This is a genomic window from Dietzia timorensis (genome assembly GCF_001659785.1).
In the GTDB taxonomy this organism is placed as follows: Bacteria; Actinomycetota; Actinomycetes; order Mycobacteriales; family Mycobacteriaceae; genus Dietzia; species Dietzia timorensis.
In genome coordinates this window covers 2,130,404-2,358,212 of the sequence record NZ_CP015961.1, presented here as the reverse complement: position 1 = coordinate 2,358,212, position 227,809 = coordinate 2,130,404, and the positions used below count along the sequence as shown (strand labels likewise).

The 227,809-nt window shown below is 64.6% G+C and carries 214 protein-coding genes, 2 tRNA genes, 2 pseudogenes and 1 riboswitch (2 of these 219 cut by a window edge); of the genes and pseudogenes, 128 read left to right on the top strand and 90 right to left on the bottom strand.

Features of this window, described 5'->3' with window-relative positions:
* The 4 genes from BJL86_RS10865 to BJL86_RS10850 all read right to left on the bottom strand — a co-directional run.
* Nucleotides 1-419, bottom strand: the 5' portion of a protein-coding gene (locus BJL86_RS10865; protein ID WP_067476784.1) for an RES family NAD+ phosphorylase. 226 nt of this gene lie to the left of the window's left edge; 419 of the gene's 645 nt are visible here — the first part of the coding sequence; its start codon is at nt 417-419; its stop codon lies beyond the left edge, outside the window.
* Nucleotides 416-1,279, bottom strand: coding sequence for a hypothetical protein (locus BJL86_RS10860; RefSeq protein ID WP_067476787.1), 864 nt, complete (start codon nt 1,277-1,279; stop codon nt 416-418). The genes BJL86_RS10865 and BJL86_RS10860 overlap by 4 nt, the downstream gene beginning before the upstream one ends.
* Nucleotides 1,280-1,393: 114 nt before the next feature.
* The gene (locus BJL86_RS17145) at nt 1,394-2,071 is read right to left on the bottom strand and encodes a response regulator transcription factor (RefSeq protein ID WP_067476790.1); all 678 of its coding nucleotides are present in this window, start codon (nt 2,069-2,071) and stop codon (nt 1,394-1,396) included.
* A gap of 11 nt (nt 2,072-2,082) precedes the next feature.
* Nucleotides 2,083-3,549 carry a sensor histidine kinase gene (locus BJL86_RS10850; RefSeq protein ID WP_067476793.1) on the bottom strand — a complete coding sequence of 489 codons (1,467 nt, stop codon included), beginning with the start codon at nt 3,547-3,549 and terminating at the stop codon, nt 2,083-2,085.
* Between the two features lie 110 nt (nt 3,550-3,659).
* Between BJL86_RS10850 and BJL86_RS10845 the strand changes: the two genes are divergently transcribed.
* The 4 genes from BJL86_RS10845 to BJL86_RS10830 all read left to right on the top strand — a co-directional run bounded on the left by BJL86_RS10845 (nt 3,660) and on the right by BJL86_RS10830 (nt 7,394).
* A complete protein-coding gene (locus tag BJL86_RS10845; RefSeq protein WP_067476796.1) occupies nt 3,660-4,283 on the top strand; it encodes a DedA family protein in 624 nt (207 codons plus the stop codon).
* A 161-nt stretch (nt 4,284-4,444) separates the two neighbouring features.
* A complete protein-coding gene (locus BJL86_RS10840) occupies nt 4,445-4,873 on the top strand; it encodes a hypothetical protein (RefSeq protein ID WP_067476799.1) in 429 nt (142 codons plus the stop codon).
* Nucleotides 4,874-5,198: 325 nt separating this feature from the next.
* Entirely contained in the window at nt 5,199-6,476 is a 1,278-nt protein-coding gene (gene eno / locus BJL86_RS10835; protein ID WP_067476802.1) for a phosphopyruvate hydratase, read from the top strand.
* A 285-nt stretch (nt 6,477-6,761) separates the two neighbouring features.
* The gene (locus tag BJL86_RS10830) at nt 6,762-7,394 is read left to right on the top strand and encodes an FtsB family cell division protein (protein ID WP_067476805.1); all 633 of its coding nucleotides are present in this window, start codon (nt 6,762-6,764) and stop codon (nt 7,392-7,394) included.
* A 165-nt stretch (nt 7,395-7,559) separates the two neighbouring features.
* On the opposite strand, the gene BJL86_RS10825 is transcribed toward BJL86_RS10830, so the two are convergent.
* Nucleotides 7,560-8,609, bottom strand: coding sequence for a GIY-YIG nuclease family protein (locus BJL86_RS10825; protein WP_156515402.1), 1,050 nt, complete (start codon nt 8,607-8,609; stop codon nt 7,560-7,562).
* A gap of 110 nt (nt 8,610-8,719) precedes the next feature.
* Between BJL86_RS10825 and BJL86_RS10820 the strand changes: the two genes are divergently transcribed.
* The 3 genes from BJL86_RS10820 to BJL86_RS10810 all read left to right on the top strand — a co-directional run bounded on the left by BJL86_RS10820 (nt 8,720) and on the right by BJL86_RS10810 (nt 10,829).
* On the top strand, nt 8,720-9,298 hold the full coding sequence (locus BJL86_RS10820) for a DUF501 domain-containing protein (protein WP_067476808.1): 579 nt from the start codon (nt 8,720-8,722) through the stop codon (nt 9,296-9,298).
* 3 nt (nt 9,299-9,301) lie between these two features.
* A complete protein-coding gene (locus BJL86_RS10815; RefSeq protein WP_067476811.1) occupies nt 9,302-10,297 on the top strand; it encodes a Ppx/GppA phosphatase family protein in 996 nt (331 codons plus the stop codon).
* 187 nt (nt 10,298-10,484) lie between these two features.
* Nucleotides 10,485-10,829: a DUF1330 domain-containing protein gene (locus BJL86_RS10810; protein ID WP_067476814.1), complete on the top strand. Its 345-nt coding sequence runs from the start codon at nt 10,485-10,487 to the stop codon at nt 10,827-10,829.
* An 81-nt stretch (nt 10,830-10,910) separates the two neighbouring features.
* Here the strand turns inward: BJL86_RS10810 and BJL86_RS10805 are convergent, their stop codons facing one another.
* Nucleotides 10,911-11,822 (bottom strand): hypothetical protein, encoded by a 912-nt coding sequence (locus tag BJL86_RS10805; protein ID WP_067476817.1) that lies wholly within the window; start codon nt 11,820-11,822, stop codon nt 10,911-10,913.
* Between the two features lie 157 nt (nt 11,823-11,979).
* Nucleotides 11,980-12,894 (bottom strand): hypothetical protein, encoded by a 915-nt coding sequence (locus BJL86_RS10800; protein ID WP_067476820.1) that lies wholly within the window; start codon nt 12,892-12,894, stop codon nt 11,980-11,982.
* Nucleotides 12,895-13,131: 237 nt separating this feature from the next.
* On the opposite strand from BJL86_RS10800, the gene BJL86_RS10795 reads away from it, so the two are divergent.
* The 5 genes from BJL86_RS10795 (at nt 13,132) to BJL86_RS10775 (ending at nt 17,119) form a co-directional block, all read left to right on the top strand.
* Nucleotides 13,132-13,205 (top strand) — tRNA-Leu (locus BJL86_RS10795).
* A 57-nt stretch (nt 13,206-13,262) separates the two neighbouring features.
* Nucleotides 13,263-13,391, top strand: a riboswitch (cobalamin riboswitch).
* Nucleotides 13,392-13,426: 35 nt separating this feature from the next.
* Nucleotides 13,427-14,434: an ABC transporter substrate-binding protein gene (locus BJL86_RS10790; RefSeq protein WP_082908648.1), complete on the top strand. Its 1,008-nt coding sequence runs from the start codon at nt 13,427-13,429 to the stop codon at nt 14,432-14,434.
* Nucleotides 14,431-15,192, top strand: coding sequence for a hypothetical protein (locus BJL86_RS10785; RefSeq protein ID WP_067476826.1), 762 nt, complete (start codon nt 14,431-14,433; stop codon nt 15,190-15,192). The genes BJL86_RS10790 and BJL86_RS10785 overlap by 4 nt, the downstream gene beginning before the upstream one ends.
* Nucleotides 15,189-16,307: a FecCD family ABC transporter permease gene (locus BJL86_RS10780; RefSeq protein WP_082908649.1), complete on the top strand. Its 1,119-nt coding sequence runs from the start codon at nt 15,189-15,191 to the stop codon at nt 16,305-16,307. Before BJL86_RS10785 ends, BJL86_RS10780 begins: the two co-directional genes overlap by 4 nt.
* On the top strand, nt 16,304-17,119 hold the full coding sequence (locus BJL86_RS10775) for an ABC transporter ATP-binding protein (protein WP_067476829.1): 816 nt from the start codon (nt 16,304-16,306) through the stop codon (nt 17,117-17,119). Before BJL86_RS10780 ends, BJL86_RS10775 begins: the two co-directional genes overlap by 4 nt.
* A 118-nt stretch (nt 17,120-17,237) precedes the next feature.
* Here the strand turns inward: BJL86_RS10775 and BJL86_RS17410 are convergent, their stop codons facing one another.
* Complete coding sequence (locus BJL86_RS17410; protein WP_197487632.1) at nt 17,238-18,164, bottom strand: CPBP family intramembrane glutamic endopeptidase; 927 nt, start codon at nt 18,162-18,164, stop codon at nt 17,238-17,240.
* A gap of 144 nt (nt 18,165-18,308) precedes the next feature.
* Between BJL86_RS17410 and BJL86_RS10765 the strand changes: the two genes are divergently transcribed.
* The 5 genes from BJL86_RS10765 to trhA all read left to right on the top strand — a co-directional run bounded on the left by BJL86_RS10765 (nt 18,309) and on the right by trhA (nt 23,033).
* Nucleotides 18,309-19,502, top strand: a complete 1,194-nt coding sequence (locus BJL86_RS10765; protein WP_067476835.1) for a sensor histidine kinase — start codon at nt 18,309-18,311, stop codon at nt 19,500-19,502.
* Nucleotides 19,499-20,155 carry a response regulator gene (locus tag BJL86_RS10760; RefSeq protein WP_067476837.1) on the top strand — a complete coding sequence of 219 codons (657 nt, stop codon included), beginning with the start codon at nt 19,499-19,501 and terminating at the stop codon, nt 20,153-20,155. Before BJL86_RS10765 ends, BJL86_RS10760 begins: the two co-directional genes overlap by 4 nt.
* Nucleotides 20,156-20,249: 94 nt before the next feature.
* Nucleotides 20,250-21,107 carry a hypothetical protein gene (locus tag BJL86_RS16790; protein ID WP_197487633.1) on the top strand — a complete coding sequence of 286 codons (858 nt, stop codon included), beginning with the start codon at nt 20,250-20,252 and terminating at the stop codon, nt 21,105-21,107.
* 203 nt (nt 21,108-21,310) lie between these two features.
* Nucleotides 21,311-22,183 (top strand): Bax inhibitor-1/YccA family protein, encoded by an 873-nt coding sequence (locus tag BJL86_RS10750; protein ID WP_067476874.1) that lies wholly within the window; start codon nt 21,311-21,313, stop codon nt 22,181-22,183.
* A 151-nt stretch (nt 22,184-22,334) separates the two neighbouring features.
* Nucleotides 22,335-23,033: a PAQR family membrane homeostasis protein TrhA gene (gene trhA / locus BJL86_RS10745; RefSeq protein ID WP_231887270.1), complete on the top strand. Its 699-nt coding sequence runs from the start codon at nt 22,335-22,337 to the stop codon at nt 23,031-23,033.
* Between the two features lie 32 nt (nt 23,034-23,065).
* Here the strand turns inward: trhA and BJL86_RS10740 are convergent, their stop codons facing one another.
* Nucleotides 23,066-24,205 carry a sterol desaturase family protein gene (locus BJL86_RS10740; protein ID WP_067476845.1) on the bottom strand — a complete coding sequence of 380 codons (1,140 nt, stop codon included), beginning with the start codon at nt 24,203-24,205 and terminating at the stop codon, nt 23,066-23,068.
* A gap of 311 nt (nt 24,206-24,516) precedes the next feature.
* Here BJL86_RS10740 and BJL86_RS10735 point away from each other — a divergent pair, with 311 nt between their 5' ends.
* Nucleotides 24,517-26,124, top strand: coding sequence for a long-chain fatty acid--CoA ligase (locus BJL86_RS10735; RefSeq protein ID WP_067476848.1), 1,608 nt, complete (start codon nt 24,517-24,519; stop codon nt 26,122-26,124).
* A gap of 431 nt (nt 26,125-26,555) precedes the next feature.
* On the opposite strand, the gene BJL86_RS17140 is transcribed toward BJL86_RS10735, so the two are convergent.
* From BJL86_RS17140 to thpD, 5 genes are all read right to left on the bottom strand, one after another.
* Nucleotides 26,556-26,699 (bottom strand): hypothetical protein, encoded by a 144-nt coding sequence (locus BJL86_RS17140; RefSeq protein ID WP_156515403.1) that lies wholly within the window; start codon nt 26,697-26,699, stop codon nt 26,556-26,558.
* The gene (locus BJL86_RS10725; protein ID WP_067476854.1) at nt 26,696-27,421 is read right to left on the bottom strand and encodes a DsbA family oxidoreductase; all 726 of its coding nucleotides are present in this window, start codon (nt 27,419-27,421) and stop codon (nt 26,696-26,698) included. Before BJL86_RS10725 ends, BJL86_RS17140 begins: the two co-directional genes overlap by 4 nt.
* 71 nt (nt 27,422-27,492) lie before the next feature.
* Nucleotides 27,493-28,170, bottom strand: coding sequence for a YoaK family protein (locus BJL86_RS10720; protein WP_067476855.1), 678 nt, complete (start codon nt 28,168-28,170; stop codon nt 27,493-27,495).
* Nucleotides 28,171-28,262: 92 nt separating this feature from the next.
* Nucleotides 28,263-28,910, bottom strand: a complete 648-nt coding sequence (locus BJL86_RS10715) for a helix-turn-helix transcriptional regulator (protein ID WP_067476858.1) — start codon at nt 28,908-28,910, stop codon at nt 28,263-28,265.
* Nucleotides 28,911-29,017: 107 nt separating this feature from the next.
* The gene (thpD, locus tag BJL86_RS10710; RefSeq protein ID WP_197487634.1) at nt 29,018-29,986 is read right to left on the bottom strand and encodes an ectoine hydroxylase; all 969 of its coding nucleotides are present in this window, start codon (nt 29,984-29,986) and stop codon (nt 29,018-29,020) included.
* A 273-nt stretch (nt 29,987-30,259) separates the two neighbouring features.
* Here thpD and BJL86_RS10705 point away from each other — a divergent pair, with 273 nt between their 5' ends.
* The 3 genes from BJL86_RS10705 (at nt 30,260) to BJL86_RS10695 (ending at nt 32,952) form a co-directional block, all read left to right on the top strand.
* Nucleotides 30,260-30,643: a hypothetical protein gene (locus tag BJL86_RS10705; protein WP_197487635.1), complete on the top strand. Its 384-nt coding sequence runs from the start codon at nt 30,260-30,262 to the stop codon at nt 30,641-30,643.
* Nucleotides 30,640-31,761 carry an FUSC family protein gene (locus tag BJL86_RS10700; RefSeq protein ID WP_082908651.1) on the top strand — a complete coding sequence of 374 codons (1,122 nt, stop codon included), beginning with the start codon at nt 30,640-30,642 and terminating at the stop codon, nt 31,759-31,761. The genes BJL86_RS10705 and BJL86_RS10700 overlap by 4 nt, the downstream gene beginning before the upstream one ends.
* 192 nt (nt 31,762-31,953) lie before the next feature.
* Nucleotides 31,954-32,952, top strand: coding sequence for an IS481 family transposase (locus tag BJL86_RS10695; protein WP_083657673.1), 999 nt, complete (start codon nt 31,954-31,956; stop codon nt 32,950-32,952).
* Here the strand turns inward: BJL86_RS10695 and BJL86_RS10690 are convergent.
* The 7 genes from BJL86_RS10690 to BJL86_RS10660 form a co-directional block, all read right to left on the bottom strand.
* On the bottom strand, nt 32,949-34,169 hold the full coding sequence (locus tag BJL86_RS10690) for an acetyl-CoA C-acetyltransferase (protein WP_067475030.1): 1,221 nt from the start codon (nt 34,167-34,169) through the stop codon (nt 32,949-32,951). The genes BJL86_RS10695 and BJL86_RS10690 overlap by 4 nt on opposite strands.
* 77 nt (nt 34,170-34,246) lie before the next feature.
* A complete protein-coding gene (locus tag BJL86_RS10685; protein ID WP_067475033.1) occupies nt 34,247-35,656 on the bottom strand; it encodes an SGNH/GDSL hydrolase family protein in 1,410 nt (469 codons plus the stop codon).
* Nucleotides 35,657-37,078 carry an McrC family protein gene (locus tag BJL86_RS10680; RefSeq protein ID WP_067475037.1) on the bottom strand — a complete coding sequence of 474 codons (1,422 nt, stop codon included), beginning with the start codon at nt 37,076-37,078 and terminating at the stop codon, nt 35,657-35,659. It lies immediately after the preceding gene.
* A gap of 13 nt (nt 37,079-37,091) precedes the next feature.
* Nucleotides 37,092-39,344, bottom strand: a complete 2,253-nt coding sequence (locus tag BJL86_RS10675) for an AAA family ATPase (RefSeq protein WP_082908537.1) — start codon at nt 39,342-39,344, stop codon at nt 37,092-37,094.
* Nucleotides 39,345-39,456: 112 nt separating this feature from the next.
* Complete coding sequence (locus BJL86_RS10670; RefSeq protein WP_067475043.1) at nt 39,457-41,370, bottom strand: acyltransferase family protein; 1,914 nt, start codon at nt 41,368-41,370, stop codon at nt 39,457-39,459.
* A gap of 159 nt (nt 41,371-41,529) precedes the next feature.
* Nucleotides 41,530-42,021, bottom strand: a complete 492-nt coding sequence (gene greA / locus BJL86_RS10665; protein ID WP_067475046.1) for a transcription elongation factor GreA — start codon at nt 42,019-42,021, stop codon at nt 41,530-41,532.
* 164 nt (nt 42,022-42,185) lie between these two features.
* Nucleotides 42,186-42,662, bottom strand: coding sequence for a DUF4307 domain-containing protein (locus tag BJL86_RS10660; RefSeq protein ID WP_067475049.1), 477 nt, complete (start codon nt 42,660-42,662; stop codon nt 42,186-42,188).
* Between the two features lie 146 nt (nt 42,663-42,808).
* Here BJL86_RS10660 and mca point away from each other — a divergent pair, with 146 nt between their 5' ends.
* The 4 genes from mca (at nt 42,809) to BJL86_RS10640 (ending at nt 46,371) form a co-directional block, all read left to right on the top strand.
* Nucleotides 42,809-43,714, top strand: a complete 906-nt coding sequence (mca, locus tag BJL86_RS10655) for a mycothiol conjugate amidase Mca (protein ID WP_067475052.1) — start codon at nt 42,809-42,811, stop codon at nt 43,712-43,714.
* Nucleotides 43,714-44,025 (top strand): hypothetical protein, encoded by a 312-nt coding sequence (locus BJL86_RS10650; RefSeq protein ID WP_067475056.1) that lies wholly within the window; start codon nt 43,714-43,716, stop codon nt 44,023-44,025. The genes mca and BJL86_RS10650 overlap by 1 nt, the downstream gene beginning before the upstream one ends.
* Before the next feature lie 353 nt (nt 44,026-44,378).
* The gene (locus tag BJL86_RS10645) at nt 44,379-45,500 is read left to right on the top strand and encodes a 3-deoxy-7-phosphoheptulonate synthase (RefSeq protein ID WP_067475059.1); all 1,122 of its coding nucleotides are present in this window, start codon (nt 44,379-44,381) and stop codon (nt 45,498-45,500) included.
* A gap of 103 nt (nt 45,501-45,603) precedes the next feature.
* Nucleotides 45,604-46,371 (top strand): isoprenyl transferase, encoded by a 768-nt coding sequence (locus tag BJL86_RS10640; RefSeq protein ID WP_067475108.1) that lies wholly within the window; start codon nt 45,604-45,606, stop codon nt 46,369-46,371.
* A gap of 33 nt (nt 46,372-46,404) precedes the next feature.
* Here BJL86_RS10640 and BJL86_RS10635 read toward each other — a convergent pair whose 3' ends face one another.
* The 3 genes from BJL86_RS10635 to BJL86_RS10625 all read right to left on the bottom strand — a co-directional run bounded on the left by BJL86_RS10635 (nt 46,405) and on the right by BJL86_RS10625 (nt 48,914).
* Nucleotides 46,405-47,439, bottom strand: a complete 1,035-nt coding sequence (locus BJL86_RS10635) for an ABC transporter substrate-binding protein (protein ID WP_082908539.1) — start codon at nt 47,437-47,439, stop codon at nt 46,405-46,407.
* A gap of 93 nt (nt 47,440-47,532) precedes the next feature.
* Nucleotides 47,533-47,898 carry a siderophore-interacting protein gene (locus tag BJL86_RS10630; protein WP_067475065.1) on the bottom strand — a complete coding sequence of 122 codons (366 nt, stop codon included), beginning with the start codon at nt 47,896-47,898 and terminating at the stop codon, nt 47,533-47,535.
* Nucleotides 47,898-48,914 (bottom strand): ABC transporter substrate-binding protein, encoded by a 1,017-nt coding sequence (locus tag BJL86_RS10625; protein ID WP_067475067.1) that lies wholly within the window; start codon nt 48,912-48,914, stop codon nt 47,898-47,900. Before BJL86_RS10625 ends, BJL86_RS10630 begins: the two co-directional genes overlap by 1 nt.
* A 220-nt stretch (nt 48,915-49,134) precedes the next feature.
* Between BJL86_RS10625 and BJL86_RS10620 the strand changes: the two genes are divergently transcribed.
* From BJL86_RS10620 to BJL86_RS10610, 3 genes are read left to right on the top strand one after another with little or no spacing between them, the layout of a single operon-like run.
* Complete coding sequence (locus tag BJL86_RS10620; protein ID WP_231887230.1) at nt 49,135-50,199, top strand: iron chelate uptake ABC transporter family permease subunit; 1,065 nt, start codon at nt 49,135-49,137, stop codon at nt 50,197-50,199.
* Nucleotides 50,196-51,299 (top strand): FecCD family ABC transporter permease, encoded by a 1,104-nt coding sequence (locus BJL86_RS10615; protein ID WP_231887231.1) that lies wholly within the window; start codon nt 50,196-50,198, stop codon nt 51,297-51,299. Before BJL86_RS10620 ends, BJL86_RS10615 begins: the two co-directional genes overlap by 4 nt.
* The gene (locus BJL86_RS10610) at nt 51,266-52,105 is read left to right on the top strand and encodes an ABC transporter ATP-binding protein (protein ID WP_082908540.1); all 840 of its coding nucleotides are present in this window, start codon (nt 51,266-51,268) and stop codon (nt 52,103-52,105) included. Before BJL86_RS10615 ends, BJL86_RS10610 begins: the two co-directional genes overlap by 34 nt.
* 14 nt (nt 52,106-52,119) lie before the next feature.
* Here the strand turns inward: BJL86_RS10610 and coaA are convergent, their stop codons facing one another.
* Nucleotides 52,120-53,052, bottom strand: coding sequence for a type I pantothenate kinase (gene coaA / locus BJL86_RS10605; RefSeq protein WP_067475076.1), 933 nt, complete (start codon nt 53,050-53,052; stop codon nt 52,120-52,122).
* Between the two features lie 240 nt (nt 53,053-53,292).
* Between coaA and glyA the strand changes: the two genes are divergently transcribed.
* Entirely contained in the window at nt 53,293-54,573 is a 1,281-nt protein-coding gene (glyA, locus tag BJL86_RS10600) for a serine hydroxymethyltransferase (RefSeq protein ID WP_197487592.1), read from the top strand.
* Nucleotides 54,574-54,618: 45 nt separating this feature from the next.
* Nucleotides 54,619-55,383 (top strand): LysR family transcriptional regulator substrate-binding protein, encoded by a 765-nt coding sequence (locus BJL86_RS10595; RefSeq protein ID WP_067475081.1) that lies wholly within the window; start codon nt 54,619-54,621, stop codon nt 55,381-55,383.
* Nucleotides 55,384-55,391: 8 nt separating this feature from the next.
* Here the strand turns inward: BJL86_RS10595 and BJL86_RS10590 are convergent, their stop codons facing one another.
* A complete protein-coding gene (locus tag BJL86_RS10590) occupies nt 55,392-56,297 on the bottom strand; it encodes a bile acid:sodium symporter family protein (protein WP_067475085.1) in 906 nt (301 codons plus the stop codon).
* Nucleotides 56,298-56,506: 209 nt separating this feature from the next.
* Between BJL86_RS10590 and BJL86_RS10585 the strand changes: the two genes are divergently transcribed.
* Nucleotides 56,507-57,241: a DUF2786 domain-containing protein gene (locus tag BJL86_RS10585; protein WP_067475089.1), complete on the top strand. Its 735-nt coding sequence runs from the start codon at nt 56,507-56,509 to the stop codon at nt 57,239-57,241.
* Between the two features lie 37 nt (nt 57,242-57,278).
* Here BJL86_RS10585 and BJL86_RS10580 read toward each other — a convergent pair whose 3' ends face one another.
* The gene (locus tag BJL86_RS10580; protein ID WP_067475092.1) at nt 57,279-57,635 is read right to left on the bottom strand and encodes a hypothetical protein; all 357 of its coding nucleotides are present in this window, start codon (nt 57,633-57,635) and stop codon (nt 57,279-57,281) included.
* A gap of 508 nt (nt 57,636-58,143) precedes the next feature.
* Between BJL86_RS10580 and BJL86_RS17135 the strand changes: the two genes are divergently transcribed.
* Nucleotides 58,144-58,407, top strand: coding sequence for a hypothetical protein (locus BJL86_RS17135; protein WP_197487593.1), 264 nt, complete (start codon nt 58,144-58,146; stop codon nt 58,405-58,407).
* 89 nt (nt 58,408-58,496) lie between these two features.
* Here BJL86_RS17135 and BJL86_RS10570 read toward each other — a convergent pair whose 3' ends face one another.
* The 3 genes from BJL86_RS10570 to BJL86_RS10560 form a co-directional block, all read right to left on the bottom strand.
* Entirely contained in the window at nt 58,497-59,909 is a 1,413-nt protein-coding gene (locus BJL86_RS10570; RefSeq protein WP_067475100.1) for an L-serine ammonia-lyase, read from the bottom strand.
* Between the two features lie 59 nt (nt 59,910-59,968).
* Nucleotides 59,969-60,823, bottom strand: a complete 855-nt coding sequence (locus tag BJL86_RS10565; RefSeq protein WP_067475103.1) for an AraC family transcriptional regulator — start codon at nt 60,821-60,823, stop codon at nt 59,969-59,971.
* Nucleotides 60,824-60,913: 90 nt separating this feature from the next.
* Nucleotides 60,914-62,059: an alpha/beta hydrolase gene (locus BJL86_RS10560; RefSeq protein WP_082908542.1), complete on the bottom strand. Its 1,146-nt coding sequence runs from the start codon at nt 62,057-62,059 to the stop codon at nt 60,914-60,916.
* A gap of 294 nt (nt 62,060-62,353) precedes the next feature.
* Between BJL86_RS10560 and BJL86_RS10555 the strand changes: the two genes are divergently transcribed.
* Both BJL86_RS10555 and BJL86_RS10550 read left to right on the top strand, forming a co-directional pair.
* Complete coding sequence (locus tag BJL86_RS10555; RefSeq protein WP_067475106.1) at nt 62,354-63,727, top strand: PhoH family protein; 1,374 nt, start codon at nt 62,354-62,356, stop codon at nt 63,725-63,727.
* A 181-nt stretch (nt 63,728-63,908) separates the two neighbouring features.
* Complete coding sequence (locus BJL86_RS10550) at nt 63,909-65,006, top strand: IS630 family transposase (protein ID WP_083657636.1); 1,098 nt, start codon at nt 63,909-63,911, stop codon at nt 65,004-65,006.
* A 45-nt stretch (nt 65,007-65,051) separates the two neighbouring features.
* Here BJL86_RS10550 and BJL86_RS16785 read toward each other — a convergent pair whose 3' ends face one another.
* On the bottom strand, nt 65,052-65,324 hold the full coding sequence (locus tag BJL86_RS16785) for an LGFP repeat-containing protein (RefSeq protein ID WP_067478016.1): 273 nt from the start codon (nt 65,322-65,324) through the stop codon (nt 65,052-65,054).
* An 83-nt stretch (nt 65,325-65,407) separates the two neighbouring features.
* Here BJL86_RS16785 and BJL86_RS10530 point away from each other — a divergent pair, with 83 nt between their 5' ends.
* A complete protein-coding gene (locus tag BJL86_RS10530; protein WP_335672028.1) occupies nt 65,408-66,082 on the top strand; it encodes a recombinase family protein in 675 nt (224 codons plus the stop codon).
* Between the two features lie 143 nt (nt 66,083-66,225).
* Here BJL86_RS10530 and BJL86_RS10525 read toward each other — a convergent pair whose 3' ends face one another.
* A complete protein-coding gene (locus BJL86_RS10525) occupies nt 66,226-67,803 on the bottom strand; it encodes an MFS transporter (protein WP_037216857.1) in 1,578 nt (525 codons plus the stop codon).
* A 118-nt stretch (nt 67,804-67,921) separates the two neighbouring features.
* Between BJL86_RS10525 and BJL86_RS10520 the strand changes: the two genes are divergently transcribed.
* Nucleotides 67,922-68,608, top strand: coding sequence for a TetR/AcrR family transcriptional regulator (locus tag BJL86_RS10520; protein WP_037216855.1), 687 nt, complete (start codon nt 67,922-67,924; stop codon nt 68,606-68,608).
* 171 nt (nt 68,609-68,779) lie between these two features.
* On the opposite strand, the gene BJL86_RS10515 is transcribed toward BJL86_RS10520, so the two are convergent.
* From BJL86_RS10515 to BJL86_RS10500, 4 genes are all read right to left on the bottom strand, one after another.
* Nucleotides 68,780-69,841, bottom strand: a complete 1,062-nt coding sequence (locus BJL86_RS10515) for a BtrH N-terminal domain-containing protein (RefSeq protein WP_067478019.1) — start codon at nt 69,839-69,841, stop codon at nt 68,780-68,782.
* A 120-nt stretch (nt 69,842-69,961) separates the two neighbouring features.
* Nucleotides 69,962-71,182 (bottom strand): NAD(P)/FAD-dependent oxidoreductase, encoded by a 1,221-nt coding sequence (locus BJL86_RS10510; RefSeq protein WP_017836048.1) that lies wholly within the window; start codon nt 71,180-71,182, stop codon nt 69,962-69,964.
* Nucleotides 71,179-72,519 carry a cytochrome P450 gene (locus tag BJL86_RS10505; RefSeq protein ID WP_371204028.1) on the bottom strand — a complete coding sequence of 447 codons (1,341 nt, stop codon included), beginning with the start codon at nt 72,517-72,519 and terminating at the stop codon, nt 71,179-71,181. Before BJL86_RS10505 ends, BJL86_RS10510 begins: the two co-directional genes overlap by 4 nt.
* An 88-nt stretch (nt 72,520-72,607) precedes the next feature.
* The gene (locus tag BJL86_RS10500; RefSeq protein WP_007633708.1) at nt 72,608-72,928 is read right to left on the bottom strand and encodes a 2Fe-2S iron-sulfur cluster-binding protein; all 321 of its coding nucleotides are present in this window, start codon (nt 72,926-72,928) and stop codon (nt 72,608-72,610) included.
* A gap of 118 nt (nt 72,929-73,046) precedes the next feature.
* Here BJL86_RS10500 and BJL86_RS10495 point away from each other — a divergent pair, with 118 nt between their 5' ends.
* A complete protein-coding gene (locus tag BJL86_RS10495; RefSeq protein ID WP_031264629.1) occupies nt 73,047-74,048 on the top strand; it encodes an AraC family transcriptional regulator in 1,002 nt (333 codons plus the stop codon).
* A gap of 149 nt (nt 74,049-74,197) precedes the next feature.
* Here BJL86_RS10495 and BJL86_RS10490 read toward each other — a convergent pair whose 3' ends face one another.
* A complete protein-coding gene (locus tag BJL86_RS10490; RefSeq protein WP_017836045.1) occupies nt 74,198-74,722 on the bottom strand; it encodes a PaaI family thioesterase in 525 nt (174 codons plus the stop codon).
* A 296-nt stretch (nt 74,723-75,018) separates the two neighbouring features.
* Here BJL86_RS10490 and BJL86_RS10485 point away from each other — a divergent pair.
* Nucleotides 75,019-75,366, top strand: a pseudogene (locus tag BJL86_RS10485) (TetR/AcrR family transcriptional regulator); the annotation flags it as partial.
* Here BJL86_RS10485 and BJL86_RS10480 read toward each other — a convergent pair.
* Complete coding sequence (locus BJL86_RS10480) at nt 75,364-76,461, bottom strand: IS630 family transposase (RefSeq protein WP_083657635.1); 1,098 nt, start codon at nt 76,459-76,461, stop codon at nt 75,364-75,366. The pseudogene BJL86_RS10485 and the gene BJL86_RS10480 sit on opposite strands and share 3 nt — an antisense overlap.
* Nucleotides 76,462-76,633: 172 nt before the next feature.
* On the opposite strand from BJL86_RS10480, the gene BJL86_RS10475 reads away from it, so the two are divergent.
* Complete coding sequence (locus BJL86_RS10475; protein WP_082908511.1) at nt 76,634-77,701, top strand: phosphotransferase family protein; 1,068 nt, start codon at nt 76,634-76,636, stop codon at nt 77,699-77,701.
* A 76-nt stretch (nt 77,702-77,777) separates the two neighbouring features.
* Here the strand turns inward: BJL86_RS10475 and BJL86_RS10470 are convergent, their stop codons facing one another.
* Together BJL86_RS10470 and glpX are read right to left on the bottom strand one after the other, a co-directional pair.
* The gene (locus BJL86_RS10470; protein WP_067474702.1) at nt 77,778-79,193 is read right to left on the bottom strand and encodes a class II fumarate hydratase; all 1,416 of its coding nucleotides are present in this window, start codon (nt 79,191-79,193) and stop codon (nt 77,778-77,780) included.
* Nucleotides 79,194-79,298: 105 nt separating this feature from the next.
* Nucleotides 79,299-80,288, bottom strand: a complete 990-nt coding sequence (gene glpX / locus BJL86_RS10465; RefSeq protein WP_067474725.1) for a class II fructose-bisphosphatase — start codon at nt 80,286-80,288, stop codon at nt 79,299-79,301.
* Between the two features lie 167 nt (nt 80,289-80,455).
* Here glpX and BJL86_RS10460 point away from each other — a divergent pair, with 167 nt between their 5' ends.
* Complete coding sequence (locus tag BJL86_RS10460; RefSeq protein ID WP_231887211.1) at nt 80,456-81,007, top strand: DUF4245 domain-containing protein; 552 nt, start codon at nt 80,456-80,458, stop codon at nt 81,005-81,007.
* 56 nt (nt 81,008-81,063) lie between these two features.
* Here the strand turns inward: BJL86_RS10460 and BJL86_RS10455 are convergent, their stop codons facing one another.
* The 5 genes from BJL86_RS10455 to BJL86_RS10435 all read right to left on the bottom strand — a co-directional run bounded on the left by BJL86_RS10455 (nt 81,064) and on the right by BJL86_RS10435 (nt 85,558).
* The gene (locus BJL86_RS10455; RefSeq protein ID WP_067474698.1) at nt 81,064-81,321 is read right to left on the bottom strand and encodes an exodeoxyribonuclease VII small subunit; all 258 of its coding nucleotides are present in this window, start codon (nt 81,319-81,321) and stop codon (nt 81,064-81,066) included.
* On the bottom strand, nt 81,318-82,634 hold the full coding sequence (gene xseA / locus BJL86_RS10450) for an exodeoxyribonuclease VII large subunit (protein WP_067474696.1): 1,317 nt from the start codon (nt 82,632-82,634) through the stop codon (nt 81,318-81,320). Before xseA ends, BJL86_RS10455 begins: the two co-directional genes overlap by 4 nt.
* Nucleotides 82,627-82,989 carry a hypothetical protein gene (locus tag BJL86_RS10445; RefSeq protein WP_067474693.1) on the bottom strand — a complete coding sequence of 121 codons (363 nt, stop codon included), beginning with the start codon at nt 82,987-82,989 and terminating at the stop codon, nt 82,627-82,629. The genes xseA and BJL86_RS10445 overlap by 8 nt, the downstream gene beginning before the upstream one ends.
* 126 nt (nt 82,990-83,115) lie before the next feature.
* Nucleotides 83,116-83,895, bottom strand: a complete 780-nt coding sequence (locus tag BJL86_RS10440; RefSeq protein WP_067474691.1) for a DUF6542 domain-containing protein — start codon at nt 83,893-83,895, stop codon at nt 83,116-83,118.
* Between the two features lie 22 nt (nt 83,896-83,917).
* Nucleotides 83,918-85,558, bottom strand: a complete 1,641-nt coding sequence (locus BJL86_RS10435) for an AI-2E family transporter (RefSeq protein ID WP_067474689.1) — start codon at nt 85,556-85,558, stop codon at nt 83,918-83,920.
* A gap of 69 nt (nt 85,559-85,627) precedes the next feature.
* On the opposite strand from BJL86_RS10435, the gene ychF reads away from it, so the two are divergent.
* The 3 genes from ychF (at nt 85,628) to BJL86_RS10420 (ending at nt 87,509) form a co-directional block, all read left to right on the top strand.
* Nucleotides 85,628-86,707 (top strand): redox-regulated ATPase YchF, encoded by a 1,080-nt coding sequence (ychF, locus tag BJL86_RS10430; protein WP_067474722.1) that lies wholly within the window; start codon nt 85,628-85,630, stop codon nt 86,705-86,707.
* Between the two features lie 146 nt (nt 86,708-86,853).
* On the top strand, nt 86,854-87,087 hold the full coding sequence (locus BJL86_RS10425) for a FitA-like ribbon-helix-helix domain-containing protein (RefSeq protein ID WP_067474687.1): 234 nt from the start codon (nt 86,854-86,856) through the stop codon (nt 87,085-87,087).
* On the top strand, nt 87,084-87,509 hold the full coding sequence (locus BJL86_RS10420) for a type II toxin-antitoxin system VapC family toxin (RefSeq protein ID WP_067474685.1): 426 nt from the start codon (nt 87,084-87,086) through the stop codon (nt 87,507-87,509). The genes BJL86_RS10425 and BJL86_RS10420 overlap by 4 nt, the downstream gene beginning before the upstream one ends.
* Before the next feature lie 373 nt (nt 87,510-87,882).
* Here the strand turns inward: BJL86_RS10420 and BJL86_RS10415 are convergent, their stop codons facing one another.
* Entirely contained in the window at nt 87,883-88,737 is an 855-nt protein-coding gene (locus tag BJL86_RS10415; RefSeq protein ID WP_067474683.1) for an SDR family oxidoreductase, read from the bottom strand.
* Between the two features lie 160 nt (nt 88,738-88,897).
* Between BJL86_RS10415 and BJL86_RS10410 the strand changes: the two genes are divergently transcribed.
* Nucleotides 88,898-89,482 (top strand): TetR/AcrR family transcriptional regulator, encoded by a 585-nt coding sequence (locus tag BJL86_RS10410; protein ID WP_067474681.1) that lies wholly within the window; start codon nt 88,898-88,900, stop codon nt 89,480-89,482.
* 179 nt (nt 89,483-89,661) lie between these two features.
* Complete coding sequence (locus BJL86_RS10405; RefSeq protein WP_231887210.1) at nt 89,662-89,949, top strand: DUF1801 domain-containing protein; 288 nt, start codon at nt 89,662-89,664, stop codon at nt 89,947-89,949.
* A 159-nt stretch (nt 89,950-90,108) separates the two neighbouring features.
* Here BJL86_RS10405 and arr read toward each other — a convergent pair whose 3' ends face one another.
* The gene (gene arr, locus BJL86_RS10400) at nt 90,109-90,513 is read right to left on the bottom strand and encodes an NAD(+)--rifampin ADP-ribosyltransferase (protein ID WP_067474678.1); all 405 of its coding nucleotides are present in this window, start codon (nt 90,511-90,513) and stop codon (nt 90,109-90,111) included.
* Nucleotides 90,514-90,574: 61 nt separating this feature from the next.
* The gene (locus BJL86_RS10395; RefSeq protein WP_067474675.1) at nt 90,575-91,138 is read right to left on the bottom strand and encodes a 1-acyl-sn-glycerol-3-phosphate acyltransferase; all 564 of its coding nucleotides are present in this window, start codon (nt 91,136-91,138) and stop codon (nt 90,575-90,577) included.
* A 45-nt stretch (nt 91,139-91,183) separates the two neighbouring features.
* Here BJL86_RS10395 and BJL86_RS10390 point away from each other — a divergent pair, with 45 nt between their 5' ends.
* Entirely contained in the window at nt 91,184-91,534 is a 351-nt protein-coding gene (locus BJL86_RS10390) for a YchJ family protein (RefSeq protein WP_231887209.1), read from the top strand.
* Nucleotides 91,535-91,584: 50 nt separating this feature from the next.
* On the opposite strand, the gene BJL86_RS10385 is transcribed toward BJL86_RS10390, so the two are convergent.
* Together BJL86_RS10385 and BJL86_RS10380 are read right to left on the bottom strand one after the other, a co-directional pair.
* Nucleotides 91,585-93,021, bottom strand: coding sequence for an MFS transporter (locus BJL86_RS10385; RefSeq protein WP_231887208.1), 1,437 nt, complete (start codon nt 93,019-93,021; stop codon nt 91,585-91,587).
* A 164-nt stretch (nt 93,022-93,185) separates the two neighbouring features.
* Nucleotides 93,186-93,419, bottom strand: coding sequence for a hypothetical protein (locus BJL86_RS10380; RefSeq protein WP_231887212.1), 234 nt, complete (start codon nt 93,417-93,419; stop codon nt 93,186-93,188).
* Nucleotides 93,420-93,604: 185 nt separating this feature from the next.
* On the opposite strand from BJL86_RS10380, the gene BJL86_RS10375 reads away from it, so the two are divergent.
* Both BJL86_RS10375 and BJL86_RS10370 read left to right on the top strand, forming a co-directional pair.
* The gene (locus BJL86_RS10375; protein ID WP_067474669.1) at nt 93,605-94,201 is read left to right on the top strand and encodes a hypothetical protein; all 597 of its coding nucleotides are present in this window, start codon (nt 93,605-93,607) and stop codon (nt 94,199-94,201) included.
* Between the two features lie 116 nt (nt 94,202-94,317).
* The gene (locus BJL86_RS10370) at nt 94,318-95,115 is read left to right on the top strand and encodes an SDR family oxidoreductase (protein WP_067474666.1); all 798 of its coding nucleotides are present in this window, start codon (nt 94,318-94,320) and stop codon (nt 95,113-95,115) included.
* Nucleotides 95,116-95,158: 43 nt separating this feature from the next.
* Here the strand turns inward: BJL86_RS10370 and BJL86_RS10365 are convergent, their stop codons facing one another.
* Complete coding sequence (locus tag BJL86_RS10365; protein WP_067474663.1) at nt 95,159-96,130, bottom strand: universal stress protein; 972 nt, start codon at nt 96,128-96,130, stop codon at nt 95,159-95,161.
* A 170-nt stretch (nt 96,131-96,300) separates the two neighbouring features.
* Nucleotides 96,301-97,653 (bottom strand): MFS transporter, encoded by a 1,353-nt coding sequence (locus BJL86_RS10360; protein WP_067474660.1) that lies wholly within the window; start codon nt 97,651-97,653, stop codon nt 96,301-96,303.
* 195 nt (nt 97,654-97,848) lie between these two features.
* Here BJL86_RS10360 and BJL86_RS10355 point away from each other — a divergent pair, with 195 nt between their 5' ends.
* From BJL86_RS10355 to BJL86_RS10345, 3 genes are all read left to right on the top strand, one after another.
* Nucleotides 97,849-98,616 (top strand): isocitrate lyase/PEP mutase family protein, encoded by a 768-nt coding sequence (locus tag BJL86_RS10355; protein ID WP_067474713.1) that lies wholly within the window; start codon nt 97,849-97,851, stop codon nt 98,614-98,616.
* An 80-nt stretch (nt 98,617-98,696) separates the two neighbouring features.
* The gene (locus BJL86_RS10350; RefSeq protein WP_231887207.1) at nt 98,697-99,221 is read left to right on the top strand and encodes a P-loop NTPase family protein; all 525 of its coding nucleotides are present in this window, start codon (nt 98,697-98,699) and stop codon (nt 99,219-99,221) included.
* A gap of 69 nt (nt 99,222-99,290) precedes the next feature.
* Nucleotides 99,291-99,599 (top strand): DUF2316 family protein, encoded by a 309-nt coding sequence (locus BJL86_RS10345; protein ID WP_067474654.1) that lies wholly within the window; start codon nt 99,291-99,293, stop codon nt 99,597-99,599.
* A gap of 67 nt (nt 99,600-99,666) precedes the next feature.
* On the opposite strand, the gene BJL86_RS10340 is transcribed toward BJL86_RS10345, so the two are convergent.
* Genes BJL86_RS10340 through betT form a run of 3 tightly spaced genes read right to left on the bottom strand, consistent with a single transcriptional unit; the run spans nt 99,667 to nt 104,949 of the window.
* Nucleotides 99,667-101,250, bottom strand: a complete 1,584-nt coding sequence (locus tag BJL86_RS10340) for a GMC family oxidoreductase (protein WP_067474650.1) — start codon at nt 101,248-101,250, stop codon at nt 99,667-99,669.
* A 40-nt stretch (nt 101,251-101,290) separates the two neighbouring features.
* The gene (locus BJL86_RS10335) at nt 101,291-102,775 is read right to left on the bottom strand and encodes an aldehyde dehydrogenase family protein (protein ID WP_067474647.1); all 1,485 of its coding nucleotides are present in this window, start codon (nt 102,773-102,775) and stop codon (nt 101,291-101,293) included.
* Entirely contained in the window at nt 102,772-104,949 is a 2,178-nt protein-coding gene (gene betT, locus BJL86_RS10330; protein ID WP_075844956.1) for a choline BCCT transporter BetT, read from the bottom strand. Before betT ends, BJL86_RS10335 begins: the two co-directional genes overlap by 4 nt.
* Nucleotides 104,950-105,268: 319 nt before the next feature.
* Here betT and BJL86_RS10325 point away from each other — a divergent pair, with 319 nt between their 5' ends.
* Nucleotides 105,269-105,913 carry a hypothetical protein gene (locus BJL86_RS10325; RefSeq protein ID WP_067474643.1) on the top strand — a complete coding sequence of 215 codons (645 nt, stop codon included), beginning with the start codon at nt 105,269-105,271 and terminating at the stop codon, nt 105,911-105,913.
* Between the two features lie 27 nt (nt 105,914-105,940).
* Here the strand turns inward: BJL86_RS10325 and BJL86_RS10320 are convergent, their stop codons facing one another.
* Nucleotides 105,941-107,437: a lipase maturation factor family protein gene (locus BJL86_RS10320; RefSeq protein WP_231887206.1), complete on the bottom strand. Its 1,497-nt coding sequence runs from the start codon at nt 107,435-107,437 to the stop codon at nt 105,941-105,943.
* A 4-nt stretch (nt 107,438-107,441) separates the two neighbouring features.
* Between BJL86_RS10320 and pcm the strand changes: the two genes are divergently transcribed.
* Complete coding sequence (gene pcm, locus BJL86_RS10315; RefSeq protein ID WP_231887205.1) at nt 107,442-108,059, top strand: protein-L-isoaspartate O-methyltransferase; 618 nt, start codon at nt 107,442-107,444, stop codon at nt 108,057-108,059.
* Here pcm and BJL86_RS10310 read toward each other — a convergent pair.
* A complete protein-coding gene (locus tag BJL86_RS10310; protein ID WP_067474635.1) occupies nt 108,056-108,499 on the bottom strand; it encodes a hypothetical protein in 444 nt (147 codons plus the stop codon). The two genes, pcm and BJL86_RS10310, sit on opposite strands and share 4 nt — an antisense overlap.
* Nucleotides 108,500-108,629: 130 nt before the next feature.
* Between BJL86_RS10310 and BJL86_RS10305 the strand changes: the two genes are divergently transcribed.
* Nucleotides 108,630-108,992, top strand: a complete 363-nt coding sequence (locus BJL86_RS10305) for a hypothetical protein (protein WP_197487581.1) — start codon at nt 108,630-108,632, stop codon at nt 108,990-108,992.
* A gap of 16 nt (nt 108,993-109,008) precedes the next feature.
* Here BJL86_RS10305 and BJL86_RS10300 read toward each other — a convergent pair whose 3' ends face one another.
* A complete protein-coding gene (locus tag BJL86_RS10300; protein WP_067474629.1) occupies nt 109,009-109,458 on the bottom strand; it encodes a PRC-barrel domain-containing protein in 450 nt (149 codons plus the stop codon).
* 489 nt (nt 109,459-109,947) lie between these two features.
* On the opposite strand from BJL86_RS10300, the gene BJL86_RS10295 reads away from it, so the two are divergent.
* On the top strand, nt 109,948-111,363 hold the full coding sequence (locus BJL86_RS10295; RefSeq protein ID WP_067474626.1) for an MFS transporter: 1,416 nt from the start codon (nt 109,948-109,950) through the stop codon (nt 111,361-111,363).
* A 14-nt stretch (nt 111,364-111,377) separates the two neighbouring features.
* On the opposite strand, the gene BJL86_RS10290 is transcribed toward BJL86_RS10295, so the two are convergent.
* Complete coding sequence (locus BJL86_RS10290) at nt 111,378-112,163, bottom strand: VOC family protein (protein ID WP_067474625.1); 786 nt, start codon at nt 112,161-112,163, stop codon at nt 111,378-111,380.
* A gap of 115 nt (nt 112,164-112,278) precedes the next feature.
* The gene (locus BJL86_RS10285; protein WP_067474622.1) at nt 112,279-113,043 is read right to left on the bottom strand and encodes a helix-turn-helix transcriptional regulator; all 765 of its coding nucleotides are present in this window, start codon (nt 113,041-113,043) and stop codon (nt 112,279-112,281) included.
* Between the two features lie 158 nt (nt 113,044-113,201).
* Between BJL86_RS10285 and BJL86_RS10280 the strand changes: the two genes are divergently transcribed.
* Genes BJL86_RS10280 through BJL86_RS10265 form a run of 4 tightly spaced genes read left to right on the top strand, consistent with a single transcriptional unit; the run spans nt 113,202 to nt 117,190 of the window.
* Nucleotides 113,202-114,026: a (Fe-S)-binding protein gene (locus BJL86_RS10280; RefSeq protein WP_067474705.1), complete on the top strand. Its 825-nt coding sequence runs from the start codon at nt 113,202-113,204 to the stop codon at nt 114,024-114,026.
* Nucleotides 114,023-115,555, top strand: a complete 1,533-nt coding sequence (locus BJL86_RS10275; protein ID WP_231887204.1) for a lactate utilization protein B — start codon at nt 114,023-114,025, stop codon at nt 115,553-115,555. The genes BJL86_RS10280 and BJL86_RS10275 overlap by 4 nt, the downstream gene beginning before the upstream one ends.
* Nucleotides 115,548-116,207, top strand: a complete 660-nt coding sequence (locus tag BJL86_RS10270) for a LutC/YkgG family protein (RefSeq protein ID WP_067474619.1) — start codon at nt 115,548-115,550, stop codon at nt 116,205-116,207. The genes BJL86_RS10275 and BJL86_RS10270 overlap by 8 nt, the downstream gene beginning before the upstream one ends.
* A gap of 59 nt (nt 116,208-116,266) precedes the next feature.
* A complete protein-coding gene (locus BJL86_RS10265; RefSeq protein ID WP_083657634.1) occupies nt 116,267-117,190 on the top strand; it encodes an SDR family NAD(P)-dependent oxidoreductase in 924 nt (307 codons plus the stop codon).
* 66 nt (nt 117,191-117,256) lie between these two features.
* On the opposite strand, the gene BJL86_RS10260 is transcribed toward BJL86_RS10265, so the two are convergent.
* Nucleotides 117,257-117,454, bottom strand: a complete 198-nt coding sequence (locus tag BJL86_RS10260; protein ID WP_067474613.1) for a CsbD family protein — start codon at nt 117,452-117,454, stop codon at nt 117,257-117,259.
* A gap of 129 nt (nt 117,455-117,583) precedes the next feature.
* Here BJL86_RS10260 and BJL86_RS10255 point away from each other — a divergent pair, with 129 nt between their 5' ends.
* The gene (locus tag BJL86_RS10255) at nt 117,584-117,970 is read left to right on the top strand and encodes a VOC family protein (RefSeq protein ID WP_067474612.1); all 387 of its coding nucleotides are present in this window, start codon (nt 117,584-117,586) and stop codon (nt 117,968-117,970) included.
* Between the two features lie 18 nt (nt 117,971-117,988).
* Here BJL86_RS10255 and BJL86_RS10250 read toward each other — a convergent pair whose 3' ends face one another.
* From BJL86_RS10250 to BJL86_RS10230, 6 genes and pseudogenes are all read right to left on the bottom strand, one after another.
* Entirely contained in the window at nt 117,989-119,050 is a 1,062-nt protein-coding gene (locus BJL86_RS10250) for an LLM class flavin-dependent oxidoreductase (protein WP_067474610.1), read from the bottom strand.
* A gap of 88 nt (nt 119,051-119,138) precedes the next feature.
* The gene (locus BJL86_RS17610) at nt 119,139-119,753 is read right to left on the bottom strand and encodes an MFS transporter (protein WP_067474608.1); all 615 of its coding nucleotides are present in this window, start codon (nt 119,751-119,753) and stop codon (nt 119,139-119,141) included.
* Between the two features lie 55 nt (nt 119,754-119,808).
* A pseudogene (locus tag BJL86_RS17605) lies at nt 119,809-120,273 on the bottom strand (MFS transporter); the annotation flags it as partial.
* 276 nt (nt 120,274-120,549) lie between these two features.
* On the bottom strand, nt 120,550-121,131 hold the full coding sequence (locus BJL86_RS10240) for an LGFP repeat-containing protein (RefSeq protein ID WP_067478023.1): 582 nt from the start codon (nt 121,129-121,131) through the stop codon (nt 120,550-120,552).
* Nucleotides 121,132-121,450: 319 nt separating this feature from the next.
* A complete protein-coding gene (locus tag BJL86_RS10235) occupies nt 121,451-122,743 on the bottom strand; it encodes an MFS transporter (protein ID WP_067478027.1) in 1,293 nt (430 codons plus the stop codon).
* The gene (locus BJL86_RS10230) at nt 122,743-123,399 is read right to left on the bottom strand and encodes a GntR family transcriptional regulator (RefSeq protein WP_067478029.1); all 657 of its coding nucleotides are present in this window, start codon (nt 123,397-123,399) and stop codon (nt 122,743-122,745) included. The genes BJL86_RS10235 and BJL86_RS10230 overlap by 1 nt, the downstream gene beginning before the upstream one ends.
* Before the next feature lie 82 nt (nt 123,400-123,481).
* On the opposite strand from BJL86_RS10230, the gene BJL86_RS10225 reads away from it, so the two are divergent.
* The gene (locus BJL86_RS10225; protein ID WP_067478064.1) at nt 123,482-124,471 is read left to right on the top strand and encodes an LLM class F420-dependent oxidoreductase; all 990 of its coding nucleotides are present in this window, start codon (nt 123,482-123,484) and stop codon (nt 124,469-124,471) included.
* 114 nt (nt 124,472-124,585) lie between these two features.
* Here the strand turns inward: BJL86_RS10225 and BJL86_RS10220 are convergent, their stop codons facing one another.
* A complete protein-coding gene (locus BJL86_RS10220) occupies nt 124,586-125,272 on the bottom strand; it encodes an Rv1157c family protein (RefSeq protein ID WP_067478048.1) in 687 nt (228 codons plus the stop codon).
* Between the two features lie 425 nt (nt 125,273-125,697).
* Between BJL86_RS10220 and typA the strand changes: the two genes are divergently transcribed.
* The 4 genes from typA to BJL86_RS10200 are packed head-to-tail and all read left to right on the top strand — an operon-like array spanning nt 125,698 to nt 131,171.
* Nucleotides 125,698-127,620 carry a translational GTPase TypA gene (gene typA, locus BJL86_RS10215; RefSeq protein ID WP_067478050.1) on the top strand — a complete coding sequence of 641 codons (1,923 nt, stop codon included), beginning with the start codon at nt 125,698-125,700 and terminating at the stop codon, nt 127,618-127,620.
* Nucleotides 127,621-127,637: 17 nt separating this feature from the next.
* Complete coding sequence (locus BJL86_RS10210; protein WP_156515454.1) at nt 127,638-129,629, top strand: ABC transporter substrate-binding protein; 1,992 nt, start codon at nt 127,638-127,640, stop codon at nt 129,627-129,629.
* Nucleotides 129,626-130,696 (top strand): N-acetyl-1-D-myo-inositol-2-amino-2-deoxy-alpha-D-glucopyranoside deacetylase, encoded by a 1,071-nt coding sequence (mshB, locus tag BJL86_RS10205; RefSeq protein ID WP_067478057.1) that lies wholly within the window; start codon nt 129,626-129,628, stop codon nt 130,694-130,696. Before BJL86_RS10210 ends, mshB begins: the two co-directional genes overlap by 4 nt.
* Nucleotides 130,689-131,171: a hypothetical protein gene (locus BJL86_RS10200; protein ID WP_082908720.1), complete on the top strand. Its 483-nt coding sequence runs from the start codon at nt 130,689-130,691 to the stop codon at nt 131,169-131,171. The genes mshB and BJL86_RS10200 overlap by 8 nt, the downstream gene beginning before the upstream one ends.
* Here BJL86_RS10200 and BJL86_RS10195 read toward each other — a convergent pair.
* Nucleotides 131,146-132,783, bottom strand: a complete 1,638-nt coding sequence (locus BJL86_RS10195) for a PH domain-containing protein (RefSeq protein WP_067478062.1) — start codon at nt 132,781-132,783, stop codon at nt 131,146-131,148. The two genes, BJL86_RS10200 and BJL86_RS10195, sit on opposite strands and share 26 nt — an antisense overlap.
* Nucleotides 132,780-133,547, bottom strand: coding sequence for a PH domain-containing protein (locus BJL86_RS16780; RefSeq protein ID WP_082908721.1), 768 nt, complete (start codon nt 133,545-133,547; stop codon nt 132,780-132,782). Before BJL86_RS16780 ends, BJL86_RS10195 begins: the two co-directional genes overlap by 4 nt.
* Nucleotides 133,548-133,589: 42 nt before the next feature.
* Here BJL86_RS16780 and BJL86_RS10185 point away from each other — a divergent pair, with 42 nt between their 5' ends.
* The 3 genes from BJL86_RS10185 to dapC all read left to right on the top strand — a co-directional run bounded on the left by BJL86_RS10185 (nt 133,590) and on the right by dapC (nt 137,936).
* Nucleotides 133,590-136,244, top strand: coding sequence for a bifunctional FO biosynthesis protein CofGH (locus tag BJL86_RS10185; protein WP_075844951.1), 2,655 nt, complete (start codon nt 133,590-133,592; stop codon nt 136,242-136,244).
* Between the two features lie 238 nt (nt 136,245-136,482).
* Nucleotides 136,483-136,803 carry a ferredoxin gene (gene fdxA, locus BJL86_RS10180; protein WP_067478128.1) on the top strand — a complete coding sequence of 107 codons (321 nt, stop codon included), beginning with the start codon at nt 136,483-136,485 and terminating at the stop codon, nt 136,801-136,803.
* Between the two features lie 8 nt (nt 136,804-136,811).
* On the top strand, nt 136,812-137,936 hold the full coding sequence (gene dapC / locus BJL86_RS10175) for a succinyldiaminopimelate transaminase (RefSeq protein WP_067478125.1): 1,125 nt from the start codon (nt 136,812-136,814) through the stop codon (nt 137,934-137,936).
* A 138-nt stretch (nt 137,937-138,074) separates the two neighbouring features.
* Here dapC and BJL86_RS10170 read toward each other — a convergent pair whose 3' ends face one another.
* The 3 genes from BJL86_RS10170 to dapD all read right to left on the bottom strand — a co-directional run bounded on the left by BJL86_RS10170 (nt 138,075) and on the right by dapD (nt 142,146).
* A complete protein-coding gene (locus tag BJL86_RS10170) occupies nt 138,075-139,268 on the bottom strand; it encodes an IS30 family transposase (protein WP_198034346.1) in 1,194 nt (397 codons plus the stop codon).
* Nucleotides 139,269-139,730: 462 nt separating this feature from the next.
* Entirely contained in the window at nt 139,731-141,185 is a 1,455-nt protein-coding gene (locus tag BJL86_RS10165) for an amino acid permease (protein ID WP_414836071.1), read from the bottom strand.
* On the bottom strand, nt 141,178-142,146 hold the full coding sequence (gene dapD, locus BJL86_RS10160; protein ID WP_067475454.1) for a 2,3,4,5-tetrahydropyridine-2,6-dicarboxylate N-succinyltransferase: 969 nt from the start codon (nt 142,144-142,146) through the stop codon (nt 141,178-141,180). The genes BJL86_RS10165 and dapD overlap by 8 nt, the downstream gene beginning before the upstream one ends.
* Before the next feature lie 77 nt (nt 142,147-142,223).
* On the opposite strand from dapD, the gene dapE reads away from it, so the two are divergent.
* From dapE to BJL86_RS10120, 8 genes are all read left to right on the top strand, one after another.
* Nucleotides 142,224-143,540 carry a succinyl-diaminopimelate desuccinylase gene (dapE, locus tag BJL86_RS10155; RefSeq protein ID WP_067475456.1) on the top strand — a complete coding sequence of 439 codons (1,317 nt, stop codon included), beginning with the start codon at nt 142,224-142,226 and terminating at the stop codon, nt 143,538-143,540.
* An 80-nt stretch (nt 143,541-143,620) separates the two neighbouring features.
* The gene (locus BJL86_RS10150; RefSeq protein ID WP_067475459.1) at nt 143,621-144,409 is read left to right on the top strand and encodes an LOG family protein; all 789 of its coding nucleotides are present in this window, start codon (nt 143,621-143,623) and stop codon (nt 144,407-144,409) included.
* A gap of 1 nt (nt 144,410) precedes the next feature.
* Entirely contained in the window at nt 144,411-144,995 is a 585-nt protein-coding gene (locus tag BJL86_RS10145) for an LOG family protein (RefSeq protein ID WP_067475460.1), read from the top strand.
* A complete protein-coding gene (gene folP / locus BJL86_RS10140; RefSeq protein WP_067475463.1) occupies nt 144,992-145,888 on the top strand; it encodes a dihydropteroate synthase in 897 nt (298 codons plus the stop codon). The genes BJL86_RS10145 and folP overlap by 4 nt, the downstream gene beginning before the upstream one ends.
* Before the next feature lie 53 nt (nt 145,889-145,941).
* Nucleotides 145,942-146,874, top strand: coding sequence for a glucosyl-3-phosphoglycerate synthase (locus BJL86_RS10135; protein WP_067475466.1), 933 nt, complete (start codon nt 145,942-145,944; stop codon nt 146,872-146,874).
* Between the two features lie 108 nt (nt 146,875-146,982).
* Nucleotides 146,983-147,306 carry a DivIVA domain-containing protein gene (locus BJL86_RS10130; protein ID WP_067475469.1) on the top strand — a complete coding sequence of 108 codons (324 nt, stop codon included), beginning with the start codon at nt 146,983-146,985 and terminating at the stop codon, nt 147,304-147,306.
* A 132-nt stretch (nt 147,307-147,438) separates the two neighbouring features.
* Nucleotides 147,439-147,606, top strand: a complete 168-nt coding sequence (locus BJL86_RS10125) for a DUF3117 domain-containing protein (RefSeq protein ID WP_067475471.1) — start codon at nt 147,439-147,441, stop codon at nt 147,604-147,606.
* An 89-nt stretch (nt 147,607-147,695) separates the two neighbouring features.
* Complete coding sequence (locus BJL86_RS10120; RefSeq protein WP_075844949.1) at nt 147,696-148,601, top strand: putative RNA methyltransferase; 906 nt, start codon at nt 147,696-147,698, stop codon at nt 148,599-148,601.
* Nucleotides 148,602-148,634: 33 nt separating this feature from the next.
* Here BJL86_RS10120 and BJL86_RS10115 read toward each other — a convergent pair whose 3' ends face one another.
* Entirely contained in the window at nt 148,635-149,288 is a 654-nt protein-coding gene (locus BJL86_RS10115) for an O-methyltransferase (protein ID WP_156515340.1), read from the bottom strand.
* 290 nt (nt 149,289-149,578) lie between these two features.
* On the opposite strand from BJL86_RS10115, the gene sigE reads away from it, so the two are divergent.
* The 3 genes from sigE (at nt 149,579) to tatB (ending at nt 152,907) form a co-directional block, all read left to right on the top strand.
* The gene (gene sigE / locus BJL86_RS10110; RefSeq protein WP_067475488.1) at nt 149,579-150,196 is read left to right on the top strand and encodes an RNA polymerase sigma factor SigE; all 618 of its coding nucleotides are present in this window, start codon (nt 149,579-149,581) and stop codon (nt 150,194-150,196) included.
* A 783-nt stretch (nt 150,197-150,979) separates the two neighbouring features.
* Nucleotides 150,980-152,311: a S1C family serine protease gene (locus tag BJL86_RS10100; RefSeq protein ID WP_231887240.1), complete on the top strand. Its 1,332-nt coding sequence runs from the start codon at nt 150,980-150,982 to the stop codon at nt 152,309-152,311.
* Nucleotides 152,312-152,433: 122 nt separating this feature from the next.
* Nucleotides 152,434-152,907 (top strand): Sec-independent protein translocase protein TatB, encoded by a 474-nt coding sequence (gene tatB, locus BJL86_RS10095; protein ID WP_067475483.1) that lies wholly within the window; start codon nt 152,434-152,436, stop codon nt 152,905-152,907.
* Nucleotides 152,908-152,980: 73 nt separating this feature from the next.
* Here tatB and BJL86_RS10090 read toward each other — a convergent pair whose 3' ends face one another.
* The 4 genes from BJL86_RS10090 to BJL86_RS10075 all read right to left on the bottom strand — a co-directional run bounded on the left by BJL86_RS10090 (nt 152,981) and on the right by BJL86_RS10075 (nt 157,649).
* The gene (locus BJL86_RS10090) at nt 152,981-154,123 is read right to left on the bottom strand and encodes an Mrp/NBP35 family ATP-binding protein (RefSeq protein WP_067475485.1); all 1,143 of its coding nucleotides are present in this window, start codon (nt 154,121-154,123) and stop codon (nt 152,981-152,983) included.
* A gap of 102 nt (nt 154,124-154,225) precedes the next feature.
* Nucleotides 154,226-155,341 carry a lytic transglycosylase domain-containing protein gene (locus BJL86_RS10085; protein WP_232228989.1) on the bottom strand — a complete coding sequence of 372 codons (1,116 nt, stop codon included), beginning with the start codon at nt 155,339-155,341 and terminating at the stop codon, nt 154,226-154,228.
* A 422-nt stretch (nt 155,342-155,763) separates the two neighbouring features.
* Nucleotides 155,764-156,285: a DUF1003 domain-containing protein gene (locus BJL86_RS10080; RefSeq protein ID WP_067472337.1), complete on the bottom strand. Its 522-nt coding sequence runs from the start codon at nt 156,283-156,285 to the stop codon at nt 155,764-155,766.
* 26 nt (nt 156,286-156,311) lie between these two features.
* Nucleotides 156,312-157,649: a magnesium transporter MgtE N-terminal domain-containing protein gene (locus BJL86_RS10075; RefSeq protein WP_067472322.1), complete on the bottom strand. Its 1,338-nt coding sequence runs from the start codon at nt 157,647-157,649 to the stop codon at nt 156,312-156,314.
* A gap of 127 nt (nt 157,650-157,776) precedes the next feature.
* Here BJL86_RS10075 and BJL86_RS10070 point away from each other — a divergent pair, with 127 nt between their 5' ends.
* The 4 genes from BJL86_RS10070 to BJL86_RS10055 all read left to right on the top strand — a co-directional run bounded on the left by BJL86_RS10070 (nt 157,777) and on the right by BJL86_RS10055 (nt 160,959).
* A complete protein-coding gene (locus tag BJL86_RS10070) occupies nt 157,777-158,790 on the top strand; it encodes an HpcH/HpaI aldolase/citrate lyase family protein (RefSeq protein WP_067472319.1) in 1,014 nt (337 codons plus the stop codon).
* 52 nt (nt 158,791-158,842) lie between these two features.
* Entirely contained in the window at nt 158,843-159,346 is a 504-nt protein-coding gene (locus tag BJL86_RS10065) for a YflT domain-containing protein (RefSeq protein ID WP_067472316.1), read from the top strand.
* Nucleotides 159,347-159,356: 10 nt separating this feature from the next.
* On the top strand, nt 159,357-159,941 hold the full coding sequence (locus BJL86_RS10060; protein ID WP_067472313.1) for a suppressor of fused domain protein: 585 nt from the start codon (nt 159,357-159,359) through the stop codon (nt 159,939-159,941).
* Nucleotides 159,942-160,056: 115 nt separating this feature from the next.
* Complete coding sequence (locus BJL86_RS10055; RefSeq protein WP_067472310.1) at nt 160,057-160,959, top strand: ABC transporter substrate-binding protein; 903 nt, start codon at nt 160,057-160,059, stop codon at nt 160,957-160,959.
* Here BJL86_RS10055 and BJL86_RS10050 read toward each other — a convergent pair whose 3' ends face one another.
* The gene (locus tag BJL86_RS10050) at nt 160,960-162,066 is read right to left on the bottom strand and encodes a magnesium and cobalt transport protein CorA (protein WP_231887129.1); all 1,107 of its coding nucleotides are present in this window, start codon (nt 162,064-162,066) and stop codon (nt 160,960-160,962) included.
* 197 nt (nt 162,067-162,263) lie between these two features.
* Between BJL86_RS10050 and ygiD the strand changes: the two genes are divergently transcribed.
* Nucleotides 162,264-163,064, top strand: coding sequence for a 4,5-DOPA-extradiol-dioxygenase (ygiD, locus tag BJL86_RS10045; protein ID WP_067472307.1), 801 nt, complete (start codon nt 162,264-162,266; stop codon nt 163,062-163,064).
* 121 nt (nt 163,065-163,185) lie between these two features.
* On the opposite strand, the gene BJL86_RS10040 is transcribed toward ygiD, so the two are convergent.
* From BJL86_RS10040 to BJL86_RS10030, 3 genes are all read right to left on the bottom strand, one after another.
* Complete coding sequence (locus BJL86_RS10040; RefSeq protein ID WP_067472331.1) at nt 163,186-166,899, bottom strand: multifunctional oxoglutarate decarboxylase/oxoglutarate dehydrogenase thiamine pyrophosphate-binding subunit/dihydrolipoyllysine-residue succinyltransferase subunit; 3,714 nt, start codon at nt 166,897-166,899, stop codon at nt 163,186-163,188.
* 533 nt (nt 166,900-167,432) lie between these two features.
* A complete protein-coding gene (locus tag BJL86_RS10035; protein WP_067472304.1) occupies nt 167,433-168,215 on the bottom strand; it encodes a hypothetical protein in 783 nt (260 codons plus the stop codon).
* A gap of 154 nt (nt 168,216-168,369) precedes the next feature.
* Nucleotides 168,370-169,698 (bottom strand): D-arabinono-1,4-lactone oxidase, encoded by a 1,329-nt coding sequence (locus BJL86_RS10030; protein ID WP_067472302.1) that lies wholly within the window; start codon nt 169,696-169,698, stop codon nt 168,370-168,372.
* A 146-nt stretch (nt 169,699-169,844) separates the two neighbouring features.
* On the opposite strand from BJL86_RS10030, the gene BJL86_RS10025 reads away from it, so the two are divergent.
* The 7 genes from BJL86_RS10025 (at nt 169,845) to BJL86_RS10000 (ending at nt 177,600) form a co-directional block, all read left to right on the top strand.
* Nucleotides 169,845-170,477: a TetR/AcrR family transcriptional regulator gene (locus BJL86_RS10025; protein ID WP_067472299.1), complete on the top strand. Its 633-nt coding sequence runs from the start codon at nt 169,845-169,847 to the stop codon at nt 170,475-170,477.
* 129 nt (nt 170,478-170,606) lie between these two features.
* Complete coding sequence (locus BJL86_RS10020; RefSeq protein ID WP_067472328.1) at nt 170,607-171,791, top strand: type III PLP-dependent enzyme domain-containing protein; 1,185 nt, start codon at nt 170,607-170,609, stop codon at nt 171,789-171,791.
* The gene (locus tag BJL86_RS10015; RefSeq protein WP_067472296.1) at nt 171,791-173,131 is read left to right on the top strand and encodes a M20/M25/M40 family metallo-hydrolase; all 1,341 of its coding nucleotides are present in this window, start codon (nt 171,791-171,793) and stop codon (nt 173,129-173,131) included. Before BJL86_RS10020 ends, BJL86_RS10015 begins: the two co-directional genes overlap by 1 nt.
* Before the next feature lie 74 nt (nt 173,132-173,205).
* Nucleotides 173,206-174,435: an MFS transporter gene (locus BJL86_RS10010; RefSeq protein ID WP_067472294.1), complete on the top strand. Its 1,230-nt coding sequence runs from the start codon at nt 173,206-173,208 to the stop codon at nt 174,433-174,435.
* Nucleotides 174,435-174,572 (top strand): hypothetical protein, encoded by a 138-nt coding sequence (locus tag BJL86_RS17130; RefSeq protein ID WP_156515220.1) that lies wholly within the window; start codon nt 174,435-174,437, stop codon nt 174,570-174,572. Before BJL86_RS10010 ends, BJL86_RS17130 begins: the two co-directional genes overlap by 1 nt.
* 41 nt (nt 174,573-174,613) lie before the next feature.
* Nucleotides 174,614-176,485 (top strand): DEAD/DEAH box helicase, encoded by a 1,872-nt coding sequence (locus BJL86_RS10005; RefSeq protein WP_067472291.1) that lies wholly within the window; start codon nt 174,614-174,616, stop codon nt 176,483-176,485.
* 116 nt (nt 176,486-176,601) lie between these two features.
* Nucleotides 176,602-177,600: an IS481 family transposase gene (locus BJL86_RS10000; RefSeq protein WP_083657671.1), complete on the top strand. Its 999-nt coding sequence runs from the start codon at nt 176,602-176,604 to the stop codon at nt 177,598-177,600.
* Nucleotides 177,601-177,638: 38 nt separating this feature from the next.
* Here the strand turns inward: BJL86_RS10000 and BJL86_RS09995 are convergent, their stop codons facing one another.
* A complete protein-coding gene (locus BJL86_RS09995; protein ID WP_082908341.1) occupies nt 177,639-178,442 on the bottom strand; it encodes an HNH endonuclease family protein in 804 nt (267 codons plus the stop codon).
* A gap of 99 nt (nt 178,443-178,541) precedes the next feature.
* Between BJL86_RS09995 and BJL86_RS09990 the strand changes: the two genes are divergently transcribed.
* The 5 genes from BJL86_RS09990 to BJL86_RS09970 all read left to right on the top strand — a co-directional run bounded on the left by BJL86_RS09990 (nt 178,542) and on the right by BJL86_RS09970 (nt 186,669).
* Nucleotides 178,542-181,469, top strand: a complete 2,928-nt coding sequence (locus BJL86_RS09990; protein WP_231887120.1) for a DEAD/DEAH box helicase — start codon at nt 178,542-178,544, stop codon at nt 181,467-181,469.
* Nucleotides 181,466-182,245, top strand: a complete 780-nt coding sequence (locus tag BJL86_RS09985) for an SWIM zinc finger family protein (RefSeq protein WP_067472002.1) — start codon at nt 181,466-181,468, stop codon at nt 182,243-182,245. Before BJL86_RS09990 ends, BJL86_RS09985 begins: the two co-directional genes overlap by 4 nt.
* Before the next feature lie 40 nt (nt 182,246-182,285).
* Nucleotides 182,286-183,443, top strand: a complete 1,158-nt coding sequence (locus tag BJL86_RS09980; RefSeq protein ID WP_197487524.1) for a metallophosphoesterase family protein — start codon at nt 182,286-182,288, stop codon at nt 183,441-183,443.
* On the top strand, nt 183,440-186,061 hold the full coding sequence (locus BJL86_RS09975) for an AAA family ATPase (RefSeq protein WP_067472005.1): 2,622 nt from the start codon (nt 183,440-183,442) through the stop codon (nt 186,059-186,061). Before BJL86_RS09980 ends, BJL86_RS09975 begins: the two co-directional genes overlap by 4 nt.
* Nucleotides 186,062-186,180: 119 nt before the next feature.
* The gene (locus BJL86_RS09970; RefSeq protein WP_067472008.1) at nt 186,181-186,669 is read left to right on the top strand and encodes a MarR family winged helix-turn-helix transcriptional regulator; all 489 of its coding nucleotides are present in this window, start codon (nt 186,181-186,183) and stop codon (nt 186,667-186,669) included.
* Between the two features lie 83 nt (nt 186,670-186,752).
* Here BJL86_RS09970 and BJL86_RS09965 read toward each other — a convergent pair.
* Nucleotides 186,753-186,828 (bottom strand) — tRNA-Arg (locus BJL86_RS09965).
* 196 nt (nt 186,829-187,024) lie between these two features.
* Between BJL86_RS09965 and argS the strand changes: the two genes are divergently transcribed.
* From argS to thrB, 4 genes are all read left to right on the top strand, one after another.
* Entirely contained in the window at nt 187,025-188,677 is a 1,653-nt protein-coding gene (gene argS, locus BJL86_RS09960) for an arginine--tRNA ligase (RefSeq protein ID WP_067472011.1), read from the top strand.
* Nucleotides 188,674-190,104: a diaminopimelate decarboxylase gene (gene lysA / locus BJL86_RS09955; RefSeq protein WP_067472013.1), complete on the top strand. Its 1,431-nt coding sequence runs from the start codon at nt 188,674-188,676 to the stop codon at nt 190,102-190,104. Before argS ends, lysA begins: the two co-directional genes overlap by 4 nt.
* The gene (locus tag BJL86_RS09950; protein ID WP_067472016.1) at nt 190,101-191,408 is read left to right on the top strand and encodes a homoserine dehydrogenase; all 1,308 of its coding nucleotides are present in this window, start codon (nt 190,101-190,103) and stop codon (nt 191,406-191,408) included. Before lysA ends, BJL86_RS09950 begins: the two co-directional genes overlap by 4 nt.
* Nucleotides 191,409-191,475: 67 nt before the next feature.
* Nucleotides 191,476-192,429 (top strand): homoserine kinase, encoded by a 954-nt coding sequence (gene thrB, locus BJL86_RS09945; RefSeq protein WP_067472019.1) that lies wholly within the window; start codon nt 191,476-191,478, stop codon nt 192,427-192,429.
* A gap of 21 nt (nt 192,430-192,450) precedes the next feature.
* Here the strand turns inward: thrB and BJL86_RS09940 are convergent, their stop codons facing one another.
* On the bottom strand, nt 192,451-194,094 hold the full coding sequence (locus tag BJL86_RS09940) for an AMP-binding protein (RefSeq protein WP_082908343.1): 1,644 nt from the start codon (nt 194,092-194,094) through the stop codon (nt 192,451-192,453).
* Nucleotides 194,095-194,480: 386 nt separating this feature from the next.
* On the opposite strand from BJL86_RS09940, the gene rho reads away from it, so the two are divergent.
* The 16 genes from rho to nucS all read left to right on the top strand — a co-directional run bounded on the left by rho (nt 194,481) and on the right by nucS (nt 209,969).
* Nucleotides 194,481-196,469: a transcription termination factor Rho gene (gene rho, locus BJL86_RS09935; protein WP_067472021.1), complete on the top strand. Its 1,989-nt coding sequence runs from the start codon at nt 194,481-194,483 to the stop codon at nt 196,467-196,469.
* 6 nt (nt 196,470-196,475) lie between these two features.
* Nucleotides 196,476-197,552 (top strand): peptide chain release factor 1, encoded by a 1,077-nt coding sequence (prfA, locus tag BJL86_RS09930; RefSeq protein ID WP_067472024.1) that lies wholly within the window; start codon nt 196,476-196,478, stop codon nt 197,550-197,552.
* Between the two features lie 33 nt (nt 197,553-197,585).
* The gene (gene prmC, locus BJL86_RS09925) at nt 197,586-198,536 is read left to right on the top strand and encodes a peptide chain release factor N(5)-glutamine methyltransferase (RefSeq protein WP_067472027.1); all 951 of its coding nucleotides are present in this window, start codon (nt 197,586-197,588) and stop codon (nt 198,534-198,536) included.
* Nucleotides 198,533-199,186: an L-threonylcarbamoyladenylate synthase gene (locus tag BJL86_RS09920; protein WP_067472030.1), complete on the top strand. Its 654-nt coding sequence runs from the start codon at nt 198,533-198,535 to the stop codon at nt 199,184-199,186. The genes prmC and BJL86_RS09920 overlap by 4 nt, the downstream gene beginning before the upstream one ends.
* A gap of 11 nt (nt 199,187-199,197) precedes the next feature.
* Nucleotides 199,198-200,403, top strand: a complete 1,206-nt coding sequence (locus BJL86_RS09915; protein WP_067472033.1) for an MraY family glycosyltransferase — start codon at nt 199,198-199,200, stop codon at nt 200,401-200,403.
* Between the two features lie 6 nt (nt 200,404-200,409).
* The gene (locus BJL86_RS09910) at nt 200,410-200,910 is read left to right on the top strand and encodes a hypothetical protein (protein WP_082908344.1); all 501 of its coding nucleotides are present in this window, start codon (nt 200,410-200,412) and stop codon (nt 200,908-200,910) included.
* 476 nt (nt 200,911-201,386) lie between these two features.
* Nucleotides 201,387-202,166, top strand: coding sequence for a F0F1 ATP synthase subunit A (atpB, locus tag BJL86_RS09905; RefSeq protein ID WP_067472035.1), 780 nt, complete (start codon nt 201,387-201,389; stop codon nt 202,164-202,166).
* A gap of 143 nt (nt 202,167-202,309) precedes the next feature.
* Entirely contained in the window at nt 202,310-202,555 is a 246-nt protein-coding gene (locus tag BJL86_RS09900) for an ATP synthase F0 subunit C (protein ID WP_067472038.1), read from the top strand.
* Nucleotides 202,556-202,586: 31 nt separating this feature from the next.
* Nucleotides 202,587-203,162: a F0F1 ATP synthase subunit B gene (locus tag BJL86_RS09895; RefSeq protein WP_067472041.1), complete on the top strand. Its 576-nt coding sequence runs from the start codon at nt 202,587-202,589 to the stop codon at nt 203,160-203,162.
* A 15-nt stretch (nt 203,163-203,177) separates the two neighbouring features.
* Nucleotides 203,178-203,996, top strand: coding sequence for a F0F1 ATP synthase subunit delta (locus BJL86_RS09890; protein WP_067472045.1), 819 nt, complete (start codon nt 203,178-203,180; stop codon nt 203,994-203,996).
* 135 nt (nt 203,997-204,131) lie between these two features.
* Entirely contained in the window at nt 204,132-205,766 is a 1,635-nt protein-coding gene (gene atpA, locus BJL86_RS09885) for a F0F1 ATP synthase subunit alpha (protein WP_067472048.1), read from the top strand.
* 61 nt (nt 205,767-205,827) lie between these two features.
* Nucleotides 205,828-206,808, top strand: a complete 981-nt coding sequence (locus tag BJL86_RS09880; protein WP_067472051.1) for a F0F1 ATP synthase subunit gamma — start codon at nt 205,828-205,830, stop codon at nt 206,806-206,808.
* Nucleotides 206,809-206,811: 3 nt separating this feature from the next.
* Complete coding sequence (gene atpD / locus BJL86_RS09875) at nt 206,812-208,257, top strand: F0F1 ATP synthase subunit beta (protein WP_067472054.1); 1,446 nt, start codon at nt 206,812-206,814, stop codon at nt 208,255-208,257.
* A 14-nt stretch (nt 208,258-208,271) separates the two neighbouring features.
* On the top strand, nt 208,272-208,643 hold the full coding sequence (locus tag BJL86_RS09870; RefSeq protein WP_067472057.1) for a F0F1 ATP synthase subunit epsilon: 372 nt from the start codon (nt 208,272-208,274) through the stop codon (nt 208,641-208,643).
* A 139-nt stretch (nt 208,644-208,782) separates the two neighbouring features.
* On the top strand, nt 208,783-209,241 hold the full coding sequence (locus BJL86_RS09865) for a DUF2550 family protein (protein WP_067472060.1): 459 nt from the start codon (nt 208,783-208,785) through the stop codon (nt 209,239-209,241).
* A gap of 11 nt (nt 209,242-209,252) precedes the next feature.
* Nucleotides 209,253-209,969 carry an endonuclease NucS gene (gene nucS / locus BJL86_RS09860; protein ID WP_067472064.1) on the top strand — a complete coding sequence of 239 codons (717 nt, stop codon included), beginning with the start codon at nt 209,253-209,255 and terminating at the stop codon, nt 209,967-209,969.
* Nucleotides 209,970-210,288: 319 nt separating this feature from the next.
* On the opposite strand, the gene BJL86_RS09850 is transcribed toward nucS, so the two are convergent.
* Together BJL86_RS09850 and mce are read right to left on the bottom strand one after the other, a co-directional pair.
* Complete coding sequence (locus tag BJL86_RS09850) at nt 210,289-211,440, bottom strand: DivIVA domain-containing protein (RefSeq protein WP_067472066.1); 1,152 nt, start codon at nt 211,438-211,440, stop codon at nt 210,289-210,291.
* Nucleotides 211,441-211,504: 64 nt separating this feature from the next.
* Nucleotides 211,505-211,972 (bottom strand): methylmalonyl-CoA epimerase, encoded by a 468-nt coding sequence (gene mce, locus BJL86_RS09845; RefSeq protein WP_067472069.1) that lies wholly within the window; start codon nt 211,970-211,972, stop codon nt 211,505-211,507.
* Nucleotides 211,973-212,164: 192 nt separating this feature from the next.
* On the opposite strand from mce, the gene BJL86_RS09840 reads away from it, so the two are divergent.
* The 5 genes from BJL86_RS09840 to BJL86_RS09820 are packed head-to-tail and all read left to right on the top strand — an operon-like array spanning nt 212,165 to nt 217,316.
* Complete coding sequence (locus tag BJL86_RS09840; protein WP_067472179.1) at nt 212,165-213,373, top strand: acetyl-CoA C-acetyltransferase; 1,209 nt, start codon at nt 212,165-212,167, stop codon at nt 213,371-213,373.
* A 45-nt stretch (nt 213,374-213,418) separates the two neighbouring features.
* Nucleotides 213,419-214,378: a tetratricopeptide repeat protein gene (locus BJL86_RS09835; protein ID WP_082908346.1), complete on the top strand. Its 960-nt coding sequence runs from the start codon at nt 213,419-213,421 to the stop codon at nt 214,376-214,378.
* Between the two features lie 14 nt (nt 214,379-214,392).
* Nucleotides 214,393-215,208 (top strand): SDR family oxidoreductase, encoded by an 816-nt coding sequence (locus tag BJL86_RS09830; protein WP_067472072.1) that lies wholly within the window; start codon nt 214,393-214,395, stop codon nt 215,206-215,208.
* 37 nt (nt 215,209-215,245) lie between these two features.
* Nucleotides 215,246-216,106, top strand: a complete 861-nt coding sequence (locus tag BJL86_RS09825) for an ABC transporter ATP-binding protein (RefSeq protein ID WP_067472075.1) — start codon at nt 215,246-215,248, stop codon at nt 216,104-216,106.
* 13 nt (nt 216,107-216,119) lie between these two features.
* Nucleotides 216,120-217,316, top strand: a complete 1,197-nt coding sequence (locus tag BJL86_RS09820) for a class I SAM-dependent methyltransferase (protein ID WP_067472185.1) — start codon at nt 216,120-216,122, stop codon at nt 217,314-217,316.
* Here BJL86_RS09820 and BJL86_RS09815 read toward each other — a convergent pair.
* Nucleotides 217,313-218,719: a PQQ-binding-like beta-propeller repeat protein gene (locus tag BJL86_RS09815; protein ID WP_067472079.1), complete on the bottom strand. Its 1,407-nt coding sequence runs from the start codon at nt 218,717-218,719 to the stop codon at nt 217,313-217,315. The genes BJL86_RS09820 and BJL86_RS09815 overlap by 4 nt on opposite strands.
* 418 nt (nt 218,720-219,137) lie before the next feature.
* Here BJL86_RS09815 and BJL86_RS09810 point away from each other — a divergent pair, with 418 nt between their 5' ends.
* The 6 genes from BJL86_RS09810 to BJL86_RS09785 all read left to right on the top strand — a co-directional run bounded on the left by BJL86_RS09810 (nt 219,138) and on the right by BJL86_RS09785 (nt 225,685).
* Nucleotides 219,138-219,923 (top strand): electron transfer flavoprotein subunit beta/FixA family protein, encoded by a 786-nt coding sequence (locus tag BJL86_RS09810; RefSeq protein WP_067472082.1) that lies wholly within the window; start codon nt 219,138-219,140, stop codon nt 219,921-219,923.
* A 59-nt stretch (nt 219,924-219,982) separates the two neighbouring features.
* A complete protein-coding gene (locus BJL86_RS09805) occupies nt 219,983-220,933 on the top strand; it encodes an electron transfer flavoprotein subunit alpha/FixB family protein (RefSeq protein WP_067472085.1) in 951 nt (316 codons plus the stop codon).
* A 203-nt stretch (nt 220,934-221,136) separates the two neighbouring features.
* Nucleotides 221,137-222,048 (top strand): lysophospholipid acyltransferase family protein, encoded by a 912-nt coding sequence (locus BJL86_RS09800; protein ID WP_067472088.1) that lies wholly within the window; start codon nt 221,137-221,139, stop codon nt 222,046-222,048.
* Nucleotides 222,049-222,097: 49 nt separating this feature from the next.
* Entirely contained in the window at nt 222,098-223,309 is a 1,212-nt protein-coding gene (locus tag BJL86_RS09795) for a cysteine desulfurase family protein (protein ID WP_231887122.1), read from the top strand.
* Nucleotides 223,310-223,385: 76 nt separating this feature from the next.
* Entirely contained in the window at nt 223,386-224,519 is a 1,134-nt protein-coding gene (mnmA, locus tag BJL86_RS09790; RefSeq protein ID WP_067472094.1) for a tRNA 2-thiouridine(34) synthase MnmA, read from the top strand.
* Between the two features lie 17 nt (nt 224,520-224,536).
* Nucleotides 224,537-225,685 (top strand): uroporphyrinogen decarboxylase/cobalamine-independent methonine synthase family protein, encoded by a 1,149-nt coding sequence (locus tag BJL86_RS09785; protein WP_067472097.1) that lies wholly within the window; start codon nt 224,537-224,539, stop codon nt 225,683-225,685.
* Between the two features lie 34 nt (nt 225,686-225,719).
* Here BJL86_RS09785 and BJL86_RS09780 read toward each other — a convergent pair whose 3' ends face one another.
* Both BJL86_RS09780 and BJL86_RS09775 read right to left on the bottom strand, forming a co-directional pair.
* On the bottom strand, nt 225,720-226,148 hold the full coding sequence (locus BJL86_RS09780; RefSeq protein WP_231887123.1) for a VOC family protein: 429 nt from the start codon (nt 226,146-226,148) through the stop codon (nt 225,720-225,722).
* 103 nt (nt 226,149-226,251) lie between these two features.
* A complete protein-coding gene (locus BJL86_RS09775) occupies nt 226,252-226,944 on the bottom strand; it encodes an exonuclease domain-containing protein (RefSeq protein WP_067472100.1) in 693 nt (230 codons plus the stop codon).
* A 134-nt stretch (nt 226,945-227,078) separates the two neighbouring features.
* On the opposite strand from BJL86_RS09775, the gene ligA reads away from it, so the two are divergent.
* Nucleotides 227,079-227,809: the beginning of an NAD-dependent DNA ligase LigA gene (ligA, locus tag BJL86_RS09770; RefSeq protein ID WP_082908355.1), read on the top strand. The gene runs 1,387 nt beyond the window's last position; only the first 731 of its 2,118 coding nucleotides appear in the window; the start codon lies at nt 227,079-227,081; its stop codon lies off the right edge, out of view.

The following is a 227,809-nucleotide window of genomic DNA, read 5'->3' as shown; positions in this document are numbered from 1 at the left end:
AGAGCGATGTCTTGAAGCGAATTCAGAGAATGAGCCGCCCCGTTCTGCAGCGTCCACGACGAGGTAGAGGTCAGATTGAGCAGGGTGAGAGGCCGCGAGGGCTTCCAAATTGTGAGCCGAGGGGAATTGGCTACCAAGTCCACGTGACGAGCGTCTTGGAATACCTCCGCCAGCGCAGTGGGAAGCGAACACGCACAGTACATAATCGCGTGGCTTGGATGGATGCCGGAGGGAAGTGGATGTGGATCCCACCGGGACGTGGCTACGGGCCCGTACTCCCGAAACGTATTCCACTCCACCGGGTAATTCCCAGCAGTTCGATAGATCCTGAACAATTCGTCTTCGAATGCGACGAGATGGTGATCGGACCAATCGAGTACAGACGGTGGCAGCGGAACCTTGGCTCGTTTCCGACTCACCGATAGATCCAGCCCTCAATGAGTGCCAGCACGGTGTTCGGGGTTCCGCCACTCAGAAGGTGCTCGCGGGGAGAGAGCCCCTCGAGCTCGTCTCTGCTTGTATTCATAAACCGCTCGACTGATAGCGCGTCGAATCCGGCGTCATTGAGTGCGTGGACTACAGGCTGGAGTTGCGGAAGTGCGCTGTTCGCCGAGAACTGCCACTTGGGGTATCGCTTGCTGCGGCCGAAATCGACGACGTAAAGCTTTTCTGCTTGGCCCTGGCGAGACACGTTGGATTTGTTGACGCCCAGTAGCTCCGCCGCCTCGGTCTGGCTGAGGGTCGACGAGAATAGCGACATAGTTTGGCCGGCCGCAGACTCCGCGCGATCTTTCTGGCTATGCCTCGAAGCTTCGGCGAGAATTTTCCTCCGCTCTTTCGGGCCTGCGACTTCCCATCCCTCGTAGACCGGAGGAACACTTTCAACCGAACGCACAAGGTAATCGACCATCGTTTCCGCGACCGGTTCGAAGGTGCCGGCCTGGCTTTCTCGAAAGCTTCGTTCCAGTTCGAGGACTATGTCGTCGACGTATGAACTCAGCCCGAACTTCGACAACATGCCGAGGAGGCTCGCTCCCGCGCCCTCGTTACGTTCCACCTTCGCGACCTGATTCTCTGGAGGTTCGTCGTAGAGGTAAAGCCTCTTGTTCGTGCTCTTCTTCGAAGATGAATCTGCAGATTGTTCGAGAACGATCTGCTGCCTGGCGTCCCTTTTTACGCTCCACCGGGACGCCTTTGATCCTTGCCCGCTCGTATCGGTACTAAGTGCCTCTTGAAGTTCTTTCAACAGTTGAGTGCTCTCGGTCTTGCTGGTGCTCATGACCAACCCTCCTCGCTTGCAACTAACTATACGACGTTGCGCTGAGTTGCGAAATGACAAGATGCTTTGGGGTTAGCAAGTTGACTCCCTAAGTCTCTAGCTGGACTCTTTCGTCTAGAGTCCCTCGACGCGGTGGGCCATGATGGCCGCCTGCACCCGGTTATCCGCTCCGATAGCCGCGAACGCGCTGGACAGATATTGCTTGACCGTGCCAGTTGCGAGGCCGAGCTCGGTGGCGATCTCACGATTCGACAATCCCTGGGCGACCAGGGAGAGCATTCGGCGTTGATGTGGCGGTAGCCCGGCGATGAGCCCGGCGGCTTCGTCGTCTCGCTCGTGCCGGGATGCGGCCTCCGCCCGGACCAGCCAACGAGCCGCGCGTGGGGTGAAGAAAGCGCCGCCTGCATGCAGAGCAGTGACCGCGCGGACGATATCGGCCGGGGAGTCTGTCTTGAGAAGAAAGCCTCGCGCACCGGCCGCCACCGCTCCGCGGATGTACGCGTCATCGCCGAATGTGGTGAGCATGGCCGCGGGGAGTTCCGGTCGGACCTCGAGTAGCCGGGGAAGTCCGGAGATGCCGTCGGTTCCGGGCATTCGAATATCGAGGAGGGCAACGTCCACGGAATGAGAACGAAGCACCTCGACAGCTTCATTGATATTTGGCACCGCGGCGACTACCTCCACGGAGGATCCCGCCGAAAGGAGCGAGGACAGATGCTCGCGAACCATCGCATCGTCGTCGACGAGGAGAACGCGCACAGGCCCGAAGCCCTCGTTGTCAGCAGTGTGCATCGTCAAATCTCCTATTGCGGCGCGGGCGCCGAGATCGTCCGAGTCAATTGAACCTGGCCGTTGTCGAGGCATACCTCGAACACCTCGGTCCGCCGGAACCAGCTGACCTCGGATTCGTAATAGCGGCAGTCCATGATCTCGGCGTCCGCAGAACGCGGCGGCTCCACCATCTGTACCGCCGGCAGCAGGTCAAGCGCCTCGGCCTCGGGCATCCCCACGTGGATCTTCGAGAAATCCTCCTCCGGTAGCACCCCGACCATGGTGCGATAACCGACCACGGACACGGCGATGATGCCGCCACACAAAAGTAGAGCGCCGATAGCGGCGAGGGAGGTGAGGACGACACGACGGGTGTGGCGACGGGACTCGGCCGCCTGATCGAGGACGGCGATGCCCGGGGCCGGCTCGGGCGCGGCGGGCTCGGCATCGAGCCGTAGCGTCGCCTCGAGCACGAACGAGGTCGGATCGGCGGCCGGCTGCGGACCGTAGGAGAATTCGCCGCCGAGAATGCGCACGCGCTGCGCGAGCGACGCCAAACCCGTGCCGGAGGACCCCGAGGGCTGGGGAGGATCGGCGCGTCCGGCGTCATCCAGCGGTGTGGCGACGCGAAAGCGGAGCGTGGAGACGGACGCCTCGGACCGCACCGAAAGGGGCGCGCCGCCGGAATGACGGGCGGAATTGGCAGCGGCCTCCAGCAGGATTCGGGCGAGAGTGGTGCGGACGTGGGCGGAGACCGCCGTAGGTAGAGGACCGGCGACGACGACCTCGATGCCCTCGGCGCGGATGCGCTCGATTGCGTCGCCCGGCGAATCGTCCGCGGGCGCGGTCGGCGGTTCGCTACTGCGCAGGAGCGCGATGGTGCGGCCGAGTTCCTCGGTGGATTCGGCGACCTCGGAGCGAATCCGGTCGATCTCGGCGCGCGCCTCCTCATCCACGCCGGGGGACTGCGACAGCGTGCCGAGTGCGAGGGAGGTGTAGGCGAGTCGGTGGCCGATGGTGTCGTGAATCTCCCCGGCGAGGTTCGAGCGCTCGGAGAGCAGCAGGCTGCGCGTGCGAAGGGACTCCTCGGCGGCGACCGACTCGGCGAGTTTCCAGCCGAGCTGCCGGTGGCGGGCCGCTTCGGTGAACGTGCGGATCAGGAGTACCACCATCACCACGAGCGCGATCCCGACGAGGAGTTTTGTGCCCGTCAACAACGTCACGTCCACGGGCGATGTCGACGGAGAGCTGGTGGCCTCGCTGACAATCCCGGACACGATCGCGGTGGACACGAACAACGCCGCGAAGGCGGCGCCGAAGTTGCGGGCGGCAGGTCGCTCGATAAGAAGATAGGCGAGGACGACGCTGAGCGCGCCCCACACGGCGAGGGCCACCGTGGACCACGGCCCGAAGGTAAGAGACCATGCGACGCCGCAGGTCGCGCCGAGGCCGGCGAAGGTCAGCGGTGAGGCGAGGGGGCGACGGGGGAGGCGAGTCATACGGCGAAACTTATCGAGGAGTAAACCTGAGGGGTAAGTAACCAAAGTTAGTGAAATGTGCCGACCTGCGGCACTGAAACTATTCGAAAGACGCGGCGACCGTAGCTTATATGCCTGATTTAGTAGCCCTTATCGAGTCCGTGTCGGATAAGGCCCTCCTCGTGATCGTCGTGATGGCGCTCGCAGCGATGGTCGAGGCGGCGCTCGGACTCGGCGTGTTCATCCCCGGCGAGACCGTCGTCGTCATCGGCGCGACCGTGCTCGCGCACGCCAGCGGCTGGTGGGTCGCGCTCGGCGTTTTCATGGTCGCGGTCGGTGCCACCGCGGGCGACCATTTCGGCTGGTTCGTCGGCCGCAAGGTCGGCGAACCCATCGGCCGATCGCGCGCGGTCGAATCCATCGGTTTCGATAAATGGGAACGGGCGATGCAGGCAGTGCAGCACCAGCGCCTCGTGCCGCTCATCGTCGTGCGGCAGCTACCCGGCGTGCGCACGCTCGTCGCGGCGGCATGCGGGGCGGCCGGCGTCACCTACGCCCGCTTCGCCACCGCGTCGGTCCTCGGTGCGCTCATCTGGGCGCTGCTGTGGGTCGGCGGCGGCGCGCTCGTCGGCCACACCGTGATCGACATCCTCGGCCCGCTCCTACCCATCGCCCTTCTCGCGTGGATCCTCGTGATTCTCGGCCTCTTCCTCCGCAAACGCCTCAAGGCGCGGAGGGATAACACCCAAGCCTGACGTCGGACCTCCCGCCGCCCAGGCCCGCCGCAAGCCCTGCCGCAAGCCCTGCCGCAAACTCAGCCGGGCCCGGCCTCTCCCAATCCAGCGGAACATTCCTCGCTCCGCGGCCATCACAGCCCCAGAATTGCCGATAGCCACCGAGAGACGAGGGGACCCGAGTGAGCGCAGAAACACAGGAGCAGACGGATGTCGTCCTTCGGCGCAAGGGCACACTCATCGTGTGCGGAGTGCTCGCGGCCTTCTTCGGCGGCATCGTCGTTCTCGGTCTCGTCACCACAGGCGAGGCGCCGGTCTGGGCGACCGCGCTGCTCGTCGCGGTCGTTCTCGCCGGGGCCATCAATATCGCGGTTCCCAGACCTGAGCGCGCGATGGCGTTCATCCTCATCCCGTTCGGCGCCTTCCTGATCCTCGTGAGCGGTGTGTTGTGGTTCGAGGAGGCGCTCACCGACGAGCGGCGGTACTACGAATTCGTGCTCGGCCCGGGCATCGGGCTCGCGGCGAATTACGTTCTCATCCTCATGCTCAGCTATTCGGCGCAGCCCGGCGAAGCAGGCGGACCCGCCACAACGCCGTCGCAGGACGATTAAACAAACCGCGCGCAGAGTCACCTTTCGGCGTGTCATGACGCGGTGAAACGTGACCCCTCATGCGGTCTACCTTCGGGCGGGCACGAGACCGGGAAATAGCGGCCTCCCGTGTCATAGACCCGCGCAGTAAAGGCGGAGTGCTGCACCGGAAGCCGTGCCCCGTCCGCGGCGCGGGGAGAAGTACGGCACAATAAGTAGCGGAGGCGCCGGGTCCTGCCGCGCGTACACGCGCGCGCCGCACACCCGAGCACACCGCGAAGGCGCCGCCGCCGAGAAAATTCGCATACTCGAAACACGCCACATACAGGTGATGGGAGGGCCACGGATGGCCGCAATCGAACAGGTTGGAGCGCGGGAGATCCTCGACTCGCGAGGAAACCCGACTATCGAGGTCGAGGTCGCGCTGGACGACGGGACCGTCTCGCGCGCCGCAGTGCCCTCGGGCGCATCCACCGGCGAGCACGAGGCCGTCGAGCTGCGTGACGGCGGCGACCGTTACCTGGGCAAGGGCGTGCAGCAGGCCGTCGACCAGGTGCTCGACGTGCTTGCCCCCGCCGTGATCGGCATTCCCGCCGAGTACCAGCGCGAGGTCGACCTCGAGCTCATCGACGCCGATGGCACCCCGGACAAGTCGAAGGCCGGCGCCAACGCCATCCTCGGTGTCTCGCTCGCCGTGGCGAAGGCAGCTGCAGAATCCTCGAACCTCGAGCTCTACCGCTACCTCGGCGGGCCGAACGCCCACCTGCTGCCGGTGCCGATGATGAACATCCTCAACGGTGGCGCCCACGCCGATTCGGGTGTCGACGTGCAGGAGTTCATGATCGCCCCCGTTGGCGCGCCGACCTTCAAGGAGGCGCTGCGCTGGGGCGCGGAGGTCTACCACGCGCTCAAGGCAGTGCTCAAGGCCAAGGGCCTGTCCACCGGTCTCGGTGACGAGGGCGGCTTCGCCCCGTCTGTCGATTCCACTGCCGCCGCGCTCGACCTCATCGCCGAGGCCATCGAGAAGGCCGGTTACACCCTCGGCGAGGACATCGCGCTCGCGCTCGACGTCGCGGCGTCGGAGTTCCACGAGAACGGCGTCTACAACTTCGAGGGCGGCCAGCGCAGCGCCGCCGAGATGTCGAAGGTGTACGGCGAGCTCGTCGCCAAGTACCCGATCGTCTCCATCGAGGATCCGCTCGACGAGGACGACTGGGACGGCTGGGCCACCCTCACCGCCGAGATCGGCGACAAGGTTCAGCTCGTGGGCGACGACCTGTTCGTCACCAACCCGGAGCGCCTCGCCGACGGCATCGACAAGGACATCGCGAACGCGCTGCTGGTCAAGGTCAACCAGATCGGCACGCTCACCGAGACGTTTGACGCGGTCGATCTCGCGCACCGCAACGGCTACAAGACGATGATGTCCCACCGCTCCGGCGAGACCGAGGACACCACGATCGCCGATCTCGCTGTCGCGTGCGGCTGCGGCCAGATCAAGACGGGCGCCCCGGCGCGTTCGGAGCGCGTGGCCAAGTACAACCAGCTGCTGCGCATAGAGGACGATCTCGGCGATTCGGCCCGCTACGCCGGCCGCGCCGCGTTCCCGCGCTTCGGCAAGTAGCACTCCCGGCGCCACGTTCCCGGCGCCAAAGCAAGACCCTCGCACGACAAACAGCGAAGCGGGGCGGCCTCAACGGTCGCCCCGCTTTCGGCTTCCCTGAGCCTTCCCCGAGACCTCCTGAGAGTCCCCGAAATTCCCCGCGAAAATCCGGCGCGCGTTGCACGATCGTGACGCCGACCCAGTATTCTTTAGTCACACCAGTCACACTGGCGTGTGCTCGGCATTCCTGCCTAGGCCCGCGACCGGTGCGGCTTTTCATCACGTATGACGGCGGAGGAGGCGATTATGGCAGGCAGCCGCGGCCCGGCAAGTGGCTCGACCAGGCGGCCGGCGAAGCCCGCGCCTTCGCGCCGCTCCGCGTCCCAGCTCGCCGGCAGGTCGAACCGCGCCCGCCGCGAGGCAGGCGGCCGGACGGGGATGAGCGGCAAGCTCAGCCAGTCGGGCCGTCCCCAGTCCGGGCGCTCGCAGTCTTCCCGTTCCTCGCAGGCCGGTCGGCCGTTGCAGGTCCGCAACGAGGCCGAGAACACGGTCCTCGGCCCGCGCGGCTACGCGTTGCGCCGCATCGGCATCCTCGCCGTGGTCATGGTGTTCCTCATCGTGTCGATCTCGGTGCCCGTGAGCAACCACTACGAGTCTGTCGACCAGGCCCGCGCCCTGTCGTCCGAGCGCGCGGCGCTCGAGTCGGAGATCTCGAAGCTCCAGCAGGAGAAGAACAAGCTCAACGACCCCGAGTACATCCAGGCGCAGGCGCGCCAGCGCTTCGGCGCCGTCAAGCCGGGGGAGACGCCCTACCGCGTCGTCGACGATGCCACCGCAGAGCGCGCTGCAGCCGCAGCCGCCGCGGAGGAAGAGGCGAACCGCAAGCCGTGGAACGAAACCCTCTGGGGCTCGATCTCCGGCAACCGCGGCGAGGATTAGCGCCAGACTCTTGGGCCTTTGCCTTTCGTCTGTGGTCTCGTAGTCAGCGTCTGCAAGTCGGTAAATCCCTGCTCTTGATTGGTCAACGTAATTCGGGCGCGCCGCGCCTTTCGCGATTTGTGCTGTGGCATAGGAGCGGACACGGGCAGGGAATTTTGCCACGCATTACATTGCGGGCGTCCGCCCACGGGCCGTGCGTAGAACTTCGTCGCCGAGCTCGCTGCTGTGAAATCTCGAATACATTGTTGAGCCACGACGCATCATGCGTACGTTGAGGTCATAAGCGGCGTCCAACAGCAGGGCAGTGTGTGGAAACTCGTAGGTGCCCTGCGAGATCGCGAATAGCGTATCGAGGTCGAAGTGCCAGGTGAGCACCGACTTCTCGCGATAGCTACTCACCTGGGTTCGGAACTCATTCCTGTTCCCCTCCAGCGATTCGGCGTTTTCGATTGGAGAGGTGTTTATGAACGCCGGAGCCGCCCAATCACCGTCCTCTAGACGCTCGACCATGCAAACAAGAGTTTCGATGTTGCCGCAACTGATGGACGCGGTGCGATAGAAATCTGGACGGCTATTGGTCGACGGCAGGCACGAAGAGATCCAGAGCTGTTTCACGGATAGTTCGGGTGCCGGGATCGTCTCCGCGACATACCAGCCGAGAACAGCGCGGAGGATGTCGTAGGTATGTATGGGCGTCGACGAGAGACGTTGAAGCTTCTCGATCGAGGACGATCCAGAGAGTCCCGCCGCGCGAGGTCGGCGGTCGCGATCCCACGGCAGATCGATACTCCTGCCCTCCTCGAGCGTGATCGAGTAATCGCTTCGGCCTGCGGGCTTGTTGGTCAACATGATGTTTCGAAGTGAGTAGTTCTTCTCGGAATGCGTGATCAACATTTGCTCGAATTCGTCGAGCGAGTCCAATGGACAGTGGAAGAACTCAATCTTCTCAATATCGGAATGATTTCCCCGGTGGGTTGCGAAGCGCTTGACTACGTCTCTGGCCTGGCCTATGTACCGCTGCCCATCGGAAAAGACCAGTCGATAAATTCCACACCGACTTTCGCCTGGCCTGAAATTTGGAGCAATGCTACCAGTCTCGCGAACGTCGAACGACACCCCTTCAAGAATGAATTCGGTAATATTGCTCGGTTCTGCCGTCACCACTGCATGTTCCCCTCTTTGAACGCGCCAGACAGTTTCGCCGACGCCGCGCATACTCCCCTTTGAGCAGAATAGATTGCACTCGAACATTCGACCGGAATTTCCCGAGGACCGCGGACCATGAGATTCCTGGACCGTCTTGTCCGCCCGATAGACTGTCGACTGTGAGCAACGAAACTACCCCTGGAAATCAGGTCGATCAGGCAGACCTCGACGCCGTAGCCAAGCAGCTCGGCCGCGAGCCCCGCGGTGTTCTCGAGATCTCCTACCGCAGCCCCGATGGCCAGCCGGGCGTGGTCAAGACGGCTCCCAAGCTCGACGACGGTACGCCGTTTCCGACGCTTTACTACCTCACCGATCAACGACTCACTGCCGAGGCGAGCCGGCTCGAGTCCAAGGGCGTCATGCGGCAGATGTCCGACCGGCTCACAAAAGACAAAGACCTCGCTGCCGACTACCAGAAGGCCCACGAGCGCTACCTCGAAAAGCGCAACGCCATCGAGGACCTCGGCACCGACTTCTCCGGCGGCGGAATGCCTGAACGCGTCAAGTGCCTCCACGTCCTCATCGCCTACGCGCTCGCCGAAGGCCCGGGGGTCATCCGTCTCGGTGACGAATCCGTCGCCCTCGCCGCAGACGGCGACTCGAACCTCCGCGGCACGGCGATCCCGAAGGACTGGCCCACTGCCGCCGATCTCGGCATCGACGCCGACGCCAACGACCTCAACGCTGCGGGGGAGTAGCGCGTGCCGGACGCGAAGCCCAACAACGTTGTCGCCGCCATCGACTGCGGCACCAACTCCATCCGCCTCCTCGTCGCCGAAGTCACTGCCGACACCTTCGGCAACCCGAAGCTCGTCGACCTCACCCGGGAGATGCGCGTCATCCGCCTCGGCGAGGGCGTCGATGCCAGCGGCGAGATCAACCCCGCCGCCATCGAGCGTTGCCGCGAGGCGCTCACCGACTACGCCGCCACCGCCCACAAGCTCGGTGCCACCGCCATCCGCATGGTCGCCACCTCCGCCACCCGCGACGCTTCCAACAAGGAAGACTTCTTCGGCATGACCGCCGAAGTCCTCGGCCAGCACTTCCCGGGCGCCCAAGCCGAGGTCATCTCCGGCGACACCGAGGCCGAGCTCACCTTCGCCGGCGGCGTCGGCGAGCTCGACCCCACAGAAGGCCCGTTCATGGTCACCGACCTCGGCGGCGGCTCCACCGAGCTCGTCGTCGGCAGCTTCGAAGACCGTCGCCCACACATCAACTCGGCGCACTCGATGAACATCGGCTGCGTCCGCCTCACCGAGCGCGTCCTCCACTCGCAGCCGCCCGAGGCCACCGAGGTCCGCGACGCCAAGGCCATCATCGACGAGTCCGTGTCCGAGGCGCTCACCCACGTGGACGCGAAGCAGGCCCGCACCTGGGTCGGCGTCGCCGGCACCTTCACCACGCTCATGGCGCTCGCCCTCGACCTCGACACCTACGAGCCCGCGCGCATCCACCTCTCTCGCATTCCTCTGGCGGACCTGCGCCGCGTCTGTCACAGCCTCCTAGGTATGACGTCGGAGGAACGCAGCGCCCTCGGCCCCATGCATGTGGGCCGCGCCGACGTCATCGGCGGGGGAGCGCTGGTCGCTATGCGCCTCGCAGACGTCGCCGAGTCCGTCGGAATCGACACCCTCGTTGTCAGCGAAAAGGACATCCTCGACGGCATCGCTCGCTCCGTCGCAAATTTGCGCAGCTAGTCGGTAACCTCGCCAGGCACTTGGCGACGATTGACGCTCAGCCGAATCGAGAGGGCGAGTTAATCATCGGCTTGCAAGAATTTGCTTTGGGCAAATTGCCGATTCGGAATCCGTAAAACATTGTGGTGTGTTGCTATGGGTGCCACCTACTACCGCGAGTCTTAGGACCTGCCATTAAGGGGCAAACATGAGCAATAGGCGTGGTTACGCTGTCGGCCACATTCGAGATGTCGAGTTTGGTCCAGACATCAAGAAGTACATGGAAACGATTGAATCTACCTTCATACCTTTTGGCGGATGCTGGGTCGTACATGGAGCGTCGCCCGAGATCATTGAGGGAGAGTGGGACGGGGATCTCGTCATCATCGAATTCCCAACGTTGGACGATGCACGTACCTGGTATTTTTCTTCGGACTACCAATCCATTTCGAAGCTCCGCGAGAACAACTCCACGTCGAGCATCATTTTGTTAGAAGGGGTGCCGGAGGGCTATCAGGCAATCGATACGGTCGCGAAGCTCGAACGAAGCTGATATTCAGACCGTTCATAGAGCGGAAGCCGAATTTAGTGAACAGTGTCGTCGAGAGTTCTGGACCTCTGCCTTCGAAACTTCCTATTGGCACGTTCCGGGCACAGCAGTGTCGACCTTGCGCCTGTCAACGTCGACGATATCGTAGTCGGCACAGGCAAACTCCAGCACTCGTTGTTCGGCGTCTGCGAACTCGGCCTCACTGGCCCCTTCGTCATCGTCAGGCCGCGTTAAAGATATCCGCGCCGGATCTACGCCGCCTACTGCCTCTACGATCCACGGGCCGGCGATCTCCTTCACAGCGGCCGCAGCTTCGAGGTGCTTCGACAACCGCCCATCATTAACCAGCGTCCGATAGTCGAGTTCCCTCGTGTCCGAAATCCAAATATGGAGGGGATCGAGGGAGCCCTCGGGTTCGAGATCTCCCATGCTCAGCATCAGCCCCTCGTCGTGCGGCACGTCCGACTCCGAGCGACCATCCGTGGAAGCCGACACTTGCTGCGCAAAGAGCTCGTCGAGCGGCGCGCCAATCTCGGCACCTATTCGACGAACGCATTCGCTGTCTGCGCACCCCGGAACATGCACCTGCGTGTAGCCGATGTCGGAGTTGAAATGCACCTGTTCGATCTGGTCGGACGCAGCGACAAGCTTGGCCACGGACTCTAGTAGACGAAAGTCGATCCGGGAGTCGATGTCGATGATTGCGTTCCCAATCTGATCATCGAAATCAAACGTCGTGGTCTGAAGAAGATCGCCGTGGCCTTCGCTTTCGAGTTGCTGCCGGACGAAGTGGACGATCTCGGCGGCCTCATCGGGGCTCACTCGATTGAGCCCCATATCGACGTGCAGCGTGTCCTCGCCGTAGAAATCTTCGATGCCATAGTGAACCAGTTCGCCGTAGCCGTAACTGAGCACCTGTTCATTGAACTGGCCGCTCAGCTCGTCCAGGTCCGGACCGACGAGCGCGCAACTGGTCGAGAACATCACCGTCGCCACGGCAACAGCCGCTACAACGTTCCGCATTCGCATCTTCTCTCGTGTCCACCCATCGTTGTCCTAATTCATGGATGCACTCGCCGAGCCGAATGTTCCGGCAACAACCAGTACCCAGGGCGCTTCAATCTTCTGGTGTGACACCAAGTTGCTCTTCGACTTATTCATTGCATTCCGGGGACGAGGCGACGTCGAACTCGGAATAGTTGTCCTCCACCGTGTCGACTTTTCCGCAGGCGAACGTCATCACTCGAGACAGTGCTTCTTCGAACTTTTTATCGGGGATTTCTTCAGAGAATGAGCGGTGGAGTTTCACCGTCGACGGGCTATCAACAAAGGTCGTCAGCTCGTAGGGTGCCGTGAGGTCGATAATGCCCGCAGCTTCATGTAGCGAATCTGAGACGCGTGTCGAGCCGTTCTCCTGAGCGACGTCGGTTTCCGGTTCACCGTTGAGCATGATGGTGAGGCCTTCGTCGGGATCGTTTGCCGTTCGGGAGAAGTCCACGCTGAACATTTGCGGGGATCCCGAAATGAGCTCCGATGATTCGGTAGCCAACGATCTAGCTTGCTGGGCGTACAGCGCGTCGAGTTCCTCACCGGTGTCATTGATTGTCTTGTTGATGCACTGGGCGGTCTCGCATGGCTTTAGATCGATCTCGATTATTTCGTTGTCGAGCTTCGATTGCACCATCGTGACCCGGTCCGACCCAGTCGCGAGTTCGCTAATGGAACGAAGCAGAGCAATGTCCGCGCCTTCATCGATCCATACCTCGGTACCACCGACGGTCCAACTCATTGACAGGCGCTTCCCGGAATATCCGCGCGCATCGTCACTTCGGAATTGTTCGTTGACGAAATCGATCATCTCTGCGGCCTCTTCGGGAGTGGCGTCGCCGGCGTTGATCTGTGCGCTCAGGCTGGCCTCACTCTTGTACTCACCTGTAGAGAAGCTGACGCGCCCTTCGTAGCCTTGTTCCCTTGCGGCGAGCTCAAGCGCTTGCTCGGTCTTTTCACGGTTAACGCCTGTACCGCATCCTGCTCCGAGGACGGAAATCGAAAGCAACGCCAGGGCCACTGCGACCGTCTTAGTTCGCACGTAATCACTTCGCACGGGACCTCCCTTGTCGGAATCGATAGCTATATGTGGTGGGACGCATTCGTGCGGCGAAAGGTTCCCGGCCGCGCGGGGCTCTGCATTCGAATGCCCGCCGACTCTGGCGTAGGCCGCACAGCGAAAACGTATAAAGCGTCCAGTAACGTCGAGTCCAACGCGACAGGTAAGCTACCTAGTTTGGTGGCAACGTCACCTCTCGCCCCCATAGCCCAATTGGCAGAGGCAGACGGCTTAAAACCGTCAAAGTGTCGGTTCGAGTCCGACTGGGGGCACAGTAAGCGGCCCCGCGGCACGCAAAAAGTGAAACATGTTTTAGAATCCTAAACGTCGACAAAACAGTCGACGCTGCACGGTGGCAGGAATCCGGTGGAAATCCGGAACGGTCGCGCCACTGTAAGCGGAAGCCGGAACTCGACGGCCCCGTAAGTCAGGAGACTGTCCCGCGTAGCCACTTCAAAGGGACGCGCAATCCCAGATGGAGCCTGGCACAGCCATGTCTATTTTCACTGCTTCGGCAACACGCGCCGGACGCACCACCTTCCTCGCCGCCGGCCTCGCGGCAACGCTCACTCTCGCCGCATGTGCGACGGACACCGATTCGGCCGCGGACCAGCAGGCCGCCGAAGGCGCCGTCACGGTCACCAACTGCGGCGAAGAAATCACCTTCGGCCAGGCCCCGGAAAAGGTCGTCACCTACTTCCAGCACCCCACCGAGATGCTCCTCGCGCTCGGCCTCGAGGACAAAATCGTCGGCCACGTCTACCCGGACAACGAACCGCTCCCGGAATACGCCGACGCATACAACGCCCTCAACGAGATTTCCGAAACCGACACCTCCTTCGAGAATCTCCTCACCCTCGAACCGGACCTCATATACGGCGGCTACGCGAGCGCATTCTCCGCAGAGGACGGACGCGACCGCCAGAAGTTCGAGGACGCTGGCATCAACACTTTCCTCACCGCAGAAAGCTGCGCCGACGCAGAGCCGGCAACCCTTGACGATGTCTACGAAGAAATCCGCACACTCGGCCAGATCTTCCGCATCGAGGACCGCGCCGATCAGCTCGCCAACGACCTCGAAGGCCAGATCGAGGACACCGAAGCAGCCCTCAAGGGCGTCGACCCCGCCGACGTCTTCGTCTACGACTCCGGCGACGACGCGCCCATGACCGTCGGTGGCACCGGCATCGGCAACGAGGTCATCGAGCGCGCCGGCGGCACGAACATCTTCGAAGACCAGGAGGGCACCTTCGTCGATGTCTCTTGGGAGCAGGTCATCCAGCGCAACCCGGACACCATCGTCATCCTCGACTACGCAGGCCAGCAGTCCCCCGAGGACAAGGAAGCCGCCCTCAAGGCGCGCCCGGATCTGCGCGACGTCACCGCCATCAAGGAGGGCAACTTCGTGCACATGACTCTCATGGACACCGTCCTCGGCGTGCGCGCACCCATGGCCGTCAACACCCTCGCCGCGGACCTCCACCCGGAGGTACTCGAGTGATCGTCCCGGCCGTCGACTCACGCGCGGCCTCCCGCATCGCCGCGGACCTCATCGACATCTCCGGGAACCCCTCGCTCCTCCCGGAGTCCCCCGCGACGCAAGCGGCACCACCCCTGCCGCAGCTCGTCGCCGACCCGGCCGAGGTGCGCGTCCGCGCGGACGGCGCGCTCGCGCACCTCGGCACCGACGAGCTTCGCGTCGGCCTGTCGTGGACCCAGTACATGCTCGGCGACCGCCTGTGGGGAATCCTCCTCAGCGCCGCGCACCTGCACGGGGTCGTTCCCCACATCGCCGACCTCCGCGCCCCGATCGGCGGCGGCCCCCGCTGGCCCCTTATGGGAACACCACGTATGACGTCGCACCTCGAATCCTCCCCGGAGGAGCTCGCCGACGCGCTCCTCGGACAAATCCAACCCCTCATGGCAACCCTGGCCGACACCATCGGCCGCTGCGGCAAGGTCAACCCGCGCATCCTTCTCGGCAACACCTCGACCGGAATCGCGCTGTCGACGCGCTCGCTCATGGGGCGCGGTGACGACGTTGCCCTTGTCCACCTCGCCACCCTCGTCGCTGAGCGCGGCGGCTACGCAGACTGGTACACAGGCCAGTTGCCCGGACCCATCAAGCGGCGTACCTGCTGTCTGTACTACCGCGCCGCCCGCCGCCGGCCGTGCGGCGACTGCGCGCTCAAGGACTCCGCCGTCGTCCGCGCCTTCCAGGAATCCGCGCCGACTCCCGCCACGCCGGAGAACGCATGACGACAACGGACACCGCGTCCACGAACGCGCCCGAAGTCCAGGCGCCCAAAGCCACCCCGAAACGCCGGGCGCGCAGGAAGATCGCGTTATCGACCGGCTACGTCGGGCTTGTCATCGCGCTCCTCGCGGCGATGGTCGCCGGCGTGGGGATCGGTTCGGTCGCGCTTTCTCCGATCGACATCATCACGGCCGTTGGGGAGAGGGCGCTGCCCGGCGTCATCGACGCCACCGGGCCGTCCTACGTGGACACGATGATCTTCGAATCGCGCCTGCCGAGGGTGCTGCTGGCAGTGTTCGTCGGCGCCGGGCTCGCCATGGCGGGCATGGCGATGCAGGCCGTAGTGCGCAATCCTCTCGCCGATCCGTACCTACTCGGGGTGTCCTCGGGCGCGTCGGTCGGCGCGGTGCTCGCGATCGTGTTCGTCTCCGGGGTTCTCGGCCGTTGGACGATCTCGCTGTTCGCGTTCGCCGGATCGTTGGTGTCGATGGTGCTCGTGTATCTCACCGCGCGTGCCGGCGGCCGCATCACCACGCTGCGGCTCATCTTGGCCGGTGTGGCCGTGGCATATGTGCTCTCCGCCGTCACAAGCCTCCTGCTATTGGTGTCGCCGAATGCGCAGCACGCCAAGCAGGTGATGACGTGGCTCATGGGGTCGCTCGGCGGTGCGTCGTGGGATGCGCTGCCGATCGTCGCCGTGGTGGTCGTGCTGGGATTGTTGTGGCTGTACGCGTCCGCGCGCAGGCTCAACCTGATGTTCGCCGGCGATGATGCCGCCGCGACGATGGGCCTCAACGTCGCGCGGTTTCGTGTCGAGATGTTCCTGCTGTGCTCGCTGCTCACCGGCGTGCTCGTCGCGGCGAGTGGGCCGATCGGCTTCGTCGGGTTGATGATCCCGCACGCCACGCGCATCCTCTTCGGCGCCGACCACCGCACCGCGTTGCCGGCGGCGGCGCTCCTGGGTGCTACGTTCCTCATCCTCGCGGACATTGCCGCCAGGTCGCTGGCGAGCCCCATGGAACTGCCCGTCGGAATTCTGACGGCGGTGTGCGGCGGCCCGTTCTTCATCTGGCTGATTCGGCGCGAGGGGAACAAGGCGAAGGCGGTGGCCGCATGATTTCTGGGCAGGGCGATCCCGCGCGGCTTTCGGTACGCGGGGTATCCGTCCGATTGGGCGGGCGCGACGTCGTCTCCGATGCCTCTTTTTCTGTAGAGCCTGGCGAGGAGCTCGGCGTGGTCGGGCCCAACGGCTCCGGCAAGTCCACGCTACTCAAGGCCGTGCTCGGGTTGCTGCCGATGCACTCGGGCGAGGTGGAGCTCGACGGCAAGCCGGTCGGGGAGATGCGCACCCGCGACCGCGCGCGCAACATTGCCGCAGTGCTGCAGGACGGGACCGGGGATTTCGACCTGTCCTGCCGCGACGTGGTGGCGATGGGGCGTTCGCCGTACAAGCGGTTCCTCGACCGCGATAATGCTGCTGATAAGGAGAAGATCGGCGGCGCGCTCGGGATGGTCAACGGCACGCATCTTGCGGATCGGCCATATGTGTCGCTGTCCGGGGGAGAGCGCCAGCGCATTCTCATTGCGCGGGCGATCGCGCAGGAGCCGCGCCTGCTCGTGATGGACGAGCCGACGAACCACCTCGATCTGCGCAATCAGTTCGACGTGCTCGAGCTGCCGACCAGGCTCGGGGTGACCTCTCTGATCGCGCTGCACGACCTCAACCTCGCGGCGGCGTACTGCGACAAGGTCGCTGTGCTGTGTGAGGGACGGGTTGTAGCGTACGGGACGCCGCACGAGGTGTTCACCGAGGATCTGTTCGAGCACACATATGAGGTACGTGCACAGATCCTCACCGACGACGAGACTGGCGATCCGTTCGTCCGATTCCGGCCGCTGAGGATTCCACGCAGTCGCGTGAACAAGTAACTCATCCCGTTCCCTGGCCACAATGTGGAAGGCGTTTGAGTCTGTTTGCTCAAGGCTGAAACGCGAGGATAAGGCTTTGGGATGGACGGCGAGTCGTGGGCTCGAACTGTATTACAAGTCATCCAAATTGAATTGGCAGTGGCCGGCGTGCCTTTCTCTGTCCACCGATCCGGGTCGTCATCAAGCGGACGAGACCGGCGAGGACAAAGGCGGAGCCGACGCCGACCCATGCGCCCGGGCCCATCGGCCAGCCGGCGAGCGCAGTGATGATCGTGCCGGTGTGCATGCCGCCGTGGACACCGATTGCCGGCCACACCGAACCGGTGCACAGCCTCTCGACGCCCGCCCAGAACCCCATGCCCAGCGGCAGCACGAGGTAGAGAAGGGTTTCGGCCGTCGATTGTTGGCCGCCCGTCGACGTCAGATGCAATGCGGTGAAGGCGACCGTGGTCGCGCCGAGGACGAGCCACGGCCGAGACTTGTGGCCGAGGAACGCGACTCCGCGGAACCACAGCTCTTCCTGTATGCCCTGGAGCAGGAACGCGCGGGCGAGCCCGATCGCGACGACCGCGGCAAGGGGGACGCCTGCAGTTCCCGGATCTGCCGCGCGGTCGGCGTCGACCCCAGCGGCCGAGAGAATGCCGATGACTGCGGCGGTCAGCACGGCCGCAGCGGCTGTGGTCGCGAGAAGTGCACCAGCCGAGAATCCTGAAGTGCGGTGGCCGAGAATGTCTCGCCATGAGAGCCGCGAGAACCTCACCACGATGGAAAGCAAAACCCCCGCCGAGAGCAGCGGCACAGTGAGCGTTGCGAGGGACGCGAAAAACAAGGTCGGGCCGAGCGGCTGGGATTCGAGCGACGTCATCCAGTCGGTAAAGCCGGGGACGAATTCGAGCAGGGCTGGGGACATAGCGCAGGCCATCATGCCTGCTGCGGCGAGGACGCATCGCCCGGCAACGCCCCACAGGGTGGGGCGAAATGCACGGGGGTTGGATCTGGAGTCTTCGCGGGATTGCGAGTGCGGGGCATGTGCGGTGGTAGTCATGGCAACTCCTTGATCGAAAGGCCGGTGAATCAAGGGTGTCTCGATCCGGGGTGTGGCCGTAGTGCCTGCGGTCATCGATAGCGGCGAGAAACTGATGACCGTGGTCACATGCGCGGGCGCGGGCCGATGTGGATGAATAGAGGGATGGACACCGAGTCGAAACAGGTGAGCGTACGCACGTCCGTCTCGCAGATCGCGACCGCCGTGCTCGCGGTGGCGCTCGCGTTCGCTCTCCTCCGCGCCATCGAGATTCTCGACCATGGCGACGTGTGGCTCGCGTGCTTCCTCGCAGCAGTGGCGATCAGCGAGGCAGGCGTGTCCGCCACGTGGTGGCGCGTCCGAAGTCGGCGGAGGAACCTTGCCCTCGCAATGGCCGTGCTCGCGGGGCTTGGCGGGCTGTTCGTCTGGCTCCTCGCCAACAACATGATGGGCACGCCGCTGTTCGCTGTCGCGATTTGCGTACTCGTGGTCCAATTCGGCCTTCGTGCCGGCGCGCTCCTCGGGGCGGTATTCCTCGCGATGATGCTCGGGCTGTACCTGCTGTCCGACAGCGTGCCTTTCGGTGGCGTCGCTGCAAATACGGTCATCGTCGTCGCGTTGGTCGCCGCCGGTCTCGCCTCCGCGCATCTCGTAGCTCAACTCGACCGCGCGATCGTGCTCGAGGCGGAAACCTCGCGGTTGCGACGCGAGGAGGCGCTCGCGGAGATGGACCGAGTACTCGCGTCCGAACGCGCCGCGAACGCGCGATTGTTGCACGATGAGCTGGGTCAGCGCCTCACCGTGATCGGCATGGGGCTCGATCTCGCCACGCGTCTCCGGAGCGCTGAACCCGGATCGAGCAGCGACGCCGAGGCATGGACAGAAGTAGAACGCTCGCGTGCCGAGGCCGCCCGCGCGCTAGACGAACTGCGGACGCTCGTACGCTCCATGAGCCCCCTCGGCACGTCAGAAACTCGTCAGCTCGACCTCGATTCCGCGCTTGAGAAAATCGCCGCCTCGTTCAAAGGCACTGGTTTGAACGTGCGCCTCGAATCGCCGTCGGGCAGAACGGACGGCGCGCTTGACGAGCTCGCCTACCGAATCATCCAGGAGGGGTTAACGAACGCGGCGCGCCACTCGGGCGCGGAAAACGTGACCGTGTCGGTGGTCGCCGGCACGACCTGCCGTATCCGGATTCATGACGACGGAGGCGCCTTGCCTGAAGCGACCGAAGAGGGCTTCGGGCTGATCAACCTGCGCGAGCGAGTGGAGTCCGCAGGAGGGGAGTTGGTCGCCGAGCCCGGGGAACTCGGTTTCGTGCTCGACGCCTCGTACCCAATGCAACCGGTGAATGCATGAGCGCAGTCGGGGAGGAACGCCTGCGACTGCTGGTGGTTGACGACCAGGAGTTACTTCGCCGCGGGCTGCGCATGCTGCTCGAGAGCACGGGCGATGCCGAGGTCGTCGGCGAGGCACGCGACGGACACGAGGCGCTCGGACTGTTGGAGACACTCGATGTGGACGCGATCATCACGGACGCGGTGATGCCCGGGATGGGCGGCGCCGAGCTCATAGCCGCATGCTCTGAGCGCTTTCCGGGTGTGCCGGTAGTCGTGGTGACGACCTTCGATACGACGGATGTAGTGGCGTCGGTGCTAGATGCCGGTGCCGCGGGCCTGTTGCTGAAGGACACCTCTCCCGAGAAGATCGTCGACGCGGTGCGATCGGCGCTCGCAGGTGGCGTCACCGTCGACCCGCGAGTGGCAAAGACGGCACTGAGGACGCGCAACCGCCCGGCCGACCCGTTGAGTGCTTTGACGAAGTCCGAACGCGAAGTGGCGATGTGTATCGCCGACGGACTCACCAATGCGGACATCGCGGAGCGGCTGCACCTCGCACCCGGAACGGTGAAAAACTACGTGTCCACGGTCATGAGGAAGCTCGAAACTCCCGACCGCACCGCGCTTGCGTTGAAACTAGACCGAATGCGCACGAAACGATTTCAGCTATAGAGTACGTCCTGATCCAGCCTCGATGCGCTAGCATCCATTCGACGAAGCAACGCAGGCAGAAGGCTGTAGGGCTGTATCAATATGGGGAATTGGCATGGGGAATCAGGAATCCAGGGGTTCGGAACAGGGCGACTCAGAGCAAGCAGCGCCGTCTGAAAAGTCCAGGGGAAGGTTGGCTGTACTTGCCGACCGGGCGAACTCGGCCGGCAAGGCCGCACAGCAGTCCGCCTCGTCTATAGCGCAAAGCGCATCATTGCTCTCACTATTTGACAAGGCGTTTGCAGGATCGGGTGTCCTAGCAGACAAACAAGTTAAGAATCTTCGTGAAAAGAACCCGGACAAATCGCCGGTTGAGCTCGTCTCGAAACTGGAACGACGATTCTTGTCCGAAGTGACGGCTATTGGAGCGGCAACAGGCGGGACGGCGGCGGTGCCGGGTGTCGGAACCGTGGCTGCATTAGGAACTGCAGTCGGTGACACGACGGCATTCATGGGTCTTACAGCCGTACACGTGCAGTCGGTTGCACGCCTCCTCGAAGTCGATGTCGCGGATTCTGACCATGTGCGGGCATTGGTACTTGCCGTCCTTCTCGGTGGGTCTAGTTCAGGCGCCGTGAGTAAGGCAGCGGAGCGCACGGGAGCGCATTGGGGGAAATTGGCGACAAAGAAGGTGCCGACTTCAAGTATCAAACAACTTAACAAGGTGCTTGGACGAAATTTCGTCACGAAGTACGGATCTAAGCAAGGCATTCTGGTTATCGGGAAGATTGCGCCGTTCGGTTTCGGTGCTGCAATCGGGGCGGGTGGCAATCACCTTTTCGGACGAGGCGCTGTCAAAGCGACACGAATCACCTTCGCGGACGTATTAAAGGAAATGAAGACCGTTCCTGCGGACGTGCACGAATTTCTTGAGGCCGAAGTCCTCGACGAACAGGGTCATAAGGAGGATTAGCGGTCACACGATGGTCTCTAGATCGACTGGGGCAGGGAATGCAATGAGCAATTCTCGAATAGGTGGCCCGTCGCGGGAACTTCTGGGCGCCTTAGGTCGTTCTAATGAACGTAGATTGGTCATCAGTACGTATAGATCGACAATAAATCTCGTCTAGGGAAGGCAGAACAGTGCTCGGAAGCTCGAATCCAGTATTCAACAACATGAACGAGCAGGTGCAGCGCGGCGGCATCGGCACCGCGCAGCGCGGCGGCCAGGGCGGCTTTGGTCAGCAGGGCCAGCAGGGCGGTTACCAGGGCTTTGCGCAGGGGCAGCAGTTCGCGCAGCAGGCGGCCTTCCGCCAGGGCTACGAACAGGATTACCAGCAGCAGGCGCCCGCCGGCGAGCGGCCGATGACGATCGACGACGTCGTCACCAAGTCGGCGATGACTCTCGGCATTATCGTCGCGCTTGGCGCGGTCGCGTTCTTCCTTTCGCAGAATAACCCCGGCCTCGCCATTCCGTTCCTTCTCGTCGGCGGTATCGGCGGGTTCATCACCGTGCTAGTCGCGACGTTCGGCAAGAAGATGGGTTCCGCGCCTGTCACCCTGATCTACGCCGCGTTCGAAGGCCTCTTCGTCGGCGCGTTCTCGCTGGTGATCCCGTCCGCGTACGGCGTCGCCGGGGCGTCTATCCCTACGCTCGTGTTCCAGGCGATCATCGCCTCGATCGCGGTGTTCGCTGGCATGCTGTTCGTGTACAAGACCGGTGCGATTCGCGTGACCCCGCGGTTCACCCGTTTCATGACCGCCGCCATCATCGGCGTCGCACTCATGGCGCTGATCAACTTCGTCGCAGCGATGTTCTTCGACTTCAACCCGCTGCGTGATGGTGGACCGATCGCGATCATCTTCTCGCTCGTGTGCATCGGTCTCGCGGCGTTCTCGTTCCTCATGGACTTCGACAACGCCGACAAGCTCGTTCGCGCCGGCGCGCCCGCGAAGATGGCGTGGGGCGTTGCCCTCGGCCTCGCCGTGACCATCGTCTGGCTCTACACCGAGATCCTCCGCCTCCTCGCGATCTTCAACAACGACTAGAACGTCGGTCACCGTTGCCCAGAACGCGAACGCGGCCTCGCCACCCGGCGAGGCCGCGTTCGGTCTTTCCTGTCACCTTTCGCCCCGCGTACGGTCCCGCGGTGGCAAAATCGAATAGCGTACGCAACGACCTCGGCGTGGAAGGAGTGCAGTGAAATCCCGTTTCAAGCCACCCGTGTTCGACCGAGGGCCAAGGCCCCAATTGCGCGGGCATCTGCACTCCGAAGCCGCATGGTTCTTCGGTGGTTCCGGCTCCGCGCTCGTCGCCTTCACCGCCGCGACGTCTCGGGCCTCGTGGCTGACGTTCGCCGTCGTCATATATTCGCTGTGCCTCGTCGGAATGCTCGCCACCTCCGCGACGTATCACCGATTCCCCTGGCGCAGTGAACGCGCCGTAGTCGCCTGGCGCCGCGCCGACCACGCCGCTATTGCCGTGTTTATCGCAGGCACCTACACACCGGTCTTTATCGGAGCTTCCGACAGCCCGCAGCGGTTCATCATTCTCGGGGTGTGCTGGATCGCGGCACTGCTCGCCGTCGCACTCAATGTGGTGTGGATCGACCACCCAAGGTGGCTGTCGGTCACCGTCTACCTCGTGCTCGGCTGGATCGCCGTGTTCGACCTCGGCGGACTCATCGAGGGGCTAACGGTCCCGGCGATGGTGCTGATCCTCGTCGGTGGCGCAATTTATTCGCTGGGCGCGCTCGGCTATGCGCTCAAGTGGCCGAACCCCAGCGAGCGCTGGTTCGGCTTCCACGAGGTGTTCCACGCCGCGACGATCGTCGCCGCCGGGCTGCACCACATCGCCATCTGGATCGTCGTGTTCGAGGCGGTCACTGTCGGCGGTTAGCCGGAAAACCACTTCGGGGCCTAGGAGCCCGGCTATCCCGTGGACCGGCGGTTGTCGTAAGCCCAGCCCGGACCGCGCAGCAGGAACGACCAGCGTTCGCGCCACGACTCCGATGCCGCGACATCGCGCGCGATCGCAATCCACTCCGTGCCGAACACCCGTACCGGGTTGAAGGTGTCGATGTTTTTCGTCAGCCCATAGACGACCCGCGCATCCTCCGGCTCGAACGTGCCGAAAAGCTTGTCCCACACGATGAGGATGCTGCCATGGTTCTGGTCGAGATACTCGGCGTTGGAACCGTGGTGTGCGCGGTGGTGCGACGGGGTGTTGAATATCCGCTCGAACGGGCCGAGCTTGTCGATCGCCTCGGTGTGGACCCAGAACTGATAGATCAGGTTAATCGCCCGTGCGTCGGCGAGCACTCGCGGGCGCACGCCGATCGATGCGAGCACGGAATACGGGACGAACAAGGTGAGTGCCTCGCCCCACGGTTGCCGTAACGCGGTCGAAAGGTTGTAGCGCTCGCTCGAGTGGTGCACCGAATGCACCGCCCACAACCAGCGAACCTCGTGCGAGAGTCGGTGGTTCCAGTAGTAGATAAAGTCCCAGCCGAGTACCGCGACCACGTAGGCGAGGGTGCCGGAGCCCAGGTCGCGCCCGGTTCGTCCGAAGATCTTCTTGCTCGCCGTGGATGCGCCCCACTCCGTGGCCACGACGAGCGCGGTGGTCGCGACCGACGATACGGCGGCCGCCCGGCCGATACTATTCAGGACCGGCGGAAGCTCGGCGGGGCCTTGATGCTGAGCGGCTCCGGCGTCATAGGCGGTTGGGGTAGGGCGCGGCTCGGGGACCACGCCCGCCTCGGGAAGTTCGCCCCGGCGATGACGGCGGAGAACGTCGACTACCGTGGCGACCGCGCCCGAGCCCACCGCGAGACCGAGTGCCGCCGTGGCGGCCCGCCCGCGCCCGGACAGCGAACCGAACAGTGCCTTCGACACGTGCGGGGCGAGGAGACTGCCGAGGCCCATCGACAAGCTCGCCATGGTGTCCTTGAACTCGTAATCGCCCGCGCGGGTTCCGGCGACTCTCGGGTTCCGCTTCTGCCACGCGTACTCTGCCGCCATCGCGCCAACATAGGCGGGAATCGCGACCACGGTCAGGTCGATTCTCATTGATCGTCCTTTCGTCGACGCTGCTTCGTCCCTTGAAGCAGGCGGAGAGTAGTGATGGGAACCACACTAGGTCGTTCTAGACATCGGCCGATGGGCAGGGCGCGAGTGTCCAGAAAACGGACAGTCGTAGTTCACATTTGTGCGTAAAGCTGAGAGTCCCTCAAGTTTTGCCGATCCCGGGTGACACCGGTTTCGCGGCGCGGCTAACCTGAGGTGTAGCGGCGACTTAGTGGTCTAGATCACTCCGCCGTCATACGCGATTAGGGCCGCGATACGCGGCGAAAGTGAACCCGAGTGAAAGGTTTCTTCCCATGCAAGGACTCATGCAGGACGTCCCGCTCAGCCTTCCGATCATCATGGACGGCATCGAGACGCGCTTCGCGCACAAGCAGGTGAAGACCCACTCGATCACCGGCGAGAGCACGACGATCACCTACGGCGAGGTCGCCGATCGCATCCGCCGCCTCGCCGGTGTGCTCGACACCCTTGAGGTGCCGAACCAGGCGCGCGTCGCGACGTTCGCGTGGAACACCCACCGCCACCTCGAGCTGTACATGGCGGTGCCGTGCTCGAACCGCATCCTGCATACCGTCAACCATCGCCTGTTCGCCGAGGACATCGAGTACATCGTCGGTGATGCCGAGGACGACACGATCTTCATCGATCGCTCGATTCTCGGTGCGCTGTTGCCGATTCTCGACAAGATTCCCACCGTTCGCCACATCGTTGTTATGGATGACGGCGTGGGGCCGGAAACCCCCGAGGGCGACGATCGCTTCCACGATTACGAGACGCTGCTCGCGGACGCCTCGCCGGTCATGGACTTCGACGTTCCGGACGAGCGGCAGGCCTCGGCGATGTGCTACACCTCCGGCACTACCGGGCGCCCCAAGGGCGTGCTGTACGACCACCGTTCGATGTTCCTCCACGCGATGGCCATCCAATTCGCCGATACTCTTGCGATCTCCGAGGCGGACCGCGTCCTCGGGATCGTCCCGATGTTCCACGTCAACTCGTGGGGTGTGCCGTATGCCGCGATGATGTGCGGCGCGGACCTCGTGCTGCCGGGCAACGCGATGACCCCGGACCTGCTCGCGAAGGCACTTGTCGAGGACGAGTGCTCGATCGGCCTCGCTGTGCCAACGCTGTGGCGCGGTATCTTCCCGCACGTGCAGGGCAAGTCGCTTCCGAAGCTTCGTCGCCTCGTGTCCGGTGGGGCGCCGATCCCCGTCGAGCTGTCGCGCGACTACCAGCGCGAGATCGGCGTTCCGCTGTCGAACGCGTGGGGCATGACGGAGACGAGTCCGCTCGTGTCGACCGGCCACATCCCATCGGACCGGCAGGACGCCTCCGATGATGAGAAGGTCGAGATGCTCGCGCTCGCCGGGATCACGATTCCCATCGTCCGCGTGCGCATCGTCGACGAGTTCGGCGAGATCGTCGCCCAGGACGGCGAATCCACGGGCGAGCTGCAGTGCCGCGGCGCGACGATCGCGTCCGGCTACTACGGCGTGGAGAACTCCGGATCCTTCACCGAGGATGGCTGGCTCAAGACGGGCGACGTCGCGACGATCGACTCTCACGGCAACATCACGATCGTCGACCGCACCAAGGACCTGATCAAGACGGGCGGCGAGTGGATTTCCTCGGCGGAGCTCGAGAACTGGATCGCGGCTGCGCCGGACGTGGCGGAGGCTGCCGTGATCGGCCGACCGGACCCCAAGTGGGACGAGCGCCCGGTGGGCATCGTGGTACCGGCGGAGGGGCACAATCCGACGCCGGACACGATTCGCGAGTACCTGAAGGACAAGGTTGCGAAGTTCTGGATCCCCGAGGACTACGTATTCGTCGACGAGCTGCCGAAGACCGCGACGGGCAAGATCAACAAGGTCACGCTGCGTAAGGCGCACGTGAAGTAAGTTTGCTTGGCTTGCTGCGGCATTGACACCGCATTGGATAACCGCGCCCCGGGAACATTCCCGAGGCGCGGTTACTCATTTCGGTGAAGCAATTATTCGTGGCGTTCTGTAGTCACTGTCTACGAGCGGCAATGTCTGGAGGCTCGGCTAATGCGAGATTTCGGCGATTCGTTAGCGTGGGGAGCGCTCTATTGGGCCTTGTTCTGTTTGTGGATTGTCGGTGCCGCATTCACGTTGATGATGCTCAGCGAGCCCCCGGAACCTGCGTTCCTGCTACACGACTTGATAAACGTTCCTCTTGCCACCTTGTTTTGGGCTGCGCTCGCGGCAATTTCCTACGGAATCGTTGGAGTTCCGTTCTTTGCTCTCATAGTTTTCGTCGTGAAGAAGGTGCGGAAGCGACACAAGGCGATGCGAGCAGCGCAGGAACTCTAGCTGCAGTATCCGTCTGGCGTGCAAACCGTGCCGGTGCCGTCATCGAGGCCGAGGAGCTCGGTGAACGAGGTGAGGGCAGCGGTAGGTTGCTGTGCGGCTTGGCTCGCTGGATCAGTGGACTCGGAAGCAGGGTTGTTCATGCGTGGGATCCTTCCGTGTTGGCGGTGCCCTCGGAATTGGCTGCGACCTGGCGCAGCGCCTTGCGGAAGGTGTCCGTCGGTAGGGCGCCGGGCGCTGCGAACTTGCCATTGAACACGAAGAACGGAACTCCGCCGGCGCCCATCTGGCGTGCGGCCTGGATTTCCTGCTCGACCACGGCGTCAGACTCCTGGGAGGTGAGGGCCTCGCGGGCTGCGTCCTCCGAAAGGCCATGTGCGGAGGCGGCGGTGAGGATGTTGGCCTCCTCGAACGGGTTGAGGGTGCCGGAGAAGTAACCGCGCTGGAGGTCGAGGAAGAACGCGGTGCCGGTGGCGCCGTCGTCGCCGGGGTGGGCGGCGTTGATGGCTTGCATCACCCGGTGGATCGCGCGCGTGTTCGCGAAGGGCCGGTCGATGGCGAAATCGCGACCGAGTTCCTCGGCGAGCGCGGCGACTTCGCCTTCCTTGGCACGTGCGACGTCATTCGACACACCCATCTTGGCGGCGAGCATCTCGGTCGAGGTTTGGGTGACCTCGGCGGGCGAGGTCGGGTCGAGTTCGAAGGAGCGGGCACGCAGGCGCACCTTGTCGGAGAGGCCTTCGGCCTCTATCGCCTCGAACAGGCGCCCCTCTCCGATGTAGCACCACGGGCAGACGACATCGGTCCACACGTCGATCTCGATGAGCGGCTGCGGGGAGACGGGGGACTCTACGGGCGTAGTCATGGTGGCACCTTCGGGCTGGGGATTTCTGCTTCCCCTAGGACAACGCAGCCGCGCGTGAAAAAGTCCCGGGCCTAGAGCGGAAGGCCGAGCTTGCGGCGGCGCTCGCGCTTGAGTTGGTTGACGACGGTCGCCGCAACGAGCCAGGCGGTGAGGATGTAGAGGGCGTCGAGGCCGAAATTGTGGAACGAAGCCGCGCCGAGCCCGCCGCCGACCGCGAGGCATACCCACATGAGCAGTGGATAGACCCACGCGGTCTTGTCGCCACCGAAGAATGAGTCGACGAAACGCTGCGCTGCTTTGACCAGCGTGCCTGTCACGTATGTGAGGGGTACTGCGACCTCGCCGCTGCGCTCGAACGCGGAGTTGAGAGCGCCGATCGCGAGCGAAATGATGAGCATCGCGACCAAATCCGGGCCGAAGGCGTGGAGGAGTGAGGACGACAGCATGAGCAGCGAAACGAATGCCAGGACCGCCTCGCGTGCGCGGTACAGATTGAACCGTTGGGTAGTGACACGGTGGACCACGGTGCCGAGCATGACGCCGACGACGAACAGCGCGACGCAGCGCACTGATAGCCACATGAGGTCGGTCTGCCCCTCGATGCCGGACACCGCGATGCGCGTGGTGTTGCCGGACATAAACGACAGAAAAACACCGCCGAAGAACATGAAGCCCACCGAATCCGCGAAGCCGGCGGAGCCTGCGAGCGCCATGGCGAGAGCTTTCTCGCCGGGCCGATATCGCTTCATGTAACTCCCGGAGCCTCGTCGTTGCGATGGAAGTTTACTTCAGCGCCCCTTTCATCGGGTCAAGGTATTCGCCGGGAAAGGTCGGGAGACGGTCACGATTCCCTCACCTTTTCATCCTCGACTCGGTCGGGAAGGAACCCGTGTTGTACGCCCCACAGAACTGCCTGGGCGCGCCGGGACACCCCAATCCTTCGGTAGCAGCTGCGGATGTACGTTTTGACCGAGTTGATGGTGATATTGGCGTGCCGGGCGATTTCTTCGTTGCTGAACCCCTGGGTGATCAAGGCGAGGATCTCAGCTTCACGTTGGGTGAGACCCTCTTCCCGGCCCGGCCAATCGCCGTAGTTCGCCTGCAGCCTGCCAGGGGGATTGTGGACGGGCTCGTCGCCGCGGTGGATAGCCTCGATCGCCTCGACCATCTGGTGTGCCGGCGTGGTCTTGGAAATGTATCCGGCGACACCTCTCGCTAGAGCCTCAGCGATCTCCGACTGACCGATTTCCCACGAATAGAGCACCGCCTTCCCGACACGAGAATTGTCCGCTATCGCCGCCGAACGTTGGGGGGACGAACGTGGGCTCGCGAACGAATCGTAGAGAGCGATATCAGCGCACGAGTCGACGTGATTATCAACGCTCAATTCCACGAACTCGATTCGACCCTCGTAGCGTCGCAACATTGCCCTGAGGCCTTGCACGACGATGTCGTAGTCGTTGACGAGGGCCACTCTGATCGCACTCATACAGAAATCCTACGTGTGGGAAGACGGAAAAAACGGTGCGGCGTGGGCTCTGCCCCGGGGCTCGCTATGCAACCGTCCCCATGCGGAGACCGTCGCGATCAGGGCGGCTACCGACGGAGCGGATCGACCTCGGTTGCCGCGATATGTTCGGGTCGACGCGAGGTGCTTTCGAACGGTTCTTGCGGCGCATTGGCAACGCTATTGAATACCAAGAAAATGTTCGAGCGAGGGTAGGGAGTGATGTTGTTGCCGGAACCGTGCATGATGTTCGAATCGAACCATAAGCCAGCTCCTGCGGCTCCGGTGAACTGGTCGATACCGAGCTCTGCGGTCAATTCGGTGACGTCATCTTGAGCCGGAGTGCCGACCTCTTGGCGAACGAGAGAGGTTTCCACGTTGTTGTCGGGCGTGTTTCCTTGGCCTGGAATGAAGTATCGGTGCGACCCGGGGACAACCATCAGTCCACCGTTGAACGCGTAGTTGTCCGTCAGTGCTATCGATAGGCTGACGGCGCGGGGGGACGGTAGCCCGTCTTCGGCGTGCCAGGTTTCGAAATCCGAGTGCCAGTAGAATCCGCTACCTGCGAACCCGGGCATGAAGTTGATGCGGCTCTGGTGGAGGTATACCTCGGAACCGAGGAGGAATCGTGCGGTTTCGAGCACTCGCGGGTCCACTGCGAGCGCGGCGATGTCCGCGGAGGTCTTGTGAACGTCGAAGATCGAGCGGACGTCCCCGGAGCCGGGTTCCCGGATCACCCGCGGATCGTCGGTATCGGACGACCGGGCGATGAGGCGGTTGAGCTCCGACCAATACTTCTGTACTTCCGCCGGGGTCAAGAGTCCGGGTTGAATGGTGTACCCGCGTTTACTATGCCCCGAAACGTCGAAGCCCGTTGGCGGAGAGAACCGAGAATCTTCGTCTGCCCACACCGTCGGCACCGAACGCTCTTTCCATGCCATGCGGCCGAGGTGGTCCCGTTTCGCAGACGAGCGCGTCGGGTAGAAGTCGATCCGGGAATCATTGACCTGCAGATGCGAGTTGTCGCTGCCGCGGTCTGGTGAATCGTGTGTCTGCATTGAACCTTTCCGCTTGTGCTGTCGACTTACTTTCCTTGTCGCGCATGCTCATCGAGCGAGGAGAAACGCCCACACCGACAGACGGGACGATCCTCGCACCATTTGTTTCAGCTCCCGAAGGGGCTGACTACGCCTCACGCTAGGGCAGCGTCGGCGTCAAAACTTCACCCTTAAGGGTGAAGAACTACATCTGTCGTCGGTCTACGGTGGTGACGTACGGATCGCGCCGTGTTCGACGCGGCGAGGTCGAAAGATGTCTCAGAGGGGTGGATGATGAACTCCGAAATCGGTCCCGACGCAGAATTGAATCCCGAAATGCCGAGGGGAACGGAACTCTTTGTGGCACAAGACATCGGTTCGAGAACTTCTCGTAAAGTTGCAGGTGAAATCGCCTCTCAGGCCGAGAGCGCTCACACGCGACAGAAACGGAAAGTCACCGACCTGACGGCGGCGCCGAATCTTCGCAGCTTCCTCGGCCGTGCTTCGGCCCTACACGGGACCGCGCATGGAGAAGAGACTGAGCGGATCGTACGCGCCACGCTCGAGCTCCTTGCCGAATCTGCCTCGACGGGACAGCATGCCGCGCTCAAGGCGGAGTTTCCCGATGGGTTTTTCCCCGACCGCACAGCGGGATCGGAGACTTCGGGCAACGCATGAGGTCCTTGAACGGCGGGCGCATACACGAACGCGAACCGCTCTGGCGCAGGCCGGAGTTCACCACCGACCTCATCCAGATTCTCAAGACCGTCGTGGCTGCCGCCGCCGCGTGGTGGATCGCCGTAACCCTGCTCGAGTCGTCGTTGCCGTTCCTGGCGCCCTGGACGGCGCTGCTCACGGTTCATGCGACAGTGCACCGGTCACTCGTTCGCGGCGTGCAGACCATGGTGGCCTCAGTGCTCGGCGTCGCGCTGTCGTTCCTCGTGGGGCACTACCTCGGCGTCAGCTTGTGGAGCTTCGCTCTGGCGATCTTGATCGGTGTCGCTGCCGCGCGACTATCGTGGCTTCGCGAAGAGGGGATAGCGATCGCCACGACGGCCATCTTCGTTCTCGGAAGCGGCTTCGGTGAACAAGCTCCACTGCTGATCGACCGCATATTCGAAGTGGCTGTCGGCGTGGGAGCCGGCGTTCTGGTCAACCTGGTGATCATCCCACCGCTGAGAGAAAAACAAGCAGCAAGGTATGTCGACAATGTCAACGAACGCATGGGCAAGGTTCTCGTGAGCGTCGCCGAGGAGTTCTCCAAATCGTGGGAGACGGACAAGGCGGATACGTGGTTCGAGGAATGCGAATCCATCGCCTCCGAGCTGGACTCGGCGTGGGAGGTGGTCTATTACGCGCGGGAATCGCGGAGGGGGAATCCCCGCATGCGCTCCGGCGCGTTCGGGCCGGCCACGCGCGCCGGCACCCCCAAGGATTCGCGATCGGTCGCTGGATACGAAGATATTCTTACGCGGGCGAACGAGGGCGTTTCGCACCTTCTCCACCTGGCACGAACTCTCCGCGAGGCCACGCAGGGGTACAGAAACTGGGACGAGCGATTCCGCTCGCAATGGGCGAATATCGTCGGGGACGCCGGACGGGCTATCTCTGATCCGGATGCGGATGTCAGCCCGCTTTACGATCGCCTCACCGATCTGTCGGCGACTATGGCCAAGAACGAGGAAATCGATCCGATGTCCTGGACGCTGTACGGTTCCCTGATCACCAGCGTGCGGCACATCGTCGTCGTAGTCGACGACGTCGCGTCCTCGCGCAACGCGCGCGAGCGTACATAGAGACAACGGCGCCGCCCGTGCCCAGCTAAATCGCGGGGCACGGGCGGCGCCGTGCAGTAAGACCGAGGTGGACTAGCTGTGATGTCCAGGGAGGTTGTACCGCTGCTCGGTGGTGAGTCGGGGTGACAAGGGAAGACCTCCGGTAGTGGAGTGGAGCTGTCTAGTTCACCGCTTCAGGTCCCGGAGGTCTTCATGTCCCACGCTAACGCTGTCTTGACGCCACGCACACGATTGCGGCTGGCGAAGTTGGTCGTCGAGGACCATTGGACGTATTCAGCGGTGGCGAAAATGTTCATGGTCGCGCCGCGCACAGCGAGAAAGTGGGCTGATAGATACCGGGCCGAAGGCGCCGCGGGAATGGCCGATCGCAGCTCGCGTCCTCGCCGTAGCCCGAGCAAGACACCGCAGTCAGTCGTGCGTCGGATCGTGGCGTTGCGCTGGCGCAAGCGGCTCGGACCGGTCCAGATCGCTGGCCGGCTCGGCGTGCCTGCCTCGACTGTGCATGCGGTGCTGGCGCGATGCCGGATCAACCGACTCACCTACATCGACCGCGTCACTGGGGAGCCGCTGCGCCGTTACGAGCACCCGTATCCAGGCTCGATGATCCACGTCGACGTCACCAAGTTCGGCAACATCCCCGACGGCGGCGGACACAAGTTCGTCGGTCGCAAGCAGGGCCAGCAGAATTCGCTAGCAACAGCGCATCGAACGGGCGAGCGTGGGAAGGATTACCGCCCGCGAATCGGCACCGCCTACGTCCACACGGTGATCGATGACCACTCCCGGGTCGCCTACGCCGAGATCTGCTCTGATGAGAAGGCCGAGACCGCGATCGGGGTCCTGCGCCGAGCGAGTGCGTGGTTTGCCGAACGAGGCGTTGTGGTCGAACGAGTTCTTTCCGACAACGGCTCGTGTTACCGCGCCCACACCTGGCGAGATGCATGTGCTGACCTGGGTATCAAGCACAAGCGAACACGTCCCTACCGGCCACAGACCAACGGCAAGATCGAGCGTTTCCACCGCACCTTGTCCGACGGCTGGGCCTACGCCCAGTTCTACGCGTCAACTGCACAGCGCAACGCAGCCCTGCCTGAGTGGATGCACTTCTACAATCATCACCGAGCACATTCCGCTATAGGAGGCCAGGCCCCAGTCACCCGACTGACCAACCTCCCTGGACATCACAACTAGCTCAGACGCTCGAGCACCATAGCCATGCCCTGGCCGCCACCGACACACATGGTCTCGACGCCGAACTGGGCGTCGCGCTCCTGCATGTTGTGGATCAGCGTGGAGGTGATGCGGGCGCCGGTCATGCCGAACGGGTGGCCGAGCGCGATGGCGCCGCCGGAGACGTTGAGCTTCTCCGGGTCGATGCCGAGCTCGCGCTGCGAACCGATGACCTGCACAGCGAACGCCTCGTTGATCTCGAAGAGATCGATGTCCGAGACCTGCTTGCCGGCGCGACCGAGCGCCTGGCGGGTGGCCTCGATCGGGCCGAGACCCATGATCTCCGGTGAAAGACCGGTGACGCCCGTGGACACGACGCGCGCGAGCGGCGTGAGGCCGAGCTCCTTGGCCTTCACATCGCTCATGACGACCAGCGCAGCGGCGCCGTCATTGAGCGGGCAGGCGTTGCCGGCGGTGATCGTGCCGTCGGGGCGGAACACCGGCTTGAGGCCGGAGATGCCCTCGAGCGTGGTGCCCGGGCGCGGGCCGTCGTCCTTCGACACGACCGTGCCGTCGGCGAGGGTGATCGGGGTGATGTCCTTGTCGAAGAAGCCGTTATTGATGGCGGCCTCGGCGCGGTTCTGCGAGGTCACCGCCCACTCGTCCTGCTCCTCGCGGGTGATGCCCGTGTACTGCGCGACGTTCTCCGCCGTCTGGCCCATCGCGATGTACACGTCCGGGATGTGGCCCTCGGTGCGCGGATCGGTCCACTTATCGGCGCCACCCTCGGCACGCTTCGCGGTGCGGGCGAGAGCCTCCTCGTAGATCGGGTTCGTCGACTCGGGCATGTTGTCCGCCATGCCCTTGACATAGCGGGAGACGGCCTCTACACCTGCGGAGACGAAGATATCGCCCTCGCCGGCCTTGATGGCGTGCATCGCCATCCGAGTCGTCATCAGCGAGGAGGAGCAGTAGCGGTTGACCTGCACGCCGGGGACCTGGTCCAAGCCGAGGTTGACCGCGAGGATGCGACCGATGTTGTAGCCCTGCTCGCCGGCGGGCTGGCCGCAGCCGACGAGGAAATCGTCGATCGTGGTGGGGTCGAGCTCCGGCACCTTGTCGAGTGCGGCCTTGATCATCTGGGTGGCCATGTCGTCGCCACGCATGTCCTTCAGCGAGCCCTTCATGGCGCGACCGATGGGTGAACGTGCGACTGAGACGATGACGGCTTCCGGCATGGATACTCCTTTATTGCGCGGTCAAATGTGCCTTGCGAGCAAGCTTACTAGTGTCTCCGAAGTGAGCCCTCGGCGCGCTAGGCGTCCGCGCGGCTCTCGGGCTCGGTTCCACGGGATTCGTGCAGCTCCGCGGTCTCTTCTGCGGAACCATTCGTGTCGGGGGCTGCTGTCCCACTTCCCGCTTTTTCTTCACCCATGACGCCGGAGGAGCGGTTCCCCCCGGGCCGGAAGCGGCTGAGGCGGAAGAAGCGGCCGGCCGCCCGGCGAGCCTCTGCATCGGCGGAATCGGCCGACACATTCCGGTCCTCCGGAAGCGGTCCGGGGCGGTAGGCATGCGAGCCCGAACCGCTCGCCGCGGAATCGTCTGCGGCGGCCTCGGCACGTGCGCGTTCGCGGTGCGAGTCGAACACTTCGGTGTCGAAGGGCGAATCGGAGTCGGCGCCGCTCGCATCGTCCGAATCGCCGGGGCGCACGACGTGCACCAGGCGCCACAGCAGCTGCTGGACGACCGTGCCGTCGTTCGCCGTGGCCGTCGTATCAACCTCGTCCTCTGAGGTGGAACCTTCGACCTGCGTCGCGTCGTCTGCGTCGGCGGTTTCGGCGCCCGCGGAGACCTTGCCGTCGGCGGCGGTTTTGGCGTCCTCGTCCCAGATCTCGAGCGCGATGAGGGTCGGCGGGAGCAGGATCGCGGCCGCGAGCTCGTAGCCGGCCGAGTTCGGGTGGAACTGGTCCGCCGAGAAGAAGTGGTCCGGGCGATCGCGCAGCTCCGGCGTCAGAGTTTCGGAAAGGGGAACCGGGATGCCCCCGGCGGACCGAACCTGATGGGCCTGCAGCGCGGCCAGCCGCAGGCTCCATGCGTGCATGATCGAGCGCAGCGGCTGCGGCACGGGCTGGATGACGCCGAGGTCCGGGCACGTGCCGACGACGACCTTCGACCCCGAATCGACGAGTGTTTGGACCGCCTCACCGAGGCGCGAGGCGGAGGCGGAGAGACCGTTGCGGGCGGTGATGTCGTTGCCGCCGATGAGGATGACCGACACATCGGGCTTGCCGCCGGTGATCTGCATGGCCTCGATCTGCGACCACAGGCCTTTCGAGGAGGCGCCGACGATCGCTTTGGTCGACAACCGCACCGACTGTCCGGACTCCTCTGCGAGCCCTTTGGCGATGAGCACGCCGGGTAGCTCCTCGCGCGAGGAGGCGCCGAGCCCGGCGGCGGTGGAATCGCCGAAAATCATCAACTCCAGGTCGGCGTGCATCCCGAGGCGCCACGTCTGCGGTGCCGACGCGCCGGGTAGATAGAGCCCGTCACCGTTGAAGGGCCACGTCGTCGGCTTGGGGATGACCTTGCGGGCAATCCGCGCCTGCGCGGCGAGAAGCTCGTAGGCCCCGCGCGAGGCGCCGACGGAGCCGGCGGCGGCCACCGCGGCCACGCCGACCCCACGCAACATGCGCATCGTCGCGTCGTCGCTGGCGCCTGTGCTCATCTACGTGTTCTTCCTCTGCCGTGCTCGTTTGCTCTTGCCTCGGTTCGCCGGGGTCGGTTTCAGGTTACGCGCCATGCGCGCCAATTCCGCGAGTGCGGAGCGTGCGCCCTCGGGCCCCTGCGCCAGGTCGATCGGATACTCGACGATCGAGATATCCGTGTGCACGATGCGCCTCGGCCGCGGCGCCGCGCCGCGCCTATCGGCGGGGTAGACGAGAAAGGCGTGGTTGACGCCGAGGGCCGTACACGCAGCGAGGAGTCGGAAATGCGAGTCGAGTTCGCCGTCCGCGGTGGTCGGATATGCGGGGGCGAACGTGGCGATCGGCGCGCCGTCGCGCACGTACACCAGGCCGGTCGGCACCGAGATGAGGTCCGACTCGCGGCCGTTGGAGTGGCGGGGCAAAGAATCGTCGTCCGGCACAGCGGGGGAGGACGTGGCCTGCTGCGGCGCGGACGCGGGTGCTGCGGCCGCCGCGGCGGCACTCCCGGAAGCGGTCCCCCGGGCGCGGGAACCGGAGTGTCGGGAGCTTGCGCCTCCGCCCGAGCTGTCCTCGAGGTAGACGACCGGGTCCCGCAGGAGTTCCTCGCCCTTCGCCGTCATACTTTCCGAAAGGATGTCGGCGACGTAGCTCTCGAAGAGATCGGGCATCTCGGTGACGAAGGCGGCGAGCGTGGAGGACTCCGACAGCGGGTCGACGTCGAGCCACACGCTTGTGAGGATGCGCTCGGCGAGGACGAGGGCATCGTGGAAGCGGGCATTGATGCGCGAAGGCGTCCACTCGGGCAGCTTCTGGCCGTGGCCGAAGATCTGCACGTCCGCGAGTCGAAACTCGAGCTGTGCGAGCTGGCGGCGCAGCGCATCGGGCAGGCCGGGCAGGAACTGCAGCCGGTATAGCGCCGTGTGCAGGATCTGGTTCTCGGGGATGTCCGGGGTGAACTCGGAGTAGGTGACCTCGAGGGGGATCGTCATCCCCGGGTGGCGGCGGATCTGGTCGGAAATGCGAATACGGCCGCGCACGGTGGACAGCGCGTCGTCGACGCGCTTGTAGCCGCGCATGAGCCCGCGGGCGAGCTCAGGTTCGGCGAGCGCGATGAAGGACCGGGCCATGGACGTCCACAGATCGTCGGTCTCCGAGGCGCCGATCGAGGTGTTCTGGAATGCGCCCGAGGGCGCGTAATCGAGCAGGAAGAACAGATCGGACAGCCCGAGGTTGGCATGGGGCAGCACCGACACCGAGCGGGTGCCGATGCGCACCGCGCCGACGTGGCCGTTGGGGATGATGCGCCAGCGGCCGGTGCGCGCGGGGAGGACCTCGAGCAGGCCGGTGCCGGCGAGGGCGACGGCCTCGGCTCCGGTGAGCTCGACGACTCGGCCCTTGCGGTCGAACTCGTCGAACTCCACCGTGGTCTGGGCGGCGATCATTATGTGCGCCCCGCTACTTCTTCTTGAGCGAGCGGCGCAGCGCCTCCAAGCCGAAACGCTCGCGCACCTCCGACCGCGTGAGGCGGCCGTAGTAGTGCTCGTCGAGCAGCGGGAGCAGGTCGAGCTGCCAGATCTTCTCCAGCCCCTCGTCGGTCTGGGCCTCGTCGCGCATGAGGTACGACGGGCCGATGCGCAGGTCGCGGTCGGCCTCGTCGATCTCGGCGTTGAGCGCATCCAAAAGATCCGCGGGCTCGGTGTTCTTGCCCTCGGCCTTGAACTTGCGGCGAAGCAGGCCCGCGACCGGAGCCTCGTCCGGGTGCAGCTCGATGAACGAGAAGCGACGGCGGATCGCCGCGTCGACCATGGCGATCGAGCGGTCCGCCGTGTTCATCGTGCCGATGATGAACAGGTTGCGCGGCAGGCGGAAAGAATTGTCCGGCGAGTACTGCGGCAGCACGGTGCGGTCGCGGTACTCGAGCAGGAAATACATCTCGCCGAATACGCGCGCGAGGTCCGCGCGGTTCATCTCGTCGATGATGAGGAAGTTCGGGTGGCCGCGCCCAGCCTCGGAGGAGGCGCGGGCGGCCTGACGGCGGAGAGGCCCGGCTTGCAGGGAGAACGCGGGCTGCCCGTCGTCCGTGAGCGTCGGCCGGTAGCCCTCGAAGAAGTCCTCGTAGCTGTAGGACGGGTGGAACTGGACGAGCTGCACGCGGGACGGGTCGTCCGGGCCCGCGAGGAAGCGCGCGAGCTCCAGCGCGAGGTAGGTCTTACCGGTGCCCGGAGGACCGTAGAGCACGATCTGCTGGCGAGACTGCAAGGTATCGACGTAGTCCTGCAGCTCCTTGCGGGACATGCGCAGGCTGTCGGCGAACTCGTCGGTGATCTCCGGCAGCTCCGGGATCTTGCCCGCGGCCGGCGCCTCGCCGGGAGCGACCTCGGAAGAATGGTGGCCGGGGTGCATGAACGCGAGAAGCGGGTCGAGCGCGTCGGTGAGGTCGACGACCGAACCGGGTTCGGCGATGAGTTCGGACAGCGGGCTGTCGAGCTGATCGACGTCCATCGTCGCCGAGACCCACCGGACGCTGCGCTCGAGCTGCTGTCCGCCGTCATCGACGTAACCGAGGTCGTCGGTGAGCGTGCCCATGTGGAGCTTGCCGCCGGCGATCGTGGCGACGACGTCCTGCGGATTCATCCGCGACAAGAACGTGAAGATCTCCGCGGTGAGCTGGAACCGCGCCTGGTAATCGTGGTGCGGATAGCCCTGCTCGACGGCCTGCGAGACCTCCATGCGGGAGGCGTGCGCGGGAATGCGCGGCAGGTGCGTCGCCGGGACCGCGATGCGGTTCTGCGAGACCCACTGCGCGGCGGTCTGCGCGCCCGCGCGGCCGGGACGGACGAGCCAGGCGCGGCGCGAGTGGTCGTTTTGGTAGCGCTGCCAGCGCTGGGCCACCTGTCCGCGGTACCAGTCGACGCTGCCACCCATCTGCGAGGCGAGCTGCTCGCCGATGCGATGCAGGTCCTGGTCGATATCGAGCTCGTCGATGCCGGAGGGGCCGCCGATGAGATCGGCGAAGGCGTCACGGATCTTCGTCTTGTGCTCGTGCTTGACGATGGGCTGGAAGAACGCCGGCCACGCGAGGTACTGCAGCGAATAGCGAATCGCGCGCCAGTCGCCGGGCGTCGACCGTGCGACGCGCTGGAACTCCCACGGATCGGACAGAGCGGCGTCACGAGTCGCTTCGTCGACCTCCGCCCAGTGCACGATGAACGAGGCGAGCCAACGCAGGTGCTCGCGGATCTGCACGTTGAACCCGAGGCCGCCGGTGAGCGGGCCCTTCTCGTCGAGCGCTGCGAGCAGCGGCGCGGGGATGGCGAGCTTCGGCTCGGTCCACGACAGCACCTCACCCACACGTGACCGCTTGAGCCGCGAGGTGACCGTCGACAGCGGAAGCTGCTGGATGTAGAGCAGCTCGGCGGCGAGGATGATGACCGGGTGCTGCGCGCCCTCGAGCTGCTCCTGCAGGGTCTGCATCACAGGGGAGCGGAGCACGTCGGCGTTCTTCGCGGCACCGGCATCCTGCGGTTGTTCGGCCGGTTCGGCGTCGAGCAGGCGGATCAGTTCTTCGGCGACCTCGGGTGTGAACGTATAGAGGTCCGGCTCGAATGCCGACTGGCCGATGCGCAGGGCAGGGCCGAGTACCTGCCACGCTGCGGTCTCGATCTCGGGAGCGGGACCTGTCGGACGTTCATGTGCACCTTGAGTCACGAAAAGTAAACCTCGGTTCTTACGTATAAGGATGGTGCGCAGCGCAGTGGGCGCACGCCTCCGTCATATGTCGAAGTTACCAGGGGCGCGCCCACCGGTAGGTATTAGTTGATCATCCGGCGGCCGCCTGGCGATCGACGAGCCGCTGCAGTGCCGATTTCGCCACCTGTGCGTACAGGTCGCGGCCCTCCTCGCCCGCCGGGTGGACGTTGTCCGCCGCGAGCAGATCCGGCCGTTCGGAGATCGCGGCATCCCAGTCGCCGACCTCGGCGTTGGGGTGGTTCGCGACAGACTCGGCGATACCGGCGTTGATGTCCGCGTTGACCGGGAGCGACGAGTGCGCGTTCATCACCACGACGAGCCGGTCCGGGCCGATCTCGTCCATGATCGCGTCGATGTATTCGGAGCCGGCGGGGCCATTCGCGCCCATCGCCACGATGATGACGTCGCGCTCCACACCGGCGGCGGAGAGCTCCTGCAGGATCCCGGGGACGGCGATGAGGCTGCGCGAGACCTCGGCGTTGACCTGTGCGGGATCCATCCCGGGGAACGCCCGCGTAAAGGCCTCTGTCGAACCGAGCGCCACCGAATCGCCGATCACCGAGATGTCGGTGCCGGCGGGCAACGGCTGCGGCTCCGGCGGAAGCTCCATCTCGTTGGCAGCCGAGGCGGACGCGGACTGGCCGCCGGCGGCCTCGAGCTGTTCCTCGATCGACGTCTTCTGCGGGGCCGTGGTCACCGAGTACGCACCGATCCCGGTGAGCACAACCATTGCCGCGGTGAGCGCCGTCGCGCCGACCGGGAGCAGTCGGCTCTTGACCGGCGGCGCGGCCTTGGCGGCGGCGCGCGCGGTCACCGGCTTGGGTTCGGTGTCCTGACGCCGGACGAGCTGAGCCACCCCGCCGTAGCCGTAGCGCTGGAACGGCAACTCGATCCAGACGTAGCTCAGGTGGCTCAGGAGGGTGACGACCGCGATGGTGAGCACCGCGACGAAGCCGGACTGCGCCTGCTCGGGGTTGTCGTCGAACAGCTGCCCGGCGATGACGAACACCGGCCAGTGCCACAGATACATCGAGTACGAGCGGCGCCCGACCCACACCATCGCCGGGTGCGACAGCGGCGCGGTGAGCGCGCCCCGGCCCAGAGCGGCCGCGGCGATGAGCACCGCAGTAGCGAGGCAGATCACGAAGATCCCGCCCTGGTAGGCAAGCGCGTCCTTGTCGTTCATGAGGAAGAACGCGGCGACGATGACCACTCCGGCGATGCTGGACGCGAGGGTCCATGCAGCGTCCGTGCGCCATGGGAACGCGTCCCCGGTCCAGCGGGAGGCGAGCTTCGAGGTGTTCTGCGAGCTGGTGACGACGGCGAGGGCCGCGCCGATGAGGAGGCCGAACGCGTGGGTGTGCGTGCCGAAATAGATCGGCGAGGAGTCCGTTCCCTCGGTGTACCCGGCCCACATGAGCGCGGCCGAGCCGACCGCGAGGGCGAAAATGACCACCGCGAGCGCGGTGCGGCGCATCGGCATGCGGCGCACCAGCCACAGCAGCCCGAGCAGCACGAGCGGCCATACGAGGTAGAACTGTTCCTCGATCGCCAGCGACCAGTAATGGAGGAACAACTGCGGGATCTGCGATTCGAAATAGCTGGTTTCGGTCGCTATCTGTACCCAGTTGGTGGTGAAGGTGAGGATTCCGAGCACCTGTTGCCACAGCCCGACACGGAGGTCGGCGCTGACCAACAGCGCTGCCGCGCAACTGGCCGCCATCACCGAAAAAGCTGCGGGGAGGATCCGACGGGCACGGCGGAGCCAGAAGTTCTTCAGCGACACCTCGCCGTCAACAGTCTTCTCCCGCAACAACAACGAAGTGATGAGGAAGCCGGAGAGAACGAAGAAGATATCGACGCCGAGGTACCCGCCGGGAACCGAGGCGGGAAACAGGTGAAAAGCGAACACGGACACGACTGCGATAGCGCGCAGCCCGTCCAGTGCATTATTTCGCCGATGTGTCGAAATCCCCTGGGTCACGGTGATTTACCTCCTCACCACAGCGCGCCCCCAACGGCCGCCGACCTCACGTTTCACCCCGAGAACCATAGCGCATGACGGCGCAAAAACGGCACCCGCTCGCGGCGGGTGCCGTGTTTCGTCGACCAGATCGCGCGCCCCGGTCGGGGCGCGGTCGGACTATGCCTTGTAGGGCTCCGCGGTGACGATCGTGACCTTGATCATCGAACCGTTGGGCGCCGGGTACTCAACCGTGTCGCCGGACTTGGCGCCGAGGACGGCCTGGCCGATCGGCGAATCGGGGGAGAACGTCTCGAGGTCTGCCTTCGACGACCCCTCCTCGCGGGTGGCGATGAGGAACGTTTCCTTGTCGTCCTCGTCGCCATCGAAGTAGACGCGGACAACCGAGCCGACATGGGCGACGCCCGACTCGGTCGGGGCCTCGCCGATCGTCGCATTCGACAGCAGCTCGTCGAGCTGGCGGATGCGCGCCTCTTCCTGCCCCTGCTGCTCGCGCGCGGCGTGGTAGCCGCCGTTCTCCTTGAGGTCGCCCTCTTCGCGCCGCTCGTTGATCTCGGCGGCGATGACCGGACGGTTCGCGATGAGCGCTTCCTTCTCGGCCGAAAGCTTGTCGTAGGACTCCTGAGTGAGCCAGGTCTGGCCTTCAGTCATTGTGGCCTCCCTCAAATGGTGAGTTGACTAGATGCCGGCGGCAGGGCGGCCGGTATATGGAAATGCACGGCCGGCGACTGGCGCAGGTCCGTGCAGCGAGAGGAATTCTAACACAGGTGCAGGTAAGCGCGTCGCGCTCGACGCCATCCCAGGATAGTGCCGGGCTACTGCCCGGAAGCGGCCTCGTGGTCGAGGTAGGGCGGGACCTCGTAGGCGCACCCGTAGAGCTCGGAAACGTAGGCGCGGGACGTGGTGGAGAATTCGACCGATGCATTCGTCGTCTCCTCGCCCGGCGGCAGGTAGACCTCCGCCCGGCCGACCTCGGCGCCGGAATATTCACGGCTACGGAAAATGCAGTAGGCCTCGCGATCCGGCTCGGAGCGATCAATCGACGCCGTCGCCGAGACCGTATGGTCGTCGATGACCTGGGCGTCGGTGACCTCGCCCTCGATCTTCTCGGCAGTGAACTGCTCGTAGATGTAGGCGCCGACGGCGACGAGAAGCGCCACCGCCAACACGGCGAGGATGACCGCCATGATGCGGCTGGGCACGAGCCCGACGTTGTCGGAAGACTTCGCGTAGCGACCCTCCGGGCGGTGCGGGGAACCGCCGCCCTTGCCGGGTTGATCACGCTGGGCCATGGAGAATCCCGCCTTCGTTCCTTGCCTCGTCCGCGCCGCGAAATACCCACCTGGTGGACGCGGACACCGTTTACCTTCCTAGAATAAGGGGCAGCGATTGAACGGGCCGCATCCGCGGTCCCAGCATGACGTTTCAAGGAGCACACATGCCAGGCTTGCGCCTGCTGGCGGTACACGCCCACCCGGACGACGAATCGTCGAAGGGCGCAGCAACCATGGCGCGCTACGTCGCCGAGGGGCACGACGTGCTCGTGGCCACCGCGACCGGTGGGGAGGCCGGGAGCATCCTCAACCCCGCGATGGACACCGCGGAGGTGCGCGACAACATCTCGGCCGTGCGCCACGAGGAGATGTCTCGCGCCGCCGCCGCGCTCGGCGTCTCGCATCTGTGGATGGGCTACGTCGATTCCGGCCTTCCCGAAGGCGATCCGATGCCGGCGCTGCCGGAGGGCTCCTTCGCGACGCTCGACCCCGATGTCCCCACGCAGAAGCTCGTGCGGATCATCCGGGAATTCCGTCCGCACGTCGTCATAACCTACGACGAGAACGGGGGCTACCCGCACCCCGACCACATCCAGGTGCACAAGATCTCGATGGCGGCCTACGATGCGGCGGCGGACCCCGAATATCACCCGGAGCTCGGCGAGGCATGGCCGGTGCAGAAGCTGTACTACACGCATGGCTTCCTGCTCTCACGGTTCAAGCTGCTCGACGAGGCGACGTACAAGCTCACCGGCGAGCACCCGTTCGAGGACTGGTTCAAGCGCGCCGAGGAACGCGGGACCAAGGACATCATGGACCGGGTCACCACGCGCGTGCCCTGCGGCGAATACTTCCGCCAGCGCGACGACGCGCTGCTCGCGCACGCCACGCAGATCGATCCGACGGGAATGTTCTTCCGTGTCCCGCTCGACGTGCAGCGCAACGTGTGGCCGACCGAGGAGTTCGAGCTCGCCCGCACCCGCCTGGATCTGCCCGACTACGGCGAACCGGACTTCGAGGACGACCTCTTCAATGGTGTCCAGGGCAATGAGCCGGAGTGGAGCATTTGATGCCGGGACTGCTAGACGCGCAGCTCGCGGTGTACCAGGGCGCGACGATCCTCGCGCAAGCCGAGCCGGAGCCGCCCGAGGGCGCCGAATTCGGTAAGGCCTCGCCGATCGGCATCCCGGTCGTGCTGTTACTGCTCATCGTCACCGTCGCGCTCGTGTGGAACATGAATTCCCGGCTCAAGAACCTTCCCGACTCGTTCGACCCGGAGGATCCGGAGGCCGATCAGCTCGTCGACGAGGGCACCGACCGCTCCGGGGTCGTCACCGACGCCGATGACGACGGAGATATTCCGCAGCCCGGCGACCGGTAATTCGGCGTTCCTCCGCCGACATTCGCGAGGCCTCCCACCTGCGAGGGTGCGATTTGAGTCCCGAGATCTGGGACGGGTGTTGCCACGGCGCGGGAGCGCGGGGTGGTGCGGCGAGCGCAAGTTGTGCTACGTTCGTGGCGTGTTGAACGCGCGCAGGTATTGGTTTAGCGGGGCTCCGGGTGGAGCCGCCGCTAGTTGCACTGCCTAGCGCGTAACGCCCGGAGCCGGAAGCGATGGCCTGTCCACAGGTCGTCGCTTTTTTGTTGCCCCGGGCTTTTCGCTTTTCGGCTGATGCCCCCGGGGCGCAGGCTCTTTCAGCCACGCCAGATGACCCCGAAGAGGAAGACACACCGATGAGCACAGAAGAACATCCCGGCACCCAACCCGGCAGCGACACGCGGGCGGACGGACCCACCGACGACCGCCGCGTGGTCAAGTTCCACCCGCTGCCCTCGCCGCGCCAGGTGCGCTCGGAATACCCGCTGTCGGATATGGCCGTCGAGGTCGTCGAGGATGGGCGCCGCGGCGCCGCCGATATCCTCGCCGGGCGCGACGACCGTTTGCTCGTGGTCGTCGGGCCGTGCTCGGTGCACGATCCCGAGGCCGCGCTCGACTACGCCCGCCGGTTGGCCCCGCTCGCGTCCGAGCTGTCCGACCAGCTCCACATCGTGATGCGCGTGTACTTCGAGAAGCCGCGCACCACCGTCGGCTGGAAGGGGCTCATCAACGACCCCGACATGGACGGCACCTACGACATCGCGCGCGGGCTGCGCGTGGCGCGCAAGCTGCTCACCGACGTGCTCGCGCTCGGACTGCCGGTCGGATGCGAATTCCTCGAGCCCAATAGCCCGCAGTACATCGCCGACGCCGTGTCGTGGGGCGCGATCGGTGCGCGGACGACCGAGAGCCAGGTGCACCGCCAGCTCGCCAGCGGCGTGTCCATGCCCATCGGGTTCAAGAACGCCACCGACGGCCGGGTCGGCGTTGCTCTCGACGGCTGCCGCTCGGCTGCCTCGGGGCACCACTTCTTCGGGCTCAATGGCGATGGCGAGACCGCCGTCGTGGAGACCACCGGCAACTCCGATTGCCACGTGATCCTGCGCGGAGGCACCGCCGGGCCGAATGCCGACGCGGCCTCGGTGTCGGCGGCGTGCGAGGAGATCGCCGCGGCGGGGATGAACCCGGGCGTGATGGTCGACGCCTCGCACGCGAACTCGGGTAAGGACCACGTGCGCCAGGCCGAGCTGCTCGGCGAGCTCGCCGAGCGCATCGCGGCGGGGGAAACCGGCGTCAACGGGGTCATGGTCGAGAGTTTCCTCGTCGGCGGTGCACAGTCCACCGACGCCGAGCCGCTCACCTACGGGCAGTCGGTGACCGATAAGTGCATCGACTGGGACACGACCGCCGAGCGGCTACGCGAGCTGCGCGACGCCGTCGCCCGCCGGCGGGCGCTCGTCTCGGTTCCCGCAGAGTAGGTCGTGTGGCGCCGCGTGTCGTCACGCGGGCGCGCATGCCGAACCGCGCACGTATCGCCCGACGGAACGAGACGTGCGGCGCGTGCGCGGTAGTGTGGAACACGTGAAATTGCCCTCTCCCGTTTACTCGCTGTACGAGAACCGGCTGCGCGCGAGCCTGGACTCGGAGCGCATGCCGCGGCACGTCGCCGTGATGTGCGACGGCAACCGCCGCTGGGCAAAGGAAGCAGGGTTCACGGACGTCTCCCACGGGCACCGCGCCGGCGCCGTCAAGGTCGCCGAGCTGCTCCAGTGGTGTGATGATCTGGGCATCGAGATCGCCACGATCTACCTGTTGTCGGTGGAGAACCTCGAACGTGACGCCTCGGAGCTCGATCTGCTGCTCGACATCATCGGCGACGTGGTCGAGGAGATCTCGCGATCGAATTCGAACTGGCGCGTCGGGGTCGTCGGCCACACGTGGCTGCTGCCCGAGCCGCTCGCGGCCCGGCTGCAGGCGGCCCAGGATTCCTCGAAGGACAACACTGGCACGTTGGTCAACGTGGCCGTGGGCTACGGCGGGCGGCAGGAGATCACCGATGCCGCGCGGGATCTGGTCGCCGAGCTCGTCGCGGACGGAAAGTCCGGGGAGGAGCTCATCGAGGGAATCACGGTCGACGGGATCGGCGAGCACCTCTATACCAAGGGCCAGCCCGATCCGGACCTCGTGATTCGTACGTCCGGCGAGCAACGCCTTTCCGGGTTCCTGCTGTGGCAGAGCGCCTATTCGGAGATCTGGTTCACCGAGGCGTATTGGCCGGCGTTCCGTAAGGTCGATTTCCTCCGCGCGATCCGCGACTTCGGGCAGCGCAACCGGCGCTTCGGGAAATAGGCGCCCCTCCGACGTCAGAGGCGTTATTCGGCGCTACTTCGCGAAGAGGAGCTGCATCGTGCCGAGCGTCTTCATGATCTCGTCGTAGCCGGGGCTCAGCGACCAGTAGTCGAGCCCGAAGGCGCGGAAATTCTTGATCGCCGGCAGGTCCGCGTACTGCGGATCGCGGGAGAGCTCGCCGGGGTTGACGACATCGCGGCCGTACCCGAGCACGAAAAGGTTGTCCTGGTCGAACACCTCCTCGACGCGCTCGGGCGGCACCGCGAGCAGCTCCCCACTCGCCCCGGCGGGCTCGAGGCCCGGCATTTGCGAGTACTTCGCTGGCTCGAGCCCGATGTCGGTGAGCTCGGCGGGCAGCCCGATGTTCTCGTTCGCCGCGTAGGGTCGCCCCTCGGCGTCGAAGACGAGGTACCCGACGTCGCCCTCGGGGGCGTTGATGTTCTCGCGGATCGAACTAACGAATTCGTCGTAGTTCTTCGTCATTTTCGCGAGCTTCTTCTTCGCGCCGAGGGCATCGGCCATGATCTCGGCCTGGTCTTTCCACGACGTTTCGTCTTCGCCGATGACGACGGTCGGCGCGATCTGCTCGAGCTCCGGGTAGGCCTGTACCGCATGCTCGTGCTCGAGCCCGGGGCCGCCGCCGATGATGAGATCGGGGTCGAGCGCCTTGATGCCGGCGATGTCGAAGCCGTCGGGGAACCAGGGGAGGAACGTGGTGCCCTCGGAGGCCGACGCGTCGCTCCACGCCTGGGAGGCATCGCTGGAGCCGCCGGCCATTTCCGGGATGGTGCCCTTGACGTGGGCGCCGAGATTGAAGGCGAGACCGGTGAGGCGGTAGCCGAGCACGACGACACGCTTAGGCCCCGCCGGAACCTCGACGCTGCCCATTTCGGTGTTGACCGTGTGCGGCGCCGCGGATGCGGTGGTCGACGAGGTGGTCGTCGACGACGAATCCTGCGAGCCGTCGCCTCCCGAATCCGAGCACGCCGCTGTGACAAGCGCGGCTGCCGACACCACGGCGACCGCCTGGAGCGAACGCCGGTACACGCGCGAAGAACTAAGCCTCATCTCGATCCTTTCCGACAAGCAAGGCTATCGCGTCGCCGCCGGTGTTCGCGCACGCGCGCCGGTCGACGGCGTGCTCGCAGTCCTACGCGATCGTCAGCGTCGTTCGCCGGTGACCGGATCGAAGCGTGTCGGCGTGTAGTCCCGGGCGACGCGCATGGCCGACGGTGGCCATTCGATGCCGTGGGGCAATTGGACCGGGAGGTCGCTTCCTCCGACGTCAGAGGTGAAAATGCATTTGACGTGGTCGTCGAAACCCGGAGAGGAGAACGTGGGAAGTTCCACGGGCTCCCCTCCGGGCGAGGGGGTGGCGGTGTCGGTTCTAGACGCATCCGTGCTGAACGCGAACAGTTGCGGTCCGGTGAGCGTGATGCGCCGGAGGCGCGGGGTGACGTCGTGAACCGCGGCCACCTCGAGCTCGCGAAGCACGAGCGGAAGAGGCCGTACCGCCAGTCGGGACATTAACCGAACAGCTCCTCGATCTTGTCGAGCGTGCCGAGGGCCTCGTCATAGTCCGGGCGGTGCACCCAGTACGGCAGGTCGTAGGCGTGTCCGTCCTTGAATGCGGGCAGGTCGGCGAAGACCGGGTCCTGGCTCAGCTCCTCCGCCGTCACGACGTCGCGGTTGAATCCGAGAACGAACACCGTCGGCATGGTGAGCTCGGAGGTGATCTGCTCCTTGCTGATGGTGAGGATGTCGCCGGAGCCGCCGTAGGACTCGAACTTGCCGGTCTCCTTGAGCGGAGCCGGTTCCAGACCGACCTCGGCCAATTCCTTCGGGAAGCCGACCTCGTCATTGGCGACGTAGGTCTTCCCGTCGGCGTTCTGGACGTAGTAGGCGACCGGGGTCGGCGGGAGCTCGATGTTTTCGCGAACTTCGGCGACGCGGTCGTTGTAGGTCTTCTCGGCCTCGTCGAAGACCTCGGGCTTGCCCACCGAATCCGCGAGGAACTCGAACTGTGCCTGCCAGGTGTCGAGCGAGTCCGGCACGACGAGGGTGGGGGCGATGTCGGAGAGCTCGTCGTACTGCTGGGTCGCGTGGCGGTACGGGAAGCCGATGCCGCCGGCGATAATCAGGTCGGGCTCTTCTGCGAGGATCGCCTCGAGGTCGAACCCGTCGTTCGACCACGGGAGGAACTTGGTCTCGTTCTCCGCGGCCTCTTCCTCCCAGAACTGGCCGGGCTTGCCCTCCTTGCCGGTGGACTCGGCGACCGTCGCATCGACAGGGAGGTCGAGGTGGTAGGCGTAGCCGGCGAGCGCGTTGTTGAGCACGACGACCTTCTGCGGCTCGGCGGGAATCTCGATCTCGCCGTTCTCGGTCTCGACCGTGCGGGTCTCCTCGCTGCCGGCAGCGGAGGACTGGGAACCGGACTCGGAGGCCGAGTCCTCGGTGGAGGAGCAGGCCGAGCCGAGAAGGGCCGTGGCGGCGAGGAGCGCGGTGGCAGCCACGAGCCGCGTGCGCTTACGGGATGCGTACATGGGGTCCTTTCTCCTAACCGGCGAGCGAGGCGAGGCGGTGGTAGGTTTCCACCGTCCCACTCGGGCCGCGATGACTGCGCCATGCGGCGCGCAAGCGCGGGGCCGGGTAGTGGAGCGTAAATGTTTAACGGTTAGCCTAGGCTATGTTAGCTGTATCAATCCTAAAAATTTTTCAGATTCAGAAGAGATCTACGCCACACTTCGACGAGGCGGGTAGTTGGTGACACAGACGAAACAGCCGAACGAGGCGAGGCCGCTCGCGGGGAGAGGGAGCCCGAGCCCTCTGCGCCGGATCGCAGCCAGGCACGCGGTGTTCCTCGCGGTGTCGGCGGGGCTGCTGGCTGCGATCATCGCGGCGAGCCTGTTCTCCGGCTCCGGGGAGGTCGCCGCCGGACGGGCATGGCAGGTGCTGTGGAGCCCCGATGGCTCGGCTGCCTCGATCGTCGTCCACGACCTTCGTGTACCGCGGACCGTTCTCGGGCTCGTCGTGGGGATGGCCCTCGGCGTGGCCGGCGCCCTGATCCAGGCCGTCACGCGCAATCCCCTCGCCGATCCGGGCATTCTCGGGGTCAACGCGGGCGCGAGCTTCGCCGTCACACTCGGTATTGCCTTTCTCGGTATCGAGGCGGTGTCGAGCTACGTGTGGCTCGCGATGGCGGGCGCGGCGATCGCGTCGGTCATGGTGTTCGGGATCGCTGCGGGCGGCGGTAAGGGTGCGACGCCGCTGCGGCTCACGCTCGTCGGGATGGCGCTGGGCTCGGTGCTGCTCGGAGCGAACCGCGCTATCGGGCTGCTCGACGCGAGCATCTACGAACAGGTGCGCTTCTGGGAGGCCGGCTCCGTCGCCGACCGTCCACCGGAAACTCTGACGTCGGTCCTGCCGTTTATCGTGGCCGGCCTCGTCATCGCGCTCCTGTGCGCGCGCCCGCTCAACGCGCTCGCGCTGGGGGAGGACTCGGCGACGAGCCTCGGCGCCCGGGTCCCACTCGTGCGCGGGGTGAGTCTGCTCGCGATCATGCTGTTGTGCGGAGGGGCCGTCGCCGCGGCCGGTCCGATCGCGTTCATCGGGTTGATGATCCCGCACGTCGTGCGCTGGATCATCGGTCCCGATCAGCGCTGGATCGTCGTGTACACGATCCTGCTCGCCCCGGTGCTGCTCATCGGCTCGGACGTACTCGGGCGGTTCCTGGTATCCGGGGAGTTGCCCGTCGGGATCGTCACCGCGTTCGTCGGCGCGCCGATCCTCATCGTTCTCGTGCGCAGGGAAAGGGCTTCGGGGCTATGACTCAGACTCGGGAGGGGGATCCTGCGGCGTCCTCGGACGCTGCCGGGTTCAGCATTCGTCGCGGCGATGCCGGCATGTTCCTACGGTTTCGCGCAGGCCGCGTCGGCGGGGAGTTACGCGTGCGCGTGCTCGTGGTGTCCGCGTTGATCCTTGTGCCGATCGCGCTATGCACCTACTTCGCGCTGGCCCTGGGCACGATCGAGGTCTCGGCGACCGAGTTGTGGGAGGTGCTGCGCGGCGACGGCAGCAAGGCACTCAACAAGGTCGTGTTCGAGTGGCGCTTCCCGCGCGCGGTCGTCGCGATTGTGCTCGGTGCGGCCCTGGGGCTCTCGGGGGCGATCTTCCAATCGCTGACCCGCAATCCCCTCGGCAGCCCCGATATCGTCGGCTTCAACAACGGCGCCTACGTCGGCGTTATCGCCGTGACGATCGCCGGATTCTCCGGCCTCGTGTGGACCTCCATCGGCGCCGTCATCGGCGGGCTGGCCACCGCGTTCGTCGTGTATGCGCTCGCGTTTCGGCGCGGCGTGCAGGGCTTCCGGTTCATCATCGTCGGTATCGCGGTCTCGGCGATGCTCGCCTCGCTCAACACGTGGTTCTCCATCGTCGCCGACCTCGACGTGGCGATGGAGGTAGCGGTGTGGGGCGCGGGCAGCCTCCTCGGGACGACGTGGAACACCGTGGCGATCGCGGCGGCCAGCATCGGCGCGCTCGTGGTGTGCCTGTTCGTTTCCGGCCGGTGGATGCCTTACCTCGAGCTCGGTGACGACGTGGCGAAGGTGCTCGGCCTGCCCGTCGAACGCGCGAAGGCCATTCTCATCGTCCTGGGCGTCGCGCTCACCGCGGTCGCGACGGCGGTGGCCGGGCCGATCATGTTCGTCGCGCTGGCCGCGCCCCAGATCGCGCGGCTGCTGTGCCGCACCGGAGACTCGGTGACGTTGCTCGGCTCCGCGGCGATCGGCGCCGCGATCGTCCCGGCCGCGGATCTCATTTCCCAGCACGCATTCGCCGACGCCGACCTCCCGGTGGGGGCGGTGACCGTGTGTGTCGGCGGCATCTATCTCGTATGGCTTCTCGCTCGCGAAGCTCGGACCAAGTAGGAGGCACGTACGTGACCACCACCAATGCCAGCCACGCCGATCTTCTCGCCGGCCGGAACCTCCGCGTCGGCTACGGGGAGAAAACGGTGATCTCCGATCTGAGCGCGTCCATCGAGCCGGGCGGGTTCACCGTGATCGTCGGGCCGAACGCGTGCGGGAAATCGACGCTGCTGCGCGCATTCTCGCGCCTGCTCAAACCCACGGGCGGCGACGTCATCCTCGATGGAAAAGCGATATCCAGTTACGGCACCAAGGAGGTTGCGCGCAAGCTCGGGCTGTTGCCGCAGTCCTCGGTAGCCCCGGACGGGATCAGCGTCCGCGATCTCGTGGCGCGCGGGCGCTACCCACACCAGACACTGTGGTCGCAGTGGTCGCGCGAGGACGAGCGGGCGATCGACGCCGCGCTGGAACGGACGAGCACGAGTGCGCTCGCCGACCGCTATGTCGACGAGCTGTCCGGCGGACAGCGCCAGCGAGTGTGGATCGCGATGGTGCTCGCGCAGGAGACCGAGCTGCTGCTGCTCGACGAGCCGACGACTTACCTCGACATCACGCACCAGATGGAGGTGCTGCGCATCGCGGATGAGCTGCGCGCGGAGGGGCGGACTGTCGTCGCCGTGTTGCACGAGTTGGCGCTCGCCGCGCGATTCGCCACCGATCTCATCGCGATGCGCGACGGGGAGATCCGCTTCCGTGGGGCGCCCGCGGAGGTTGTTACGCCGGAGAACCTCAAGGACGTGTTCGACCTCGACTGCCGGGTGATCGGCGATCCCGAACTCGGGCACCCGGTGGTGCTGCCGGACTAACGGAGTGTGTCCGGCTACACCTTGCGCAGGCGCAACCGCTGAATGGAGTGGTCGGAGTTCTTACGCAGCACCAGGGTCGCGCGCGGACGGGTCGGCAGGATGTTCTCCACCAGGTTGGGGCGGTTGACCGAGCCCCAGATCTGGCTCGCGGCGCTGCGGGCGGCGTCGTCGGTGAGCGTCGCGTAGTGGTTGAAGTGCGAATTCGGGTCCTGGAATGCCGTGTTGCGCAGCGTGAGGAAGCGCTCGACGTACCAGCTTTCGATGTCGTCGATCTTCGCGTCCACGTAAACCGAGAAATCGAACAGGTCCGAGACCATGAGCTTCGGTCCGGTCTGCAGGACGTTGAGCCCCTCGACGATGAGAATGTCCGGCTGGCGCACCTCGATCTTCTGATCGGGGACGATGTCGTACACCTTGTGCGAGTACACGGGCGCGGAGACCACGTCGGCGCCGGACTTGACCGCCGTCACGAAACGTAGAAGAGCCCGCCGATCGTAGGACTCCGGGAAGCCCTTGCGCTGCATGAGGTTGCGCCTCTCGAGCTCCTTATTGGGGTAGAGGAAGCCATCGGTGGTGACGAGATCGACGCGGGGATGCGAATCCCACCGCGACAGAAGCGCCTGCAGCACGCGGGCGGTGGTCGACTTGCCGACCGCCACCGATCCTGCGATGCCGATGACGAACGGCACCGACCGTTCGGCGGATTTACCGAGGAACGTGTTGGTCGACTGGAACAGGCGCTGGCGTGCGGATACCTGCAGATGGATAAGCCGTGAAAGCGGCAGATAAATATCTGCCACCTCGTCGAGATCGAGGTGGTCCTGTATACCGCGTAGACCCTGGATGTCCTGTTCGGACAGCACCATGGGCATCGATTGACGCAGCCGCTTCCAATGCGGCCGGTCGAATTCGATGTACGGCGAGGGTTCGCTCGTGTTCCGACTCACGCTCTACCTTTTCCGTTGGCAGTTGGTCTCTGGCCGATTGTTCCAGGCGGCATTGCTTTTGTCTTAATCACCCTGAGAATTAGCCAGTAATCGCCATTGACATCCGCAGGGAGCGGACACGAGCGGCATTCCGCTGGCGGTACGGGGGCTGGTGCACCCTAGAATGAACGCAGAAGCGATCTGCCAGCACGATGTACGCGGCCGTAGGAGGACCAGCAAACGATGTCTAACCCCGACGTGATGACCACCTCGCTAGGCGAGCTCGATCCCGAACTCGCGGAGGCTATGGCCGGCGAACTCGGTCGCCAGCGCAACACCCTCGAGATGATCGCGTCGGAGAACTTCGTTCCTCGCGCCGTGCTGCAGGCGCAGGGCTCCGTGCTCACCAACAAGTACGCCGAGGGCTACCCGGGGCGCCGCTACTACGGCGGCTGCGAATTCGTCGACCAGGCCGAGGAGCTCGCCCGCTCGCGCGCCAAGGAGGTCTTCGGCGCTAAGTACGCGAACGTGCAGCCGCACTCGGGCGCCCAGGCGAACGCCGCCGTGCTCATGTCGCTGGCGACACCGGGAGAGAAGATCATGGGCCTGTCGCTCGCCCATGGCGGCCACCTCACCCACGGCATGGCGCTGAACTTCTCCGGCAAGTTGTACGAGGTCGCCGCGTATGAGGTCGACCCGGAGACGATGCAGATCGACATGGACGCCGTGCGCGAACAGGCCATCGCGGAAAAGCCCGCGGTGATCATCGCCGGCTGGTCCGCCTACCCGCGGCAGCAGGATTTCGCGAAGTTCCGCGAAATCGCCGACGAGGTCGGCGCGAAGCTCTGGGTCGACATGGCGCACTTCGCAGGGCTCGTCGCCGCAGGTCTGCACCCGAGCCCGGTGCCGTACGCCGACGTCGTGTCGACGACCGTGCACAAGACGCTCGGGGGCCCCCGCTCGGGCATGATCCTCACCAACGATCTCGACCTGTTCAAGAAGATCAATTCCGCGGTGTTCCCGGGGCAGCAGGGCGGGCCGCTGATGCACGCCGTCGCGGCGAAGGCCATCGCGATGAAGATCGCCGGCTCCGCAGACTTCGCCGAGCGCCAGAAGCGCACGGTCTCCGGCGCGCAGATCATCGCCGAGCGCCTCACCCAGTCCGACTGCAAGGAGGCGGGTGTGGACGTGCTCACCGGCGGTACCGACGTGCACCTTGTGCTCGCGGACCTGCGCAATTCCGCGCTCGACGGCCAGCAGGCCGAGGATCTCCTGCATTCGGTCGGCATCACCGTCAACCGCAACGCCGTCCCGTTCGACCCGCGCCCGCCGATGGTCACCTCCGGCCTGCGCATCGGCACCCCGGCGCTCGCGACCCGCGGCTTCGATGACGACGATTTCCGCGAGGTCGCCGACATCATCGCCACCGCGCTTGTTGCGGGAGACAAGGCCGACGTGGCCGCGCTCAACGCCCGCGTCACCGCGCTCGCGCAGGCCAAGCCGCTGTACGACGGTCTCGAGGACTGGAAGCTCCTCGGATAACGCCAGGCGGTGTGTCCAGTAACCATGAGTGCACACGAGCCCCCAGTGGCTCCCACAGCCCCGGCAGCCAGCCTCCGCATCGGCTACCCGCCGGGGCTGTCGCCCGACAAGTGGCTGCGCCGCATGGCCGGCCGCTTTCCCACGGTGCATATGGCCACCACGCTTGTTGACGTCGGACGTGCCCAGCTCGCCCAGGCGCAGGATCTTCTCGCCTCCGAGTTCGACGTCGTCTTCGTGCGAGAGCCCGCCGAGGCGCCGCGTTCGGCGCCGGAGGGACTCGCTCGGATTCCGCTGTATCTCGAGGATCTCGCTGTGCTCGTGCCCCGCGATCACGAGGCGTCCCTGTTTCCGTCGCTCTCTTTGTCGGACCTCGAAGGGGAGTGCTGGGTGGACCCCGTCGACGCTCTTGCCTCGTCCTCTGCAGAAGTAGAGATGCATGTCGAGCTCGTTGCCGCGAACGTAGGTCTGGGTCTTCTCCCGCTCCCGCTCGCATGCGCTCACTCGCGCAGGGACGTCGTCGTCATACCTCTCGACGAGCCGCCGCGTACCCGAATGGGTATTGCCTGGCTACCGGACAGGGGAGAAGAGGACGAGATCGCCGGTTTCGTAGGGATCGTCCAGGGCCGCACCGAACGCACGAGTCGCGGGCCGGAGCCCGCGACGCACACCGGCGCCCAAGCGAAATCGAAGGCCGGTAAGAAAGGGGCGGGAGCGAGCGGCGAAGCCCGCCGCCGAGCGGACGGGCCGGTGTCGAAAACTCGATCGGGGAAAACTGGTCGCCGCGGTCCGAACAGGGGACGCCGGAAATAGCCGCAGGCTTATCGGACGACGGCCGACGGCTGCGCGTCGCGTTCGGATTCGTCGTCTCCGCGCCGGCCACGGGTGATCGCGAACCCGAAAATCGGGGCGAGGATGTACATGAGGATCGAGTAGACGGCGGCGGGGATCGCGAGCTCGGCAGAGCCCATGACCGACATGCCGATCGTCATCGCGATCGTCGTGTTGTGCACTCCGATCTCCATCGACGCCGCTACGGACTGCCTGTGCGAGAGCTTGAGTGTGCGGGAGAGGAAGTAGCCGATAGACAGGCTGAACAGGCAGAACAGTCCAGTCACGACGCCTACGTCCGTGAGATATTCGAGCACGTTCTCGCGCTCGGCCGCGATCGCGCCGACGGTGATCGCCGCAAGCACGATGACGGAGAAAATGCGCACGGGTCGATCCGACCTCGCCGCGATGCCCGGCCACACCCGTCTGATCGTCATACCGATCACTACGGGAAGCAAGACGATAGCGAAGACCTGCGCGGCCTTGCCGAACTGGAGGCCGATCTCGTCGGACTCCGGCAAAAACAGTGCGAGTGCAATGTTCGTGAACAGTGGGAGGGTGAACACGGCGATCACCGAGTTGATGGCCGTCAACGAGACATTGAGCGCGACATCCCCGCGGAAAAGATGACTAAACAGGTTGGCCGTCGTCCCGCCCGGTGACGCGGCGAGGAGAATGACGCCGACCGCTAGAGCTCCCCGCAGGCCAACGAGGTAGATCAACGCCAGCGCGATCGCGGGGAGAATCACGAGTTGGATGCCCAACGCGATGAGTACCGCCCGCGGATTCCTCCCGATTCGCTTGAAATCGTCGACGGTGAGACCGAGTCCGAGGCCCAGCATGATGATTGCCAGCGCCAGGGGAAGCGCGGTGGTGAGGAAGCCAGAGTTCTCCATAAACACAGAACTTATTCTTTTCCGGCTTTAGGTAACTCCCGAACGCATAAATTGCAGGATGCCAATCTTGTCGTGGTTCTCGGTGAACCTTGTGGATGGTGTCGAAAAATGTCAACCATCGGCTCGAATACAAATGTAGAGGAAGCCGATTGCGTTCGAATCGACGTCGCACCGAGTGGATTGATCACAAACGCAACCGGGGAGCGGCCATGGCTTTGAAATCGAGCACAAAGGACAAGATTCGAAAACTACTCGCGCAGAGCGCAGACCGCTCAGTCGGCGACGCCGAGTCGGAACTCTTCCGCGCGAAAGCCTTCGAGCTGATGGCGAGGGAGGGGTTGGCGGAGGCCGATATCGGCGAAGGGGACACCGGCAGCGAGGTCGGTGTGCTCCGCGTCGACATGAACATGAAGTATGGGCACGAATACGGCACGGCGTTCGGTCGGATAGCCGCAGCGTTGCACTGCTCGTACACGTACGGGAAATTCGATCGCACCGCCGTCATCTTCGGCAGACGCACGCATCTCGACCGCCTCGAATTCCTGTGGCCGCTCCTGGTGCAGATTTGTACGACCCACATGATCGCCACGCGGGGATACGATTCCGCCTCGACGCGCCGCAAGCGAATGTCGTTCCTTTATGCGTTTATGACGTCGGTCGCCAAGCGGCTCAACGAGACCGAATACTCGGTCGCCGCCGAGCGCGAGCGCGAACGCGCCGCAGGGGACCGCGCGTCGACGGAACTCGCGTTCACCTCCGACAGGGACGCTGCCGACGCGGCAAGGGATCAATGGCTCATCGATAATGGATACGTACTCGCCGGGCGCAGGCGCTCGAGAGCGCGTCTCGACCGCGGAGCGTCGGACGCAGGCATGCGCGCAGGTAGCGTTGTGGACATCGGTAACGCGCGGCTCGATGGCGGTCCAAAACAGATATCGGCCTAGTACCTGCGCAGTGTGTGAATTCACCGCGCGTGATGCGCTAGCCCCGGGGTGTGAGGGTGAACGAGCCGATGACGAAGGGGCCCAGGAACGCAGCCCCTTGATATCCGCCCTGTCCGTCGTCATCCATGTACACGCGATGTCCGGGGAAGAAGTCGACGTATCCGCCGGTTTCTGTGGGGTGGATTTTGTAGCGTCCGATGAGGACGAGTTCGTCTCCCTCGACCCGTCCCTCGCGTGCGAGGAGAACGCTTCCCGCCGACAGCGTTGTCGACGTGTACGTTCCCGGCCTGACTTCGGCGGAGGCCGCCGGGACTACTGCAACTATCGCGCCGGCGCTCACCACCAGTCCGGCGGTTGTGGTGATGACCTTTTTCGCGACGGATCGGGTGGACATGACGGTCTCCTGACCTTGAGGTCGCTTAAGTGTATTGCGCAGGAACGAGAAAAAGTAGGGATGCCGCGCGGACGTCGGCTGGCAGGCCGCTCTGGTTGTGAATTGCGATATGCGGTTACCCCTTTGGCTACCCCCGTAATAAATGAGCCTTTACGCCCGCTTAGTGATCGTCGACACACGTCCAACTTCACGCGGAAGAACGAAAATGCACAAAGTCCTTGCGGCCATTGCGGCCCTTTTTCTCACCCGGTCGGTGGCCGCATGCGGCAACTCCGGAAGTGAACCGGAGGCAGTCACAGTGACGTCTACGGTGCCTCCGAGTAGTGCGTCGAGTACGACCAAGGCAAGCCCGACCACGGAAACGACGGCCGAGGCCGTCTCCGACCCGGACTCCGCGGATTCGAAACCCGTCGAAGGAAACTGCCTTGTCGGCTCAATGGGGCAACCACAGTTCCAAGGAACTACGTGCTTGGACAAGCAGGTGGCTTCCTGTGGTGACCCGGGGACCATGGAATCAGGGACCACATTCTTTACCGATGGCTCCTCGGGTTGGACACAGCAATGCGCGAACGTGATGTACCCGCAGCAGCAGCAGCAAATGCAGCAAACGCAGACGTATGAGGCTCCCTCGGGTGCCGATACGGCAGGGGACTTCGTCCCCGCTGACCCGGTCACGCCCGACTATGCAGACGACGCACCGGTCTACGACCCAGGCGTAGAGGGCGTTGCCGGGGATTCGAATATCTATGACGCCGGTGAGGCCGGCTACTAGCGGACAGCAGAGCGAGGACGAATCCAGGGCTATGCATCACCCTCGCTGGCTGAAGGTGACTTCTGGAAAACAATAAGTGCACACGGCGGTTAGCACTCGGGAACGTTGACGGCGAGGCCTCCGAGCGAGGTCTCCTTGTACTTATCCATCATGTCGAGCCCAGTTTGTCGCATCGTCTCGATTGCCGTATCTAGGGAGACTCGGTGCTCGCCTGAACCCTTGAGTGCGAGGACGGACGCATTCACGGCTTTGACGGCGCCGACGGCATTGCGCTCGATGCACGGAATCTGCACGAGCCCGCCGACCGGATCGCAGGTGAGGCCGAGATTGTGCTCTATCCCGATCTCGGCAGCGTTTTCGACCTGCGCAGGAGTGCCGCCCATTATCTCCGTAAGGCCTGCTGCCGCCATGGCGCAGGCGGAGCCGACCTCTCCCTGGCAGCCGAGTTCCGCGCCGGAAATCGAGGCCCGCTCCTTGATGAGCGCACCGATGCCGCCGGCAGCGAGCAGATAGCGAACGGCAAGCTGAGACTCGGTTTCTTCGTCGTGTTCTTCTTCGGTGTCCAGAAGTTCCCACGCGCATTCGAACGCCCAGTGCAACACTGCCGGGACGATGCCGGCCGCGCCGTTGGTGGGCGCAGTGACAACGCGGTGGCCCGCGGCATTTTCCTCATTGACGGCGATTGCCGCAGCATAGAGCGTGTCCATGGTCCGGGTGACCGAATCGACCGTTCCCAGTTGTTGCGAAAGTGCGGCCGCACGGCGAGGCACATCAAGGCCGCCGGGCAGGGTCCCTCGCTCGCTGAATCCGGCCGAGATGCAGTCCCGCATGGCATGCCACACATCGATCAGATGTTTTTCCGCAAGGCCCTGGCCGCTCATGGCGGCCTCGTTGTCGCTGACCAGCTCGGCGACCGTGCACTCGGCGTCCGCGCACGCCGCGAGCAACTCGTCTGCGCACGAATATGCACGGAAACCGGCGGGATGTGAGCTGGAGGACTCAGCGTCCTCTACATATGTTGTTGCTTCGGTTTCGTGCGCCGGTTCGTCGAATTCCACAAAGCCTCCGCCGACAGAGAAGAAGCGGCGCTCGAGGATCTCGCCTCCGTCTGAAGTTAACGCACGCAGCTCGACGGTGTTGGGGTGGCGGAATTCCTTGCGGTCGGTGCGAAAGGTGACTGCGACGTCATCCAGTGGCAGGGTTGTTCCGCCGACGAGCGTGATCGACCGGCAGGAACCGTTGGCCAGCGCGAGCACGTGCGAAGGGTCGACCGTCTTGGGATCGGCTCCTTCGAGTCCGGCGAGTTTCGCGCCCGGCGTGCCGTGTCCGCGCCCTGTGGCGGCGAGCGAGCCGAACAAATCGATCTCGATACGGGTGACGGAACCGGCGTGCTGGTCGGCGAGCTCGCGAGCGAAAAGGGCCGCCCCGAGCATCGGGCCGACCGTGTGCGATGACGACGGCCCGATACCGATGGAGAACATCTCGACCACGCTGATTGCCATAGATCCATTGTGACACCGTCGGTGGCGAGAGCTCCCACGATTCGGTGGCTCCGGCGAGGTTAATCCGCCCTCTCGACGGGGAGCCAAGGTTCCCCACGGCACGAGTTCTCGCTCAGGTATTCAACCTTGAGCATCTCGGGGCCCCTTGCCCAGAGGTAGGGGTTCGCGGGGAACCACTCGGAGGCGGCCGTCGCCCACAACTGTTGTAGAGCCTCGGGGAAACTTCCGTGGGTTTCGAACACCACCCAGGTACTGGCGGGCACGTCCATGGACTCGAATTCCTCGGGAACCTGGGCCGTGGTGGCGACCGCGTGCCAATAGTCCAGCATCATGCCTTCGGCGCGCGGGTCGTCGAGGTTGATGCTGACGCCGAGCGGCCCTGACGGTTCGCGGTCGGAAAGCGAATGCAGTCGGGCTTTTGCCTCCTGGTCCAATCCCTTTTCGAATTCCTCGATCGCCGTGTTCGCGCCCGAATGGACCAAAGGCACCCTAGTCGAGAAACCTGCGAGCCGGAATGCCGGGGCCTTACTGATTTGATACTCCACGTGTGTACTCCCTTCTACGTGCAGGTGGAATCTCAGTCGTGGTTGGGAACGAAGACTCGCGCCGGGACGACGAGCCTGCGAAGGGGTGATCCCGTGCAAATTCTTGAACGCGCGCGAGAACGCCTCGGATGACCCGTAACCGAAGTCGACGGCAACATCGAGCACACCGCGCCCTTCGAGTATCTGCCCTGTAGCGATGCTCATTCGGCGGCGCCGAACGTATTCGGACAATGGCATTCCCGCGAGCGTCGCGAACATCCTGCGGAAGTGATATTCCGATGTCAACGTGATCGCAGCCAGAGCCCGCCCGGACACGCCGTCCGCCAAGTGTGCCTCGATGTAATCGACTGCCTCGTTCCATTCGCGCATGGCTTCCTCCCATCCGAAGTCCACGCTAAGAGGCGAGAGCCTGCTTATTCCCGACTTTTTGTGCCGGAAGAGATCGGGTGCGAGGCCCGGTCAGACGCCGAGTCCCATTCGCATCGCGCCGATCGCCTCGTCGACTGCCGAACGCGCGGCGGCATTGACGCCGACGGAGTTCACGAAGGGATGCACGATTGTTTCGTGACGGCGGAGCGAGACTCGTACCCCGGCCTCCCGCATCCTTCTGGCGTAGGCCTCGCCCTGGTCGCGGAGCGGGTCGAAACCCGCGACCGCGACGTGCGCCGACGGAAGCCCCGAGAGGTCCTCGGCGAGCAACGGAGATACGTAAGGTTCGCCAATGAGGTCGTCGCTGGGAAGGTATGCCCCGGTGAAGTATTTGATGTGCTCTGCGGTCAGGTAGGGGCCGCGAGCGAAGGTTGTGAACGAGTCCGTGCCGCCTCCGCCCGCTTCGGCGGTGGTGACGGGAACGAACAGCATCTGGAATGCGGGACCAACTTCGCCGGCATCGCGGAGGCGAAGACACGTCGCCGCCGTGAGGTTGCCGCCCGCGCTGTCTCCGGCGAGCGCGATGCGCTCCGGGTCGATGCGAAGTTCCTCGGCGTGTTCGCGTGCCCAGCGGAAGGCGGCGACACAGTCATCGAGAGGGGTCGGGTAGGGGAACTCCGGCGCCAAGCGGTAATCGACCGACAAGACTGCGACTTGTCCGCGTGTGGCGAAGTAGCGGCAGGTGACGTCGTGCGAGTCGAGGGTTCCCGCACCGAATCCTCCACCGTGGATAAAGACAAGCAGCGGAAGCGTCGTGTTTTCTCTGGTCGGCCGGTACAGGCGAGCACCGATATTCGTGCCAGTGGCCGCTCCCGTGGTGGGCACTGGAATAGAGAGGTCGCAGACGTAGTCGACCGGGATGTGCGGCCCCGAGGTGTAGTACGCGGCGGCCACCGTCTTCTTGCGTGCGCCGGGAAGGGTTTCGTCGGACAGCGGTTGATCGCCGAAGATGTCGATTACCTTGTCGCCGAGCTGGAACATGGGGTCCAGTCGTGCTCCGTCGGCGATCGTCGCGGGCCGCGCGAGGAGTGCCGTGGCCGCGGAAGGCACGAGTCCCGAGGCTCCGAGTGCTGCACGACGGGCGCGATCGGTGGCGTTCGGGGCCCAGCCGACCGAACGGGTCGGCCCGTCGGCCGGTAGCGATTGGACGATCGTGGATGGCAACGAAAACGGCATGTGCACTCCTACGGGTTTGGGGTTGTGTCATGAATACTAGTCATGATGGGGGTGCCCTACCCGAGGCTCTGGAGTGTCCGGTGGTGTTTGTGTGACCAGACGCCTCACCGCGGTCGGTGAAAGTTCACGACACGTTAACTCACAGTCATGTGATTCTCACCCGCGCTCCGTAGCGTGGCCCTTGTAAGACGCCGCCAATGGCGACTTGCGGATCGGCCCGAGAACGTTCGGACCGCACCAGAGGTAATCCGACACCAACGACGCCCTGGGGCGCCCCGGGGCGAGGAGATTCCCGTGGCACAGACCATTCGTACTTACGTCCTCGACACTTCGGTGTTGCTCTCCGATCCGTGGGCGATCAGCAGATTCGCCGAACACGAGGTCGTCTTGCCCATCGCCGTCATCGGCGAGCTCGAGGGCAAACGCCACCATCCGGAACTCGGCTACTTCGCGCGAGAGGCCCTCCGACTGTTGGAGGAATTCCGCTCCCGCTACGGCCGTCTGGACGGAGACATCGAGGTCACCCCAGAGGGCGGCACCCTGCGCGTGGAACTCAACCACACGGACCAGACGGTGTTGCCCTCGGGCTTCCGCGACACAGGGAACGACTCGCGCATCCTCGCGTGCGCGCTCAATCTCCGCGCCGAGGGTGCGGACACCGTCCTCGTCTCCAAGGACATCCCTCTTCGCGTCAAGGCCGGCGCGGTTGGCATGGACGCCGAAGAATACCGCGCCCAGGACGTCATGCTCACCGGTTACACCGGCACCGCAGAGCTCGGAGCCTCGCCCGAGGACATCGACGCTCTGTTCGGAACCGGTTCCCTGGACCATGCCGCCACCCGCGCGCTCTTCAACGCCAATGACGTCGCCGATCTGCCCATCCATTGCGGTCTCAAGCTCCAGGCCGGCTCGTCGAGCGCGATGGCTCGCGTCGCGCAGGGCGGCACCCTTCGCCTCGTCAAGGGGGACCGGGACATCTTCGGGATGCGTGGGCGCTCCTTCGAGCAGCGCCTCGCCCTCGACCTGCTCACCGACCCGGAAGTCGGGATCGTGTCGCTCGGCGGACGCGCCGGTACCGGCAAGTCCGCCCTGGCGCTCTGCGCCGGTCTCGAGGCGGTGCTCGAGCGCCGCGAACAGCGCCGCATCGTGGTGTTCCGTCCGCTGTATGCGGTCGGCGGCCAGGAGCTCGGCTACCTACCGGGTTCGGAAGCCGAGAAGATGAGCCCGTGGTCGCAGGCCGTATTCGACACCCTCGAAGGCCTGGTCTCCGAAAACGTCATCGACGAGGTAATGGACCGGGACATCCTCGAAGTGCTCCCGCTGACCCATATCCGTGGCCGATCCCTCCATGACTCCTTCGTCATCGTCGACGAGGCGCAGTCCCTCGAACGCAACGTGCTTCTCACGGTCCTCTCGCGGCTGGGCTCGGGATCTCGCGTCGCACTCACCCATGACGTCGCCCAGCGCGACAATCTTCGCGTGGGCCGCCACGACGGTATCGGCGCGGTCATCGAAAAGCTCAAGGGCAACAAGCTCTTTGCCCACGTCACGCTCACGCGTTCGGAGCGTTCGCCGATCGCGGAGCTCGTCACCGAGATGCTCGCCGAGTTCACGCCGGGTCAGCCCGACGGAGGCAAGGCGCCCGCCAGCGTCGCACGCTCGGCTTAGGGGACGCACAGGGCCCGGATAGTGCGCCCTCGCGCGAAAAGTACATGTCCGGCCGGATTCACTACAGCAGGACGCGGTGAATCCGGCCGGACGTGCGTGCATAGGTGCCGAGCGCGATCGCGCATGACTAGTGTCGCGCGTGTGAAGTAGTTTTACGGTTGGGTTTGTGAAATCATGGGGCATGGCGAATCGACCTGCCCCGGCATTGATGTTGCGTCCCGGCGATCGCGAGGAGCTCGAGAGGATGACCCGTTCGCAGTCGATGTCGGCGGGGATGGTGCAGCGGGCGCGGATCGTGTTGCTGGCCACGGAGGGTCGGCGCAATGCTGAGATCGCGGAGCTGGCTGGAGCGTCGCGTCCGAAGGTGAATCTGTGGCGATCCAGGTATGAGGACAAGGGCATCGCGGGCCTGGTCGATGAGAAACGTTCTGGCCGGCCGCGCACGATTGATCACGCGGCGATCGTGACGGCGACGTTGATGCCGCCGCCGAAGAGTTTGGGCGTGACCCACTGGTCGTCGCGGTTGCTGGCGGCGCGGTTGAAGGTCTCGGCCTCGACGGTGGTCACGGCGTGGCGAGCCTATGGGATCAAGCCGTGGCGGGCCGAGTCGTTCCGGTTCTCTACCGATCCCGAGCTGGTCGGCAAGGTCACCGACATCTGCGGTCTGTACCTGGCGCCCCCGGAGAACGCGATCGTGCTGTGCGTGGACGAGAAATCTCAGATCCAGGCGCTGGATCGGACGCAGCCGATCTTGCCCATGCAGCCGGGACTGATCGAGCGGCGCAGCCACGACTACGTCCGGCACGGCACCACCACCTTGTTCGCGGCGCTGGATATCGCTACCGGGCAGGTCACCGCCGCCCTCAAGCCACGGCACCGAAACCAGGAGTTCCTGGCGTTCCTCAAGCAGATTGAGCGGGCCTACCGCGACGCCGTTGACGCCGGGGGAAAGCCGGTCGAGTTGCACCTGGTGATGGACAATTACGCCGCCCACAAGCACGCGAACGTCAAGGCCTGGCTGGCTGACAATCCCCGCTTCAAGGTGCACTTCACCCCGACTCACGCCTCGTGGATGAACCTGGTGGAGGTCTGGTTCGGGATCGTCGAACGCCAGGCCATTCGCCGAGGGGTCTTCACATCCGTCAAGGACCTCAACGCCAAGATTCGGGCCTTCATCGACGGCTGGAACAACCGCTCACACCCGTTCGTCTGGACGAAAACCGCCGAGGAAGTCCTCGCGAAAGCCAACCGTAACAACACTTCAAATGCGGACCACTAGTTGCATACCCTTCTAGGGGCAGCGCTCGCGGCTACCGAGTCCGCCTTAGGAAGTGATCAACGCCCCTGTATTGCGGATCCAGCGAATCCAGCCTCCTTCAAAGTTCACCTGTTTTCCGTCCGGGGTGTCGAATTCGCTGGTCGTGGGCAGCCCGAACCTGCCGTTCTCGTAGCCCTGTCTTCCGTATTCCTGAAAGATCGCTCCCCACACTGCTTGGGCGTTGGTGGTCGGCGACCAATATATGTTTCCGGTTTCGAATCGGTTGAAGGAGCAAAATCCACGGTTGGGGCACGGCAATTCGTTGCTGGTGGGGTACATCAGGCTCCCTGCCTCAGCTCCGAGTTCCAAGTAGCGCTCCCCGATTCTCCCCCAGACGGCATTGGCGAAGCCGTTGGCGACAAGTGGATGCCAGTAGTTGCGTCCGTTGGCAAAGTTTTGAGCTTCTCCGCCATTTGCGGCCGGTTCGCCGGGCTTCGCGTCCGCGCGGGCAGAGGGTGGCCTATGTGCGGGTGTCGGCTGCGGATCAGAATGAGGCGCGTCAGCTCGAGGCGGTGGGGGAGTGTGATCGGGTCTATGTCGAAAAGCAGTCTGCGCGCTCGCGCGCCGATCGCGAGAAGCTCGCCGAGTGCATCGGGTACCTGCGCGACGGTGACGAGCTCGTCGTCGCGTCAATGGACAGACTCGCTCGTTCCCTGGTTGATCTCAAGCAGATCGTTGGTGAGGTCACTGCCAAGGGCGCGAGTGTGGAGTTTGTCCATGAACGGGCTACCTACGCCGCCGGCGCCCAGGATCCTCGAGCGGATCTGATGCTTTCGCTGCTCGGGGCGTTCGCCGAGTTCGAGCGGGCCATCATTCGTGAACGTCAGGCTGAGGGCATTGCCATCGCTAAGGCGAAGGGCAAGTACAAGGGTCGTAAGCGAGTCCTGACCGCCGAGCAGGTCGACAAAGCCCGGGCCCGCATCGAGGCAGGGGAGGGGCCGTCAGTGATCGCCCGCAATCTCGGAGTTAGCCGATCCACGCTCTACCGCGCACTACAGCGCGTTGAAGCGGGCGGGCGTGGACGCACCAGCCACTGACCCCCGCCCTGAAGATGGTGGGTATCGCTAGCCACAGCAGCTCGACCGTCGAGATTCGGCACTCGGGAGGGACCGCGGTTCTTGCTGACCTTGCGCAGTTTCTCCAGGCACGAGTCAGTGCAGCCGGAAGCCGGACGGGCCACCTATCCGACGCTGTCCCGGTGTGCCGGTGCTGTGGAACTGGCCGTGGTCTTGTGGTCACGCGGAGCAGTGCCCGGGGCAAGGATCGCTAGCAAGACTGCGGCTGCGGCGGTGAGGATTGCCAACGTAAGTGTGGCCTGACTGCTGCCGTTGACAAATGCCTCTTTGGCGTAGTCGACCAATGGTTGCGCCATTGGTCCGGCTTGTGCGGCGATCTCTAGGGCGGCGGCCAGGGAGTCGGAGACCGGACCGCGGGCAGGTTCGGGTAACTGAGGCAGGGCGGGTTGGATGTGGCGGGTGTATCCGGCGGCCAGCACACTGCCGGCCACTGCGATCCCCATCGCAGCGCCGATCTCGCGGGCCGCATCGTTGACTGCGGCGGCGACCCCGTGTTTGCTCTCCGGAGTTTCGGCGATGATCGCGTAGGTCGCCGGGGCTGTGCATAGTCCGAGCCCTGCGCTCATGATCAACAGCGGCCATAGCAGGTCGAGGTAACGTGCGTCGACGGTCAGCCTGCTCACCAGCATCAGGCCAACTGCGATGGTCACCAGACCGGCGACGGTCATCACTCGTAGTCCAAATCGCTGTGACAGTCGGGGGGCGATCACCGAGATCACGATCAGGGGGACCGTCATCGGCACCAATCCCAACGCCGAGGCCAGCGGTCCGTATCCCAGGATCAGTTGCAGGTACTGCACCAGGAGTAGGAATACCCCGAAAGTGACCAAGAATTGGATGGCCACCGACAACGAGCCGGCGCTGAAGCCGCGCTTGGCGAACAACCGAACATCCAACAAGGGGGCCGAGGATCGCAGCTCAATCAGGATAAAAAAGGCTGTCGCCAACATGCCGGCCCCGGCGCTGGCGAGAACGATCGGGTCGGCCCAGCCCCGCGCGGGAAACTCGATCGTGGCGAATACGATTCCCGCAACCGCGACTGCAGCTGCCGCCGCGCCCACCCAGTCCACGGGAGGGTGATCATGCTGGCTGGACTCAGCGATCGTGCATGCCAGCGCGGCCAGTAGGGCTCCCGCTGCGGTCAGTCCGACAAATACCGACACCCACGACCAGCGCTCAAGCAACACCCCGGCGCCGAGGATGCCTAACACTGCTCCGGACCCGGCGACTCCAGCCCACACACCTACTGCTCGGCCGCGATGAACGGCGGCGAAACCAGCAGTCAGAATCGAGAGCGTCGAGGGCATTACCAGTGCAGCGCCCGCCCCGGCAATCGCTCGCGCAGCGATCAACCAGGCCGGGTCAGACAGCAGCAGGGGAAGTGCGGACGCCATGGTGAATATCGCCAGGCCTATTACGAGAACTGCGCGTCTGCCATAGCGGTCACCGATCGCTCCAGCGGGCAGGACCAGGCACGCCAGTACCAGCGTGTAGCCGTCGACGATCCAGGTCAGCTGGGCTTGCGTCGCTCCAGTCTCTACCGCAATCTCCGGTAATGCCGAATACAGCGCGGCCATGGCCGCGACCACCAACGCCACGGCTAGGCACGACACCGTGAGCATCCACCATTCGGCTCGGGTCCACCGGGATGACTCGGTGATGGTCTGTTGCGGTGAGTGCATCGCCGGCCCCTTGCTGTGAGATGATCGGTCTTGGTCTGAGACAAGTAGTATCACAGTGTTCGGTTGGTTGGACAGGTTAGCTTGGACGAGAAGTGACCGTCGGCCGAAGGGGGAGAGCGTGAACGACTGGAGTGCTGACCGGCCCGCTACGGACGACGATCAGCTCGATCCGCGACTGCTGCGCTCACGAAAACGATTGCTCGACGCTGCCACGCATCTCCTGAGCACTGGCGGTGTAGAGGCGGTTACCGTCGAGGCGGTCACTCGAATGTCAAAGGTTGCGCGGGCCACGCTCTATCGGCATTTCGGCGGGACCGCCCAGTTGCTTGCGGCGACCTTCGAGCGGCTGTTGCCTCGCGTCGAGGTCTCTGCCGACAGTGGGTCGGTACGAGACCAACTCATCGCGCTTCTCACGGCCCAAGCCGACCTGATTGACCAGGCGCCGCTGAACATTACGACTCTGGCTTGGCTGTCAATCGGATCAGTCGGCGGCGATCCTGCCGATTCGGCCGCGATCACCTCACTGCGTAGTCGAGTCATCGAGGTATACCGGCAGCCCTTTGACCGCATCCTCACACAGCCTGACGTTCGAGCACAGCTCGGCAACGTCGACACCACCTTCGCGATCGTTCAACTCCTGGGTCCCGTCGTGTTCGCTCGCCTTACTGGGCTCTGCACCGTCGACCACGACGGATGCGTGCAACTCGTTGATGATTTTCTTGCTGCCCGCAAGCAGGGAGGCGAACCCATCCCGGCCGAGTCCATCCACGACCTGAACCGCCCTGGCGCCGGCGGATCTCGCTAAATCGGGGCTTCTTCTTGTCGGATGGGTGTGACCGCTCGATCGCCGAGGTCGCCGGGGAGGTGGCGAGGCAACCCTAGAGCCCGGTCGTTTCGGTGCGAGCGGCGGCGAGCCATCCGCTGCAGTCTGAGTGCGGCCGGAACTTCTACCGTCCAGTTTTGACTTCCCGATTAGTCAGGCTGTTGCAAGCGATCGCGAAGCTGACTCCAGAGCTTCAGCCAGTTGAAGCTCGAGCGTGGGCAGGAGGCTAACCGCCGAAGCCACACGTTCCAGCCGAGTACGCACATCGACCTCGTGCTCGATCCCGGCTCGGCCGGCCTCCGTCCATGTCTGGGCACAGTGTCTGGCGGCTACGGCGAGATCTTCGGTCGCGAGGTCACCGGTCAAACGTGCCACGTCCGCGCAGCCGTCAGCGAGCAGCTTTCGGAACAGGCCGCCACCGGTGCCGGCCTTCTCGATGAAAGCGCTCAAGCTGAATAAGAGGATCTCGAGTTCGTCAGCCGGTAGATGGGACCAAGTCCGGACATCAGCGGCGAGCTGGGCGACCGCTGCTAAGCCTTCGGAACCGCTCACCGCGGTCGTGAGATCAACGACTCCTGGCGGAGTTGGGTGGCGCATGTTCGCTGCCGATTGACGGAAAGCCGCTGCGGCAACCTGCGCAAGGTCTGGTAACTCATGCGGCCAGGCGATGCGGTACGTGGTGTGACGTGTCGGTTGTGGGAATGACATCGACGACCGTGCTCGAGCGAGAGCGTCGAACGGAACCTTTTGGACCTCGGCACGGTCGTTGTCAACAACGAAGGCGATCCTCTCCGCCTCGTCGTAACCAATTACCACGATATCGTGGCGACTCATTTGGAGCCGAACCCGCAGGTAGGGCAACTCCGCGATGTCGCCCCATATCAGGGCTGGCCTTCCGGCATCGACCTCCTGGCTAATCCACGACCATCCTTCTCGGGGATCGTCGGTCGTGAGCACTTGGACCTGTGCGCCCAGTAGATGGGGGAGATTTACTTCGAAATCGGAGTCTCTCCCTACCAGATAAAGCGGCGGGAAGAGGTCGCTCGAGCGCAAGTAGGACAGGCCAAGTGACCCCCCGAGGGTGAAGACGAGACCTTCATCGGGCGGTCCTTCCCAGCCGAGGCCTTGCCAGTGCAGGAGGTCTCGCATCGCGGCTGAGCCGCAGTGCCCCCCGACCCGATGTGGATAGTTCTCGATGAGCGTCTGGCGAGTCATCAGAGTTCCTTTCTGAACGGCAGGCGGGCACGAACCGGGCTCTCTTGCTGCGCCAGTGGGATGTCAGCGCCGTTCGTCGAGGCTCCGCCGCTGACCGTGCGAGTCTCGCTCGGGACTGGCTTACCCATTGCGAAAGGAATCGGGAGAACCCGTATGGGCGAAATCGGTCCGGACGAAAGGACGCTGCTGGGTGATGGCTCGCTTGCTGAGCATGAAATCGCGGGGGCGGTTGATGCAGTCTGCAGCAAGGAGTTCGCCATCACGGAGGTAGAAGCAGCTGAAGTCGCGGTCCCGGGTGGGGTCACCGCTGAGGACGACTTCGTCGTAACCGGTGTTGAGACCGGCGATCTGCAGCTTGAGATCGTATTGATCTGACCAGAACCAGGGAAGCGCCTCGATCTTCCTAGATTTTCCGCAGATGGTCGAGGCGGCGACCTTGGCCTGCTCCCCCGCACTCGACACGGACTCCATGCGTATACGGCAGCCGTAACGGGCGATGTCATGGCTTGTGCAATCTCCGGCGGCCACGATGTCGGGGTCCTCGGTCCGGGCATGGTCGTCGATCACGATGCCGTTGTCGACCACGAGACCCGCAGCGTCGGCGAGTTCTGTTCTCGGTTCAACACCGATGCCCACGATGACCAGATCAGCCGGGATCGACTCGCCAGTAGATAGTGTGACCTCGCGGACGCAGTCGTCTCCGACTAATGCTGCGACTTTGGCGCCCGTTCGGATATCGATGCCCTCCTCTCGGTGGATCCGCTCGAAGAACGTTGATACGTCGGGAGCAGTGACCCGCTCGAGGACGCGAGTGGTCGCCTCGAGCACGGTGACGTCCAGGTCCAGTGCCCGTAGTGAGGCGGCCGTCTCAAGTCCGATGTAGCCGCCCCCGACGATCACCACTCGCCGCCCGGGGGTGGCGGACGTGCGGATCTTCTCGACGTCTGCGGCGGTACGAAGGTAATGGACCCCGGGGAGATCGGCCCCAGGAACGCGGAGCTGACGAGGGCGGGCTCCCGTGCACAGCGCGAGCTTGTCGTATGTCAGTGTGTCGCCGGTGCTCATAACGATGTGCCCAGCCGAGCGGTCGATCGCCTCCACGTGCGCGTTGAGAAGCTGGATTCGCTGCTTGGAGTAGAAGTCCGAACTGCGGATGGTGATCTCGTCGAGGGTGGTTTTCCCGGCGAGATACGCCTTCGACAGTGGCGGGCGCTGGTAGGGCACCGTGGGCTCCTCGCCGATGAGGACGATCTCACCGCTCCACCCGTCCTGCCGTAGGCTCGCCGCGAGTTGGGCTCCGGCATGGCTGGCACCGATGATGAGGGCTCGCTGCGATGTCATGTGCCGGATTTCGGGGTGAGGCGCACCATCATCTTGCTGATGCCGCGAACGAAGTTGGACTGCACGTACTCGGGTTCGCCGACGACCTCGATGTTCTCGAAGCGGGGGAGCAGCTCTTCCCAGAGGATCCGCAGCTGCATTTCGGCCAGTCGGTTGCCCATGCACCGGTGTACGCCGAACCCGAAGGAGATGTGGTTGCGGACGTTGGCCCGGTCGATGATGAAGTCATCGGGCCGCTCGAACACACGCTCGTCGCGGTTGCCTGAGGCGTACCACATCACGACCTTGTCACCCTTACGGATGAACTGACCGTTCAAGATAGTGTCAGTCTTGGCGATTCGGCGCATGTAGGCCAGCGGCGTTTGCCACCGGATTATCTCGGAGACCATGTTGGGGATCAGGTCAGGGTTGGACTTGAGCTTTTCGAACTGGTCTGGGAACCGGTTCAGCGCCAGAACGCCACCACTCATCGAGTTCCGGGTCGTATCGTTCCCTCCGACGATCAACAGCACAAAGTTGCCCATGAATTCCATCGGGCGGTCGATCAGATCCTTGGTGTTCTCGTTGCTCTGCAGCATGGTGACCAGGTCGAAACCGGGTTCCTCCCCCTCTGCTAACCGAGCCTTCTTGTCGTACCACAGAGAACTCAGACCGCTCGCCATCTCGCGCATTCCGTCGAACGACTCGTCGAGGTCCGCAGGACCACCGTTCGCTTCCTCGAACGAAGTTGCAATATCTGACCAGTACACGAGTTTGCGACGTTCCTCGTAGGGGAAGTCCAAGAGCGTCGCGAGCATTCGAGCTGTCAGTTCGATCGAGACAGTCTGGACCCAGTCGAACGGCTGATTCACCGGCAAGTCGTCTAGTACCTCGCGAACCCGAGACCGAATGAGCGTCTCCATCTCGCGCAGGTTCTTAGGCGCCACCACCCCCTGCACAGCTGCTCGCTGCACGTCGTGGCGCGGTGGGTCCATCGCGATGAACATCTCAATATCGAGAAAACGAGGCGGGGCCCCGATCACTATCATCGGCTCGGCGGAGAAGACCTCATGGTTCTTATCGACCGCGATGATGTCTTCATGTCGGGTCACTGACCAGAACGGCCCGAACGCACTGTTGGGCTGAAAGTGGACCGGAGCCTCGTTTCGCAGGCGCTCATAGTAGGACTGCCAGCGTCCTTGCCGATAGAGAAAGGGATTACTGAGGTCGATGTCGGCGAGTTCGACGTCCTCGACGGGGGGGATGGGCTTCTCTACGAAAAGCTTCTTCCCATTCGTCCTTGTCACCCAGCGCCGAGTCCTGTCGTACAGATGGGCGCCCCGGATCTGCAGATCCATCGGGATGGCCGACTGAACCTTGTCGCCGATCGTATCGGAAACCTTCACGTGTCTCACCTTGTCTTTCGTCGTTACATCTGGAACGTCGTTACATCTGGAACTCTGGCACCTGGACGGTAAGGCCGTCCCAATCCGCGGACGCGGTCATCTGGCACGACAGTCGGGAGGTCGGCAGCCGTTCGGGGTTCATTGAGAGCATCTCTTCTTCACTTGCTCCCGAGAGGCCCACCACGTCGGACCATTGCGGATCAACGATGACATGACACGTGCCGCACGCGGCTTCGCCTCCGCAATCGGCGTCGATTCCGGGCACCGCGTTGTTGACGGCGATCCGCATGAGTGACTGCCCCTCCTCTAAGGGCACCTCGTGCTTCTCTCCGTCATGTGAGACGAAGGTTACGACTGTCATCGCTGGCTCCTGCATGGTTGTTCGGGTAATAGCTGCTCACAGTATTGCTAACAACGACGACTGCGGCTAGGTTGATTGAGGGCAGAAGCTTGTTAATTTGGCTCAGAAGGCGGGGGCGATGAATCTTGATCGCGAGGGCGTGCCACCGCTCGTGTTCGCGCAGTTACTTGAGAGCCCAGTTCTGGAGCAAGACGCCGTTGCACGGTTTCGCGAGATCATGGATCGTGAGCGAAGCGACGTCGAGTCACTTCTCGCCATCAACGCCCAAGTTCCCCTGCGGTGGATCAGGGAAGCCTTGCCCGACCTCGACGTTGACCAAGCAACGACCCTCGGTTTGGCGTTCGCCCAGCATGCTCATCTGACGTCCTTCGGACCATTAAGCGTCCCACTAGTAAGCGCAGGTTCCGCAGGCGAGATATTGGAATTGCTTGCCTACCTGCCGCTAATAACCCCAGCCCTGAGTGCGCAGTTCTACGCAGGTGGACACGGAGTGTCTGTCGCGCTCAATGGGCAGACGGGCGATCGAGTCCTAGACTCCCTAGTGGTCACCTACTGTGGTGCGGTCCTGCTGAGGCTGCTGAATATACTCGTTGGCGATGCACCAGACATCACACTCTCACTGGGTTGGCCCGCTCCGGAAGGTCTGCCCGTGGATCAGGATTGGTTAGCTGGTCGCCTGGTATTTGACGCTTCACTGTCCATTCTGCATTTTCCCGTTGACGCGGTCAATCACGTCTGCCGGTTCTCTGACCCCGTGGCGTATCGACTCGCTATCAGTGACTTGCAGCGAAGGCTCGACGAGCGGAGTAAAATCGCCTCGTATTCGGACAAGGTGAGACGTCTGATAGAGAAGCGTCCCGCAGATTGTGGAAGTCAGTGGATTGCAGACGAACTCTCCATCTCTACGAGCACACTTAAGCGGCGCCTCTCTGAGGAAGGGATGACCTATCGCGGACTGCGCCAGTCGATCATTCTTGAGTACGCGATTCTTCGTTTACTGGACGGATCTGTGTCCGCGAGCGAGATCGCCACGGACCTCGGATATAGCGACCTCGCCAGCTTTTCACACGCTTTCAAGCACTGGACCGGCCACCCGCCGACGGGGTTCCGTCGTAGGTAGCGCTGCCACTTGGTTGACTCGTACAGGGCAACTGGCAATGCACGGTGCCTTCAGCTTCGCCCTTTCTTTGGGCGTGGCGTTCAATAGCTTCAGGCTCCGCCGACACCCTCGACGTATTCGGGCCTGGTGCTCGCGGCGGTGAGTTTGGCCTAAGCCCTCGAGTTTCTCTGTGACTGCAAAAAGTGTTCAACCTCGACCACGATGAACAGGGCAGTGGCAGTAATAACAGTGCGGCCCTCTGCATCCTCCATCGTGGACTTGAGGTCCAATTTCCGGCCATCGCGAGACCGAACTGCAGCGCGCAGGATGTACGGGGTGTCGAGTAGTGCTGGCGCAAGATACTCGAGCTCGAGACGGCGCGTCACGGCGAGCTCGCCGACCGAATACAGCAAGAAGCCGAAGAGGTCGTCAATCACGGTCGCTACCGCGCCGCCGTGTGCAATGCCCGGTGCCCCGACGTGGCGCTGGTCGAACTGGTGGTGTGCGACGACGCCGTCTCCGTCACGCCGTACCGAGAGGAAGTGACCATTCGGGTTCTCTGGTCCACAGCCAAGGCAGTTGGGGTGGTGGGGAGGAAGCTCGGAGGAACCGGATTCCATGCGCGTGAACGAGGCCACCCAGTTGTCGATATCGGTACCTATCGGCTCGCCGGCCTTGTCGCGAAATGTGTCCATGTCCAGACCTTCCTGTCGATGAAGTTGTACTGGGTGCGATACCTCGGCTTGTGGCGACGGAGATATCGCCGACACCCGCACGTCCGACCCGTGAGCCAACCTTTGACCGGGACGTCCAAGGGGCCCTGAGGCCCGATGCGGGTGGCCTGAGCAACTGGCTGTCGACGGCACGATAGTCAGGTCGACAAGGCCGACTGAGCCGGGACACCTTGTACTGTACGAACATACAGTAAGCGGTACCGACGTATAGTCTAGTTTGGGGTCCGTAGGCTCGACCGCAACTGAAGGGGAACCGCGTGAATCGTTCCGCACCAGGCGCCGCGGGCCGGGATCTCACTGCCAAGGCGCGCATCCGCAACGCCGCACTGGATCTCTACGCCGCCAACGGCGAGGACGGCACTTCGTTGCGAACCGTGGCAACCGCGGCCGGAGTGACGGTGGGTCTCGTGGTCCATCACTACGGCACAAAGGACGGCCTTCGCGAGGCGGTCGAGCGACTGGTCGTAGAGCATTTCGCTACCGCACTTGCCTCGGTGCCCGTGGACATCCCAGGCGCCGACATCGCCCGGATCCGCAACGACGCGGTTGTCGACATGCTGGTCAGGCGTCCCGAGGTGGTGAACTACCTGCGCCGCGCGTTGCTAGTGGTCCGCATTTGAAGTGTTGTTACGGTTGGCTTTCGCGAGGACTTCCTCGGCGGTTTTCGTCCAGACGAACGGGTGTGAGCGGTTGTTCCAGCCGTCGATGAAGGCCCGAATCTTGGCGTTGAGGTCCTTGACGGATGTGAAGACCCCTCGGCGAATGGCCTGGCGTTCGACGATCCCGAACCAGACCTCCACCAGGTTCATCCACGAGGCGTGAGTCGGGGTGAAGTGCACCTTGAAGCGGGGATTGTCAGCCAGCCAGGCCTTGACGTTCGCGTGCTTGTGGGCGGCGTAATTGTCCATCACCAGGTGCAACTCGACCGGCTTTCCCTCGGCGTCAACGGCGTCGCGGTAGGCCCGCTCAATCTGCTTGAGGAACGCCAGGAACTCCTGGTTTCGGTGCCGTGGCTTGAGGGCGGCGGTGACCTGCCCGGTAGCGATATCCAGCGCCGCGAACAAGGTGGTGGTGCCGTGCCGGACGTAGTCGTGGCTGCGCCGCTCGATCAGTCCCGGCTGCATGGGCAAGATCGGCTGCGTCCGATCCAGCGCCTGGATCTGAGATTTCTCGTCCACGCACAGCACGATCGCGTTCTCCGGGGGCGCCAGGTACAGACCGCAGATGTCGGTGACCTTGCCGACCAGCTCGGGATCGGTAGAGAACCGGAACGACTCGGCCCGCCACGGCTTGATCCCATAGGCTCGCCACGCCGTGACCACCGTCGAGGCCGAGACCTTCAACCGCGCCGCCAGCAACCGCGACGACCAGTGGGTCACGCCCAAACTCTTCGGCGGCGGCATCAACGTCGCCGTCACGATCGCCGCGTGATCAATCGTGCGCGGCCGGCCAGAACGTTTCTCATCGACCAGGCCCGCGATGCCCTTGTCCTCATACCTGGATCGCCACAGATTCACCTTCGGACGCGACGCTCCAGCCAGCTCCGCGATCTCAGCATTGCGCCGACCCTCCGTGGCCAGCAACACGATCCGCGCCCGCTGCACCATCCCCGCCGACATCGACTGCGAACGGGTCATCGTCTCGAGCTCCTCGCGATCGCCGGGACGCAACATCAATGCCGGGGCAGGTCGATTCGCCATGCCCCATGATTTCACAAACCCAACCGTAAAACTACTTCACACGCGCGACACTAGGCCGCGAATTGCCCGGCGAAACTTCTTCGCCGAACAGGCTTCTCGTCGGCCCCGGGAGCACTAGGCTTGACACAGTTGTCGAGCCGGGGACAGCGCCGGCAGGGGAGGGAAGTGACACGTGGTCGAAGAGAATCCGAACGCAGCATCCGACACCGAGAAGTACTGGGACCTCGTGCGCCCCGATGTGGTGGGACCGGCCATCGCCGAGGCGACCGGCGAGCAGGCATGGACTAACCCAAGTGCGGAGCTCATCGCGGGCGGGAAGTCTAATCTCACGTTCACGCTGCGCTCGGATGCGGGCGAAGTAATTCTGCGCCGTCCGCCGTCAGGAAAACTTTTGCCCAGCGCCCACGACATGGCACGCGAGGCGCGGATCCTCAAAGGTCTCGCCGGTTCTGATGTGCCCGTGCCGAAGGTTCTGCACGTCGACGCCGATGGCGACGGGCTCGGTGTGCCGTATTACGTGATGGCAAAGGTCGAGGGGCGTGTGATCCGCGACGAGCTGCCCGCCGGCTACGCCGACTCCGACGCGGAGAAGGCCCAGATCGCCGATGCTCTGATAGATGCGCTCGTCGCGCTGCACCGCATCGATCCGGAGGAGGTGGGGCTCGGCGATCTCGGCAAGCCGACCGGCTACCTCGAACGCCAGCTCGAGCGGTGGCAGAAGCAATCCGCGAAGGCCGCGGAGCACGTCCAGCTCGACGAGTTCGGCGAGCTCGCGCGAAAGCTCGAGGCCACGCGTCCGGAGACTCCGACGACCCGAATCGTGCACGGCGATTTCCGCCTCGACAATTGCATCCTCGACGCCTCCGATCCGGGTGCGGTGCGCGCCGTGCTGGATTGGGAGCTGTCGACGCTCGGCGATCCGCTCGCCGACCTCGGTCTTTCGCTGCTGTACTGGGGCGATTCTGCGGCGCCGCCGGTGCCGCTGGTGCCGTCGATCACGAACCGACCGGGCTGGCCGCGTCCCGCGCATCTCATCGACCGTTATTGTTCGGCGACCGGCGCCGACCCCGCGCTACTCGACTGGTACATCGCGTTCTCGGTATTCAAGTTCACTGCGATCGCGCAGGGCGTGTTCACCCGTGCCGCCGCCGGCGACATGGCCGGCCAATCCTTCGATGACGGCGGCGGGCGCGAACTGCTCCGCGAACTCGTCGCGACGGGCCTCGACAAGCTGCGCTAGCGAGGCGGCGAAGGCCCCTCCACACACAACGGGCCCGCGCAGAATGATCTGCGCGGGCCCGCCTCACAACCGCCGACTAGCGCTTGCGGTTCACGTTCGCCATCGCGAGCGTGTCGAGGCGCTTATCCAGCTCCTCTTCGGACAGCTTGTCCGGAACCAGGCCGCGGTCGAGCACGGTCTGGCGAATCGTCTTGCCCTCGGCGAGCGCCTGCTTGGCGACCTTCGCCGCCTCTTCGTAGCCGATGGCGGAGTTCAGCGGCGTCACGATCGACGGCGAGGACTCGGCGAGCGTCTTCAGGCGATCCTCGTTGGCCACGAGTCCCGAGATGCAGCGGTCGGCGAAGAGCGTCGACACGTTGGCGAGCAGCTTCACGGATTCGAGGAAGTTGCGCGCCATCATCGGGATGTACACGTTGAGCTCGAAGGCGCCGTTGCCGCCGCCCCAGGCGATCGCGGCGTCATTGCCGATGACCTGCGCGCCGACCTGAGTGACGGCCTCGGGAAGCACCGGGTTGACCTTGCCGGGCATGATCGATGAACCGGGCTGCAGGTCAGGCAGCTGGATCTCGCCGAGCCCGGTAAGCGGTCCCGAACCCATCCAGCGCACGTCGTTGGCGATCTTGGTCAGCGAGATCGCGATCGTGCGCAGCGCGCCGGAGCCCTCGACGAGTCCATCGCGGGCTGCCTGGGCCTCGAACGGGTCCTTCGCCAGCGAGATCGACTCGACGCCGGTCAGCTCACGAAGCTTCTCGACCACGGCCGAACCATAGCCCTCGGGCGCATTGAGTCCGGTGCCCACGGCCGTGCCGCCGATCGGCAGCTCGGCCACGCGGGGGAGCGCGGCCTCGAGGCGCTCGATACCGGCCTCGACCTGGCGGGCGTACCCGGAGAACTCCTGGCCGAGCGTGACCGGAACCGCGTCCATCAGGTGGGTGCGGCCGGACTTGACTACGGACTTCCACTCCTCGGCCTTGCCGGCGAGCGCGGAGTGCAGGTGCTGCAGCGCGGGGATAAGGTCCTTGGCGATCGACTCGGCGGCGGCGACGTGCGTCGCGGTCGGGAACGTGTCGTTAGAGGACTGCGACATGTTCACGTGGTCGTTGGGGTGCACCTCGGTGCCGGCCTGGCCGGCAAGGGAGGCGATGACCTCGTTGGTGTTCATATTCGAAGACGTGCCCGACCCGGTCTGGAACACGTCGATCGGGAAGTCGGCGTCGACCTCGCCGTCGGCGATCTTCTGCGCCGCGGCCTCGATCGCACGCGCCTTCTCGTCGTCGAGCAGGCCGAGGTCGTTGTTCACGGAAGCGCACGCGCTCTTGAGGAGACCGAGCGCGCGGATCTGCGCACGCTCGAGCGGGCGGAACGAAATGGGGAAGTTCTCCACGGCACGCTGGGTCTGTGCGCGGTACAGCGCGTTCACCGGGACGCGGACCTCGCCCATGGTGTCGTGTTCGATGCGGTATTCGCCTTCGGGAAGGTTATCGGTTGTCATGGTTACCACCGTAGCTAGGCCGGGCAAAGGGCGCACTAACACGGCACGCCCTTTGCCCGAGGGAGTCAAAGATTGTCTGTATGACGCCGGAGGCCCGGCGCGCGTCTAACCGAGGGAGTATTCCTCGACCTTGTCCATGCGGTGGATGGACTCGACATTGCGAACGGTGCCCGAGCGCGAGCGCATCACGATCGAACGGGACGTCGCGCCGCCCGGACGGTAGCTGATTCCCCGCAGCATGTCGCCGCTGGTGATACCGGTGGCGGCGAAGAAGCAGTTGTCGCTGGCGACGAGGTCGTTCGTCGTGAGGATGCGCGAGACGTCGAGCCCGGCCTCCTTGGCTTTGGCCGCCTCGGTGTCGTCGGTCGGGGCAAGCTGGCCCTGGATCTCGCCGCCGAGGCTCTTCATCGCGCAGGCGGAGATGATGCCCTCTGGGGTGCCGCCGGTGCCGAGCAGCATGTCCACCGAGGAACTCGGCCCTGCCGCGGCCACGGAACCTGCGACGTCACCATCCATGATGAGCCGCACCTTGGCGCCGGCCTCGCGAACCTCGCCGATCAGATCGGCGTGGCGCGGCCGGTCGAGCACGCAGACGGTGAGGTCGCCGACGTCGAGCTTCTTCGCCTTCGCCAGCGCCTTGATGTTCCATTCCACCGATTCGGACAGGTCGACGACGCCGACTCCCTCGGGGCCGACGGCCATCTTCTTCATGTAGAAGACCGCGGAGGGGTCGAACATCGTTCCCCGCTCGGACACTGCGATCACGGCGATGGAGTTCGGGCGGCCCTCGGCCATCAGCCGCGTGCCATCGATGGGGTCGACGGCGACGTCGACGGCGGGGCCGTTCCCCGTGCCGACCTCTTCGCCGTTGAACAGCATCGGCGCTTCGTCCTTCTCGCCCTCGCCGATCACGACGACGCCGTTCATCTCCACGGTCGAGATCAGCCGGCGCATCGCGTCCACAGCCGCCCCGTCGCCACCGTTCTTGTCGCCGCGTCCGACCCAGCGTCCGGCCGCGAGCGCCGCGGCCTCCGTGACTCGAACGAGCTCCATCGCGAGGTTACGGTCCGGTGGTAGCGGGTTCTGTGAAGGCATTTCGCGCATCTCTCCTCAAAGCTTCTGGCCAGAATCGGCCGCACGGGCGGCCGCGTGTGTATGGGCACGCTGTCCCTATTGTTGCACCCCGGCCGCCACCTCTCGCGAGCGTCACCGGCGGAGGCGGCGTTTTCGCCCGGTGCCAGGGGCTGCGATACCGTAGTCGCGTGGCTGATAAACCGAGGCTCCTGCAGGGCAACCGCGACATGTTCTGGTCGATTATGGTGCTCATGCTCGTGTGTCTCGTGTTCGCCGCGATCGGTGGCTATGTCACGTTCGGCCAGCCCAAGCCGGGCCCCGTTCCGGAGTTCGACTCGCACCATGCGCTCTCCCAGGATGCGCAGACGCTGGGTTTCCCGGTGCGAGAGCCGGAGTTGCCGGACGATTGGCAGTCCAATTCCGGTCGCCTCGAGCGCCTCGGCGACCACGACGCCTCGGTCGTCGGGTGGGTGACACCGTCCAACACCTATGTCGAACTCATCCAGACCTCCGCCGACGCGCAGACGCTCCGGCAGCGCGGTGAGCATCCCCGGCCGGACCAGCGCCCCATGCCTCTCGGCGGTGAGGAATGGACGGTCTACTCGGGCGATGATGCTCGCGACATCTGGGTGCTCGACGAGGGCGATGTGCGTATCGCCGTCAGCGGCCAGGCCGGGCAGAGCGACTTCGAGACCATGGCCGAGGCCGCGGCGAACGTCAAGCCACTGCCCGCGAACTAGCGCGAGGACCGCCTGCCGCCGGCTGTCTCCGCCGGCAGTCAGCCTCTACGCCGCAACTACTCGGCTTCGGCGCCATCCCCGCGCTCGGTACCTTCGTCCTTCGCCGCGAGCACGTCGTCGATCCGCTTGCGCGCCCCGGCGAGATGTTCCTCGCATCGCGATGCCAGCTCCTCGCCGCGTTCCCACAACTTCAGCGAGGAATCCAGGTCCTGTCCGCCGGCCTCGAGTGTCCGCACGACATGGATCAGCTCGTCACGCGCGGCCTCGAACCCGAGTTCGGCGACCGGAGTGGCCTCGTTGGTGTCCTCGCTCATTGCTTCTCCGTTCCTGTCGTTTCGCCGGCGCCCTCCGCGCCCGTGGGTTCTGTCTCTTCTTCCGATGACGTCGGAGATGACGCCGCCTTCTGGACGCCGAGCACCGCGGCGTTGATCGAACCGTCGGACACGCGGATCCGCAATTGGGAACCGGGCGGGGTATCGCCGATCGATGAGACGACATCGGCGTCCCCGGGACCCGCGACTCGCTGGACGACGGCATAGCCGCGCGCAAGCGTGGCCGAGGGGCCGAGTGTCTGCAGCCGCGCCGAGAGGTGCTCGAGTGCACTGAACTGCGCGCCCACGTAGTCGGTGACCTCGCGTCGCATCCGCCGCCGCCCCTCGGCAATCGCGTCCGCATAGTCCTGCCAGATCCTGTGGGGCTGGGCGAGCACGGGGCGCGAGGTGATCGAGGTGAGCTGGTGTCGCTCACGTTCCACCCAGTTCCGCAGCGCGGCGGCCGAGCGCTCGCGCATCTCCGCGATGCGGGCCCGTTCGGCGAGCACATCGGGCACGACCCGCTTGGCCGCGTCCGTCGGTGTTGCCGCGCGCAGGTCGGCCACGTAATCGGTGAGCGGATTGTCGGGCTCGTGCCCGATCGCGCTGACGACCGGGGTCCGGCACGCCGAGATCGCGCGCACGAGTGTCTCGTCGGAGAAGGGGAGCAGATCCTCCACCGAGCCTCCGCCGCGGGCGAGGATGATGACGTCGACCTTCCGGTCGCGGTCGAGCTCCTCGAGCGCGGCGATCACCTGCGGCACGGCGGCAACGCCCTGCACCGCGGTGTTGCGGATCTCGAACTGTACGTCCGGCCAGCGGTCCCTCGAGACCTCGACGACATCGCGCTCGGCGGCCGAGGCGCGCCCGGTGACCAGACCGATACACCCCGGCAGAAAGGGGAGCGGGCGCTTGCGTTCGGGAGCGAAAAGACCCTCGGCGCCGAGCGCCTTCTTCAGCCGTTCGAGGCGCGCAAGGAGCTCACCAATGCCGACCGCTTTGATCTGATCGATGCGCAGGCTCAGGGAGCCGCGCCCCTGCCAGTAGTCGAATTTTCCGTGGACGATCACCCTCGCGCCGACCTCGACCGGCACCTCGCTCTTCTTCAGAAGCGTCGCGAAGCACGTCACCTGCAGGGAATTTTCCACCGAGGCGTCGCGCAGCACGATGTAAGCCATCTTCGCGCCGGGGCGCACGTTGAGCTGCGCGATCTGCCCTTCGACCCACACCTCGCCGAGTCTGGCGATGTAATTGGAGATGTGTTGGGAGATGACCCGTACCGGGAACGGATCCTCTGCGGTGCTCTTATTACTCATCTGCTCCGTTTCCGCGGTCCGCGCGAGCGCCGCCCTTTGCAGCGGGCTTGGCGCGCTTGCGCCCGGCGACGGGCTTTTCGGTGAGGTCCTCGTCGAACGTGGCCCACTCGGGCTGTTCGTCGTGCGGCGGGAATACCGCGCCGAGGACCGCGTCGCCCTGGCGAGCGAGCTCGTTTACGGCATGGGTCAGCTGCAGATATCCGCGCGCGCCGGCACCGAGCACATTCGCCGGCAGGCGGACAGTGGCGCCGAGCGCCTTGCCGGGAAGCTCGATCGCCGTGGTCACGGTGACGGCGGCGAGTCCGATCCCGGCGCGCGCGAGAACGTACCGATTCGATGGTCGCGGATCCGACATAACACCTTCCACCTCTTCAAGGGGCCCGGGGTCGACTTCGATTGTAGGTGCCGACCGCGGACCGTGGGTCGCGCTACCTCGTGGCAAGCCGCGAGAGGTAGCGCGGCGAATGGCGACCGCGAACCTTTAGTCCTCCGCGGCGTGGCGCCCACCGCGCGAACCGGACTCGCGCTCCGGCCAACCGGCGGTCGTCTCGTCCTCCGCCGAACGGGAAACGCGGCGGATCGGCGGGCGTTCGGAACCGCTCTTTCGCGCGGCCTCGGCGGCGCTGATGCGGCGCCCGGATGGCTCGGCATCTCCGCCGTCATCGGCAGTGCTTCCGGATCGAGAAGAACTCTTGCCCTTGCCGGCGTCCTTACCGGATACCTTCTTCGGCGCGGCACGACGTCCGGAACCAGTCGGCCGCGCGGCGCCGTGCCGAGCCCTCGCCGAGCGGCGTCCACCGCGTGCCCCGCCGCGCGCACGGTGCGTGCGCGGCTCCAGGATGAGCGTGCGCACCAGCGCGATCGCGAGCACCACAAGGCACGTCGCCAGCAGAAGTGGGAAACGCTTTGCCAGCGGAACGAGGATCGTGAGGATCTCCGTCCGGCCGATCTCCGAACCGAATCCGCCGGTGTTGAGGTACTGGAACAGCGGGATCGTCACGAGCGCGACGAGTGGCGGCTGCACCACCGTCGTAAAGACGTTCTTCCTGCGCACCAGCAACACGGCGAACACGGCGCCGAGGAAGAACAGGATCGTGAACGGGCGGCCGAGTATCTCCTCGCCCCAGCTCAACGCCCACGACAATCCGACAAATACCAAGAGCAGCACCACCGCGGCCCACCCGGGAATCCCGGGGAGGCCTGGCAATACCGATCGATCCTCAAGCGCGATGCGCCGCGAGGTTCCAGCCGCAAGTTTCACAGCAACCTACCCTAACGGCCCCTCACTCATTTCTTCGTATCAACCGGCGCACGGCGCCCATTGCGCGCCCGCCCGGCTTCTCCGTCGAGCCCTTGCCGGAATCGGAGGAGCCGGACTTTTCGCCCTCGGAGACGCCCAGGTGCCCGCCCTGATCCGCGGGCTGAGGCAGGTCGGTGTCCTGCGCGGCCTTCTTCAGATCCTGCGTCTTGCTCGCCGATACCTCCGGAGCGTCTTCTTTCGAAGCGACCAGGCTCGACACTCCGGGGAGATCGCGGAAGCGGACCGCGCTCACCTCTGCGAGCCACGCGGTCAGCCGGCCCTCCTCCGTGGCAGGTTTGACGTCGGAGGCCGAAACATCCCCGGCCATCAGGTCTATCTGCTCGCTGACATAGCGGATGATCACCGCCACCACGGCGGCGACGGGAACCGCGAGGAAAGCGCCGAGGATGCCGAACAGCGTGCCGCCGCCGGCGACCGCGAGAAGGATCACCACCGGGTGCAGGTTCATCGAGCGCGACTGCAGCACCGGCTGCAGGACGTTGCCCTCGAGTTGCTGCACCGCGATGACGAGCACGAGCACGATGATCGCCGTGGTGAGACCGTTGGAGACGAATGCGACGAGCACGGCGAGCGCACCGGCGGTGAACGCACCGACGATCGGGATGAATCCGCCGAGGAACGTGAGCACGGCGAGCGCCCACGCGAGTGGAACGCCGAGGATCACCAGGCCGATGCCGATAAAGAATGCGTCCACGAACGAGACGATGGCCTGCGTGCGGATGAATCCGCCGAGGGTGACCCAGGCGCGGGTGAGTACCTCGGTGAGGTGGCGTCCGGCGCGGCGACCGGTGACTCCGCGCAGCCACGGCAGGAAGCGCGGGCCGTCCTTGACGAAGAAGAACGTGAGCACGAAGACCAACAGCAGTGTGACGACGACGGAGCCGAGCGTGCTCACGCCCGCGAATACACCGCCGGCGATATCCTCGCCGCGTTCCTGGAGGAACCCGACCGCCTGGTTGATGCCGTCGTTGATCTGGTCGTCGTTGATGTTGAGCGGCGGACCCTGGATCCAATCCTGCAGTCGGCGGATGCCGATCGACGCTGAATCCACGAGCTGGGGCGCCTGTTTCACGATCGACGGGGTGATCAGCGCGATAATGCCCGCGATCAGGCCGAGCCCGAGAATGATCGATAACAACGACGCGAGTGCGGCGGGTATGCCGACCTTCTTCATGTACTTGACCGGCGGCCACACCACCGTCGACAGGATCAGCGCGAGCAGGACCGGCAAGATCCCGACCCACACGAAACCGAGAATCTGCCCGAGCAGCCACAGTGCGACCAGCCCGATAGCCAGGCGCAGTGCCCAATCGGACAGCCATCGCCCGCCCATGCCGATGAGGACGCCGCGGTCGGTGGGCTGCCCCTCCTCGAATCGTTCGGGATGTTCGGGATCGAAATCGGAAGGGTAGCTGTCCTTCTGGTCTTTCTCATTCTTCGGGGACTTCCCGGACTTGGTGTCCGAAGTCTTCTTCTCACCGGAGGTGCCATCGGTCTCATCAGCACCGCGAGTGGCTCCCGTGAGAGTCGCGTCGGAAGCGGCGGAACGGTTTTCGGCGTCCGGCTCGGAAGCGCGGTCGTCACCATCGTTGGCATCGGTCATGCGTTCATACTCTCATGTTCGTCGTGGTGAGCGCAGAAGCATGCATGGTTACCCGTACACTTGACGACCGTGAGTCTTACCCTTGGAATCGTCGGTCTGCCCAACGTCGGCAAATCCACTCTGTTCAATGCCCTTACCCACAACGACGTGCTCGCGGCGAACTATCCGTTCGCGACGATCGAGCCGAACGTCGGTGTGGTCGACCTGCCTGATCCGCGTCTTTCGCGGCTCGCGGAGATCTTCTCCTCCGAGCGGATCCTCCCCGCGACCGTGTCGTTCGTCGACATCGCCGGCATCGTCAAGGGCGCGTCCAAGGGCGAGGGCATGGGCAACAAGTTCCTCACCAACATCCGCGAGTCGGACGCCATCTGTCAGGTGGTCCGCGTCTTCGAGGACGATGACGTGATCCACGTCGACGGCCGGGTCGATCCGATGAGCGACATCGACGTCATCGCCACAGAGCTCATCCTCGCGGACATGGAGACGGTCGAAAAGGCCATCCCGCGGTTGGAGAAGGACTCCCGCAAGAACAAGGAGCTCGTCGCTCAGCTTGAGGAGGCCAAGAAGGCCCTCGCCGTCCTCGAAGACGGTCGCACGCTGTTCAAGGCCCAGGACGAGATCGACCGCACGCTCCTGCGCGAACTCCACCTCATGACGGCAAAGCCCTTTCTTTACGTGTTCAATTCCGATGAAGCGGTGCTCGGATCACAAGAAAAGCAGGACGAGCTGCGCGCCGCGGTGGCGCCTGCCGACTGCGTGTTCCTCGATGCCAACGTCGAGGCAGAACTCCTCGAACTCGAAGAAGACGAGGCCATGGAACTTCTCGAGTCCATCGGCCAGGAGGAGCCGGGCCTCAAGGCGCTCGCACGCGCCGGCTTCAACACCCTCGGTCTGCAGACCTACTTGACCGCAGGCCCGAAGGAAGCGCGCGCCTGGACGATCAACAAGGGCGACACCGCCCCAAAGGCCGCCGGCGTCATCCACACGGACTTCGAAAAGGGCTTCATCAAGGCCGAGATCGTGTCCTTCGCCGACCTCGACGAGGCCGGCACGATGGCCGCGGCGAAGTCCGCCGGCAAGGTACGCATGGAGGGCAAGGACTACGTCATGGCCGACGGCGATGTCGTGGAGTTCCGCTTCAACGTGTAACCAGCGCTTCAAATTCTGGATTCGAGTATCGCCCCCGGTTGCCTCGTGTTGAGGCGGCCGGGGGCGACGTCGTCCTGTGGCCCTTTGCTCCGGCACAGCCGCATGCACGTTGCTATCGTGACTGATAGCAGAGGGGGTGGTTGTCGATGTCATCCATTGTCGTTCGCGGGCTCGATGATGCCGTGAAGCAGCAGCTTGCCGCGCAGGCGAGAGAGCACGGCCGTTCTATGGAAGCGGAGGTTCGCGCCATCCTGACGAAGGCCGCACAGAGGCCTCATATCGGAATCGCTCTGCTGGCTGCGGCGCAAGACTTGGGCGGTATCGAAGATCTGCCGGTTCCGGTGCGAGAGGACGTCGCGCGGGCGGTTGACTTCGAGTGATTGTTCTCGACACGAACGTCATCTCAGAGATCTTCCGGCCCGCGCCGGAGCCACGCGTAGTGGACTGGCTCGCTTCGCTGACGGGTGATGTCGCTATTACGTCCGTCACGCTCGCCGAGCTGCTCGCGGGTGTCCGGCGACTAGCGGATGGCCGACGCAGGGATGAGCTGAACACGCGCATTGACGCAGCGCTTGAGCCGTATCGCGGCGGTCGCGCCGTGCTGCCCTTCGACGATCTCGCGGCCGACCGCTATGCAGACGTGCTCGTGTCCCGAGAAAACGCGGGAGTACCGATCAGCACTGGCGTCGCGCAGATCGCCGCGATCTGCCTGTCCCTAGGTGCAACCTGTGCGACGCGGAACGTTAAGGACTTCGTGCACACCGGAGTCGACCTAGTCGACCCATGGAAGATTAACGAGTGACGCCTCGCGCGATCGACGTCGTCGCTCGGCAAGGTCTCACGTCATCCGATTCGGATGGGCTCCGGCACTTCTTCAGCGACGACTATTTCGATGGTTCCTGCAAATGGGATCTGAAACGACCGTAGGCCTGGGCTTCGGGTGACCTCCACGACATGTCGCGGACCGATGAGGGCACATGCGAAGGATGTTCCGGCGAACCTGTCACAGATGAGCCTGACCAGCCGATCCTTAGCTGGACGACAGACAGCACGATTCGTGGTCGCAAAGTGGCTTCGATATTCCCTGACGAGCGTGTGTGCCGGTGACTACAGACGGTCCTGGGCGAGGGCTCGCTGTGGAGCTTCGTCGCAACGTCTAGCGGACGGTCATGTCGTCACCGAAAGTCCAGATCCTTCAACTGATCGGTGATGCTGCGGGGTTCTCGCCCCAGGAGGTGCGTGAGCGTGGGGCGCGAGCCCGAGAAATGCCCGCCCCTGGTGGCCTGGAACATCGACAGGGTGAAGCGGGCGGCGGCCTCGGGCACGCCGCTGGATGTCGCTTCGGCTAACCAGGTTTCGTCGTCGACGACGACTCGATCGATCCGGCGACCGGTGATCTCGGACGCGGAAGCTGCGAAGTCGGCAAGGGTGACCGGCTCGGGCAGCGTCAAATCGACCGGGCCGTCGAACGGATCGTCAGCCGAGAGGATCACGGCAGCGGCCTCTGCTACATCGCGGCGATCGACCCAGGAAAAGGGGCCATCGGCAGGCATCGCGATCACTCCTGATTTCTGCCACGGACCGAGCAATTGGGCAAGGTCCCCGTAGAAGCCGTTGCGCAACGCTGTCCAGGCAACTCCGGAATCAGCGAGATATTGTTCCGTGGCAGCGTGGATCGCGAGCGGCGGGTAGGGCGTGTCGAAGGCCGTCCCATGGGCGCTCGTGTACAGGATCCGCTTGGCCCCCGCGTCGACGGCAGCGTCAATCGCCCTGCGGTGCTGAGCTGCGACGTCTGCAGAGAGGTCGCTGGAGGACACCAAGAGCACTTGCTCGGCGTCGGCAAACGAATGGCGCAGGTTCGCAGGGTCGTCGTAGCTTCCCTCCCGCACGCGGACTCCTCGATCGACAAGGTGCGCCGCACGCGCGGGGTCGCGGACGCTGACGCCGATGCGGTGTGGAGATACCCGCTTGAGCAGGTGGTCGACTGTGGCCCCGTTGAGAGTGCCGGTCGCGCCGGTGACGATGATCATCTGACTTCCACTTCATAGGAGAGTGAGCCGACGTGGCGCTTCGAGTCCCGCCGGGCATTCCGCGAGCAGTAAATTGACCCATGTGGTCAATTTCTTGGTGAAGCCATCTTGCACTAACTTGACTAGTTGAATCAAGTTAGCCGTCGACGAAAGGGGCCTCGTGTCCGACTCCCGTCGTGAGCCGACTCTCCGCTCGGATGCCCGCCGAAACGTCGATCGGATCCGACGCGCTGCTGTTCAAGTGTTCCGGGAGCAGGGGTTTTCCGCTCCGCTCGAGGAAGTCGCAGCGGCCGCCGAGGTGAGCAAGGCGACGATCTTCAATCGGCTCGGCGGAAGAGTCGGGCTGATCGACGCCGTCATCGACGAAGTAGTCGCGGGGGAGTTGCGGACCGTCATTGAGGACGCGAAGTCCATTGGCGAGATCCGAGAACGGATCCGCTGGTATATCGCTGCCCTGCGAGACCTGCAGTATCGACTTCCAGCGGTCAATGATGTGCTCCTGCAGGAGTATCGCGATTCCGGGCCGCTGCTCGATCTATGTCATGCCGGGACAGCCTTCCACAACGCCCTTGTGGCTCAAGGGCACGCTGCTGGGATCCTGGATCCCGATTTCACGCCCTCAGACTTTCATGCTCTCGCCAGAGACAATGCGTTGGCGCTCAAGCACGGAGGCCGGCCGCCTCGCGCAGATTATGATCGCCGTACCGCGTTCGCGCTCGATGGGATCTGCTCACCGTGTAATTGAGGCGGGGGTGGCGTACGCTGGCGGTGGCAGCTAAAGCTGCCACTGCACTTCCCGGGCTCAGAACGCCCGAATCATTGCGGAGAGGCCCGACTGTTCGGGACATGTCCGGATGGGGTGTGGCGCATCTTGCGCCGACTTCAACCGCCGATGCGATAAATCGGCTGACGTGAGGACATGACATGGCATCGAAGGACGAGAAGAACCTCTCGAAGGTGATCGACAAGATCGCAAAGATGGACGAACCGCAACGCTCGCTCGTACAGCGAGTTCACGAGATAATCGTCGCCGCTGCTCCCGCTCTGAAGCCACGGATCTGGTACGGCATGCCCGCTTATGCACTGTCCGCGAGCACGCCGGCTCTGGTGACTCTTCGAAACGACGAGCGAGTCAATCTCGCTCTCACCGAAAAAGTTGAGCTCGCGCCCGCCGGCGGCCATGACGGGAAGTTGATGCCCGCAGCCTTGTAACTGGATGCCATCGACGAGCCCACCGAGAGGCGAATCGCCGAGATAGTCGGTTCGGTTATTTCCTGAGGTTCGCAGACTGGCGCGTCCGAACCTGCCCACTGGCGGAAAGGTTGTGGCGGTCATCGATGCTCCAGCGGGATCTGGACCACTAGCTGGGCGCTAGTTAATGATCTCGCTCTTATCGTCGATGGCCGCCAGGCGTTCCCTCCACTGGCGTAGCGCGTCCGGTGAAAGCCGTGGCCAATCATGTACCTCCGCGACGATGCGAAGTGGCTCAGTGCTCCGATACGAGCGCGTCGGATTGCCGGGGAATTTCTTGTCGGTGACATTAGGATCGTTGTCGAAATCCCCGGTCGGTTCGATGAGATACACGTGGGGCTCTCCATCCACGGCGGCGAGCTCGGCGGCGAGGCCGGCGCCGTCGACGAGCGCGGTGAAGTAGATATGGTTCATCACGATCTCGGGGCGGTAATTCGACCGGTGCCCAGCGGTGAGCAGATCGCCCACATTCAACTTCGCCATCGTCCCGTGAAAGAACGGACCTTCATCGAGTAGCTCAGCCATCAGCCAAGAATACCGCCGCGTGAGTCACCCTGACTGTCGCGAAGCTGCCGTCGCGCGCAGCTCATTCCTCCCGCAGGCGCGGCTCGATGCGGTTCTCCGGGGCGAAACCCGACTTGTCGGCATAGAACTCGCGGATTCTGTCCATGTCGGCGCCGACGTTCCCGGTGAGCTCCAGCGTCGGTCCAAGCCCGGAGGTCATCGTGTTTCTATCGATGTAGCACAGCACGATGGGCATGCCGGTCTCGCGCGCGATCCGGTAGAAGCCGGACTTCCAGTGCGAGTGCCCCTTACGCGTGCCGTCAGGTGTGATGACCAGGCAAAATGATTCACCGGAGTGTAAGCGGGAGACGATGTCCTCGACCGCGGTCTGGGCATTCTCACGGTCGATGGGGATTCCACCGAGAGCACGCATGAGCGGTCCGCGCCAGCCGGAAAATAGACTATGCTTACCCATCCATCTCATGTGCACCCCGACGCTCCACGCCACGGCGAGCATGAGGATGAAATCCCAATTCGACGTGTGCGGCGCCCCGACCATCACCGACGGCCTCGAAGGCGCCGGTTCCGATACCAGGCGCCACTTGCTGAAGGTCCAGAACGCGCGAGCGATGAGCCGTCGAATCATTCCTCAACCCTAGCGCCGTCACGATGCCGATAGGATCGAAAATCGATGAGCGACGAACAACGCCAGCCCGCCGAGCCCGCCACATCCGAGCCCGCCACCGCCGAGGCACTCATGCGCTCGCGGTTCGACGCATTCCGCTCCGCAGACACACGGTGGCTGCTGCGCACGTGGCATCCGTCCACGCGCCCGACGTCATTGGATCTGGGGGACAACCCGCGGTGGCGCGGACTACAGATTGTCGACACCCATGACGGCGGACCCGACGATTCCCAGGGGATCGTGGAGTTTCGCGCTACTTTTATAGAGGATGGCGGCGGTCTTGGGATTCTCCACGAACGCTCACGCTTCCTCCGCGAGCACGGGCGCTGGTTTTACGTCGACGGTGACATCCTCTGAACGGCCGCGCTCGCGGTCCAGGCTGAGTCTCGCCAGGCGGGGCCGCGCAGTCAGGCGACAGGCTGCAGCTCGTGCCCGATCCGCTTGGAAGATGAGCGGAAGGCGAGCACGGCCAGGGCGATTCCGATGAGCGACGTCATGACAACCAAGGCGACCGCCCCGTGGAATCCGGTGAGAAGCGAGTCGACCTCGGTCGCGCCACTGTTTCGCTCGGAACCGGCGAGCGCGCCATAGATCCCGGCGGCCAGTGACGTGCCGAGGCAGCCCGCGATCTGGAAGCCCGTGGCCACGACGGTGACGCCGTGCGTGCTGCTGTCTCGATCGAGGCTTGTGAGCGCGAAGGTCTGCGCCGGACCGATGACGAACGCGGTTGCCAACACGGCAGGGATGTAGAACAGCGCGAATACCGTGATCGGGGCCGACCCGGCAGCGAGGCCCACGAGCGCGACGAATACGGCCATCACGCAGAACCCGAGCGGAATGGAGACCTTGCCGCCTCGAATGTCGAAGCGGCGGCCGGCAATCGGGCCCATGACGACGGTGAGCAGAATTCCCGGGGCCAACGCGAGCGAGGCGGTCATGGGCGATGCACCGCGAGCGGCTTGGAGGAAGAGCGGGATCACGACGTTCATCGCGAAAACGAAGAGCAATCCGAGCATGGTCATGAACAGGCCGAGGACGAACTTCTTCTCGGCGAGCGGACGTAGATCGATGAGCGGATTGGCGATGCGGCGCTGGCGGACGGCGAACAGCGCCAGAGCGATGAGTCCGACGACGAAAGCTGTGGCGGCAAGCAGCGCGGACCCAGCGAACACTTCGCTCACGCCGTAGAGCACACCGACCAGGCCGACGGCGACCAGCAGGAAAGAAAGAACGTCCAACGTGGGTCGGCGGAGGTCGGCGACATTGCGAAGTAGGAGCGTGGCGGCGAGCATGACGACGACGGTAAGGGCGAAGAACACCCACATGAGCATCGTCCATGGACCGATGGAGAGCAGCGCGCCCGAGAGCACGATCGCCAGCGAAGGACCGAGGGTGGTCATCGCGGCCATGATGCCCATGTTGAGGCCGAGCCTTTCGCGCGGCGAGACCGCGAGCACGATGTTCATGCCAATCGGGGTGAGCAAGCCCGTGCCGATGGCCTGCAGGAGGCGTCCGGCGAGGAGCACCTCGAATGTCGGAGCGAGCGCGCCGACGACCGAACCGGCGGCCATGAGCGCGACCACCGAGACGAACAGCGCCCGGGTGGGGTAGCGGTGGTAGACGACCGTGGCGACAGGAACGAACATCGCGGCGACGAGTAGGTACCCGGTCGTGAGCCACTGTACGGTGCTCACGTCTACGCCGAAATCGCTCATGATCGGCGAGAACGCGACGTTGAGAAAGGTTTCGTTGAAGGTGGCGAGAAATGCTGCTGCGGCGGCAACGGCGATAATCCCGCCTACACGCTCCGTGGAGCGGGGTCGGACGGATTGGGCAAGGGACATCGAATCTCCTGACAGTCGGCGGTGTAATGCGATCGACCGTGCCGTGTCAGGAGAGCTGGAATAGACCCCGCGTGTCGTGTCATCGATGCGCTAGTGGCCCGAAGGCCGCGACCACCGTAGCAGAATTCATGAGGTCGCTGCCAATGCGATGACGTGCACAGACGCTAGGTCTCGATTTCGGGAAGCGCCGCGAAATCCTTCTTGATCCCGCGGTACCAGCCCATGCCCTTGATGGGGTTGAGCCACCGCTTCTTCATGTCCTCGTGCGCCGGAACATGCGATTCGTCCCCGCCCCGAGCAGCATCGCGCAAGTGTCGATCCTGGGCATTGATGATGTCGTCGGCCGTCTCGCCTTTGAATTCCTGGTCGCACGGGCCGCCGAGCTGGCGGCAGGTCATGGTTTTCACTGTGTTCTCCTCGCGTTGATCTAGACGCATTATCGCTCATTCGCCGGGAGAACCGCGCGATGCTTCCAACCGATGGCCGGTGGACATGACGCCATCTTTGCAGGGACGGAACGTTTCCAGCCGTCGACACATCACATCGGTGGAGTACATGGCAAGAGTGGGAAAGAGGAGGATCCATGGGGCTCAACACGATGGCGATTGTTGCTGACACGGTGCTCGCTGACGAGCACCTCGCGGTGTTGGGAATTGCGCCGGTCGGAAGCGCGATGGCGGCCGAGGAAGCGCTTTTGCGCTCGCAACCCGAGCACGTATGCGTCGTACGAGGGGAGTGCTACACCGCCGTCGCGGGTTACGCGGACGCGTTGGCCGAGGCGATCGAGACCGAACGAATCGGACTTCCTGGGACGGTGATTGCAGCATCGAGTGTGTCCTCGGTGGGGTTCGCGGATTTTCGTGTGTTCGTCGATGGCCGGCTGCGCAGGCACTTGTGTACTGGAGACGAAGAGAGCGACTCGAACTGGGGCGAGCCGTTGGCGGAGGAGAGCCTCTTCGTATTCGAGGGACGGGACGAGGAACTTGAGGCCGAGATTGATGGAGACATCCTCATCGACCGGGTGCTGACCATCGCCGGCGTCGACAACGAGGCGTCGTTGCTCGACGCCAATGGGGACGCATTTGCGCCGATTTCTTGTCCTGGTGAAGCGGAGGCGACCGTAGCGAAAAGCGGTTCGACAAGAAAGAAGAAATCCCGTAAGTGGTTTCGACGCGGCTAGGCGCGGGAGTCCTCGTGGAGGGCGCGACGTCGAGACACAACTTACTTGCGGGTAATATCGATGAGGTCGGCCACATTCACCGGAGGCCGGCACTCGTTTGAGGGAAGGACTTCTACGTGCGTCACGACCTGCGCAATGCTCGAATTCTCATCACCGGCGGCGGCAACGGCATCGGGCGCCTGCTCGCGCTCAAGTCCGCGGCGCGTGGTGCGCACGTGATCGTGTGGGACCTATCGGCCGAGTCGGGGGAGAAGGTCGCCGAAGAGATCCGCGCGAAGGGCGGCACCTGCGACGCCTACACTGTCGACGTCACGAACCGCGAAGATGTGGCCCTCACCGCGGAAAAGGTTGGCGATATCGACATCCTCGTGAACAACGCCGGCGTCGTCACGGGCAAACCGCTTCTCGAGGCCAGCGAGTCGGAGATCGACCGGACCTTCGACGTCAACACCAAGTCCCTGTACTGGACCACCCGTGCGTTCCTCGGCGGGATGGTCGAGCGCCGCAAGGGCATGGTCGTGACCGTCGCGAGCGCGGCGGGCATGGTCGGTGTTGCGAAGCAGACCGATTACTCCGCGAGTAAGTTTGCCGCCTTCGGTTTCGCCGAATCGCTGCGCGCCGAACTGCAGAAGTCGCGAAGCGGCGTGGATTCGCTCGTCGTGTGCCCGTTCTACATCGATACGGGCATGTTCGACGGCGTGCAGACCAAGTTCCCGCTGCTCCTGCCGATCCTCCACGAGGATGACGTCGCCGAGAAGATGGTAGCGGCGATCGAGGCGGGCAAGAAGCAGCTCATCATGCCGCCGTTCGTCCGTTATCTCCCGGCGGCCCGTCTGCTACCTGCTCCGGCCTTCGACAAGCTGATGAACTTCCTCGGCGTGAACAACACGATGGATGAGTTCCACGGCCGCTGAGCCGCGGCCACGGAGCCGCGGCCGCTTAACGCGGCGCGCGGTTTTAGTCCTCGGCGCGCGGGTCGCGTAGTTCGGGGACGACCATCACGGCGCCTACCTTCTGTTGGAGCAGCTCGCGGGATACCGACCCTAGGACGGTGCCTGCGACGGCGCCTCGACCACGGGTGCCCACGACGATCAGCTGCGCAGAATTCGAGCTGTCAACAAGAGTAGTGACGGGGTCGCCGTAGGCGAGGTGACGCGTGATTTTGAGGTCGGGGAAGTGCCCTTGCAACCAGCGGCGCTCGGCGTCGAGCCAATCCTCGTACGCGGATCGGCGCGCGTCGATGGCAGATTGCTGCACGAGTTCCGGGTACCAGCTGGCCAGGGAGTCCGGCGGCGGCATGACCATGAGGATCTGTAGGACCGCGCCGCGCTCCTTCGCGGCCTGCGCGGCCTGGAGTTCAACGATTCTACTGGCGGCAGAACCGTCGACGCCGGCGACGACCGGGCCGGTGAGCGCGGCTCCGCCGTCATCGGCAGCGGCGTCCTGCACGTTCGAGGGAACGACCACCACCGGTGATGCCGCGTGCGGTGGCAGCGCTGTGGCGACCGAGCCGACGAGCAGACCCATGAAACCGCCGCGCCCACGAGAGCCGACCACAGTGAGTTGCGCCTCGGCGGACATGTCCCGGAAGACCTCCGTCGCATGTCCCGTGGCGATGAGGAACTGGACATCACCCGGAAATGCACCGAGGTGCGTGCGCGCGCCCTCGAGTATCTCCTCGGCGCGCTTGCTGCGCTGTTCGTCCTCATCGTCCTTGGGAAGCGAGGCGTAGTTCGGATAAAAGTGCCTGGGAAGGCGGTACGCGGTGACGACGGTGAGCCGGGTCTCTCGCAACCGCGCGGCCTCGGCAGCGTAGTCCAGTGCCGCCTTCGCGTTTTCGGAACCATCGAAGCCGACGAGGACGCCGAAAGGACGGGTGGCGGGATCGAAAACAGGTGGGCGACCGGTGGTGAAAGCGTCGGTGCTCATGACTACCCCTTCGCTGGGGGGCTCGGCCACGGGAGATGATGACGGCGCCCCCGAGTTCGAGACCAGCATCATCACGAACCATTCTACGCTAGGAAATCTTTATCGGCGCCGAAATAATGCGTGGACCCGGGAGCCCAGGGGCTCCGACGTCAAAGTTCGAGGGACGGAGGTTAGACGCCGACGAGCATGTCGTCTCGGTCTACCTCGTCGAGCTGGGCGCCGCTCATATTGCGCATCAGCATCAGGCCGGGAATGCCGGCGGCGAGGAAGATGACCGTGGCGTAGATCGCCGGCGCGAGGGACACTCCGGTCGCGGCGATGAGGCCCGTCGCGATGAGCGGGGAGAGCCCGCCGAAGAGGACCGTGGCGATGTTGTAGCCGATGGCCATCCCGGAGAAGCGGCCTACGGCGGTGAATTGTTCGGGGATCGTGGACGCGGCGATCGCGCTCCAGCCGGCTGCCGGAACAGCGAGGAAGGACGCCGCGATGATCCCGACGCCGTCCGAACCGACGTGGAGCAGGGCATACACGGGGACTGTGGTGAGCACGAGCCCGACGACGAGCCCGATGAGCGAACGCCTGCGCCCAACCTGGTCGGCGAGTAGCCCGAACAGGGGAGTGACGATGATCGCGACGACTGCCGCGATGGTGCCGAGCCCGAGCGAACCCGCCTCCGCGAGGTGGACCTCGTTGGTGAGGTAGGTGGGAACGTAGGTGATGCCGAGGAAGTAGCTCGTCGCGCCGATCGAGGAGATGAGGAAAGCGACGAGCACCGCGCGCGGCTGGTGGCGCAGTACGAGCACGAGGGGAGAGGATCGCCACGACTTCAGCGAGGCGTCACGCTCCCGCGGCTGCGCGGTCTGGATGCGCTTGGTCGTCTCGGTTTCCTCGAGCATGCTGCGCAGGGGAATCATGATCGCCGCGAGGATGCCGCCGATGACGAACAGGATCCGCCAACCCCACTCCTGCATCGCGTCGGGGGTGAGCATGCTCGCGAACAACGCGCCGAGACCGACGGCGAGTAGCGAGCCGATTTCGCTGTTCGCTGCGGCCCACGAGGTGGCGAGGCCGCGCCGCCCGGGCGTGGCCGACTCCATGAGGTACACCATGGTTCCGGTGTATTCGGCGCCAACCGAGAATCCGGCGACACATCGGAGTACGACCATCCCGATACCGCCCCAGATCCCGGCCGTCTCGATCCCCGGGAGCATCGCTGTGCCGAACATCGAAACCGAGATCAGTCCAGCGGAAATGACGAGCGCCGCGCGCCGACCCACGCGATCGCCGAGGTGGCCGAACACCATCGCCCCGAGAGGACGAAACAGGAAACCGGCCGCGCCGACCCCGAGCGTGAGCAGCAGTGAATCCGGGCGGTCGCCGAAGAACTCGCGGGTGAGAATCGTCGCGACGTAGAAGTATATGGAGAAGTCGTACCATTCGACGATCGTGCCGAACGCGGCGATGAGCATCGAACGGGTCCGCTTCGACTGCGGCGTCTCGGAAGTCTGCGGGCTGTTCGTCATGTGAGTGCCTCGATCTTCCTCGGCGGGAAATGAAAGGTGTTGCCGGTGGCCGACGGCGGCCCTGTGATCGGCGGGCGCCGCGCCACCGGATTAGTCTATGCACGGTTGGTAGTAGCCGAGCGTACAGCCTGGGCCGCGGGGGCTGCGGCTTTGTCGCTCGATGACGTCGGACGGCCGCCGGTCGTATGGTGGGGCATGGCCACTAATGCGCAGAAAGCCCAAGAATTTCTCGACCTCCACCATCGCGGGCTTCCGCTCGTGCTGCCCACCGCCTGGGACGTCTGGTCCGCGAAACTCGTCGAAGCGGCGGGATTCGAGGCACTCACAATCGGTTCCCATCCCGTCTCCGACTCACTCGGCTACCAGGACGGCGAAGGCTTGCCGTTCGACATGCTGCTCGAGGCGACGGCCCGAATTGCCGCGGGCGTGGAGATTCCCGTCTCCGTCGACGTCGAATCGGGCTACGACATCGAGCCAGGTGAGCTCGTGCGCCGCGTGCTTGAGGCCGGCGCCGTCGGCATCAACGTCGAGGACACCGTGCATTCGTCCGGCACGCGCCGCAGCCCGCAAGAGCATGCGGACTACATCGGCGCGATCCGCTCGGCAGCGGACGAAGCCGGCGTGCACCTGGTGATCAACGGGCGCACCGACGGCTTTATCGGCGATGGATCCGAGGACGAGCGGCTCGCCGACGTGCTCGAGCGACTGCGCCTCCTCGAGGACGCCGGTGCCGATTCGCTGTACCCGGTGAAGGTACCGTCCCGGAATGCGCTCGAGCTGATCCTCGCCGAGTTGTCGCTCCCGGTCAACGTGACCGCGCACCCGGTTAATGGGGCGATCCCCGGCGGCATCGGTCTGCCCGAGCTCGCGGAGCTCGGCGTCAAACGTGTGTCGTTCGGTCCGCTGCTGCAGGCGGCACTCGCCGCACGGACTGAAGATCTGCTCGGCTCGTGGAGGAACTAATCGCGTCCGCGATGCCGAGATCCACGAGCGGGTCTCGCCGCACTCGGCGAACGATGCGAAGGGCGTAGATGTATCGAAGAGTGTCGGTTGTCGGTACCTCAGGGGTCGGCAAATCCACCTTCGCGCGAGCATTGGCCGAGCGTCTCGATGTCCCGCACATAGAGCTCGACGAACTTCATTGGGGACCGGACTGGACCGCGGCTCCGGCGCCCGAATTTCGCGCTGTCGTGCGGGCACGGCTGGATGGTCCTGAGTGGGTGATAGATGGGAACTATCAATCCAAACTCGGACGCATGGTGTGGGAACACGCCGACACGGTGGTCTGGCTCGATCCGCCCCGCTGGCTGACGATGTGGCGTTTGACGCGGCGGACGGCCGGTCGGGTTTTTGGGCGTCAAACGTTGTGGAACGGCAACCGCGAGAGCCTTGCGGTATTCAAGATCTGGAAAGGCGAGGAGTCCGTTCTATGGTGGTCGTGGGTCACCTTTGCGCGGAACCGAGAGCGCTATCTTTCGGCGATGAGCGACCCTGCACTTGATGGATTGGCGTTCCATCGCCTCCGCACGCGCCGGGACGTCGGCGCGTTCCTCAAGCAGGCGGGGTGAGGACCTTTTACGACGCCGGGACGTACGGTACCGCCGTGAAATCGAAGTATAAGGCGAGGGGAGTGCCACGTGTCATTGACGCGAAACCAAATGGAAGCCACAGCCGAAGAGCACCGGGCGCATCTCGACGCAACGGGGTTGACGTACGCTGACGTGCTCGCAGATCTCGAGTGGGATTCTCGGCGTCTGGCAGCGACACTCGGCGGGAACGACTCGACCGACCCGGTCGACGCGTGGGAACTCCGCGACTACCTGGTGGCGGCGGTGCGAGATCGCGGAGTCCACGTCGAACCGTACTCGGTGCTCACCGATGCGAACAAGCAGCGGGCGACGCAATGGTTCGATCTGCGCGCTGCTCCGCGTCATGACTTCGGCTAAACGGCAAACGGGGCGCCCCACCGGTGAGGTGAGACGCCCCGAGTGGAGCTCGTCGTCGTGGTGTCGGCTACTGATCGGCCTTGATCAGGTCCGAGGCGCGTTCGCCGATGAGCATCGTCGTGATGTTCGGATTGACCGCCGTCAGCTGCGGCATGACCGAACCATCGACGACGCGCAGACCGGTGATGCCCTTGACACGCAGCTGCGGATCGAGCGGAGACATGTCGTCGTCCACCGCGCCCATCCGGCACGATCCGGCCGGGTGGTACACGGTGTTGTGCGTCTTCGCCACGTAATCGGCGATCTCCTCGTCCGACTGCACGTTCTCGCCCGGGAAGAGCTCGCGCCCACGGAAGGAATCCATCGAGGACTGGGCGACGATCTCGCGAGCCTTCTTGATGCCCGCGACCGCGACCGCCATATCGTGGCCCTCGGGGTCGGTGAAGTAGCGCGGATCGACCTTGGGCTTATCGCGGAAGTCGATCGAACGCAGCCGAACCGTTCCCCGCGACTTGGCGTGGGTGACGTTCGGTGTCAGCGCGAAAGACTCCGGCGAGGTGGGGTAGCCCTGTCGGCGGGTGTGCATGTCGAACGGAACCGAGCCGTAATGCATCATCAGATCCGGTAGATCGAGTCCGTCCTCGGTGGCGGCGAAGATGCCGATCTCCCACCACTGGGTGGAATCACGGGTCATTTTCTGTGTGGATTCCCACGAGATGACGGCTTCCGGGTGATCCTGCAGGTTCGAGCCCACGCCCGGGGAATCGACGCGTACGTCGATGCCGAGCTCGGACAAATGCTCGGAAGGGCCGATGCCCGAGAGCATGAGCAGCTTCGGGGTATCGATTGCGCCCGCAGACAGGATGACTTCCTTTCGGGCGTACATCAGCGAGGAGCGGCCAAAGGCGTTGTTGACGTATTCGACGCCGACGGCGCGATTGTTCTCGTCGAAGAGAACTTGCATGACCCTGTGGCCGGTGAGCACGTGCAGGTTCTCTCGGCCCATGTTCGGGTGCAGGTACGACACCGAGGACGACGAGCGGGTGCCGTCGGCTTTTCGATTGACTTGGAACCAGTTCGCACCGGTGACGACGGTGGAGAACTCGTTGAACTGGGCGCGGGGGATGCCCGCCTGCTCGCACGCGTCGAGGATGGCGACGCCCAACGGGTCCTCCGGGGGCGCGTCCATGATGTGAACCGGACCATCGGTGCCGTGTTGCTCGCCGCCTCGGGCATTGGTCTCGAGGCGCTTGATGAGCGGAAGTATCGTCTCGGCGTTCCATCCCTCGGCGCCGAGGGATTCCCACAGGTCCATATCCTCGGCCGGCGGATGGAACGCGATGCAGGAATTGTGCGATGAGCAGCCGCCGAGCACCTTCGCGCGTGCGTGGCGCATGAACGAGTTGCCGTTTTCCTGCGGCTCGATCGGGTAGTCCCAGTCGAGTCCGGATTCGAGCAACTCCATCCATCGCTTGAGCTCGAGCACCTCCTGGTGGTCGAGGTCGGAGTCGCCGGCCTCGAGCAAGGCCACCTCGACGCCGGGATCCTCGGAGAGCCTCGCAGCCAGCGCCGCGCCGGCGGAGCCGCCGCCGACGATGACGTAGTCGTACTCGGTGATGGGATTCTCGGACGGCTTGTTGTTTTCGGGCATATTCGGTCGCCTAAACCTTTCTCACACTCGACGTTATTGATTAGTCCTTGACCGGGAACCAACCGGACACGGCGGGCTCGGTGTTCTGATAGATGTGCTTGGCCTCGCGGTATTCGTCGAGGCCGGAAAGGCCGAGCTCGCGGCCGACACCGGACATCTTGAACCCGCCCCACTCGGCCTGCGGCACATACGGGTGGTAGTCGTTGATCCAGATGGTGCCGTGACGCAGTCGGCGCGAGACGCGGTTGGCGGTGCCGGCGTCAGAGGACCACACGGCACCCGCGAGACCGTACTCGGTGTGGTTGGCGATCTCGACGGCCTCTTCTTCCGTAGAGAAGGTCTCGACCGTGATGACAGGGCCGAAACCCTCTTCGATGACGGCGGGGTTGTCCTTGGTGCACTGGTCGAGAATCGTCGGCGCGTAGAAGTATCCCTTCTCGTGCTCCGGGCCTCCCCAGTGGCCGCCTGTACGCAGCCGTGCACCTGCGTCGACACCGCGCTTGACGTAGTCGGTGACCTTGTCGCGGTGTGCCTCGGAGATCAGCGGACCGGTTTCCGCGTTCTCGTCGAGCGGGCCGCCCATGACAATGCCCTCGGCACGTCGAACGAGAGCGTCGACAAACTTCTCCGCGATGGTGTCCTGGACGATGAGCCGGGTGCCCGCTGAACAGACGAGGCCGGAATCCACGAACCCGGCGTTGAGGGCATTGTCTACCGCCGCATCGAAGTCCGCATCGGCGAAGACGACGTTCGGGTTCTTCCCGCCGAGCTCGAGCGCGACCTTCTTGATGCCCGGAGCTGCTGCTTCGGCGATCTTGCGACCGGTGACCAGGCCGCCGGTGAACGAGACGAGATCGATGTCCGGATGGCTGGACAGGGGAGCGCCGACCGTCCCGCCGTCGCCAAGAACGAGGTTCGCGACTCCCGCAGGAAGGCCTAGTTTGTCGATGACGTCGAGGATGAGGATCGTCGTGTGGGGCGTGAGCTCGGCGGGCTTGATAACGAAGGAGTTCCCGGCCGCTAGTGCGGGCGCGATCTTCCACGAGGCCTGGAGCAGCGGGAAGTTCCAGGGCGTGATCATTCCGCACACGCCGATCGGCTCGTACACGACGCGGGAGATGACCGAGTTGTCCCCGGCGTCGACGAGCCGTCCCGGATCGTGGTCGGCGATCTTTCCGAAGAAGCGGAAGCAGGCGATGATGTCGTCCATATCGCCTTCGGCCTCGACCAGGCGCTTGCCGGTATCGAGAGCTTCTGCGCGGGCGAATTCGTCCTTCCGCCGGCGGAGCTGCTCTGCGACGTCAAGAAGAAAATCGCCGCGTTCGCCTGCCGGGCGGTCCGCCCACACCCGAGAGTCGAAAGCGCGGCGCGCCGCGGCGATCGCAGATTCGGTGTCGGCGGTGCTCGCCTCGGAGACCACGCCGACGTCGGTTCCGTCGGCCGGGCAGATGATGGAGCGGGTGTCGCCGGTGGACGACGGGACCCAGGCTCCATCGATGTAGAGGGTTGCTACGGAGTCAGTCATGAGTGCTCCTCTTCCGAGGTCGTGGAGGGATCGATACGGTCGGAGTCGATCCATTCTTCCGGAACGTTCGCGGCGACGTCGCCGGTCGCGAGGCTACCGTCTCCGCTGAGGTTGAGGTACGCGATGTGCGCGTCGTACGCGTCGAGGACATCGGTGATGACCTGATCCTGGGTGTAGCCCATGATGTCTCGACCTCGTGAACCGTGGATGGAGAAGATCTCCACGCGGTAGTAGGTATCGCGAACCGCAGCGAGGTTGGTTGCGAAGCTCGGCACCGAGTAGGCCACTGGATACGCCTGGTACTTGAAGTCTTCCGAGTTCGGGAACGAGACGACGAGGTCGATGTACGGGATGTTGCTGTCGGGGTGTGATCCTCGGTGGCAGGAAACCTCGAAGCCCATGGACTTGATCTCTGCGGCGACTTCTTCGATCGCCGGGGATGCGACGTTGCTCACGAAGTCCGCGGCTTCGGTCTCGCTCGCATACGACATGCGGTGCTTGAGGCGCTGACGCCAATTTCCACGTTCCCCTTGGTCACGGACGCGGCTGGTGAGGAGGGTGGGCAACGTCGCCTGGCGGGAGTCGATACCGAGTTGCTCTGTTTTGAGGACCTTCCACAGGCTGAACATGACGAGATAGATGAGAATCGACAATGGCAGACCGACCATGACGGTGGCCGCCTGCAGCGTGTACACGCCGTCGATGAACAACATGACAAGGGTCAGGGCGCCGGTGATGACCGCCCAGACGATGCGCAGCCACGGTGGTCCGTCCGAATCGTTCATTGTCGGTTTCGAGGTCATGTTCGCCATGACGAGAGAGCCGGAGTCGGCGGAGGTGACGTAGAAGAACATTCCCGTGAGCACGGCAATCGAGATGGTGAACGTCGAACCCGGGTACTGTTCGAGAAGGGTGAAGAAGCCCGATTCGGGCAACTCGACGGCTTGATTGAGGAACTCTTGGTCATCGAAGAAGCTCAGCGCCGCGTTCCCGAAGATCGACACCCACATGAGGATGAAGGAAAACGGGATGAGCAGGACGCCGATGACGAACTGGCGCAGCGTGCGACCGCGGGAAATGCGGGCGAGGAACAGCGAGACGAACGGCGCCCACGCTATCCACCAGGCCCAGAAGAACAGCGTCCAGTCTGCCTTCCACTGTTCGGCGGGATAGTCCGCGGTGCCGGTGCTGTAGGCGAAGGTGTTCATCATCATCGACGGGAAGCGGGAGAAGAAGTCGCCGATGTTCTGGACGAGTGCGTCGAGCATGTGCGCGGTCTGTCCGGAGAACAGAACCCACAGGGCGAGCACGATCGCGAGGATCACATTCAGCTCGGAGAGCCGGCGGATTCCCTTGTCGACGCCGGACACGGTCGAGGCGATGGTGATGAAAACGGCCAGCGCCATCAGCGCTATCTGCACGGACAACGAATTCGGAACGCCGAAGAGTTCTGACAGGCCGTAGTTGAGGAAGACGACGCCGATACCGAGGGATACGGAGATGCCGAAGATGGTGCCGATCGTCGCGGCGATCTCGACGGTGTGTCCTGCGGCGCCGTGGATGCGCTTGCCGAAAATCGGCGCGAGAGCCGAGCGAATGCTCAGGGGAAGGTGGTAGCGGTACGCGAACAATCCGAAAGCCATGCCCATGAGCGCGTACATCGCCCACCCAGGGATGCCGTAGTGAAAGATTGTCCAGATCGGCGCCATGCGCGCGGCCTCGTCGCTCATCGCGCCGACGTCGGGCGGGGTCAGATAGTTCGTCGCCGGGCCGGAAATGCCGAAGAACATCAGGTCGACGCCGATGCCGGCGGCAAAGAGCATCGCGGCCCAGGTGAAGAGGTTGAACTTCGGTCGTGAATGGTCGGGCCCCATCTTTGTTCGCCCGACGCGAGAGAATGCGACGACGATGACGAATACGACGACGATGGTGGCGGTAAGGATGTAATACCAGCCGAAGTTCGTGGCCACCCAGTCCATCGCACCGAAAATTGCGGTCGATGCCGCGTCGGGCCAGATCGCAGCCCACAGCACGAACGCCACGATGATCACCGAGGTGCCGGCGAACACCGGCCAGTTCACCGCCGAGTGGGTGGCCTGTGTCGTGGCGGTGTCGGGTCTTCCGTCGGTGGTGTCATTCGATTCCGGTGCCGCGAATTCGGCGGAATCAGCCATGTCCTTCCTTTCGATTAGGGAATGATCGGGTTCCCTAAGCGCGCCACGGCGAACAACGGCCGAAATATGAAGATGCGGGTTCGGGAACCCGTATCAACCCTAGCCTGAGGGCGATCCACACTCGGCGATGTGGTGAATTCCATAGAGCAATTCCGAAACGAAATTCTGCGGATGCGGATAACGTAAACACGTCGTGGGATTCGAAATAGTTCGGATCAAATGAATAGCCGAGCTGAGGGAGTCGAGGATGAGGGCACGACAGGCGGCCGCGGTGGTAGGACTTGCGACGATGCTAGCGGGGTGCGGTCTGGGAGATGCCGTGAATTCGTCATCCGATGGTTCGGAGGGGGAGGCGATGACGACGGTGGAAGCCACGTTCCCCTCAACGACGGAGAGTGCTTCGGAATCGTCGGCCACCTCCGAATCGACTACCGAATCGACCTCGGAATCCGGCGGCACCACGACGGCGACCTCCTCGTCGACGGCGGCCGAGCGGTCCTCCGGCGCGAAGAAGAACGCCGACTTCTCGGACCTCACCGAACGAGATGCACTGTCCTATACGGGCAACGGGAACAGTCGCCTCGCGGGCACGCGCTTTACCTCGCCCACCGGGAATATCCAGTGCCACATCACAGGAGAGGGCGCAGGCTGTGTCGTCGGGGAGCATCAGCCGTGGCCTGAGGCGAACAGGTACAACGACGGTATTCCGGAAACGACACCCGACGTAATCGGCTGGTACCCGGGCTCCATCGGCGATGGCGCCCCGCAGCGCTGGAAACAGCAAGGCTCGTGGCCCTCTCGCGGAACCGGCGTCGAGCTGCCATACGGGACGTATCTCGACGTTGTCACCGATATCGATGGAGCGACGCCGAACGTGCGTTGCGGTAGCCGGGAGACAGGCATGACGTGCGTGGCCGGCGAACATGGATTCAGCGTCAGCCGTGAAACATACGACGTGTGGTAACTCGTTGCGCTGTTGACCCGCGCGGAATCACTCGTCGCGCGGGCTCAGGTCGGTGAGCGAGCACGGGCGGACGAGCGTCCCCTGGAGTTCGCGAGTCCAGTACCTCCCGGTCTCACGCCGCTCTACGGATGTAGCGTACCGGTACTCGAAGACGCGGACGCGGAGGAGAGCGGGAGCTCCGCCGTCATACGGATCGGTCCGTAAGAGTGTGCGAATGCCGCGATCGCCCTGGGCGAGCCGGACGAGCAACGCGCGGAACCACGGCTCGCGATAGGCGCCCAGCGCGGCGAACCACATGAGCCAGTCCAGGCGCAGGTGGTACGGCGCGAACTGGCGCGGGGTGCGATACACATCTCCCGGTTTGCCCCTGAATTCATAGGGGAGCCAATCGGACTCGGACGGGTCGCATGCACGCGTGCCCTCGATAATGAGTTCGCGGCGCACGCGCGTCATCGACCCGAATGCGCCGTAGGCGTTGACCAGCTTGAATACGTTGAACGCGGCGTTCATTCGTTGATTGGGCGACAGCAGGTTGAGCAGCGGTCGTCGGCTGAGTACCAGCAGCCACAAGAACACGACCATTATGCCGGCCGACCACCACAGCGGTGACGCGTGCGTTTCCGCGGTGGTGTGCGGTTCGATTCCGAACCAGCTCAACCCCGGCCACGGGCCGCCGCCGAACCATGCAAGCGTCGAATCGCTGATTGCGGCGGTCGCGAGGATGATGGTGAGCCAGTTGAGCCACGCGTAGTTCCCCGTGACCACCAGCGCGAGCTGGCTGGCGATGATCGCGAGCGCGCCAAACGTGGCGATCGGCTGGGGCAGGAACAACAGGAACGGCGCGCCGAGTTGTACGACGAAATTCCCGACCGTTTCGACCTTGTGCCACCACGGCGCACGCAGATGCGCCCATCGCGACAGCGGCCCCGGCATCGGCTGGGTTTCGTGGTGGAAGTCCATCGCGGTGAGGTTGCGCCATTGCGGGTCGCCGCGCCACTTGATCATCCCCGCACCGAATTCGACGCGGAATACCATCCAGCACAGGAATAGCAGGATCGGCGCGGGCGGGTCGACGGCGTGCGAGCCGAGGAATCCGGCCAAGAACCCGGCCTCGAGCAGCATCATCTCCCAACCGAATCCGTAGAACCGTTGCCCGATCGACACGATGGACAGGTATAGCCCCAACATCGCGAGAAATATCGGGATCGGCGCCCAGGCCGGCCCGAGCTGGGGGATTCCGATGACGGCGGACGCCGCGAGCGCCATGCCCACCGCGCACACGATGCGCATGAGCCCGTCCGAATACGGTGTGCGCCGCCACCGGAACACGCTGGGGCCCTGGCGCCATGACGTCCGACGGATGAATTCAGTCGCGGGGGAGAGCCCGTTCTTGCCGAGCAGAGCTGGGAACTGGCGAAAACCGGAAAGAAAGGCGAGGAAGAACAGCGCGGCGACCCCGCGCATGATGATCTCGCGGGCGATGGTGAAGTCGCCCGCGTCGACGACGGCCATTACGCCGCTCACGTCCATGGGAACCCTTGTCTCGCGACTGCTCGTGCGTTTCCATGGTGGCATGGCAGTCGATGACAGGGTGCGCGAAGCGATGGCGCGGGTTCCGCGCGAGACGTTCCTGCCCGACAATGTCCGCGCCCACGCTGCGGAGGATCGGCCGTTGCCCATCGGCCATGGGGTGACCAATTCGCAGCCATTTACCGTGCGCACAATGCTCGAGCTTCTCGATGTGCGACCCGGCGATTCCGTGCTCGATGTCGGCGCCGGCTCCGGATGGACCACGGCGATTCTCGCCGAACTCGTGGGTCCAGGTGGGACCGTGCTCGGGACGGAACGGGTCGCACCGCTCGCCCGAACCGCCGCCGAACGCGTGGCTTTCCTGGGGTATCGAAACGCCGACGTCATTCCCGCACTCGAGGGAACGTTGGGGGCGCCGGAGGCCGGACCGTTCCACCGGATCCTCGTCTCCGCCGAGGCCCGCACGCTCCCGCAGGTGCTCGTGGACCAGCTCGATGACGGCGGAGTGCTGGTGCTACCCGTGGCCGGCGAAATGCTCCGCGTCCGCAGGGCCGGCGGCGAAATCACCACGACCGCCCACGGGCGCTTCGCATTCGTTCCGCTGATCGAAGGCTAATACCACCGTTGCTGGCGCTTGATGCGGCGGCGATCGATGATCGCCTTCACCGCGGCGGCGATCGAGCCGAGCGTGAAGAAGAGGCCGCCGAACATGCAGACGAAAATCATCGAGGTGTCGCCTCTCCAACCGCCGCTGACCTGGGTCTCGGAGAAGGGGCGTGAAATCGCGTAGCCGAACGCGAAGCACGCGACGCCCATGACAAAACCGCCGAGGATGACGGCGATCTTCGCGACCGGGGCGTCGGGGCCGAGAATCTCGTGGATCCCGACCAGTGTGCAGCCGCCGAAGAACGCCGCACAGAGCACGCCGGGCCACACGCCTCCTGCGATCGCGATGATGATGCCCGCCACGACGAAGAGCGCGGACAACACCGTGTAGAGGACGTCTTTCGTCCTCGGGCCGGAGCGGTCGCCTGGGAATCGTTGGTCATCGCGCACGGTGAGTAATCCTATCGTCGCCGAAATCGGTCGATACTGGACAGAAGCGTGGACACGATCAAGAAGGCCGCGCCCGCGACGTGATCGGACGTGCGGCGTCATGGGTGAGAACAGGTGGGAAGGTATGTGGGTGATCAACCGCAAAGGGTATGCATTGGCCTCGGTGGCCGCGCAGGCATGGGGCCTGGTGTGCCGGGGACGGCGCACCCGAAAGGGCGAGCTCGTGGTGATATCGGGAATGGCGAACTGGGCGTTCGGGCGAGGGGCGACGTGCGTGGGCAACACGGTCCTGTGCCGTACGGAACCAGGCGCGAAGACGCTCGCTCACGAGGACGTCCACAGACAACAGTGGCTGCGCTACGGACTGGCGTTTATCCCGATGTACTTTCTCGCCGGACGAGATCCGCTGACCAACCGATTCGAGATCGAGGCGGGTCTGGAAGCCGGCGGCTATCACGAAAGAAAAGCAGGGCCGGCAGCGGAATCCGATTAGGTGACGAGAGGACGGCTTAGGCGGTGGGTGCGAGATCCTCATCGGAGTGGGATGCCTTTTCGCCACGCGCAAGCCCGCCGGCGCGGGTGCCGAGAATGTTGTGCAGATGCGGCTTGGGCGTAGCGGGGCCGACAGGCTCGACGTTGTCCTTGATCCCGTAGTAGCGGTACAACTCATCTTCCTGCTCGGGAGAGATGACCGTGCCCTCGTCGACGGCGGGAGCGCCCTTGACCAAAGCTTTGCAGTAAGGCACCAAGATCGTGCCGGGTTCGAACCGCGCCTCGGTGAGGGGGATGAAGTATTCCTTGAACCCGAGAACTCCGAGGAGCCCGCTCTTGACCGCAACCCACGAGGGAGTCTGATCGGCAGCGGTGACATACACCTGCGCGACCGTTCCCAGCTTGTTGCCTTCGAAGTCGGTGACGTTCGAATCGGCGAGCTCGCTGACGTAGTTCCGTACTGGCATCTGGGTCCGTTCATAGGGGACAGGGACAACCAATCCCTTCGCTGGCAAATGAGGCCTGTGGAAAGGATTAGAGACCTTGAACGTAGCGTGCTGATGCCGATAACTCCTAGATAAAAACGAGCAAAACGGCACTGATCAAACGCATTTGACTCGACGAGCGGCAAATGCGTGCTGGTCACAAGGACGTTCAAGGTGAACGTCACGATCCGGCATCGGAATTGCGTTGCGGGCGAAATCTCAGGATTTGAGAAATGTGAGAGGCTTCAAGATATTTCGATTCGATAACGAGGTGGGACGTCGAGAAGCCACGTGGAATCGATGTGACCAGCGTCATCCGACTTGCGCGGTGTTGCACGGCGCCAAAACGAGACCAGATCTCGATCGAGACGACTTTACGAGGAGTTTTCTGATGTTTAGCGTGAGCAAGTCCGTTTCCGAATAGAGTGTCCCCTGCCCGATCTGGGCAGCGGAGCCACTGGAGGTAACAACGTGCCAGATAACAAAATAGACGCCGCGCAAGGCGTGGCGGGGCAGCCGGATGCTGTCGACAAATCGGTCCTTCACCGCGCCATTGCGGCCTCTGCCATGGGTAATGCCACGGAGTGGTTCGACTACGGCGTGTACGCCGCGGTGGCGACCTACATCACCGCGAACTTCTTCGCCGATGGGCTCGAGTCGATCGGAACGATGCTGGGCCTGGCCGTGTCGTTCGTGCTCCGTCCGCTCGGCGGGTTCATCTGGGGGCCGATCGGCGACCGACTCGGCCGGAAGAGTGTTCTCGCGCTCACCATCATCTTGATGTCTCTGGCGACCGCACTGATCGGCGTGCTCCCGACCCAGGACCAGATCGGCGTATGGGCGCCGGTCCTCCTCATTCTTCTCCGTGTCTGCCAGGGCTTCACCACCGGCGGAGAGTACGGCGGCGCCGCGACCTTCATGGCCGAGTACTCCCCGGACGATAAGCGCGGACATTACGGCTCGTTCCTCGAGTTCGGTACGCTCGGCGGCTTCGTCGCCGGTTCGGGTGTCGTGCTCATCCTGCAGACGCTCACCAGCGAGGCGTCCATGCATGAATGGGGCTGGCGTATCCCGTTCTTCATCGCGCTCCCGCTCGGCCTCATCGGCCTTTACCTGCGTTCGCAGCTCGACGAGTCGCCGGTCTTCCAGGAGATCCTCGACGACGACGACCAAGAGACCAAGACGATGTGGGAGAACTACAAGGACCTGTTCAGCACCCACTTCAAACAGGTCGCCATCATGTTCGGCATGGTGACCGCGCTCAACGTCGCCCACTACACCCTGCTCACGTACCAGCCGACCTACCTGGCGGACACTGTCGGCATCGAGGGGTCCCACGCGACCGCTGTCATGTTCGTCGGCCAGGTCGTGATGATGGCGCTCATCCCGTTCTTCGGCACCCTGTCCGACAAGGTCGGGCGCAAGCCGATGTGGTGGACTTCGCTTATCGGTCTGTTCATCATGGCCGTGCCGATGTACATGCTCATGCGCGTCGGGTTCGGCTGGGCGATTCTCGCGTTCGTCATCCTCGGCCTGCTTTTCATCCCGCAGCTGTCGACGATCTCGGCGACTTTCCCGGCGATGTTCCCGACAACCGTGCGTTACGCGGGGTTCGCCATCTCGTACAACGTCGCCACCGCCGCGTTCGGTGGTACGGCTCCGCTGGTCAACGACGCAGTCATCGGCGAGACCGGGTTCACGCTGTTCCCCGCATTCTTCATGATGGGTGCATGCGTGATCGGCATGGTCGCCGTGTGGTTCCTCACCGAAACGGCCGGCGTCTCGCTGCGTGGCGATGAGGTACCAGGCGAGGCGGACGATAACCAGTCTCCCGTTTCGCTACTCGGCGATTCCGGTGACGACGACCCCGAGTACGCCCGCACCTAGGTAAGGGCCCGGCGTTACTCGCCAGTGGCCTCGCTCATGGAGCAGAGCTGGAATGTCGCACCTTCGCGATCCAGCACGGTCACGATGCGCCCGAATGGAGAATCCTCCGGGCCGTCTGTGACCTTGCCCCCGAGCGAGGCCACTTTTTCTGCCGCCGCATCGGCCCCGTCGACGCCGAAGTAGACGCGCCAGTACGAATTGTCGTTCTCGCCCAACCACGGGGCGTAACAGATTCCCGCGGTCGCGTTCTCCATGTCACCGTTGGAGGCGTAGCGGAACTCGTCGGTGTCCGACATCATATGGATGTCGAAATCAAAGACCTCGCGATAGAACGCGACGGCGGCATCGAAATCCTTGGTCATCAGCTCGAACCACACCGGGGTCCCAGGTGCCCCCACGACGTCGTAGGATTCGAGTTCTTTGGGCTGCCACAGGGAGATGGGTGCCCCTGTCGGGTCGACGACGAGCGACCACGTCCCCGAATCGCCGACCGCCATGTCCTCCATCGCGACCTCGCCGCCGGCCGCCTTGGCCTTGGCAGTTCGCGCCGCCAGATCCTCGACGTGGAGGAACACGCCCCACTCCGAGGGCACCGGACCGCCCGTGGGGCATTCCATCCCGGAGACATCCATGAGCCCGCCGACGAGCGCGTCGCCGCAGTGGACAAGGTTGTAGCTGTTGAATTCGGCTCCGAGATCCTCAAACCGCCAACCGAATAGCTGTTGGTAAAAATCGGTGCACGCCTGGAAATTGTTGGAGCCGTAATCGACCCACACGGGGGTCCCGACCTTATTGGACATGATGATTCTCCTCGGATGCGCCACCGGCGACACGGCCGCCGCGTGGGGTAAAGCTCTTACCTGGACATCTCTTACGTTATCGGCGTGATCCGCCGCTGACTTGTCCGAAAGTGCGCTATGTCTGCCGAGTTCGCAGGCTCGGTAGCGCCGGCAGCATGGGCACGGCGAACGGATCGGCCCAGTCGAATCGAAGTGTGACGTCGGAGGGCGCGAAAACCGGCTGCATGTGGATCGCCACCAACGGATGCTCCGGTGCGAGAACCTCGTGCGCTTCCACATTCGTCGAGACCGTGAACCCCAGCAGCCAGGGATTGCCCGGACACAGGGGAAGCGCAAGCTCGTCGGTCCAGGTGAGCATTCCCTCGGCCGGTAGCCCGATGGGGGAGGGGCGGGGAAACCAGCCGACCCACGTAGCGCGGGGCACGCCGGGGCCACGAGAGAGCTCGTCGTCGGGCGGGAAGTGCATGCGCACGGAAATCGTAGGAGCGTCGCCGTCACCCAGCGAAAACGGGGTGAGGGTTGTGGAAGCAACTTCTCCCGCGAGCCGGCGGAGGTGAGCGGGGGGTACGCCAACACTGTCGCGGAAGCGCCGGGTGAAGCTCGACAGCGAATCGAAACCGACCGAGGTGGCTACGTCGATCACCGGGAAGTCGGACTCGAGGAGCATGCGTTTGGCGGCGTCTATTCGGTGTGCGCACACGTACTGCGCCGGGGCTACGCCCATGGATGCGGCGAACATACGGCTGAAGTGATGTTGGCTATACCCGGCGGCGTCTGCGAGATCGGCGACCTGGATGGGTTCGTCGGAGCGCATGTGGACAAGCTCGAGCGCCGCCGCGAGGGCGGGTGCTGGCAGGGCGGCGATACGGCCGGCAGGCATGGGCCAAATACTAGTGGCGGCCGCCGACAATCGGGCGATTGTAAGCGTATTCTCATCACGGCCCGATGGGGGCGTCCGCGCCATATCTGCTCCCGCCCGGTGGCCGGAGGCATAGCGTGGAAGGGAAAGATCAGACCCTCCTGCCCGAGGACTCGAAAATGAAAATTGCGCTCTTCGCCACGTGCATCGTGGATGCGATGTATCCGGAGGTGGCCATCGCCACCACGCGGATACTCGAACGGCTCGGCCATACCGTGTCGTTCCCCGAACGCCAGGCCTGCTGCGGCCAGATGCATATCAATTCCGGCAAATTTCACGACGCCTACCCGGTGGTGCGAAACCATGTCCTCGCCTTCGAGAACGCCGCCTGGGACTACGCGGTGGCGCCCAGCGGTTCGTGCGTGGCCTCGCTCGGGCACCAGCACCCGATGATCGCGAGGTACAACGACGACGAGTCTCTGGCCGGTCGTGCCGCCGACATCGCGGACAGGACCTATGAGCTGTGCCATTTCCTCACCGACATCTGCGGGATTTCCGATGCCGCGGAGGCGCTCGGCAGCTACTTCCCGCACACGGTGGCCTACCACCCGTCGTGCCATGGGATGCGGATCCTGCGCCTAGGCGACCGACAGCGTGACCTGTTGGCTTCCGTAGAGGGGCTCGAATTGGCAGAGATCCAGAACGAGTCGGAATGCTGCGGCTTCGGCGGCACCTTCGCGGTGAAGAATCCGGCGATCTCGGGAGCCATGCTCGGCGATAAGACCGAGGCCATCGTGTCGACGAACGCCGAGGTGTGTTCCGGGGGCGATGTGAGCTGTCTGATGCACATCGGCGGCGGGCTTTCCCGGACCCGGCGACTCATCCCGGCAGAATCCAACGCGCCCGCCACGGTGCACCTCGCGCGCATCCTTGCCTCTACAAAAGAGGAGCCGCTGATGGTGCCCGCAGAAGGTGCGACCGTCACAGGAGGTGCGCTGCGATGACCACACGGGATATCGACGTCACGCTTCCGCGCGAGACTCACAATGATCGCACGATGCTCGGGATGCCCACCGTGCCAGGGCGCGGGAATCTCCGGGAGGTGGCACCGTTCCAGGAAGCCTCTGCGCACGAGAGCCAGAACGTGCAACTGCGGACGAATCTGCGCAACGCCACTCACAGCATCCAGGACAAACGCGACCAACGGGTCGCGGAAATGCCGGACTGGGAGCAGCTGCGGGACGCGGGAGAGGCAATCAAGTCCGACGTCATCGCGCGCCTTCCGGAGCTACTCGAACAATTCGAGGCGGCCTTTACCGCACGAGGGGGCCACGTCCACTGGGCACGGGACGCCGACGAGGCCAACGACATCATCGCCGGCCTCGTCGAGGACAACGCCCGCGTCAACGAGCAAGGTCGGCGCGACGTCATCAAGGTCAAGTCCATGGCCACACAAGAGACCGGCCTGAACGAGGCGCTCGCCGACCGCGGAATCGACGCCCTCGAAACCGACCTTGCCGAACTGATCGTCCAGCTGGGAAACGACCTGCCCTCACATATCCTCGTCCCCGCGATCCACCGGAACCGAGAGGAGATCCGGCGCATTTTCCTGCGGGGTATGGACGACGTCGACCCGGATCTCGATTCCCAGCCGGCGCATCTCGCCGAGGCGAGCCGAAAGCACCTGCGCAGAAGGTTCCTCTCCGCAGACGTCGCCGTATCGGGGGCGAACTTCGGCATCGCCGACACCGGGACGCTCTCCGTGGTCGAATCCGAAGGAAACGGCAGGATGTGCGTCACGCTGCCCAAGACCCTCATCACGCTCATGGGCATCGAGAAGCTGTTGCCGAGCTTCGGTGATCTCGAGGTGTTCATGCAGCTACTTCCCAGGTCGTCGACAGGGGAGCGGATGAACCCCTATAGCTCGTTCTGGACCGGAGTCGCCGACTCCGACGGGCCGGAGAACGTGCACGTCGTGCTCCTCGATAACGGCCGGACCCGCGCCCTCGCCGACGAGCATGGACGCGAGGCTTTGCATTGCATCCGCTGCTCGGCATGCATGAACGTGTGCCCGGTGTACCAACGCTCGGGCGGACACGCGTACGGCTCCGTCTACCCAGGACCGATCGGGGCGATCCTCACCCCGCTGCTCACCGGCGTCGATGAGGCCGAGAACGGCACACTGCCCTATGCCTCCTCACTGTGCGGGGCGTGTTTCGACGCGTGCCCGGTCAAGATCGATATCCCGACGATGCTCACCCGGCTTCGCGCTCAGGACGACGAGGTGAACCACGGTGAGAAAATCCCGCGCACCCAGCTCGACGCAGCGCTCAAGGGCGCCAAGTGGATGATGTCCGACGGGCGACGAATGAACTTGATAGGGAAAGCGCTGCCGATCGCGCATATCACGACGCCCTCCGAAGGGATGACGGATTTGCCCGGAATCGGCGGAAAGTGGACTGGGACGCGCGATATACCGCAGCCCCCGAAATCCTCGTTCCGCAGCTGGTGGAAGGACAATAGAGATGAATGAGGCACGCATCGAGATTCTCGAACGCATCCGTTCTTCCCTTGGAGGCGGACAGCCGAAACCGGCGAGAATCGACCGCAACTACCGGGTCGCCGGCTCGCGCAGTTCGGAAGCGCGGATCGAGCTGCTCATCGACCGTCTCGACGATTACGATGCGACGGTGCAGCGAGTGCCTACAGCCGATGTTGGCCAGGCGGTCGCCGATTTTCTCGACGGCGCCCAGTCCGTCGTCGTGCCCGACGAGTTCCCGGTGCCGTGGCTGGACACCATCACCTCTGACGGCGGAGGCGCCGAGCACCCGACGATTCTGAGGGATAGCGCCTCGAATCCCCTCGATATTGAAACGGTCGATACCGTCGACGCGGTGGTCACAGGGTCGTTCGTCGCCATTGCGGACACGGGAACAATCGTGCTCGTCGGAAATGAGTGTGGGCGTCGCGCCATCACGCTCGTACCCGATCACCACGTCATCGTCGTGCGCGCCGCAGACATCGTCGACATCGTGCCGGAGGGGTTCCGCCGCATCGTGGACGCCGGGCACGACACCGCACCCATCACGATGGTGTCCGGACCGAGCGCGACCGTCGATATCGAATTCATTCGCGTCCACGGCGTGCACGGGCCGCGGCGACTCGACGTGATCATCGCGGAATAGAACGACTCCCGCCCGTTCGCCGGGGAACCGATAGCCTCGAATCGTCACCGAGGAGGACCATGTCTCTACTTTCGAAATTCCGCCCCGCGCCGTCACCACCGATGGATCTCGATCCGGAGAAGACGGGACGCACGTGGCTGATCACCGGGGCAACCAACGGTATCGGTCGCGAGCTCGCGCGGATGGTCGCGGCCCCTGGGCGCAGGATGATCCTCCCCGCGCGCAGCCTCGAACGCGCCGAGGAACTCGCCTCGGAGCTGCGCGAATCGGGCGCCGAGGTCGATATCGTCAAACTCAATCTCGCCCACCTGTCCTCTGTACACGAGGCCGCGGCTGCGGTGCGCGCTCTCGGCACGGACATCGATGTCATGGTCAACAACGCCGGCGCGGTCACCGGTCGCAGGGTCCTCACCGACGACGGTTTCGAGCGAATTCTCGCGACCAACTTTCTCGCGCCCTTCGCGTTCACCAACCTGCTCGCCGACCTGGTCACCGGGCGTATCGTTATCACAGGGTCTCACTCGCACAAAAAGGGCCATGTCGATATCGGTGACCCTCACTTCGAGCATCGCAAGTGGTCGTTTCCCGTTGCATACAGCCAGTCCAAGCTCGCCGACCAGATGTGGGCGACCGCATTGCAGAAACGGTTGGATGACGCCGGACGCGGTGTTTCGGTGCTGACCGCGCATCCGGGATGGGCGCACACCAATATCCAGAACGCTAGCGGGGTGCCGCCTGTCGACACCGCCCTCGACTTCGTCTCCGCACAATTCGCGGGAACCTCCCGGGAAGGCGCGATGCCGCTGCTCGAAGCGTCCGCAGGGTACTACCCGGCGCTGACATACCTGGGGCCCGATGGGTGGCTCGACATGTGGGGAGCCCCCGGCGTTCATGAGGCCTCGGCGCTGTCGCTTTCGGAGAAGGCCACCGACCGCGTGTGGGAGCTGGGCGTGCGGGAAACAGGAACCGACCTACCGTTCTAGCCCGAAACGCGGACGCCGTCCGCCGCGATGGTTGCGGCGGACGGCGTCCGCAGAGTAGGCGGGGGACTAGTTGCCCGTGAGCCCGTCCTTGAGGTTCTTGGCGGCATCCTTGACGTTCTCGGCTGCCTTCTTCGCGCCCGACTCCGCCTGATCGGCGGCGCCATCGGCCTGAAGGTTCTCGTCACCGGTCTTGTCGCCGACGAACTCCTTCGCCTTGCCCTGGAATTCCTGGGCCTTGTTCTGAGCCTTTTCGTCGAAACCCATAGTGTCACTTCCTTCGTGCCGCAGATTACTTAATGTGCATTTCCACGATACGCCCGTTTGGAGACTCTGTGCGGGGACGAGAATCGGCAAACAGTGGCGGGAGTGTTTTCTGTGTGCTGCACTTGCCTCATGGCACTCAGTTCGTACCTCAACTATTTCGTCCTCGACTGCCCCGACTGCGAAGAACTGGCCGCCTTCTACGCCCGCTTGCTCGGGTGGAGCGTGAGCAGCTTCCCCGACGTTCCAGGATGGGCGAACGTCGTCCCGCCCGGCGACCACGGGGAGCACTTCCGAATCGGCTGCCAGCAGATTCCCGACTTCCGACCACCGACATGGCCCGATGGTCCCGTGCCGCAGCAGGGGCATCTCGACTTCTACGTCGACGACCTCGTAGAAGGCGAGCGCGAGGCGATAGCGGCCGGTGCCACAAAGCACGAAGTGCAGCCGAGCGAGACAGGGCAGTTCGTGGTATTCCTCGACCCGGTCGGACACCCGTTCTGCCTGTGCACCGACTAGATCGGCGCCCGGGACGCGCTACCGAGTAAGCGGGTAGCCGTGTTGGATCCCCGCAGTGTTCGGCTGCCATCCCAGTGCCGGGGCGACATGCTCGGCGAAGGACCGCAGAATGTGCAGATTGAGGTCGACTCCCGCCTGCGAAGGGATCGTGAGTAGCACGTTATCCGCATCCTGCACGGCGGAGTCGGCTTTGAGCTGTTCGATGAGAACGTCCGGCTCGGCCGCGTATGTTTTGCCGAAGGTCGAGGTGAAACCGTCGATCTGTCCGATTCCGTCCGAGCTCTCGCCCTGCCGGCCGAAGATCTGCGCGTCCTGCGCCGTCACGATCGGAAAAATCGAACGGGATACGGAGACCCGTGGCGCGCGCCCGGACGTGCCCCACTTCTCGACCCAGCGCTTGCGGTACAGGTCCATCTGCTCGCTCTGAAGTTCCGCCAACGGTTGCCCCGTCGCCTCGGTGACCAGCGTCGAACTCATGAGGTTCACACCCTGCTCTGCAGCCCATTCCGCGGTGTCCCGCGAACCCGCACCCCACCAGATCCGGCTATCGAGGCCCGGCGATTGCGGCTCGATGGCCAACCGAGCGCCCGCGCCGAACTGCGCGGGATCGGCGTCTGCGACCTTCTCGCCGCGGATCGCCTTCATGAACAGGTCGAACTTGTCGCGGGCGATATCGGCGCCGCGCGGATCCTCGGATCCGGTGTAGCCGAACGCCTCCCAGCCGCGCAGCGCGGGCTCTGGCGACCCCCGGCTCACCCCGAGCGCCACGCGCCCGGAAGAGAGCAGGTCCAGCGCCGCGGCCTCCTCCGCAAGGTAGAGGGGATTCTCGTATCGCATGTCGATCACCCCGGTCCCGACCTCGATGTGTGAGGTCCGCGCCGCGATGGCGGCGAGAAGCGGCATCGGGGATGCGGCCTGTTTGGCGAAGTGGTGGACGCGGAAAAAGGCGCCGTTCACCCCGATCTCGTCGGCGCCGACGCCGATCTCGACGGCCTCGCGAAGCGACACCCCACCGTCGAACCCGGGCCGTCCCATCTGCGGGCCGTAGTGGCCGAAACTCAAGAATCCGAATGATTTCATGTCTGTTCCAACTCCTCGCTTACCTGCGGGATTCCCCACAACCATACATTGGGGACAGATCAACTAAATACGGGGCTGCCGGCCGACGTCAATCATCACCTATGACGGCGGACGGCGCCTTCTTCTCGTCCACATGTACGCGCCGAACAACGAACAGGCATCCGAGTTGGATTGCGAGCATCAGGAGCATGAGCATCGCCATCGGTACCGCGGACGATTCGCCGGCCAGGCCCGTGAGCGGGGCGATGGCCGCGGCTAGGGAGAACTGCGCTGCTCCCATCAGTGCCGAGCCGGCGCCGGAGGATGTGCCCGCCGACGTCATGACTATCGAAGCGAGGTTCGGCATGAGCATGCCGTTGGCGCCGGCGATGACGAAAAACCCGGCGATCATCGCCCATGCGGGAGCGCCCCACGCAAACACTGCCAACGACGTGAAGAGGACAGCGCCGGTGAACGGGATCGCGGCTACGAGAGCGATACGTAGTGGGCCGAAGCGGCCCACGATTCTGCCGCTGGCCACCGAGCCGGCGAGAAGAGCCAGGGAATTGACCGTGAAAACGATGGAATACTGGCCCTCGCTGAGCCCGCCGATGCGTTGAAGTACAAAGGGGCTCGCGGAGATATAGGCGAAGAGCACCCCGAACGTGCTCACGAACCCCGCGAGCGTGGCCACGTAAACGGGAGAGCGTAGGAGTCCCGCCATTGACCGCATTGCATGGGGGCACACCGCCCGTCGTGCGTTCGGCAGGCGGCAGCGATTCCTTGATCAGAAGGACCGTCGCGACGAACAAGACCGAAGACAAGGCGGCGAGAAACCAGAACGATGCCCGCCAGCCGAATGTGGGAACGATGAGACCGCCGGCGATGGGCGCGAGGACCGGCGCCAACGTCTGCACGGCCATCAGCGTGGCGAATGCCTTTGCGACACCCACACCTTTGCCGAGGTCGACGATGATCGCCCGTGACAGGACCACGCCCGCCGCCCCGAGCGCACCTTGGAGGACGCGGCCGAGGACGAGGATCCAGATACTCGGCGCGAGAGCGCAAAGAACCGAGGCGAGCGCCGAACCGCCGACTCCTATGAGGAGCAGGCGGCGCCTGCCGAGCTGATCGGACTGCGGGCCGATCACGAGTTGGCACAGCCCGAGCGCGAGCATGAATCCGGTGAGGGTGAACTGGGTGAGAGTGGCCGAGGCGCCGAACTCGTCCGCGATTCCCGGCATGCCCGGCAGGTAGGTGTCGATCGCGAATGGTCCGAAGCCGCCGAGCATGGCCAGAACGAAGATGATGTGGGTGGCGATCGGAGCTCTTGAGGCATCGGGCGAGGGTGAGGAGGAATCTGCAGAAGTAGAGCCCCTCACCTCTTCCGCCTTTCGTTCCGAAGATCGTCCCAGGTACGCCACCCTACTCTAGAGTGCGTGCCGAAAAATGAGAGCGGCCCGTCGCATCCGCTGAGGATGCGACGGGCCGCACGCCGTCCGACTTGTCGGGCGAAGAACTTACTCGCCGTACTCGCCGTTGACGAAGGTGATGTTGCCGTTCTGGAAGGTGGAGATCCAGCCACCCTCCTGCGGCTTCTCGTCCTCGGTCGGCCAGCCGAGCTCGGACTCGGGGCCGCCCTGCTCCTCGTAGCGCTCGAGGATCTTGCCCTGAACCACGTAGGCGTTGCCTTCCGGATCGACGAAGATCGTGCCGCCATCGAAGTCCTGGCGCTGGCCCTCTCCGACGGTCTGCGTCTCGCCGGTCGGCGCCCCGAGGTAGCCGGACTCGCCGCCGAGCTCCTCGTACTTGTCGGCGACCGACGCCGGAACCTCTACGGGGCCGTTCGGGCCTTCGATTTCCTTCATCTCGCCGTCGGCGCCTTCGCCCTCGGCACCCTCGGAGTCCGACCCGGTGGCGGAAGCCGCGGCATCGCCGGCTGCCTCGGTGGCGCTGGCGCCGGCCTCGCCCGCGGCGGAGGTCGCCTGGTTCGCAGCGTCGCCTGCCTTGCTTGCGACGTCGTTGTCGTCGCTGCAGGCGGCGACGGAAAGTGCGAGCATGCCGACGATGGCGGGGTACGCGAGTGTCTTCTTCACGTTCATATCTGTAATCCTCTCTGCTGTTTAGCTTTGAGAAACTTTCGCTCGCGAACACGCATTGATTCGCTAAGTAATTGGACAACGTGTTCGCGATGCAGATCGACGGTCTCGTGAATCGAGTACGTCCGCGTCCGCTCAAGTACCTCTCGTATAGTCTCTACCGGCGCTCATGAGCATTTGCCACCTTTCACCCATATGTTTACCAAGGCGAAATACAATCGATTCCAATGCGCTACTCAGTTTTGGGTCGGCTAATCTGCGCTTATCTGGGCAGAGGTGTTGCTTATCTTTGCATGTTAAGCCGCTTAACGTGCGCTCCAATTCAGCGCCGGTTGTGGACCTTTGCCGCAACGAACATCAATATCCCCGAAGCGGCGGCAATGACCGCGCCGGCGCCGAGCATGACCGGGTACGACGCAACGCCCGAAAGAGCGGAAAGGACCATTGGGAAGCCGAAGCCGAGGTAGGCGAGCGTATAGAACACTGCGGTAAATGCGGCGAGATTGGAATTGTGCGCGTACCGCTGAACCTCCAATAGCCCGCACTGAAGTGCCATGCCGTACGCGCAGCCCAGGGTGATCGCCGCGAGGATTCCGACGGCCACCGACCACGGCGTCGATTCGAGCAGGAGCATGGTTACTACGGCCAGGAGCATTCCGGCGAGGATCAGCGAGTAGGTGAGCTTCGCGAGAATGATCGAACCGGGCACGTAGATCCGGCGTGCGAGCTGCTGGACGACGAAGCCCGAACCGAGGGTGAGGACGCACAGCAGCGCCGAGAACGCGACCGGCGCGCTCTGGACGTTTTCCGCTAGTTGCCCGGGAATGATCGCGTATGCGACCCCGGCTGCGCCGAATACCCACGGGGCGGTGAGTGCGACCACGAGCAGGAAACGCGGAGCGGCGAAATGGGTCGCGATCGGCGGGGGCGTGTCGGCCCGGCGGGCTGCCGGAGTCCCGCCGTCATCTTCGCGGGTTGACGCCGGGCGGCGATCGAGCGTTTCGGGCACGACGCTTAGGGCGAGCGCGAACGGGACGGACAACACAATGTGCACGAGGTAGGGGAGAACGTGCGGCGCGGGAGCCCACTGCGCGAGAACGCCTGCGATGGCGGCGCCGACCGCGAAACCCGCTGTGAGCGAGAGACCCTGGCGCCGCGCGCCGGCGAGCCCGTCGGCGGCGAGATCGTAAGGCGGCGAGGAGACCTCCTTGAGCCAGCTGCCGCCCACAGCCATGGCGATGCCGAGTGCGAGGCCGCAGAGCACGCGGCCGATGCCGAGCATGAGTGGGGCGTCACCGCCGATGGCGAGGAATACCGAGCCCGCGATGCCGATCCAGGGTGCAGGAAGGGCGACGGGGCGCCGGCCGAACCTGTCGGACAGCGGAGCCGAGATCGCGAGGCCAGGGACGATGCCGACGACATAGGCGAAAAGGAGGCTGTTGACCACGACTTGGTCGATTCCTTCGCCCGAGTAGAACACCAGCAACGGGGTGAACTGGTTGCCGCCCCACGCGATGAGGAACATCGTCGCGGCGAGGAGAGCCCACGGCGGGGCCTTGTCCAGCAGTCGCGGGGACTCGCGGCGCTTCGTGGCGGGAGCCATCGTCGTGGTCATCAACTCACTCCTTCATCGTCGTTGGAGAGGCGGATTTCGTGGACGCGCTCGAGGTGCGAACGCAACATGGTGGTGAACCGGTCGGCTTCGCCGCGCGCCACGGCCTCCGCGAGCTCGAGGTGCTCATGGCCGATCGCCTCGGTCGAGTGTGCGGAGGCGTGGACGGAGCTCTCGACCATGCGTCGCTGGCGCTCGCGCAGCGAATCGTAGAAACCGAGGATCACCGAGTTGCCTGCCGCCGCGACAATCGCGCGGTGAAAGCGCACATCGAGTTCGGAGAAGTCGGTGAGACTGCGCGCGGCGACGGCTTCGGACTGGGATTCTGCGATTGCTATGAGCTCGGCGTGCAGCGTCTTTCTCTCGGCGCCGGGCATCGAAGCGACGGCGTGGGCCTCGATCGCGACGCGGGCTTCGAGGACCTCTCTCTTCTCGGTGGCGGTCACTGGCGTGACGACCGCGCCGCGCTTCGGATACAGCGTGAGCCAGCCCTCGGACTCGAGACGTTGGAAGGCCGAACGCATCGGTGTGCGGCTCATTCCGAGCTCTCCGGCGAGGGCGTTCTCGCTGATGAGGTCACCGCCGACGATCGTGCCGTCGAGAATCAGTTTCTTCACCGCCTCGTAGGCGAGGATCGCTGCGGGTTGGGTTGCAGACATGCTTGTATACAAGCATGTGCGTAAGTGTGGATTCAAGCTGACGTCGCCTCGTGTGATGGGGGACACCTGTATTCTCGGGCGCATGCGTTTCGGAACATTTATCCCGCAGGGCTGGCGACTCGATCTCGATGGCATCGACCCCGTCGAGCACTGGCCGCGAATGCGGGACCTTGTCACCTCAATCGATGACGGCGGAGTGTGGGATTCAGCGTGGGTCTACGACCATTTCCACTCCTCGCCATTTGTCGAGGACGCCGCTGTGCACGAGGCATGGTCTCTGATTTCGGCGCTCGCCGCGAGTACGTCGCGCGTGCGGCTCGGGCAGATGTGTACGTGTATGGGTTACCGGAATCCGATGTACCTGGCGAAGCTCGCCGCGACGGCGGATGTGATCTCCGGCGGCCGTGTCGAGATGGGTATCGGAGCAGGCTGGTACGAACACGAGTGGAGCGCTTATGGATACGGTTTCCCGCCTGCCGGCGAGCGACTGGGGATGCTCGCCGAGGGGGTCGACATCCTTCGGCAGGCATGGACCACCGGCTCGGTGAACCTCTCCGGATCCCATTACACGGTGGACGACGCCAAGTGCTTTCCGTTACCGCCGCAAGATGGAGGGATTCCGCTGTGGATCGCAGGTGGCGGCGAGAAGAAGACGCTCCGCATTGCGGCACAGTACGCGGACTACACCAATTTCGACGGCACGCCGGAGGGGTTCAAGCACAAGTCGGAGGTTCTCGCTGCGCACTGCGACAACATCGGCCGCGATTTCTCGCAGATTACCCGTAGCGCCAACTACAACATTCTCATCGGAGAGACCGAGGCGGACGTCGCCGAACGGGAAGCCTGGCTGCGAGACCGAATGGTGCGGCTAGTCGGCGAGGAATCTGCGGAACAGCAGTTGCGGTCATTCCGGGGGATGCCGGGGCATGGCACGCCAGAGCAGGTCGCAGAAAAGCTCGACGCGATGAAGGTGTTGGGCATGGACTACGCCGTGTGCTACTTCCCGGACCTCGGGGAAAGCAGGGACAGCTTCGACCTATTCGAGAAAAAGGTTATCCCCGCGCTGTCGTAGCCGATAGGCAAAGGAAAAGGGTCGCTACGAGAACTTTGGTTCCCGCAACGACCCTTTTCTTGTTCTATTGTGCGCGCGGATCGTCTCCCCATCCGGGCAGCGGCCGCGAGAGGCCTAGGTGACCGGGATGATTCCGACGGTCGGAGCCACGCGGCAGTTCGCTTCGCCACCGTCGAAGGCGGTGGTGAGGCCTCCGCGCAGAACGGCGAGCACCTGTCCGCCGCCGGTGTCCGCAACACCGCTCACGGTCGCCGGGCCTTCGGGGTTCATGCCATTGAAGCCCAGCTCCGTGGAGCCTCGACGACCGTTGGCCGGGTTGAACCAATCGACAACGAGTGGCTCGACCTGGTTCTCGGCGACCGGGCCGGTACCGAGCGCGGTGAACACGAAGGCCGTCTGGTGCTCGGGGACGCCCGGGAGCGGCAGGTCTGCCGGTCCCGGGACGGCCGTGATCGTGCCGACCGCAGAGGAGTTGCCGTCGATGCAATTCTCCATGACGGTTGGGTAGAGGAACTGGGCGATCGCCGGCCCGTTCTCCGGAATTCCGACACCCGGCTCGCCCTCGCCGCGGAAGAAGGCGATGAGACGCTCTGCGGACGAGCGGATGTTCTCCGGAACCGCCGGATTCTCGATGGAGCCTTCGACCGAGCCGAGGATCTGTTCGTTCGGGCGGCCGAGCTCGTCGAGGACCTGGGCGCCGGCGGTGGCCGGCGTCAGCGTGGCGACGAGGGCAAGGCCCCCGAGCGCGACCACGGAGCGACGGGCGAGGCCAGACAATGGGCGTCGGTTCACGGTGTCCATCCTTTTGAATCATCTGCGGCGGACGCCGCAGCTCGGAACACAAACAACTGTGACGATTGTGTCAAATGTTATGTGTGATGTAAATCTTACCGAAGTGAAGAGTGTTGCATTCTGTGGTTGTAGTGAATTCGAGTAGCGAATTTGATCGAATTCCCTCCGCAGGGTCGAGGCCCTACGTGTTCTATCTCTCGGCAGATCATATCGTTTCAGCGGCTCGTGACTAATGGCCCCGGGTGGGTAGTGCGGTAATCTCGTAAGGCCGAGAGAGTCGTTTCAGGCGACGCGAGAGCGTGTCGCCCCTCCCGATGTGGGTTCGCCCTAGAGGCTGCGAGCTTCCTTGGTGGCATGCGTGAGCATGTATTCGCTCAATACGACAACACCGGGTGTGGGCATTTTTGTGCTGCGCCTTATAGGAGAACACTTTCGTGACCAGTACCGAGTTCCGTAACGTCGCCATCGTCGCCCACGTCGACCATGGCAAGACAACGTTGGTCGACGCCATGCTCCGGCAGTCGGGCGCTTTCGCCGAACATTCCGAGCTTGTCGACCGAGTCATGGACTCAGGAGATCTCGAGCGTGAGAAGGGCATCACCATTCTCGCGAAGAACACCGCGGTGCTCCGTAAGGGAGGGGGTGCAGACGGGGGCGATCTCGTTCTCAATATCATCGACACCCCCGGGCACGCCGACTTCGGCGGCGAGGTCGAGCGTGGCCTTTCCATGGTCGACGGCGTCGTGCTGCTCATCGACTCCTCCGAGGGGCCGCTTCCGCAGACGCGATTCGTCCTGCGCAAGGCCCTGGCCGCTTCGCTTCCCGTGATCATCGTGGTGAACAAGACCGACCGCCCGGACGCGCGGATTGGCGAGGTCGTCGACGAGGCGCAGGACCTTCTCTTGGACCTCGCGGCCGACCTCGAGGACCCCGACGCACAGGCCGCCGCCGAGAAGGCCCTCGAGCTTCCTGTCGTGTTCGCCTCCGGCCGTGCGGGCAAGGCCTCCATCGAGCAGCCGGCAGACGGCGCCGAGCCGAACGCGGAGAACCTCGACGACTTCTTCAAACTGTTGTACGACGTCATCCCCGCCCCGCGGGGGGATGCCAGCGCTCCGCTGCAGGCCCATGTGACCAACCTCGACGCCTCGAACTTCCTCGGACGAATCGGCCTCGTTCGTATGCACAACGGCACCCTGCGCAAGGGGCAGACCGTGACATGGATCCATCACACGCCGGATGGTGAGCAGTCGACCTCGTCGGTGCGAATCTCCGAGCTGCTCAAGACCAAGGGCGTGGAGCGAGTGCCCGCAGAGGAGGCCGTGGCCGGCGATATCGTCGCCGTGGCAGGTATCCCCGAGATCATGATCGGTGACACGCTCGCCGACCCGGAGAACCCGGTTGCGCTTCCGGCGATCACCGTGGACGAGCCGGCGATCTCGATGACGATCGGTGTGAACACCTCGCCGCTGGCCGGCCGAAACGGCGGCACCAAGCTCACGGCGCGAATGGTCAAGGCCCGCCTGGACCAGGAACTCGTGGGCAATGTGTCGCTGAAGGTTCTCGACACCGACCGCCCCGATGACTGGGAGGTGCAGGGCCGCGGCGAGATGGCGCTGTCGGTCCTCGTCGAGACGATGCGCCGCGAAGGTTTCGAGCTCACCGTCGGCAAGCCCCAGGTGGTCACCCGCCAGATCGATGGCAAGGTGCACGAGCCGATGGAGCACATGACCATCGACACCCCCGAAGAGCATTTGGGCGCGGTCACCCAGCTCATGGCCGCCCGAAAGGGGCGGATGGAGCAGATGAGCAACCACGGCTCCGGCTGGGTGCGCATGGAATTCATCGTTCCCGCCCGCGGACTCATCGGATTCCGGACTGCGTTTATGACCGAAACCCGCGGTGCCGGCATCGCGAACTCCGTATCGCACGGCTTCGAGCCGTGGGCGGGTGAGATCCGCGCCCGCCACACCGGTTCGCTGGTCGCCGACCGTGCGGGCAAGGCGACCGGATTCGCGCTGCTCAACCTCGGCGACCGAGGCGACTTCTTCATCCAGCCCGGTGCAGAGGTTTACGAGGGCGTCGTCGTGGGGGAGAACCCGCGCGCCGAGGACCTCGACGTGAACATCACCAAGGAAAAGAAGCTCACCAACATGCGCTCGGCGACCTCGGATGCCACCGAGACCCTCGCGAAGGCGAAGACGCTGTCCCTCGAGGAGGCGATGGAATTCTGCGCCGGCGACGAGTGCGTCGAGGTAGCCCCGGACGTGGTTCGCGTCCGCAAGGTTCTGCTCAACTCCTCCGAGCGCGCGCGTGACCGTTCCCGCGCGAAGTCGCGGGAGCAGCAGGCGGGTAACTAGGCGAGCAAGGATCGAACGTGGCGAGGAATCGGTCGAGATGGCCGCTGCGCGTGGGCGCAGTGGCCATCCTCCCGGTCCTGCTGGCCGCCTGCGTCGCGGATCCTCCGCCCCCGCGAGTCGTCGGAGCCCAGGGGCCGGCGAGCGTACCACTGTCTGCGGATGCGCTCTCGGTTGTCGTCGATAGCCTCGACCAGGGATTCAATCCTCACTTGCGCTCCGACCTCGGCGCCGACACCGAGCTCCTCGCGGCACTGACTCTTCCCAGCGCCTACGAACGCACCGCCGACGGCCACATGCAGCGCAACAGTGACCTAATCACAGCCGTCACCCAGGTCTCGGAGCAGCCGTTCACGCTTAGGTACGACATCAACACCTCCGCGCAGTGGTCCGATGGCGTCCCCATCGGTGTCGAGGACTTCCGCTATATGTGGCGGAACGTGTCGACCTTCCCGGGCACGGTCGGGGTCACCGGGTATAGGCACATCACCAACATCACCGCCGGGGCCGGCGGGAAAAGCATCGACGTCACCTTCGACGGCGAATACCCGCAGTGGCGCGAGCTCTTCGCGAACCTGCTTCCCGCTCACCTCATGGGCGACGACGCCCAGTCCTTCGCGAACGTACTCGCACAGGGCGCGCCCGCGAGCGGGGGACCTTTCACCGTCGAGAGCGCGGACATGGGAATCGGGCAGATGGTGCTCGCACGCAATGACCGTTATTGGGCCGAGGCCCCGGAGGCGGAGCAAATCGTCATCCGGCTCGCTCGCGATCAGGGAACCCTCGGGCAGGCGGCTCGGGCGAACTCGGCGAAGCTCGTTTCGGTCACCGATTCCGAGACCAACAGACTCGTACTCGACACCGTCGGTGGATTCGAGACTGCGCGGGCGCTCGGCGGCGATCAGCTCACGCTGTCCTGGAACACCAGCGCCGAAGGGCTCGAGGACGCGCGCCTGCGCTCCGCGCTTTCGAATATGGTCGATGCCGCCGCCGTCGGTCAGATCGTCAGCGGCACCGCAGACACCAAAGTCGCCGATTTTCCCTTATCCGGGGACGTCCGCGCCCCACAGGCTCCGGAGATCGCGGAGGCCGAGACCCAGCTCGAGGAGCTGGGATACGCCCGGCGCGGTGGTACATGGCAGAAAGATGGTCGCCCGCTCGACGTCACTCTGGGAGTTGTGGCGGGTGACGAGGCGACGCTCGTTGCCGCCTCGACCGTCGTGGACAGCTTCCGCGCAGAGGGAGTCGATGCGAGGGTGTGGGAGCTCTCCGACGAGAACCTGTACTCCGGGGCACTACCGTACGGACTGGTCAGTGGGGTTGTGACGTGGTCCCCGGTGACCGGGAATCCGCTTACCGCCGCCGACGGGCGATACCGCTGCGTCCCGGAAACCGCCGAACGCACGCCTTCGCAGGCACGCGAGGAGATCGAAGATCTCGTCAACGGCGACGACGACGAAAACGCCTCACCTCAACTCGCCCCCGCGACGGTGACGGAGTTGCAGCCGCCGAGCGATAGCGCCTCCGAGGAGGTCGGCGAGGCGAGTACCACTCCGGCCGATCCCGAGGCCGCGGCGGAAGCGAAGGAAGAGGACGAGGCGAAGGCCGAAGGCAGCGACGAACCGGTGATCTCCGTACCGCTGCCGACCGCGCAGTCGGGTGAGCCCGTGCTCCGTTCGGCTCGGTCCTCGAACCTCTCCGGAATTTGCGACGACAGGATCGATTCCGCGCTCGATACCGCGCAGCGCGGCGCCAAAGCCAGCGGGCTCGGGGCGCTCGGAGCCGCCGATACCGCGCCGCGCCCGAACGGTATGCCCGTCGCGGCGAACTACCCGGAGGAAGTAGGCGAGCTCGTCACGCAGGCGTCGATCGAGGTTCCGCTGTTCCTCGGAGAGCGGCTCATCGGCACCTCGCCGACTTTTGACGGATTCGCGTTTCCCGGCGGCGAAACCTCCACCCACCCACTCGGGCGCGAGCTGTATTCCACCGCAGATTCCTGGAGGACGAGATGACCGGCGAAGGCGACATCCCCGACCTATGCGGCCTGCGGGTCATGGCCGTTCACGCGCACCCAGATGACGAAACGATCCTCACCGGCGGCACCCTGGCGCTGCTAGCAGCCGCGGGAGCGAACGTCATCAACGTCACGTGCACGCTCGGCGAAGAGGGCGAGATCATCGGCGACCTGTGGCAGGGGCTCGCGGCTGCCCAGGCCGATCAGCTTGGCGGTTACCGAGCCGCAGAGCTGAGCAACGCGCTGGGCGCCCTTGGCGTGGCCGCGGGGCCTGTGTTCCTCGGCGGGGTCGGCGCGTGGCGCGATTCGGGGATGGAGGGCTCGGAGTCGTTCTCCCATCCCCGTGCCTTCTCTCGCCCAGATCCGCGCAACGACGAGGCCAAATCCGAGCAGCTCGCGGCGCTCATCGACGCCCACCGTCCGCAGCTCGTGATCACCTACGACCCGGTCGGCTGGTATGGCCACCCCGACCACATCAGGGCGCACACTCTGACCTACGCCGCCGCCGAACGCGCCCGGTGGGCGGTGCCGCGCATCGCGTGGATCGTCGTTCCGCTCAGCGTCCTCGAAGACGACGTGCGCGCATGGGAGGACCCCGCGGCTTCCGGCCGGCTACTTCCCGAGCCGCCGCTTCGTCCCGCCGCGCTGGGGGACCTTCCCGGCTGGCCCGACGAGGAAGTGACCCACGTGGTCGAACTGCCGGCCCACATTCGCGCTCGCCGCGACGCCGCGCTCGCCGCCCATGCCACGCAGCTGCAGCTTCACCCCGATCCCACCGGTGACGCTGCGCCGACCCACCTGGCGCTCACCAACAACATCTGCCAGCAGCTGCCGGTTCGCGAACACTACGTGTCCTTCGACCTGGCGGGTGCAACGAACACCGTCCATGACGTCGGAGGCGCCGGGCGCACCTGGCGCAGGGATCCGCTCGTCCTCGATCCGGAGTCGACCAGGCCGGTACGGGGAGCTTGCATGTCCGCAGACGGCGAGGGTGCGACGCCGCCGGTATGGGACGGACTTGTCGAGGATCTCGAAGGCGCGCGAGGAGGGCAACCACATGAGTGAGGGCACGTCCGCCGTCATGGGCGAAAAGAATGAAACCGAGGGGAAGGACGGTCTGCCGCGCGGCGGCGACGTCGGCGATCCCACGCCTCCCTCCGTGGCGGGTCTGTCCTACGCGCTCGTGTGTCTGGCGATTGCGGCGTCGGTGTCGTGCGTGATCGAGGTGGCGTACCTGTTTCTGCGCACGCCAGAATTCGGTTCGGGGATGACGCTGCCGGTGCCGATCGCGGCGCTGGTGGCCGCAGTGCTCAACACCTGGATGGTCGCCGAGGCGCGCAAATGGTCGCCGAAGCTCGTCGTCCAGGCGTTCCCTCTTATCGTGTGGGTGCTCACGCTGATCTGTCTTCACCTCGGCCCGGGCGGCAACATGCCAGTCCCGCCGAGCGGGCGCGGGTTGTTGCTGCTCATTGGCGGACTCGCCGTGCCCGTGTTCTGGGGGCAGATCCGCTCGTTCAGGCGCCTGGCTGCGGCGACGTAGCCGGGGCCGAAATGATCGGCGCCCCGCCGCCGCGCGGATAACGGGCGATCGTGCCCCACTCTGCGGTGATGCCGGGCGTGATCGCCTCCGCCAGTGCCCACGCCTCGTCGGCCTGCATATCGATGATCCCGTACACGCCCTGCCCGGCCGGAGTGGCGGCCCGCACGTTCGCGACCTTCGCCCACCGCTGGAGCGGATTCTGGGACACCTGCCAGCCGATGATGCCGTCCGCATCGAGCACCGAGCGCTTCGCCTGCAGCGAACCCGAGGACGTGACGAGCCGCCCGCCGACGATGTTGTGGCCCATATTGCGAATGCGATCCCACGACAGCAACAGGAAAAATACGAGCGCGGGCACGATGAACCAGGCGATCCACTTGTCGACGCTCTCGCCACGTTCGAGGCGGAACAGGATCGCCAGCCCGAGCAGGAACCAGAACGGTATGAGCCCGCGGGTGATGCGACGGCGCATGGCAGCGGCCGAATGTTTGCGAAGCGGGGCGCGTACTGGCGCCTCGTCGTCGAGCACGTACTCGGCGACGCGGCGCACGTCCCTGCGGGGAGCGAGCGGGAGCAAAGTCGAGGCATTTCCGCCGCGCTTGGTGCCGGTCATGATCGGCTCGAGCCGCCCACCACCGATAAGTCTGATGAACACAGGAAGGCGCATCTCGACGCCGCGCAGTCGCTGCTTGTCGAGCGCGATGTGTTTCCGCCGCAGGATGCCGTTCTGCACATAGAGCACCCGGCCCTGGTCGATGAGCGCGTACTTGCCGTAGCGAATCGCGTACGCGACCATGCCGAAGAGCCCGGCCACCAGCCACAGGCACAGCGCCTCGGCGATAAGCGTGCGCGGCTGGCCGAGCTCGGTGAATTCCGCGCGCAGCGACACCACAGGTCCCAGCTCGAGCAACCGCTGCTGCATATCGCCCATCTGCAGCGTGATCAGCCACAACGAGAACAGGACACCGAATCCGATCGGCGAAAACGGCGCGAACCGCGACCAGCTGAGCTTCCAGCGCGCGATATCCTCACCGGCGTGTCCGGCCTGCAAATCCGGGTGGTCCGGGTCTATCCCGGCGGCGCGCATGTGCCTGAGTAGTTCCTCCCGCAAAGGCATGACGGCGGAAGAGGCGATGGCGTCGAGACGGAACCTGCCGGCGGCGTCCTTGGAGGAGTCCTGCTGCCCTGTGCCGACCTCGACGATGGAGACTCGCAACAGCCGGTGGAACAGGTCGGATTCGGTGTCGACCGAACGAATGCGTTCCCGTGCGATCGTCACCTGGTTGCGGGTGAAGATGCCCTTGCGCAAGACGATGTGCGAGTCGCCGATGTAGTACGAGGTCGAAATCCATCGCGTCAGGGCGATGAACATGATGAGTCCGAGCAGTCCGAACTCGAACCAATAATTGTCGCGATTGGTTCCGAGCCAAAGTGAGATCACGAAAATCGGCGAAAGCCTGGTGATCATGCCCAAAGGGTCGACGAGCAGCATGCGCCAGGACAGGCGATGCCACGTGGCGTCCGAGAGATCGAGCGTGCCGCGGGCCGAAGTAGACGCCGCTGGGTTCCGCCGCGCTTGCGGTTCTTGTTGCGACTGCTGTGGGGCGCTCACGTCGCATCGCCCTCGTCGAGTTCGGCGATCTTGAGCAGGTGATCCGCGAGGGTCTCCGCATCGGCCAACGGGAGGCCTTTGATCTCGACCGAGCCGTGCGCGGACGCGGTCGATGCGACCACGGAGGCCAGGCCGAGCATCCGCTCGAACATCGAGCGCTTGGTGTACACCGTCTGCAAACGGCCGAGCGGGGCGATGCGGTACTGGTGCGTCCACCATCCGGACTTGGCGAATACGGCCGTCTCCGAGAAATCCCAACGCGCAACCATGTAGCGCCACGTCGGCGCCACGACGAGAGAGAAGAAACCTATCCATGCGGTGGCCGCGGCGGCGACCCAATTCCAGAACGCCATCACGTTATCGCCCCAGAAATACCAGCCGACCTGCAGCGCGACGAGGATGATGATCGACCACATCGATTCCAACGTCCACGCGATGGGCGCCTTGGGGCTCACCCGATAGCGCGGTTCGAGGATCGAGACCTCGGTGTGTTCGAGGTAGTCCTCGAGATCGAATCCGGGAGCGGCGGCGGGGGAGACCTCGCCGTCGGGAACCTCGCTGGGGCCCGGATACTCGCCGTGAGTGACGTCCGGGGCAGTGGGAACTCCGCCGTCATAAGTGGGTGATTCCTGCGACTCGGGCCGGGCGAATTCGTCGTCCGGATCCGGGGCGGCGTGCCGGGGGCGCGACGGGGCGTCGCCGCTGGCATGTGCGAAGCCGAACGGCGGCTCGGGGGTGGACGAATCCCGATAATGAGCAGGCATAGCCACCAGCCTAACGACACCGCGACGGTAAGTTGGGGCACCATGGCGCATATGAATAACGGATCGCACGACGCACGACGCGAACCAGCCGCTTCGCCGGCGAGTACGGCGAAGGTCACAGAAGGGGTCAGCGATTCCGCGATGCGCCGCTGTCTCAAACGAGCCGAGAACGGGCTCGCGTTGTCGACCGAAGAAATCGCGATACTGCTGCACGCGAGCGGGAACCACCTGGACCGCCTCACCGCCGCGGCCGCGCGCAAGCGAGACGCGAAGTTGAACGATGGTGCGAGCGGTTCCGACGATGCCGCGGTGCTCACCTATTCCCGGAAAGTCTTCATTCCCCTCACGCACCTGTGCCGCGATAGGTGCCACTACTGCACCTTCGTCAAGAGCCCCGGGGTGCTGCGCCGAGAGGGGACGCCGCTGTACATGGAGCCCGACGAGGTTGTCGACCTCGCGCGACGGGGCGCGGAACTCGGGTGTAAGGAGGCGCTGTTCACACTCGGCGACCGCCCCGAGGACCGCTGGCCCGAGGCGCGCGAATGGCTCGATGCGCGTGGATACGATTCGACACTGGACTACGTGCGTGCGATGGCGATCCGCGTGCTCGAGGAGACGGGGCTGCTGCCGCACCTCAACCCTGGAGTGATGAGCTGGGCGGAGCTCTCGCGCCTCAAGCCCGTCGCGCCGTCGATGGGCATGATGCTCGAGACCTCCTCGCGCCGCCTGTTCACCGAACCAGGCCAGGCTCACTACGGTTCGCCGGACAAGGACCCCGAGGTACGCCTGCGCACGCTCACCGACGCGGGGCGTCTTGCGATCCCGTTCACGACCGGGATCCTCGTCGGGATCGGCGAGACGCTCGACGAGCGCGCCGAATCGCTGGCCGACCTCGCACGCCTGTCCCGCGAATTCGGACATATCCAAGAAGTCATCGTCCAAAACTTCCGCGCCAAGCCGAAGACCGCGATGGCCGCGACGCCCGACGCCGACCTCGACGGCTACCTCGCCGCAGTGGCCTGCGCACGCCTCGTACTCGACCCGCGGGTCACCGTGCAGGCACCGCCGAACCTCGTCGACGACGAGGAGATCGCCCTTCTCGTGGACGCCGGGATCGACGACTTCGGCGGCATCTCGCCTCTGACGGCGGACCACGTCAACCCCGAGCGTCCCTGGCCGCATCTCGACGACTTGTCCAGGATCTGCGTCGAACTCGGATTCGACCTGCGCGAGCGGCTCACCGTGCATCCTCGTTATATCGCCGCGGGGGCCGCGTGGATCGACCCGCGGGTGTCCGGACACGTCGCCGCGCTTGCCGATTCCCGCGGTCTCGCCGCGCGGGCGGAGGACGGCGGCTCGCGTTCGCCCGCGCCCCTGCCGTGGCAGGAGCCGGACGAGTCTTTCGAATCCTTCGGGCGCATCGATCTCGGTGAATCCATCGACACTGAGGGCCGCCGCACCGAGACGCGTTCCGACATCGACCAGGCATTCGGCAACTGGGACGCGATCAGGGAGGCCGCCGCTCGCATCGGCGCCGCGGAGGCCGCCGGGGCCTCGGCTCCCGGGCGCGCTGACTCGGAGGTGCTCGCCGCGCTGCGTGCTGCCGAGTCCGACCCCGCCGGGCTCAGCGACGCCCAATACCTCGCGCTCGCCGGTGCCGACGGCGACGGTCTCGCCGCGCTCGCGGCCTTGGCGGATTCGATCCGCGCGGACGTGGTCGGCGACGATGTCACCTACGTCGTCAACCGAAACATCAACTTCTCCAACATCTGCTACACCGGCTGCCGATTCTGCGCATTCGCCCAGCGCAAGGGGGATGCGGACGCGTTCTCGTTGTCGCCGGGGGAGGTCGCCGACCGCGCCTTCGAGGCCCACACGACGGGCGCGACCGAGGTGTGCATGCAGGGCGGTATCGACCCGGACCTGCCGGTCACCGGCTACGCGGATCTCGTTCGCGCGGTCAAGGACCGAGTCCCTGGGATGCACGTCCATGCGTTCAGCCCCATGGAGATCTCCAATGGCGCGTCCCGCTCCGGTCTGTCCGTGCGCGAATGGCTCACCGGTCTCAAGGAAGCCGGACTGGACTCGATCCCGGGCACCGCAGCCGAGATTTTGGATGACGACGTGCGCTGGGTACTCACCAAGGGGAAGCTTCCCGCCGCCGAGTGGATCGACATCATCGAGACCGCGCACTCTGTGGGAATTCGCTCGAGCTCCACGATGATGTACGGCCACGTCGATGCGCCGTCCCACTGGGTGGCACATCTGCGCACGCTGCGAGGGATCCAGGAACGCACCGGTGGGTTCACCGAATTCGTGCCCCTGCCGTTCGTTCACCACAGCGCCCCGCTGTATCTCGCCGGCGCCGCACGCCCGGGCCCCACGCGTCAGGAAAACCTCGTTGTGCACGCGCTGGCCCGGCTGATGCTGCATGGCGAGATCGATAACGTTCAGACCTCGTGGGTGAAGCTGGGGATCACCGGTACGCAGCGAATGTTGCAGGCAGGCGCGAATGACCTGGGCGGAACGCTGATGGAGGAGACGATCTCCCGGATGGCGGGCGCAGAGAACGGTTCGGAGAAGACGCCGGACGAGCTTCGCGAGATCGGCGCCGGCATCGACCGCCCAGTTGTCCAGCGGGACACCTTCTACGGGCGCGTCCGGTCAGTGCCGCGGGTCTCTCTCATGGTCGAGTAACACCTGTCCGGGAACCGGGCGAGCCCACTTTTCCCAGCTAAGCCTAAGCTTAGGGGCCGTGTTCGTGGGTGACTCGCATTGGGGTCGTTGCACCCGGTGTCTTAACATGGAATGAGTGCGGTGCATCGGAAGTCGGTGCACGCGAAATTCGCGCCACATCACTGCGGTCGGTTCGCTCTGCCCGGCGGATCGGCATCTCGCGAGTCAGTGATCTTCGAGGAAAGGAAATCACGGCGACATGACATACGTGATTGCGGAGCCTTGCGTCGACGTCTTGGACAAGGCGTGCGTCGAAGAATGCCCCGTGGACTGTATTTACGAGGGTGGACGCATGCTGTACATCCACCCCGACGAGTGTGTCGACTGTGGCGCCTGCGAACCCGTATGTCCCGTGGAAGCGATCTTCTACGAAGACGACGTTCCGGACGAGTGGGAGGAGTACACGGCTACCAACGCGGACTTCTTCGAAGAGCTCGGCTCCCCGGGTGGCGCTGCGAAGACCGATCCGGGTGAGGACACCGACTTCGTCAAGAAGCTCCCTCCCATGGGCGAGGACTAGGTCCTACGTTGTCGGCCGCGACGAACAATAACGGGCGTACGCCGGTCTCGAGCCGGCTCCCCGTATTCCCCTGGGACACACTGTCCGACGCGCGTTCGCGTGCGTCGGCTCACCCGGGCGGTCTGGTCGACCTCACCGTGGGTGCGCCGGTCGATGACGTCGACGAAGGCATCCGGCGGGCTTTGGGGGACGGCGCGGCGTTTCCCGGGTACCCCACAACTCATGGGACGTCCGCGCTCCGCGAGGCCGCTGCTGCCGCGATGCAGCGCCGTTTCGGCGTGCCGGGGATCGATCCGCAGTCGGTGCTCCCCGTCATCGGTACCAAGGAAGTCGTTGCGGGCCTGCCGTCGCAGCTTGGACTCGGCGCCGGGTCGACCGTCGTCATCCCGGAAATCGCTTACCCCACCTACGAGGTCGGCGCGCTTATCGCCGGCGCCCAGGTGGTGCGCGCGGACTCGCTGACGCAGCTCGGCCCGGAGCGGCCCGACCTGTTGTTCATCAACTCCCCGTCGAACCCGACGGGCAAGGTGCTCGGTATCGATCACCTACGCAAGGTCGTCGAATGGGCGCGTTCGCGCGGCGTAATCGTGGCGGCGGACGAGTGCTACCTGGGTCTCGTGTGGGAGGGCAGTGCGCCGTCTATCCTCGACCCGGAGGTGTGCGACGGAGATTTCACCGGGCTGCTCGCTCTGCATTCGCTGTCGAAGTCGTCCTCCCTGGCCGGCTATCGCTCGGGTTTCATCGCCGGCGACCCCGTGCTCGTCGACGAGCTTCTCACCCTGCGCAAGCACGCCGGCTACATCATGCCCATGCCCGTGCAGGCCGCCACCACTTTCGCGCTTCAAGACGACGCGCACGTCGAGACGCAGCGGGAACGCTACCGCCGGCGCCGCGCGGAGCTTCTTCCTGCTGTCGAGGCCGCGGGTCTGCGAGTAGACGACTCCGAGGCCGGTCTCTATCTCTGGGCCACCCGAGATGAACCGTGCCGGAACACCGTGGACTGGCTCGCGGGCAAGGGAATCCTCGTCGCTCCCGGTGAGTTCTACGGGCCGCGGGGCGCCACTCACGTGCGAATCGCCCTCACTGCGACGGACGAGGCCGTCACGGAAGCGGCGAAGCGACTTCGCAGCTGAACGTCTACCGGCGCACCGCGTGCGGACGATTGAGCGTGCGGTTCCGGTGGAGGTGCACTGTGAATGCACAGTCACAATCTAGCGAGATAACGAAAGTGCCCGGGGTGGCGGTTTCTAGTGGTCGACGCAACACTGCTGTTAGTTGGTGGTGATTAGATCACGCAGACGCTCGGCTGGGGTATCCCAGTCGAGCGTTTTGCGTGGACGGCCGTTGAGTTCCTGGGCGACGTGCTCGAGATCGGTAGGACTGTGAACGCTCAGGTCGGTGCCCTTGGGGAAGTACTGCCGCAGCAGGCCGTTGGTGTTCTCGTTGCTTCCGCGCTGCCAGGGGCTGGCAGGGTCGCAGAAGTAGACCTGCATGTCGGTGGCGACCGTGATCTGCTTGTGTCGGGCGAGTTCGGCACCTTGATCCCAGGTCAGCGATCCGCGTAGGTGCGCGGGCAGATCACCGATCGCGGTGATGAGCGCGTCGCGGACCTGTTCGGCGTCGTGCCCGTCGGGCAGGTGCAGCAACATCGTGTAGCGGGTGGCACGCTCGACGAGAGTCCCGATCACGGATTTGTTCTGCTCACCGGTGATCAGATCCCCTTCCCAATGCCCGGGAACAGCGCGGTCGTCCACTTCGGCGGGACGGTCGCTGATCATTACCATCGGGTCGACGAACCGCTGATACCGCTCACCTTCTTTCCGCTGCGGCTTACGCTTGGTCCGCCCAGTCCGGAGTGCGTGCTGCACTTCCTTCTTCAGACCGCCGCGGGCTTGGAAATACAGCGCTTGATAGATCGTTTCGTGGCTCACCCGCATGCTTTCGTCGTCGGGATGATCCCGCCGCAGACGGTGCGAGATCTGCTCCGGCGAAAGTTTTCTCGACAAGCCTTCCTCGACCGCTGCCCGCAGGACTTTGTTCACCACCAGTTTGGACCGCTTCGGCCGCACCCGCGCCGCCGCCGCATCCCGATGCGCCTGATGCGGCAGATACCGGCCAGCGATACTGTGCTCGCGTACCTCGCGGGAGATGCTGGAGACATTCTTGCCGATCCGGGCAGCGATCGTGCGCATCGAATCCTTGACCACCAGCCCATCGGCGATCGCAATCCGGTCATCGAGAGATAGGTAACGGGTACTGATCACCGGAGATGCTGCGGCGTCTACGCAGGTCGCACTAGTCACGGTTTGTTTGTAGACCGTGCCGGATCGATAATCCACGACCCGACCGTCCGGATAGATCCGCGTGTTGCGGGTACGACGGATTCCCTGACGCCAGTCCCGGCCGGTGCGCTCGTTGACTCCCACCTCGCGGGCCGCGCGCGCTGCGGTCCAACCCTGATCCATCAACTCGAGGAACCGTTTCTTGGCCTCCGGCTTACCGAACGCCCGCGGGGCAGCGTCAACCAGACCAGCAGCGACCAAAATTCGACGAGCCACGCAGAACGCCACACCGCACTCGATCGCTGCCTTGTTGATCGACCCGGTGCGATCGAACACCTCCACGATCTGCCTCGAGTCGGCCGGCTTGCCCGCTCCACGCAGGCGCCCCACCGGCCGACCGATCGCCCGCAAAATCGCATAACACCGCTGCCGTGGCACACCCACCACCACAGCGGCTTCCTTCACCGGAACCCCGGCATCAACCAGCCGCGCTAACTGGTCACCGAACTGAACACAGTCCTCCTGAAACGACATGATCGCCGCAACCTCTCATCTGAGAGTGTTGCGACGATCATGTGAACCCGCGGGTGACCGGGCACTTTCGTTATTCGGGCGCGTTCGCGCCGCCAGGCATCTCGTGCTCGGCTAATCCGTGACGTATGCACCGCTGTCCGCATGGAAAACGGAGTTGATCGCCGACAGTATCGCGAGCACGACCACGACGGCGAGAGCCGCGAAGATCTGCGCCCGGGCAGCTTCGTCGGTGAGCATGAGCGCGCCGAGCGCGAGTATCACGACGATGGCGAGGTAGCTCAACCACGGGAAGAGCCACATCTTGACCTCGAGAGGCCCGCGGCGTTCGAGCTTGCGGCGCAGGGCGATCTGCGAGAGCGCGATGGCGATCCACACGACCAACAACGTCGCGCCGACGGCGTTGAGCAGGAACGTGAGAAGGTCCTCCCAATCGAGCCACTGCAGCGCAACGGCGACGAACCCGAAGAACACCGACACGTACACGGCGACCGACGGCGACGAAGCCTTGTTGGTACGCGCGAGAATGCGGGGCCCGTCGCCCTGCTTTGCCAGCGAGAACGACATCCGGGACGTGCCGTAGATCTGGGCGTTGAATGCCGAGAGCAGTGCAAGCACGATGATGACCTCGAGGAAACCCACGACGCCGGGAATCTCCGCCATCCGGAGTACGGCGGTAAACGGGCTCTGCTCGGCGGTCTCCGCGTCCCTGAGGGTGTCCCAGGGCAGCAACGTCGCGATGACGAGTACCGAGCCGACGTAGAACACCGAGATGCGCCAGATCACCGAACGGACGGCGAAGCCGACGTTGCGGCCCGGATCGTCCGATTCCGCGGCGGCGATCGCGACGATCTCGATGCCGCCGAACGCGAAGGCGACGGCGAGCAGACCGGCGGCGACGCCGCTCCATCCATTCGGCATGAATCCGCCGTGGTCGAGCAGATTCGCAGTACCGACGGCCGAGTCGCCGGGGAGGAGCCCGAAGATGAGGAGAATGCCGATGACGAGGAAGCCGACGATGACGGCGACCTTGATGAGCGCAAACCAGAACTCGAACTCGCCGAATGCGCGAACCCTGACGAGATTGACCACAGCGAAGAAGACCATGCACACAAGTGCAGGGATCCACGGAGAGACCCCGAACCACGCACCCATGATCGCTGAGGCTCCGGTCATTTCCGCGCCCATGACCATGATCAGCATGAACCAGTACAGCCAGCCGACCACGAAGCGCGCATGACGGCCGAACGCGGCACCGGCATAGGTGGCGAAGGATCCGGCCGCGGGCATTGCGGCGGCCATCTCGCCGAGCATCCGCATGACGAGAACGACGATGAACCCGGCGACGATGTACGACAGGAGAACTGCCGGCCCGGCAGTGGAGATAGCGGCGCCCGTTCCGAGGAACAGTCCTGCGCCGATCGCCGAACCAAGTCCCATCATGGTGAGATGGCGCCTGGCCATTCCCGGCGAAAGTTGGCCACCGAAACTCGCTGCCGAGTTCTCGGTGGCCTGAACGCCGGTTCCGGCGGCGTCACTCCCGGGGGCGTTTCCGTGCGCCTCAGTCATTCTTGTGGAGCTCCGAGTTGAGTTCGACGCCTTCGGACTTCCACGGCACGACCTCGACGGCGCCGGAGGTGGAGTTGCGGCGGAACAGCAAGTTATCGCGGCCGGAAAGGTCGCGAGCCTTGATCGTCTCGTGGTCGGCCCACGCACCGAACTTGAGCACGACCTTCGTGCCCGCGGTGACGTAGAGGCCGGCTTCCACGACGCAGTTGTCGCCGAGGGAGATACCGATTCCCGAATTCGCGCCCAGGAGGCAGTTCTCGCCGATGGAGATGGTTTCCTTGCCGCCACCGGACAACGTGCCCATGATCGAGGCTCCGCCACCGATGTCGGAGTTCGCCCCGACGACGACGCCGGCGGAGATGCGTCCTTCGACCATCGATGGGCCGAGCGTGCCGGCGTTGAAGTTGACGAAGCCCTCGTGCATGACAGTCGTGCCCTCGGCGAGGTGCGCCCCGAGGCGCACTCGGTCCGCATCGCCGATGCGTACGCCCGAAGGCACGACGAAATCCACCATGCGGGGGAACTTGTCGATTCCGTAAACGATGACCGGTCCGCGGGCCTGCAGCTTGGCGCGGGTCTTGTCGAAGCCCTCCACCTTGCAGGAACCGTGGTTGGTCCACACCACGTTCGACAGCAGGCCGAATTGTCCCTCGAGGTTCGCGTAGTGCGGCGGGATCAAGCGGTGGGAGATGAGGTGGAGGCGAAGGTAGACATCCATCGCATCGATGGGCGCTTCGGTGAGGTCCGCGATAGTGACCTCCACCGCCTTCAACTCGACCTCGCGCTGCGGGTCGACGCGAATGATGTCGCGTAGGTCTTCCGGGATCTCGTCCCCGTCCAAGAATTTGTGGCCGGACGTCTCCGCCGCGCCGAGCTGCGGCTCCGGGTACCACACATCGAGAACCGTACCGTCTGTTGTCATCGTCGCCACGCCGATGGCGACTGCTCCATGTGCACTCATAATCACCAGGTTACCGGCCCGAGCGGGAGAAAAACCCACAGGCCATGCCGAAATCGTCGCGGCGCTAGGGTGGAGGGGTGAACGAAACGCCACCCACTGCACACGGTCCGCAGTCTTACACCCTGGACCTGCGGCAAGACCCGGTGTCGTTGACCCGGGCGCTAGTCGACATACCGAGCCCCTCGCGCGACGAGCGCGCTATCGCCGACGCCGTGGAAGCGGCGCTCGCCGAGGTCGTCGCCAGCCGGGGGCAGCCGTTCGATGCGGCGACCGGCTCTACGAGGATAGAGCGCGTCGGTAACTGCGTGGTCGCGCGGACCGAGAGAGGGCTGCCGTCGCGGGTTGTCCTCGCCGGACATCTCGACACGGTTCCCATCGCGGATAATCTTCCCTCCGCCGTCATCTCCGAGGAAGAAGACGGCGAGCAGGTGGACAAGATGTATGGCTGTGGCACGAGCGACATGAAGGCCGGCGACGCGGTGTTCCTGCACCTGTTCGCCGAGCTCGCGCAGTCGCAAGACCTGGCTCACGATCTCACTCTCATCATGTACGACTGCGAGGAGATCGAGGCATCGGCGAACGGGCTCGGCGCGCTGCAGGCGGTCCGCCCCGATCTGCTCGACGGCGACCTTGCGATTCTGGGTGAGCCCACCGACGGGCTCATCGAAGCCGGATGCCAGGGGACGCTACGGCTGCGCGTGCATTCGCGCGGGGTGCGCTCCCACTCCGCGCGCAGCTGGCTCGGGGACAACGCCCTGCACCGGCTCGCGCCGGTATTCGAGGCGTTGGCGCGATACACCCCTCGCAACGTCGACATCGACGGATGCACCTACCGCGAAGGCCTGCAGGCTGTACGGGTGCTTGGCGGTGTGGCCGGCAACGTGGTGCCGGACACGGCCTGGGTGGACGTGAATTTCCGATTCGCCCCCGACCGCTCTCCGCACCAAGCTCTGCAGCACGCCGTCGACGCCCTCGGCCTGGAGCCAGGCGCGCGTTTCGATCCCGAGAGCGGGCCCGGCGCCGAACCCTGGTCGATCGAGGCAGGCGCACCTGTGGAGGATCTCGCGGAAGATCACCTTCCCGATGACGGCGCCGGTACTTCGTCTCCCAGGACCGGCACCGCCTGGCAACTCACGGATATGTCGCCCGGGGCGCTCCCCGGACTGGACAACCCGGCGGCCGCCGCACTCGTCCGCGCCGCGGGTGGGCAGGTGCGCGCCAAGTACGGCTGGACGGACGTGTCCCGGTTCGCGGCCGCGGGCGTGGCGGCGGTCAACCTGGGTCCAGGCGACCCCGGGATGGCCCACAAGCGCGACGAATTCTGCCGTGTCGCCGAAATCGGGCGCGTCACCGGTTTCCTCCGCGAATATCTCACCTCACGCGGCAGCGAGTGAGTGCGTGCACAATATCTAGGAGAAGCTACTCGACGAATGTGAGGTCCAGGCGGCCGCCTGGCTCAAGGAAGGCTCTGTAGATGTCCTTGGATTTCCCGTTCCGCCTACGTGGACCCGTGATGGTTCGCGATGGTGAACCGTTGTCGTCGACAACGGATTCCCGCCTCCTCGATACGCAGGCTGATACCGATTGGCTTCACACCGACCCGTGGCGGGTCATGCGTATCCAGAGTGAATTCGTCAACGGTTTCGGTGCACTGGCGGAGCTGCCCGACGCGGTGAGCGTCTTCGGCTCGGCCCGCACGAAGCCGGGCGACGAATACTACGAGCAGGCCGTGGCACTCGGCGCCGCTCTCGCGGAAAAAGGCTACGCCGTCGTCACCGGTGGTGGTCCCGGCCAGATGGAGGCGGCGAACAAGGGGGCCCGGGAGGCCGGAGGCTTCTCCGTCGGATTGGGGATCGAGCTGCCACACGAGCAGGGACTCAACGGGAATCTCGACCTGGGCATCCATTTCCGGTATTTCTTCGTCCGCAAGACGATGTTCGTCAAGTACTCGCAAGCCTTCGTGTGCACGCCGGGAGGGTTCGGGACGCTGGACGAGTTGTTCGAGGCCGTCACGTTGGTGCAGACGAAGAAGATCACGCGCTTCCCGATCGTGCTTCTCGGCACCGAATTCTGGGGCCCGCTCGTCGACTGGATCAAGAACTCCCTGGCCGCGGAAGGGATGATCTCCCCGGACGATCCCGACCTGATCCTGTGTACCGACTCGATCGACGAGGCAGTCGAGCATGTCGTGCAGTCGCACCGCGAGGCTATTGCAGCCAAGGTCGAACGCGGGGAGAGCAACGACCTGACAGGGCGGCGATAGAATGTACGAAACCCCGAGGTCGGAGGTATCTCATCCGCGTTTTTCGGTCTGTGTCTTCTGTGCTTCGTCGGTGAAGGAACCCGGCGCATTGGCGCTGGCTCGGGAACTCGGTGAGGCAATAGGCGAACGCGGTTGGCGCCTGGTGACCGGCGGCGGAAGCGTGTCGATGATGGGCGAGGTAGTCGAAGGCACCCGGGCAAAGGGCGGCTATACCCTTGGCGTGATCCCCGAGAAGTTGCGCGCCAGGGAAGTCGCCGACATCTACTCCGACGAGCTCGTCGTGGTCGACACTATGCGCGAGCGTAAGCGCGCCATGGATGAAGCCTCGGACGCGTTCATCATCCTTCCGGGCGGCATCGGCACCCTCGAGGAATTCTTCGAGGTGTGGACGTCGAGGTTCCTCGGCTTCCATGACCGTCCCGTGGTGATCTGCGACCCCGATGGCTTCTACGCGCCGCTCCTGTCGTGGCTCGAAGACCTGGTCGAACGCGGTTTCGTGCAGGAGTCCGCGATGCGGGCGTTGCACGTATCGGCGTCGGCCGAGGAGACTCTCGACCTATGTAGTGGAGCCTCGGATCGACGATGACCACCCCACATCCGGGCTCGGATCCACGCCCGGTGGCCACGTTATGTGGGCGCCGGGTGGCCGCCGATCGCGGGCTGATCATGGCGATTGTCAACCGCACGCCGGACTCATTCTTCGACAAAGGCGCGACGTTCGACGACGCCCCCGCGATGGAGCGGGTGCGCAACGCGGTCGCCGATGGCGCGGACATCATCGACATCGGCGGGGTCAAGGCCGGGCCGGGCGACGATGTCGACGCCGCCGAGGAGATCCGCCGGGTGGTGCCCTTCATCGAGGCGGTGCACGGCGAGTTTCCGGACGTGTTGCTTTCGGTGGACACCTGGCGCAGCGAGGTCGCGGCTCCGGCCGTCGCCGCCGGCGCGACGATCATCAATGACACGTGGGCCGGATACGACTCGACACTTGTTCACACCGCCGCCGAGAACGGCGCCGGGTTCGTGTGCTCGCACACCGGCGACGCGATCCCGCGGACCCGCCCTTATCGGGTCGGTTACGAGGACATCGTCGGATCGGTGCGGGGCGAGCTCGCCGCCGCTGCCCACGCCGCCGCCGACGCCGGGATACCTCAGGACGCCATCATCGTGGACCCGACCCACGACTTCGGCAAGAACACCCACCACGGACTTGCCCTGTTGCGCAGCCTCGGCCCGCTCGTCGAGCTCGGCTACCCGCTGCTGATGGCGCTGAGCAACAAGGATTTCATCGGCGAGACCCTGGACCTCGGGGTCGACGAACGCGGGGAGGGGACCCTGGCCGCGAGCGCTGTCGCGCTGTGGCAAGGCGCCCGCATCCTGCGTTGCCACGACGTCCGGGGAACGAGACGAGTCGCCGAGATGGTCGCGTCGATCGAGGGGACGCGCCCACCGGCGCGCGTCACCCGAGGTCTGATCTAGGCTCGCAGGTACATGGATGCGCGCTTTCGAGGCGCGGAGAGGGAGCTCGGGAATTGGCGGCATACAGCGGTATCGACACCTTCGACGGTGCGCAGTGGACGGTTGCCGAGCTCTCCTCCGCGAAGCGTGGCCGTCGCGTGTCCGTGGTCCTTCCGGCGCTCGACGAGGAACGCACCATCGCAGATGTCATCGCGTCGATACTTCCGCTGACTACCGATGCCGGTTTCGGACTGGTCGATGAGCTCGTCGTCGTGGACTCCGGTTCGTGCGACAGCACGCGCGAGGTGGCACGGGCTGCCGGTGCGCGTGTCGTTGGCGTCGAGGAGATCTTCCCCGACGGCGGCGCACAACTTGCGCCGAGGCCGGGTAAAGGGGAGACCCTGTGGCGTTCACTCGCCGCGACGAGCGGGGACATCGTCGCGTTCGTCGACACTGATCTGCGTGACCCGTCCCCGGGGTTCGTGCCCGGCGTGGTCGGCCCGCTGCTGGTTTCCCGGCGGCCCGTACTGGTCAAGGGCTACTACCGCCGCCCGCTCGTTGGGGAGGGGAGCGTAGATCCGTTCGGTGGTGGCCGCGTCAACGAGCTTGTCGCCAAACCGCTGTTGGCATCGTTCGTCCCGGAGCTCGCTGAGCTGAGGCAACCACTCGCCGGCGAGTACGCCGTTCGCCGAGACTTCGCCGAAGCGGTACCGTTCGCGGCCGAATACGGCGTGGAGATCGGCCTCGTCCTCGACGCGGTTCGGCTCCACGGGCCGGAGGGAATCGCGCAGGTGGACCTCGGATCACGAGAACATCGGCACCGCTCTCTGCAGTCGCTCGCGCACACCAGCCGGCATGTCATCGAAACGTTTGCCCGTCGCCGCGGGCTGCCGGTTGCCGAGGAAATCCTCGCACCTGACCGGCCGCCGATGCGCGAGGTGCGTGCGCCAGGAGCCGGCCCTGTGGCGCCGCCGTGCAGGCCGCCAGGGAATGTGGCGACCGGTTGATCGGAAGCTCCGCCGTCATATGTGAGGGGTCCTGTCGACCGCCCCGTAAACTGGGAGCGGTGGGTAAGGCCTCCGGGCAAGTCGATAGCTAAAGGAAGCAGGCCTCGAATGCTCAGCGTCTTCGTATACGTCGTCGGGACCGTCGTGGTCGCGGCGATCATCTTCGTCGTGGCAGTGCTCCTGGCGGGGCGCGGCGAACCGCTCCCGCCCGTCGAAGCCGAGCAGACGCTCACGCGCCTACCACAAAGCGGTGTGACCGGCGACGACGCCCGCGATCTCCGTTTCGGGGTCCGTGCGCGCGGATACGACATGGCGGAAGTCGACTGGGCTATCGATCAGCTTGGCGCCGAGATCGACAGGCTGCGCGCGAACGGGTCCACGAGGTCCGGGGAAACCACGGAATCGGCGGAGGATTCGGCTACTCGGGCTTAAGTCTTACGCGCACATTTTCCCCGCGCTAAAATGGACGAATCCTCCCCGCGATACGCGCGGATGGCACACGGTGCCACCGCTCGCGGCCGGAGAATCGAGTAGTGGGACAGTCCCGGAAAGAGAGTGCAGCAGATGGCGGCGATGAAGCCCAGGACCGGCGACGGACCGATCGAAGCGGCCAAGGAAGGCCGCGCAATTGTGATGCGAGTTCCGGTCGACGGCGGCGGACGGCTCGTCGTCGAGCTGACGCAGGAGGAGGCCGAGGCCCTCAGCGTCGAGCTCGGGAAGATCACCGGCTGACATTCCTGCAGACCACCGAAAGTTTCGGGGCCGCCGCGGCCGCGCCCAGCGTGCGCCCGGCGGCCTTTTCGTTCCCGAACAGAGGTTTCATGACTAGCTCGGTGCCGGACTTCGCACCCGCCATCGCTCTCCGCCGCGCCTTGCCGTTACTGCAATGCCCGGTGTGTGGATTCGAACTTACCGAGTATGACGGCGGAGTTCCGAGCCGGCGCGTTCGTACTCTCGGCTGCAGCGGGGGACACCGTTTCGATACGGCGAAACAAGGGTATGTGACGCTGCTGGGATCCGCGGGGCGCACCAGCGGGGGAGATGATGCCGCCCAACTGGACAAGCGAGAGGCGGTGTTGTCGGCGGGGCACTTCGACCCGCTCGTCTCGCGCATAGTGGACGCGGTTCGACCTGCGCTCGGTGTCGGGGGAGTGCTGCTCGACTGCGGCGCCGGGACGGGCTTTTACCTACGCAGGATCCTCGACTCCTGCGAAGGCGCCATCGGTATCGGTACCGAGATCTCCTCGGCTGCGGCGCGGCGGTTGGCGAAGGCGCACCCGCGGGCGGCCGCGATCGTCGCGGATACGTGGCGGGGACTTCCGGTCGCCGATGGCTCGGTAGACGCGCTTACCGTCGTATTCGCGCCGCGCAACGCCGCGGAATTCGCTCGGTGCCTGCGTCCCGGCGGGCTGCTCGTCGTGGCGTGGCCGGGGCAGGATCATCTGTCCCCATTGCGCGCGGACCTCGGGATGCTCGACATAGAAAAGGACAAGGAAACAAGGCTAGGTGCCGAGCTCAAGGAGTACTTCGACCTCGACGAGGGGGCGAGTTCGACAGTCACGTCGGAACTCCGGTTGAGTCCGAATGAGGCAGTGGGAATTGCGCTCATGGGTCCATCCGGAGCGCGCATCGGGGACGAAGAAATGCGGCGGCGAGTCACGGAACTCGGACGGGACGCGTATGCGGCCACGTTGACGGTTAATGTTTCCGTGCTGCGCAAGCGGTAGGGCGGAATGCGGATAACCCGTGGGCGGTGCCGGCTACGCCGTGAGAATCGACATTCCATCGCCGAGCGGCAGGCGCGTGATGCGCGCGGACTCGGGAAGGCCATCGACATCATCGAAGAACGAGATCGAATCGAGGACGACGACCGCGCCACCGCCGACGAGTTCGAGACCACGCGTGGCGAGCGCCTTTGCCTCGACCTCGCCGTCATGGGCCACCACAAGACCGTACGTGCCCGCCGCCAACTTGCCCATCACCTCGAGCGGGCGGGCGGCGATGACGCGGCACGAGCTCGCGGGGAACCCCGCAGCCTTGACGGCCTTCTTTCCGGCTTCGGAGTGATGCGGGTCCGAAGTGATCGCGGTGACCATGCCGGGTTTGGTTCCACCAGCCGCGGAAGACATGCCCGTGAGAATGGACAAGGCGACCACCCCGGGCGCGGAACCGATGTAGACGGCCGAACTGGCCTGCGACATCGAAGCAAGAAGCTGGAGTAAAGCGGTGGCGTTGGCGTCCGGGGCGTGCCCGCCGAGCTCGGAGCTTTCCTCCCTGGCTACCCGAAGGGCCTCGGCGAGAGCTGACTTTTCCGAGTCGTCGCCTGTGGCCCGGTCCGGTTCCGCCGAACCCAAACACTGCTCGTACAGAGCACTCAGTCCGGTCGGATCCGCCTCACCTGAACCCACAGTCACACCTGCCCCTTTGGTATCGCTACCTGCGTTGTTGCCGTTCGATTACGGGCTACAGCCTAACCTGTGGGGCTACCGGCAGGCCGGAGAACTGCCGTCGGCGTGTTTGTCGGGTATTCGAAGATTCCTTCACATTCTCAGGGCACACACAGCGCAACACTACGTGGGGCCCAGTCCTATTCGGCAAGGTGTAGACAGATGGCCCGGACCCACCCTGTTCGGGCGCAGGAAGGAGGCGTCGGGTGTACGAGTTCCCGAATACGCCGAACACGCATCGGCCCGCTGACGTCGGAGTGGGCGCAGTGCATGAAGGCGACGCCGGTTCCGCCGCCGAGATCGAGGCCGCCACCGCGGCGTTCGATCGCTCGGGGGACAAGGCCGACCTGCCGTCGTGGAACCGGATCGTCGCAGACCACGGCGACCGCGTGTACAGACTCGCCTTCCGTCTGACGGGCAATGCCCAAGACGCCGAGGACCTCACGCAGGATGCGTTCATCCGCGTGTTCAAGTCCCTCGACCGCTACAAGCCGGGCACCTTCGAGGGGTGGATGCACCGCATCGTCACGAATCTCTTCCTGGACCAGGTTCGCCGTAAGGCACGCATCCGGATGGACGCGCTGCCCGAGGACCAGGAACGCCTTCCGTCCGGGCACAGTGGTCCCGAGCAGGTCGTCGTCGGCGAGACTTTCGATCCCGTACTCCAGCGGGCGTTGGACAACCTTCCGCCGGACTATCGCGCAGCCGTCGTTCTGTGTGATATCGAAGATCTCACCTACGAACAGGTCGGCCGCATCCTCGGAATAAAGATGGGCACCGTGCGAAGCCGAATTCACCGTGGACGAGCCGCCCTTCGCGCCGAGCTCGCAGCGGGCGGGGTCAACTCGATGGCCGAGGCTTTGGGCGGTAATTGACGCGTCTCGGCGCATATACTGGGGCAACGTGAAGGTGCCCGGTCGCCGTTGCACGTCGAAGGAGTTTCGGTGAGCACAGGCACGCCTGGATGACACTGGACGACATCTGACGCGGAAAGGACAGTGGGAATGGTCGCGCAGCCGCAACCCGGAGAATTCGCTCCCACAGAGCACCTCTCCAGCGAGGCCGTCGCGGCGTTCGCCGACGAGCGCCTGCCCACCACGGCCCGCGACCGTGCGCTGAAGCACCTCGGCCAGTGCCCCGAATGCATGGACGCGTTGCAGGTGCAGCGCTCAGCCAGATACGCACTGAGGCATTCTGGCCCGATTCCGATGCCAGGAACTCTCGCCGAACGCCTCGCGCACATTGCCGAGCACACGCCACACTGCGATAGTTCCGCGGGTTCTGCGGAGATCGGGCAAGGCCGGTCGCCATCTGGTCGAAGTGCGTGGCAGCGTCTGAAGTCCCGGGTGTTTAGACGCTAGGCTCGTTCAAGGAGTACCGCCACCCGCGCGGCTACTCACGGAGTTCTACAGTCGTCGGCAGTACAGGAGAGTCGCATAGTGCCAGGTGAGGATCGGCCCGGAACGCCCGATGGCTTCCGACCTCCCGAAGAAGGTGCACCTCCGCGCCCCCTACGCCAGCCCCAGCGGCAGTGGCGACCCCCGGTCGACAAGGCCACAGAGGAGGCGTTCCGTAGGCCGAGCGGCGAGCGCGGGTCCAGCGATCGCGAACGCGGCGAGCAGCGTCGCGGCCCCATTTCGGCCCCACCCAGGAATCCGGTGCACGAAAAGGTCTTCGGGCGCCCTGCCGGCGCGACGGAGATGCTCGAACGCATTCCCGGTACCGCCGGCGGCACGGACGCCGACGCGACGACTATCGGCGAACTGGCGAACCCGTGGCGCAACCCCGAGAGTTTCGTCGAAGAAGGGGCCCCGGCGCGGAAAGAACCTCCGGAACCTCCCGTCCTCGACCTGGTGGGCTCCAGTGCACGCCGGGGCGGCGAACCCGATTCGCCGCGAAAGCTCGGCGTCCGGGAGGTTTTCTTCGGGAAGAGGCTCTCGTGGCAGGCGGTCGCCTCGGTGGCGGCGGCGTGCGCCGTCATCGGACTATTCGGTGGTGCTGCGGGACATTTGCTCGCCGAGAGTTCCACGAGCTTGACGAGCAACGATGTCCGCCTCCGTGAAGCTCCGCCGGCGCATCTGTCGGAGGACAATGTCATCGGCGCCGTTGCCGACGCGGTGCAGCCCGCCGTCGTCAATATTCAGGTGACGTCGCAAGGCGGCATGGGCGAGGGGAGTGGCATCGTCATCGACGATCGCGGCTACATACTCACGAATAACCATGTCGTGACGATGGAGGGCGCGGCAGGCCCGGGCGCTGTTATCGAGACGGTGTTTCCCACAGGGCAGCGCGCGAACGCCGAGATCGTCGGCACGGATCCGAAGACCGATCTCGCTGTCATCAAGGTCGATGTCGAGAATCTCACCGTCGCACAGTTGGGCAACTCCGACGAGGTCGAGGTCGGCCAGCAGATCATCGCGATCGGTTCGCCGCTGGGCCTGCCGAAGACGGTGACCCAGGGGATCGTCTCGGCCACCCAGCGCGCGATGGCACTCGGACAGGACGCCTCCGAGAACGGGGAAGTCATCGATGCGGTGCAGACCGACGCCGCGATCAACCCGGGCAACTCCGGCGGTCCGCTCGTCGACACGCGCGGCGCCGTCGTTGGTATCAACACGATGATCTTCTCCCAGTCTGGCGGCTCGGACGGGCTCGGTTTCGCGATTCCCATCAACGAGGCCAAACGCATCGCCGAGGCGCTGATCACCGACGGCGAGGTGCGTCATGCCTCAATCGGTGTCAATGCGCGCACAGCAGCCAACGGTTCGCTCGATGGCGCCGAAATCGTCAACGTCGCAGACGGTGGGCCCGCCCAGCGCGGTGGAATGCGCGAGGGCGACGTCGTCGTCAAGGTCGGCGATCGCGACATCCATTCGAGCGACGAACTCGTCGTCGCGGTGCGCAACGCGGGCTCGAATGGAGACGTTCCCATCACCGTCGTTCGTGACGGCGGACGGGTCGAGCTATCCGTGCGACCCGAAGCCGAGTAGGGCGCAGAACCGGGCATCGACGAGGCCGCAACTGGGGGTTGGCTTCGAAGGAACTGGGCGTTTGATGTGGGATGCGTTTCCAATTGAATGCTGCCCGCGTTGCCCGGCTATCCTAGGAGACGATGTTGCCAAACGTTGGTTGGGGCGAATTCTTCATCGTCGCGGTAGTCGCCCTTATAGTCCTTGGTCCCGAGCGACTTCCCGATGCCATGCGCTGGGTCGCCAATGGGATCCGTAGCGTACGCGAATTCGCCAGCTCCGCACAGAAGCAACTGGAAGACGACTTCGGCACGGACTTCGAAGAGTTCCGTAAGCCGCTGCAGGAGATCAACCAGCTCCGCAGCATGAGCCCGCGCTCGCTCGTCACGAAGCACCTTCTCGATGGTGACGACTCGCTGTTCACCGGAAACTTCGATTCACAAGGCTCGCCGCAGGGCCAGGCGCCCGGCAACGGACCCACCACGCAGGCACACGTTCAGGCGCCGACTCACGGAGCGCAGACGCAGGGCGGTGCCCAGTCCGCACAGCCGGGCCAATTTTCCGCGCCCCCGCAAGGTCCTACCGGCGAACTACCGAACTACGACGAGGCTACGTAAGTAGAGCCCACTCCTCGCGCTGGGTTCCCGTGTCCGCGAACCGGGCCGGCGTGAAATGCCCTGCGAAGCAAGATCAGCTCATGAGGTTGCGAGTGGTATCGATCCCGAGATTCATCCCCACGAGCCCGCGCTTGCGGACCGCGAAGCTGTCGGCGAGCGAGGAAAACGCCTTCGCCGGCGCGGACTCGGGCTGCGTGAGCACGATCGGCGTACCCTCGTCGCCGTCCTCGCGTACCTGCGGATCGAGCGGGATCTGACCGAGCAACGGCACTTCGGCACCGACGGCGCGGGTGAGGTTCGCAGCAACGGTCTCACCGCCACCGGAACCGAACAGCTCCATGCGCTGCCCATCAGGCGTCTCGAACCAGGACATGTTCTCCACGACGCCCGCAATTTTCTGGCGCGTCTGCAGTGCGATCGCACCGGCACGTTCGGCCACCTCGGCCGCGGCCTGTTGTGGCGTCGTGACGACGAGGATCTCGGCGGTCGGGATCAGCTGTCCGATCGAGATCGCCACGTCTCCGGTGCCCGGAGGCAGGTCCATGAGGAGCACGTCCAGATCGCCCCAGAAAACGTCGGCGAGGAACTGCTGCAACGCCCGGTGCAACATCGGACCGCGCCACACCACGGGGGCGTTGCCGGACGTGAACTGCGCGATCGAGATGACCTTCACATCGTGCGCGACAGGCGGGATGATCATTTGTTCGACCTGCGTCGGACGGATCGTCGAACCCAGCATGCGGGGCACGGAGTGGCCGTAGATGTCGGCATCGAGCACGCCCACCGACAACCCTCGCGCCGCCAGGCTCGCGGCGAGGTTGACCGTGACGGTGGACTTTCCGACGCCGCCCTTGCCGGACGCCACGGCGTAGACACGCGTGAGGTTGCCCGGCTGGGCAAACGGTATGAGCGGTTCGGTCGAATCCCCGCGGAGGCTCTTTCGCAACTCGGTGCGCTGCTCGTCGTTCATCACGTCGAGCTCGATGTCGACATCGGCGACGCCCGGCACGTCGAGAACGGCATTGCGCACACGATCACCGATCTCGGTCTTCATCGGGCAGCTCGCCGTCGTCAGGTAGATACCGATGGATACATCACCTGAGTCGGAGATATCGACGCCCTTGATCATCCCCAATTCGGGGAGCGGCTTGCGAATCTCCGGGTCGTCCACCTTCGCCAACGCGGCGCGAACTGCATCTTGGCTGGGAGCGCTCATAATAGGTCCAGTCTAGATGCCGGCCCGCCGGATAGGACAATCGCGCAAAACGCCCGCCCCTGAACAGATCGGGGACGGGCGCGGACGCGGAGATCCGAAGAATTAGGGAAGCGGCGGGATGCGCACAGGAATGCCGGCGATGTTCAGTCCTTCACCTTGAGAAACGTTCTCCGGGGCGTTAGGAGCCGGGGCGGGCGCCGGCGCGGGGGCAGGCGCCGGAGCCGGTGCCGGCTCGGGAGAGGGCGCCGGTGCGGGAGGCGGCGGCTCGTTGCCCTCGGGCGCGGGCGGGGCCTCGGGTTCCGGCGGCGGGACCGGCTCGCAACCCTCGACGGTGACCTTCTCGTCCGGGGTGCCCGGAGCCTCGGTCTCGGGAGCGGACTTCGGCTCACCCTCGGTGCCCTCGGGGCACTTCTCCGGTACCGGTTCGGGCTCGGGATGGATCGGTGGCAGGTCGGCCGGATCCGGTGCGATGCCCGTCGCGTAGGCCTGTGCCCACGCGTTCACGTTCTGCACGTAAGCCTTCGAGTTGTTGTACGACAGAATCGCGGCTTCACGCTGTGCGGGGTCTTCCATGCTCCCGCCGGAGGCACAGAGATAGTTTCCGGTGGAGTAGGCGGAATCGAAAATGTTATGCGGGTCGGCCTTGCCGTCACCGTTGCCGTCGCGGCCCAGCCGCTCCCACGTCTCGGGGATGAACTGGCCGGGACCGACCGCGCGGTCGTATTCCTTGTCTCCGTCGATCTTGCCGCCGTCGGTGTCCTTGATCACGGCGGAACCGGAGAGTTTCCCGTCGAGGCGGGGGCCGAAGATCGGCTTGATCGAGTTGCCGTTCACGTCGAACTCGCCTGAGTTGCCGTGGTTGGACTCGACCTTCTTGATGCCGGCGATCAGCGTCCAGTCCATCGCGCAGGCGGGTTGTTCCGCGGCGAGCCGGCCGGCGGAATCCTGATAGGCCTTGAGCGCGATGCCCGGGATGCCGAGGGGGCCTTCGGGAAGATTGGCGGGCTCGGCCGGTGGGGGCGGAGTCTCGCTGGAGGACTCCGTAGTGGGCTGAGGGGTGACCTGCTCGGCGACCTGGCGGTACTCCGGCGCGGGCGCGTCATCGCCGCGATTGGACTCGACGACGATCGCGGTGCCGCAGATACCCGCGATCACCGTGGCAGTCACGCCGATACCGATCGTGGTTCGACGATTGTGAATCAGTGGACTACGTCGCACCTGTTCATCCTCCAACTTCGATTCCGGGTTCGGTGTCGACCCGCGGCCCTGCCGTGAATCGTCGCCTGTGTTCGTGTCCTGCATAAACCCGGAAAATTCCCCTGTTTCTTCGTGTTGCGCCGGTGGTCACCGTCTTTTCCGCACCGGTGGGTGGGCGGAAAGTTACGGACAAGTGATCGTCGGGGCGAATGCCCGCTCGATGGCACATCGGAAAAAATGCAACACGAGAAGTGTAAGCCAAGTTCAGCGTGATTTGAGAGATCTTTCGACGAAAATGTTTCGCCCGTCAGCGTAATCACATCAGTCACAGTGGTAACTGAGAGTCGCCTCGGGTTCCCTACCTTGGTCTCACTCGCATTTGCCAAGGTGCGCACACTCAAGATTAATTTACGTTTATGTGTTCGCGGCGTTCTATTTTCTTGTTATGACGTCGGACGTGCTTGGTCCGCGGGCTGGTCCTCGTCGGCTTCTCCCGCCGCCAATTGCGTCTCCACCCTGGCCAAAACGTCCTTGATGTCGTCCAGCTCACGGCGCAGGTAGTCACGAGTCACCGTGTCACCGAGGGAGAGACGGACGGAGGCGAGTTCTCGCGTGATGTACTCGGTGTCGGCCTTGGTCTGCGTTGAGCGGAGGCGATCTTCCTGGATAGAGACCTTGTCTCGGTCCTCTTGCCGGTTCTGTGCGAGGAGGATCAGCGGTGCCGCGTAGGCGGCCTGCGTGGAAAAGGCGAGGTTGAGCAGGATAAAGGGGTAGGGGTCGAACCGGAACGCTACCCAAGAGACGTTGATGATGATCCACACGACCACGACGACGGTCTGGATCATGAGATATCGGCCGGTCCCGAAGAAACGGGCGATCATCTCGCTATAGCGGCCCACGGCGTCCGGGTCGATGTTCACGCGGGGACGACGGCGGGACGTTACCGGCTGATTGAGTGACGTCATTCCCTGGGCCGATGCGTGCTTGTCCTTCATGCGCGTGCCCCCTGTCGCTTGGTGGAGTTCGAGTCGTCCTGGGTGTCGCCGTCGTGGATGTCGAGGTCTCGCCAGTTCTTCGGCAGCAGGTTGTCGAGCAGGTCGTCGACGGAGACCGCCCCGAGTAGGTGCCCTTCGTCGTCGACCACCGGCCCGCACACGAGGTTATAGGTCGCGAAGTAGCGCGTTATCGCGTTGATCGAGTCATCCGGTCGCAGCTGGGATAGCGAGGAGTCGAGGATTTCGGCGACCATGGACGAGGGGGGTTCTCGAAGGAGCGACTGTATGTGGACGCTACCGAGGTAGCGGCCTGTCGGGGTTGCGGTCGGTGGGCGCACGACGAAGACGAGCGAGGCGACGGCGGGACTGAGTTCGGGGTTCCGGCAGTGCGCGAGGGCCTCGGCGACGGTGGTCTGCGGGTCGAGGACGATCGGCTCCGGAGTCATGACGCCGCCGGCGGTGTTCGGGTCGAACTGCATGAGGCGGCGGACCGATCCCGATTCGGACGGGTTCATCATCGACAAGAAAGTCTCGGCTTCCGAGTCGGGAAGTTCGGTGAGGAGGTCCGCGGCATCGTCGTGGTCCATGACCTCGAGGACGTCCGCCGCACGAGCGAGTTCGAGGTGGGTCACGATCTCCGTCGCCTCGTCGTGTGGCAGCTCCTGGAGAACATCGGCGAGCCGCTCGTCATCGAGTGCCATCGCCACGGCAAGGCGGCGCTGCTCGGGAAGCTCGCGCATGGCACGAGCCACGTCCGGTACGCGCATGTCCTCGAACTCCGACAACAGATGAGCAGCGTCTCCGGAATCCTGGAGCTTGCCTTCGGTCTGTTCACGGACCAGCTCCTCCCAGTCGACGACGCTCACTGCGCCACGGCGACCGATCCGTCCGCGTCGGCGCGGCTGCACCGCCACTCGCGAAATCGTCCAGTCGCGGCTGCGCTGCTTCTCGATCTCGATATCGACGATGCGGGATTGGCGCACGTTTGCGCCAAGATCCCCGTTCGTCGTGCCCTGAGCGTCCTTGATCGTAACGACGGTATCGATGACCTCGCCGAGAACGAGCGCTTCCGCCTCGCGAACGGAGAACTTATGCAGATTGATCACGCCCGATGCGAGAGAAACCGCAGTCGGTTCGATCGCGGACACGCGAAGGATCGGGACGAAAATGCGGCGCCTCGTGGGCAGCTCGACGACGAGGCCCAGTACTCGGGGCGGCAGACTATCGGTGCGTTTGGTGACAACGACGTCCCGAATGCGCCCGATTTCGTCACCATCGGGCCCGGTGACGGGCATTCCGGCTAGCCTGGCTACGAAGACTTTGCTCGTTGACATAGTGACAACATTACGAAATTTCCGATCAAACGCTCACAGTGGTGGGGCAGACCGGTTTTGAGGCCCCCGCTAGCGCTGCCCCCGCGCGAAACGTCGGGCCGAAGAAGCTGCAGGAAGGCGGGTGCGCATGAGCTCCGACAATCCCTTCGAAATCATCGCCGGACTACGTCGAGCCGCCAGACGGACGACGCTCGCCGTTCCCGGTTCCAGCGCGAAGATGCTGGCCAAGGCGACCGGGCTCGATGCCGATGAAGTGTTCCTGGATCTCGAGGACGCCGTGGCGGGTCCCGCGAAGCTCGAGGCGCGCTCCCGGGTCGTCGAGGCGCTGTCGGCCGGTGGCTTCAGCGCACGACAGCTCGCCGTGCGCGTCAATGCGTGGGATACGGAGTACACGGTGGGCGACCTCACCGATGTGGTCTCCGGTCTCGCGGCGCGTGTCGAGGCCGAAGCGGGTGCGGGCGCGGAGGGGCGAAGAGTCCCATTGGATACCGTCATAGTGCCGAAGGTGCGCGAGGCCACGGAGGTCGCGGCGGTCGACCTCATTCTGCGCCAGCTCGAGCGCTCTCACGGGCTCGTCGAGGGCGCTATCGGTATGCAGCCTCAGATCGAAGATGGGATGGGACTGGTCAACGTCGACGCGATCGCCGCGGCAAGTCCGCGCGTGGTGTCGCTCGTATTCGGACCGGGGGACTTCATGGCCTCTATGGGGATGCGTTCGCTCACGGTCGGCGCGCAGCCGGAGGGGTACGCAGTCGGCGACGCGTACCACTATCCGCTCACGCGAATCCTCGTCTCCGCCCGAGCACACGGAATTCAGGCCATCGACGGACCGTATGTCAAGGTTCGAGACGTCGAGGGCTTCGAGAAAGCCGCCCGCCACACCGCGGGCCTCGGGTACGACGGGAAATGGGTCCTGCATCCGTCGCAGGTCGACAAGGGCAACGAGGTGTTCACCCCGCGAACGGAGGACATCGACCGCGCCGCGGAGATACTCGCGGCATACGAGCGGTCGACCTCCATTGCAGGGGGCGCTCGCGGCGCGATCATGGTCGGCGACGAAATGGTCGACGAGGCGGGACGTAAAATGGCGCTCACGGTCCGAGACAAGGCCGAGGCCGCCGGAATCTGGACGGGGCCGTAGCGTTGGGACAGCGATCGCACACCATGCGCAGGAGGAAGGACGTGTTCACGAGATGACGTCGGCGAACAGTCAGAACCGTGGCAGGGCACAGTCGCGAAGCGTGCCCACACCGCCGACCGGATGGGTCGTCGCCTCGTACGCGACCTACCTTGAGGCCCAGCGTGCCGTCGACCATCTCGCGGACCACGATTTCCCCGTAGAGAAGGTGACGATAGTCGGCGTCGACCTCATGCAGGTCGAGCGCGTTATGGGGCGACTGTCGTGGGGACGGGTGTTGCTCAGCGGACTCATGACGGGCGTGTGGTTCGGCTTGTTCATCGGGCTCATGCTCGGCATCTTTGCCACCGAGATACTCGGTCCGGTGCTCTTCGGCATCATCGGCGGCGGGATCTTCGGCATGATCGGCGCGGCGATCAGCTACGCGGCCACCCGCGGGCAGCGGGATTTCGCGTCTACGTCTCAGCTCGTGGCCAACCGCTACGACATCCTCTGCGAGCCCGATGGCGCCGAGAAGGTGCGCGACGAGTTGTACCGCCTCGGCATGCGGCCGGCCTAGGAGGCATTCGATGAGCGACGTCACTACCGCCGTATCCGAGCAACTGGACCAGCATTTCTCCGGTTATCACCGCGACGAGGCCCAGATCACGTTCCTCGGCAACGAACCCATGCGGCTTCTCCGCTTCGTGCCCGACTCCGGGTCCGGCGACGACGATGTCGTATGGTATTCCTCTCTCGGGTGCTCGGCTCACCCGATGGATCCGGAGGCGATCAACCCCGACCCGGGTGCCCCGCGCGCGGAAATCGTGCTCGGTGTTCGGCGCGGCATCGATGCCGTTGGCAAAACTTTGGCCATGATTGCAGCAAGTCCCTCTGTGGAGGGTGTTGTGCTTCGCGAGGGTCTGCTCATCGACCTCGAATCGCCGTTGTGGCCGGGATCGTCGTTCACCGCTGTCATCCTGACGCCGTCCCCGGTGCCGGATGTTGCGGGGGATTGGGGTGCCGACGTGGTCGTCTACCAGGCGGTTCCGGTCACGCAGACCGAGGCGGCGTGGGTTCGCCTCAAGAGCGCGGACACTCTGCGCGAGGCGTGGACGGAGGCGGGGGTCGATATTCTCGACCCCGACCGCTCCGCCGTTCAGCCCCGCGACTGAGAGGGCGGCGGTGGCGAGTCCGTTGGAGAGACTACGAGCGAAGGGCACAGGTACTGAAGGCGTGAAGCGAATCGCACAACGTTTGTCGAGGCGGGCCGGGGTCAGCGTGTGCGCCGTGACGGTGGCAGCGACCCTCGCCGCGTGCGCGGTGCCCAACGATATGGTGCCCACCTACCCGTCAAGCGACGCGCTCACTGTCGCCCCATCCGAGGTCATCGGGCACGAGGTGCTCACCGACGTGTACGCGCTCGCCCTGCGACGCGAGGGCGTCCTCGTGGAGATCGCCGAACCGGCCGGGACGACTACCGACGCTACCGACAAGGTCCTCGCCGGCACGTCCGATTTCACCATTGGCTACTCCGGACAATTGCTGGATGACGTCGAAGGCGCTGATTCCTCCGGCGCGGCCGATTCTGCGATGTCCGCGACCGAGGTATACGACCAGCTCGAAGCTTCCATCCCGGACACCGTGAGCGTCGGCCCCGCAGCCAGGGGGCAGGACAAGCCGGTTGTGGTCGTCACCGAGCACACCTCGACGACGATGAACGTGCGAACGATGTCCGACCTCTCGGGTCGTTGTGGCGAGCTTCGCCTCGCGGTATCGCCCCAGACCGCGCTCGCGCCGGAAGTGCGCAGCGCGCTTCGCGGGTACGACTGCCAATTCTCGGATGTCGTGACCGATTACCCGAATCCGACCGAGATCCGCGAGGCACTGCGCAGCGGCGACGTCGGAGCGGGAATAACCTATAGCAGTGATCCGGCGCTCTTCCCACCAGACATGGTTCGCCTCGACGACGATCGCAACCTCATCCAGGCGCAGACTCCGGTACCCGTTTTCGCCTCCGGTTCGTTGAGCGAGGAGGACCAAGAGGTCCTGGCCAAGGTGTCCCGAAAGATGAGCACGCAAGAAATGATCAAGCTCAACGCCGCAGTCGAGTCCGGCCGTACGCACGCTATCGCGGCTGCGTCTGGTTGGCTCAACGACAACGGTTTCGAGTCGTCCCTGGATGCTGGTTAGTCAGAGCCACTTGTTGCGACGAAAGAGCCAGTACAGAAAAACGCAGATCGCGAGCATGAAGGCCAGGACGGCGTAGTAGCCGTACTTGAAGTGCAGGTCCGGCATGTTGTCGAAGTTCATGCCGTAGATGCCGGCAATCATCGTGGGGACGGCGGCGATCGCGACCCATGCCGAGATACGCCGCATGTCCTGATTCTGTTTGTTTCCCGCCCGGGCGATCGCAGCATTGACCAGCGATGTCAGGCGCTCGTCGTATCCGGTGACATCTTCGGCGACGAGAGTATGGTGATCGAGCACGTCGCGGAAGTAGTGCCGGATCTCGGGGGCCACCACCTCGAACTCGTCCTGCGTGAGCCGCCGAAGGGGCGTGCCCAGGGGCGTGATGGTGTGCTTGAGCTCGAGTGCTTCGCGCTTGAGGAGATAGATGTGTTCGATCTCCAGGTTCTCGTTCGGCGAGAACACCACCGATTCGAGCTCCTCCACATCGACCTCGACCGCATCGGCGACCATGATGTATGCATCGACGATGTGGTCGGCGACCGCATGCATCACCGCAGAAGGGCCAAGCGTCAGGAGCTCAGGGCGCTCTTCCATGTGGCTCCGCAGGTGAGCAAGACCACCGAAGTCGCCGTGCCGAACGGTCAGAACGAACTCGTGCGAGGCGACGATGAGAATATCGCCGGTTGCTACGATCTCCTTTGCGCTCTTGACCGAGTCGTGCTCACGGTAGTCGACGGTGCGCAGGTTGAGCACCAAAGTGTCGTCGTAACGCTCGAGTTTGGGGCGCTGCCCACCGGCCGTGGCGTCCTCGGAAACGAGCTCGTGGAGCCCGAAGATCTCCGCGATTCCCGCCATCTGCCGTGCGTCCGGCTCGAAAAGTCCGATCCATACGAATCCCTCACCGCGGCTGCGCACATATTCGAGAGCGGTGCGGTGATTCCGCTGCCCGGGCACGCGCGCCCCGTCGACATATACCGCGCAATCGACGACAGCGCGTTCGGCGGGAACATTGGGGCCGCCGGGCGCCGTGCCCTGCTTGGAGGAGCCGAACGGGTTGGTGCCCAGATTCGGGACGATCTTGTCGAATCCGAATGAAGAGGGAGACACGGGCAACGCTCCTCGGCGGTGATGGTGGAGTTAAGTAAGGGATCGAAGACTACGCAGCGATCTTATTCCACCATCGGCGCCGGATGGTGGAACGGGAATGAAAGCGGTGCAAGGCACTACCGGTGTGGCCCCGAATGAGTTAATGTTGATGTATCAACTAAATGGATGTTGTCACTTCGCGTGAAGGAAGGATCATCATGTCCGACAATAGCGTGACCGTCTCGGGCCGTCAGCCCGCGGTCTTCATCGGTCACGGGGCGCCCAATAACGCCATCGAAGATAACGCGTGGACGCAGGAATGGAAGAAGCTCGGCAGGTCGCTTCCGCAGCGTCCGCGCGCCGTGCTCACGGTCTCCGCGCATTGGTTTATCGGGGCGACGGCGGTGACGGCAATGTCGAAGCCGCGCACGATTCACGACTTCTTCGGGTTCCCGCAGGAGCTGTCGGAGTTCCGATACCCGGCAGACGGTGCACCCGAGCTCGTCTCCCAGGTGGAACAGCTGGCTCGACCGCAGTGGGTTGGAGCCGACGAGGATTCGTGGGGCCTCGACCACGGGGCATGGTCGGTTCTCACGCACGTGCTGCCGGAGGCCGACGTCCCGGTGGCGCAGCTATCGCTCAATGCCACGAAGTCGCCGGAGTATCACTTCAACCTGGGCACGAAGGTGGCAGAGCTCGCCGATGACAACGTGCTCCTTCTCGGTAGCGGAAACGTGGTACATAACCTGCGGATGGTCAACCCGGCAGTCGGGGACACCGGCGAAGCGTGGGCGCATCGGTTCGACGACGCAGTCGAGGAACTGCTCGTGCACAGGCCCGAAGATATTCTCGAGATTCTCGAGCACCCCGATTTCGCCCGTGCCGTGCCGACGCCAGATCACTTCCTTCCGGTCGTCCACGCCGCAGCGTGGACGGCGGCTCTCGGCCGCAGGGCCGAATCCTTCGACAAGGGCTACACGTGGGGCTCGCTATCGATGACGAGTTACACCGCAGCCTGATCAGGTCAGCGGGGGCGTCGCGGGCCCGCCGTCATACATAGAAAAGATCCGCCCCTCTCGCAGCGCGCTGCTGCGAGAGGGGCGGATCTCGTCCGCGGGACCTGAGTCCCCGGGGCTCGGGCTATTCGAACGCCTCGTCGACGAGTTGCTTCTGCTCGACGGCGTGCACCTTCGACAGGCCGGTGGAGGTGGCGGCCATGGCGCGGCGGGAGACGAGCTTCATCGGCGGCCAGCCCTCGACTACCTCGGGCAGCTCGAGCGCGAGGAACGGCCACGCGCCCTGGTTGGCAGGCTCCTCCTGGACCCAGCGGACCTGCTTGAGGTTCGGGTAGTGCTTGAGGGCGTCGGTGAGCCGGCGGTAGGGCACCGGATGCAGCTGCTCGAGACGGACGACGGCGATATCGTCGCGGTCCTCCTTCTCCTGCCGGGCGGCGAGCTCGTAGTAGAGCTTTCCGGATACCAACAGCATGGTGGTGACCTTCTCGGGATCCTTGCCCGAGCCCGCCGTGAAGGTCGGGTCGTCGAGGACGGAGCGGAACTTGCCCGAGGTGAAGTCCTCGACCGGCGAGACGGCCTTCTTGTTACGCAGCATCGACTTCGGGGTCGCGACGATGAGCGGGCGGGCGATGCCCTTCGCGTGCCGGCGAAGCAGGTGGAAGTAGTTCGCCGGCGTCGAGGGCTGTGCGACGGTCATCGATCCCTCGGCGCACAGCTGCAGGAATCGCTCGAGGCGGGCCGAGGTGTGGTCCGGGCCCATGCCCTCGTGGCCGTGCGGAAGTAGCAGCGTGACCGCAGACTTCTGTCCCCACTTGGCCTCGCCGGAGGAGATGTACTCGTCGATGATCGTCTGCGCACCGTTGACGAAGTCGCCGAACTGCGCCTCCCACAGCACCAGCGCCTCGGGGTTGCCCACGGAGTAGCCGTACTCGAAGCCGAGCCCCGCATATTCGGTGAGCGCCGAGTTGTAGACGTTGAACGAGCCCTCGCCGCTGGGAAGGTGGGCGAGCGGGGAGTAGACCGACGAGTCTTCCTTGTCCACGACGACAGCGTGGCGCTGGGTGAACGTGCCGCGGCGCGAGTCCTGGCCGGCGAGGCGGACCGTGCGCCCCTCCTGCACGAGCGTGCCGATCGCGAGGAGTTCGGCGAACGCCCAGTCGATACCGCCGTTGTAGGCCATCTTCTGGCGATGCTCGTATACCGGCTTGACGCGCTGGTGGATGGTGAAGCTCTCCGGCAGAACGCCGAAGGCGTCGCCGATCTCGTGGATCAGGTCCTCGTCGACGGCGGTGACGAGACTCGACGGCAGCGGCTGCTCCGCTTCGATCGAGCGCGACGGCTTGACCGCATGCTTCTCCAGCTCACGGACTTCCTTGAACACCTGCTCGAGCTGGCCCTGGAAGTCGCGCAGCGCCGTGTCGGCCTCGGCTTCCGTGATATCGCCACGACCGACGAGATCGCGGGTGTAGACCTCGCGGACGCCCAGCTTGTTGTCGATGATCTCGTACATCTTCGGCTGGGTCATCGACGGATCGTCGGCCTCGTTGTGCCCACGGCGGCGGAAACAGATCAGGTCGATGACGACGTCCTTGTGGAACTCCTGACGGAAGTCCATGGCGAGCTTCGCCACGCGGACGCAGGCCTCCGGATCGTCGCCGTTGACGTGGAAGATCGGCACGCCGAAGCCCTTGGCGATATCGGTCGCGTACTGGCTGGAACGCCCCGACTCGGGAGCGGTGGTGAAGCCGATCTGGTTGTTCACCACGATGTGCACAGTGCCGCCGGTGGTGTAGCCGTCGAGGAGCGCGAGGTTGAGCGTCTCCGGGACCACACCCTGCCCGGCGAACGCAGCATCGCCGTGCAACATGAGCGGCACGATCGGGAAGTTCGCGGCCTGTTCCGCCGGGAGCTCGTCCTGCTTGGCGCGGACGATGCCCTCGAGAACCGGGTCGACGGCCTCGAGATGCGAGGGGTTCGCGGTAAGCGAGACCGTGATCTCGTTGTCGCCGAACATCTGGTAGTGCGTTCCGCTCGCACCGAGGTGGTACTTGACGTCGCCCGAACCGTGGGCAGCGGACGGATCCATGTTGCCCTCGAACTCGGTGAAGATCGCGCCGTAGGGCTTGCCGACGATGTTGGCGAGAACGTTGAGTCGGCCGCGGTGCGGCATTCCGATGACGACCTCGTCGAGGCTGTAATCGGCGGCCTGGTCGATGACCGCGTCCATCATCGGGATGACGGATTCGGCGCCCTCTAGCGAGAAGCGCTTCTGGCCGACGTACTTGGTCTGCAGGAAGGTCTCGAAAGCCTCGGCGGCGTTGACCTGGCTCAGGATGTACTTCTGCTCGGCGTTGGTGGGTTTGTCGTTGACTCCCTCCAGGCGCTCCTGCAGCCACATCCTCTGCTCGTTCTCGATGATGTGGGTGTACTCGATACCGATCTTGCGGCAGTACGCCGCGCGCAGCACCGAGAGCACGTCCCGGAGCTTCATCTTGTCCTTGCCGACGAAGCCGCCGACGGAGAACTTGCGGTCGAGGTCCCACAGCGTGAGCTCGTGGGTGTTGACGTCGAGGTCTGGATGCACCTCGCGGCGGTTGAAGGCGTGCATGCCGTCGAGCGGGTCGACATCCGCCATGAGGTGGCCGCGATTGCGGTACGCGGCGATGAGCTCGAGGACGCGGGCGTCCTTGTCCACGCGCGGATCGGTGATGTCGCGGCGCCAACGGACCGGCTCGTACGGGATGCGTAGAGCCGAGAAGATGACGTCGTAGAACGAATCGTCGAGAAGCAGACGGTGGATCTCGCGAAGGAACTCCCCCGATTCGGCGCCCTGGATGATCCGGTGGTCGTACGTCGAGGTGAGAGTGGTGATCTTGCCGATGCCTTGATCGGCGAGCTTCTCCTCCGAAGCGCCCTGGAATTCGGCCGGGTACTCCATCGCGCCGACGCCGAGAATCGTGCCCTGATTAGCGGTCAGGCGGGGCATCGAGTGCACCGTGCCGATACCGCCCGGGTTGGTGAGCGAGATCGTCACGCCGGAGAAGTCGTCCATGCCCAGCTTGCCCACGCGTGCGCGCTTGACAATGTCCTCGTACGCATCGAGGAACTCGCGGAAGTTCATCCGCTCGGTGTTCTTGATGGCCGCGACGACGAGAGTGCGCGAACCGTCCTTGTTCACCAGGTCGATCGCCAGTCCGAGATTGATGCCCGACGGGGTCACCATGTTCGGCTTGCCGTCGACCTCGGCGAAGTGATTGTTCATCGACGGGTGGGCCTTGACGGCCTGCACCATCGCGTAGCCGATGAGGTGCGTGAAGGAGATCTTTCCGCCGTGCGTGCGCTTGAGGTGGTTGTTGATCACGACACGGTTGTCGATCATCAACTTCGCCGGAACTGCGCGGACCGACGTCGCCGTCGGGATTTCCAGCGACTTGGTCATGTTCTTCACGATCGCGTTCGCGGCGCCGCGAAGGACCTTGTTCTCCGGCTCGGCCGGCGGCTGGAAGTCGGGCACGTCCGGCAGCATCGCCGAAGAGCTGCGCTTGGCTCGGTCCGCGTCGCTGCGTGGGCGCTCGTTCTTCTGCGAAGCCTTCGACTCGGCATCGTCCGAAGCCGGGGGCTGAGACGAGGCGGCCTTCGTCGCGGGCTTGTCCGACTTCGCGGACGGCGCCTTCTTCGCGGCGGGCTTCTTCTCGGCCTGAGTGGGCTTCTTCTCCGCGGCCGGCGCCTTCTCGTCCCCGCCCGAGACGCTCGGGGCGGAGGGGGCGCCGTTCTTCTCGAAATACTCGTGCCAGCTGGCGTCGACAGAATCCGGGTCGCTACGGAATCGCTCGTACATCTCGTCCACGAGCCATTGGTTTTGTCCGAACTGCGAGTCTTGTACGCTCACGACCGAAAACTGCCTTCCTTGTTTTTCTACCTATTCGCGCTCGGTGGGTCCCACCGCGCCTAAATACAGCCACGTTTCTATTGTTGCTGGTGGAGAGGGCGCCGGGCCCAATGTTTCGCCCCCGGCGCACGGTAGTGCCATGCGGGCAGGGGCGAACCTCCGACATCCTTCGTTCTACCCGTTTTCCGGGTATTCGGCACATCCGTGCTCAAGGCTAGTCGGCGCGCCGGGAACCCGCCGCGGTTTCAGGCACTCGGCGCGCCGCGCGGTACTGCCTTCGCGTCCTCGCGAGAACATGTTTCAGTAACGATCCCGAGTGCGGTAAGAGCACGGGGATTCGCCCCGCATACACGTTCGGCGCCCTCGAGCAGAGGGCGCCGAACATGTTCGAACCAAATGCATCGGGTCCCGCGGGGCTACCCACGGACGACGCCCCGGCTTCTCCGGAACGGCACGACCCACATATGACGTCGGAGGTGCCGCTACTTCTTGGCCGTTTCCAATTCGGGGGTGGAAGGCCACGTCGTCGGTGGAACGCCGAAGGCTTCCTTTGAGCGGGAGACCATGAGCTTTCCGGCCTTCACGTTGCCCCAGCCGCCGAGCACAGCGCCGATGCCGGCGGGAAGGATCTTCGCGAACGACCCCTTGAGCCGCTTGAAGACGAACCCGCGAACGAGTTTGTTGAACACGATCGAGTTGATTCGCCCGAGCTCGGGGAGCTCAGTGGCCTTGCGCGCGACGGATTTGCCCTTGCGTCCGTGGGCCGCGCGCTCGACGATCGCGTTGCCGGTCGAGCCCAGCAGGATGATCGACACGAGGAGCTCGCGCTGGTCGCGGCGCGAGACGTCGACTCCGTAGACGGTGGCCTTGGCGATCGTGTGGAAGGTGACCGCCTCGAGGAAAGCGACGGCGTCGGCGCCGATAGCGCCGAACGAGGCGAGCGTGCCGATACCGGGGACGGTGGCCGTCGCGCCGGCGGCCGTGCCCGCCGTGCCCACCGCGCGCACGAGGTTCTTGTCCAGGCGCTCGGCAACCTGCGCCGGTGACTCGTCCGGGTGGGAGTTGCGCAGGCGGCGTACATATGCCTGCGCAGGCGCGGTCTGCACATCTACGGCCCTGTCCAGGGCGCGGCGCAGCCAACGCTCGGCGAGGCGCACACGGCCCTCCGGATTGGCCAACTCCAGTTCGCGGTAGGCCGAGAGCTCTCCGTCACTGCCGGACGGGGCATCTGCGGACCGATCGGAATTCTTACGTGGCCAAGCCATTGTTCACCGTCCTTGTGCGCCCAACAGGCGGGCGCACGCTCATCGCTGGGCGTTCTCGAATGATCACGCGCGGGCCCTGCCGATATTACTGGGTCGGCGGGATGTGGAGGCAATTGCGACAATTACCTCCGGCGTCATACCCCGGGGTGACTTACTAAGCGGGAAGCACCTTCTCGGTGTATTCGTTGCGGAATACACGCTCCGGATCGACCGAATCGCGGACGGCGACGAAATCGTCGTACCGCGGGTACAGGCGAGAGAGCTCGTCGACGGTAAGGCTGTGCATCTTGCCCCAGTGCGGGCGTCCGCCTGCGGCACGGAAGACGGACTCGACGTGGTCGAAGATGGGCTCGGCGTCCATGCCCACGTACTGGTGCACGCTGAAGTACACCGAGTCGCGGCCGTGGGCCGAGGATAGCGGCGCATCATCTGCGCGCACCGCGCGCACCTCGATCGGGAAGGGGGTCGGGAACTCGGCGGCATCGAAGAACGAGCGCAGCTCGGCGAGGACCTCGGCCGCATCGGCGATGGGCACGCCGTACTCGATCTCCCGAAAGCGCACGTTGCGGGTCGAGCTGAACACCTTGTAGGACCTGTCCGAATACGTGGACTTGCCCATGAGCCTGCCCGAGATCGCGTTGGCGTGCTTGGTCAGGCCCGGGCGTCGGGCGACGGTGCGGCACAACATTCCGAAGGCGTTGTTCGTCAGCAACTCGCCGCGCTTGAGGGCGAAGGCGCTCTTCGGGCGCAGCTCGGAACTCGCCGGTATGCGTGTGTTCTGCTTTACCTCGATGAGGTCGGTGTGGGGAAACCAGAAGAACTCGACGTGGTCCCCGTCGCGCAGGAATCCCTCGAGGTCGCCGGTGACCTCGTCGAGCGTGCTGGGGCGCTCGGTCGACTCCAGGGCGAACGCGGGAACGCAGCGCACAGTCACGCAGGACAAAACGCCGAGCGCGCCGAGGGAGACTCTCGCGGCGGCGAAGAGCTCCGGATTCTGCTGCGCATCGCAGTCCAGTATCTCGCCGGTGCCGGTAACGATCTGTAGCGCCGTGACCGTGGTGTGGATGCTGCCGAATCCCGCGCCCGTTCCGTGGGTGCCGGTGGAGATCGATCCCGCGATGGACTGCTCATCGATGTCGCCGAGATTCTCCTGCGCGAGGCCGAGCTCCCAGAGCAGTGGGCCGGCATCGCGAAGGCGGGTGCCCGCCCACAGTGTGACGTCGGCGCCCGCCGGCTCCCCGTCCGGTCCATACACCGGCGTGACCGCCTTGACGCCGGCGAGGTTATCGAGGCTGAGCTGGATTCCTTCCGTCGCGGCGCAGGCGGAGAACGAATGGCCGGCGCCGACGGTCTTGAGGGAGGTTCCCGAGTCCGCAGCGCGCTGGACGATGCGGGCGATCTCGGCCGTAGTGGTCGGAAAGACGGACTCGGTGGGAGTCGACTCCACGGTGCGTCCCCAATTGCGCCACGTCGCTTCAGTCATGGGCGCAACTATAAATCACCGAAGGGGCGATCCGTGGTCAGAAACGGCGGGCAATTGGTCGCTTGTTCGAATTGTTCGTAATCCCGGTCCGGGCACTCATATGCAAAGCGCCACGGCGGCGTCGACCGGCGTTTTATAGTGGCTACGTGTCAAAACGTCTCCCCGCCGACAAACGCCGAGCACAGTTGCTCGACGCGGCCATACGGATCACAGAAGAACAGGGGCTCGGCGCACTCACCATTCGTGCGGTCGCCGAGCGGGCGGGCGTGTCGCTTGGCGTTGTCCACTACTGCTTCGTGGACAAGGACGAGCTGGTCGACAACGTCATCGGTGCTGCCAACGAGGAACTCGCCGCCGCAACGCGCGCCTTCCTCAACCTGGATCTGAGCTCGGGGGAGACCGGGCCCGCTGCGCTGGAAGAACTCGTGCACGAGGCATTGAATCTGCAGTGGAGGGTGATCAGCTCCTCCCCGGACAGGCAGCTGCTCACCTACGAGATCGCCGCGTATTCGATCCGGCTCCGGCCACCGGAGAAGGACAACCTCGCGCTCGACCAGTACCGCGGATACGACGAGCTGGTCGAGATGGTGTTGCGGCGCGCAGGGGAATCGTCCCAGATGGATTGGGACGATTTTCCGGCGATCGTTCGCGCAACCGGGGCGATACTCGACGGAGCCGTGCTGCGGTGGTTGATCGACCGGGACGATGATTCGTTCACCCGAAGCATGGAAATCGGCATCAAGGCCGTGGTCGACAGCGCACGTCCGGCTGCCGAATAGCCCAGGCAGGTAGATTCGCTCCCAGGCAGACCTCTCGCGCCGCGGTGTATGCGGCGGAGGGATTCACTCTTCGGGGAGGACGGAATCTTCATGGCGTTCGGAAAGTCCCGGCAGAACTCGCGGGGGACGATGTCGATGCGCGCGCTCGATGCCGCGATGGACGACGTCGAGCTCGCCACCGCGGACCTCCCGGCGCCGCTCGCGGCGCTCCACCTTCCGAGCCTGAGGGCGAACCTCGACTACACCGTGCGACGTGCGGGCGGCACCCGTGTCCGCATCGCCTCGAAATCCGTGCGGGTGCGCAAGGTTCTGGAGCTGGCGCTGGGGGAGGACCTGTCCGGAGGGGACGAGATCCGCGGCGTCATGGCGTTCTCGCTACGCGAGGCACTGTGGCTCGTCGAGCGCGGGTGTCGGGACGTGCTGCTCGGCTATCCCACGACCGACCGGCAGGCCCTCGCACACCTCGGCGACGATCCGGAGGCGAAAGCCGCGATCACGCTCATGGTGGATGACGTCGCCCATGCCGAGATCGCCGAAGCGGCCGGCGCACACGGGCTGCGCATGTGTATCGACGTGGACTGCAGCCTGCGCCTCGGTCCCATCCATCTGGGCACCCGCCGCTCGCCCTTGCGGTCCGCGGACGAGGTCGAGGCGCTGGCCCGTGCGCTCGCCGACCGGGGGCACGATGTCGTCGGGGCGATGTTCTACGAGGCGCAGGTCGCGGGCGTGCAGGACAACGTGTTCGGTATCGGGCCGGTCAAGGCGTTGTCGATGCGTCGACTCGCGCCGCTGCGCGAAGAGGTTGCGAATGCGATCGAACGGGTTACCGGACGCGCGCCCGAGATCCTCAACTCCGGGGGCACCGGCTCCGTCGAGGCCTCCGCATCCGCGCCGGCGGTGACGGAGGTGACAGTCGGGTCCGGCCTCTTCGTCCCGGGAATCTTCGACCACTACAAGTCCTTTACGCCGCGCCCGGCGCTGTTCTTCGGCCTCGACGCCGTGCGTTCTCCAGCGCCCGGGATGTCGACCCTGCTCTACGGCGGCTACATCGCCTCGGGCGCCCCCGGAGCCGACCGGCTCCCTGTGCCCGTTCGCCCCGGATTCTCCTTCACTTCCCGCGAAGGCGCTGGAGAGGTGCAGACCCCGATCGACGCGCCGATGCCCATCGGTGGGAGGGCGTGGCTGCGCCACGGAAAGGCCGGAGAGCTCGCGGAACGTTTCGCCGAGTTCGTGGTAGTAGATTCGGTGGACGGGACGCCCGCCGTGGTCGACACGTGGGCGACGTACCGAGGTGAAGGGAAGTGTTTCGGATAATGGCGAAGAGCAACGAGGCGCACGAGGGCGGAGTCGATACCGCCGCCATGATCGCCGAGGCCGTGGACATCACCGCCGATCTCATCCGGATCGACTCGACGAACACGGGCAACCTCGACACGATCGGAGATGGCGAGACGCGCGTGTGCCGCCGCATCGCCGAATACCTCGACGAGGTCGGCATCTCCAGTGAGCTCGTCGAATCCGTGCCCGGCCGCGGATCGCTGGTCGCACGCGTCGACGGGGCCGACCCTGATGCCGGCGCACTGGTGGTCCATGGGCACGTCGACGTCGTGCCGGCCGCCGCCGACGACTGGTCGGTGCCGCCGTTCTCCGGAGAGATCCACGATGGTTGGCTCTACGGGCGCGGGGCCGTGGACATGAAGGACATGCTCGGCATGATCCTCGCCTCTGTCCGGGCGATGCGCCGGGGCGGGATCACGCCCCGGCGTCCGCTGATACTCGCCTTCTTCGCCGACGAGGAGCACGCGGGCTTCTACGGCGCCAAGTGGCTTGCCGAGAATCGTCCGGACCTTTTCGAGGGGGCAACGCACGCCATCAGCGAGGTCGGCGGATTCTCAGTTCCCCTTGGCGACAAGCGGCTCTACCCGATCGCCACGGCCGAAAAGGGGGTGGCGTGGGCCGAACTCCTCGCCAAGGGCACCGCGGGTCACGCATCCATGCCTACCGACGACAACGCCGTCGCCCGCCTGGTGAGTGCGATGGCCCGAGTCGCCGAGCACGACTTCCCGCTCGAACCCACCGAATCTGTGGCCGAAATGGCTCGGCAGGTGGGGGAGATCCTCGGAACTCCGACGTCATTGGCGGACTTGCAGGGGAACCTCGGCAAGCTCGGCCACATGGAGGCGATGGTCCGCGCATCGCTATCGAACACGGCCTCGGTGACGGTGGCTGACGCCGGCTACAAGGTCAACGTGATCCCCACGGAAGCTACCGGCGCCATCGATGGTCGCGTACTCCCGGGAAGCGAGGAGACGTACCGGCCGGCGCTCGAAGAGCTTCTCGGTGACGACGTGGAGGTGCAGTGGCGTTGGACTCCGCCTATCGCGGCGCCCGCCGACGACCCGCTCGTCGACCGCGTCCGAGACGCGATCGCCGACTACGACCCGAACGGTGTCGTCGTGCCGTATCTGCTTCCCGCGAGTACCGACAACAAGCATTTGGCCACACTCGGCATCGACGGCTACGGTTTCGTTCCGCTACGCGTGCCGGATGACTTCGACGTCTTCGGGCACTTCCACGCAGTCGATGAGCGCGTCCCCGTGAGCGCTCTGGAATTCGGCGTTCAAGTACTGGAACGGATCCTCCGCACTGCATGATGGCCTTGGGTAGAAAATCGGCGCCCGCGGGTGGCGCACACGGTGGCGAACCGAGAATCCCCGCAGATCTCTGGGTGCTCATTGCAGGAGCGCTGCTGGTCGCGCTCGGTTTCGGGCTTGTCGCTCCGGTGCTTCCGCAGTTCGCCCAATCGTTCAACGTGTCGGTCACCGCGGCCTCGGTGGTGGTTAGCGCATTCGCGTTCTGCCGACTGATTTTCGCACCCGTCGGTGGCACCCTCATCGACCGGTTGGGTGAGCGCAAGGTCTATCTCACCGGTCTCGTGATCGTCGCACTGTCCACCCTGGCGACGGGACTGGCGCAGGACTATTGGCAGATGCTCATCTTCCGTGGGCTCGGCGGACTCGGTTCGACGATGTTCACGATCTCGGCAGCGGCCCTACTCGTCCGCCTCGCCCCGGTCGAGGCGCGGGGTAGGGTGTCGAGCTACTACGCTTCCGCCTTCCTCATCGGAAATATCGCCGGACCGGTACTCGGCGGGCTCCTCGGGGCCCTCGGGATGCGGATTCCGTTCTTCATCTATGCCGGCGCACTCCTGATCGCGACGGCAGTGGTGGCGATCTTCCTCCGCGAGGGACGACGCCGGCAGCCCGGGGACGACGCCCAGCCGCCGATGCTCTTCTCCGAGGCGATCCGGCAGGCCCGGTACGTCGGCGCGCTGGCCGGTGCTTTCGCCAACGGCTGGTGTTCGTTCGGCATGCGCGTGGCCATCGTTCCGCTGTTCGCCGCGCAGGCCTTCGACAACGGCGCGCGCATTGCCGGTATCTCGCTCGCGTGCTTCGCCGTCGGCACCGCGACGGTCGTACTGTTCGCCGGACGCCTGGCGGATACGCTCGGCCGCAAGCCGCTCATCGTGGTGGGCTTCCTCATCACCGGTGTCACCGTCGGGACGCTTGGACTCGTCCACAACGAGTGGATGTTCATCGCCCTCTCGGTTATCGCGGGCATGGGCGGCGGAATTCTCAACCCGGCCCAGCAAGCAGTGGTGGCCGACGTCATCGGTAAGGAACGATCCGGCGGAAAGGTGATGGCCAGCTACCAGATGGTCCAGGACGCGGGAACGATTTCCGGTCCGATTGCCGCGGGATTGATCGTCGATAAAGTGGGTTATGACTGGGCGTTTGCGGCTGCGGGCGCGATTTGCGTTATCGTTGGTATCGCATGGCTCGGCCTGCCTACAGTGCGGCCAGCCGATCGGGTCACCGCTGATGAGGTGAACGAATCAGACGACCCATCAAACGTGCCGAGAGAATCGGGGCGTCGCGGCGTAGACTCAAGTCTTTGATGAGCACTTTTTCGTGCTCGAGGACGATCGACGCCCACCCAATCACGGATTCCGGTACCGAGGCCGGCGATTCGCTCGTGGCCGACTATCCGGCCGAGAACCTGACGAAACAATACGGCCGATTGTGCGGCCAGTGATCCACTCCTCCAGTTAGTGAGGCGCGGAAACGGAGACCTCCATGGAGAATGACCAGGCCGATTCGGCCACAAACGACTCGACGAACGCCGCCGCGGAGGCGGCGCCTGAGGAGAAGAAGAGCGAAGGCCCTACCTTTGCGGAGATGGACCTGCATCCCAAGGTTCTCGACGCCGTCACCTCGGTCGGTTACGAGTCGCCGTCGGCGATTCAGGAAGCGACGATCCCGCTGATCCTTTCGGGGCGTGACGTCGTGGGCCTCGCGCAGACCGGCACCGGTAAGACGGCCGCGTTCGCACTGCCGATCCTCTCGCTCATCGATCACGACCTGCGTGCCCCGCAGGCACTGGTCTTGGCGCCGACCCGTGAGCTCGCGCTCCAGGTCGCCGAGGCCTTCGTCACCTATTCCTCCAAGCTCAACGGCGTCAATATCCTGCCGATCTACGGCGGCCAGGCCTACGGCATCCAACTGTCGGGGCTGCGCCGCGGCGCACAGATCATCGTCGGCACACCGGGCCGCGTGATCGATCACCTCGAAAAGGGCACCCTCGACCTTTCGGGCCTACGCCACCTCGTGCTCGACGAGGCCGACGAGATGCTCACGATGGGCTTCCAGGAGGACGTCGAACGCGTCCTCGAGGACACCCCGGAGGCCACCCAGGTAGCGCTGTTCTCGGCGACCATGCCCAACGGGATCCGCCGCATCTCTCAGCAGTACCTCACCGATCCGGCGGAGGTGAAGGTCAAGTCGAAGACCGCCACCGCGTCGACGATTGAGCAGCGCTACGTCATCGTCCAGCACCGCGACAAGCTCGATGCACTCACCCGCGTGCTCGAGGTCGAGGACTTCGACGCGATGATCATGTTCGTGCGCACGAAGCAGGCGACCGAGGAGCTCGCCGAGCGTCTGCGCGCCCGCGGCTTCTCGGCCGCGCCGATTAACGGTGATATCCCGCAGAACCTCCGCGAGCGCACGATCGACCAGCTCAAGGACGGCCGCATCGATATCCTCGTCGCGACCGACGTCGCCGCCCGTGGACTCGACGTGCCCCGCATCAGCCACGTCGTCAACTACGACATCCCGCACGACGTCGAGTCCTACGTCCACCGGATCGGGCGTACCGGTCGCGCGGGGCGCAGCGGCCACGCCCTGCTGTTCGTCACGCCCCGTGAGCGCCGCCTGCTCTCGCAGATCGAGCGCGCCACCCGCCAGTCGCTGCAGGAGATTCAGCTCCCCTCGGTCGACGACGTCAACGAGATGCGCATGACGAAGTTCGCCGAGTCGATCACCGAGTCGCTGCAGGACTCGAACCTCGCGCTTTTCCGCCGCCTCGTCGAGCAGTATGCCTCCGAGCACTCCGTGCCCATGGAGGACATCGCCGCCGCGCTCGCGACCCAGTCGCGCAACTCCGACGAGTTCCTTATGAAGGAGCAGCCGAAGCAGCGTCGCAACGATCGGGGCGATCGCGGCGACCGGGGACCGCGCCGCGACTTCGACGACCGAGGCGACCGGGGACCGCGCCGCGATAACCGCCGCGATTCCGGTGGCAATTTCTCGATGTACCGCATCGCCGTCGGCAAGCGTTCGGGGGTCAAGCCCGGCTCGATCATGGGCGCCCTCGCCAATGAGGCGGGACTCAAGGGCTCGGACATCGGGCGGATCCAGATCCGTTTCGACCACACCCTCGTCGAGCTTCCCTCACACCTCACCTCGGGCGACATCGACCAGATGAAGGACATCGTCGTGTCCGGCCAGGCGATCGATATCCGGCCGGATGCCGGACCGCCGTCGGGGCGTCCCGGCTCCCACCGCTCCGGCGGCGATCGCGGTGACCGCGGAGATCGGGGCGATCGCGGCAAAGGCGGGTTCCGCGGCAACAATAACCGCCGCGGCGACCGCCGCAACTTCCGCTAGGTGTGATGTCCGGGGAGGTTGTACCGCTGCTGGGCGGTGAGTTGGGGTGACAAGGGAAGACCTCCGGTAGTGGAGTGGAGCTGTCTAGTTCACCGCTTCACGTCCCGGAGGTCTTCATGTCCCACGCTAACGCTGTCTTGACGCCACGCACACGATTGCGGCTGGCGAAGTTGGTCGTCGAGGACCATTGGACGTATTCAGCGGTAGCGAAAATGTTCATGGTCGCGCCGCGCACAGCGAGAAAGTGGGCTGATAGATACCGGGCCGAAGGCGCCTCGGGAATGGCAGATCGCAGCTCGCGTCCTCGCCGTAGCCCGAACAAGACACCGCAGTCAGTCGTGCGTCGGATCGTGGCGCTGCGCTGGCGCAAGCGGCTCGGACCGGTCCAGATCGCTGGCCGGCTCGGCGTGCCTGCCTCGACCGTACATGCGGTGCTGGCGCGATGCCGGATCAACCGACTCACCTACATCGACCGCGTCACTGGGGAGCCGCTGCGCCGTTACGAGCACCCCTATCCAGGCTCAATGATCCACGTCGACGTCACCAAGTTCGGCAACATCCCCGACGGCGGCGGACACAAGTTCGTCGGTCGCAAGCAGGGCCAGCAGAATTCGCTAGCAACAGCGCATCGAACGGGCGAACGTGGGAAGGATTACCGCCCCCGAATCGGCACCGCCTACGTCCACACGGTGATCGATGACCACTCCCGGGTCGCCTACGCCGAGATCTGCTCTGATGAGAAGGCCGAGACCGCGATCGAGGTCCTGCGCCGAGCGAGTGCGTGGTTTGCCGAACGAGGCGTCGTGGTCGAACGAGTTCTTTCCGACAACGGCTCGTGTTACCGCGCCCACACCTGGCGAGATGCATGTGCTGACCTGGGTATCAAGCACAAGCGCACACGTCCCTACCGGCCCCAGACCAACGGCAAGATCGAGCGTTTCCACCGCACATTGTCCGACGGCTGGGCCTACGCCCAGTTCTACTCGTCAACCGCACAGCGCAACGCAGCCCTGCCCGAGTGGATGCACTTCTACAATCATCACCGAGCACATTCCGCTATAGGAGGCCAGCCCCCAGTCACCCGACTGACCAACCTCCCTAGACATCACAGCTAGGCCGGGCGAAACCCCGCAGGCTCCGCACCTACCGCTCATCAGCCGTCTGGGCAGCTCCGCGCACTCTCGCGCAGCTGCTTCAGGTCCGCGCTGGTGAGCGGTAAGTCATATGTAGAGGCGGCTACCGCGACGCGCCACGCATAGAAACACTGCCACGGCTCCACGGGCATCCACCCGCTCGGCAACGCATCGCCCTTGGCCATGTTCGCGTGCCCGGCGACCGCCAGAAGATTCGCGTCGACATCGTTCGCGAAACGCTCGCGCTTTTCCTGTGGCCACGCGTGAGCACCCATGTCCCACGCCGCCGACAGCGCGTACACGTGATCGATATGCACCGACTGATATGTGCCCGCCAGCACAAGCTCCTCTCCCGAATACGGATCCACCAACACGCCACCCGTTCGCGCGCAATGCTCACCAGGCACCCGCTCGGCGCCCCGGATATCGCGCGCCAACACGTCCTCGCGCGTCGAGCACCCGTTCCCGCCGCCCGGCGCCTCCGTCGCATCCGACCACGCCCGACCGAAAGAACACGGCCCCGGACAGTCCCTGCCATACCCCGGGACATCAGGCCGGTCGAAGACCTCGGACACCGAATCGATCGCACTTATGACGTCGGACATGCTCGGAGAGCCGGGCACCGCCTCCTCCGCCGGGCCGTGGAGCACGGCGGCCACCGCGAGGCACAATGCGACCACGATCGCGACCGCCGCCCACGACACCGAACCCGCGAGCCTTCGCCCGCTCCGCACGATCGCGGCGAACTCAGGTGCCGCGGAATGTCGGAGACGAGCGGCACTATGGTGTGAAGAGTGCACGCGGCGGGAGAAAGGGGAGTCCATGATCACTGACTATTCGGCAACTCTCCGTTTCCGCTCGCGCGAAGGCGACATCGATATCGCTTCTGTGGACGAAATCGGCCCTGTGGATTTCTCCGGTGCGTGCCTGTGGTGAAGCCACGGCCGTCCTATCGTCTACGCGGGGTATTCGGTAAAGGGGCGCTCGCCGTGTGGTGCGAGACCGGACTCCGCCGGCCCGACTCCGTGGCCCCGGTAGCAGATCCGTCAGCGATTTCCGGTTCGAGTGCGCCCGCCCGCGTGGTCGAGATCATCGAAGGTATTCGGCTCGTCCACAAGGTAGAGGCACGCGGCCCGGTCAAGGGAGTATGGCGCCTTGCGAAGGTTCCGGGAAAGTACTTGCGCGCTGAATCTGCGCTCGAACTCCTCGACCACGCGACGGCCGAGGACGCCGACCGGTGGGCCGGCCCGGACCTCCGCGCGTTCGCGCAGATCGCTGCCGGCGTCCGCGAACTCGTCTCCCAGGCCCAGGTCGTTCCGGTCGTCTCCTACGAAGACGAGTTCGTCGCGCGTTGGGAGCTGCTCCGCAGCCCCGAGATACTCTCGTGGCTGGGCTCGGTTTCCCGCCTTCTGAGTACGATGGAGCACGACGAGGTCGCCGCCTTCGCCGACTGGATCGCGGATGCAGAAACCCGCAGACGCCTTTCCATGCGCCCCTCGATGCCGAGCTTCATCAAGGCGCTCGTCGACACCACGGACAACGCCGTCGCGGGCTCGCACTCGATGGTCGCCCGTTCTCGCGACTTCGCCACACAGGCTGGGGCCGCCAATATTCACGTGGTGTTCCGCGTCCTCGAACCCACGGAGGAGCTCTGGCGCATCCAGGTGCTGGTGCGCCTCGGTGCCGATGGTATTCGTCCCTTCGATGCGCTTGATGATCCCGAACTCGTCGCGCCGGTGCTCGTCGGCATACTCGACACCGCCAAGATCGCGTTTCCCGCTCTCGCCGAGGCGGAGACCGCTCCCGGCGGCGTGGACTTCCTGGTTCCGGCGGAGTCGATCGTCGAACTCGTCGAGCGGGGCGCCGCCGCGCTGCAGGAGCGCGGTATCGAGGTCCTCCTGCCCCGTGCTTGGACGCGGGTGCGCACCGAGGTACGCGCGACACCGACCGTCGCCGCGGTCGAATCGGAGGCCAGGCTCGGTGTGCAGCAGCTCGGAGAGGTCAGATGGGAGGTGCTCGTCGGCGGGGAACCGGTCGATGAGGTCGAGCTGCAGAAAATGGTCGCTGCGTCGAGCGACCTCGTCCAGCTTCGGGGGCGCTGGGTGCGCGCGGACAGCGAAGCCCTCAGGCGGGCATCCGCATTCCTAGAAAAGGCGCGCGGGCGAGCGGAGGAGGACAAGAATTCGGACGGCGACGGAACGCAGCACGCCCTCGGCGAGTTCGTAACGAACATGCTCAGCCCCGAGGCCGAAGGCGTTGCCATCACAGCGCCGGACACGTTGGAGTGGAAGATACCGGAACCGAAAGACGTTCTCGGCGACATTCCGTCCTCGTTCCGGGCGACGTTGCGCGATTACCAGGCCGATGGCGTGCGGTGGCTCGCTGGCATGGCCGCGGCGGGCCTCGGAGCCGTCCTCGCGGACGATATGGGGCTCGGAAAGACGGTGCAGGTTCTCGCCCTCGAATCGCTTGAACGCAACCGGCTTTCTCGCGACACTCGCGCGAGGCCGTCGCTGGTCGTGGCCCCGCTGTCACTCGTACGGAACTGGCAACTAGAGGCCCTGAAGTTCGCGCCGGACCTCGAGGTGATGATTCACCACGGCCCGGAGCGCGCAGACACCACCACCGCGAGCGAAGCCATGAGGCACAGCGACGTGGTGCTGACGACGTATGGCACCATCGTCAGGGATCTCGCCACATTCGAAGCAGTGAGTTTCCAGCGCATCGTCATCGACGAAGCCCAGACAGTGAAAAACGTCGACACCCAAGCTGCTAAATCGCTACGCCGCCTCCCCGCCCGACACCGTGTCGCGCTCACCGGTACACCTGTAGAGAACCGGCTCGAAGACATGCGGGCGATCCTCGACTTTTGTAACCCCGGAATGTTCGGATCCGCGGAGGTGTTCCGCTCGCGGTTCTCGACTCCGATCGAGACCAGCGCAGACACCGACACAGCGAGCCGACTCGTTGCCCTCGCCGCCCCATTCCTGCTGCGCAGAACGAAGTCGGATCCAGGGATCGTCGAGCTTCCGGCGAAGCTCGAACACCGCGTGGATTCGTACCTCACCTCGGAGCAAGCAGCGCTCTACACCGCCGTCGTGAAGAACATGATGGAAGACGTCAAAGACGCCTCCGACGGTGGCCGAAAAGGCGCAATCCTCTCCGGCCTCACAGCGCTCAAGCAGGTATGCGACCATCCGGCCCTCTACGCGGCCGACGGATCGGCGCTCCTCCGCGGCGGCGAGCACCGCTCCGGGAAACTCGAGGCCCTCGACGAGATTCTCACCACTGCCGGCGACGCAGGGGAAAAGGTCCTCGTCTTCACGCAATACCGCACCTTCGGGGAGATGATCTTGCCGTTTCTAGGGCGGCGAGCGGGGGAGCCAATCCCGTTCCTCTCCGGCACCTCTTCGGCGAAGGAACGTGCGCGGATGGTCGAGCGCTTCCAGGACCCGGATGGACCGCCGATTTTTCTCGCCTCCCTCAGAGCCGGCGGTACAGGCCTCACTCTCACGGCGGCGAACCATGTCGTCCACCTCGATCGATGGTGGAACCCCGCGGTCGAGGACCAGGCCACCGACCGTGTGCACCGTATCGGTCAAGAGCGCGACGTCAACGTGTACACGCTTGTTGCGCCCGGAACGGTTGAGGAACGCATCGCCGACGTCCTCGACCACAAGCAGGGACTCCAGGAGATAACCGTGGGATCGCTCGGTGTGACGGCGCTGTCCGATGATGCGCTCATGGATCTTGTGGCGTTGCGCGAGGACTCGGAATCGGCACGCGATGCCTTTCTGCAATCGACTACTCCGCAGCCCCCGTTGAAGGCACAACGAAAGGCCCGGCGATGAGTACTTTGTTCCGCGGGCAGGAAGGCTCCGGCGTCCCCGTCGCCACCAAGACCGGCGATTTCGGTGAGCATCAGTGGTCCCGGCGCTGGATAGCCGACCTAGAGGCCAGGGCAACTCGCAGCGCGATCACCAGCGGTCGATCCGCAGCACGCAATCGGTGGGTACTGGACGTTCAAATTGGCTGGCAGAAGGTGGTGGCGCACGTACAGGGGTCCCAGCCGAGCCCGTTCGAGGTCACCTTCGATTTTCCGCCGCCCGACCCGGGCGACGTGCCCGTGATCGAAGGTGAGCTCACCAAGGTCGGATTGGCAGCGGCGCTCGCCGGAAGCATCGACGACGCACTCGCCACCGTGTTGCTTCCGGCAGTCGACGGACAGACGCGGCATTCGTGTTCCTGCCCCGACCAGCCGGGCCCCTGTCTACATGCAATCGCCGTGGCCTGCGTTCTGGTGGAAAGGCTCGACAAGAGCCCGCAGGACCTTTTCCGGATGCGCGGATATCCTCCGCGAGCCGGAAACGGTGGGGCACGACGGCGGACGCCGCGCCCGGGTGCGGGCGGCACGTCCGACGTCATACCTTTTTGGGACGCGGACCCGCAGCTACCGCCTCCACCCGAGCCATCCGGTTCCGTATCCGATCTGCTCGACGGGGCGAGTGCGAGAGCGTTCGCCAACGCTGTAGCGCACGGAAACACGCTGGCGACTCTGGCCATCTTGTCGGATCTGGAGGACCTGTACCACTCGCTGGGTGATGTTCCCGAACCGCCGGAGAAGTAGGAGGGCCACAATGTCGGAGGCGGTTACTAAGGTGGGCGCCATGTCCACAGTGAAGTTCGTTCACACCGCCGACTGGCAGCTCGGGATGAAGCGCCACGTCCTCGGGGAGAGGCACTCCAGCTTCGACGATGCCCGCATGGATTCCGTGCGTGCAATCGTTGCTCGTGCCGAGGAAGAGGGCGTGGACTTCATCCTGGCTGCCGGCGACGTGTTCGACGACAATACGGTAGCCACGCAGTATGTAATGCGCGCGTTGTCGGTGCTCGGGGAGACACAAATCCCTGTGTATATCCTTCCGGGGAACCACGACCTGTTCTCGGCCGGCACGGTGTACGAGTCAAAGACTTTCAAGAACTATCGTCCGTCGAACGTGCACGTCATCGAGTCGATTGAGCCGGTGCAGGTGCGCGAGGGCGTCGAGATCGTCGGGCTGCCCGTGGTGTCGAAATATCCGCTCCCGGCGGACCTAGAGGAACTTGGCGGGAAGTTCTCGACCAGCGGCGACGAAGGAATTCGGATTCTCGCCCTCCACGGAGGTACCGACTTGGTGTTCTCCGGATCGGACGAAGATGACGAAGACGATGGGCAGTTCTCGATTGCCGGCATGGAAAGGCTCATCACCTCGGGCGCGGTCCACTACGTCGCGCTGGGGGACCGGCACTCGGTTACCGAGCTCGGTACGACCGGGCGCATCTGGTATTCAGGCGCACCGGAAGTGACTGCTTTCGACGACCGGGAAAAAGACTCCGGGCAGGCGCTGCTCGTCGAGATCGACAGTGACGATTGTTCGGTGGAGGCGTTTCGCACGGGCTCGTGGAAAATGATGCGCATCGACGCCGACCTCGATTCCGAGGGCGACCTGGAATTGCTCAAGTCCCGGTTGGATGGAACCGGGGACAAAGAGAAGACCATCGTGAAGCTCACCCTCAACGGGACCGTATCCCTGGAACTCGGTCGCAACCTAGACCAGCTCGTCGAGGACTACGCGGAACTGTTCGCCAATGTGCGTGTGCGCAAGGCATCGACGCTGGTGCGTCGACCGGAGTTCGACGACATCTCGGACTTGTTCTCCGGTTATGCACGCGATGCCGCCGAAGACCTCACCGAAATGTCCATCGCCGGCGGCGCGGATGCACGTACAGCCGAAGACGCCCTTGGCCTGCTGTATCGCTTGTCCCGAGCGGAGGCTGAGTCATGATTCTGCATTCGCTGACCATCGAGAACTACAAGGCCATCGAGCGCGAGACCATCGAGTTCGGGGAAACCGGAATCACGCTTATCGAAGGACGCAACGAGTCGGGCAAGACGTCCGTGTTCGAGGCGTTTCGTCTGCTTATCAATACGAAATCCAAGTCCAAGCCACGCGCTCTCAAGGAATCGGTTCGCGTGGGAGCCGATTCCCCGATTTCGATTTCTGCTGAGATGTCGATCGGTAAAGAACGTATTCGGTACAGCAAGACGTATCTATCGAAGGCAGAGACGAGCCTTGAGTTCCTCTCTCAGGTGAAGTCTGCGCTGCGAGACGACGAGGCCCACGAATACGTCTTGGCCAAGCTCGAGGACTCCGCGAATATCAAGCTGTGGGAGAAGCTCAGCCTCCGGCAGGATCAAGAGTCGACGCAGCTCAACGCGGTAGACGAAATAAGCTCGCTGAAACAAGCTTTAGACTCCGAAGCCGGAGACACCTTGTCTGCCGCCGATGATTCGCTGTTTCTTCAGGTCAAGGCAGAACGCGACCAGTATCTCGGCAAGAATGGAGCTCCGATCGGAGAGTTGCGAAAGCTCCACGACGAGGTTGCAGAACTCACCGCGGAGTTCGAGGTCGCACGCTCAGCAGCCGAGGCATTGGAAGCCGATATCGACAAACTCTCCGACGCTGCCGCAAAACGGAGCGAGAAGCAGCGCATGATCGACGATCGTAAAAAGGCGCTTGTCGTGGCGGAAGAGAAGGCCTCGCTCCTGGACAAGGCGCAACGCGCCCACGAAGAATTCGCACAGCGCTCGCAGCTAGCCCAGGCGCAGCTCGATAACTCAGAACATGCACGGGACCGGAGGCGCGAGCTCGCCGAGTCCGTGGACTCGAGCCGAGCCCACGTTGAACGTACGGCCGAAGCTCACGACTCAGCGCTGAGGGAGGAAGAATCGGCCAAGGCGGATCTCGGCAGCGCGACGAAAGCGCACGCGGCTGCCGAGGCGAAAGCACGCGCGAGCACGACAAAGGTGTCGGACGCACGCCGGCGCATCGAAGAAGTCGAGGTGCGCAAGGAGCTTGCGTCTCGGAAGACGAGACGCGACAAGGTAGAAGAGCTCACCAACCGCATCAACGAGCTCAACGCTCAGAAGCGGCTAATCAAGGCGGACGAATCCTATATCGAGCGGCTTCGGTCCGCTCGCTCTTCCATGCGCGAGGCCGATGCGGGATTGAAGGCCGGTTCCTCGCTCGTCTCCGTCGAAGGCAGGGGAGAGGCGTTAATCGATGGCTACACCATCGATGCTTCGAAGGGATGGTCCGCTTATGCCGAGGATCCGGTGCGTCTGGAGATCGGCGAGGTGACGGTGTCGGTGGTGCCACCGAAGAACGCGGCCGAGGCAAAAGAACGGTTCGATGCCGCCAGAAAAGCATTCGAAGAGCTGCTGGCAGACCGCGACTATGACTCGATAGACGACGCGGAAGACGATCTCAAGAAGCTGGGCGGTCTCAATACCGCTATTGCCGAAAGCACAGGGCAGCGAGAGTCCGCGCTGGGAGAAAGCACCGCCGAAGAAAATCGCGAACGCATATCCGATCTTGAAGCAAAGCTGGCGGAGCTGAGCGACGATATCGAGAACAGCGACTCACGCGACGATGACGATGTGCTCGGCAAAGCCAAAACCCAGCTTGCCGAAGCGGAAATCGAACGTGAGCAGGCAGATAGTGAGCTCGCCGGTGCTGCTGGGATCGTTAACCAGGCGAGAATTCGAGACGCCGAGGCGCGTAGCAAAGCTGCGTCGTATCGCGAATCGCTCGCGGAGCTGCGGGACGCCCACGATAGGTCCGAGGCTTCACTGAAGGACGCGCGCGATACCGTGACCGACCACGCGTTGGAAGCGGCATTCGAAGCCGCGAAGAAGTCCGTCGACGATCTAGCTGGTGAGGGCGAAGGGATCGCGGAAAACCTGGACGAAGCCAAGCGAGAAGCACAACTGCACGATCTCGAAACCACGAGGCAAGCGCTCAAGCGCCATCAGCAGGTGCTCGACGACCTCATTCGTCAATACAACGAGCTCAATGCGGACATCAAGGCCAAGAGCGAACAGGGCTACGCCACCAAGAAGGACAATGCCGAAATCGCCTTGCGTGAGGTTCAGCAACGGTGCGATTCGATGCAGGCCCGGGCAAACGCGGCAGACCTGCTCTTGACCACACTTGATTCCCATAGGCAGCAGTTGATTTCGCGGTATTCCGCGCCGCTGCGCGAACGCTTGGTGCGGTACGGCAAGCTCGTTTTCGGAGCAGACTTCGATGTGTCGCTGGATGAGCATCTCGTCGTCAAAGAACGAAAGCTCGACGGTGCGACGGTGGGTTTCGATCAGCTTTCAGGCGGGGCGAAAGAACAGTTCGGCTTGCTCACACGACTCGTGTGTGCCGAACTCGTCGGGGACGCCACCGTGCCCATATTTCTCGACGACACAATGGGGTTCACCGACCCACAGCGCCGACAGGCGATGGCGGCGGTACTCACCGAGGCCGGGAAAAAGTCCCAAGTCATCATCCTCACCTGTGACGAAGCGAGATTCGACGCGATTGGCGACGCGACACAACACTCCATGTCGTGAACTCCTGGACGCCTGAAAGTACACGCTGAGACTCATGAGAAGACCACCCAATCGTGATTTGAGTAGCAACTAGTTCTTCCTGATAGGACTATTGAACAGTTTTTACCTAACATGAAGGTATGAACGATGTCCGTTGGCTCAACGATGATGAGCAAAACCTCTGGCGCAAGACGCTTCAGTTCCAGCAGCTCATGGATCTCGCAATCGATCGACAGCTCGAGCGAGATGCGGGACTGTCCTTGGCGGATTACAGCGTATTGGTGACGCTCTCGGAGGCCGAAGCCGACGGACTTCGCGCACGCGAAGTGGGCACCAAGCTCGGCTGGGACAGGAGCCGAGTGTCCCACCAGGTGCGCCGAATGGAAAAGCGTGGACTCGTTGCGAAGACCGCCTGCGAGACCGACGGTCGGGGAACCATGATCGCGCTCACCACGGCAGGGCAGAAGGCGATAGAAGCATCGGCGCCCCAGCACGTCGAGCAGGTGCGTTCGCTGTTCATCGACGATCTCAACGACGAAGAACTGGACACCTTGAGCAAAGTGTTCGAGCGGGTCATCGGCAAGGTCGGCAGCACGGAGGGCATCGTCCTGCCAAGCGACTGCGCGTAAGCGGCTGCTCGGCGAATTCACCACCGGCGACGCGACGCGCTAGGAACTCAGAGCAACGATCACCAGCTCTGATGAAATGAAAATGGTGCCCCCGAAGGGATTCGAACCCCTGACCTTTGGTACCGGAAACCAACGCTCTATCCCCTGAGCTACGAGGGCGGGCACAGCAGTGGCCGATCCGCAACATCGTTGCCAGGGACCGGCCATCGGCGCAACGCAACTGTAGCACCGCACGCCGCGCAAACCCACTTGGCCGTCACGCAATTCGCTTGATGCCGGGCGAAAAGAATCTGCGCTTGGCGCGGGTTCGACCCGGGCAGCGAAAACAGTCGAACAACCAATAGGATGTAACACCGTGACCCCAGCTGAACTTTCCCTCGTCATACGTCAAACCGTCCTGGACCTCGTTTCCGGGCGCGGTGCAGATGTCGCCGTCGTTCCGGACGATGTCACTGTCGAGCGACCACGAAACCCCGAGCACGGTGACTACGCCACCAATATCGCGTTGCAGTTGGCGAAGAAGATCGGCGCAAACCCGCGAGAGTTCGCCGAGGAGATCGCGTCCGCGCTGGCGAAGGGCGACGGTGTGTCTTCGGCGGAGATCGCCGGTCCCGGGTTTATCAATGTTCGCGTAGACAAGGGCTCACAGGGCAAGCTCGTCGACCTCGTCCTCACGGAGGGAGAGTCGTTCGGTCGTGGCGATTCTTTGGCGGGGCAGAAAATCAACCTCGAGTTCGTATCCGCGAACCCGACCGGGCCTATCCACCTCGGCGGAACCCGCTGGGCGGCTGTCGGCGACGCGCTCGGACGTATTCTCGCCGCGCAGGGCGCAGATGTCACCCGCGAATACTATTTCAATGATCACGGCGCGCAGATCGACCGGTTCACCCGGTCCCTCATCGCCTCGGCGAAGGGGGAAGAGGCGCCCGAGGACGGCTACGCCGGAGAGTACATCCACGAGATCGCCCAGTCGGTGCTCGCGGCCTACCCGAACGCGCTTGAGCTCGACGACGCCGAGCAGAACGAGACCTTCCGAGCGAAGGGTGTCGATTTGATGTTCGACCACATCAAGTCGACGCTCGCTGAATTCGGCACTGTCTTCGACGTCTACACCCACGAGAATTCGATGTTCGACTCCGGGCAGGTAGACAAGGCGATCGAGACGCTCAAGAGCAACGGCAACCTCTACGAGTCCGATGGCGCGTGGTGGCTACGCTCGACCGACTTCGGCGACGACAAGGACCGTGTCGTCATCAAGTCAGATGGCGACGCGGCGTATATCGCCGGCGACATCGCGTACTTCCAGGACAAGCGCTCCCGCGGCTTCGATCTGGCCATCTACATGCTCGGCGCCGATCACCACGGCTACATCGCACGGCTCAAGGCAGCGGCAGCCGCCCTCGGGGACGACCCGAACACCATCGAGGTGCTCATCGGGCAGATGGTGAGCCTCGTGCGCGACGGCAAGCCGGTCCGGATGTCCAAGCGCGCCGGAACGGTAATCACTCTCGACGATCTGGTCGAGGCCATCGGCGTCGATGCCTCCAGGTATGCGCTGATCCGGTCGTCGGTCGACAACACGATGGACATCGACCTCGAACTGTGGGCCTCTGCGACGAGCGACAACCCCGTGTACTACGTGCAGTACGCCCACGCTCGGCTGTGCTCGCTAGCTCGAAATGCCGAAGCACTGGGTGTGTCCACCGAGGGCGCGGACACTTCGCTGCTCACCGACGAGTACGAGGGCAAGCTCATCCGCACGATCGCCGAGTTCCCGCGCGTCGTCGCGACCGCGTCCGAACTGCGCGAGCCGCACCGCATCTCCCGTTTCCTCGAAGAGCTGGCTGCGTCGTACCACCGTTTCTACGACCATGTCCGCGTCTTGCCGCAGGGCGACGAGGAACCCGGCCCGCTGCACACGGCGCGGCTTGCGCTGTGCCAGGCGGCTCGCCAAACGCTGTCCAACGGGCTTGGCCTCATCGGCGTCTCCGCACCGGAGCGGATGTGAGCGCGCACCCGGCGGGGCCGCGCCACGAATACCCGCACGCGCCCTCGATCGGAGAGCGGCCTGAGGACTCCGACACGCTCATGGCGCTCGACGCCAGGGTGTGGCCGAAGAACGCCGCACGCGATGCCGGCGGCGCCGTGACGATCGCGGGCCTCGACGTCAACGATCTGGCGAAGGAATACGGCACCCCGCTGTTCGTCGTCGACGAGGACGACTTCCGTTCGCGATGCCGTGAACTCGCCGAGGCTTTCGGCGGAGGCGAGCGGGTGCACTACGCCTCGAAGGCGTTCCTGTGCACCGAGATCGCGCGGTGGATCAAGGACGAAGGGCTCTCCCTCGACGTCGCCTCCGGAGGCGAGCTCGCCATTGCCCTGCGCGCCGATTTCCCGCCCGAGCGCATCACGATGCACGGCAACAACAAGTCGCGCGCCGAGCTGGAGCTCGCGGTCCGCAGCGGCGTCGGCCACATCGTGCTCGACGCGCCCGACGAGATCACCCTCCTCGACGAGATTGCACGAGAGCACGACGTCATCCAGGAGGTTTTCCTGCGCGTGACGGTTGGCGTCGAGGCGCATACCCACGAGTTCATCGCCACGGCGCATGAGGACCAGAAATTCGGGTTCTCCCTGGCGGGTGGAAAGGCGCTCGCCGCCGCCGGTTCCACGCTGGAGGCAAAGAACCTCGCGCTCACCGGTCTGCACAGCCACATCGGCTCGCAGATTTTCGAGTTCGACGGTTTCGAGCTCGCCGCGCGGCGCGTAGTCGGGTTGATGGAGGAGATCCGCGACGAGTTCGGCGCCGATGCGCTGGGCAACATCACGACCGTCGACCTCGGCGGTGGGTTGGGCATCAGCTACGTTCCGACGGACAATCCGCCGGCGGTGTCCGAGCTCGCAGACATGCTCGTGGAGAACGTAGAGAAGCAGTGCGCCGACGCCGGAATCGACTTCCCGACGGTTGTCGTCGAGCCAGGCCGCGCCATTGCCGGCCCTGGTACGGTCACGCTGTACGAGATCGGGGCGGTCAAGGACGTCGAGCTGTCCGATGGGCAGCAGCGCCGTTACCTGTCCGTCGACGGGGGAATGAGCGACAACGTTCGCACGGCGCTATACGATGCGTCGTACACGGCAAGCCTGGTGGGCCGCGCGTCCGAGGCGCCGCCTGTGGTATCGCGGCTGGTGGGGAAGCACTGTGAGAGCGGCGACGTCGTGGTTCGGGATCTCTGGCTGCCCAGTGACGTCGGGCGTGGCGATCTCGTAGCGGTGGCCGCTACCGGCGCGTACTGCTATTCGATGTCGAGTCGTTATAACCTGGTAGGCCGACCCGCCCTTATCGCCGTCCGCGACGGTAAGGCGCGGCTTGTATTGCGACGAGAGACCTTTGATGACCTCATCGGTCTGGAAGTTGACGAGGTGGAGAATCCATGAGTGATGCCAAGCGTCCTGTCGGTGTGGCCCTGGTCGGTATGGGCACGGTGGGCACGGAAGTCCTCCGTTACATGGAGACCAACGGCGACGAGCTGGCGGCACGAATTGGCGCGCCATTGGAACTCCGCGGAATCGCGGTGCGCGACACCAGCAAGGATCGCGGCGTCGATTCGTCCCTTCTCACCGATGACCCGGTGAGCCTCACCCTGCGCGAGGACGTCGACGTGGTCGTCGAGGTCATGGGCGGAATCGATATCGCGAAGCCGCTGCTCATCGGCGCTCTGAACGCGGGGAAAGCAGTCGTCACCGCGAACAAGGCGCTGTTGGCCGAATACACCGACGAGCTGGCAGAGGCTGCGGATTCGACCGAGTCGGATCTGTACTTCGAAGCCGCGGTCGCCGGAGCAATCCCGGTGCTCGGGCCCCTTCGTCGCTCGATGGCGGGGGACCAGGTCGAACGGGTCGTCGGCATCGTCAACGGCACCACCAACTTCATCCTGTCGGAGATGGATTCGACGGGGGCCGCCTACTCCGAGACCCTCGCGGAGGCCTCGCGCCTCGGCTACGCCGAAGCCGATCCGACGGCAGACGTCGAGGGCTACGATGCCGCCGCGAAGGCCGCCATCCTCGCCTCGATCGCCTTCCATTCGCGTGTGACGGCGAAGGACGTCTACCGCGAGGGCATATCGGCGATCACCCCTGCGCAATTCGAATCGGCGCGCCACATGGAATGCACCATCAAGTTGCTCGCGCTGTGTGAGAAGGTGCGTCGATCCGATGGCACCGAAGCGGTGTCTGCGCGCGTGTACCCGGCGCTGATCCCGCTCGGCCACCCACTCGCCTCCGTCGACGGTGCCTACAACGCCGTGGTCGTGGAGGCCGAGGCCGCCGGGCGGCTGATGTTCTACGGCCAGGGCGCCGGCGGTGCTCCGACGGCCTCGGCGGTGCTCGGTGACCTCGTTGCTGCCGCCCGCAACAAGGTGATGGGCGGGCGTGCGCCGGGCGAGTCGACCTATCGCGCGCTTCCCGTGGCGACCATCGATGACGTGGTCACCAGGTACCACGTGTCGATGAGCGTTCACGACCGCGCCGGCGTGCTCTCCCAGGTCGCCGCCGAATTCTCGAACCACGGGGTTTCCATCGCACAGGTCCGCCAGACCGAAAGCGAACAGGGTGCCGAGCTCGTCGTGTTGACCCACCGCGCGGCGGAGCGCGACCTCGCGGCGACCGTGTCCGCGCTGAGTGAGATGGATTCGGTGCGCGAGATCGTCAGCGTCATCCGTCTCGAAGGTGAAGACCAGTAGCCTCGTTCGGAGCGTTCAAAGTGTTCGGGCCGGCCTGGTGAAGGGGCCTGCGAGAAAAGGAGTGTCGATGCCGGCAGGAGAAGCGGCCTACCCCGAGGTCCTCGGTGCGTCCGGGGGACAGGTGTTGCCCGCAGGACGAGAGGTCACGGTGTCCGTTCCCGCGTCGACGGCGAACCTTGGCCCCGGGTTCGACACTCTCGGGATGGCTCTCGGGCTGTATGACACGATTCACGTCCGCACCACCTCGGGCGGTCTCGTTCTGCACGTCTCGGGAGAGGGGGAGTCGACGGTCCCGCTCGATTCCTCGCACCTGGTCTACAAGGCACTCGAAGGCGGACTCAGGGCAGCGGGCATCGGCGCGCGAGGGCTTGAGATCGAATGCGAGAATTCCATCCCGCACTCTCGCGGTCTCGGAAGCTCGGCGTCAGCCGCTGTGGGCGGACTCGTCGCGGCCAACGCACTGGCGGATAACGCACTCGACGACGAACGGCTGGTCCAGCTTTCCAGCGAATTCGAAGGCCACCCGGATAATGCCGCCGCCGCGGTGCTGGGCGGCGCAGTTGTAGCGTGGACCGAGGCCGAGTCGGGGCATTCGCCGCGGTACCGCGCGGTGCGAGTGCCGACCTCTGAAGAGCTGCGGACTACTGTGTTCGTCCCGGAATTCTCGTCCTCGACCGCCGAGACGCGAGGGCTGCTGCCGGCAAAGGTGCCGCACGCGGATGCGGCCTTCAACGCGAGCCGCGCGGCGCTGCTCACCGTCGCTTTGAGCCGGCCCGAGTTTCTTCTCGCCGCTACCGAGGATCGCCTCCACCAGGGTTACCGTGCCCCGGCGCTGGAACAGACCACCGAGCTGATTGCGTTGCTGCGTGGTCGCGGTTTCGCCGCTGCGGTATCGGGTGCGGGGCCCACCACTTTGTGCCTACACACCGGCGATCTCACCGCTACGCTTCGCTCGGACGCCGAGTCGCGCGGCTGGAAACTGCTTGACCTGCCGGTCGCCGAGGGCGCGCGGGCAAAGTAGGGCGTCGATCTGCCGGCGAGGCTAGCTCCGGCTGGTCGAGCTGACCTCGAAGCGTCCCTGCGCATACCATCGTCGCAGAGTCCGCTTGTCGAATTTCCCGACGCTGGTTCGTGGGATTTCGGCGAGAAATGCCCAATGGTCGGGCCGTTTCCATTCCGGCACCGATGTGAGCTCGGCGTACAGTCCTTCCGCGGTGGCAGGATCTGCCCACGGATGCATCGTCACCACGCACAAAGGGCGCTGTCCCCAATAGGAGTCCGGCACCCCGATGCAGGCCGCCTCGGCAACCTCGGGCAGCTCCATCACCGCATTCTCGAGCTCGACAGAGGAGATCCATTCGCCGCCGGACAAGATCGCGTCGGCCAGGCGATCGATGATGGTGAGATAGCCGTCGTCGGTGACGTGGGCGATGTCCCCGGTACGAAACCAGCCGTCGTCGAAGCTTTTGTCCTGCTCCGGGTCGGCATTGAAATAGCTGCCTGTCACATAGGGCCCCGCAACCTCGAGCTCGCCGAACCCGGTTTGACCGCGCAGCGGGGTACCGCTGAGATCGATGACGCGCGCGAACATCTGCGCGTTGAAGCGGCCCTGGGACATCGGATGCCCGCCGTGAAGCGTGTTCGAGGCGGTACCCAGGGGGCCGGTCTCGGTCATGCCCCACGCATGGATGAGGTGGAAGTCGTAATCCGCGGAGATCTTGTCGGAGAGTGCAGTGGGCACCGAGGAGCCTCCAAGGATCACGCGGTCGAGGTTGTCGAGGAAGTCCCTGTGCTCGTCGATCGCACGAAGGAAAGCCGCGAAGTGCACCGGGGTACAGGCGATGACCGTGGGCTGGGTCGCCGAGACGCCACGTTCAAGCGCAGCCGTCTGCGAACCGGTCTCTGCTGAGGTCGATCGCGCCAGGACAAGGTCGTTGCCGAACATCATCGTCGCGTAAGGGATTCCCCAACCCATCACATGGAACAACGGCACCATCGACAACACCGTGTCCCGCGCCGTGATCGCCATCCCATCTGCCGCGCCCATGCTCATCGCGTGGAGGTAGATCGCACGATGCGAGTAGACCACGGACTTCGGCATCCCGGTCGTGCCGGACGTGTGGCATACGACCGCCGGGGCATTTTCGTCGATATCGGGCCACTCGCGGTGCGAAGGCATCCCGTCGAGAAGTTGCTCGTACGAGTGCACGGACACGCCTTCCCATCCCTCGGGCTCGACGTCCTCTACGTCGCCGCCGATGAGGATCACGTGGCGAAGTGCGGGGAAACGCTTGTGGTGCCTTGCGAGATATTCAAGTGCGCCCGGGCCCGTCACCAGCACGGACTCGTCGATAGCCCCGATGGTCGCGAGGATCATCGACTGGCTCAGCTGCACGTTGATGGGGTGAATCACCGCGCCCATCGCCGGTACGGCGAGCATCAGCTCGAACGATTCGAAACGGTTGGACAACATCATCCCGACGGCGTCCCCCTCGCCGATCCCGAGCTTTTCCAGCGCGGCGGAGAGGGCAGCGCAGCGGTGCCCTACTTCGGCGAACGTCGCTCTGTTCTGGGTGTCGTCGGGGTGGACCTCAGTGACAACCGACGCGTGATTGCGGGAGGCCCCGTGCGAGAGGATTCGCGCGATGTTGAGCGGGGACGCCATCATCGTGCTGCGTAGCTTCACCTGGCCCGCCTTCCTGTGCGCGAAACTTTCGTGTGCCCACCTACATTAGTAGGTGAGTGGACACGCTCTGGGGGCGGAATAGTCTAATGGCGCGATCTCGCGTACGATAAGGAACGCATATCGACATCTGACGCGGATTCTTCAAATCCGTGTTCGTCTGCTTCCTCCGGTCGTGGCTTGTTCCCGAGAGTGCGCGAGCGAAGCGGTTCGGGAATCGATTCCACAGCTACGTTCGATTCAGCCGTTATCGGCGTGTGGTCCTACGTACGTTCATCGGTCGGTATGCACCTCCACAGACTTATCGGTCCTCTAGCGACCGGATTACCGAGTGGCATCGCCACTGCACCAGGCGGGTATTCCCGTTTCCCGGTAAAGAAAGGACCTCCGTGACTTCAGCGGAAACCTCTAAATCAACCGATATCAGCACCTTGCGCCTTCCCGAGCTCAAGGCCCTCGCGCAGCAGCTCGGCCTCAAGAGCCTCTCGGGTAAGCGCAAGGGCGAGCTCGTCGCCTTGATCAACTCGGCACGCGGGAACTCCGGCCCGCCGACGTCGTCGGCTCCCGCCGCAAAGAACAACCCTTCCGATGACGGCGGACGTGCCGATTCGCAGGACGGCGCCGAAAGCGGCCGCCGCTCGCGCAGGGTTTCGCGCGGTGCAGGTGCGCCCGACCAGCAAACGCTGGACTCCGCTGTCATAGGCGCGGAGCAGGGAAGCGCGAAGGCGCAGGACGGCACGACGCAGCGCGACGACGAGGACCGCAGCGGCGACAAGGGCGGCGATCGCGACAAGAGCCGCGGCAACCGCAAGGATCGCGGCGACCGCGACAATGGCGGCGGCGGCCACAACGACGGCGGCGACCGCAACAATCGTGACAACAACAATCGCGACAACGGCGGCGGAAACCACGACGGCGGCCACAACGACGGCGACGATCAGCAGGGGCGTGGCAACAACCGCAACCGCAACCGCAATCGCAACCGGAACCGCAACAATAACGACCGCAACAACGGCGGTGGAAATAACAACGGCGGCGGTAACAACAACCGCGGCAACGATTCCGACGACAACAACGGCGGCGGCAACAACAACGGCGGCGGTAACAACAACCGCGGCAACAATCGCGATAACCGGGACGACGAGGGCGGTCGTGGCCGCCGTGGACGTCGTCGCCGCGATCGCGGACGCAATCGGAACGACGGCGACTCGGGCGAGATTCGCGAAGGCGATGTGCTGCAGCCCGTCGCGGGCATTCTCGATGTGCTCGATAATTACGCGTTCGTGCGCACCTCGGGCTACCTGGCGGGGCAGAACGACGTCTACGTCTCCATCAATATGGTCCGCAAGAACGGGCTGCGCCGCGGTGACGCGGTCGTCGGTGCCGTGCGCATGCCGCGCGAGGGGGAGAACAATCAGCGCCAGAAGTTCAACCCGCTGGTGCGCGTCGACTCCATCAACGGCGGCACGGTCGAGGAAGCCAAGGCGCGCCCGGACTTCGGCAAGCTCACCCCGCTCTACCCGAACCAGCGCCTACGCCTGGAGACCGAGAAGACGAAGCTCTCCACGCGTGTGATCGACCTGGTCATGCCGATCGGCAAGGGCCAGCGTGCGCTGATCGTGTCGCCGCCCAAGGCCGGTAAGACGACGATCTTGCAGAACATCGCGAACGCGATCGCGCACAACAACCCCGAATGCCACCTCATGGTCGTGCTCGTCGACGAGCGCCCCGAGGAAGTCACGGATATGCAGCGTTCGGTCGAGGGCGAGGTAATCGCCTCGACGTTCGATCGTCCGCCGTCAGACCACACCCAGGTGGCCGAGCTCGCCATCGAACGGGCGAAGCGCCTGGTGGAGGCAGGGCAGGACGTCGTCGTGCTGCTCGACTCCATCACCAGACTCGGCCGCGCGTACAACAACTCCTCGCCGGCGTCCGGTCGCATCCTTTCCGGCGGTGTGGACTCGACCGCGTTGTACCCGCCGAAGCGGTTCCTCGGTGCGGCCCGCAATATCGAGTTCGGCGGCTCTCTCACGATCATAGCCACGGCGATGGTGGAGACCGGTTCCGCGGGCGACACCGTGATCTTCGAGGAGTTCAAGGGCACCGGCAATGCCGAGCTCAAGCTCGACCGCCGGATCTCCGAGCGCCGCGTGTTCCCGGCGGTCGATGTCGGGCCCTCGGGCACCCGTAAGGAAGAATTGCTCATGAGCAACGAAGAGGCGCAGATCATGCACAAGCTGCGTCGCGTGCTCTCAGGGCTCGACTCTCAGCAGGCCATCGATCTGCTCATGAGCCAGCTCCGCAAGACTCAGAACAACTACGAGTTCCTGCTCCAGGTGTCGAAAACCACGCCGACGCTGCCGCAGGACGAGGAGTAAGAACACGTGAGCAGCAAGTCACCCTCAGCGATCGACGACGTTCTCGCCGAGTACCAGGGCCTCGAGATGCAACTCTCGGATCCCGCGCTCCATGAGAACGCCGCCGAGGCCCGTCGCGTCGGCAAGCGTTTCGCCGAGCTGGGCCCAGTCGTCGGTGTGCACAACGAGCTCACCTCGGCCGAGGACGATTTGTCCGCCGCCGAGGAGCTCGCACACGAGGACAAGTCGTTCGCGGACGAGGCCGAGCGCCTGCGCGAGCAGGTCGCCGAGCTCAAGGAGCAGCTCGCAGACCTGCTCGCCCCGCGCGACCCGCACGACGGTGACGACATCCTGCTCGAGATCAAGCCGGGCGCCGGCGGCGAGGAGTCCGCGCTTTTCGCCTCCGACCTTGCTCGGATGTACCTCAAGTACGCCGAGAAGGAGGGCTGGAAGGTCGAGACGCTCGGCATCACCGAGTCCGACATGGGCGGCTACAAGGACGCGACCTTCTCCATCAAGGCGCGCGAGCCCTCGCGCGACGGCGTGTGGGCGCACCTCAAGTTCGAGGGTGGCGTGCACCGCGTCCAGCGTGTGCCCGTCACCGAATCGCAGGGTCGCATCCATACCTCTGCCGCCGGGGTCATGGTTTTCCCGGAGGCCGAGGCGCCGGAGGAGATCGAGATCAACGACGCGGACCTGCGCGTCGACGTCTACCGTTCCTCCGGCAAGGGTGGGCAGGGCGTCAACACGACCGACTCGGCCGTGCGCCTCACCCACCTACCGACCGGCATCGTCGTCACCTGTCAGAACGAGCGCTCGCAGCTGCAGAACAAGGCCCGCGCGATGGAGGTGCTCGCCGCGCGCCTACAGCAGCAGCAAGAGGAGGCCGCCGCTGCAGAGGCCGCGGACGAGCGCGCCGCGCAGATCCGCACCGTGGACCGCTCCGAGCGCATTCGCACGTACAACTTCCCCGAGAACCGCATCGCCGACCATCGCATCGGGTACAAGGCGAACAACCTCGACCAGGTTCTCGCCGGCGAGATGGGCGCCCTTGTCGACGCCCTGCGGGAATCCGAGCGCGCCGAGCGCATGCAAGAGGCCTAAGCCACCTCGTTCCTCAGCGCAGGACCAACACGTATGACGCCGGACGCACCGAGCATTCTCGCCGAACTCACCTCCTGCCTTTCCCAGGGAGGGATCGAATCGGCGGCCGCGGAGGCTGCGACGATACTCTCGCAGGCGCTGGGCACCTCGCGTGCCGCCCTGGCCTTCGCGGACGTCCCCGCCGAGCGCGCGCAGCAGGCGCGCACGTGGGCCCGTCACCGCGCCGAATCCCACGAGCCGCTGCAATACATCCTGGGAACCGCGGTGAGCGGCCGCCTCGACATGGCCGTCGGTCCGGGCGTGTTCATCCCACGCCCGGAGACCGAGCTCCTCATCGACTGGGCGCTGAGAACCATGCCGGCGCCGGTGGCGGGGCAGGATGCCGCGTCCGTCGTCATAGACCTGTGTTCCGGTAGCGGGACCATCGCTCTCGAGGTCGCCCACGCGATGCCGAGCGCGCAGGTGTACGCGGTGGAAGCCGATTCGCTAGCCCTGGAGTGGTTGCGTCGGAATGCCGCCACACGGGCGGAAGCGGGGGATACCCCGGTCACCGTGTGCGCCGCCGATGCCACCGACGACGCGCTGCTGCCCGAGCTCTCAGGCCGCGCGAGCGCCGTGCTCAGCAACCCGCCCTACGTCCCGTCGGGCGCGGACCTTCCGGCGGAGGTCGCGGACCACGAGCCCGGGGTCGCGCTGTTTGCGGGGCCGGAGGGGACCGACGTCATCGAACGTCTCGTGCCCGTGGCCGCGCGGCTACTGGCGGACGGTGGGATCTTCGCATGCGAACACGACGACTCCAACGGCGCCGCGGTGACCGAGATACTCGGTCGGCACGGCGGCTTCGGTAGGGTAAACCAGCATAGAGACCTGGCCGGTCGGCCCCGTTTCGTCACGGCGGTACGCGTACGCGATTTCGCCGAGAACACGCGCTGGAACGGCGCTGATCCACTCAATCACGAACAGCGAAGGGAGCATGGGCGGTGAGTCTGACCTATGACTGCAGCGAGGAGAGCGGACGAAAGGTCGGCCTGTCCCAGGCGGCCAACACGCTGCGCTCGGGGCGGCTCGCCGTCTTGCCGACGGACACCGTCTACGGGATCGCGGCGGACCCGTTCAACCCAGACGCGGTCAACGCGCTCCTCGCCGCGAAACACCGCGGCCCGGACATGCCGGTCCCCGTGCTCGTCGGCTCGTGGGACACGATCGACGGGCTCGTGCCTTCCGTGAGCGCGGAGGCGCGCACGCTCATCCGCGCATTCTGGCCGGGCGGGCTGTCGATCGTCGTGCCGCAGGCACCCTCGCTCACCTGGAACCTCGGCCACACAGCGGGCACCGTAATGCTGCGGATGCCGCTGCACCCGGTGGCGATCGAGCTACTGCGCGAGACCGGACCGCTGGCCGTGTCGAGCGCAAACGTGTCCGGCCAGCCGCCGGCGCAGAACGCCGCGGAAGCCAAGGCCCAGCTCGGTGAGGCTGTCGCGGTGTACCTCGAATCCGGGGGCGCCGACATCGGGACGGCCTCGACGATCGTCGACCTCACCCACGGCACCCCGCGCATTGTCCGCGAGGGTGCGATCACCACCGACCGCGTCGCGGAGGCTCTCGAAGTACCCGCACAGTCCCTCCAGAGTTAAACGCGGTTTTCATGCCCTTGGACACCACCGTGCTGGCGCAATCCGGCGGCTTCGTCGGGGGCGCCGGTGTGCCGTATCGCGAACTCGTTCTCATCGCGGTTGTCGCCGGGCTCGTGTCCTTCCTCGTCACCGGGCTGGTGAAGGGGATCGCGCCCATGGTCGGGGGAGTGAAGTATCCGCGGGGCCGGGACGTACACGTCATCCCCACACCGCAAATCGGCGGTCTCGGAATCTTCACCGGCTTCTGTGTCGCTGTGTTCCTCGCCTCGAATCTGCCGGCGCTCAACCGGGCCTTTCCGCCGTTCACGTCGGATGTGCAGGTCGTCGTCGCAGCAGGGGCGGTAATCGTGCTCCTGGGGTTCGTCGACGACACGCTCGAATTAGGTGCCGTGACGAAACTCGTCGGGCAGATGGCCTCGGCCGGAGTGCTCATCGTCGGTGGAGTCACGTGGTTCCTCGTATACCTGCCGTGGGGCGGAAACATCCTCGTACTCGACCAGTTGCAGGCCGGCGTGGCCACGGCGTTGTTCACGCTCGTCGTCGTCAACGCGATCAACTTCGTCGACGGTCTCGATGGCCTGGCCGGCGGCATCGGCGCGATCGTGGCCATGGCGTTGTGCCTGTTCGCGGTGGCGATTCTATTCCAGCAGGGCGGGGCAGTGTCGGCATACCCGCCGGCGCTCATCACTGCTGTACTAGCTGGCGCCTGCATCGGCTTCCTGCCCCACAATTTCCATCCCGCCCGCATCTTCATGGGCGACACGGGCGCGATGTTCATCGGCCTGATATTGGCTGCGGCGTCCATCAACGTCTCGGGGCGAATCTCGCAATCGATGTACGGATCCCAGAACCTGCTGGTCCTGCTGTCCCCGGTCATAGTCGTCGGAGCGGCGCTATTCGTTCCGCTCCTCGATCTCGTCCTCGCGGTCGTTCGTCGTGTGCGCGCCGGTCAGCACCCATTTTCCGCCGACCGAAAGCATCTTCACCACAGGCTCCTCGAACTTGGGCACTCGCAGACCCTCGTCGCTATCGTCATCTATGCCTGGGTCGCCCTGTTCGCGTTCGGGGCGGTATCGCTGAGCGTTTTCGAGGCGAAGTACGTCCTGCCGGTCGTCGGGATCCTGTTCCTCGTAGTGCTCATCTTCACCGCGACACCGCTCTGGCTGCGCTCATCTTTGAACCGGCCGCCGACAAGCAGTGACGCCACATTAGAATGAAGCCCTATGACTAACGAGCCCGCCCCGCAGGACCCGTCGAGCGAGCAGCAAAATGGCGCGCCGCAGACCGAGAGCGAGGTCCGCGAACTCGCCATCAGCGCGCATACCGTGGCCCTTCGTAAAGCCCTCTACGTCGGCATCGCAGGTTGGCTGGCGCTCAGCGTGCTGTCGGTCGTGGTGTGGATGCTGGGAGACGGAACCTCGGGCATCTGGGGAGCCTTGGTCGGCGCCGCGATTGGCGGCTTTTTCGTGTTGACGACGGCGATCACCACACTCGCGACGGCGAAGTCGCCGGCGACGACGATGGGTGCGGTCCTCATGGGTACTTGGCTCCTCAAGTTGCTCATTGTTCTCGGCGTGGTTTTCGTCATCCGCGATTTCGACTTCTATTCGCGACCGGCGCTCGTGATCACCATGGTGCTTTCCCTTATCGTGGTCTTGGCGCTTGAGACCTGGACTATCGTGAAGGCTAAGGCGCCTGCCGTGGAGCCAGATATTTTCCGGTAAGCCACCCGGTGGTCCAGCCTTAGCCGTAAGACCCTCCGAAACATCCTGGCCGGGCTGCATCTACGCTGCGTTGACGCATTGGGCGGTTATTCGAGCACGGAGCTCTCCACGCGGCCGGGATGGTATGCGGTTTCGTGGTGTGTGACTCTTCAGAAGTAGCTGCGCAGGAAACCTTTTCGCTCGCATCGTCGAAGCTGGCCGTATATTACTGGCTAGTACCATGCATAGTGCTGGTTCGTGGCACTCAATCGCTAAAATCCGGCCAAATCCCGGGGGTCGTTATCCAAACTGTTATCGACTTTGTTAGGATTCTCTACGGTGTCAAAACGGGCCGCTTGCACGTCTTTTATATAGATTCAAGCAGCCCGGGCATTGGCCTGTGTGCGCCAACTGGGCGTCTCACGGCACGGAATGACAAATCGCACCGCAGCTATTAGGCGGCCCGAGTAGGGGAGAGAACGCTGAGCACCACAACGCTGGCATTCAAGGGCGAATTTCACGCCCCAACGTTGGACGACTTTTTCCCTGCGACGGTCTTATTTGGCGGAACGCCGTTTGAGCTAGATCGGCTCATGCTCATCCGCCTGCTGATGACCGTGCTGGTGGCTTTGTTCTTCTTCTTCGCTATGCGTGGCGCGAAGATCGTTCCGCGTGGCGTGCAGAACGTCGCCGAGATCGCGATCGACTTCGTTCGCATCAACATCGTCGAAGAGATCATCGGCAAGAAGGAGGGCTACCGCTTCTTGCCGATTGTCGCGACCATCTTCTTCATCGTCTTGGCGAGCAACTTGCCTTCCATCATCCCGTTCCTGAATATCTCGCCAAACGCGAGAATCGGGATGCCGCTGGTGCTGGCAGTTGTTGCTTACATCGCCTTCGTATACGCAGGCGCCAAGAAGTACGGATTCTTCAGCTTCATCGGTAAGTCGATCGTGGTGCCCAACCTGCCGTTGCCGATGCACTTCCTGGTCGTGCCGATCGAGTTCTTCTCGACCTTCGTTCTTCGTCCGGCAACGCTCACCATTCGTCTCATGGCGAACATGCTTGCCGGCCACATCATGCTTGTCCTGCTCTTCTCCGCCACGAACTTCTTCTTCTGGCAGTTCAGCGGTTGGAGCGCAGTCAGCTTGGTGACCTTCGCGGTCAGCGTCGCATTCATGATGTTCGAGCTCCTCATCGTGTTCCTGCAGGCGTACATCTTCGCGCTTCTGACCGCCGTGTACATCGAGCAAGCGATCCACGCGGACAGCCACTGACCTTGTGATCTCCGGTCGAGGCGGATCAGCTCCGCTTCCCGGTCGTCACGAGCAATAGACCACCTGCCCACCACAAACCACCACAAGACCTGACCGGCAAGCGGATAGTCCGCTCCGGCCAATTGAAAGGGAATGGAATCCAGATGGATATCGTCACTCTCGCCCAGGAAGCCACGACGACCACGATGCCCGGCCTCGGCGCAGTGGGCTACGGCCTCGCCGCCATCGGCCCCGGCATCGGTATCGGCATCGTCGTCGGTAAGGCGATCGAGGGCATGGCTCGCCAGCCCGAGATGGCCGGCCAGATTCGCACCACGATGTTCCTCGGTATCGCCTTCACCGAGGCCCTGGCCCTCATCGGCATCGTCACCGGCTTCATCTTCCAGTAAGACCAACGACGTACCGGATAGGACCAACTAGATGATCTCCGATTTCGTATTACTCGCAGCGGGAGGCGAAGAATCGCTTCCGCTGGAGGAAGAGCCGAACATCTTGATGCCGGCCCTCTACGACATCGTCTGGTCTCTCATCGCGTTCGCCATCCTTTTGTTCGTCTTCTGGAAGTTTGTGCTTCCGATGGTGAAGAAGGTGCTTGAAGAGCGCACAGAGAAGATCGAAGGCGGTATCGAGCGCGCCGAAGCGGCGCAGCGCGAGGCCAAGGAAGCGCTCGACAAATACAACGAGCAGCTGGCAGAGGCCCGCGGTGAGGCCGCCAAGATTCGAGAGGATGCTCGTCTCCAAGGACAGCAGATCCTCGCGGATATGAAGGCCGACGCGCAGAAGGAAAGCGATCGCATCGTTGCCAACGGTCAGCAGCAGCTGCAGGCACAGCGTCAGCAGATCGTGACCGAGCTTCGCTCCGACCTCGGCAAGCAGTCTGTCGACCTTGCAGAGAAGTTGATGGGCGAGCAGTTGTCGGACAACGTCAAGCAGTCCGGCACCATCGACCGCTTCCTGGCAGACCTTGACCAGGTTTCCGGGCCCGGCCAGAAGTAAGGAAAGTGACGCACAATGCACGCAGCTAGCCGTGATGCACTCGCGAAGTGCCGCGAGAAGTTGCAAGGAACGCTAGGCGCCAAGTCCGACGGTGGTGCCACCGGTGCCAAGCTCGGGGGAGAGCTGTTCCAGGTTGCTGAGGTTCTCGAGGGAGATCGCGCGCTGCGAGTCGCAGTCGCGGACTCCTCGGCTCCTGCTTCGACCCGGCAGGACCTAGCTCGTTCGGTCTTCGGTTGGAAGATCGACGACAGCACGCTGGACGTGCTGTTGGATGCGGTCGGCCACACGTGGTCGAACCCCCGCGACTTGCGTGACAGCCTCGTTGACCTCAGCCGCCTGTCGCTGCTCGCTTCGGCTGCGGCGCAGGGTCAGCTACCGGCAGTGGAAGACGAGCTGTTCCGTCTCGGACGGATCATCGCCGGCAACCCGGAGCTGGAGCAAGCACTTGCCGATCGGCAGGCGCCTACCAAGGCTAAGCGTGCACTGCTTGGTGAACTCGTGTACGGGAAGGTTCTCGCGGTTACCGAGGCATTGGCCTCGCAAGTTATCGCGCGACCTGAAAATCGGCCTGCCGACGACCTGGACGCGCTGTCCCAAATGGCGGCAGAATTGCAGGGGACGGCAGTTGCCGACGTCACAAGCGCCAACGAACTTTCGAGCGAACAGGTCGAGTCCCTCAAGGCTCGGCTCGGAAAGATCTATGGACGGTCGATGACCGTTCATATGAATATCGATCCGAAAATTATGGGTGGTCTTGTCATCCGGGTGGGCGACGAGGTCATCGACGGAAGCGTGTCGGGTCGCTTGTCTGCGATGCGACGCAACATTCCGTGATTGATCTGCTGCGGTCCGAGGGCCGCAGCCGTGAACTAGCTGGGCAGCCGTTTTCACGGTCGATGCTCACCCACCTGACAACATATGAGCCGAAAGAAACTTTCGGCCCACGAACTTAGTGAGAGCAGGAAACACATGGCGGAGTTGACGATCTCCTCCGACGAGATCCGTAGCGCGATTGCAAATTACACCCAGAGCATGTCCCAGGACGCCTCTCGCGATGAGGTCGGCACCGTCGTGGATACCGGTGACGGAATTGCCCACATCAGCGGCCTGCCGTCCGCGATGGCCAACGAGATTCTGGAATTCCCCGGCGGAATCCTCGGCGTTGCCCTCAACCTCGAGGACCGCGAAATCGGTGCCGTTATCCTTGGTAGCTTCGACGAGATCGAAGAGGGCCAAGAGGTCCGCCGTACCGGCGACGTCCTTTCGGTCCCCGTTGGCGAGAACTTCCTCGGTCGAGTGGTCAACCCGCTCGGTGAGGCCATCGACGGACTTGGTGATATCGAGTCGACCGAGCGCCGCGCGCTCGAGTTGCAGGCACCCTCGGTGCTCGAGCGCCAACCTGTCGAAGAGCCGATGCAGACCGGTATCAAGGCAGTCGACGCAATGACCCCGATCGGTCGTGGACAGCGTCAGCTGATCATTGGTGACCGCAAGACCGGCAAGACGGCACTGTGCATCGACGCCATCCTCAACCAGAAGGCCAACTGGGAGTCCGGCGACAAGACCAAGCAGCTTCGCTGCATCTACGTCGCCGTGGGCCAGAAGGGCTCGACCATCGCCGGTGTCAAGGCGACCCTGGAAGAGCACGGCGCTATGGAATACACGACTATCGTCGCGGCTCCGGCTTCCGACTCCGCCGGTCTGAAGTGGCTCGCACCCTTCACCGGCTCGGCCATCGGTCAGCAGTGGATGTACGAAGGTAACCATGTTCTGATCGTGTTCGACGACCTCTCCAAGCAGGCCGAGGCATACCGCGCGATCTCCCTGCTGCTCCGTCGCCCGCCGGGCCGCGAGGCATACCCGGGCGACGTGTTCTACCTGCACTCCCGGCTCCTCGAGCGCTGTGCGAAGCTCTCGGACGAGCTCGGTGGCGGTTCGATGACGGGTCTGCCGATCATTGAAACGAAGGCAAACGACGTCTCCGCGTTTATCCCGACCAACGTCATCTCCATTACCGACGGTCAGGTCTTCCTCGAGTCCGACCTGTTCAACCGTGGCGTTCGCCCGGCTGTGAACGTCGGTATCTCGGTGTCACGTGTTGGTGGTGCTGCACAGACCAAGGGCATGAAGAAGGTGTCCGGTTCGCTGCGTCTCGATCTAGCTGCCTATCGTGACCTCGAGTCCTTCGCCACCTTCGCTTCCGACCTCGACGCTGCGTCGAAGGCTCAGCTGGATCGCGGTTCCCGGCTGGTCGAGATTCTCAAGCAGAACGAGAACTCCCCGGTGGCCGTCGAGGACCAGATCGTTTCGATCTACCTCGCGGGCGAGGGCCACTACGATAGCGTCCCAGTTGAGGACGTCCGTCGTTTCGAGGACGAGTTGATCTCTGATCTTCACCACAGCGCCTCGGACGTCTACAAGCAGATCGACGGCGGTGCCGTCCTTTCTGACGAGTCGAAGGAAACCCTCAACTCGAAGACGAAGGCCTTCAAGCAGGGATTCGTTGCTTCTGACGGCTCCCGGGTCGTCGAGGAGAACGCTGACGCACTCGATTCTGAAGACCTCGAGCGCGACCAGCTCGTCGTCAAGAAGAAGACCTCGTAGGGCGGCTTCGTTTCAGATGATGGACTCAACCAGTCGAAGCAACGAGAGGAGGGCATAGCGAATGGCTAACTTGCGCGAACTACGTAGCCGGATCAAGTCGGTTAACTCGACCAAGAAGATCACCAAGGCACGCGAGCTGATCGCTACGTCCCGGATTCCGAAGGCGCAGGCACGCGTCGCAGAGGCACGCCCGTATTCGGACCAGGTCACCGCGATTCTGCAAGACCTCGCTTCGGCCTCCTCCCTTGACCACAAGATGCTTAACGAGCATCCCGATCCGAAGCGTGCAGCCATCCTGGTTGTGACCAGTGACAGCGGCATGTGTGGCGGGTACAACCAGAAGGTTCTGCAGGAAACCGCCGAGCTTCGTGCGCTCCTCGAGCAGGAGGGCAAGGAAGTTGACCTCTACGTCATGGGACGTAAGGGGATCGGCTACTACCAGTTCCGCGAGATCGAGCTCGCGGGTTCGTGGTCGGGCTTCTCGGAGCAGCCGGAGTACGAAAAGGTTCGAGGAGCCTTTTCGCTTCTCGCCGCCATCTTCCAGGCGGGTGCAGGCGAAGAGGTCGATGGTTCTGAATTCCTCGGCGACGGTGCCGGTACTTACGCCGGCGTCGACGAGGTGCACATCGTGTACACCAGGTTCGTGTCGATGCTTACTCAGACGGCCCAGGCACGACGCCTGGCGCCGATTCGGACGGTCGTCGACGAAGAGCGGCTTCACCTCGGAGACGGGATCATGGAAGACGATCCCGACACGGAGATCAAGCCGGAGCTCAACTTCGAGCCGGATGCGACGACTCTGCTGAACGCGATTCTTCCCCGTTACCTTGCCTCACGAGCATTCGCGGCGCTTCTCGAAGCGGCAGCGTCAGAGTCGGCAGCCCGCCGTACCGCAATGAAGTCTGCAACGGACAACGCCACCGAGCTGGTCGACGGTCTCAGCCGTGAAGCCAACCAGGCTCGCCAGGCGCAGATTACCCAGGAAATCAGCGAGATTGTCGGTGGCGCTGGTGCGCTATCCGCTAGCGCAGGAAGTGATTAACCAATGAGCACCCCCGTAATGGAGCAAAACCAGAACGGTACAGCGGGCCTTACCGGCCGCGTGTCCCGTGTGCTCGGTGCCGTCGTCGACGTGGAGTTCCCGCGTGGCGCCATGCCCGAGCTGTTCAACGCACTCACCGTTGAAATCGAACTGCCGTCCGTCGCCAAGACCGTGACCCTCGAGGTCGCGCAGCACCTCGGCGACAACATGGTCCGCGGCATCTCGATGCAGTCCACCGACGGTCTCGTCCGCGGTGCGACCGTTACCGACACCGGCAAGCCGATCTCGGTGCCCGTGGGCGACGAGGTCAAGGGCCACGTCTTTAACGCACTCGGCGATTGCCTCGACGCACCGGGAACCGGTCGTGACGGCGAGCAGTGGGGAATCCACCGTCAGCCGCCGGCTTTCGACCAGCTCGAAGGCAAGACCGAGATCCTGGAAACGGGTATTAAGGTCATCGACCTCCTCACCCCGTACGTCAAGGGCGGCAAGATCGGCCTGTTCGGTGGTGCAGGTGTGGGCAAGACGGTCCTCATCCAGGAGATGATTACCCGTATTGCTCGCGAGTTCTCCGGCACCTCGGTGTTCGCCGGCGTCGGCGAGCGCACCCGTGAGGGAACCGACCTCCTCTTGGAGATGGACGAGATGGGCGTCCTCCAGGACACCGCCCTTGTCTTCGGCCAGATGGATGAGCCGCCGGGGACGCGTATGCGCGTCGCTCTGTCGGCACTGACCATGGCGGAGTACTTCCGCGATGTTCAGGATCAGGACGTCCTCCTGTTCATCGACAACATCTTCCGCTTCACGCAGGCCGGCTCCGAGGTGTCGACGCTTCTCGGACGTATGCCTTCGGCAGTGGGTTACCAGCCGACGCTGGCCGACGAGATGGGTCAGCTGCAGGAGCGCATTACCTCGACGAAGGGCCGTTCCATTACGTCGCTGCAGGCGATCTACGTCCCTGCCGACGACTACACCGACCCGGCGCCGGCGACGACGTTCGCGCACCTCGACGCCACGACCGAGCTTTCGCGTTCGATCGCGTCGAAGGGCATCTACCCCGCAGTTGATCCGCTGTCGTCGACGTCGCGAATCCTCGAGCCGGCCATTGTCGGGGACGAGCACTACCGCGTGGCGCAGGAAGTCATCCGGATTCTCCAGAAGTACAAGGAGCTCCAGGACATCATCGCCATCCTCGGTATGGACGAGCTGTCCGAAGAGGACAAGGTCACCGTCCAGCGTGCACGTCGCATTGAGCGGTTCCTCGGCCAGAACTTCCTCGTCGCGGTTAAGTTCACCGGCATCGAGGGCTCGGTCGTACCGATCAACGACACGATCGAGGCGTTCGACAAGCTCTGCAAGGGCGATCTCGACCACCTTCCCGAGCAGGCCTTCAACGGTGTCGGCGGTCTTGATGACGTCGAGGCCGAGGCCAAGAAGCTCGGCTACTAAGAGGAGAAGGATCCATGGCAGAGCTAGAAATCGCCATCGTCACGGTGGAACGCGAGTTCTGGTCAGGTAAGGCCGAGATGATCGTCGCGAAGACCACCGAAGGCGAGATCGGTATCCAGCCGGGCCACGAACCGCTCCTCGGTCAGCTCGACGCGGGAGGGACCGTGTCCGTGTACACCGACGGCTCCAAGCGGGTCGCCTCCGTGCGCGGCGGATTCATCTCGGTGACGGGAAGTAAGGTCCAAATCCTCGGCGAAGGTGCGGACTGGGCAGAGGATATCGACAAGGCCGCTGCGGAGTCTGATCTCAAGGAATCCGGTTCGGACGCACTGAAGAAGGCAGAAGCGCAGTCGCGCCTCCTCGCAGTCGAGAAGGCAAACGCCTAGACACCTCTCCGAGCTCGTCTGGGTACCCCCGTGGGGCCGGTTCCGAAAGGGACCAGCCCCACGGCGTTTTTGTATTCGCTGCCAGGGCAAGTAATTTATGTTCTAATCGCTAAACTGTTGCGCGATGAGGGGGAACGGGATGGTCTGGAAATTGCTCGTTGCGGTCCTCATCGTGCTTGCCCTGCTCATCGCCATAGCCGCCATCTACCGGTTCTTCGTATTCCGCGGCTCAGGAATGCCTATTGTTTTCCGAATGTGCGGAAGAGAAGGCCAACCGGGCCAATGGAGCCACGGGATCATGCGGTTCACTGAGGATTCGGGGCAATTGGTCAAGCTATTTAGCCTTCGGCCGCGATTCGACGTCGAGCTCGACCGCGCCAGCATCCAACTAGACGCATCTCGAAAACCACAGACATCCGGAGAACTCGCCGTTCTCGAACCAGGGGAACTGGTCGTGTCATTCGAAGCAGACGACCGAAGGGGACGTAAAGTCTCAGGCGACTTCGGACTGGATACGCAAACGCACGCCGCCATGCGATCGTGGGTCGAAGCTTGTTCGATCCAATCGGTCAAAAGGCGGCGTGCTCGTTTTTATTGAAGAGGTAGTCCTTGCGACTTGTAATCGCCGAATGCCAGGTTGACTACGTCGGGCGGCTCACAGCACACCTGCCAAGAGCTCCACGTCTACTGTTGGTCAAGTCCGACGGGTCAGTGAGCGTACATGCGGACGACCGCGCATATAAGCCGCTCAACTGGATGAGCCCGCCGTGTGTGCTCAAGGAATTCGACCTCGCGGGAGAAGGGGAGCAGAGCGAGGATCTCGCGTCCTTCCCAGACGACGCCCAATCGGCATGGATCGTAGAGAACAAGGCAGGCGAGCAGCTTCGCATCGCGATCTTCTCCGTTGAACTCGACACGGCACACGAACTCGGCGAAGACCCCGGCCTGATCAAGGACGGCGTGGAGGCGCACCTCCAGGAGCTCCTCGCCGAACACATCGGCACACTAGGTGACGGGTATACGCTGATACGGCGTGAATACATGACAGCCATCGGGCCGGTCGACATCCTGTGCCGCGACGCAGACGGTGGCACCGTCGCCGTCGAGATCAAACGACGTGGAGAAATCGACGGCGTCGAACAGCTCACCCGCTACCTAGAACTCCTCAACCGCGACCCACATCTAGCACCCGTCGAAGGCGTTTACGCGGCACAGGTCATCAAACCGCAAGCCCGTACCCTCGCGGTGGATCGAGGAATCCGTTGCGTGACGCTCGACTATGACGCGCTACGGGGAACCGAGAGCAAGGAAATGCGTCTTTTCTAGGATCTAGGACGGGTTGCGCAATGGCACGCAAGAACAGGCGAACACCCAGCGGTACCACCGAGGGACCGATGCCTCGCGGTTTGAACCGGCGCGAAACAGGACCACTCGGAGACACCGGTTCGTTCTACACCGTCGTGAATATTCCTCCAGCACGGGCAAACAAGGCATATCGTTGCCCCGGCTGCGATCAAGAAGTCGCCAAAGGGATTGCGCATGTTGTCGCGTGGCCCGAAGACGACGAGTCCGGTGACTGGAGAAGGCATTGGCACTCCGGATGCTGGGAGGCCAGGGCCCGCCGAAGCGTCACCCGGAAGTGGAGCTAGCGGCGGCTGTCCCCGGTGCTCTGCGCCGCGGCACCGGCTCGCTTGGATGGATACCCGGGTGCCGGCGCCGGCTGGGTGGTTTGCCCATCGGTGACGGCGGGCTGCTGGCCTATCTCGCCAGACGCTGACTCTTGTTCCTTCTGCCACGGAGAAGGGACTGGCTTGGCAAGTTCGGCAAGATCGCCGTCATACCTGCTTCGGGTAAGCGAAAACGACTCCAGCTGCGCGCGTGTTTTGGCGATGTCGCCGACGAGAGAATCGCGTACCGCTGCGAGCTCGGCGACGCGAGCATGCGCCGCGGATGTAAGAGCGTCGGCGTCTCGGCGAGCGGACGAACGAATGTCCTTCGCATCGGCCGTTGCCTCCTTGCGCCACTGCGCCGCCTGAGTAGTGGCCTCCTCACGCCAGGTCTCCGAGTCCCTGGTCGCCTCCTCGCGCCACAGGGCGGCATCGTCCTTCGCCGCGCGGCGAACGGCCTCGGCGGCGGCGGCGGCGGCGATGCGTTCGGACTCGATCTCCTTGTTCGTGGCCATGCGGCGGGCGTCGGAGGCGATGCGGTAGTCCTCGTCTTCGGCGGCGCGGCGAAGCGAGGCTTCCTCGTCCGCGCGCTTTCGCTCCTGTTCGGCCGCGATAGTGCGAGCGTTGATGTCGTGCTCGGTCGCCGCGATCGTGTGCGCCGATTCCTGATGCGCCGCGTCGAGGATGCGCGTTCGTTCGGCGGCGAGCTGCTCAGCCTGCATGCGCGACTGGCGAACTCGCTCGTCCGCGTCCTGACGTGCCTGCCACGCGTAATCCTCAGCTTCGCTGCGCAAAAGCGATGCATCCTCGTCGGCCTTAGCCCGAATCTCGGCGGCTTCTTGTTCGGCGAGCGACAGCATCGAACGAAGCCGCTGGGACATGTCCTCGCTGGTGACCGGCGCCTTACCCAGTCTGCGAACCTCGCCACGGAGTTCTTCGATTTCCGCGTGCGCCGCCTTCAACTCTCCGGCAATCTGATGTCGATGCTCGATCGCCTGGTTCCGGTCCGCCTGCAGGAGGCTCGTCTCGGCCTCGAGGCGCGAAATGGCCGCCACGACGGCGGCAGGTTCGTACCCTCGGCGAACGGTCGCCAGATTATGGCGGAGTGCGATTTCGTGGTCGGCGGACATGCCCCAAGGATAAACCAGAGTGGACGGTCGGTGGCGCTACGACAGGCGCCACGCAACCGGGAAACTAGTGTGTGCCAGCGGGTTCGACTAGCTCGAGAAGTACGCCGCCCGCATCCTTCGGGTGGACGAAGTTGATGCGCGAGTGTGCGGTTCCCTTTTTCGGTTCGGGGTAGAGAACTCGGATGTCGTGTGCGGCGAGGTGCGCCATGACCGCGTCGATATCGGTGACTCGAACCGCCATCTGCTGCAGCCCTGGACCATTCTTGTCGATGAACTTGGCGATCGTCGAAGTGTCCGAGAGCGGAGCGAGGATCTGGACCATCGCGGACCCATCCGGGGCTCCCGCCGGCGCGAGCATCGCTTCGCGAACCCCCTGCTCTTCGTTGATCTCCTCGTGAACATTGTCGAACCCGAGGGCGTCTCGATACCACGTGGTGGCGGCGTCGAAGTCGGACACCGCGATGCCGACGTGGTCGACGGCGGTGACGAGGCCTGAAGGGATGCGGGACAAAGCTGCTGGATCAGTTGACATGTATTAACTGTAACTCTTAACTGTGCTCGTTACACCCCAAAGTGGATCGTTTTCGTACAGTTGAAGGCGTCTATAATTGGTGTTGTTGTGTAGGAGAAGTACGTTGAGATCCGAAGCGCACCCGGGGGACGGCATTGCCAGTACTCGGGGCGCACCACAGGCCACTTACCGAGGAGCCCGACCGTGACTGCCATCAATTCAAACGATATTGCCGACGATGCGATCGTGATCGTGTCCGGAGCCCGTACACCCTTCGGTCGCTTGCAAGGGGCGTTGTCGTCGTTGAGCGCGCCCCAGCTCGGCGCCATTGCAATTAAGGGAGCGTTGGAAAAGGGCGGCGTTTCGGCGGATGCCGTCGACTACGTGATCATGGGTCAGGTGCTCGGAGCCGGCGTCGGTCAGATGCCCGCGCGCCAGTCGATGCTGGGCGCCGGAATCTCTCCGAGCGCGCACGCGCTGACGATCAATAAGATGTGCCTATCGGGTCTCTCGGCTATTGCTCTCGCCTCTCAGTCGATCCGTGCAGGCGAGGCCAAGGTAGTCGTCGCCGGTGGGCAGGAGTCGATGTCGAAAGCTCCCCACCTGCTGCCGAATTCGCGCGGCGGCTACAAGTACGGTTCGGTCGAGGTGCTCGACCACATGGCGTTCGACGGCCTGGAGGACGTTCCCACCGACCAGCCGATGGGCGCGCTCACCGAGCAGCGCAATGCCACGCTCGGCATCGACCGTGCCGCCCAGGACGAATTCTCGGCGCAGTCCCACCAGCGTGCCGCGGCGGCATGGGAGAAGAATCTCTTCGCCGACGAGGTCGTGCCGGTCACGATCTCCGGGCGCAAGGGAGACACCATCGTCGACCGCGACGAAGGTGTGCGCGCAGACACCACCGCCGAGTCCCTGGGTAAGCTGCGTCCGGCCTTCGCGAAGGACGGAACCATCACCGCGGGTTCGTCGTCCCAGATCTCCGATGGTGCTTCGGCCACGGTCGTCACCTCGGCGAAGAACGCCCGCGACAACGGTTGGCCGATTCTCGCCGAGGTCGTTCAGTACGGCACCGTCGGCGGACCGGACTCCACGTTGCAGCACCAGCCCGCCGCAGCAATCAACGATGCCGCGGAAAAGTCCGGCGTCTCCGTGTCCGAGCTCGACGTCGTCGAGCTCAACGAGGCGTTCGCGTCCGTCGGTATCCATTCGACGAAGGAACTCGGCCTCGATCCGTCGATCGTCAACCCCAACGGCGGCGCAATCGCGCTCGGCCACCCCATCGGTGTCTCGGGCAACCGCGTCGTCCTCACGCTCGCACTCGAGCTCGCTCGCCGCGGTGGTGGAACCGGTGCGGCGGCGCTGTGTGGCGGCGGCGGTCAGGGCGACGCGCTGATCATCCGCGTTCCCCGGCAGAACTAGCCGGCCGGCGTCGCTCACCGTTGAGAAAATGGGAGAATCGGAAACGTGACTCGACCAGGTAGCCGATCAGGAAACAATCCATCGCCGTCAGATGCACGTCTCGCCGCCTCGTTGTCGGGGGCCGTGGACCTGTCGGGGCTCAAGGACCGTGCCGACGCGCAGCAGCGCGGCGCCGGGCAGCAGGCCGGGACGCCGACGGGAGGCGCGCAGGCGTCGAACGCGACGAGCGTGCAGGTGACCGAGCAGAACTTCGAGGCAGAAGTGCTCATGCGGTCCATGAAGGTGCCGGTACTCGTCGAACTCGGCTCCTCGAGGGCACCGACGGCGATGACCGCGACTCTGCAGCAGATGGCCGCCGCCGACGGTGGTTCCTGGGTGCACGCCTACGCCGACGTCGATCAGGCCCCGGGAATCGCCCAGGCGTTTCGCGCGCAGGGCGTTCCCATGGTCATCGCCGTCGCAGGTGGGCGTCCGCTCACCGAATTCGAGGGTGAGCAGCCGGAGGACCAGCTGCGGCTGGTGATCGACAAGGTGCTCGAGGTGACCGCCGGCAAACTCGAGGGTGCAGGGGAGCAGCCCGTGGAGGGCGAACCCGAGGAGCCGTCCGACCCGGAACGCGATGCGGCGGAGAACGCTCTCGCCGAGGGCGACCTCGCCGCGGCGGAGGAGCGCTTCCAGGCTCTCGTGGATTCCCGCTCCGGCGACCACAGTCTGATCGAGGCGCTCCGCTTCGTCCAGGTTTCCCGTCGCGTCGCCGACGAGAACGACCCGGCGGCCGAGGGTCAGAGCGACCAGATCCGCGAGGTTCTGTCGAAGGCCGACATTCAGATCATGGCCGGCAATTACGCCGGCGCCTTCGAGGGCGTGATCGCCGCGATCCGCACCAGCGCGGGCGACGAGAAGAACCTTCTCCGGACGCGACTGCTCGAACTGCTCGATACGTTGCCCGCCAACGATCCGGACGCGCTCGCTGCCCGACGGAATCTCGCCACGGCGCTGTACTAGAAACACACCGGGGAATGACGTCGGACGTGCCCAGCCCGCTGGCCCGCGACCGGTACCCACTGCGCGGGCACGCTGTCGTCGTCACAGGGGTGAGCCGGCGAGCCGGAATCGGTTTCGCCACCGCCTGCCGTCTTGCCGCCTACGGCGCTGAGGTCTTCTGCCAGCACTATTCGCCGCACGACGCCCAACAACCTTGGGGCGCAGACGACGTCGACGCGGTGCTGGACGGCATTCGCGAACATTGCGCCGAAGGCGCACGAGTCGTGGGTATGCACGCGGACTTCAGCGACCCTGACGCGCCGTCGCAGGTCATCGGAGCCGCGGCCGAGGAATTCGGACGGCTTTCCGGGTTGGTGTGCAACCACGCGCAATCGGGATCCGACGGAATGCTCGCGGAGATGAGCGCGGAGTGGCTCGACTCCCACTGGGCGGTGAACACCCGTGCATCGCTCCTCCTAGCGAAATCCTTCGCCGAGCACCACCGCACCGGAGACAAGGCGTCCATCGTGTTCATGACCTCGGGCCAAGACCAGGGCCCGATGCCGGCGGAAATCGCGTACGCGGCGTCTAAAGCAGCGATTGCCGGTGTGACACTCACCATTTCCCACGAGCTCGCCGGACGGGGAATTCGCGTGAATTCGGTAAATCCCGGCCCCGTGGACACCGGGTACATGACTGCCGCGGACCTAGAGGCGACCCGAGGGATGTTTCCTTTCGGCCGCTTCGGTGAACCCGACGATGCTGCTCGCGTCATCGCGTGGCTACTCACTCCCGAGGCCGAGTGGATAACCGGCCAGGTGGTCAACTCCGAAGGCGGATTCACGCGTTAGGTGCGACGCACCACCGCGGGTTGCCACGGGTAGTGTGATGGTTGTGACTTCCCCCTCGAGAGACGACTACGACGTCATCAACGAAGACCTCGTGATCGACTTCCGCGGTGCCCAGTTGCGCCGTGGTGGCAATTCACTCGTTGGCCCCCTGGATTGGCAGGTGGAGCTCGACGAACGCTGGGTCATTCTCGGCCCGAACGGGGCAGGAAAGACCTCGCTCATGCGCATGGCGGCGGCGAACGAATTTCCCTCCTCCGGTTCGTGCCGCATCCTCGGCGAGCTCATGGGCAAGACCGAGGTGATGGAACTTCGCACACGTATCGGACTGTCCTCCGTCGCGCTCGCACAGCGAATCCCGGGCGACGAGAAAGTCGCCGATATCGTGATCTCGGCCGGATACTCGGTACTCGGCCGCTGGCGGGAGAAGTACGACGGAATCGACCACGAGCGCGCCGCCGACACGCTCGAGGCGATGGGCGCGGAGCATCTTTCCGAGCGCACCTGGGGCACTCTGTCCGAGGGCGAGCGTAAGCGAGTGCTCATCTCCCGTGCGCTGATGACCGACCCGGAGATGCTACTCCTCGACGAGCCCGGCGCCGGCCTCGACCTCGGTGGCCGCGAGGAACTCGTCTCGCGGCTCGCTGATCTCGCTCTCGACCCGGATGCCCCCGCCGTTGTGCTGGTCACCCACCACGTTGAGGAAATTCCGCAGGGCTTCACACATGCGATGCTCCTTGCAGAAGGTGAAGTGACTGCGTCCGGCCTCATCGAGGACGTCATCACAAGCGAGAATCTCACCCGCACCTTCGCGCAGAACATCGTTGTCGAGCAGGCCGATGATGGCCGCTTCTTCGCGCGTCGTTCTCGTCCGGGACGCCACCGCCGCGCCGCCCTGTAGAACTTTCTTCCACATGTATGACGACGACGTGGCGTTTATCCTCTCGCCACACGGAGAGCAAGCGGTCTCCTGGACGCAGACCCTTGACTTCTCCGGGCGTGCCCGCGTCGCCTCGGCGGCCAAGGTTCGAGAGAAGTATCCGGATCACTTCACGGCTGTCATCGAAGTGGCGACGGCCAGGGCCAAGGCATCGCTCAAGCTCCGCGACTGCGAGGACTGGGTGTTCACCACGGAGGCCGTCGAACAGGCCACGCCTTGGCGCGTGGCGCGGCATCGTGCCGAACGCCTCGCCGGTCGCGTTGTACACGACCTGACATGCTCGGTCGGCACGGAACTGGCCGAGCTCGTGCGAGTGTCGGAGAACGTGAGTGGCAGCGACCTCGATCCCGTGCGCGTGGCGATGGCCCGGGCGAACGTTCCCCAGGCGACCGTGGAGGTGTCGGACGCGCTCGACCCGGCCACGATCCGCGCACACTCCAATGCGGTGTTTCTCGCCGATCCGGCGCGGCGAGCATCCGGAAGGCGCATTTCGGATCCGGCCGCACTCTTGCCGCCGCTACCAGACCTGCTCGCCGCCCTCGAGGGGTACGGCTACGCAATAAAGTGTGCGCCCGGGCTGGACTTCGACGCCCTCGGACACACCGGAGAGGTCGAGGTAACGAGCCTCGACGGGGGAGTGCGGGAGGCCTGCCTGTGGTCCACGGCGCTATCTGACGGCGTCCGGCGGCGTGCGACGATCCTCCACTCCGGAAAGCACGGAGCCACCGCTTGGACCGAAACCATCACTGACCTCGACCCGCAGATCGACGCGGCCGAACCGGACGCACACGCCCCCGCCGACCGCTTCATCGTAGAGCCCGATGGCGCCATCGTTCGTTCGGGCCTGGTGCGTCACTGGGCTCATCGGCATGGGCTGCGCCAACTCGACCCGCGTATCGCGCATCTCACCGGCGCCCAGATTCCCGCCGGGTACAGCGGATTCGAGGTGCTGGAGCAAAGCTCACTGGACGTCAAAAAGCTACGGTCCAGGCTGAGGGCGCTCGACTGTGGGTCTCTGGAGATACTCGTCCGCGGGGTCGATAAGGACCCGGACGTGCTGCGCAAGAAACTTGCGCCCAAGGGGAGCAGGCCGCTGGCGCTGGTGGTGACTCGACTTGCGGACCGCGGCGTCGCGTTCATCTGCGAAGCCCGGCGTCATACAACCGACTAGTCGTCGGCGAAAAAATACACCCGACCGACCGCAAGCGACAGCGCGAGCGCGCCGGAGTCGGCGAGCGTAAGTCCGGCGACGGGACCCTCCGCACCGGGAACCGGCTTCGACCACAGTTCCTCGCCGTCCCCGCCGAGAGCGCGAATCGCCACACCGCTGCGCCCCTCACGAGAGGCGAGAAGGACATTTCCGTCCGACGACAAGACCGGGGCCGACAAGGATGCGGCTCGCTCATCTCGCCATAGCTCCGAGGCGCCATCCCCGTCGTCATGCAGCGCAACCACAGCGGAACCGGCAAGCGCTTCGCGAGTCATCTCGTCGGAGGTCTCGTCGTCCTCGCCCCGATAAAAGGCGCCTGTGCGACCGCCGAGGACGATCGTGCCGTCGGGCGACACAGCAGGCGCGAAGTCGGTCTCTACATCTGTCTTGTGGTGCCAGCGCTCCGAGCCGTCTTCGGTCGAGAACGCCGAGACGCCCCCGGGGGAAGTGACATACGCGATGTCCTCGTCCTCGGAGAGCACGACCGGCGCGCCGGTGCGCCCGTGGGGCAGCGGTGTCCGCCACAGTTCTGTCATCCCGATCATCGCGTGCGGATCGGTGGCGGGAACATACTTCTCCGGATTCGCGCGTTCGCGCGAATCCACGCGCACGGCGACGAGCTCAGGTGCATCCGCGCCCGGAGCCCACACAGTCAGGTAGAACACCGAACCATCGGCAGTGACGGCGGCGGGAGCGGGCGCCGGGCAGCCACGGCTGCCGGTCTCGCACCAAGACAAGCCATAGTCGGGTGCCACGTTCGGTACGGGCCCGGCAAGTTCGAACGGAGCGCCGCGAGGGGTGCCGTGCTGCGTGCCGTAGATCCGCGCCTGGCCGAACATCGACACGGTGAGAACGAGCTGCCCGCTGAGCTGCCGCGCAGTGGTTGCCGTGCCCGGTGGAGTCGTGCCGTAGCGGAATTCGCCTTCTCCGGAAATCGCTGCGGCACCCGAGAGGATCGGCCAGTACGAATCGCCGAACTTGTTGATCTGCCCGGAGATGCGAGGGCCTCCGATGGCCTGGCGGTTACACCACGACTTTCGCCCGTCCTCGATCTCGAGCGAGAAGACATTGCATCCCGAGTCCGAAAGCGATGCCTGCTGGAGCTCTTCAAGGGGGCTGAAGGTTGCCGGTCCCGGCAGGGGAGCGCCGATGTCGCGCGACCACTTCAACGTTGGATCCTGGGGTGATTCGCCTGACGAGGCCGACGAGTTGTGCACGTCCGCATACGTCGAGGACCAGTCGTCGGATTGACCCGGATGGGCATCGAGCGACGAGGACACAGGACTGCACGCAGCGAGTGCGACGGCGGCGGTCGCGGACAAGGCCGCTACGGCGCGCGTGTTGCGGCGTGTGGAACTGCGCACCCGATGTTCTCCTTGTGCATACATTGGTTGGCGTGGCCTGCGAGGTGAGACGTCGCGCGGGTCCGATAGGTGCCGAACCCGCAGGAATCCCCAGTTTAGACAACGGCAATCTACTTGCGGAGAAGGCGAACCGGAGCGCCGTGACAATCGCGACTCGGGTTACCCGGGGTCTTGGGCGAAACCCTACTGGCGGGTAAGGTAAGGGTAGCCGCTAGGGCAAGGGATGACGCACACCTGGTCGTCTCGGGCGCGCTGCAGGTAAAGTGACCGGTTGAGAAGTTAATCTCAACCGCGATGCCATCTTGCCGCGCTCGGCTAGTAGGTGTTCACCGGTGCCGCCGGCGTTGTATTAGGCTGCGACAGGCGCCATGTAAAGGGCAGTTTTCATTCGAAACTCGCAGGAGGTCGAAGCAGACCAATGACAAATATTGTCGTACTTATCAAGCAGGTTCCGGACTACACGGAGCGTGAGCTCACCGATGGTGACAACACCATCGATCGCGAGAACACCACCGCGATCATCGATGAGATCAGCTCGCAGGCCGTGGAGACCGCCCTGAACGTCAAGGACGCGGCAGGCGACGGCAAGGTGACCGTTCTGACCGTCGGCCCCGCCGGCGCCAAGGACGCGCTCCAGAAGGCGCTCGCCATGGGAGCGGACGAAGCCGTCCTGCTCTCCGACGACGCCATTGCGGGTTCGGACGTGGTCCAGACCTCGTGGGCGATCGCCAACGTTCTGTCCGGCCTCGAGGGCACCGAGCTGGTTATCGCCGGCAACGAGGCCTCGGACGGCCGCGCGGGTGCGGTCCCGGCGATCATCGCCGAGTACCTCGGTCTGCCGCAGCTCACGCACCTTTCGGAGGTCACCGTCGAGGGCGAGACCGTGAAGGGCAAGCGCGAAACCGATGACGGCGTGTACGAGGTCGAGTCCGCCCTCCCGGCCGTGATCTCGGTGAACGAGAAGGTCGGCGAGCCGCGTTTCCCGTCCTTCAAGGGCATCATGGCGGCGAAGAAGAAGCCGATGAACGAGATGGCGCTCGGCGACACGAACATCGAGGCCGGCCAGGTCGGTATCGACAACTCCTCCACCAAGGTCGTTTCCGCTACGCCGAAGCCCCCGCGTAAGGCCGGCGAGAAGGTCGAAGACGAGGGTGAGGGCGGCAAGCAGATCGCCGAGTACTTGGTCTCGCAGAAGATCATCTAGTCGTCACGACACAAGGCAAACCCGCCGCAATCACTTTTCTCTAGGAGCGAATAGAACTCATGGCAGAAGTACTTGTTGTCGTCGAGCATGTCGACGGCGAACTGAAGAATGTGACCAAGGAGCTGCTCACCGCGGCTCGCACCCTGGGTGAGCCGTCCGCCGTCGTCTTCGGTGCCGAGGGCACCGCAGAGGGCTTCAAGGATGCGCTCGCCGCCGCCGGCGCCGAGAAGATCTACGTCGCCGAGGGGTCGAACGTCACCGATTACGTGGTGAACCCTAAGGTCGACGTGCTCGCAGGACTCGCGGAGAACGGCGCCGCCGGCGTCATTCTTCCCGCAACGTTCGAGGGGCGCGAGGTCGGCGGCCGTGTCGCTGCACGCACCGGCTCCGGCTTCCTCACCGATCTCGTGGAGATCAAGGATGGCGGCAACGCCGTTCACTCGATCTTCGGTGGCGCCTACACCGTCGAGGCAGAGGTTTCGGGCGACTGCCCGGTCTACGTCCTCCGCCCGGGCTCCGTCGAGGCGCAGGAGAACGCCGGCGCCGGCGAGATCGTCAACGTCGAGGTTCCCGCTCCCGAGGGCGCGGCGAAGATCACCTCGGCAAGCCCGATCGAGGGTGGCGACCGCCCGGAGCTCACCGAGGCGAAGATCGTCGTCTCCGGTGGCCGCGGTGTCGGTTCGGAGGAGAACTTCGGCAAGGTCGTCGAGCCTTTGGCTGACGCTCTCGGTGCCGCCGTCGGCGCATCGCGTGCAGCCGTCGACTCCGGCTTCTACCCGCCGCAGTTCCAGGTGGGCCAGACCGGTAAGACTGTTACCCCGCAGCTGTACATTGCACTCGGCATCTCCGGTGCGATCCAGCACCGCGCCGGCATGCAGACCTCGAAGACCATTGTGGCCGTCAACAAGGACGAAGAGGCCCCGATCTTCGAGATCGCCGACTACGGCATCGTGGGCGACCTGTTCAACGTTGCCCCGCAGCTCACCGAAGCTGTCAACGCGCGTAAGTAACACCATCACTTCGCGCCCCGCTGGGGCGAAGGCAGTGAGAAGATGCCCGGCCACCGGCCGGGCATCTTTTTTGTGTTCGAGAACCATGGGTTAACCGCAGATATCTTGCGTATGGACGAGGATCTCGAAAATCTGCCGACGCGTCATCTGGGCGTCGTGTCGTTGCTGCATTCAATTGCTGTTAAACGATCAGCATAAACACCATGACGATCGCCGAGCAGCGCACCGAAACTCCCTCAACGCCTGCACTCTCGCACAACACGCGCAAGATCAAGGGCCAGGCCCATGCGTGGTACCCGTATTCGGCGTGCGGGAAAACGTGCACGACCCGTGTGCATGATGAGTCCCGAGAATCGGGGAGCGCGATCGCCGCTCGGCTTGCGGGTCTCGCGCGATTGCCGCTTTACATCGGTGCCGGGGCGGCAGCGGTCGCTCTCCCGCAGCGGGGCAGGTCGGCCATGGGGCCGAAAATCGCTCGCCGGTTCCTGCGCTCGTTCGGAGTCGAGGTGGTCGTTGACGCGCCCGTCCGTGCGACCGAGGCGCTTCGTCAGGAAGGTGTACTCATCGCCGTGAACCACCACACGTGGTGGGACGTGTTCGTGCTCGCATCGATCGCACCGGTTCGCTTCATCGCGCGCGACGATCTCGCTGCGATCCCGCTTCTCGGCGACGTCATCGCGCGCATGGGCACCATCTTCATCGACCGGACGTCCCTGCGGACGCTGCCGACGGTCGTGGCGGACGCGGCGGAAACGATGCGCGACGGCCACAATGTGGTTGCGTTCCCGGAGGCCACGACCTGGTGCGGGGAAGCGCACGGCCGCTTCAGGCCGGCTATCTTCCAGGCGGCACTCGACTCCGGCGCCCCGGTACTTCCCGTGCATATCGAGTACCGAAACGCCAGGGGCGAGAGAACGGCCGCCGCGGCATTCATCGGTAAAGACACCGTTCTGAGCTCGGTGTGGAATATGCTCTCGGGTCGGTGCAAGACGGTCCACGTTCGGCTTTATCCGCCGCTTCGTTCCGGCGTGAATGCCCCGGGCCGACGACAGGATCTCGCCGCCGTTACTCATAGGGTCATCTTCGGCGACGACGGCGAGCGCGACCACGGTTGAGCGGACGGTTGCGTTTGCGCGGAAAGGGCGGACTAATGTCGTAATGGTCATGAGCATCCGCCACTACCTTGATCACGCCGCAACGACACCACCGCGTCCCTCGGCGATGGCCGCGTTTGCCGCTACGTCGACCGGGCAGAACCCCTCCTCGCTGCACGCCGACGGCCGCGCGGCGCGTAGTGCGCTGGAGCAGGCCCGCGATGTCGTCGCCGAGTGCCTCGGGGCATCACCAAGCGAGGTGGTCTTCACCTCGGGCGGTACCGAATCCGACAACATCGGGATCATTGGGGCCGCCAGAGCAGTGCGGGCGGCGGGCAAACGCGCAGTGGTCGCGGTTTCTGCAGCCGAACACCACTCCGTGCTCGACTCGGCCGAGCAAATCGCAAGGGAAGGCGGACGGGTACGCACGATCGACGTTGACTCGGAGGGCGTGCCGTCGATCGCTTCGATCGAGGAGATCGCCGCCGGCGTGGCTTCGACCCCGGGGGAGTTCCTCGTCCTCGGGGCGATGGTGGCGAACAACGAGATCGGAACGATCACCGACACAGCGGGAATCGCTCGTGCCCTCGCCGGAACCGCGACACACTTTCACGCCGATGCAGTGCAGGCCGCCGGGCACATCCCGATCGACTTCGCCGCATCTGGCGCGGACTCGATGAGCATCTCCGGGCACAAGTTCGGCGCGCCGATGGGGATCGGCGCTCTCTTGATTCGGAGGGATGCACCCGTGCAACCGCTCGGATTCGGAGGCGGACAGGAGCGAGACCTTCGCTCAGGAAGCGTCAACGTTCCCGGGGCGGTGGCATTGGCGGCGGCGCTCACCGACGCGACGGAGGAGATGGAGCATTCTGCGAAGATTCTGGTCGAGCTGCGGGACCGTCTCATCGACGGGATCCGCGGCGCCGTGCCCGGTGCCGAGCTCGTCGGGCCGGAGGATCGCGGGGCATACGATCGCCGACTTCCTGGAAACGTGAACATATTCTTTCCGGGGCGGGAGGGAGAGTCGATGCTGATGCTTCTCGACCAGGCCGGAATATCCTGCTCGACCGGCTCCGCATGTACCGCAGGGGTGGCCGAGGCCAGTCATGTGGCTCTCGCCACCGGCCGCAACGTGGACGATGCGAAGTCGGTGTTGCGCTTCACTCTGGGCTGGACCAGCACCGACGCGGACATCGATGCGACGATCGCCGCGATCGCGGACGTCGCCGAGAAAGCGCGGCGGCCCGACGTCACACGCTCTCGACTTCGCCCTGGGCGGTAGCACGCGCAACAATGGAGGGAATCGACGCGATCGCGGCAGAACTGACTACGACGAGGGAACAGGGAGTGCACGGGCAATGAAGGTACTTGCGGCAATGAGTGGCGGTGTGGACTCGGCAGTGGCCGCCGCCCGCGCCGTGGCCGCCGGCCACGAAGTCATCGGGGTGCACCTGGCGCTGTCGACAAACCCCGCGACCCTGCGCACGGGTTCGCGTGGCTGTTGCTCGCGCGAGGACGCCGGCGATGCGCGCCGCGTTGCCGACATGCTCGGTATCCCGTTCTACGTGTGGGATTTCGCAGAACGTTTTCGCGAGGACGTCATCGACGATTTCGTCGCGTCATACGCGGCGGGGGAAACGCCTAATCCGTGCCTGCGGTGCAACGAGAAGATCAAGTTCGAGGCACTACTCGAGCGTGGTATCGAGATGGGGTACGACGCCGTGGCGACCGGGCACTACGCTCGCCTTGCACGCGAGGTCGACGCGGACGGCGCCACGCGCACGGTACTGCGGCGCGCGGTCGACGAGGCGAAGGACCAGTCGTACGTGTTGGGTGTGCTCACCCCGGAGCAACTCGAGCACTCGATGTTCCCGCTCGGCGATTCGCTCAAACCGGATGTGCGCGCCGAGGCCGAAGCCGCCGGCTTCACCGTGGCGAGCAAGCCCGACTCCCACGACATCTGCTTTATCCCCTCCGGGGACACCCAGGCGTTCCTGGGCGCGAAGATCGGACTTCGCCCCGGCGCCATGGTCGACGCCTCTACAGGCGAAGAGTTGGGTACGCACGACGGGGTGCACGGCTTTACCATCGGGCAGCGTAAGGGCCTCGGCCTCGAACGCCCTGCGCCAGATGGCAAACCCCGGTATGTGACGTCGATCGACGCGGAATCCGGGACAGTCACGGTCGGCGGCTCCGAACATCTCACCGTCGACGGACTCGTCGCCGACAGGCCGTACTGGCTAGCGGACGACGCGATCAGGGAGACCGACTGCGAGGTGCAGGTCCGCGCCCACGGCAACGTCGTCCCCGCGCGTCTCGTCCGCGTCGACGGCGCAGAAGGCGAGGAGTTCCATCTCGACCTCGGTGAGCCGCTGCGCGGTGTCGCGCCCGGACAGGCCGCCGTCATCTACCTTCCCGACGCCGACCACGGGGACCGCGTGCTCGGCTCGGCCACGATCCGCGACACCCGCTCGGTCGCGGTGAGCGCATAGCGGGAACGGGCAATCAGGTGCACACACTTGCCACCTCGGCGGCGGCTTTCGGCGGCACCGATGTACGTGCGGCCGCACGCATCGCGCTCGGTGAGACGCCGGAACTTCCCGTGCTTCCGGCTCTCGCCGACCGCGGCATCGGCGCCGACTCCATCGGGCGCACGGCCGCGTTTCTCGTCGATCTCCCCGTCGACACCTCGCCTCGTGCCTGGAAGCTGAGCGACACACGTGGCCGTGCGGCTCGACGCGCCGCCGACTTTCTCGATCGCGACCTCGATGCGATGGAGGAACAATTCGAACTCGCCCGGGGCGCAGTGGTCGACGGCGCCTCGGCGTCTCCCTCTCGGGGGGTGCGCGTCGAGGTGTGCGGTCCGTGGACGCTCGCCGCCAAGCTCGAACTTCCCGGCGGACGCCCCGCGCTGTCGGATTCGGGCGCACGCAAGGACGTGGCCGAATCCCTTCGTGAGGGACTGCGTGCGCTCGCCGGCCGAATCTATTCCCGACTGGGTGTGCCCGTGCGCTTCGTTCTCGAAGAGCCGCTGCTCTGGCACATCGCCGCAGGAGCCGTGCCCGCTCCCAGCGAATTCGACCCCGTCGCCGCGGTTCCCGCCGAGCGCCTCGCCACGGCCCTGTCCAGGTTTGCCGCCGGCCTCCGAGCGGACTCTACCGAGGGCATTTTCGCCGCAGTGCCATGCCGGGGAGACGAAGGCCCCGCCCCTCGGTGGGGCGTGCTCACCGAGCCGCCCGCCGGAGAACCACGACTCGACGGCATCGTCGTCCCCGCTGAGCACCTGCTCCCGTGGTCCGGCCGACCCGCACACTCGGGCACGCACGGCTGGGCGGACGGAGAATCGGATCCGCAGGCCTTCGCACTGCTCGACGTGCTCGGCACGTTCATCTCTGACGGCGGACGCGCCGAGATCCATAGACCGCACCTTCTGCAGGGCCTCCGGCAGGAAGCGCCCAGGACCGCGGATGAGGCCGAGGCCGTCGCGGCGCAACTCGTCCGACTGATCGACCGGCTTGCGATCGAACATCCCGCCGCCGTCAACGCGCTGTCACTGGGTGCGGGAGCCGAGGATATCGCCGGCACCACGGCGCACGCAGCCCGCGCACTCGCCGCTGTGCGCCACGTTGCCGAGGTGCTTCCCCGGGTCGCCAGTTAGGAGCAGGAGTCCCCGGTAGGTTCCGAGCGGCGAGCTATCCCTGCTGGGCGGGAACGTTGAGCGCCCAGAGAACGCCGAACTTGTCGACGATCTGACCGTAATGATCGCCCCACGGAGCGAGATCGAACGGCATCTCGACCTTGCCCCCGGTGGAGGTGAACTTCTCGATCATTTCCTGCGCTTCCTCGACCGAATCGAAGTACAGCAGGAACGAATAGTTGTGGATGTCCAGCGGATCCGGGTTCTCGGCCATCGAGTCGCCGCCGGCCAACCGAACCGGACCCTCGAGCTGGGCGTGGGCTACGGCGTCTGCGGGCGGAGTGAACGGCATCCCCTCCATCGGGTTATCGCCATACTTCATGATCTCCGCGGTGCCGCCGAAGATCTCGGCATAGTACGACATCGCCTCGGCGGCGTTGCCGGGGAAGGAAATGTAGGAATAGAACTGGATCGACATGCTCATTGCCCCTTGATCGGTGGTGGGTGAGGAAAACAGCGGTTCCGCCGCTCTTTCAGTTCGAGCGTACCGAGGGCTGGGCGCGTCGAATTGTCCGAACGTGCGCTGCTCAGCCGCCGATCGGCCAGGCCGTATTCACGTCCGTGGCCGGGCGCCCCTGGCGTTCCAAATAGGCGCGGAAGCTCTCCTGACGCTCGGCGTGCCAGGCGGCCTGCTTGTCGTTGAACTCGGTCCACGTGTCCGCTCGGACCTGCTCGTGGTTTGCGAGCTTCCACGCCAGCCGGGCGGCGGCGAGGGCGTCGACTGCCGCATCGTGGGCGCCGTCGAGAGCGATGTCATAGTGCTCGCACAGCGCGGTCAGCGTCCGCTTTCCCTTGCGATATGGGTCGATGGCGCGGTCGATCACGTATGGGTCGAGCACTGGGCCGGTGACCTGGAACGTCGGGTCGAGCCGGTGCAGTATCGTCAGGTCGAATGGCGCATTGAACACGACGAGCGTGTAGCCGGCATCCCAACCGGACCGGATGCCCTCGATGGTTTCGGCGACGACCTGCGCGTGGTTCTGGCCGTTGCTGCGGGCGTGTTCGGTGGAGATGCCGTGGACCGCGGTTGCCTCGGCCGGGATGTCGACGCCCGGGTCCGCGAGCCATTGGCGTTCTTCGACCTCGGCGCCGGTGATGCGCAGCAGCGCGGAGGTCACCACGAGCGCTGTGGCCGGGTTCGGCCCCGTGGTCTCCAGGTCGAAGGACAACAGCTTGGAACGGTCGACGGGACCAGAGGTCGGCGGCGTGGCAGCGGGCATCGAAACTCCTTGTGGGCAAAGCGACCCTTCCACCGTAGGACACGGCCGAACGTGGTGGGGTGCGCACGCCGGGTGGGTGGGTTATTGGCGCGGTGGGGGCGCGGTGTCGGCCGCGGCTACTACCCTTGGACGACGTGAGCGAAAAGCCGGACCGCAACGAAGAATCAGCGCCTGCGACGTCAACAAGCGAGGACATCCCGCCGAAGGTGCGCGGGCGATGGCAGGAGCTGGCCGAGGAAGTGCGCGGACATCAGTTCCGCTACTACGTCAAGGACGCGCCGATCATCAGTGATGGCGAGTTCGACGCGATGCTGCGGGAGTTGCAGGAGCTCGAGGAGGCGCACCCCCAGCTGCGGACTCCGGATTCGCCGACCCAGGTCGTCGGCGGGGGTTTCGAGACCGATTTTTCGTCGGTGGAGCATCTCGAGCGGATGCTCAGCCTCGATAACGCCTTCAGCGAAGAGGAGCTACGCGACTGGGTGCATCACGCAACGCAGGAGTCCGGAACTTCGGCTGCGGACCTGCCGTTTCTGTGTGAGCTCAAGATCGACGGTGTGGCGATCGACCTGGTGTACCGAGACGGCGTTCTCGAGCGCGCGGCGACGCGCGGCGATGGCACCACCGGCGAGGATGTCACGCTGAACGCGCGCACGATCGAGGACATCCCCACCGAGCTGCGAGGCACGAAGTCTCGCCCGATACCCGCGCTGCTCGAGGTGCGCGGGGAGGTGTTCTTCCGGCTTGAGGATTTCGAGCAGCTCAATCGTTCCCTCGTGGAGGCGGGCAAGGACCCATTCGCGAATCCTCGAAACAGTGCTGCGGGTTCGTTGCGGCAAAAGAACCCGGCCGTCACCGCCAAGCGGCG

Excerpts from the sequence above, each read along its gene's own strand:
- BJL86_RS10860 (WP_067476787.1), bottom strand. The coding sequence starts at position 1,279 with ATGAGCACCAGCAAGACCGAGAGCACTCAACTGTTGAAAGAACTTCAA.
- BJL86_RS17145 (WP_067476790.1), bottom strand. The coding sequence starts at position 2,071 with ATGCACACTGCTGACAACGAGGGCTTCGGGCCTGTGCGCGTTCTCCTC.
- BJL86_RS10850 (WP_067476793.1), bottom strand. The coding sequence starts at position 3,549 with ATGACTCGCCTCCCCCGTCGCCCCCTCGCCTCACCGCTGACCTTCGCC.
- BJL86_RS10845 (WP_067476796.1), top strand. The coding sequence starts at position 3,660 with ATGCCTGATTTAGTAGCCCTTATCGAGTCCGTGTCGGATAAGGCCCTC.
- eno (WP_067476802.1), top strand. The coding sequence starts at position 5,199 with ATGGCCGCAATCGAACAGGTTGGAGCGCGGGAGATCCTCGACTCGCGA.
- BJL86_RS10830 (WP_067476805.1), top strand. The coding sequence starts at position 6,762 with ATGGCAGGCAGCCGCGGCCCGGCAAGTGGCTCGACCAGGCGGCCGGCG.
- BJL86_RS10825 (WP_156515402.1), bottom strand. The coding sequence starts at position 8,609 with ATGCGCGGCGTCGGCGAAACTGTCTGGCGCGTTCAAAGAGGGGAACAT.
- BJL86_RS10810 (WP_067476814.1), top strand. The coding sequence starts at position 10,485 with ATGAGCAATAGGCGTGGTTACGCTGTCGGCCACATTCGAGATGTCGAG.
- BJL86_RS10790 (WP_082908648.1), top strand. The coding sequence starts at position 13,427 with ATGTCTATTTTCACTGCTTCGGCAACACGCGCCGGACGCACCACCTTC.
- BJL86_RS10780 (WP_082908649.1), top strand. The coding sequence starts at position 15,189 with ATGACGACAACGGACACCGCGTCCACGAACGCGCCCGAAGTCCAGGCG.
- BJL86_RS10775 (WP_067476829.1), top strand. The coding sequence starts at position 16,304 with ATGATTTCTGGGCAGGGCGATCCCGCGCGGCTTTCGGTACGCGGGGTA.
- BJL86_RS17410 (WP_197487632.1), bottom strand. The coding sequence starts at position 18,164 with ATGACTACCACCGCACATGCCCCGCACTCGCAATCCCGCGAAGACTCC.
- BJL86_RS10765 (WP_067476835.1), top strand. The coding sequence starts at position 18,309 with ATGGACACCGAGTCGAAACAGGTGAGCGTACGCACGTCCGTCTCGCAG.
- BJL86_RS10760 (WP_067476837.1), top strand. The coding sequence starts at position 19,499 with ATGAGCGCAGTCGGGGAGGAACGCCTGCGACTGCTGGTGGTTGACGAC.
- BJL86_RS16790 (WP_197487633.1), top strand. The coding sequence starts at position 20,250 with ATGGGGAATCAGGAATCCAGGGGTTCGGAACAGGGCGACTCAGAGCAA.
- BJL86_RS10750 (WP_067476874.1), top strand. The coding sequence starts at position 21,311 with ATGAACGAGCAGGTGCAGCGCGGCGGCATCGGCACCGCGCAGCGCGGC.
- BJL86_RS10740 (WP_067476845.1), bottom strand. The coding sequence starts at position 24,205 with ATGAGAATCGACCTGACCGTGGTCGCGATTCCCGCCTATGTTGGCGCG.
- BJL86_RS10735 (WP_067476848.1), top strand. The coding sequence starts at position 24,517 with ATGCAAGGACTCATGCAGGACGTCCCGCTCAGCCTTCCGATCATCATG.
- BJL86_RS17140 (WP_156515403.1), bottom strand. The coding sequence starts at position 26,699 with ATGAACAACCCTGCTTCCGAGTCCACTGATCCAGCGAGCCAAGCCGCA.
- BJL86_RS10725 (WP_067476854.1), bottom strand. The coding sequence starts at position 27,421 with ATGACTACGCCCGTAGAGTCCCCCGTCTCCCCGCAGCCGCTCATCGAG.
- BJL86_RS10720 (WP_067476855.1), bottom strand. The coding sequence starts at position 28,170 with ATGAAGCGATATCGGCCCGGCGAGAAAGCTCTCGCCATGGCGCTCGCA.
- BJL86_RS10715 (WP_067476858.1), bottom strand. The coding sequence starts at position 28,910 with ATGAGTGCGATCAGAGTGGCCCTCGTCAACGACTACGACATCGTCGTG.
- thpD (WP_197487634.1), bottom strand. The coding sequence starts at position 29,986 with ATGCAGACACACGATTCACCAGACCGCGGCAGCGACAACTCGCATCTG.
- BJL86_RS10705 (WP_197487635.1), top strand. The coding sequence starts at position 30,260 with ATGAACTCCGAAATCGGTCCCGACGCAGAATTGAATCCCGAAATGCCG.
- BJL86_RS10700 (WP_082908651.1), top strand. The coding sequence starts at position 30,640 with ATGAGGTCCTTGAACGGCGGGCGCATACACGAACGCGAACCGCTCTGG.
- BJL86_RS10695 (WP_083657673.1), top strand. The coding sequence starts at position 31,954 with ATGTCCCACGCTAACGCTGTCTTGACGCCACGCACACGATTGCGGCTG.
- BJL86_RS10690 (WP_067475030.1), bottom strand. The coding sequence starts at position 34,169 with ATGCCGGAAGCCGTCATCGTCTCAGTCGCACGTTCACCCATCGGTCGC.
- BJL86_RS10685 (WP_067475033.1), bottom strand. The coding sequence starts at position 35,656 with ATGAGCACAGGCGCCAGCGACGACGCGACGATGCGCATGTTGCGTGGG.
- BJL86_RS10680 (WP_067475037.1), bottom strand. The coding sequence starts at position 37,078 with ATGATCGCCGCCCAGACCACGGTGGAGTTCGACGAGTTCGACCGCAAG.
- greA (WP_067475046.1), bottom strand. The coding sequence starts at position 42,021 with ATGACTGAAGGCCAGACCTGGCTCACTCAGGAGTCCTACGACAAGCTT.
- BJL86_RS10660 (WP_067475049.1), bottom strand. The coding sequence starts at position 42,662 with ATGGCCCAGCGTGATCAACCCGGCAAGGGCGGCGGTTCCCCGCACCGC.
- mca (WP_067475052.1), top strand. The coding sequence starts at position 42,809 with ATGCCAGGCTTGCGCCTGCTGGCGGTACACGCCCACCCGGACGACGAA.
- BJL86_RS10650 (WP_067475056.1), top strand. The coding sequence starts at position 43,714 with ATGCCGGGACTGCTAGACGCGCAGCTCGCGGTGTACCAGGGCGCGACG.
- BJL86_RS10645 (WP_067475059.1), top strand. The coding sequence starts at position 44,379 with ATGAGCACAGAAGAACATCCCGGCACCCAACCCGGCAGCGACACGCGG.
- BJL86_RS10635 (WP_082908539.1), bottom strand. The coding sequence starts at position 47,439 with ATGAGGCTTAGTTCTTCGCGCGTGTACCGGCGTTCGCTCCAGGCGGTC.
- BJL86_RS10630 (WP_067475065.1), bottom strand. The coding sequence starts at position 47,898 with ATGTCCCGACTGGCGGTACGGCCTCTTCCGCTCGTGCTTCGCGAGCTC.
- BJL86_RS10625 (WP_067475067.1), bottom strand. The coding sequence starts at position 48,914 with ATGTACGCATCCCGTAAGCGCACGCGGCTCGTGGCTGCCACCGCGCTC.
- BJL86_RS10615 (WP_231887231.1), top strand. The coding sequence starts at position 50,196 with ATGACTCAGACTCGGGAGGGGGATCCTGCGGCGTCCTCGGACGCTGCC.
- BJL86_RS10610 (WP_082908540.1), top strand. The coding sequence starts at position 51,266 with ATGGCTTCTCGCTCGCGAAGCTCGGACCAAGTAGGAGGCACGTACGTG.
- glyA (WP_197487592.1), top strand. The coding sequence starts at position 53,293 with ATGACCACCTCGCTAGGCGAGCTCGATCCCGAACTCGCGGAGGCTATG.
- BJL86_RS10590 (WP_067475085.1), bottom strand. The coding sequence starts at position 56,297 with ATGGAGAACTCTGGCTTCCTCACCACCGCGCTTCCCCTGGCGCTGGCA.
- BJL86_RS10585 (WP_067475089.1), top strand. The coding sequence starts at position 56,507 with ATGGCTTTGAAATCGAGCACAAAGGACAAGATTCGAAAACTACTCGCG.
- BJL86_RS10580 (WP_067475092.1), bottom strand. The coding sequence starts at position 57,635 with ATGTCCACCCGATCCGTCGCGAAAAAGGTCATCACCACAACCGCCGGA.
- BJL86_RS17135 (WP_197487593.1), top strand. The coding sequence starts at position 58,144 with ATGGAATCAGGGACCACATTCTTTACCGATGGCTCCTCGGGTTGGACA.
- BJL86_RS10570 (WP_067475100.1), bottom strand. The coding sequence starts at position 59,909 with ATGGCAATCAGCGTGGTCGAGATGTTCTCCATCGGTATCGGGCCGTCG.
- BJL86_RS10565 (WP_067475103.1), bottom strand. The coding sequence starts at position 60,823 with ATGCGCGAATGGAACGAGGCAGTCGATTACATCGAGGCACACTTGGCG.
- BJL86_RS10560 (WP_082908542.1), bottom strand. The coding sequence starts at position 62,059 with ATGCCGTTTTCGTTGCCATCCACGATCGTCCAATCGCTACCGGCCGAC.
- BJL86_RS10550 (WP_083657636.1), top strand. The coding sequence starts at position 63,909 with ATGGCGAATCGACCTGCCCCGGCATTGATGTTGCGTCCCGGCGATCGC.
- BJL86_RS16785 (WP_067478016.1), bottom strand. The coding sequence starts at position 65,324 with ATGTACCCCACCAGCAACGAATTGCCGTGCCCCAACCGTGGATTTTGC.
- BJL86_RS10525 (WP_037216857.1), bottom strand. The coding sequence starts at position 67,803 with ATGCACTCACCGCAACAGACCATCACCGAGTCATCCCGGTGGACCCGA.
- BJL86_RS10515 (WP_067478019.1), bottom strand. The coding sequence starts at position 69,841 with ATGACTCGCCAGACGCTCATCGAGAACTATCCACATCGGGTCGGGGGG.
- BJL86_RS10510 (WP_017836048.1), bottom strand. The coding sequence starts at position 71,182 with ATGACATCGCAGCGAGCCCTCATCATCGGTGCCAGCCATGCCGGAGCC.
- BJL86_RS10505 (WP_371204028.1), bottom strand. The coding sequence starts at position 72,519 with ATGGATCTGCAGATCCGGGGCGCCCATCTGTACGACAGGACTCGGCGC.
- BJL86_RS10500 (WP_007633708.1), bottom strand. The coding sequence starts at position 72,928 with ATGACAGTCGTAACCTTCGTCTCACATGACGGAGAGAAGCACGAGGTG.
- BJL86_RS10495 (WP_031264629.1), top strand. The coding sequence starts at position 73,047 with ATGAATCTTGATCGCGAGGGCGTGCCACCGCTCGTGTTCGCGCAGTTA.
- BJL86_RS10490 (WP_017836045.1), bottom strand. The coding sequence starts at position 74,722 with ATGGACACATTTCGCGACAAGGCCGGCGAGCCGATAGGTACCGATATC.
- BJL86_RS10480 (WP_083657635.1), bottom strand. The coding sequence starts at position 76,461 with ATGGCGAATCGACCTGCCCCGGCATTGATGTTGCGTCCCGGCGATCGC.
- BJL86_RS10470 (WP_067474702.1), bottom strand. The coding sequence starts at position 79,193 with ATGACAACCGATAACCTTCCCGAAGGCGAATACCGCATCGAACACGAC.
- glpX (WP_067474725.1), bottom strand. The coding sequence starts at position 80,288 with ATGCCTTCACAGAACCCGCTACCACCGGACCGTAACCTCGCGATGGAG.
- BJL86_RS10455 (WP_067474698.1), bottom strand. The coding sequence starts at position 81,321 with ATGAGCGAGGACACCAACGAGGCCACTCCGGTCGCCGAACTCGGGTTC.
- xseA (WP_067474696.1), bottom strand. The coding sequence starts at position 82,634 with ATGAGTAATAAGAGCACCGCAGAGGATCCGTTCCCGGTACGGGTCATC.
- BJL86_RS10445 (WP_067474693.1), bottom strand. The coding sequence starts at position 82,989 with ATGTCGGATCCGCGACCATCGAATCGGTACGTTCTCGCGCGCGCCGGG.
- BJL86_RS10435 (WP_067474689.1), bottom strand. The coding sequence starts at position 85,558 with ATGACCGATGCCAACGATGGTGACGACCGCGCTTCCGAGCCGGACGCC.
- BJL86_RS10425 (WP_067474687.1), top strand. The coding sequence starts at position 86,854 with ATGTCATCCATTGTCGTTCGCGGGCTCGATGATGCCGTGAAGCAGCAG.
- BJL86_RS10415 (WP_067474683.1), bottom strand. The coding sequence starts at position 88,737 with ATGATCATCGTCACCGGCGCGACCGGCACTCTCAACGGGGCCACAGTC.
- BJL86_RS10405 (WP_231887210.1), top strand. The coding sequence starts at position 89,662 with ATGGCATCGAAGGACGAGAAGAACCTCTCGAAGGTGATCGACAAGATC.
- arr (WP_067474678.1), bottom strand. The coding sequence starts at position 90,513 with ATGGCTGAGCTACTCGATGAAGGTCCGTTCTTTCACGGGACGATGGCG.
- BJL86_RS10395 (WP_067474675.1), bottom strand. The coding sequence starts at position 91,138 with ATGATTCGACGGCTCATCGCTCGCGCGTTCTGGACCTTCAGCAAGTGG.
- BJL86_RS10390 (WP_231887209.1), top strand. The coding sequence starts at position 91,184 with ATGAGCGACGAACAACGCCAGCCCGCCGAGCCCGCCACATCCGAGCCC.
- BJL86_RS10385 (WP_231887208.1), bottom strand. The coding sequence starts at position 93,021 with ATGTCCCTTGCCCAATCCGTCCGACCCCGCTCCACGGAGCGTGTAGGC.
- BJL86_RS10380 (WP_231887212.1), bottom strand. The coding sequence starts at position 93,419 with ATGACCTGCCGCCAGCTCGGCGGCCCGTGCGACCAGGAATTCAAAGGC.
- BJL86_RS10375 (WP_067474669.1), top strand. The coding sequence starts at position 93,605 with ATGGGGCTCAACACGATGGCGATTGTTGCTGACACGGTGCTCGCTGAC.
- BJL86_RS10365 (WP_067474663.1), bottom strand. The coding sequence starts at position 96,130 with ATGAGCACCGACGCTTTCACCACCGGTCGCCCACCTGTTTTCGATCCC.
- BJL86_RS10360 (WP_067474660.1), bottom strand. The coding sequence starts at position 97,653 with ATGACGAACAGCCCGCAGACTTCCGAGACGCCGCAGTCGAAGCGGACC.
- BJL86_RS10355 (WP_067474713.1), top strand. The coding sequence starts at position 97,849 with ATGGCCACTAATGCGCAGAAAGCCCAAGAATTTCTCGACCTCCACCAT.
- BJL86_RS10340 (WP_067474650.1), bottom strand. The coding sequence starts at position 101,250 with ATGCCCGAAAACAACAAGCCGTCCGAGAATCCCATCACCGAGTACGAC.
- BJL86_RS10335 (WP_067474647.1), bottom strand. The coding sequence starts at position 102,775 with ATGACTGACTCCGTAGCAACCCTCTACATCGATGGAGCCTGGGTCCCG.
- betT (WP_075844956.1), bottom strand. The coding sequence starts at position 104,949 with ATGGCTGATTCCGCCGAATTCGCGGCACCGGAATCGAATGACACCACC.
- pcm (WP_231887205.1), top strand. The coding sequence starts at position 107,442 with ATGGGAACCCTTGTCTCGCGACTGCTCGTGCGTTTCCATGGTGGCATG.
- BJL86_RS10300 (WP_067474629.1), bottom strand. The coding sequence starts at position 109,458 with ATGCCAGTACGGAACTACGTCAGCGAGCTCGCCGATTCGAACGTCACC.
- BJL86_RS10290 (WP_067474625.1), bottom strand. The coding sequence starts at position 112,163 with ATGTCCAATAAGGTCGGGACCCCCGTGTGGGTCGATTACGGCTCCAAC.
- BJL86_RS10285 (WP_067474622.1), bottom strand. The coding sequence starts at position 113,043 with ATGCCTGCCGGCCGTATCGCCGCCCTGCCAGCACCCGCCCTCGCGGCG.
- BJL86_RS10280 (WP_067474705.1), top strand. The coding sequence starts at position 113,202 with ATGAAAATTGCGCTCTTCGCCACGTGCATCGTGGATGCGATGTATCCG.
- BJL86_RS10275 (WP_231887204.1), top strand. The coding sequence starts at position 114,023 with ATGACCACACGGGATATCGACGTCACGCTTCCGCGCGAGACTCACAAT.
- BJL86_RS10270 (WP_067474619.1), top strand. The coding sequence starts at position 115,548 with ATGAATGAGGCACGCATCGAGATTCTCGAACGCATCCGTTCTTCCCTT.
- BJL86_RS10265 (WP_083657634.1), top strand. The coding sequence starts at position 116,267 with ATGTCTCTACTTTCGAAATTCCGCCCCGCGCCGTCACCACCGATGGAT.
- BJL86_RS10260 (WP_067474613.1), bottom strand. The coding sequence starts at position 117,454 with ATGGGTTTCGACGAAAAGGCTCAGAACAAGGCCCAGGAATTCCAGGGC.
- BJL86_RS10255 (WP_067474612.1), top strand. The coding sequence starts at position 117,584 with ATGGCACTCAGTTCGTACCTCAACTATTTCGTCCTCGACTGCCCCGAC.
- BJL86_RS10250 (WP_067474610.1), bottom strand. The coding sequence starts at position 119,050 with ATGAAATCATTCGGATTCTTGAGTTTCGGCCACTACGGCCCGCAGATG.
- BJL86_RS17610 (WP_067474608.1), bottom strand. The coding sequence starts at position 119,753 with ATGGCGGGACTCCTACGCTCTCCCGTTTACGTGGCCACGCTCGCGGGG.
- BJL86_RS10240 (WP_067478023.1), bottom strand. The coding sequence starts at position 121,131 with ATGAACGTGAAGAAGACACTCGCGTACCCCGCCATCGTCGGCATGCTC.
- BJL86_RS10235 (WP_067478027.1), bottom strand. The coding sequence starts at position 122,743 with ATGACCACGACGATGGCTCCCGCCACGAAGCGCCGCGAGTCCCCGCGA.
- BJL86_RS10230 (WP_067478029.1), bottom strand. The coding sequence starts at position 123,399 with ATGTCTGCAACCCAACCCGCAGCGATCCTCGCCTACGAGGCGGTGAAG.
- BJL86_RS10225 (WP_067478064.1), top strand. The coding sequence starts at position 123,482 with ATGCGTTTCGGAACATTTATCCCGCAGGGCTGGCGACTCGATCTCGAT.
- BJL86_RS10220 (WP_067478048.1), bottom strand. The coding sequence starts at position 125,272 with ATGGACACCGTGAACCGACGCCCATTGTCTGGCCTCGCCCGTCGCTCC.
- mshB (WP_067478057.1), top strand. The coding sequence starts at position 129,626 with ATGACCGGCGAAGGCGACATCCCCGACCTATGCGGCCTGCGGGTCATG.
- BJL86_RS10200 (WP_082908720.1), top strand. The coding sequence starts at position 130,689 with ATGAGTGAGGGCACGTCCGCCGTCATGGGCGAAAAGAATGAAACCGAG.
- BJL86_RS16780 (WP_082908721.1), bottom strand. The coding sequence starts at position 133,547 with ATGCCTGCTCATTATCGGGATTCGTCCACCCCCGAGCCGCCGTTCGGC.
- BJL86_RS10185 (WP_075844951.1), top strand. The coding sequence starts at position 133,590 with ATGGCGCATATGAATAACGGATCGCACGACGCACGACGCGAACCAGCC.
- fdxA (WP_067478128.1), top strand. The coding sequence starts at position 136,483 with ATGACATACGTGATTGCGGAGCCTTGCGTCGACGTCTTGGACAAGGCG.
- BJL86_RS10170 (WP_198034346.1), bottom strand. The coding sequence starts at position 139,268 with ATGGATCAGGGTTGGACCGCAGCGCGCGCGGCCCGCGAGGTGGGAGTC.
- BJL86_RS10165 (WP_414836071.1), bottom strand. The coding sequence starts at position 141,185 with ATGACTGAGGCGCACGGAAACGCCCCCGGGAGTGACGCCGCCGGAACC.
- dapD (WP_067475454.1), bottom strand. The coding sequence starts at position 142,146 with ATGAGTGCACATGGAGCAGTCGCCATCGGCGTGGCGACGATGACAACA.
- BJL86_RS10150 (WP_067475459.1), top strand. The coding sequence starts at position 143,621 with ATGTCCTTGGATTTCCCGTTCCGCCTACGTGGACCCGTGATGGTTCGC.
- BJL86_RS10145 (WP_067475460.1), top strand. The coding sequence starts at position 144,411 with ATGTACGAAACCCCGAGGTCGGAGGTATCTCATCCGCGTTTTTCGGTC.
- folP (WP_067475463.1), top strand. The coding sequence starts at position 144,992 with ATGACCACCCCACATCCGGGCTCGGATCCACGCCCGGTGGCCACGTTA.
- BJL86_RS10130 (WP_067475469.1), top strand. The coding sequence starts at position 146,983 with ATGCTCAGCGTCTTCGTATACGTCGTCGGGACCGTCGTGGTCGCGGCG.
- BJL86_RS10125 (WP_067475471.1), top strand. The coding sequence starts at position 147,439 with ATGGCGGCGATGAAGCCCAGGACCGGCGACGGACCGATCGAAGCGGCC.
- BJL86_RS10120 (WP_075844949.1), top strand. The coding sequence starts at position 147,696 with ATGACTAGCTCGGTGCCGGACTTCGCACCCGCCATCGCTCTCCGCCGC.
- tatB (WP_067475483.1), top strand. The coding sequence starts at position 152,434 with ATGTTGCCAAACGTTGGTTGGGGCGAATTCTTCATCGTCGCGGTAGTC.
- BJL86_RS10090 (WP_067475485.1), bottom strand. The coding sequence starts at position 154,123 with ATGAGCGCTCCCAGCCAAGATGCAGTTCGCGCCGCGTTGGCGAAGGTG.
- BJL86_RS10080 (WP_067472337.1), bottom strand. The coding sequence starts at position 156,285 with ATGACGTCACTCAATCAGCCGGTAACGTCCCGCCGTCGTCCCCGCGTG.
- BJL86_RS10075 (WP_067472322.1), bottom strand. The coding sequence starts at position 157,649 with ATGTCAACGAGCAAAGTCTTCGTAGCCAGGCTAGCCGGAATGCCCGTC.
- BJL86_RS10070 (WP_067472319.1), top strand. The coding sequence starts at position 157,777 with ATGAGCTCCGACAATCCCTTCGAAATCATCGCCGGACTACGTCGAGCC.
- BJL86_RS10065 (WP_067472316.1), top strand. The coding sequence starts at position 158,843 with ATGACGTCGGCGAACAGTCAGAACCGTGGCAGGGCACAGTCGCGAAGC.
- BJL86_RS10060 (WP_067472313.1), top strand. The coding sequence starts at position 159,357 with ATGAGCGACGTCACTACCGCCGTATCCGAGCAACTGGACCAGCATTTC.
- ygiD (WP_067472307.1), top strand. The coding sequence starts at position 162,264 with ATGTCCGACAATAGCGTGACCGTCTCGGGCCGTCAGCCCGCGGTCTTC.
- BJL86_RS10040 (WP_067472331.1), bottom strand. The coding sequence starts at position 166,899 with ATGTACGAGCGATTCCGTAGCGACCCGGATTCTGTCGACGCCAGCTGG.
- BJL86_RS10035 (WP_067472304.1), bottom strand. The coding sequence starts at position 168,215 with ATGGCTTGGCCACGTAAGAATTCCGATCGGTCCGCAGATGCCCCGTCC.
- BJL86_RS10030 (WP_067472302.1), bottom strand. The coding sequence starts at position 169,698 with ATGACTGAAGCGACGTGGCGCAATTGGGGACGCACCGTGGAGTCGACT.
- BJL86_RS10020 (WP_067472328.1), top strand. The coding sequence starts at position 170,607 with ATGTCGATGCGCGCGCTCGATGCCGCGATGGACGACGTCGAGCTCGCC.
- BJL86_RS10015 (WP_067472296.1), top strand. The coding sequence starts at position 171,791 with ATGGCGAAGAGCAACGAGGCGCACGAGGGCGGAGTCGATACCGCCGCC.
- BJL86_RS17130 (WP_156515220.1), top strand. The coding sequence starts at position 174,435 with ATGAGCACTTTTTCGTGCTCGAGGACGATCGACGCCCACCCAATCACG.
- BJL86_RS10005 (WP_067472291.1), top strand. The coding sequence starts at position 174,614 with ATGGAGAATGACCAGGCCGATTCGGCCACAAACGACTCGACGAACGCC.
- BJL86_RS10000 (WP_083657671.1), top strand. The coding sequence starts at position 176,602 with ATGTCCCACGCTAACGCTGTCTTGACGCCACGCACACGATTGCGGCTG.
- BJL86_RS09995 (WP_082908341.1), bottom strand. The coding sequence starts at position 178,442 with ATGGACTCCCCTTTCTCCCGCCGCGTGCACTCTTCACACCATAGTGCC.
- BJL86_RS09985 (WP_067472002.1), top strand. The coding sequence starts at position 181,466 with ATGAGTACTTTGTTCCGCGGGCAGGAAGGCTCCGGCGTCCCCGTCGCC.
- BJL86_RS09980 (WP_197487524.1), top strand. The coding sequence starts at position 182,286 with ATGTCCACAGTGAAGTTCGTTCACACCGCCGACTGGCAGCTCGGGATG.
- BJL86_RS09975 (WP_067472005.1), top strand. The coding sequence starts at position 183,440 with ATGATTCTGCATTCGCTGACCATCGAGAACTACAAGGCCATCGAGCGC.
- BJL86_RS09970 (WP_067472008.1), top strand. The coding sequence starts at position 186,181 with ATGAACGATGTCCGTTGGCTCAACGATGATGAGCAAAACCTCTGGCGC.
- BJL86_RS09950 (WP_067472016.1), top strand. The coding sequence starts at position 190,101 with ATGAGTGATGCCAAGCGTCCTGTCGGTGTGGCCCTGGTCGGTATGGGC.
- thrB (WP_067472019.1), top strand. The coding sequence starts at position 191,476 with ATGCCGGCAGGAGAAGCGGCCTACCCCGAGGTCCTCGGTGCGTCCGGG.
- prmC (WP_067472027.1), top strand. The coding sequence starts at position 197,586 with ATGACGCCGGACGCACCGAGCATTCTCGCCGAACTCACCTCCTGCCTT.
- BJL86_RS09915 (WP_067472033.1), top strand. The coding sequence starts at position 199,198 with ATGCCCTTGGACACCACCGTGCTGGCGCAATCCGGCGGCTTCGTCGGG.
- BJL86_RS09910 (WP_082908344.1), top strand. The coding sequence starts at position 200,410 with ATGACTAACGAGCCCGCCCCGCAGGACCCGTCGAGCGAGCAGCAAAAT.
- BJL86_RS09900 (WP_067472038.1), top strand. The coding sequence starts at position 202,310 with ATGGATATCGTCACTCTCGCCCAGGAAGCCACGACGACCACGATGCCC.
- BJL86_RS09895 (WP_067472041.1), top strand. The coding sequence starts at position 202,587 with ATGATCTCCGATTTCGTATTACTCGCAGCGGGAGGCGAAGAATCGCTT.
- BJL86_RS09890 (WP_067472045.1), top strand. The coding sequence starts at position 203,178 with ATGCACGCAGCTAGCCGTGATGCACTCGCGAAGTGCCGCGAGAAGTTG.
- atpA (WP_067472048.1), top strand. The coding sequence starts at position 204,132 with ATGGCGGAGTTGACGATCTCCTCCGACGAGATCCGTAGCGCGATTGCA.
- BJL86_RS09880 (WP_067472051.1), top strand. The coding sequence starts at position 205,828 with ATGGCTAACTTGCGCGAACTACGTAGCCGGATCAAGTCGGTTAACTCG.
- atpD (WP_067472054.1), top strand. The coding sequence starts at position 206,812 with ATGAGCACCCCCGTAATGGAGCAAAACCAGAACGGTACAGCGGGCCTT.
- BJL86_RS09870 (WP_067472057.1), top strand. The coding sequence starts at position 208,272 with ATGGCAGAGCTAGAAATCGCCATCGTCACGGTGGAACGCGAGTTCTGG.
- BJL86_RS09865 (WP_067472060.1), top strand. The coding sequence starts at position 208,783 with ATGGTCTGGAAATTGCTCGTTGCGGTCCTCATCGTGCTTGCCCTGCTC.
- BJL86_RS09850 (WP_067472066.1), bottom strand. The coding sequence starts at position 211,440 with ATGTCCGCCGACCACGAAATCGCACTCCGCCATAATCTGGCGACCGTT.
- mce (WP_067472069.1), bottom strand. The coding sequence starts at position 211,972 with ATGTCAACTGATCCAGCAGCTTTGTCCCGCATCCCTTCAGGCCTCGTC.
- BJL86_RS09830 (WP_067472072.1), top strand. The coding sequence starts at position 214,393 with ATGACGTCGGACGTGCCCAGCCCGCTGGCCCGCGACCGGTACCCACTG.
- BJL86_RS09825 (WP_067472075.1), top strand. The coding sequence starts at position 215,246 with ATGGTTGTGACTTCCCCCTCGAGAGACGACTACGACGTCATCAACGAA.
- BJL86_RS09820 (WP_067472185.1), top strand. The coding sequence starts at position 216,120 with ATGTATGACGACGACGTGGCGTTTATCCTCTCGCCACACGGAGAGCAA.
- BJL86_RS09810 (WP_067472082.1), top strand. The coding sequence starts at position 219,138 with ATGACAAATATTGTCGTACTTATCAAGCAGGTTCCGGACTACACGGAG.
- BJL86_RS09805 (WP_067472085.1), top strand. The coding sequence starts at position 219,983 with ATGGCAGAAGTACTTGTTGTCGTCGAGCATGTCGACGGCGAACTGAAG.
- BJL86_RS09800 (WP_067472088.1), top strand. The coding sequence starts at position 221,137 with ATGACGATCGCCGAGCAGCGCACCGAAACTCCCTCAACGCCTGCACTC.
- BJL86_RS09795 (WP_231887122.1), top strand. The coding sequence starts at position 222,098 with ATGAGCATCCGCCACTACCTTGATCACGCCGCAACGACACCACCGCGT.
- mnmA (WP_067472094.1), top strand. The coding sequence starts at position 223,386 with ATGAAGGTACTTGCGGCAATGAGTGGCGGTGTGGACTCGGCAGTGGCC.
- BJL86_RS09780 (WP_231887123.1), bottom strand. The coding sequence starts at position 226,148 with ATGAGCATGTCGATCCAGTTCTATTCCTACATTTCCTTCCCCGGCAAC.
- BJL86_RS09775 (WP_067472100.1), bottom strand. The coding sequence starts at position 226,944 with ATGCCCGCTGCCACGCCGCCGACCTCTGGTCCCGTCGACCGTTCCAAG.